This window comes from uncultured Roseobacter sp. (assembly GCF_947493125.1).
Lineage (GTDB): Bacteria > Pseudomonadota > Alphaproteobacteria > Rhodobacterales > Rhodobacteraceae > Roseobacter.
Window position 1 is genome coordinate 114,382 of the sequence record NZ_CANLQB010000002.1, and the last position, 228,249, is coordinate 342,630.

Annotated in this window: 218 protein-coding genes and 2 pseudogenes (2 of these 220 cut by a window edge); 108 read left to right on the forward strand and 112 right to left on the reverse strand. The window is 61.4% G+C overall.

Annotated elements, in window-relative coordinates; all coding sequences use genetic code 11:
- From Q1A71_RS04340 to Q1A71_RS04350, 3 genes are all read right to left on the reverse strand, one after another.
- On the reverse strand, positions 1–587 hold the 5' portion of the coding sequence (locus Q1A71_RS04340) for a site-specific DNA-methyltransferase (RefSeq protein WP_299672193.1). It extends 508 nt beyond the left edge of the window; the window shows 587 of its 1,095 coding nt (coding positions 1–587); the start codon lies at positions 585–587; its stop codon lies off the left edge, out of view.
- Between the two features lie 90 nt (positions 588–677).
- Positions 678–1,307 (reverse strand): ribonuclease HII, encoded by a 630-nt coding sequence (locus Q1A71_RS04345; protein ID WP_299672195.1) that lies wholly within the window; start codon positions 1,305–1,307, stop codon positions 678–680.
- Between the two features lie 171 nt (positions 1,308–1,478).
- A complete protein-coding gene (locus Q1A71_RS04350; protein ID WP_299672197.1) occupies positions 1,479–1,955 on the reverse strand; it encodes a hypothetical protein in 477 nt (158 codons plus the stop codon).
- 174 nt (positions 1,956–2,129) lie between these two features.
- Between Q1A71_RS04350 and Q1A71_RS04355 the strand changes: the two genes are divergently transcribed.
- From Q1A71_RS04355 to Q1A71_RS04375, 5 genes are all read left to right on the forward strand, one after another.
- Positions 2,130–2,417, forward strand: a complete 288-nt coding sequence (locus tag Q1A71_RS04355; protein WP_299672199.1) for a hypothetical protein — start codon at positions 2,130–2,132, stop codon at positions 2,415–2,417.
- A gap of 1 nt (position 2,418) precedes the next feature.
- Entirely contained in the window at positions 2,419–3,093 is a 675-nt protein-coding gene (locus tag Q1A71_RS04360; protein ID WP_299673179.1) for a hypothetical protein, read from the forward strand.
- A gap of 141 nt (positions 3,094–3,234) precedes the next feature.
- Positions 3,235–3,858: a 5,6-dimethylbenzimidazole synthase gene (gene bluB, locus Q1A71_RS04365; RefSeq protein ID WP_299672201.1), complete on the forward strand. Its 624-nt coding sequence runs from the start codon at positions 3,235–3,237 to the stop codon at positions 3,856–3,858.
- 192 nt (positions 3,859–4,050) lie between these two features.
- On the forward strand, positions 4,051–4,827 hold the full coding sequence (locus Q1A71_RS04370) for an HpcH/HpaI aldolase/citrate lyase family protein (RefSeq protein ID WP_299672203.1): 777 nt from the start codon (positions 4,051–4,053) through the stop codon (positions 4,825–4,827).
- 68 nt (positions 4,828–4,895) lie between these two features.
- Positions 4,896–5,918 (forward strand): aspartate-semialdehyde dehydrogenase, encoded by a 1,023-nt coding sequence (locus Q1A71_RS04375; protein ID WP_299672205.1) that lies wholly within the window; start codon positions 4,896–4,898, stop codon positions 5,916–5,918.
- A 55-nt stretch (positions 5,919–5,973) separates the two neighbouring features.
- On the opposite strand, the gene Q1A71_RS04380 is transcribed toward Q1A71_RS04375, so the two are convergent.
- From Q1A71_RS04380 to Q1A71_RS04400, 5 genes are all read right to left on the reverse strand, one after another.
- Positions 5,974–6,501 (reverse strand): hypothetical protein, encoded by a 528-nt coding sequence (locus Q1A71_RS04380; protein WP_299672207.1) that lies wholly within the window; start codon positions 6,499–6,501, stop codon positions 5,974–5,976.
- Positions 6,502–6,612: 111 nt separating this feature from the next.
- The gene (locus tag Q1A71_RS04385) at positions 6,613–7,023 is read right to left on the reverse strand and encodes a hypothetical protein (RefSeq protein WP_299672209.1); all 411 of its coding nucleotides are present in this window, start codon (positions 7,021–7,023) and stop codon (positions 6,613–6,615) included.
- Between the two features lie 36 nt (positions 7,024–7,059).
- Positions 7,060–7,371, reverse strand: a complete 312-nt coding sequence (locus Q1A71_RS04390) for a transcriptional regulator (protein ID WP_299672211.1) — start codon at positions 7,369–7,371, stop codon at positions 7,060–7,062.
- Between the two features lie 4 nt (positions 7,372–7,375).
- Positions 7,376–8,353 (reverse strand): sodium-dependent bicarbonate transport family permease, encoded by a 978-nt coding sequence (locus tag Q1A71_RS04395; protein ID WP_299672213.1) that lies wholly within the window; start codon positions 8,351–8,353, stop codon positions 7,376–7,378.
- A gap of 36 nt (positions 8,354–8,389) precedes the next feature.
- On the reverse strand, positions 8,390–9,040 hold the full coding sequence (locus Q1A71_RS04400) for a carbonic anhydrase (RefSeq protein ID WP_299672215.1): 651 nt from the start codon (positions 9,038–9,040) through the stop codon (positions 8,390–8,392).
- A 143-nt stretch (positions 9,041–9,183) separates the two neighbouring features.
- Here Q1A71_RS04400 and Q1A71_RS04405 point away from each other — a divergent pair, with 143 nt between their 5' ends.
- From Q1A71_RS04405 to Q1A71_RS04415, 3 genes are all read left to right on the forward strand, one after another.
- On the forward strand, positions 9,184–9,564 hold the full coding sequence (locus Q1A71_RS04405; protein ID WP_299672218.1) for a hypothetical protein: 381 nt from the start codon (positions 9,184–9,186) through the stop codon (positions 9,562–9,564).
- Between the two features lie 71 nt (positions 9,565–9,635).
- Positions 9,636–11,021, forward strand: a complete 1,386-nt coding sequence (locus Q1A71_RS04410; protein ID WP_299672220.1) for a M17 family metallopeptidase — start codon at positions 9,636–9,638, stop codon at positions 11,019–11,021.
- Positions 11,018–11,815 carry an NlpC/P60 family protein gene (locus Q1A71_RS04415; protein WP_299672222.1) on the forward strand — a complete coding sequence of 266 codons (798 nt, stop codon included), beginning with the start codon at positions 11,018–11,020 and terminating at the stop codon, positions 11,813–11,815. The genes Q1A71_RS04410 and Q1A71_RS04415 overlap by 4 nt, the downstream gene beginning before the upstream one ends.
- A gap of 77 nt (positions 11,816–11,892) precedes the next feature.
- On the opposite strand, the gene Q1A71_RS04420 is transcribed toward Q1A71_RS04415, so the two are convergent.
- Positions 11,893–12,240, reverse strand: a complete 348-nt coding sequence (locus Q1A71_RS04420; RefSeq protein WP_299672224.1) for a DUF2794 domain-containing protein — start codon at positions 12,238–12,240, stop codon at positions 11,893–11,895.
- 160 nt (positions 12,241–12,400) lie between these two features.
- Positions 12,401–13,018: a TetR/AcrR family transcriptional regulator gene (locus tag Q1A71_RS04425; protein WP_299672226.1), complete on the reverse strand. Its 618-nt coding sequence runs from the start codon at positions 13,016–13,018 to the stop codon at positions 12,401–12,403.
- A 138-nt stretch (positions 13,019–13,156) separates the two neighbouring features.
- Between Q1A71_RS04425 and mbfA the strand changes: the two genes are divergently transcribed.
- The 7 genes from mbfA (at position 13,157) to Q1A71_RS04460 (ending at position 18,928) form a co-directional block, all read left to right on the forward strand.
- On the forward strand, positions 13,157–14,131 hold the full coding sequence (gene mbfA, locus Q1A71_RS04430) for an iron exporter MbfA (protein WP_299672228.1): 975 nt from the start codon (positions 13,157–13,159) through the stop codon (positions 14,129–14,131).
- Between the two features lie 36 nt (positions 14,132–14,167).
- Positions 14,168–15,097 carry an AEC family transporter gene (locus Q1A71_RS04435; protein WP_299672230.1) on the forward strand — a complete coding sequence of 310 codons (930 nt, stop codon included), beginning with the start codon at positions 14,168–14,170 and terminating at the stop codon, positions 15,095–15,097.
- Positions 15,098–15,162: 65 nt separating this feature from the next.
- Entirely contained in the window at positions 15,163–15,993 is an 831-nt protein-coding gene (gene fghA / locus Q1A71_RS04440; protein WP_299672232.1) for an S-formylglutathione hydrolase, read from the forward strand.
- Complete coding sequence (locus tag Q1A71_RS04445; protein ID WP_299672234.1) at positions 15,990–16,445, forward strand: YaiI/YqxD family protein; 456 nt, start codon at positions 15,990–15,992, stop codon at positions 16,443–16,445. The genes fghA and Q1A71_RS04445 overlap by 4 nt, the downstream gene beginning before the upstream one ends.
- A gap of 28 nt (positions 16,446–16,473) precedes the next feature.
- Positions 16,474–17,094 carry an HAD-IA family hydrolase gene (locus Q1A71_RS04450; RefSeq protein ID WP_299672236.1) on the forward strand — a complete coding sequence of 207 codons (621 nt, stop codon included), beginning with the start codon at positions 16,474–16,476 and terminating at the stop codon, positions 17,092–17,094.
- Complete coding sequence (locus tag Q1A71_RS04455) at positions 17,091–18,008, forward strand: ornithine cyclodeaminase (RefSeq protein WP_299672238.1); 918 nt, start codon at positions 17,091–17,093, stop codon at positions 18,006–18,008. Before Q1A71_RS04450 ends, Q1A71_RS04455 begins: the two co-directional genes overlap by 4 nt.
- Positions 17,990–18,928 (forward strand): alpha/beta hydrolase, encoded by a 939-nt coding sequence (locus Q1A71_RS04460; RefSeq protein ID WP_299672240.1) that lies wholly within the window; start codon positions 17,990–17,992, stop codon positions 18,926–18,928. The genes Q1A71_RS04455 and Q1A71_RS04460 overlap by 19 nt, the downstream gene beginning before the upstream one ends.
- On the opposite strand, the gene Q1A71_RS04465 is transcribed toward Q1A71_RS04460, so the two are convergent.
- Entirely contained in the window at positions 18,925–20,166 is a 1,242-nt protein-coding gene (locus tag Q1A71_RS04465; protein ID WP_299672242.1) for an MFS transporter, read from the reverse strand. The genes Q1A71_RS04460 and Q1A71_RS04465 overlap by 4 nt on opposite strands.
- A 131-nt stretch (positions 20,167–20,297) precedes the next feature.
- Between Q1A71_RS04465 and zapE the strand changes: the two genes are divergently transcribed.
- Positions 20,298–21,356, forward strand: coding sequence for a cell division protein ZapE (gene zapE, locus Q1A71_RS04470; protein ID WP_299673181.1), 1,059 nt, complete (start codon positions 20,298–20,300; stop codon positions 21,354–21,356).
- On the opposite strand, the gene Q1A71_RS04475 is transcribed toward zapE, so the two are convergent.
- From Q1A71_RS04475 to Q1A71_RS04490, 4 genes are all read right to left on the reverse strand, one after another.
- A complete protein-coding gene (locus Q1A71_RS04475) occupies positions 21,353–22,627 on the reverse strand; it encodes a folylpolyglutamate synthase/dihydrofolate synthase family protein (RefSeq protein WP_299672244.1) in 1,275 nt (424 codons plus the stop codon). The genes zapE and Q1A71_RS04475 overlap by 4 nt on opposite strands.
- Entirely contained in the window at positions 22,624–23,574 is a 951-nt protein-coding gene (gene accD / locus Q1A71_RS04480; protein WP_299672246.1) for an acetyl-CoA carboxylase, carboxyltransferase subunit beta, read from the reverse strand. Before accD ends, Q1A71_RS04475 begins: the two co-directional genes overlap by 4 nt.
- Before the next feature lie 158 nt (positions 23,575–23,732).
- Positions 23,733–24,632, reverse strand: coding sequence for a type II CAAX endopeptidase family protein (locus tag Q1A71_RS04485; RefSeq protein ID WP_299672248.1), 900 nt, complete (start codon positions 24,630–24,632; stop codon positions 23,733–23,735).
- A 13-nt stretch (positions 24,633–24,645) separates the two neighbouring features.
- On the reverse strand, positions 24,646–27,735 hold the full coding sequence (locus tag Q1A71_RS04490) for an ABC transporter transmembrane domain-containing protein (RefSeq protein ID WP_299672250.1): 3,090 nt from the start codon (positions 27,733–27,735) through the stop codon (positions 24,646–24,648).
- A gap of 206 nt (positions 27,736–27,941) precedes the next feature.
- On the opposite strand from Q1A71_RS04490, the gene ilvD reads away from it, so the two are divergent.
- Positions 27,942–29,675, forward strand: coding sequence for a dihydroxy-acid dehydratase (gene ilvD, locus Q1A71_RS04495; protein WP_299672252.1), 1,734 nt, complete (start codon positions 27,942–27,944; stop codon positions 29,673–29,675).
- Between the two features lie 292 nt (positions 29,676–29,967).
- Positions 29,968–30,543: a DUF6478 family protein gene (locus Q1A71_RS04500; RefSeq protein WP_299672254.1), complete on the forward strand. Its 576-nt coding sequence runs from the start codon at positions 29,968–29,970 to the stop codon at positions 30,541–30,543.
- A 60-nt stretch (positions 30,544–30,603) separates the two neighbouring features.
- Here the strand turns inward: Q1A71_RS04500 and Q1A71_RS04505 are convergent, their stop codons facing one another.
- Genes Q1A71_RS04505 through gpmI form a run of 3 tightly spaced genes read right to left on the reverse strand, consistent with a single transcriptional unit; the run spans position 30,604 to position 34,595 of the window.
- Positions 30,604–31,944, reverse strand: coding sequence for a S41 family peptidase (locus tag Q1A71_RS04505; RefSeq protein WP_299672256.1), 1,341 nt, complete (start codon positions 31,942–31,944; stop codon positions 30,604–30,606).
- Positions 31,945–31,950: 6 nt separating this feature from the next.
- Positions 31,951–33,081 carry a peptidase M23 gene (locus Q1A71_RS04510; RefSeq protein ID WP_299673183.1) on the reverse strand — a complete coding sequence of 377 codons (1,131 nt, stop codon included), beginning with the start codon at positions 33,079–33,081 and terminating at the stop codon, positions 31,951–31,953.
- Positions 33,078–34,595 (reverse strand): 2,3-bisphosphoglycerate-independent phosphoglycerate mutase, encoded by a 1,518-nt coding sequence (gpmI, locus tag Q1A71_RS04515; RefSeq protein ID WP_299672258.1) that lies wholly within the window; start codon positions 34,593–34,595, stop codon positions 33,078–33,080. The genes Q1A71_RS04510 and gpmI overlap by 4 nt, the downstream gene beginning before the upstream one ends.
- A 363-nt stretch (positions 34,596–34,958) precedes the next feature.
- Between gpmI and Q1A71_RS04520 the strand changes: the two genes are divergently transcribed.
- The 3 genes from Q1A71_RS04520 (at position 34,959) to polA (ending at position 38,526) form a co-directional block, all read left to right on the forward strand.
- Positions 34,959–35,135: a zinc-finger domain-containing protein gene (locus Q1A71_RS04520; RefSeq protein ID WP_299672260.1), complete on the forward strand. Its 177-nt coding sequence runs from the start codon at positions 34,959–34,961 to the stop codon at positions 35,133–35,135.
- Positions 35,136–35,196: 61 nt separating this feature from the next.
- On the forward strand, positions 35,197–35,652 hold the full coding sequence (locus Q1A71_RS04525; RefSeq protein ID WP_299672262.1) for a hypothetical protein: 456 nt from the start codon (positions 35,197–35,199) through the stop codon (positions 35,650–35,652).
- A gap of 78 nt (positions 35,653–35,730) precedes the next feature.
- The gene (polA, locus tag Q1A71_RS04530) at positions 35,731–38,526 is read left to right on the forward strand and encodes a DNA polymerase I (RefSeq protein WP_299672264.1); all 2,796 of its coding nucleotides are present in this window, start codon (positions 35,731–35,733) and stop codon (positions 38,524–38,526) included.
- 3 nt (positions 38,527–38,529) lie between these two features.
- Here the strand turns inward: polA and Q1A71_RS04535 are convergent, their stop codons facing one another.
- From Q1A71_RS04535 to Q1A71_RS04545, 3 genes are all read right to left on the reverse strand, one after another.
- Positions 38,530–38,772, reverse strand: coding sequence for a DUF2798 domain-containing protein (locus tag Q1A71_RS04535; RefSeq protein ID WP_299672266.1), 243 nt, complete (start codon positions 38,770–38,772; stop codon positions 38,530–38,532).
- Positions 38,773–38,842: 70 nt separating this feature from the next.
- The gene (locus Q1A71_RS04540) at positions 38,843–39,595 is read right to left on the reverse strand and encodes a TIM barrel protein (protein ID WP_299672268.1); all 753 of its coding nucleotides are present in this window, start codon (positions 39,593–39,595) and stop codon (positions 38,843–38,845) included.
- 76 nt (positions 39,596–39,671) lie between these two features.
- Complete coding sequence (locus Q1A71_RS04545) at positions 39,672–40,247, reverse strand: DUF1285 domain-containing protein (protein ID WP_299672270.1); 576 nt, start codon at positions 40,245–40,247, stop codon at positions 39,672–39,674.
- 67 nt (positions 40,248–40,314) lie between these two features.
- Between Q1A71_RS04545 and Q1A71_RS04550 the strand changes: the two genes are divergently transcribed.
- The 5 genes from Q1A71_RS04550 (at position 40,315) to Q1A71_RS04570 (ending at position 49,424) form a co-directional block, all read left to right on the forward strand.
- Complete coding sequence (locus Q1A71_RS04550) at positions 40,315–41,322, forward strand: MoxR family ATPase (protein ID WP_299672272.1); 1,008 nt, start codon at positions 40,315–40,317, stop codon at positions 41,320–41,322.
- The gene (locus tag Q1A71_RS04555; RefSeq protein WP_299672274.1) at positions 41,319–42,221 is read left to right on the forward strand and encodes a DUF58 domain-containing protein; all 903 of its coding nucleotides are present in this window, start codon (positions 41,319–41,321) and stop codon (positions 42,219–42,221) included. The genes Q1A71_RS04550 and Q1A71_RS04555 overlap by 4 nt, the downstream gene beginning before the upstream one ends.
- Entirely contained in the window at positions 42,218–44,995 is a 2,778-nt protein-coding gene (locus Q1A71_RS04560; RefSeq protein ID WP_299672276.1) for a DUF4159 domain-containing protein, read from the forward strand. The genes Q1A71_RS04555 and Q1A71_RS04560 overlap by 4 nt, the downstream gene beginning before the upstream one ends.
- Positions 44,992–47,034, forward strand: coding sequence for a hypothetical protein (locus Q1A71_RS04565; RefSeq protein ID WP_299672278.1), 2,043 nt, complete (start codon positions 44,992–44,994; stop codon positions 47,032–47,034). Before Q1A71_RS04560 ends, Q1A71_RS04565 begins: the two co-directional genes overlap by 4 nt.
- Before the next feature lie 110 nt (positions 47,035–47,144).
- Positions 47,145–49,424 carry a response regulator gene (locus Q1A71_RS04570; protein WP_299672281.1) on the forward strand — a complete coding sequence of 760 codons (2,280 nt, stop codon included), beginning with the start codon at positions 47,145–47,147 and terminating at the stop codon, positions 49,422–49,424.
- On the opposite strand, the gene yaaA is transcribed toward Q1A71_RS04570, so the two are convergent.
- From yaaA to Q1A71_RS04585, 3 genes are all read right to left on the reverse strand, one after another.
- Positions 49,409–50,188: a peroxide stress protein YaaA gene (yaaA, locus tag Q1A71_RS04575; RefSeq protein ID WP_299672283.1), complete on the reverse strand. Its 780-nt coding sequence runs from the start codon at positions 50,186–50,188 to the stop codon at positions 49,409–49,411. The two genes, Q1A71_RS04570 and yaaA, sit on opposite strands and share 16 nt — an antisense overlap.
- A gap of 41 nt (positions 50,189–50,229) precedes the next feature.
- Positions 50,230–52,275 carry a DNA helicase RecQ gene (recQ, locus tag Q1A71_RS04580; protein ID WP_299672285.1) on the reverse strand — a complete coding sequence of 682 codons (2,046 nt, stop codon included), beginning with the start codon at positions 52,273–52,275 and terminating at the stop codon, positions 50,230–50,232.
- 109 nt (positions 52,276–52,384) lie between these two features.
- Positions 52,385–52,672: a YggT family protein gene (locus tag Q1A71_RS04585; protein ID WP_299672287.1), complete on the reverse strand. Its 288-nt coding sequence runs from the start codon at positions 52,670–52,672 to the stop codon at positions 52,385–52,387.
- A gap of 153 nt (positions 52,673–52,825) precedes the next feature.
- Between Q1A71_RS04585 and Q1A71_RS04590 the strand changes: the two genes are divergently transcribed.
- From Q1A71_RS04590 to Q1A71_RS04710, 25 genes are all read left to right on the forward strand, one after another.
- Positions 52,826–54,157, forward strand: a complete 1,332-nt coding sequence (locus Q1A71_RS04590; protein ID WP_299672289.1) for an MFS transporter — start codon at positions 52,826–52,828, stop codon at positions 54,155–54,157.
- Positions 54,154–55,083, forward strand: coding sequence for a penicillin-insensitive murein endopeptidase (gene mepA, locus Q1A71_RS04595; protein WP_299672291.1), 930 nt, complete (start codon positions 54,154–54,156; stop codon positions 55,081–55,083). The genes Q1A71_RS04590 and mepA overlap by 4 nt, the downstream gene beginning before the upstream one ends.
- Entirely contained in the window at positions 55,062–55,979 is a 918-nt protein-coding gene (locus tag Q1A71_RS04600) for an esterase-like activity of phytase family protein (RefSeq protein WP_299672293.1), read from the forward strand. Before mepA ends, Q1A71_RS04600 begins: the two co-directional genes overlap by 22 nt.
- A gap of 89 nt (positions 55,980–56,068) precedes the next feature.
- On the forward strand, positions 56,069–56,689 hold the full coding sequence (locus Q1A71_RS04605) for a queuosine precursor transporter (RefSeq protein WP_299672295.1): 621 nt from the start codon (positions 56,069–56,071) through the stop codon (positions 56,687–56,689).
- 335 nt (positions 56,690–57,024) lie between these two features.
- On the forward strand, positions 57,025–57,447 hold the full coding sequence (gene arfB, locus Q1A71_RS04610) for an alternative ribosome rescue aminoacyl-tRNA hydrolase ArfB (RefSeq protein WP_299672297.1): 423 nt from the start codon (positions 57,025–57,027) through the stop codon (positions 57,445–57,447).
- A 283-nt stretch (positions 57,448–57,730) separates the two neighbouring features.
- The gene (locus tag Q1A71_RS04615) at positions 57,731–59,050 is read left to right on the forward strand and encodes an extracellular solute-binding protein (protein ID WP_299672299.1); all 1,320 of its coding nucleotides are present in this window, start codon (positions 57,731–57,733) and stop codon (positions 59,048–59,050) included.
- Positions 59,051–59,149: 99 nt separating this feature from the next.
- Positions 59,150–60,097 (forward strand): sugar ABC transporter permease, encoded by a 948-nt coding sequence (locus tag Q1A71_RS04620; RefSeq protein WP_299672301.1) that lies wholly within the window; start codon positions 59,150–59,152, stop codon positions 60,095–60,097.
- Positions 60,097–60,282 carry a hypothetical protein gene (locus Q1A71_RS04625; protein WP_299672303.1) on the forward strand — a complete coding sequence of 62 codons (186 nt, stop codon included), beginning with the start codon at positions 60,097–60,099 and terminating at the stop codon, positions 60,280–60,282. The genes Q1A71_RS04620 and Q1A71_RS04625 overlap by 1 nt, the downstream gene beginning before the upstream one ends.
- Complete coding sequence (locus Q1A71_RS04630; RefSeq protein WP_299672305.1) at positions 60,279–61,217, forward strand: carbohydrate ABC transporter permease; 939 nt, start codon at positions 60,279–60,281, stop codon at positions 61,215–61,217. The genes Q1A71_RS04625 and Q1A71_RS04630 overlap by 4 nt, the downstream gene beginning before the upstream one ends.
- A complete protein-coding gene (locus Q1A71_RS04635) occupies positions 61,214–61,402 on the forward strand; it encodes a hypothetical protein (protein WP_299672307.1) in 189 nt (62 codons plus the stop codon). Before Q1A71_RS04630 ends, Q1A71_RS04635 begins: the two co-directional genes overlap by 4 nt.
- Before the next feature lie 5 nt (positions 61,403–61,407).
- Positions 61,408–61,770 carry a VOC family protein gene (locus Q1A71_RS04640; protein WP_299672309.1) on the forward strand — a complete coding sequence of 121 codons (363 nt, stop codon included), beginning with the start codon at positions 61,408–61,410 and terminating at the stop codon, positions 61,768–61,770.
- Position 61,771: 1 nt separating this feature from the next.
- The gene (locus Q1A71_RS04645) at positions 61,772–62,869 is read left to right on the forward strand and encodes an ABC transporter ATP-binding protein (protein WP_299672311.1); all 1,098 of its coding nucleotides are present in this window, start codon (positions 61,772–61,774) and stop codon (positions 62,867–62,869) included.
- A complete protein-coding gene (locus tag Q1A71_RS04650) occupies positions 62,862–63,857 on the forward strand; it encodes an ABC transporter ATP-binding protein (RefSeq protein ID WP_299672313.1) in 996 nt (331 codons plus the stop codon). The genes Q1A71_RS04645 and Q1A71_RS04650 overlap by 8 nt, the downstream gene beginning before the upstream one ends.
- Before the next feature lie 14 nt (positions 63,858–63,871).
- Complete coding sequence (locus Q1A71_RS04655; RefSeq protein ID WP_299672315.1) at positions 63,872–65,503, forward strand: dihydroxyacetone kinase subunit DhaK; 1,632 nt, start codon at positions 63,872–63,874, stop codon at positions 65,501–65,503.
- A 9-nt stretch (positions 65,504–65,512) separates the two neighbouring features.
- Entirely contained in the window at positions 65,513–66,589 is a 1,077-nt protein-coding gene (locus tag Q1A71_RS04660) for a LacI family DNA-binding transcriptional regulator (RefSeq protein WP_299672317.1), read from the forward strand.
- A 1-nt stretch (position 66,590) separates the two neighbouring features.
- Positions 66,591–67,649: a sugar phosphate isomerase/epimerase gene (locus Q1A71_RS04665; protein WP_299672319.1), complete on the forward strand. Its 1,059-nt coding sequence runs from the start codon at positions 66,591–66,593 to the stop codon at positions 67,647–67,649.
- Positions 67,646–68,779, forward strand: coding sequence for a Gfo/Idh/MocA family oxidoreductase (locus tag Q1A71_RS04670; RefSeq protein ID WP_299672321.1), 1,134 nt, complete (start codon positions 67,646–67,648; stop codon positions 68,777–68,779). Before Q1A71_RS04665 ends, Q1A71_RS04670 begins: the two co-directional genes overlap by 4 nt.
- Before the next feature lie 238 nt (positions 68,780–69,017).
- Positions 69,018–69,701 carry a PAS domain-containing protein gene (locus tag Q1A71_RS04675; RefSeq protein ID WP_299672323.1) on the forward strand — a complete coding sequence of 228 codons (684 nt, stop codon included), beginning with the start codon at positions 69,018–69,020 and terminating at the stop codon, positions 69,699–69,701.
- 81 nt (positions 69,702–69,782) lie between these two features.
- Complete coding sequence (locus tag Q1A71_RS04680; protein ID WP_299672325.1) at positions 69,783–70,397, forward strand: ribonuclease D; 615 nt, start codon at positions 69,783–69,785, stop codon at positions 70,395–70,397.
- Positions 70,394–71,359: a KpsF/GutQ family sugar-phosphate isomerase gene (locus Q1A71_RS04685; protein WP_299672327.1), complete on the forward strand. Its 966-nt coding sequence runs from the start codon at positions 70,394–70,396 to the stop codon at positions 71,357–71,359. Before Q1A71_RS04680 ends, Q1A71_RS04685 begins: the two co-directional genes overlap by 4 nt.
- Positions 71,360–71,365: 6 nt before the next feature.
- Positions 71,366–71,974 carry a hypothetical protein gene (locus tag Q1A71_RS04690; protein WP_299672329.1) on the forward strand — a complete coding sequence of 203 codons (609 nt, stop codon included), beginning with the start codon at positions 71,366–71,368 and terminating at the stop codon, positions 71,972–71,974.
- A gap of 3 nt (positions 71,975–71,977) precedes the next feature.
- Positions 71,978–72,466, forward strand: coding sequence for an LptA/OstA family protein (locus Q1A71_RS04695; protein ID WP_299672330.1), 489 nt, complete (start codon positions 71,978–71,980; stop codon positions 72,464–72,466).
- A 2-nt stretch (positions 72,467–72,468) separates the two neighbouring features.
- A complete protein-coding gene (gene lptB, locus Q1A71_RS04700) occupies positions 72,469–73,227 on the forward strand; it encodes an LPS export ABC transporter ATP-binding protein (RefSeq protein ID WP_299672331.1) in 759 nt (252 codons plus the stop codon).
- 251 nt (positions 73,228–73,478) lie between these two features.
- Positions 73,479–74,045: a ribosome-associated translation inhibitor RaiA gene (gene raiA / locus Q1A71_RS04705; RefSeq protein ID WP_299672332.1), complete on the forward strand. Its 567-nt coding sequence runs from the start codon at positions 73,479–73,481 to the stop codon at positions 74,043–74,045.
- A 44-nt stretch (positions 74,046–74,089) separates the two neighbouring features.
- Positions 74,090–74,554, forward strand: a complete 465-nt coding sequence (locus Q1A71_RS04710; RefSeq protein WP_299672333.1) for a PTS sugar transporter subunit IIA — start codon at positions 74,090–74,092, stop codon at positions 74,552–74,554.
- Positions 74,555–74,627: 73 nt separating this feature from the next.
- On the opposite strand, the gene Q1A71_RS04715 is transcribed toward Q1A71_RS04710, so the two are convergent.
- From Q1A71_RS04715 to cysQ, 6 genes are all read right to left on the reverse strand, one after another.
- Positions 74,628–76,328, reverse strand: a complete 1,701-nt coding sequence (locus Q1A71_RS04715) for a beta-1,6-N-acetylglucosaminyltransferase (RefSeq protein WP_299672334.1) — start codon at positions 76,326–76,328, stop codon at positions 74,628–74,630.
- A complete protein-coding gene (locus tag Q1A71_RS04720; RefSeq protein ID WP_299672335.1) occupies positions 76,325–77,311 on the reverse strand; it encodes a glycosyltransferase family 2 protein in 987 nt (328 codons plus the stop codon). Before Q1A71_RS04720 ends, Q1A71_RS04715 begins: the two co-directional genes overlap by 4 nt.
- 202 nt (positions 77,312–77,513) lie before the next feature.
- Positions 77,514–78,530 carry a glycosyltransferase family 2 protein gene (locus Q1A71_RS04725; protein WP_299672337.1) on the reverse strand — a complete coding sequence of 339 codons (1,017 nt, stop codon included), beginning with the start codon at positions 78,528–78,530 and terminating at the stop codon, positions 77,514–77,516.
- A gap of 147 nt (positions 78,531–78,677) precedes the next feature.
- Positions 78,678–79,571 carry a UTP--glucose-1-phosphate uridylyltransferase GalU gene (galU, locus tag Q1A71_RS04730; protein ID WP_299672339.1) on the reverse strand — a complete coding sequence of 298 codons (894 nt, stop codon included), beginning with the start codon at positions 79,569–79,571 and terminating at the stop codon, positions 78,678–78,680.
- Between the two features lie 250 nt (positions 79,572–79,821).
- Positions 79,822–80,622, reverse strand: coding sequence for a manno-octulosonate cytidylyltransferase (locus Q1A71_RS04735; RefSeq protein ID WP_299672341.1), 801 nt, complete (start codon positions 80,620–80,622; stop codon positions 79,822–79,824).
- On the reverse strand, positions 80,622–81,419 hold the full coding sequence (gene cysQ, locus Q1A71_RS04740; protein ID WP_299672343.1) for a 3'(2'),5'-bisphosphate nucleotidase CysQ: 798 nt from the start codon (positions 81,417–81,419) through the stop codon (positions 80,622–80,624). The genes Q1A71_RS04735 and cysQ overlap by 1 nt, the downstream gene beginning before the upstream one ends.
- Positions 81,420–81,537: 118 nt before the next feature.
- On the opposite strand from cysQ, the gene Q1A71_RS04745 reads away from it, so the two are divergent.
- Positions 81,538–82,362: an ABC transporter permease gene (locus Q1A71_RS04745; RefSeq protein ID WP_299672345.1), complete on the forward strand. Its 825-nt coding sequence runs from the start codon at positions 81,538–81,540 to the stop codon at positions 82,360–82,362.
- A gap of 127 nt (positions 82,363–82,489) precedes the next feature.
- Positions 82,490–84,100: an EAL domain-containing protein gene (locus tag Q1A71_RS04750; RefSeq protein WP_299672347.1), complete on the forward strand. Its 1,611-nt coding sequence runs from the start codon at positions 82,490–82,492 to the stop codon at positions 84,098–84,100.
- A gap of 15 nt (positions 84,101–84,115) precedes the next feature.
- Here Q1A71_RS04750 and Q1A71_RS04755 read toward each other — a convergent pair whose 3' ends face one another.
- Positions 84,116–84,718, reverse strand: coding sequence for an alpha-ketoglutarate-dependent dioxygenase AlkB (locus tag Q1A71_RS04755; protein WP_299672349.1), 603 nt, complete (start codon positions 84,716–84,718; stop codon positions 84,116–84,118).
- 213 nt (positions 84,719–84,931) lie between these two features.
- Between Q1A71_RS04755 and dnaK the strand changes: the two genes are divergently transcribed.
- From dnaK to radC, 3 genes are all read left to right on the forward strand, one after another.
- On the forward strand, positions 84,932–86,842 hold the full coding sequence (dnaK, locus tag Q1A71_RS04760) for a molecular chaperone DnaK (RefSeq protein ID WP_299672351.1): 1,911 nt from the start codon (positions 84,932–84,934) through the stop codon (positions 86,840–86,842).
- A gap of 76 nt (positions 86,843–86,918) precedes the next feature.
- Positions 86,919–88,076, forward strand: coding sequence for a molecular chaperone DnaJ (dnaJ, locus tag Q1A71_RS04765; RefSeq protein ID WP_299672353.1), 1,158 nt, complete (start codon positions 86,919–86,921; stop codon positions 88,074–88,076).
- Positions 88,077–88,390: 314 nt separating this feature from the next.
- The gene (radC, locus tag Q1A71_RS04770; RefSeq protein ID WP_299672355.1) at positions 88,391–89,152 is read left to right on the forward strand and encodes a DNA repair protein RadC; all 762 of its coding nucleotides are present in this window, start codon (positions 88,391–88,393) and stop codon (positions 89,150–89,152) included.
- Positions 89,153–89,155: 3 nt separating this feature from the next.
- Here the strand turns inward: radC and Q1A71_RS04775 are convergent, their stop codons facing one another.
- The gene (locus Q1A71_RS04775) at positions 89,156–90,715 is read right to left on the reverse strand and encodes a substrate-binding domain-containing protein (RefSeq protein WP_299672357.1); all 1,560 of its coding nucleotides are present in this window, start codon (positions 90,713–90,715) and stop codon (positions 89,156–89,158) included.
- Between the two features lie 279 nt (positions 90,716–90,994).
- A complete protein-coding gene (gene secA / locus Q1A71_RS04780; RefSeq protein ID WP_299672359.1) occupies positions 90,995–93,691 on the reverse strand; it encodes a preprotein translocase subunit SecA in 2,697 nt (898 codons plus the stop codon).
- Between the two features lie 173 nt (positions 93,692–93,864).
- Here secA and Q1A71_RS04785 point away from each other — a divergent pair, with 173 nt between their 5' ends.
- Genes Q1A71_RS04785 through Q1A71_RS04795 form a run of 3 tightly spaced genes read left to right on the forward strand, consistent with a single transcriptional unit; the run spans position 93,865 to position 96,362 of the window.
- Complete coding sequence (locus Q1A71_RS04785) at positions 93,865–94,728, forward strand: peptidylprolyl isomerase (RefSeq protein WP_299672361.1); 864 nt, start codon at positions 93,865–93,867, stop codon at positions 94,726–94,728.
- 5 nt (positions 94,729–94,733) lie between these two features.
- The gene (gene argJ / locus Q1A71_RS04790; RefSeq protein ID WP_299672363.1) at positions 94,734–95,960 is read left to right on the forward strand and encodes a bifunctional glutamate N-acetyltransferase/amino-acid acetyltransferase ArgJ; all 1,227 of its coding nucleotides are present in this window, start codon (positions 94,734–94,736) and stop codon (positions 95,958–95,960) included.
- A gap of 3 nt (positions 95,961–95,963) precedes the next feature.
- Complete coding sequence (locus tag Q1A71_RS04795) at positions 95,964–96,362, forward strand: (deoxy)nucleoside triphosphate pyrophosphohydrolase (protein ID WP_299672365.1); 399 nt, start codon at positions 95,964–95,966, stop codon at positions 96,360–96,362.
- Between the two features lie 338 nt (positions 96,363–96,700).
- Here Q1A71_RS04795 and infB read toward each other — a convergent pair whose 3' ends face one another.
- The 6 genes from infB to pip all read right to left on the reverse strand — a co-directional run bounded on the left by infB (position 96,701) and on the right by pip (position 104,027).
- Entirely contained in the window at positions 96,701–99,178 is a 2,478-nt protein-coding gene (gene infB / locus Q1A71_RS04800) for a translation initiation factor IF-2 (protein WP_299672367.1), read from the reverse strand.
- Between the two features lie 9 nt (positions 99,179–99,187).
- Positions 99,188–99,808: an RNA-binding protein gene (locus tag Q1A71_RS04805; protein ID WP_299673184.1), complete on the reverse strand. Its 621-nt coding sequence runs from the start codon at positions 99,806–99,808 to the stop codon at positions 99,188–99,190.
- Positions 99,809–99,830: 22 nt separating this feature from the next.
- The gene (gene nusA / locus Q1A71_RS04810) at positions 99,831–101,450 is read right to left on the reverse strand and encodes a transcription termination factor NusA (RefSeq protein ID WP_299672369.1); all 1,620 of its coding nucleotides are present in this window, start codon (positions 101,448–101,450) and stop codon (positions 99,831–99,833) included.
- Positions 101,451–102,029 carry a ribosome maturation factor RimP gene (gene rimP, locus Q1A71_RS04815; protein WP_299672372.1) on the reverse strand — a complete coding sequence of 193 codons (579 nt, stop codon included), beginning with the start codon at positions 102,027–102,029 and terminating at the stop codon, positions 101,451–101,453.
- Between the two features lie 133 nt (positions 102,030–102,162).
- Positions 102,163–103,059: an ABC transporter substrate-binding protein gene (locus tag Q1A71_RS04820; protein WP_299672374.1), complete on the reverse strand. Its 897-nt coding sequence runs from the start codon at positions 103,057–103,059 to the stop codon at positions 102,163–102,165.
- Positions 103,056–104,027 (reverse strand): prolyl aminopeptidase, encoded by a 972-nt coding sequence (pip, locus tag Q1A71_RS04825; protein WP_299672376.1) that lies wholly within the window; start codon positions 104,025–104,027, stop codon positions 103,056–103,058. The genes Q1A71_RS04820 and pip overlap by 4 nt, the downstream gene beginning before the upstream one ends.
- A gap of 48 nt (positions 104,028–104,075) precedes the next feature.
- Between pip and ubiG the strand changes: the two genes are divergently transcribed.
- On the forward strand, positions 104,076–104,822 hold the full coding sequence (ubiG, locus tag Q1A71_RS04830) for a bifunctional 2-polyprenyl-6-hydroxyphenol methylase/3-demethylubiquinol 3-O-methyltransferase UbiG (RefSeq protein WP_299672378.1): 747 nt from the start codon (positions 104,076–104,078) through the stop codon (positions 104,820–104,822).
- Here ubiG and Q1A71_RS04835 read toward each other — a convergent pair.
- Genes Q1A71_RS04835 through Q1A71_RS04850 form a run of 4 tightly spaced genes read right to left on the reverse strand, consistent with a single transcriptional unit; the run spans position 104,819 to position 107,117 of the window.
- On the reverse strand, positions 104,819–105,262 hold the full coding sequence (locus tag Q1A71_RS04835) for a MarR family winged helix-turn-helix transcriptional regulator (RefSeq protein ID WP_299672380.1): 444 nt from the start codon (positions 105,260–105,262) through the stop codon (positions 104,819–104,821). The genes ubiG and Q1A71_RS04835 overlap by 4 nt on opposite strands.
- Entirely contained in the window at positions 105,259–106,092 is an 834-nt protein-coding gene (locus Q1A71_RS04840; protein WP_299672383.1) for a carbon-nitrogen hydrolase family protein, read from the reverse strand. Before Q1A71_RS04840 ends, Q1A71_RS04835 begins: the two co-directional genes overlap by 4 nt.
- A complete protein-coding gene (gene grxC, locus Q1A71_RS04845; protein WP_299672385.1) occupies positions 106,092–106,349 on the reverse strand; it encodes a glutaredoxin 3 in 258 nt (85 codons plus the stop codon). The genes Q1A71_RS04840 and grxC overlap by 1 nt, the downstream gene beginning before the upstream one ends.
- A gap of 36 nt (positions 106,350–106,385) precedes the next feature.
- Positions 106,386–107,117, reverse strand: coding sequence for a ComF family protein (locus tag Q1A71_RS04850; protein ID WP_299673185.1), 732 nt, complete (start codon positions 107,115–107,117; stop codon positions 106,386–106,388).
- Positions 107,118–107,132: 15 nt separating this feature from the next.
- Between Q1A71_RS04850 and Q1A71_RS04855 the strand changes: the two genes are divergently transcribed.
- On the forward strand, positions 107,133–107,945 hold the full coding sequence (locus Q1A71_RS04855) for a methyltransferase domain-containing protein (RefSeq protein WP_299672387.1): 813 nt from the start codon (positions 107,133–107,135) through the stop codon (positions 107,943–107,945).
- A gap of 55 nt (positions 107,946–108,000) precedes the next feature.
- Positions 108,001–109,071: a ferrochelatase gene (gene hemH, locus Q1A71_RS04860; RefSeq protein WP_299672389.1), complete on the forward strand. Its 1,071-nt coding sequence runs from the start codon at positions 108,001–108,003 to the stop codon at positions 109,069–109,071.
- A 67-nt stretch (positions 109,072–109,138) separates the two neighbouring features.
- On the opposite strand, the gene Q1A71_RS04865 is transcribed toward hemH, so the two are convergent.
- Both Q1A71_RS04865 and Q1A71_RS04870 read right to left on the reverse strand, forming a co-directional pair.
- Positions 109,139–109,315: a hypothetical protein gene (locus Q1A71_RS04865; protein WP_263842363.1), complete on the reverse strand. Its 177-nt coding sequence runs from the start codon at positions 109,313–109,315 to the stop codon at positions 109,139–109,141.
- A gap of 140 nt (positions 109,316–109,455) precedes the next feature.
- Positions 109,456–110,067 carry a L,D-transpeptidase gene (locus Q1A71_RS04870; protein ID WP_299672393.1) on the reverse strand — a complete coding sequence of 204 codons (612 nt, stop codon included), beginning with the start codon at positions 110,065–110,067 and terminating at the stop codon, positions 109,456–109,458.
- Positions 110,068–110,231: 164 nt separating this feature from the next.
- Here Q1A71_RS04870 and Q1A71_RS04875 point away from each other — a divergent pair, with 164 nt between their 5' ends.
- Positions 110,232–110,759 carry a CAP domain-containing protein gene (locus Q1A71_RS04875; RefSeq protein ID WP_299672395.1) on the forward strand — a complete coding sequence of 176 codons (528 nt, stop codon included), beginning with the start codon at positions 110,232–110,234 and terminating at the stop codon, positions 110,757–110,759.
- Between the two features lie 3 nt (positions 110,760–110,762).
- On the opposite strand, the gene Q1A71_RS04880 is transcribed toward Q1A71_RS04875, so the two are convergent.
- The 8 genes from Q1A71_RS04880 to Q1A71_RS04915 form a co-directional block, all read right to left on the reverse strand.
- The gene (locus tag Q1A71_RS04880) at positions 110,763–111,263 is read right to left on the reverse strand and encodes a L,D-transpeptidase family protein (RefSeq protein WP_299672397.1); all 501 of its coding nucleotides are present in this window, start codon (positions 111,261–111,263) and stop codon (positions 110,763–110,765) included.
- 86 nt (positions 111,264–111,349) lie between these two features.
- Complete coding sequence (locus Q1A71_RS04885) at positions 111,350–112,129, reverse strand: ion transporter (protein WP_299672399.1); 780 nt, start codon at positions 112,127–112,129, stop codon at positions 111,350–111,352.
- Positions 112,130–112,146: 17 nt separating this feature from the next.
- Positions 112,147–113,376, reverse strand: coding sequence for an RsmD family RNA methyltransferase (locus Q1A71_RS04890; RefSeq protein ID WP_299672401.1), 1,230 nt, complete (start codon positions 113,374–113,376; stop codon positions 112,147–112,149).
- Positions 113,377–113,416: 40 nt separating this feature from the next.
- Positions 113,417–115,249 carry an ABC transporter ATP-binding protein gene (locus tag Q1A71_RS04895; protein WP_299672403.1) on the reverse strand — a complete coding sequence of 611 codons (1,833 nt, stop codon included), beginning with the start codon at positions 115,247–115,249 and terminating at the stop codon, positions 113,417–113,419.
- Complete coding sequence (locus Q1A71_RS04900; RefSeq protein WP_299672404.1) at positions 115,246–117,090, reverse strand: ABC transporter ATP-binding protein; 1,845 nt, start codon at positions 117,088–117,090, stop codon at positions 115,246–115,248. The genes Q1A71_RS04895 and Q1A71_RS04900 overlap by 4 nt, the downstream gene beginning before the upstream one ends.
- A gap of 166 nt (positions 117,091–117,256) precedes the next feature.
- The gene (locus Q1A71_RS04905; RefSeq protein WP_299672405.1) at positions 117,257–118,435 is read right to left on the reverse strand and encodes a CCA tRNA nucleotidyltransferase; all 1,179 of its coding nucleotides are present in this window, start codon (positions 118,433–118,435) and stop codon (positions 117,257–117,259) included.
- Positions 118,411–119,007: a CoA pyrophosphatase gene (locus tag Q1A71_RS04910; RefSeq protein WP_299672407.1), complete on the reverse strand. Its 597-nt coding sequence runs from the start codon at positions 119,005–119,007 to the stop codon at positions 118,411–118,413. The genes Q1A71_RS04905 and Q1A71_RS04910 overlap by 25 nt, the downstream gene beginning before the upstream one ends.
- Positions 118,997–119,986 carry an Hsp33 family molecular chaperone HslO gene (locus Q1A71_RS04915; RefSeq protein WP_299672409.1) on the reverse strand — a complete coding sequence of 330 codons (990 nt, stop codon included), beginning with the start codon at positions 119,984–119,986 and terminating at the stop codon, positions 118,997–118,999. The genes Q1A71_RS04910 and Q1A71_RS04915 overlap by 11 nt, the downstream gene beginning before the upstream one ends.
- An 81-nt stretch (positions 119,987–120,067) precedes the next feature.
- On the opposite strand from Q1A71_RS04915, the gene Q1A71_RS04920 reads away from it, so the two are divergent.
- Positions 120,068–120,505, forward strand: a complete 438-nt coding sequence (locus Q1A71_RS04920; protein WP_299672411.1) for an NUDIX hydrolase — start codon at positions 120,068–120,070, stop codon at positions 120,503–120,505.
- Here the strand turns inward: Q1A71_RS04920 and Q1A71_RS04925 are convergent.
- Positions 120,493–121,773 (reverse strand): SpoIIE family protein phosphatase, encoded by a 1,281-nt coding sequence (locus tag Q1A71_RS04925; protein ID WP_299672413.1) that lies wholly within the window; start codon positions 121,771–121,773, stop codon positions 120,493–120,495. The two genes, Q1A71_RS04920 and Q1A71_RS04925, sit on opposite strands and share 13 nt — an antisense overlap.
- Positions 121,774–121,923: 150 nt before the next feature.
- Between Q1A71_RS04925 and Q1A71_RS04930 the strand changes: the two genes are divergently transcribed.
- A complete protein-coding gene (locus tag Q1A71_RS04930; RefSeq protein ID WP_299672415.1) occupies positions 121,924–122,256 on the forward strand; it encodes an Hpt domain-containing protein in 333 nt (110 codons plus the stop codon).
- Here the strand turns inward: Q1A71_RS04930 and Q1A71_RS04935 are convergent.
- Positions 122,253–123,071 carry an SDR family oxidoreductase gene (locus tag Q1A71_RS04935; RefSeq protein ID WP_299672417.1) on the reverse strand — a complete coding sequence of 273 codons (819 nt, stop codon included), beginning with the start codon at positions 123,069–123,071 and terminating at the stop codon, positions 122,253–122,255. The two genes, Q1A71_RS04930 and Q1A71_RS04935, sit on opposite strands and share 4 nt — an antisense overlap.
- A 2-nt stretch (positions 123,072–123,073) precedes the next feature.
- Complete coding sequence (ilvA, locus tag Q1A71_RS04940; RefSeq protein WP_299672419.1) at positions 123,074–124,309, reverse strand: threonine ammonia-lyase IlvA; 1,236 nt, start codon at positions 124,307–124,309, stop codon at positions 123,074–123,076.
- Between the two features lie 129 nt (positions 124,310–124,438).
- Here ilvA and Q1A71_RS04945 point away from each other — a divergent pair, with 129 nt between their 5' ends.
- Positions 124,439–125,656 (forward strand): argininosuccinate synthase, encoded by a 1,218-nt coding sequence (locus tag Q1A71_RS04945; RefSeq protein WP_299672421.1) that lies wholly within the window; start codon positions 124,439–124,441, stop codon positions 125,654–125,656.
- Positions 125,657–125,666: 10 nt separating this feature from the next.
- Here the strand turns inward: Q1A71_RS04945 and Q1A71_RS04950 are convergent, their stop codons facing one another.
- The gene (locus tag Q1A71_RS04950) at positions 125,667–126,362 is read right to left on the reverse strand and encodes an HAD family hydrolase (RefSeq protein ID WP_299672423.1); all 696 of its coding nucleotides are present in this window, start codon (positions 126,360–126,362) and stop codon (positions 125,667–125,669) included.
- 184 nt (positions 126,363–126,546) lie between these two features.
- On the opposite strand from Q1A71_RS04950, the gene msrA reads away from it, so the two are divergent.
- The gene (gene msrA / locus Q1A71_RS04955; RefSeq protein WP_299672425.1) at positions 126,547–127,209 is read left to right on the forward strand and encodes a peptide-methionine (S)-S-oxide reductase MsrA; all 663 of its coding nucleotides are present in this window, start codon (positions 126,547–126,549) and stop codon (positions 127,207–127,209) included.
- 48 nt (positions 127,210–127,257) lie between these two features.
- On the opposite strand, the gene Q1A71_RS04960 is transcribed toward msrA, so the two are convergent.
- Positions 127,258–129,513, reverse strand: coding sequence for an NADP-dependent malic enzyme (locus Q1A71_RS04960; RefSeq protein WP_299672427.1), 2,256 nt, complete (start codon positions 129,511–129,513; stop codon positions 127,258–127,260).
- 136 nt (positions 129,514–129,649) lie between these two features.
- Between Q1A71_RS04960 and mutS the strand changes: the two genes are divergently transcribed.
- Entirely contained in the window at positions 129,650–132,286 is a 2,637-nt protein-coding gene (gene mutS / locus Q1A71_RS04965; protein WP_299672429.1) for a DNA mismatch repair protein MutS, read from the forward strand.
- A gap of 52 nt (positions 132,287–132,338) precedes the next feature.
- On the opposite strand, the gene Q1A71_RS04970 is transcribed toward mutS, so the two are convergent.
- Both Q1A71_RS04970 and hrcA read right to left on the reverse strand, forming a co-directional pair.
- Positions 132,339–132,902 carry a nucleotide exchange factor GrpE gene (locus Q1A71_RS04970; RefSeq protein WP_299672431.1) on the reverse strand — a complete coding sequence of 188 codons (564 nt, stop codon included), beginning with the start codon at positions 132,900–132,902 and terminating at the stop codon, positions 132,339–132,341.
- A 9-nt stretch (positions 132,903–132,911) separates the two neighbouring features.
- Entirely contained in the window at positions 132,912–133,976 is a 1,065-nt protein-coding gene (gene hrcA / locus Q1A71_RS04975) for a heat-inducible transcriptional repressor HrcA (protein ID WP_299672433.1), read from the reverse strand.
- Between the two features lie 112 nt (positions 133,977–134,088).
- Between hrcA and rph the strand changes: the two genes are divergently transcribed.
- The 3 genes from rph to hemW are packed head-to-tail and all read left to right on the forward strand — an operon-like array spanning position 134,089 to position 136,560.
- The gene (gene rph, locus Q1A71_RS04980) at positions 134,089–134,802 is read left to right on the forward strand and encodes a ribonuclease PH (RefSeq protein WP_299672435.1); all 714 of its coding nucleotides are present in this window, start codon (positions 134,089–134,091) and stop codon (positions 134,800–134,802) included.
- A complete protein-coding gene (gene rdgB / locus Q1A71_RS04985) occupies positions 134,799–135,410 on the forward strand; it encodes an RdgB/HAM1 family non-canonical purine NTP pyrophosphatase (RefSeq protein WP_299672437.1) in 612 nt (203 codons plus the stop codon). The genes rph and rdgB overlap by 4 nt, the downstream gene beginning before the upstream one ends.
- The gene (hemW, locus tag Q1A71_RS04990) at positions 135,403–136,560 is read left to right on the forward strand and encodes a radical SAM family heme chaperone HemW (RefSeq protein ID WP_299673186.1); all 1,158 of its coding nucleotides are present in this window, start codon (positions 135,403–135,405) and stop codon (positions 136,558–136,560) included. The genes rdgB and hemW overlap by 8 nt, the downstream gene beginning before the upstream one ends.
- Here hemW and Q1A71_RS04995 read toward each other — a convergent pair.
- From Q1A71_RS04995 to hemJ, 7 genes are all read right to left on the reverse strand, one after another.
- Positions 136,557–137,456, reverse strand: a complete 900-nt coding sequence (locus Q1A71_RS04995; RefSeq protein WP_299672439.1) for a ParB/RepB/Spo0J family partition protein — start codon at positions 137,454–137,456, stop codon at positions 136,557–136,559. The two genes, hemW and Q1A71_RS04995, sit on opposite strands and share 4 nt — an antisense overlap.
- 9 nt (positions 137,457–137,465) lie before the next feature.
- Positions 137,466–138,275 carry a ParA family protein gene (locus Q1A71_RS05000; RefSeq protein WP_299672442.1) on the reverse strand — a complete coding sequence of 270 codons (810 nt, stop codon included), beginning with the start codon at positions 138,273–138,275 and terminating at the stop codon, positions 137,466–137,468.
- A complete protein-coding gene (gene rsmG / locus Q1A71_RS05005) occupies positions 138,268–138,873 on the reverse strand; it encodes a 16S rRNA (guanine(527)-N(7))-methyltransferase RsmG (RefSeq protein ID WP_299672445.1) in 606 nt (201 codons plus the stop codon). Before rsmG ends, Q1A71_RS05000 begins: the two co-directional genes overlap by 8 nt.
- Positions 138,870–140,732: a tRNA uridine-5-carboxymethylaminomethyl(34) synthesis enzyme MnmG gene (gene mnmG, locus Q1A71_RS05010; RefSeq protein WP_299672447.1), complete on the reverse strand. Its 1,863-nt coding sequence runs from the start codon at positions 140,730–140,732 to the stop codon at positions 138,870–138,872. Before mnmG ends, rsmG begins: the two co-directional genes overlap by 4 nt.
- Positions 140,733–140,745: 13 nt before the next feature.
- Positions 140,746–142,032: a tRNA uridine-5-carboxymethylaminomethyl(34) synthesis GTPase MnmE gene (gene mnmE / locus Q1A71_RS05015; RefSeq protein WP_299672449.1), complete on the reverse strand. Its 1,287-nt coding sequence runs from the start codon at positions 142,030–142,032 to the stop codon at positions 140,746–140,748.
- Positions 142,033–142,061: 29 nt separating this feature from the next.
- Positions 142,062–143,357 (reverse strand): transcription termination factor Rho, encoded by a 1,296-nt coding sequence (gene rho / locus Q1A71_RS05020; protein WP_299672451.1) that lies wholly within the window; start codon positions 143,355–143,357, stop codon positions 142,062–142,064.
- A 136-nt stretch (positions 143,358–143,493) separates the two neighbouring features.
- Complete coding sequence (hemJ, locus tag Q1A71_RS05025; RefSeq protein WP_299672453.1) at positions 143,494–143,943, reverse strand: protoporphyrinogen oxidase HemJ; 450 nt, start codon at positions 143,941–143,943, stop codon at positions 143,494–143,496.
- A gap of 404 nt (positions 143,944–144,347) precedes the next feature.
- On the opposite strand from hemJ, the gene Q1A71_RS05030 reads away from it, so the two are divergent.
- From Q1A71_RS05030 to dnaQ, 4 genes are read left to right on the forward strand one after another with little or no spacing between them, the layout of a single operon-like run.
- Complete coding sequence (locus tag Q1A71_RS05030) at positions 144,348–144,947, forward strand: Maf family nucleotide pyrophosphatase (RefSeq protein WP_299672455.1); 600 nt, start codon at positions 144,348–144,350, stop codon at positions 144,945–144,947.
- On the forward strand, positions 144,944–145,792 hold the full coding sequence (locus Q1A71_RS05035; RefSeq protein ID WP_299672457.1) for a shikimate dehydrogenase: 849 nt from the start codon (positions 144,944–144,946) through the stop codon (positions 145,790–145,792). Before Q1A71_RS05030 ends, Q1A71_RS05035 begins: the two co-directional genes overlap by 4 nt.
- Positions 145,789–146,382: a dephospho-CoA kinase gene (gene coaE, locus Q1A71_RS05040; protein WP_299673188.1), complete on the forward strand. Its 594-nt coding sequence runs from the start codon at positions 145,789–145,791 to the stop codon at positions 146,380–146,382. The genes Q1A71_RS05035 and coaE overlap by 4 nt, the downstream gene beginning before the upstream one ends.
- Positions 146,375–147,061: a DNA polymerase III subunit epsilon gene (gene dnaQ / locus Q1A71_RS05045; RefSeq protein ID WP_299672459.1), complete on the forward strand. Its 687-nt coding sequence runs from the start codon at positions 146,375–146,377 to the stop codon at positions 147,059–147,061. The genes coaE and dnaQ overlap by 8 nt, the downstream gene beginning before the upstream one ends.
- Positions 147,062–147,064: 3 nt before the next feature.
- Here the strand turns inward: dnaQ and secB are convergent, their stop codons facing one another.
- Positions 147,065–147,544 carry a protein-export chaperone SecB gene (gene secB / locus Q1A71_RS05050; RefSeq protein WP_299672461.1) on the reverse strand — a complete coding sequence of 160 codons (480 nt, stop codon included), beginning with the start codon at positions 147,542–147,544 and terminating at the stop codon, positions 147,065–147,067.
- Positions 147,545–147,603: 59 nt separating this feature from the next.
- Positions 147,604–148,080: an FxsA family protein gene (locus Q1A71_RS05055; protein ID WP_299672463.1), complete on the reverse strand. Its 477-nt coding sequence runs from the start codon at positions 148,078–148,080 to the stop codon at positions 147,604–147,606.
- Positions 148,081–148,185: 105 nt separating this feature from the next.
- Here Q1A71_RS05055 and Q1A71_RS05060 point away from each other — a divergent pair, with 105 nt between their 5' ends.
- The 3 genes from Q1A71_RS05060 to Q1A71_RS05070 are packed head-to-tail and all read left to right on the forward strand — an operon-like array spanning position 148,186 to position 150,469.
- Positions 148,186–148,845: a Tim44/TimA family putative adaptor protein gene (locus tag Q1A71_RS05060; protein ID WP_299672465.1), complete on the forward strand. Its 660-nt coding sequence runs from the start codon at positions 148,186–148,188 to the stop codon at positions 148,843–148,845.
- A gap of 41 nt (positions 148,846–148,886) precedes the next feature.
- Complete coding sequence (locus Q1A71_RS05065) at positions 148,887–149,879, forward strand: MltA domain-containing protein (RefSeq protein ID WP_299672467.1); 993 nt, start codon at positions 148,887–148,889, stop codon at positions 149,877–149,879.
- Positions 149,876–150,469 carry a Smr/MutS family protein gene (locus tag Q1A71_RS05070; RefSeq protein WP_299672470.1) on the forward strand — a complete coding sequence of 198 codons (594 nt, stop codon included), beginning with the start codon at positions 149,876–149,878 and terminating at the stop codon, positions 150,467–150,469. Before Q1A71_RS05065 ends, Q1A71_RS05070 begins: the two co-directional genes overlap by 4 nt.
- Here the strand turns inward: Q1A71_RS05070 and Q1A71_RS05075 are convergent.
- The 12 genes from Q1A71_RS05075 to regB form a co-directional block, all read right to left on the reverse strand.
- A complete protein-coding gene (locus tag Q1A71_RS05075; protein ID WP_299672472.1) occupies positions 150,453–151,679 on the reverse strand; it encodes an MFS transporter in 1,227 nt (408 codons plus the stop codon). The genes Q1A71_RS05070 and Q1A71_RS05075 overlap by 17 nt on opposite strands.
- 38 nt (positions 151,680–151,717) lie before the next feature.
- Positions 151,718–153,022, reverse strand: coding sequence for an ATP-dependent protease ATPase subunit HslU (gene hslU, locus Q1A71_RS05080; protein ID WP_299672475.1), 1,305 nt, complete (start codon positions 153,020–153,022; stop codon positions 151,718–151,720).
- A gap of 3 nt (positions 153,023–153,025) precedes the next feature.
- Positions 153,026–154,102: a hypothetical protein gene (locus Q1A71_RS05085; RefSeq protein WP_299672478.1), complete on the reverse strand. Its 1,077-nt coding sequence runs from the start codon at positions 154,100–154,102 to the stop codon at positions 153,026–153,028.
- Positions 154,099–154,656 (reverse strand): ATP-dependent protease subunit HslV, encoded by a 558-nt coding sequence (gene hslV / locus Q1A71_RS05090; protein WP_299672481.1) that lies wholly within the window; start codon positions 154,654–154,656, stop codon positions 154,099–154,101. Before hslV ends, Q1A71_RS05085 begins: the two co-directional genes overlap by 4 nt.
- Before the next feature lie 135 nt (positions 154,657–154,791).
- On the reverse strand, positions 154,792–155,112 hold the full coding sequence (trxA, locus tag Q1A71_RS05095; RefSeq protein ID WP_299672484.1) for a thioredoxin: 321 nt from the start codon (positions 155,110–155,112) through the stop codon (positions 154,792–154,794).
- A 36-nt stretch (positions 155,113–155,148) separates the two neighbouring features.
- Positions 155,149–158,529 (reverse strand): double-strand break repair helicase AddA, encoded by a 3,381-nt coding sequence (addA, locus tag Q1A71_RS05100; protein ID WP_299672487.1) that lies wholly within the window; start codon positions 158,527–158,529, stop codon positions 155,149–155,151.
- Positions 158,526–161,483, reverse strand: a complete 2,958-nt coding sequence (gene addB, locus Q1A71_RS05105) for a double-strand break repair protein AddB (protein WP_299672490.1) — start codon at positions 161,481–161,483, stop codon at positions 158,526–158,528. The genes addA and addB overlap by 4 nt, the downstream gene beginning before the upstream one ends.
- On the reverse strand, positions 161,476–162,168 hold the full coding sequence (locus Q1A71_RS05110) for a nucleotidyltransferase family protein (protein WP_299672493.1): 693 nt from the start codon (positions 162,166–162,168) through the stop codon (positions 161,476–161,478). Before Q1A71_RS05110 ends, addB begins: the two co-directional genes overlap by 8 nt.
- Positions 162,144–163,166, reverse strand: coding sequence for a phosphotransferase (locus Q1A71_RS05115; protein WP_299672495.1), 1,023 nt, complete (start codon positions 163,164–163,166; stop codon positions 162,144–162,146). Before Q1A71_RS05115 ends, Q1A71_RS05110 begins: the two co-directional genes overlap by 25 nt.
- Entirely contained in the window at positions 163,163–163,636 is a 474-nt protein-coding gene (gene tsaE, locus Q1A71_RS05120) for a tRNA (adenosine(37)-N6)-threonylcarbamoyltransferase complex ATPase subunit type 1 TsaE (RefSeq protein WP_299672497.1), read from the reverse strand. The genes Q1A71_RS05115 and tsaE overlap by 4 nt, the downstream gene beginning before the upstream one ends.
- Positions 163,637–163,685: 49 nt before the next feature.
- A complete protein-coding gene (locus Q1A71_RS05125; protein WP_299672498.1) occupies positions 163,686–165,236 on the reverse strand; it encodes a PAS-domain containing protein in 1,551 nt (516 codons plus the stop codon).
- Between the two features lie 83 nt (positions 165,237–165,319).
- Entirely contained in the window at positions 165,320–166,708 is a 1,389-nt protein-coding gene (regB, locus tag Q1A71_RS05130) for a sensor histidine kinase RegB (RefSeq protein ID WP_299672499.1), read from the reverse strand.
- Positions 166,709–166,804: 96 nt separating this feature from the next.
- Between regB and Q1A71_RS05135 the strand changes: the two genes are divergently transcribed.
- Both Q1A71_RS05135 and Q1A71_RS05140 read left to right on the forward strand, forming a co-directional pair.
- On the forward strand, positions 166,805–167,422 hold the full coding sequence (locus Q1A71_RS05135) for an SCO family protein (protein WP_299673190.1): 618 nt from the start codon (positions 166,805–166,807) through the stop codon (positions 167,420–167,422).
- Between the two features lie 86 nt (positions 167,423–167,508).
- Positions 167,509–168,063, forward strand: a complete 555-nt coding sequence (locus Q1A71_RS05140; protein ID WP_299672500.1) for an ActR/PrrA/RegA family redox response regulator transcription factor — start codon at positions 167,509–167,511, stop codon at positions 168,061–168,063.
- A gap of 93 nt (positions 168,064–168,156) precedes the next feature.
- Here the strand turns inward: Q1A71_RS05140 and Q1A71_RS05145 are convergent, their stop codons facing one another.
- A complete protein-coding gene (locus Q1A71_RS05145; RefSeq protein ID WP_299672501.1) occupies positions 168,157–168,642 on the reverse strand; it encodes a GNAT family N-acetyltransferase in 486 nt (161 codons plus the stop codon).
- Positions 168,639–169,244: an HD family hydrolase gene (locus Q1A71_RS05150; RefSeq protein ID WP_299672502.1), complete on the reverse strand. Its 606-nt coding sequence runs from the start codon at positions 169,242–169,244 to the stop codon at positions 168,639–168,641. Before Q1A71_RS05150 ends, Q1A71_RS05145 begins: the two co-directional genes overlap by 4 nt.
- A 341-nt stretch (positions 169,245–169,585) precedes the next feature.
- Here Q1A71_RS05150 and ahcY point away from each other — a divergent pair, with 341 nt between their 5' ends.
- The 3 genes from ahcY to Q1A71_RS05165 all read left to right on the forward strand — a co-directional run bounded on the left by ahcY (position 169,586) and on the right by Q1A71_RS05165 (position 172,329).
- Positions 169,586–170,974, forward strand: coding sequence for an adenosylhomocysteinase (gene ahcY, locus Q1A71_RS05155; protein ID WP_299672503.1), 1,389 nt, complete (start codon positions 169,586–169,588; stop codon positions 170,972–170,974).
- A gap of 166 nt (positions 170,975–171,140) precedes the next feature.
- Positions 171,141–171,770, forward strand: a complete 630-nt coding sequence (locus tag Q1A71_RS05160) for a PRC-barrel domain-containing protein (protein ID WP_299672505.1) — start codon at positions 171,141–171,143, stop codon at positions 171,768–171,770.
- A 217-nt stretch (positions 171,771–171,987) separates the two neighbouring features.
- Entirely contained in the window at positions 171,988–172,329 is a 342-nt protein-coding gene (locus Q1A71_RS05165; RefSeq protein WP_299672507.1) for a DUF2853 family protein, read from the forward strand.
- A gap of 235 nt (positions 172,330–172,564) precedes the next feature.
- Here the strand turns inward: Q1A71_RS05165 and Q1A71_RS05170 are convergent, their stop codons facing one another.
- The 5 genes from Q1A71_RS05170 to tsaD are packed head-to-tail and all read right to left on the reverse strand — an operon-like array spanning position 172,565 to position 175,759.
- Positions 172,565–172,960 (reverse strand): DUF1761 domain-containing protein, encoded by a 396-nt coding sequence (locus Q1A71_RS05170; protein ID WP_299672509.1) that lies wholly within the window; start codon positions 172,958–172,960, stop codon positions 172,565–172,567.
- Positions 172,961–173,010: 50 nt separating this feature from the next.
- On the reverse strand, positions 173,011–173,430 hold the full coding sequence (locus Q1A71_RS05175; RefSeq protein WP_299673192.1) for an EVE domain-containing protein: 420 nt from the start codon (positions 173,428–173,430) through the stop codon (positions 173,011–173,013).
- Positions 173,430–173,702: a YciI family protein gene (locus tag Q1A71_RS05180; RefSeq protein WP_299672512.1), complete on the reverse strand. Its 273-nt coding sequence runs from the start codon at positions 173,700–173,702 to the stop codon at positions 173,430–173,432. The genes Q1A71_RS05175 and Q1A71_RS05180 overlap by 1 nt, the downstream gene beginning before the upstream one ends.
- Positions 173,703–174,665, reverse strand: coding sequence for an NAD(P)H-dependent glycerol-3-phosphate dehydrogenase (locus Q1A71_RS05185; protein WP_299672515.1), 963 nt, complete (start codon positions 174,663–174,665; stop codon positions 173,703–173,705). It lies immediately after the preceding gene.
- On the reverse strand, positions 174,662–175,759 hold the full coding sequence (tsaD, locus tag Q1A71_RS05190) for a tRNA (adenosine(37)-N6)-threonylcarbamoyltransferase complex transferase subunit TsaD (RefSeq protein ID WP_299672518.1): 1,098 nt from the start codon (positions 175,757–175,759) through the stop codon (positions 174,662–174,664). The genes Q1A71_RS05185 and tsaD overlap by 4 nt, the downstream gene beginning before the upstream one ends.
- 73 nt (positions 175,760–175,832) lie before the next feature.
- Here tsaD and Q1A71_RS05195 point away from each other — a divergent pair, with 73 nt between their 5' ends.
- The 6 genes from Q1A71_RS05195 to Q1A71_RS05220 all read left to right on the forward strand — a co-directional run bounded on the left by Q1A71_RS05195 (position 175,833) and on the right by Q1A71_RS05220 (position 182,725).
- Positions 175,833–176,543, forward strand: coding sequence for a uroporphyrinogen-III synthase (locus Q1A71_RS05195; protein WP_299672521.1), 711 nt, complete (start codon positions 175,833–175,835; stop codon positions 176,541–176,543).
- A gap of 68 nt (positions 176,544–176,611) precedes the next feature.
- Positions 176,612–178,039 carry a hypothetical protein gene (locus Q1A71_RS05200; RefSeq protein WP_299672524.1) on the forward strand — a complete coding sequence of 476 codons (1,428 nt, stop codon included), beginning with the start codon at positions 176,612–176,614 and terminating at the stop codon, positions 178,037–178,039.
- A 13-nt stretch (positions 178,040–178,052) separates the two neighbouring features.
- Positions 178,053–179,543, forward strand: a complete 1,491-nt coding sequence (locus Q1A71_RS05205; RefSeq protein WP_299672547.1) for a heme biosynthesis HemY N-terminal domain-containing protein — start codon at positions 178,053–178,055, stop codon at positions 179,541–179,543.
- Positions 179,544–179,605: 62 nt separating this feature from the next.
- On the forward strand, positions 179,606–181,861 hold the full coding sequence (locus Q1A71_RS05210; protein ID WP_299672550.1) for a heavy metal translocating P-type ATPase: 2,256 nt from the start codon (positions 179,606–179,608) through the stop codon (positions 181,859–181,861).
- On the forward strand, positions 181,858–182,256 hold the full coding sequence (gene cueR / locus Q1A71_RS05215) for a Cu(I)-responsive transcriptional regulator (protein ID WP_299672553.1): 399 nt from the start codon (positions 181,858–181,860) through the stop codon (positions 182,254–182,256). The genes Q1A71_RS05210 and cueR overlap by 4 nt, the downstream gene beginning before the upstream one ends.
- A gap of 37 nt (positions 182,257–182,293) precedes the next feature.
- Complete coding sequence (locus Q1A71_RS05220) at positions 182,294–182,725, forward strand: thioesterase family protein (RefSeq protein ID WP_299672556.1); 432 nt, start codon at positions 182,294–182,296, stop codon at positions 182,723–182,725.
- A gap of 66 nt (positions 182,726–182,791) precedes the next feature.
- On the opposite strand, the gene Q1A71_RS05225 is transcribed toward Q1A71_RS05220, so the two are convergent.
- Positions 182,792–183,607 carry a helix-turn-helix domain-containing protein gene (locus tag Q1A71_RS05225; RefSeq protein ID WP_299672559.1) on the reverse strand — a complete coding sequence of 272 codons (816 nt, stop codon included), beginning with the start codon at positions 183,605–183,607 and terminating at the stop codon, positions 182,792–182,794.
- 144 nt (positions 183,608–183,751) lie between these two features.
- Here Q1A71_RS05225 and Q1A71_RS05230 point away from each other — a divergent pair, with 144 nt between their 5' ends.
- Positions 183,752–184,723: a fatty acid desaturase gene (locus Q1A71_RS05230; protein ID WP_299672561.1), complete on the forward strand. Its 972-nt coding sequence runs from the start codon at positions 183,752–183,754 to the stop codon at positions 184,721–184,723.
- A 66-nt stretch (positions 184,724–184,789) separates the two neighbouring features.
- The gene (locus Q1A71_RS05235) at positions 184,790–185,593 is read left to right on the forward strand and encodes an enoyl-CoA hydratase (protein WP_299672563.1); all 804 of its coding nucleotides are present in this window, start codon (positions 184,790–184,792) and stop codon (positions 185,591–185,593) included.
- A gap of 115 nt (positions 185,594–185,708) precedes the next feature.
- On the opposite strand, the gene gyrB is transcribed toward Q1A71_RS05235, so the two are convergent.
- The 6 genes from gyrB to rpsT all read right to left on the reverse strand — a co-directional run bounded on the left by gyrB (position 185,709) and on the right by rpsT (position 193,414).
- The gene (gene gyrB / locus Q1A71_RS05240) at positions 185,709–188,123 is read right to left on the reverse strand and encodes a DNA topoisomerase (ATP-hydrolyzing) subunit B (protein WP_299672565.1); all 2,415 of its coding nucleotides are present in this window, start codon (positions 188,121–188,123) and stop codon (positions 185,709–185,711) included.
- A 78-nt stretch (positions 188,124–188,201) separates the two neighbouring features.
- On the reverse strand, positions 188,202–188,822 hold the full coding sequence (locus Q1A71_RS05245) for a LysE family translocator (RefSeq protein WP_299672568.1): 621 nt from the start codon (positions 188,820–188,822) through the stop codon (positions 188,202–188,204).
- Entirely contained in the window at positions 188,819–189,922 is a 1,104-nt protein-coding gene (recF, locus tag Q1A71_RS05250; RefSeq protein WP_299672571.1) for a DNA replication/repair protein RecF, read from the reverse strand. The genes Q1A71_RS05245 and recF overlap by 4 nt, the downstream gene beginning before the upstream one ends.
- 50 nt (positions 189,923–189,972) lie before the next feature.
- On the reverse strand, positions 189,973–191,091 hold the full coding sequence (gene dnaN, locus Q1A71_RS05255) for a DNA polymerase III subunit beta (RefSeq protein WP_299672574.1): 1,119 nt from the start codon (positions 191,089–191,091) through the stop codon (positions 189,973–189,975).
- A gap of 142 nt (positions 191,092–191,233) precedes the next feature.
- A complete protein-coding gene (dnaA, locus tag Q1A71_RS05260; RefSeq protein ID WP_299673194.1) occupies positions 191,234–192,607 on the reverse strand; it encodes a chromosomal replication initiator protein DnaA in 1,374 nt (457 codons plus the stop codon).
- 543 nt (positions 192,608–193,150) lie between these two features.
- On the reverse strand, positions 193,151–193,414 hold the full coding sequence (rpsT, locus tag Q1A71_RS05265) for a 30S ribosomal protein S20 (protein ID WP_299672577.1): 264 nt from the start codon (positions 193,412–193,414) through the stop codon (positions 193,151–193,153).
- Between the two features lie 278 nt (positions 193,415–193,692).
- On the opposite strand from rpsT, the pseudogene Q1A71_RS23640 reads away from it, so the two are divergent.
- From Q1A71_RS23640 to Q1A71_RS05275, 3 genes and pseudogenes are all read left to right on the forward strand, one after another.
- A pseudogene (locus Q1A71_RS23640) lies at positions 193,693–193,950 on the forward strand (lamin tail domain-containing protein); the annotation flags it as partial.
- An 80-nt stretch (positions 193,951–194,030) separates the two neighbouring features.
- Positions 194,031–194,222 (forward strand): hypothetical protein, encoded by a 192-nt coding sequence (locus Q1A71_RS05270; RefSeq protein ID WP_299672580.1) that lies wholly within the window; start codon positions 194,031–194,033, stop codon positions 194,220–194,222.
- Between the two features lie 78 nt (positions 194,223–194,300).
- Positions 194,301–194,849: pseudogene (locus Q1A71_RS05275) on the forward strand (Hint domain-containing protein); the annotation flags it as partial.
- On the opposite strand, the gene Q1A71_RS05280 reads toward Q1A71_RS05275, so the two are convergent.
- The 3 genes from Q1A71_RS05280 to mutM form a co-directional block, all read right to left on the reverse strand.
- Positions 194,850–195,443, reverse strand: a complete 594-nt coding sequence (locus Q1A71_RS05280; protein ID WP_299672583.1) for a histidine phosphatase family protein — start codon at positions 195,441–195,443, stop codon at positions 194,850–194,852.
- Between the two features lie 66 nt (positions 195,444–195,509).
- Entirely contained in the window at positions 195,510–196,286 is a 777-nt protein-coding gene (locus tag Q1A71_RS05285; RefSeq protein WP_299672586.1) for an enoyl-CoA hydratase, read from the reverse strand.
- Positions 196,287–196,350: 64 nt separating this feature from the next.
- Positions 196,351–197,202, reverse strand: coding sequence for a bifunctional DNA-formamidopyrimidine glycosylase/DNA-(apurinic or apyrimidinic site) lyase (gene mutM / locus Q1A71_RS05290; protein ID WP_299672589.1), 852 nt, complete (start codon positions 197,200–197,202; stop codon positions 196,351–196,353).
- A gap of 87 nt (positions 197,203–197,289) precedes the next feature.
- Here mutM and ubiE point away from each other — a divergent pair, with 87 nt between their 5' ends.
- Together ubiE and ubiB are read left to right on the forward strand one after the other, a co-directional pair.
- The gene (ubiE, locus tag Q1A71_RS05295) at positions 197,290–198,042 is read left to right on the forward strand and encodes a bifunctional demethylmenaquinone methyltransferase/2-methoxy-6-polyprenyl-1,4-benzoquinol methylase UbiE (protein WP_299672593.1); all 753 of its coding nucleotides are present in this window, start codon (positions 197,290–197,292) and stop codon (positions 198,040–198,042) included.
- A gap of 80 nt (positions 198,043–198,122) precedes the next feature.
- Positions 198,123–199,670 carry a 2-polyprenylphenol 6-hydroxylase gene (ubiB, locus tag Q1A71_RS05300; protein WP_299672596.1) on the forward strand — a complete coding sequence of 516 codons (1,548 nt, stop codon included), beginning with the start codon at positions 198,123–198,125 and terminating at the stop codon, positions 199,668–199,670.
- A gap of 194 nt (positions 199,671–199,864) precedes the next feature.
- On the opposite strand, the gene Q1A71_RS05305 is transcribed toward ubiB, so the two are convergent.
- The gene (locus tag Q1A71_RS05305) at positions 199,865–201,043 is read right to left on the reverse strand and encodes an acetyl-CoA C-acyltransferase family protein (RefSeq protein ID WP_299672599.1); all 1,179 of its coding nucleotides are present in this window, start codon (positions 201,041–201,043) and stop codon (positions 199,865–199,867) included.
- Between the two features lie 208 nt (positions 201,044–201,251).
- On the opposite strand from Q1A71_RS05305, the gene Q1A71_RS05310 reads away from it, so the two are divergent.
- The 3 genes from Q1A71_RS05310 to tdh all read left to right on the forward strand — a co-directional run bounded on the left by Q1A71_RS05310 (position 201,252) and on the right by tdh (position 204,148).
- On the forward strand, positions 201,252–201,815 hold the full coding sequence (locus Q1A71_RS05310; RefSeq protein WP_299672608.1) for an XRE family transcriptional regulator: 564 nt from the start codon (positions 201,252–201,254) through the stop codon (positions 201,813–201,815).
- Positions 201,816–201,920: 105 nt separating this feature from the next.
- The gene (locus tag Q1A71_RS05315; RefSeq protein WP_299672611.1) at positions 201,921–203,105 is read left to right on the forward strand and encodes a glycine C-acetyltransferase; all 1,185 of its coding nucleotides are present in this window, start codon (positions 201,921–201,923) and stop codon (positions 203,103–203,105) included.
- Complete coding sequence (gene tdh, locus Q1A71_RS05320) at positions 203,105–204,148, forward strand: L-threonine 3-dehydrogenase (protein ID WP_299672614.1); 1,044 nt, start codon at positions 203,105–203,107, stop codon at positions 204,146–204,148. Before Q1A71_RS05315 ends, tdh begins: the two co-directional genes overlap by 1 nt.
- A 56-nt stretch (positions 204,149–204,204) precedes the next feature.
- On the opposite strand, the gene Q1A71_RS05325 is transcribed toward tdh, so the two are convergent.
- The 3 genes from Q1A71_RS05325 to Q1A71_RS05335 all read right to left on the reverse strand — a co-directional run bounded on the left by Q1A71_RS05325 (position 204,205) and on the right by Q1A71_RS05335 (position 207,831).
- On the reverse strand, positions 204,205–204,942 hold the full coding sequence (locus Q1A71_RS05325; RefSeq protein WP_299672617.1) for a metallophosphoesterase family protein: 738 nt from the start codon (positions 204,940–204,942) through the stop codon (positions 204,205–204,207).
- Positions 204,943–205,003: 61 nt separating this feature from the next.
- Complete coding sequence (gene serA / locus Q1A71_RS05330; RefSeq protein ID WP_299672620.1) at positions 205,004–206,599, reverse strand: phosphoglycerate dehydrogenase; 1,596 nt, start codon at positions 206,597–206,599, stop codon at positions 205,004–205,006.
- 92 nt (positions 206,600–206,691) lie between these two features.
- Positions 206,692–207,831: a phosphoserine transaminase gene (locus Q1A71_RS05335; RefSeq protein WP_299672623.1), complete on the reverse strand. Its 1,140-nt coding sequence runs from the start codon at positions 207,829–207,831 to the stop codon at positions 206,692–206,694.
- 158 nt (positions 207,832–207,989) lie between these two features.
- Here Q1A71_RS05335 and serB point away from each other — a divergent pair, with 158 nt between their 5' ends.
- On the forward strand, positions 207,990–208,868 hold the full coding sequence (gene serB / locus Q1A71_RS05340; protein ID WP_299672626.1) for a phosphoserine phosphatase SerB: 879 nt from the start codon (positions 207,990–207,992) through the stop codon (positions 208,866–208,868).
- A 63-nt stretch (positions 208,869–208,931) separates the two neighbouring features.
- Positions 208,932–209,249 (forward strand): hypothetical protein, encoded by a 318-nt coding sequence (locus tag Q1A71_RS05345; RefSeq protein WP_299672629.1) that lies wholly within the window; start codon positions 208,932–208,934, stop codon positions 209,247–209,249.
- On the opposite strand, the gene Q1A71_RS05350 is transcribed toward Q1A71_RS05345, so the two are convergent.
- Positions 209,250–210,230 carry an asparaginase gene (locus Q1A71_RS05350; RefSeq protein ID WP_299672632.1) on the reverse strand — a complete coding sequence of 327 codons (981 nt, stop codon included), beginning with the start codon at positions 210,228–210,230 and terminating at the stop codon, positions 209,250–209,252.
- A gap of 175 nt (positions 210,231–210,405) precedes the next feature.
- On the opposite strand from Q1A71_RS05350, the gene Q1A71_RS05355 reads away from it, so the two are divergent.
- The 3 genes from Q1A71_RS05355 (at position 210,406) to Q1A71_RS05365 (ending at position 212,945) form a co-directional block, all read left to right on the forward strand.
- Positions 210,406–210,936 (forward strand): invasion associated locus B family protein, encoded by a 531-nt coding sequence (locus Q1A71_RS05355; RefSeq protein WP_299672635.1) that lies wholly within the window; start codon positions 210,406–210,408, stop codon positions 210,934–210,936.
- 84 nt (positions 210,937–211,020) lie between these two features.
- On the forward strand, positions 211,021–212,205 hold the full coding sequence (rlmN, locus tag Q1A71_RS05360; RefSeq protein ID WP_299672637.1) for a 23S rRNA (adenine(2503)-C(2))-methyltransferase RlmN: 1,185 nt from the start codon (positions 211,021–211,023) through the stop codon (positions 212,203–212,205).
- On the forward strand, positions 212,205–212,945 hold the full coding sequence (locus Q1A71_RS05365) for a DsbA family protein (RefSeq protein WP_299672640.1): 741 nt from the start codon (positions 212,205–212,207) through the stop codon (positions 212,943–212,945). The genes rlmN and Q1A71_RS05365 overlap by 1 nt, the downstream gene beginning before the upstream one ends.
- 36 nt (positions 212,946–212,981) lie before the next feature.
- Here Q1A71_RS05365 and Q1A71_RS05370 read toward each other — a convergent pair whose 3' ends face one another.
- The 3 genes from Q1A71_RS05370 to Q1A71_RS05380 form a co-directional block, all read right to left on the reverse strand.
- Entirely contained in the window at positions 212,982–213,320 is a 339-nt protein-coding gene (locus Q1A71_RS05370) for a phage holin family protein (protein ID WP_299672643.1), read from the reverse strand.
- A 1-nt stretch (position 213,321) separates the two neighbouring features.
- Positions 213,322–213,678, reverse strand: coding sequence for a DUF883 domain-containing protein (locus Q1A71_RS05375; protein WP_299672646.1), 357 nt, complete (start codon positions 213,676–213,678; stop codon positions 213,322–213,324).
- Between the two features lie 274 nt (positions 213,679–213,952).
- Complete coding sequence (locus tag Q1A71_RS05380) at positions 213,953–214,399, reverse strand: globin domain-containing protein (protein ID WP_299672648.1); 447 nt, start codon at positions 214,397–214,399, stop codon at positions 213,953–213,955.
- A gap of 669 nt (positions 214,400–215,068) precedes the next feature.
- On the opposite strand from Q1A71_RS05380, the gene Q1A71_RS05385 reads away from it, so the two are divergent.
- A complete protein-coding gene (locus tag Q1A71_RS05385; protein ID WP_299672650.1) occupies positions 215,069–215,869 on the forward strand; it encodes an endonuclease/exonuclease/phosphatase family protein in 801 nt (266 codons plus the stop codon).
- Between the two features lie 356 nt (positions 215,870–216,225).
- On the opposite strand, the gene Q1A71_RS05390 is transcribed toward Q1A71_RS05385, so the two are convergent.
- A complete protein-coding gene (locus Q1A71_RS05390) occupies positions 216,226–216,780 on the reverse strand; it encodes a TetR/AcrR family transcriptional regulator (protein ID WP_299672652.1) in 555 nt (184 codons plus the stop codon).
- 101 nt (positions 216,781–216,881) lie between these two features.
- On the opposite strand from Q1A71_RS05390, the gene Q1A71_RS05395 reads away from it, so the two are divergent.
- Positions 216,882–217,391, forward strand: a complete 510-nt coding sequence (locus Q1A71_RS05395; protein WP_299672654.1) for an ester cyclase — start codon at positions 216,882–216,884, stop codon at positions 217,389–217,391.
- 1,447 nt (positions 217,392–218,838) lie between these two features.
- Here the strand turns inward: Q1A71_RS05395 and Q1A71_RS05400 are convergent.
- Both Q1A71_RS05400 and Q1A71_RS05405 read right to left on the reverse strand, forming a co-directional pair.
- Positions 218,839–219,360, reverse strand: a complete 522-nt coding sequence (locus tag Q1A71_RS05400; protein WP_299672657.1) for a chemotaxis protein CheW — start codon at positions 219,358–219,360, stop codon at positions 218,839–218,841.
- A gap of 67 nt (positions 219,361–219,427) precedes the next feature.
- Positions 219,428–222,046 (reverse strand): CHASE3 domain-containing protein, encoded by a 2,619-nt coding sequence (locus Q1A71_RS05405; protein WP_299672660.1) that lies wholly within the window; start codon positions 222,044–222,046, stop codon positions 219,428–219,430.
- Positions 222,047–222,826: 780 nt separating this feature from the next.
- Here Q1A71_RS05405 and Q1A71_RS05410 point away from each other — a divergent pair.
- The gene (locus Q1A71_RS05410) at positions 222,827–224,797 is read left to right on the forward strand and encodes a calcium-binding protein (protein WP_299672663.1); all 1,971 of its coding nucleotides are present in this window, start codon (positions 222,827–222,829) and stop codon (positions 224,795–224,797) included.
- Between the two features lie 152 nt (positions 224,798–224,949).
- Here Q1A71_RS05410 and Q1A71_RS05415 read toward each other — a convergent pair whose 3' ends face one another.
- Positions 224,950–225,846, reverse strand: a complete 897-nt coding sequence (locus tag Q1A71_RS05415) for a LysR substrate-binding domain-containing protein (RefSeq protein ID WP_299672666.1) — start codon at positions 225,844–225,846, stop codon at positions 224,950–224,952.
- A gap of 363 nt (positions 225,847–226,209) precedes the next feature.
- Here Q1A71_RS05415 and Q1A71_RS05420 point away from each other — a divergent pair, with 363 nt between their 5' ends.
- Positions 226,210–226,572, forward strand: a complete 363-nt coding sequence (locus tag Q1A71_RS05420) for a hypothetical protein (RefSeq protein WP_299672669.1) — start codon at positions 226,210–226,212, stop codon at positions 226,570–226,572.
- 168 nt (positions 226,573–226,740) lie between these two features.
- Here the strand turns inward: Q1A71_RS05420 and Q1A71_RS05425 are convergent, their stop codons facing one another.
- A complete protein-coding gene (locus Q1A71_RS05425) occupies positions 226,741–227,139 on the reverse strand; it encodes a RidA family protein (RefSeq protein WP_299672672.1) in 399 nt (132 codons plus the stop codon).
- A 43-nt stretch (positions 227,140–227,182) separates the two neighbouring features.
- A protein-coding gene (locus Q1A71_RS05430; RefSeq protein ID WP_299672675.1) for an AMP-binding protein crosses the window boundary here: on the reverse strand, positions 227,183–228,249 show its 3' portion. 553 nt of this gene lie beyond the right edge of the window; the window shows 1,067 of its 1,620 coding nt (coding positions 554–1,620); the start codon falls outside the window, past its right edge; the stop codon is at positions 227,183–227,185.

The following is a 228,249-nucleotide window of genomic DNA, read 5'->3' on the forward strand; positions in this document are numbered from 1 at the left end:
GGATGCGCCTTCTCGCCCTTGTCGTCCTTCAGGCGCTCGTGACCGTTGCAGATCGGCAATACCCAGTCCGACCGCATCTGGATCCCCTCATTCAGCGCCTTCAGCGCCTCGTAATTGAAGGTGTACCTGCTGCCCTCGGATTTCCCGGCCCAGATCATCGTCTCATGCGCATTGGTGAACCGCTTGCCGCGGAAATTCGGCATCGGGTTCGACTTGCGCCAGACCACGTCATTCAAAATCCAGAACCCCGCGTCCTGCAGCGCCGCACCGACGCGGAAAATATTATGATAGCTGCCGATCACCCAGATCGCGCCATCGGGCTTCAACAATCGCCGCGCTGCCGCCAGCCACTCCCGCGTAAACGTGTCGTAGACGGCAAAGCTGGAGAATTGATCCCAGGCATCGTCCACCGCATCCACGCGGGAATTGTCGGGCCGATGCAGATCCCCCTTGAGCTGCAGGTTATAGGGCGGATCGGCAAAGATCAGATCCACAGATGCCTCCGGCAGACTGTTCATCACGTCGATGCAGTCACCGTCCAGAATCGTGTTCAATGGAAGCGCCGCGGCGCCTTTCGTCTTCGTCATCGCTATCTGCCTCTGTCCCGGTGCGTTCTGCACTCGTTGGTTGAGGTCAGCATGAGTCAAAGCCGATTCGCGGTCAAATTCTTTTTTGAATCAAGACTTTACGTTTTTATCTTGATACAAGATATTGTGCACTGGCTTGAAAGTACGTCTATGGTGTGGGGTCGGCCCAAGGTTTTGCAGCGCCGAGATGTGGCTTTTTGATCCATATCCCATGTTGGTCTTCCATCCATAGCCGGGATGCTGTTGCGCCAAATCCACCATCAGTTTGTCACGGGCGATCTTGGCCACAATCGACGCTGCCGAAATCGACAGGCATCGCGTGTCGCCTTTCGGCACGGGCAGCGCCCGCATGTTCAAGCCATGTGGCTGCATCGACCCGTCGATCAGCACATAGTCCGGTGCATCGGGCAATCCGGCCAGCGCCCGTCGCATGGCGATATGGCTGGCCTGCAGAATGTTGTGCTGCTCTATCTCCTCAACGGAGGCATGCGCCACCGACACCGCCGCATGCGCCATCAACTGCTCGGCCAGAAACTCCCGCGTCTTGATCGACAGCTGCTTGGAATCGTTCAACCCATCCGGGATGCACGCCGGGTCGAGCACGACAGCCGCCGCCGTGACCGGGCCCGCAAGCGGCCCCCGCCCGACCTCATCGACACCCGCGACCCGGTGAAATCCCTGCGCATAGGCGGCACGTTCAAACTCGAAATTCGGTTCCATAGGTCCCTGATCCAATGAACCTCGGCGCGGCGCAAGCCCGTTCAAGGAAAAAGCGCGCTCCTGCTGAGGGAGCGCGCAGCACTGGTTAATCAAAAGGAAGGGAGCGCCCGAACGCCCCCTTCTAGGTCAGGACCGGTTCAGGGGAGCCCCCCGGCCCTGTATCGACCCGCCTTAGCGGCGGGCCAATTTATATCCCGCACGGCTGAGGCAGCGCGCCTCATACCCGCGGCGATTCCAATCGTCTCCGCGAAAACGCACGGCGCATTTCTGCGGCAGGCGGTTCGCATGGCGATAGCTGCGCTCTAGGCACCGCTCGGAGAAATACCGCACCCGCCCATCCCAGGTGTCGACCGACCGCAGACAATCCCCCGGCAGCAAACGGCGATTGGCGCGGTGCGGCAGCGGCCGCGGCTTTACCCGGATCACCCGATCCCCGCCGTGCCCGTAGAGCGTTGAGCTGTTGCGCGTCACCGTTTGTTTCTCGGCCTTGCGCTTGTTGCGGTCATGGATGACCTTCCCGACGATGGCGATGCCGGCAATGGCCGCCAGCGCCCGCAGTGCGTCATTGTCGGCACGTGCCGGCGCAGAACCGATGGCCGTGACGGCCAGGGCGGCGGCGATGACGGTGGCGATGAACTTGCGGTGCATGGGGCGGTCCCTTTCTGATCTGTGGGCCCCTTGAACGCGTCAAGCGGCCTTGTCCCGACCAAACTGGGGCCACTCCCACCAGACAGGCAATATCAGCCCGTGGTTATCGGATAACAGTACCGCCAACCCCTTTTTGTTATTGAATATCTTGGTCCTCACGCGCAGGATCGCCTTATGAAACACGCAGCCCTCATCATCGGCGTGATCCTGGCTCTGGCACTGCCGCAAGGCGTCGTTGCCGCCGGATGTTACGCCGATTACAAGGCCAAGCAGGACAATCCCCTACGCCTGCATTACGGTGTCGCGGAGATCTCGCAATGCTCCATGGGCGGGGCCAAGGCCGAACTGCAGGCACGCCTTGCCGCCCGCGGCTGGACCCTGCTGAACATCGTTTCGGTCTTCGATGAAAGCGGGCTGGAAGAAAGGAAACAGAGTGCAGGAGCAAACTTCCTCCGCTTCTGACATGCGCCGCTCCGGCGCGCGGATCGTGGTTTTCGGAATTGCCGGTATTGTGCTCGTGCTGCTGATCGCAGCGGCTTTCCTGTTCTGGGCACTGCCTGACGCCAATACGTTCAACGCGCGGGTCGAGCAGATCTTCATCGAGAACGACGATCTGACGACCCAGGCCGAGGTCAAGCTGCTGGAGATTCTGGCACAATCCGGTACGGCGTTTTCCGATACGCTGATGAGCTACCGGCTGGTCATCTTCGTGCTGCTGGTCTTCGCCACCGCGATGCTCACCGCCGCCTTGGTGTTCCTCGTCATGCTGGTGAACATGAACCGGCGGGTGGCGCAGATCGAACGCGCGGGCATTCAGGTGAACTCTCTCCTGATCAGCCGCGAGGAGAACACAGTCTATCTCAACAATCTCGGCTTCAAACTGACCGATGCGGCGATGGAGACAATGTCGGTACTGGCCGAGGCACGCATGGATGACGACGTCCTCTCCGGCTCCGAGATCGAAGGCATGATTTCAGGCCGCAGCCCAACGGATTGCGAAGAGGCGGCGGGCGCCACGCGCATCAAACGCCTGCGCGACACGCTCGGCAATCAGATCGTGGCGGAACTGCTGGTGAAGAACATTGCCCGGCGCGGCTACATGCTGGCCATCGACAAGGACGTGATCAAGGTGATTTGACGCGCTTCGGCGTCGTGTTAAGGCACTCCTGCCGCTGTTTGCGTTTGCGCCGCAGGCGAAAGGCTGCGAAAAGCGATTCAATACACAGTCGAATTGCTTTAAGGCCTGAACGGACCTCCGCCCGCGACAGGACCGCACGACGTGGAATTGACCAGCACGCATCGGGACGCATTGGACGAGCTGCTCACCTGGCGGCGCGATGTGAGGCACTTCCGCACCGACCCGGTGCCCGAACCCGTGCTCGACCGGTTGCGCGCACGAATGGAGCTGTCGCCCTCCGTCGGCAACGCGCGCCCCTGGCGGGTGATCCGCGTCGACAGCGCCGAAAAACGCGCCGCCGTCATCGACAGTTTCGAGGCCTGCAACCAGTCGGCTGCCGAGGCCTACGCCCCGCCTGAGCGGCAAACCTATCTCACCCTCAAGCTGGCTGGCCTCCGCGAGGCGCCGGTGCATCTCGCCGTCTTCACCGACCTCGCGGTGGAAGAGGGCAAAGGTCTCGGGCGGCAAACCATGCCCGAGATGCTGAGCTATTCGACCGTGATGGCGATCCATACGCTCTGGCTGGCGGCCCGAGCCGAGAATATCGGCGTCGGCTGGGTGTCGATCCTCGACCCGACAGCGGTGGCTGAAACGCTGGACACCCCGCCCACCTGGTCGCTGACCGGCTATCTCTGCCTCGGATATCCCAAGACCACATCCGATGCCCCCTTGCTGCACCGCGCAGGCTGGCAGGAAAACACCGCCACCCTTTGGGAGGTGCGCTAGAGCACCCACCAATGAATCCCTGCCCCGGCGAGTGCCATCTGCCCGCCCGGCTGACAAGCCGGGCAGCGACCGAACCCCTTCGACAGGGGTGAGGGCGCTTCCGCCGCCACCCACAAGGCTGCGTATCGCCATTGCAGGTCCTCCGCCTTCCGCTCTAGGGTCCGGCTGAAGACCACCGAAAGGACTGCCCTCATGCCCGCGCCCCTCAACACCTTCAAGAAATCCCTCGCCGAGGGGGAGACACTACTCGGCTGCTGGATGAGCCTCGCCGAAGGCATCACTGCAGAGATCCTCGGCAGCGCGGGCTACGACTGGCTGCTGATCGACGGAGAGCATTCACCCAACGACATCCGCTCCATCCGTGACCAGCTTGTGGCGCTCAAGGGCAGCGACAGCCACCCGGTGGTGCGAGTGCCCATCGGCGAGACCTGGATCATCAAACAGGTGCTGGATGCGGGGGCGCAAACGGTCCTTGTGCCGATTGTCGAGACCGCCGCACAGGCCCGCGAGCTGGTGCGCGCCTGCCACTACCCGCCGGGTGGCACCCGTGGCGTCGGCTACGCCGTGGGCCGCGTGTCGAACTTCGGGCAGATGGAGAACTACGGCCCCACCGCGGATGCGCAGATCTGCCTGCTGGTGCAGGTGGAGACCAAGACAGGCCTCGACAATCTCGATGAGATCCTCGCCGTCGAGGGCGTCGATGGCGTCTTCATCGGCCCGGCGGACCTCTCGGCCAGCATGGGCTATCTCGGTCAGACCAATCACCCCGACATGCAGGCCACGATCCTGGCCGCCCTGAAAAAGATCAGCGACAGCGGTAAGGCGGCGGGCATCCTCACTCCCAATGACGAAATGATCCAGGCCTCGCTCGACGCTGGCGCCCGGTTCGTTGCGGTGGCGATGGATATCGCGCTGTTGTTAGAGTCCGCCAAAGCCGTCAGTGCCAAATGGAAGGCCAAGACCGGCTGAGGCCCTTTCCCTTGACGACCGAGCCGTATAAGAGGCGCGGACCATCACCTGAATCGGAGTAAACCAAGATGGGTTACCGCGTCGTTGTTGCGGGCGCCACTGGCAATGTGGGCCGCGAAATGCTGAACATCCTTTCGGAACGCCACTTCCCGGTGGACGAGATCACGGTGCTTGCCTCGCGCAAGTCGCTGGGCACGGAAGTGAGCTTTGGCGACACGACGCTCAAGACCAAGGACCTGGACACGTTCGATTTCACCGGCTGGGACATCGCGCTCTTTGCGGTGGGCTCCGAGGCAACCAAGAAATACGCGCCGGTGGCGGCCAAGGCGGGCTGTGTCGTGATCGACAACTCCTCGCTCTACCGCTACGACCCGGACGTGCCCCTGATCGTGCCGGAGGTGAATGCCGACGCGATCGAAGGCTATGCCAAGAAGAACATCATCGCCAATCCCAACTGCTCCACCGCGCAGATGGTGGTGGCCCTGAAGCCGCTGCACGACCGCGCGACGATCAAGCGCGTCGTGGTCTCGACCTATCAGTCGGTGTCGGGCGCGGGCAAAGAGGGCATTGATGAGCTCTGGGATCAGACCAAGGCGATCTACAACCCCGTCGACGAGAAGCCTGCGAAGAAGTTCACCAAGCAGATTGCCTTCAACGTGATCCCACATATCGACGTCTTCATGGACGACGGCTCCACCAAGGAAGAATGGAAGATGGTCGCCGAGACGAAGAAGATCGTCGACCCGTCGATCAAGGTCACGGCCACCTGCGTGCGCGTGCCGGTCTTCGTCGGCCATTCGGAGGCGGTGAACGTCGAGTTCGAAGACCATCTCGACGAGGATGAGGCGCGCGAGATCCTGCGCGAGGCCCCTGGCGTCATGGTGATCGACAAACGCGAGGACGGTGGCTACGTCACACCCGTCGAGTGCGTGGGCGACTTCGCCACTTTCATCAGCCGCATCCGGCAGGACAGCACCATAGACAACGGCCTGAACTTCTGGTGCGTGTCGGACAACCTGCGCAAGGGGGCCGCTCTCAATGCGGTGCAGATCGCCGAGCTTCTGGGCAACCGCATTCTGAAAAAGGGCTGAGCTTCCTGCCTATCACGGCGCCCCACCCGCATCCCGCAGGTGGGGTGTTTTGCGGTCAGCCGGGATCCGTGCAGGCCTCCGCCTCGGCGGGCGCCAGGCGGAAGGTAAAGAACGGCCCCGTCCCCGGTTCAAAGGAGTGCTCCGCCTCTTCCAGATAGAAGCGGTAGTGCCCCTCCACATCGTGGAGATAATCAATGCCCTGCCCGATGTCCGACAGGAAGACGTTCCGTGTCCGCATCGCGATCCCGCCGTCCGTTTCGACCGTAATCCACATCTGGCTGTCGCCCTCCAGCGTGTTGCAGCCGTCCCGGTAGGCACCCGGCGCGCTTTCCCAGCACATAAAGGACAGATGCCCGGGCCGACCGTCCCGGTCTCTGCCCGTCAGCTGCGCAATGGCAAAGCCCTCCTCGGCGCGCAGCGCGAGCGACAGGGTCGCCACGTTCTGGGAGGGATGCGCTTCAAGATGCACGGCGGTGTAGGATCGGGTGTAGCAGGGGGCCAGCGTGGCAAGCTCAAAGCTGGCGGCCGCCGTGGCCACGCCGGTCAGGATCGCCCCGCTCAGGGCACAGCGCATATAACACATCAATCGTCTCCATGATGTCAATCAACTCCAATGCCCCGGCTCAGCAAGCCAGCGCGGTGTCGGATTGTCAATCAGGGTGCACAGGTCCCGGCGCGCCCGCGCCCAACACAGTCAAACAGCGGTGGGGTCTTTCGGCTTGCCGGGCCCGAACCGGCGCAGAAAGGTCACATAGGAGAACCCCAGATCGGACGTATTGCACAGCTTCTGCCCGCTGGTTTCCGTATGCAGCGAGAGCCCGCCCCAGGCGATTCTCATGAAGTAGCCGTGGCGGCGCAGCCGCTCGTCCAGATCGTCCCAGCTCTCGGCTTCGGCCATGTCGCGAAACAGGAGATTCTGCAGCGCAAAAACCAGACGCTGGTCCACGATTTCGGACTTCTTTTTCGTGCTCTTATGCGCCGCAAGATGCGCCACGAGCACCTCTTCGACGATCTTGGCCACGGTGCCTTCGCGCTCCGTCGCCAGGTCATGGACCGCAAGCGCCAGATCAGCCGGCAACTGAATCGAAACTGTACGATTGTTCATGCAGCCGAGAATTCCTTAATTTGGGTTTACAAAATGTTAAAAACGCTCGGCGCGCAGCACTTCGCAGTCCACAATTGTGACAACGCCGATGTGGCGCTCGACCACGTCGAAGGCGGCCTCAAGCAGCTTGTCGAGTTTCTCGGGCCGGATGATGCAGATCACCTGCACCATACCGCTGGCGCGCCCGATCTCGCCCGCCCGGGTCCAGGCGCCGGACCGGCCCGAACCGCCCAGCACCGGCAGCACGGTGAAGCCCGTCACATCCGCCGAAAGCAGCGCCTCGGTCAGCCGCGACTGCATGATCGCTTCGATGGTAATCTCGACCCGTTTGGCCTGATGCGTCTGCATGGGGTCAGCCTCCTGTCATCGTTGTGGCCACCGCAACATATAATGGAATGCCCAGTGTCAGGTTGAAAGGGAAGGTCACGCCCAGCGACAGCGTGAGGTAGATCGACGGATTCGCCTCCGGCAGCGCGACCCGCATGGCCGCAGGCACCGCGATGTAGGAGGCTGACGCCGACAGCACCATCATCAACGCCACGCCGCCCGCGGAGAGGCCCAACAGCAGGCCCGCGCCCAGGCCGCAGAGGCTGCCGATGACCGGCATCAGGATCCCGAAGGCGAGGACACCGGGGCGCAGCACATCGCTGCGTTCACGCAGACCCCGGCCCGCCACAAGGCCCATATCCAGAAGGAACAGGCAGAGCACGCCCTTGAACGGTGCCGCGATGAAGCTGGAGATTTCGTTCAGCCCCTCTTCGCCCGTCGCCCAGCCAATGAAGAAGGAGCCCACCAGCAAGACAATGGACCCGTTCAGCAGGATCTCCCGCCACAGGGTGCTGTCCATGCGTTGGCCGTCGCCCCCCCGCGAAATCAGCCAGAGCGCCGAGAGGATCGCGGGCGCTTCCATCGCCGCGGCGACCGCAACCATATATCCTTCCGATGCGATCCCGCTGCTTTCCAGCACCGAGGTCGCCGCCACGAAGGTGACGATGGAAATCGAACCGTAGTGCGCCGCCACCGCGGCCGCGTCGAGCCGGCTGAGGCGGGTCATCACCTGCAGGAGCGCAAAGGCGATGAGCGGCAACGCCGCCGAGAGCGCCACCCCGGCGACCAGGGTGAACCCCAGCTTGGCGTCGATCCCGTGCGCGGACACGCTCACCCCGCCTTTGAACCCGATGGCGAAAAGCAGGTAGATCGACAGCGCCTTGGCAGCCGCCTCCGGCACACTGAGGTCCGATCGCGCCAGCGCCGCAGCGACGCCCAGTGCAAAGGACAAGATGATCGGCGACAGCAGATTGGTCGCCGCCAGTGAAAGGATCTGTTCCATGCGCTGCTCCTTGCCCCGGCCCCGGCGGGCCTATCCTCAGACCCGTTGAAAGGCCTGTTGTTCCGGGTTGAAATATTCCAGCCACCCCTCGCCGATATCGGTCCAGAGCCCATGCAGGGTCAGCGCACCGGCTGTCACCTTCTCACGCACGAACGGAAAGGTCAGCAGGTTTTCCAGACTGACCAGAACCGCCTGTTTTTCAAGCTGTTGCGCCTGTACCGCTGCGTCATTCTCCGCCGCGACCAGGTCGTATTTCGGCCTCAGAATGTCCATCCAGCGTCCGACGAAACTGCTCTCGTCTTCGAGGTCGGGCGCATTGCCGCGACACATCTCGAGACAGCCCTTGACCCCGCCGCAATTCGAATGCCCCAGCACGATCAGATGCGCAACATGCAGCACGTTCACCGCATATTCCACCGCCGCCGAGGTCCCGTGATAGTCGCCATCGGGCCGGAAAGGCGGCACCAGATTCGCGATATTGCGGTGAATGAAGAACTCGCCCTGATCCGCCCCGAAGATCGAAATGGCGTTCACACGGCTGTCACAGCAGGAAATGACCATCGCCCGGGGATGCTGACCTTCCGTCGCCAGATGCCGATACCAGGCCCTGTTCTCCGCATAGCCGGTCGCTTTCCAGCCGTGGTAGCGCTGCACCAGGTAACTCGGCAGCGGTTTTGCGTGATCCATAACTGTCCCGTTCGTCTTTTTGAGCGCCCAACTATACCGAATTCACATAGAATTCGAGGGAAAAGCGCCCTCCATCTCAATACTTTGGAGAGGTTTGCGCGGCATAAGGCTGTGTACTGCGGGGGCAGAGAAGGGTGAGTGTAATGGATCACGTCCTGAAAATCGGGCTGAACGAAACTGTGCACGTCGATCAGGATCGACTGGCTGCGCTCTATGCGGAACTCGGCGAAGCCGGGGCCGAAGACGTGGTCTGCCGGGCTATGGAGGAGATGGCCCTGCGCCTGTCCCACTGCAGCCGTCTCCACACCGCCGGAAATATGGACGAACTGCGCAAGTGCGCCCGCTCGCTGATCGCTATCGGTGACCAGATCGGGATGCACGTCCTCGCCCGGGTCGCCGGCGACGTCACCAACGCCATTGATGCCGCAGACGGGCCCGCCGTCTCCGCAACGCTCGCGCGGCTTATCCGCATTGGCGAGCAATCGCTGACCGCCATCTGGGACCTGCAGGACATCACTATCTGAACCATCTGACAGCTTGCGCGACGGGCGCGACAGGCTAGGCTGGGCCCAATGCTCCCAACAAGGCCCGCGCCATGCCGCTCCCCCTCTTCGCCGACCCCACCGACACCGCACGCCCTCTCCACATCGTCGACCAGGACCACTTCGAGACCTGGCGCACCGCCCAGCCTGACGAAATCGGCACGTGGATCGACGCCCAGGCCTTCACGGGCGCCCTTGGTCAGGCAATACCGGTCCCGGGTACCGACGGCGCCCCGGCGGGTGCGGTTGTCGGCCTCGGGACGGCCCAGACCCGGGCGCGGGCCCGCTTCCATCTGGCGGCAGCCGCGGCCAAACTGCCCAAGGGCGCCTATGCCATCGCCTCGGGCCTGCCCGACGACATGGCGGAGGTCGAGGCTCTGGGCTGGCTGCTCGCCGGTTACCGCTTTGATCGCTACAAGACACAACCCCCCATGGCGGCCCGGCTCGTCGCACCCGACACCATCGACGCAAACGCCGTGGCTGCCATTGCCACGGGCGAGGCGCTCACCCGCGACCTGATCAACACGCCGGCCTCCGACATGGGACCCGACGATCTGGAGCAAGCCGCGCACGACCTCGCTGCGCGCCACGACGCCCAGGTCCGCGTCATCCTCGGCGATGACCTGCTCGCCGAGAACTTCCCGATGATCCACACCGTGGGCCGGGCCGCCAACCGCGCACCCCGGCTGATCGACATGCGCTGGGGCGACACGGGGCCCCGCGTCACATTGGTCGGCAAGGGTGTATGCTTTGACACCGGCGGTCTGAACCTCAAACCCGGCGCCTCGATGGCGCTGATGAAGAAAGACATGGGAGGCGCCGCCGCCGTTCTGGGCCTCACGGACATGATCCTGTCCCATGGCCTTGCCGTGCAGCTCCGGGTGCTGATTCCAGCGGTGGAGAACGCCGTCTCCGGCAACGCGTTCCGCCCCGGCGACATCCTGACATCGCGCAAGGGCCTGACGGTGGAAATCAACAACACCGATGCCGAAGGCCGCCTCGTGCTCGCCGACGCGCTGGCGCTGGCGCAGGAGGAGAACCCCGATCTCATTGTCTCCATGGCCACGCTCACCGGTGCGGCGCGCGTGGCGGTCGGCCCCGATCTCGCCCCCTACTACTGCGATGACAACAGCTTTGCAGACCGGCTGGAGCAGGCCGCGCGGCAGCAGGCCGATCCGGTCTGGCGCATGCCCTTCCACGCACCCTACGAGGCGATGATCGAACCCGGCATCGCCGATCTCGACAACGCGCCCAAGGGGGGGTTCGCTGGCTCCATCACTGCGGCCCTCTTCCTGCGACGCTTCGTGGAGCAGACCAGCTATGCCCATTTCGACATCTACGGCTGGCAGCCCAACGATGCACCGGGGCGTCCCAAGGGCGGTGTGGGTCAGGCCACCCGCACTCTGCTGAAATCCATCACCGAAATGTCCACCGCGTGAGCGATCCGCGCGACACGCCCGATCCCGCCAAAGTCACAGGGTCCGACCCGATGCAGGTCATCCTGCCGCTCGCCGATCTCTGCCGCACGCCGGACGGCCCGCGCGACCGGCAACTGCTCTGCGGCGACGCTGTCACCGTGCTGCATCGGGAGGGCAACTGGAGCCTGCTGCGTACCGAGAAAGATGGCTACTGCGGGTACCTGCCCGCCAAGGCACTGGGGCCGCCCCAAGCGCCGACCCACCACGTAACGGCCCGTGCGACACACGCCTATTCCGACGCCGACATGAAGTCACCGGAGCGCCACAGTCTGTCCTTCGGCAGCCGCCTTGCCGCGCGCGCCGAAACCGCCACCTTCATCGAGACCGATCTCGGCCACATCCCGCGCCAGCATCTGCACCGAATAGGCGATATCGCCACGGATCCGGTTGCCATCGCACGGCTCTTCCTTGGCACCCCATACCTCTGGGGCGGCAACAGCGCCTGGGGGATCGACTGTTCCGGGCTCGTGCAGGCAGCGTGCCTGGCCTGCGGTCTGCCCTGCCCCGGCGACAGCGACCAACAGGAAACACAGCTCGGCGACACTTTGCCCGCAGGCACTCCCTACCGGCGCAACGACCTGCTGTTCTGGGCGGGTCATGTCGCCTGGGTCCAGAGCCCCGACACACTGCTGCACGCCAACGCAGGGCACATGGCCGTCGCTGAAGAACCGCTGGAGCAGGCCATTGCGCGTATCGCGGCCCAAGGCGACGGACCCGTCACCGCACACAAGCGGCTGAGCCATATCAAGGGGTGACGCCAGCGCCAAACCAAGCGCCGGAGGCGCTTGCATCGATCGCGTGGCCCGGACCCGGGCCTCCTTTTGAGGGGGCGCTACTCGACTGCGCGGATCAGCTTGCGCTCCAGAACCCGCAACACAGATGTCAGATCATGCCCACGGCGCAGGATCCGCCCATCCATCCCCACCACCGCGTACATGCCTTGCTTGTCGCGCAGCCGGGGCCGCTTCTCGATCCGGTACATCGGGGTCTCTGCCGTGCGCCGAAACACGGAAAAGATCGCCACGTCCCTCAGGCAGGAGATGCCATAATCGCGCCACTCCCCCGCCGCCACGAAACGCCCGTAAAGCGAGAGGATCACCGAAAGCTCTGTGCGATGGAAGGAGACCTGCTGGGCCGGGAACTGATGCAGACTGCTGGACGGTGGCACAGGGATATTCATGAGGCCAGCTTTGCGCCGTTCCGCGCACAAATCAAGCCCCGACATCGCGGGGCCGGCACCGATGCGCGCACCGACGCAATACCGACAAAATACCGACGTGATACCGACGTGATACCGACGTTGATTTTGGCGGCCTGCCGGGCCTGTCCCGACCCGCTCCTCAGACCCCGTAGCGCGCCATGAAGGTCTTCACGGCCCCATTGACCACGCGCTCGATCTCCTCGGGTGTGACCACCTTCGTCATGCCAAAGATCAGCCGTGGCCACACGTCCGCCTTGCACAGTTCGCCGAACTGATCGGCTGCCAGAACCCGGTCCTCGATCTGCAACTCACCGCGCGCTTCGGCCTGCTCGAAGTAGGCCGCCATCTCCGCGCGCATGACCGCCGGGCCGGAGTTGTAAAACTTCTGGCCCAGCTCAGGGAAGCGATCGGATTCCGCCACGCATATCCGGAAAATCTGCTGCCCGAACTTCGAGGTGATGAAACGCAGAAAATGCCGCCCTGTCTGCAACAGCACCTCCTCGGGTGCCGCACTCATGTCGATCCGGCTGAGTGCATCATCGGCCTGCCGCTGGCATTCTGTCGTGGCCACCTCCATGAACAACAGGCGCTTGTCCGGAAAATAACTATACAGCGTGGCCTTTGAGACATTGGCGACCCGCGCGATCTCGTCAACACTGGCGCCTTCAAAGCCATCCGCCATGAACACCTGCCGCGCACCCTCAAGGACCTGATCAAATTTGCGCCCCTTGCGGATAATCTCGGCTGTCGATGTCATAGGCCCCCCGATCAAGCCTCCCTACAGTATAAACCGAACGGTTCACTTCCAAGCAAAATCCGGACTGACCCTGCGCAAAGCCTATTGCCGCTTACGTCTCCAAAGTTTAGAATTGTTCTAAATAGGGTGATAGGCAATATGCGATTTCCTTTTTCTCACAAGCGCTTCCGAGATCTCAGCGAGCAGGAAATCCTGGCTCTTGCGATCTCTTCAGAGGAGGACGACGCAAGTATCTATCGCGGGTATGCAGAGCACCTGCGCCCCAATTTCCCCGATTCTGCCCGGGTTTTCGACGGCATGGCGCAGGAAGAAGACCGACATCGCCAGCTTCTGATCGACATGCACAAGGCCCGGTTCGGCGATGTCATTCCCCTGATCCGGCGCGAGCACGTCGCGGGTTACTACCACCGCCGCCCCGTCTGGCTGGTCGAAAACCTCGGCCTTGATCGCATCCGGGCCGAAGCGGAAATGATGGAGCGGGAGGCACAGGCTTTCTATCTCGCAGCCGCAGCCAGGACCACGGATGCGGAAACCCGCAAACTGCTCGGCGATCTCGCAGCCGCAGAGGCCGGTCATCAGGTGGCGGCAAGCGATCTCGAAGCCCGCCATCTCGCTCCCGACGCCCGCGATACAGAAAACAAGACCGCGCACCGCCAATTCCTGCTCACATGGGTTCAGCCGGGGCTGGCGGGTTTGATGGACGGCTCCGTTTCAACGCTGGCGCCGATCTTCGCGACCGCCTTCGCCACCCAGGATACCTGGACAACCTTCCTGGTTGGCCTGGCCGCCTCTGTGGGCGCGGGCATCTCCATGGGCTTTACTGAAGCGGCCTCGGACGATGGCCAACTCTCTGGCCGTGGCTCGCCGATCAAACGCGGTTTTGCCTCTGGCATCATGACGACCGTGGGCGGGTTGGGCCACGCCCTGCCCTATCTGATAGCCGATTTCTGGACGGCGACCAGCATCGCGATTGCGGTCGTCTTTGTCGAGCTTTGGGCCATCGCCTGGATCCAGAACCGCTATATGGAAACGCCCTTCTGGCGCGCCACGCTACAGGTCGTCTGCGGGGGCGCGCTGGTCTTCGGGGCCGGTGTCCTGATCGGCTCGGGCTAGCTTGCAGCGCTGCGTCACAGCCTCTACCACTTCCCCATGATCGAGATTTTCCTCAAGACCGTTCCCTTCTTCGCACTGATCGGTCTGGGATATTGGGCGGGCTACACACGGTTTTTCACCGAAGAGGCCACGGCGTATCTCACGAAATTCGTATTCTACTTCGCGCTCAGCGCGATGCTTTTCCGCTTCTCCGCCAATCTGTCTTTTGACGACATCTGGGACGTCAATCTCGTGACGGGATATCTCATCGGGACCCTCGCCGTCTATCTGGTGGCGACCCTCGTGGCGTATCTGCGCAAACTCGATGTGGCCACCACGGCGGTCGAAGCGCAATGCGCGGCCATTGGCAATGTGGGCTTTCTGGGCGTGCCGATGTTGACGCTGCTGATGGGTGAGGCGGCAATTGGCCCGATCATGATGGCGCTGGCCGTGGATCTCATCGTCTTTTCCAGCCTGATCGTGATCCTCATCACCGGTTCGCGCGACGGACGGCTGAGCTTGGGCATCCTGCGCACCGTTGGGCTGGGGTTGGTCAGGAACCCCATGATCGTCTCGATCGTGGCGGGGCTGATCTGGTCGGTCTATGACCTGCCGATCCCGGTGCCCGCCAACGAATTCCTCGCCATTCTCGGAGCCGCCGCCACCCCGGGCGCGCTTTTTGCCATCGGCGCGTCGCTGGCCAGCAAGTCGGCGGAACGGCTGCAGATCGCCTGCTGGCTGAGCTTCTGCAAACTGGGGCTACACCCGCTCTTTGTCGCAATTGGGGTGCTCTACCTCTTCCCAGCCGATCCCTATTTCGCCGCCGTGATCATCGCCGCTGCGGCCTTGCCGGTGGCGGGCAATGTCTACATCCTCGCGCAACACTACGGCGTGGCCCCGCATCGGGTGTCCGCTGCGATCCTTGTGTCCACCGTGATCAGCATCCTGAGCGTCAGCGGGATCATCTCCGTCGTTGCCCCAACCTAAGGTGGCTATTGCCGCAAGGCTGCAGGCACGCTAGCCATGCGCCGATTGAACCGAGGAGCCCGCCCATGAAAACCATCTCCGAAAACGCCTGTTTTGGCGGAACCCAAGGCGTCTATACCCACGCCTCCAAGGTCTGTGCCTGCGACATGACCTTTGGTCTATTCCTGCCCGAAGAGGCCGCCGAAGGCCCGGTGCCGCTGCTGTGGTATCTCTCTGGGCTGACCTGCACCCATGAAAACGCGATGACCAAGGCGGGCGCACAGACCTGGGCGGCGGACCACGGGATCGCACTGGTGTTTCCCGACACCTCCCCGCGCGGCGAGGGCGTGGCGGACGACGAGGCCTATGATCTCGGCCAGGGTGCGGGGTTCTATGTGAACGCAACCGAATCCCCTTGGGCCCCGCATTTCCAGATGTGGGACTACATCACCGACGAACTGACCAAACTGCTGGACCATTCCTTTGCACTGGACATGGAGCGGCAGGCGATCACCGGGCATTCCATGGGCGGACATGGCGCGCTGACCATGGCGATGTCGCTGCCGGGGCGCTTCCGCTCCGTCTCGGCCTTTGCGCCGATCTCCAACCCGACCAACAGCGACTGGGGCCGCAAGCAGCTTTCTGCATATTTGGGGAACAATGAAGAGAGATGGGCCGCGCATGACGCGACCCTGCTGATGCGGGAGAAGGGTTTTGACGGGCCGATCCTGATCGACACAGGCACAAGCGATCAGTTCATTGACCTCTTGAAGCCAGAGGCATTGGCCGAAGCCACTGCCGCGCGACGACAGCAGGCCACGCTGCGCCTGCAGCCGGGATACGATCACAGCTATTTCTTCGTCTCGACCTTCATGGAGGAACATGTGGCCTTCCACGCCGACGCGCTTTACGCATGACGGCGCTATACATCGACGCGGATGCCTGCCCGGTGAAGGCTGAGGCAGAGCGCGTCGCGATCCGACACCGGGTGCAGATGTATGTGGTTTCCAACGGCGGGCTGCGGCCCTCGCAAAACCCGCTCGTCGAGACGGTGATTGTCCCCGACGGCCCGGATGTTGCGGATCTGTGGATCGCGGAGCGCTGCGGCGCCGGCGATGTCGTCGTTACCGGAGATATTCCGCTGGCCGCGAAATGTATCGAGGCCGGCGCGCAGGTGCTCAAGCACAATGGCGAAGTGCTGACACAGGCCAACATCGGAAACGTCCTGGCCACGCGCGACCTCATGGCCGACCTGCGTGCCGCCGATCCCTTCCGGCAGGGCGGCGGCAAGGGCTTTACAAAGGCCGACCGCTCGCGTTTTCTGGACGCGTTGGAGCGCACCCTGCGCGCCGCCAAGACACCCGGTTGATTTCGAACACTTTTTTGACGAGGCACGCATGCAGCCCAAGGCCGTGGTTTTTGACATCGGGAACGTGTTGATCGAGTGGCAGCCAGAACGGTTCTACGACGCGGTGATCGGAGAAGACCGACGCCGGGCCATGTTCGCAGAAGTCGATCTGCACGGCATGAACGAGCGGGTGGACCGCGGCGGACACTTCACCGACACGATCTATGCCCAGGCCGACGCCACGCCCGACTGGCGGGACGAGATCCGCATGTGGCACGACCGCTGGATCGAGATGGCTTCACCGGTCATCGACCACTCCGTGCGGCTGATGAAAGCCCTGCAGGGCAAGGGCGTGCCCGTCTTCTCGCTCACCAACTTCGGGATCGAAAGCTATGATTTTGCGGCCACGCACTACCCCTTTCTGCGGGAATTCGACCGCGATTTCATTTCGGGCCACATGCGCGTGACGAAACCCGATCCGAACATCTATGCGCAACTTGAAGATACCTCGGGACTGACTGGCACGGATCTGATCTTCACCGATGATCGCGCCGAAAACATTGCCGCAGCTGATGCACGCGGCTGGCTGACACATCTGTTCGAAGGGCCCGGCGGTTGGGCCGCGCGACTTGTCGAAATCGGCCTGCTGACGGAGGCTGAGGCCGCATGACCGCCCCGGTGATCTCCTTTGCCGAAGGCGATGCGCTGCTCGATTGGATCGCATTGACCGATGCGTTGGCCGAGGGACACAAGCGGCCTAAGGCGGAGATTGCCGACACTTTTCTCTATCGTGACCCGGACACGCTCCTGAACCGTTCGGCCTGGATAGACGGGCTTGGGCTGGCGGTGAAATGTGCCACCGTGTTTCCCGGCAACACAGCACGCGGGGCCTCGTCCATCAACGGCGGCGTGATGCTGTTTTCCGATCAGGACGGCACGCTTGAGGCGATCATAGACTTTCACCTTGTGACGAAGTGGAAGACCGCGGGCGACAGCCTTCTCGCCGCGCGTCGCCTCGCACGGCCCGACAGCAAACGCATTCTAATCGTCGGCGCAGGCACGCAGGCGCGCGGACTGCACGCGGCCTATCGTGCGGCTTTCCCGCAGGCACGCTTCACCGTCTGGAACAGGACGGCAGAAAACGCCAAAGCACTTGCCATCGAAATCCCCGGCCTTGAGGTGGTCTCCTCGCTCAAAGACGCTGTGGCACAGGCGGACATCATCACCTCCGCTACCATGTCCACCGCGCCTCTCATTCAAGGCGATTGGCTGCGTCCCGGCCAGCATCTCGACCTGATCGGCGCCTACCGCCCCGACATGCGAGAAGTGGATGACACCGCCCTGCAGCGCGCGCGTGTCTTCGTCGACAGCCGAGACACCACCATCGGGCACATCGGCGAGATCAAGATTCCGCTGCAGACCGAAGCGATCGTGCAAGACGACATCATCGCCGACTACTACACGCTTGAAGCCTTCACGCGGCACACGCCAGAAGATATCACGCTCTTCAAGAACGGTGGCGGGGCGCATCTCGACCTGATGACCAGCCGCTATATCCTGGATCAATGGATGGCCCACCGGTGATCTGGATTGCGTTGGCGGTTGCGGTCATCATCGCACTGCCCTTCGTGATCGAAGCGACCCGCAAACCGATGACAGCCAAGGCCCGTATGCGCGCGCCAGGCGCCTTTGCGCAACTGTCTCAAGGGGCGACACACTATCGCTGGTATGGCCCGGAAGACGGGCCCATTGCGGTTTGCGTGCACGGTCTTACGACCCCCAGCTTCGTCTGGGGCGGTCTGGCCAAGGGCCTCACCGACATGGGATTTCGGGTGCTGGTCTACGACCTTTATGGGCGCGGCTTTTCCGACCGCCCAGGCGGGCCGCAGGATCATGCGTTTTTCCAATCCCAACTGAACGACCTGCTGACGGATCAGGGAGTTCAGGACGACATTACTCTGATCGGCTACTCCATGGGCGGCGCCATCGCCACGCGGTTTGCAGCACAACAGCCGCAGCGGATACGCCGGCTGATCCTGCTCGCACCCGCCGGAACCGCGCCCGTTGTGACTGGCCTTCTGGCCTTCGCCGCGCACGCGCCGTTGATCGGACGGTGGCTCACGCTGCTGCGCTATCCGACTGTCCTGCGCAACGGGCTCAAGCGTGAGCAAAACCAGCCCAGCAGCGTCGTCGGTATCAACGCGATGCAGGAGGCCGAGCTTGACTGGCGCGGCTTCGTGCCCGCCGTGTGGGAGAGCCTGTGCGGCGTCCTCGCCGAAGACATGCGGACGGAGCATGAGCAGGTGCAGAAGGGCAGCATACCCGTGCTTGCCATCTGGGGAGAAGAGGACAGCGTCATTCCGCTGCGGTCTTCACAGGTTCTGAGGACGTGGAACAACCACGTCCAAACCGCTGTCGTCCCGGGGGCTGGGCATGGCCTACCCTACTCGCACACGACCGATGTGCTGAAACACATCGACAGGTTTTTGAACAACACGACCTAGGCGGTACGGAGCCCCTCCAGCCTCCGCTCCCGGATCGGCAGGTGAATGATCGCGCTGAAGGCGCCGACACCGACGCCAATCCACCAGACCAGCGTGTAATCGCCGTAGACATCATACATCCGTCCACCCAGCCAGGCGCCCATGAAGCTTCCCAGCTGGTGGCTGAAGAAGATGATGCCATAGAGCGTGCCCATGTAACGCAGCCCGTAGATATGGGCGATCAACCCGGACGTCAGCGGGATGGTTGCGAGCCACAGGCTGCCCATGACGATGGCGAAGAGGATCACGCTGGTCGGTGTGATCGGCATCATGATGAAGAGTGCCGAGGCGACCGTGCGCCCCAGATAGATGCCAGCGAGCAGATATTTCTTGGAGTAATGCTTGCCCAGCCACCCGGCCAGCAGGGTGCCCCCGATGTTCGCGACACCAATGAGCGACAGGGCCACCGCCCCAAGCGCAGACGTCGTGCTCACCCCCATGCTGTCGAGCATCCCACCCGGTGCAATGGGGCCGCAGAGTTCCTCGACGAAGGCGGGAAAATGCGCGGTGATGAAGGCCAGCTGATACCCGCAGGAGAAAAAGCCAAGGAAGATGAAGGTATAGGACGGGTCGCGAAAGGCCTTGATCAGGATCTCGCCCATGCTCTCTTCGAGCTCGGTCCTGCTGGCCAGCTTAGGAGCGCGCATCATCGGCAAGAGCAGCAGCACCAGCAGAATCGACAGTGCGAAAAACAGGAAGATGCTCTGCCACGGCATGAACCCCAGCATCCATTGCGCCACAGGCGGGCCAAAGATCTGCCCGCCGCTCCCCGCCGCCGAGACGATGGCCAGAGACATGGAGCGGTTCTCATCCGAGGCGGCGCGCCCGACGACTGCGAGGATCACTCCGAACCCTGTGCCCGCGATGCCAAAGCCCACGAGCCAGGCATAAAGCTGATGTTCGATGGGCGTCACCGAATAAGCCGAGAGCACCAGCCCCAGCGCATAGATCAGGGCGCCGAGGACGATCGCCTTGCGGTCTCCGATCTTTTCGGCCAGCGCCCCAAAGAGCGGCTGGCCCACACCCCAGGCGAGGTTCTGGATGGCAATCGCCAGCGAGAACTCGGCCCGCAGCCAGCCGAACTCTTCCGCAATCGGGATCTGGAAGACCCCAAATGCCGAACGGATCGCGAAACTCGCGACGATGATCACACAACCGACAATTAGAACCGGTGTGAAAAGGGGTGCACGTGATTGCATCGGCTGGCCTCCGTTCCTGCGAGACTACGCCGCCATCCGCACCGGTCAATTCAGCATTTTTTAGTCCGGCATAACAAATTCTGATGTCAGAGCAGCTTTTCTCCGTCCGATGGCCGCGCTATGGCGAAGACATGCGAACTCTGGGCGACATCTACCAAGGCCTGATCGACGCGGGCTCCCTCCAGCCCGACGCCGCGCAATTGTCCGTCCTGCCGGAGTTCGACCGGATCAGGACCGCGCTCCACACACCTGTAAAAAAGGGATTGTTCCGCAAGGCGCCCGAGCCGCCAAAGGGTCTCTATCTCTGGGGTGGCGTTGGGCGCGGCAAGTCGATGCTGATGGATCTTTTCGTGGAACATCTGGACGGAATTCCGGCCCGCCGGGTCCATTTTCACGCCTTCATGCAGGAGATCCACAGCGCCATGCACGAGGTGCGCAAGAGCGGCGTCGAGGATGCGATTGCCCCGGTTGCCGCTGATGTCGCAGCATCGGTGCGCCTGCTTGCCTTCGATGAGATGCAGATCACCGATATCACCGATGCGATGATCGTGGGCCGACTGTTTGAAGCGCTCTTTGCCGACGGTGTCGTGGTCGTGACAACCTCCAACCGCGTGCCCGACGATCTCTACCTCAATGGGCTGAACCGCGATCTTTTCCTGCCGTTCATCGCGCTCATCAAGGAAAAGATGCATGTGGAGGAGCTCGCCAGCCCCACCGACTATCGGCAGGACCGCCTCGGCGGCCAGCCGGTCTATTTCACTCCGGTGAACGCAGATGCGCGGGCCGCCATGGATGCCGTCTGGACGGATCTCGCAGGCGGGCGCGGCGATCCGCTGATCCTGAAGGTCAAGGGGCGCGAGGTCGAGCTTCCCGCCTTCCGGAACGGTGTTGCACGCGCCGGCTTTCACGATCTCTGCAGTCGCGCGCTTGGCGCAGCAGACTACCTGGCACTGGCCGACACGATCAAGGTGCTGCTGCTTGATGGCATTCCAACTCTCTCGCGCGACAATTTCAATGAGGCCAAGCGGTTCGTGACGCTGATCGACGCGCTCTATGAAGCGAAGGTGCGGCTGATCTGTTCGGCGGCGGCCAAACCCGAGATGCTCTATCTGGAAGGCGAGGGCACATTCGAGTTCGAACGCACGGCCTCGCGCCTGCGCGAAATGCAATCGGACGGTTGGGGGCTCTAGCCGTTCTCGCGCAGGACCGCACCCGCAAGATAGAGCGACCCACAGATGAGCACACGGGCGGCGGGGCTCTGCGATACAATGCGCTCCAGCGCGTCCTGAACCGATGGAGCCGTCTCTGCGCGCATGCCGACGTGCGAAGCCGAATCTGCCGTGGCGTCGGCAGGCAACGTGTTGGCCTCCCCGGGGATTGAAACGGCCATCACCTTCTCAGCGACCATTGAGAGAGGCCCGAGATAGCCACCGATGTCCTTGGTGTTGAGCATTCCACAGATCAGATAGGTCGGTCGCTCCGGCAGCGTCGCCAGATGCCGGGCCAGAGCGACTCCGGCCGCAGGGTTGTGACCGCCATCGAGCCAAAGCTCCACGTTGGGGGCTGCGTCGACCAGAGGCCCGCTGCGCAGCCGCTGCATGCGCGCAGGCCATTCGGCCCGGGCCACCGCGGCCTCACAGGCGTCATTGCCGATCCCCAGCGCGCGCAGGACGGCAAGAGCAGTACCCGCGTTCATCATCTGGTGATCTCCGGGCAGGTTCGGGCGCGGCAGGTCGAGCAGACCCCGTTCATCCTGATAGATCATCCCGTCTCGCTCGGGGGCCACATGCCAGTGCTGCCCATTGGCCAGCAGAGGGGCGCCACGTTGGGCCGCGACATCTTCGATGACCTCAAGCCCCGCCTCCTCTTGCCGCGAGACAACGCACGGAACGCCACGTTTGATGATCCCCGCTTTCTCGAAGGCGATCTTGTCGAGCGTGTCTCCAAGAAACTGCTGATGATCGAGGGAAACGGGCGTGATTACCGTCATCTCAGGTTTGGAAATCACATTTGTCGCGTCGAGCCGCCCGCCGAGCCCGACCTCCAGCAGGGTATAGTCCGCCTCGGTCCGCGCAAAGGCGAGCAGAGCGGCGCAGGTGGTGATCTCGAAGTAGGTGATGCTCTCGCCCCTGTTCGCGGCATAGCATTCATCCAGAACCGCCGTCAGGTCCTCTTCGGAAATCAACTGACCGGCGACCCGGATCCGCTCGTGAAACCGTGCGAGATGCGGGCTGGTGTAAGCATGTACGGTCTTATCCGCCGCTTCCAAGCCCGCGCGGATCATCGCAAGGGTCGAGCCTTTGCCGTTGGTCCCGGCAATGTGGATCACAGGCGGCAGATCGTTTTGCGGATTGCCAAGCGCGTCAAGTAGGCGCCAGACACGATCCAGCGTCAGATCTATGATCTTGGGGTGCAGGGCCATCATCCGTTCGAGGATGACGTCCGAGGTGGCCTGCGTCATTTCTGCTCGGGCTCGGCGGCTTTGTCCTCTTCCTCCGACAGCGCATGAGGCAGATCGGCGGGCGGTTCAGGCGGCGGCAGATCCCCTCGCACAGCAGGCGGAAGGCCAAGCAGCATCCGTGTGATCGAGATCAGCTCATCCCGCATCTGCCCCCGCGGTGTGACCCGGTCGAGCATCCCATGATCGAGCAGATATTCCGCGCGCTGGAAGCCCTCCGGCAGTTTCTCACGAATTGTCTGTTCGATCACACGCGGCCCGGCAAAGCAGATGAGCGCATTGGGCTCGGCGATATGCACATCGCCCAGCATGGCATAGCTCGCCGTCACCCCGCCTGTTGTGGGATGGGTCAGCACGACAATGTACGGCAATCCCGCCTCTTTCAGCATCTGCACGGCCACGGTCGTCCGTGGCATCTGCATCAGGCTGAGAATACCTTCTTGCATGCGCGCGCCACCCGCGGCGGAGAAAAGGATCAGCGGGCGCTTCAGCTTCACCGCCTCCTGCGCCGCAGCAATGATCGCGTTGCCCACATACATGCCCATGGACCCGGCCATGAAGGAGAAATCCTGCGCGGCGGCCACAATCGGCGTGCGCCCGATCTCACCACTGGCCACCAGCATCGCTTCGGCCTCACCGGTCTCTTTTTGCGCCGCCTTTAGACGGTCGGGATAGCGCTTCTGATCGCGAAAGTGCAGCGGGTCGGCCTTAGGCGCCTCCACCGGCACCTCGGTGAAAATGCCGCCATCAAACAGCGCCATGAACCGGTCCCGTGGCGTGATGTGCATGTGATGCCCGCAATTGGTGCAGACGTTCAGATTGTCCGACACTTCGCGGTGAAACAGCATCGTTCCGCACTCTGGACATTTGGTCCACAGATTGTCCGGCGTCTCACGGCGCGAGAAGATCGAGTTGATCCGCGGCCGGACATAATTCGTGATCCAGTTCATGGCGGTTCCTTTGGCGTCCCTTGCCTTTACAGCATGTCGCATTTCCTTTGAAACGAAAGACCGCTGTCTCTCACTCCGCTCGAACGCGCTTTTCGTTCCTGATGCTTTCGACAAAAACGCGACACGCTTTAGTTAATCCCGTCCCCGGGAAAGTGCAATCAGCGGCGGATGGCGAGACGCGCGGCCAGCCAGCTGACAACCATGAAGGCGAAGTCAACCGGGAGCCAGGCCGCGACGGCCTCCGTCTCCGCCAGCGAGAACGGGCTGTGATAGAGCGCGAGACCGGACAGGCTGTCTGGCATCGAGACAATCAGGATGGCCGTGACATTATTCACAAAATGCACGGCAATGGCGGGGCCCAGCGTGCCCGCCCGTGCCGTGAGGTCCGCCATCAGCAGGCCAAAGACCGTGGCCCAGACTGCGATCGCCTGCGCATTCGAGCCCGCCTCTTCCGGTAGATAATGTCCCATGCCAAAGAGGATCGACGGGATGATCATCCAGATCACGGGCGATGCAAACCGCGCCGCAAGTTGTTGCTGGAGATAACCGCGGAAGAGCACCTCCTCGGCACTGACCTGAATGAGAACGGAGAGCAGCGACATCGGCAGCAGGACAAGCCAGATGCCCAGACTGAGGTTCGAGATCAGCGGTGCGCCCATGTCCCAGGGTGGCAAAATCCAGATCACCGCATTGATCACGGCCAGAACGATCAAGACGTCCCGCATCTGCATGAAACAAAGGCGCAGATCACCGAATGTGTCGCCAAAGCCGCGCTTGTGCACCACCCGCAGCGCGACGGCAACACCCACGATCATGAAGCCGAAGCTGAAGAGCAGGAGGAACATCGCCACCGGCGTATCGCCGCGGTCAAGCGCATTGGCGAAGCGCGGCGCATTCGCCCCCTGCCAGGTGAAGAGCGTCTGGAAAAACGTCTGATTGCAGAGCAGATAGACACCGGCGGCGATAATCAACCCCATGATCAGCCGCCAGATCTGCGCCGTCTCCCGGGCGGGAGCGATCAGCGCTTCATGCGCGCGGTAGGCGGTCCGCCAAAACATGGATCGGTCTCCCTCAGGCGTTGGTGCGCGCGTATTCCTGATCGTCCTGCGGGATACTGACGCGCGCCTCGCGCAAAAGCTCCGCAGCGCCGGTCAGATGGCCTGCAACCGTCTGCAGCAGGCTCATCAGCACCTTCGGATCCGTCTCGATCACCGCCTTGAACTCCGCCGCCCCGATCCGCAAAAACTGCGTTTCTTCCTGTGCGACAAGGTCAAGTTGCCGCGGCTCGTCCAGGATAACGGCCAGATCGCCGATCAATCGGCCGGGGCCGACAGCTGTCACATCGTGCCACTCATCGTCGTCGTCGCGATACCCCATCATCGCATAGCCCGAGAGGCAGAGGTAGGCTGCGTCGGGCTTCTCACCCATGGAGAAGATGCGCGCGTCGGCCTTCGCCGTGTACCACTGCGCCGAAAACGCCAGAAGGCGCTGCGACCGCGAGTCGAGATTTTCGAACAGCGGGGTGCGCGAGATCACCCGTATCTTGCGCCGCAAATCGTCCGAGCCGCTATCCTCAAGCTCGGGCGTCTCGCCCTGTTCAACACCATCGATCCGACCGTTCTTGATCTCGATGAACATGTCATAGGCCGTCGGGTTCTCGAACTTGTCTTCGAGGAAGATCATGGTGGCCTTGGGCAAGAGATCGCGCAGCTTGGCCCGTGCCCGTTTGCGGCTGGCGGCATCGTGACTGGCAAGAACCGTGTCGAGGATCAGCACATCAGGCCGCTTGATCCCCGCCCGGCTAAAGGCCGCGCGTTCCTGGAAGACACCTGCCAGATTGGTGCCGCCCAAGCCTGTCTTGACGTCGAGAATGGTCTCCGCGACCTGGCGTTTCAGCCCATGTTCGGACAGGACTTCCGCCACAAGATCCTCGATCAACTCGCCCTGAACGCCCGCAATGGCAGAGATACGACCGTAAAGCGCGTTCTCCATCAGATTGAGCCGCGGCAGGTAGTTCTCCGGTGCGATAGGGACAAACAGCCCGCGCATGCGCTCGCGCATCTCGTCGCCCTTGCTCGCTCGTATCTCCAGGATTTCAGTCTTGAAGCTCTCTGGAAATCCTGGGCCGATCTGCTCGGCGGTGAAGGCAAACGGCACCGTCAGCAAGAGCGTGAACTCTTCTTCGGTCAGTGCCCCATCGCCCTTTTCCTTCCGCCTGTTGGCAATGTCGACGAGCCGCTCATAGAGCTCTTCTTCAATGTCCAGAGCCGTAAAGAGCGGGTGGCTGGTACCATCCATGCCAAAGGTCTGATGCAGTGTCTCGATCAGGGTCTGCGAGATGGCAATCGCCTGTTCGGCAAGGTTCAATTCGGTGATCAGCTGTACCAGACCGCTTTCTGCCGCAAGCCCACGCTGTGAGATCTGCCGCTTGGGCGCAGCGAACATCAGGTTACCACCCAGCGGGATCGACGGGTTGAACTCATCTGGATGAAAGCGGTTCACAAAGCCGTCGAGGCCGCGATCAACAAGCCTTTCATGAACTTCCTCACGCAGCGAGACGATTGACGCGGCCAGCTGTGCGTGCAACTCCGCATCCATGCGCGATTTGAGCATGCGACGGAACATCAGCTCGTCAATGCCCATGGCCTCGACAAGTTGGAACCACCAGCCGCGGATCTCTTCGGCTGTGTTGAGACCCGCCATACCCGGATCGACCCAATCGGCCTTGATGCTGTCGAGGCTGTTGCCCGCGCGCTTGGCTTCCAGCGTCGTACGGTCCTTGCTGTCAGGATCCCAAAGCACTGTCTTGGGGCTGGATTTGAGTGGCATCAGCAGGTTGTCCCCCAGCGTGCCGTCAAAGAGATACGGTCGCGAGTGCGCATAGCCGATGCGGGCGGCAATCACAGACTGATGCAGCTCCGTGATATCGTGCCCTGCGATGGTCACACTGCCGCGGGTCGGCAGAACCTCGCGCGTGAGGAGCTCGGCCAAGGCGGTGCGCTCCACCTGGCTTGTGGTCTGCACGGCGACGCGTGCGCCCGCCGGGATCTCAAGGCTGAAATTCTCCAGCACTGCGTTCCCGTCAGAGTTCCGCACTGTCACGTTGCGGATCGAAATCGCGCCATCCAGATGCGGCAACTCTTTCGGTTCTCCCTCAAAGAGCTTTTCGTCGATCATGCCTTTGGGCGCGAACCGTTCGGTCACGATCTCCCACCGCAGCGACATGTCCTGGACCTGATTGTAGTAGGTCAGCAACTCTTTCCAGGGCGAACTCAGGTCCTTGTAGGCGGCGAGCGCCGCGACCAGCGCGCCCACGGTGATCTCACCCTTGATCGCCAAATACCCCCCCGCGGAGTAGAAGAAGAAGGGCGTCAGCTGGGTGATGAAGTTATTGAGAAACTTCATGAAAAACTTTTTCTGGTAGATCTGGAAGCGGATCTCGAAAAGCCGCCCGAGCCGGTCGGTGAAACTTGCCAGCCGGTAGCGGAGCCCGCCGTTGGTGCGCAGATCACCGATACCCGCCGCTGTCTCGCCGATCTCGGAAGAGAACCGGCGCACCTCCACGATGCGCTTCTTATTCAGCTGGTTGATCTGTCGCTGCAGCATCGGGATCAGCCAGGCCTGAAGCGGGATCAGCGCCACGCCGGCGATGCCAAACCAGACGCTCTGGGCAAACAGGAAGATCACGATGATCAGCATCTGTCCGGCCTGAAAGACCGGTTGCGCCACGGCATCGCCCATGAGGCCGCCCATGGGCTCGGCCTCCGATGTCACCATGGAAACCAGCTCGCCCTGGCTGGTGTTGCGGAAATAGCTGCGCGGGAAGCGAGTCATGCGGTTGATCAGCCGGTAGCGGAACCGGCGCAGCATGCGTTCCGCCAGCACGCCTTTCATCGTGTTCAACCGCATCTTCAAGAGCCCGTGCACCACGACCGCCCCGAGATAGGCAAAACACAACGCCATCAGAAACTGCGTCTGCGTCATGCTGACCCCAAGCACGGTCACCGTTTCACTGGCCGCACCAATCGCATCGTTGATGATCCGCTTCGGCAGCTCGAGCGTGGCGTAGAGAAACGGGAAGGTGAACAGCGTGAAAAACAGCAGAAAGAGCTGTTCCCGTTTGGAAAACTTCCAAATGAACGCAAAGAGTGACTTTTCCATGCAAAGGCTTTCGGTATCGGGCTGACGGCGTAAAAACCTGCCGGCCACCAGACGCACACACGCGGATGTTTGAAGTACTTAGGGCTGGACTTGGGCCAATACAAGCGCGCAAATGGTCAGCCCTTGTGCGCATCTGAACGCTTGTGCTTGCAGGCGAAAGGGCTGTTGGCTATTCGAACGGGGATGTTTTTGAGGGGAGACAGCCCATGACCAGCCAGCGCTTCGATAAATCGAAACTGCCCAGCCGCCATGTGACCGAGGGGCCTGCGCGGGCACCGCACCGGTCTTACTACTACGCGATGGGCATGACGGATGAGGAGATTCATCAGCCGCTGGTCGGAGTCGCCACCTGCTGGAACGAGGCAGCCCCTTGTAACATCGCGCTGAACCGTCAGGCGCAAGCGGTCAAGATGGGCGTGAAGCGCGAATATGGTACACCGCGCGAGTTCACCACCATCACCGTGACAGACGGCATCGCCATGGGCCACGAGGGCATGCGCTCTTCTCTCGCCTCGCGCGAGGCGATTGCCGATACGGTCGAACTGACCATGCGCGGGCATTGCTATGACGCCATCGTGGGGCTCGCGGGCTGTGACAAATCCCTGCCCGGTATGATGATGGCGATGATCCGGCTCAACGTGCCCTCGGTCTTTCTCTACGGCGGGTCGATCCTGCCGGGGCGTCTGAACGGGAAGGACGTCACTGTTCAGGACGTGTTCGAGGCCGTGGGTCAGCATCAGGCAGGCAATATGACCACCTGCGAGCTGGAGAAACTCGAAGCGGTCGCCTGTCCCTCCGCCGGGGCCTGTGGCGGCCAGTTCACCGCCAACACCATGGCCTGCGTGTCGGAAGCCATCGGCCTCGCGCTGCCCAATTCGGCCGGGGCGCCCGCACCCTATGAGAGCCGCGACGCCTATGCCGAGGCCTCCGGCGCCGCCGTGATGAACCTCATCGAGAAGAACATCCGCGCGCGCGATATCTGTACCCGCGAGGCCTTCGAGAATGCCGCGCGCATCGTGGCCTGCACCGGCGGGTCAACCAACGCAGGCCTGCACCTGCCCGCGATGGCGCATGAGGCTGGCATCGACTTCTTCCTCGAAGACGTCTGCGAGATCTTCCGCGACACGCCTTACTTCGTCGATCTGAAACCCGGCGGGCAATATGTGGCCAAGGACCTTTACGAGGTGGGCGGCGTGCCTGTTGTGATGAAAGAACTGCGCAAGGCTGGGCTGATCCACGAGGACTGCATGACCGTCACCGGCTATTCCATCGGCGAGGAACTCGACAAGGTCAGTTTGGAGGCAGATGGGCGCGTGATATATCCGGTGGAAACGCCGCTAAGCAAAACCGGCGGCGTCGTGGGTCTCAAGGGCAATCTCGCCCCCGAAGGTGCTATCGTGAAGATCGCCGGGATGGAGCCGCAGCATCTGCTTTTCACCGGGCCTGCGCGCGTCTTCGAATGTGAGCAGGATGCCTTCGAGGCCGTGCAAAACCGCACCTATGAGGAAGGCGACGTCTTCGTGATCCGCAACGAAGGCCCCGCCGGTGGCCCCGGCATGCGCGAGATGCTGGCGACCACTGCCGCGCTCTCCGGGCAAGGCATGGGCAAGAAGGTGGCTCTGATCACCGATGGCCGCTTCTCCGGCGCCACGCGCGGCTTCTGCGTCGGCCATGTGGGCCCCGAGGCAGCGCATGGCGGCCCCATCGCCCTGCTGAAGGACGGCGACATGATCACGCTCAACGCCATTGAGGGCACCATCACCGTGGATCTCTCGGACGACGAGATGGCTGAGCGCAAAGCCGCCTGGAGCGGGCCGCGCCAGACCATCTATGGCGCAGGCGCTCTTTGGAAGTACGCCAAACTGGTGGGCCCGACCTACCTCGGCGCGGTCACTCACCCCGGTGCCAAGGAAGAGGGTCACGAGTACATGGCCCTCTAACCAACAGCGCTGCGGTCGCCGCCGATGCAGAGACCGCAGCCTCAACCCCGGAAAAAGGCGCCCACCGGGGCGCTCCGATGGGCTATAGTGTTTTGAACACGCAGCACGCACGGAAATCGTCATCGGATAGCATGGGTAGAGAAAAATTCCTGTCAGGTTGGACCGCGCACCGGACCCTGCTCGGCGCCACAGCCGGAGGCCTCAGATGAGTACCCGTCGAACCGGCCCCCTTTCACGAATGCTGCGCGCCTCACGTGGAGGGCAGACGTCGGAGGCACCGGAACCCGAGAGCATGCCGGACGACGCTGATGTGCCGAAGCCACACAATGCCGATTGGGCCTGGCGACCGCCGCTTTGGTCTGTGCCGCTACCCGAACCGGATGTTTCCGTGACCAGCGGCAGGACAGAGATTTGCAACGCTGCCACTCTCTTCCACGATGCCGAGGCCGCCGATATCATTCTGCATCGGCGGCACCAAGCCAAGCCCCCCATTGCCTATGAACTTGGCATCGAGGTAGGCGCCTTTGAGGGCAGTTTCCTGTCTCTGGCGCTCGATTTGCCCGAAGCAGCAACGCAGGGTCTGAAGCGCACGCACATCCTGCGCGTCACCAGCGCCGTGACCCTGACCCCTCCAATCACCGCTTTCGTCCGACTGAACGTCCGGCACGGCCCCAACACCGAACAGCTGCTCCGCCAGATCGACACGGAGTCGAGCAATGTCCAGGTCGAGTTCGATCTCGCCTATTCCGAGGTGAACGACAGGCGGATCGAAGGTGCGTGGATCGACCTGATCTTCGAGGCCCCCGCTCGCACGCGTATCCTGCTGCAGGATCTTACGGTCTTGCGCCGCCGACGCGCACCGATGTAGCGCCCAAAGCAAAAGCCCCGCCGAAGGGGCGGGGCTCGGAATTCGTTGGAGGGCCCAAGCCTACTCGACCGGAACCAGAGCGTTCAGACCCTTGAGAATGTCGATAGCATAGGCCAGCTGATAGTCCTCTTCCCGCAGCGCGGCTGCGGCTTCGGCTTTCGCGCGATCAGCTTCGATCTGCTTGATTTCATCTTCAGTCAGGCTGTCATTGTTCAGGCTGCCACGCAGATCCGCCTCGGACCGCAGGGCGCGGACGGGGTTTTCCTCGTCGTCCTCTTCGGTGTTCTGAGGTCGGCGCGGTTGTGCCACGACAATGTCAGGTGAAACGCCCAGCGACTGGATCGAGCGGCCCGACGGCGTGTAGTACCGGGCCGTCGTCAGGCGCATCGCCCCCTCGCCGCGCAACGGCATCACCGTCTGCACAGATCCCTTGCCGAAGCTCTTGGTGCCGACCACGATGGCGCGGCGATGGTCCTGCAGAGCCCCTGCAACGATCTCCGAGGCCGAGGCGGAGCCACCGTTGATCAACACAACAATCGGCTTGCCCTGCGCCAGATCGCCGGCCGTGGCATTGAAGCGCTCTCCATCCTGGATCTCCCGACCCCGGGTGCTGACGATCTCCCCCTCTTCCAGGAAAGCGTCCGACACCTGAATGGCCTGGTTCAGCAGACCACCGGGGTTGTTGCGCAGATCGATCACGATACCCTCGATCTTGTCGATCCCGCCCGCCTCTTCGATCTGTTCTTCGAGGCCGGATTTCAGGTTGGTGTAGGTCTGGTCGTTGAAGGTCGTGATCCGCAGAACCACGGTTTCACCCTGGGTGCGCGTGCGCACCGCTGTCAGCTTGATCGTATCGCGGATAATTGACACGTCGAAGGGTTCTGATTCGCCTTCGCGGACAACGGTGATCAGGATTTCGGATCCCACCGGCCCGCGCATCATCTCCACCGCCTCGTCCAGCGTCAGTCCCAGAACGGACTCGCCGTTCACATGGGTGATGAAGTCGCCCGCTTCGACACCGGCCTCATCCGCAGGCGTGCCGTCGATGGGAGACACAACCTTCACGAAGCCTTCTTCCTGCGTGACCTCGATGCCGAGACCACCGAATTCGCCCCGCGTCTGAACGCGCATGGCCGCGGCGTCATCGGGCGAGAGATAGCTGGAATGCGGATCGAGCGACGTGAGCATGCCATCGATAGCCGCTTCGATCAGTTCCTTGCTGTCGACCTCCTCAACATACTGCGCACGAATGCGCTCGAAGATATCACCGAAGAGATCAAGCTGCTCGTAGACATTGCTCGACTTCGCGCTTTCCTGCGCCAGAAGGGGGCCCACCACCTGCGTGGTCGCAAGGATGCCTGCGAGGGTACCGCCCACTGCCGCCATGGCAAATTTTTTCATTGGTCTCTATCCATCCTTATCGGTTCGGAACCAGAGGCTCGGGTCCTCGGGCGCGTTCTCATGTCTGACCTCTATATAGAGCGTTTCTGACCTTGTGACGCCAGTGTCATCACCATCTGTTGACAATTCCCGCCGGTTTTCAGCCGCAGCGTCCCCCATAAGCCCCAAGGGCGCGCCCGCGTCAATGACCTCCCCGGCAGTACCGTAAACAACATTCAGACCTGCCAGAATGAAAAGCACATCTGCCTGTGGTTCGAGAATCACTACCTCCCCGAGATCGAGAAGCGGCCCGGTGTAGCGAATTGTCGCCGCAACCGGGCTGGTCACAATTGCCCTGGGCCTCGTCGCCATGATGATACCGGGCCGCGTGATCCCCGCCGCATCGGCGGTCCCCGCTCGGCGCAGGATCACACCCTGCACCGGCAGCGGAAGGTCGCCCTTCTCACCAGCCAAGCTCTCTGGTGCAGCCGCGGTTTGATCTGCCGTGACCTGTGACAAACCTCGGGCAAAACTGTCGAGGGTCTGCGCCGTATCGAGCAGGATCGCCTCACGGACCGGATCCTGCGTGAACCGCGTGGGCAAGGTGGCGCGCTCCGCGATCGCCTGGTTGAGCGCCATGCGCGCCGCCTGTACCTCGTTCAGCCCAATGGCCAGCTGATCGGCCGCGTCGGTCTGTACGGCCCGAAGCACCTGCAGATCCTCCAGATCCCGTCTCAGATCACTGACGCGCGCGTTCAATGCCGGTGTCATCTCCGCCAGCAGCATGCCGGCCCGTGCCGTGCCGGTTGGTCCACCCGGATGCAGGAACGCCACCGGTGACCGCTGCGCCCCGATCCGCTGCAGAACGGCGAGCAGAGCCGCGATTTCCTCATCGCGGGCCTGAAGCTGCGCGGAGAGCTGCGCCTCCCGCACCGCGACCTGCCGAAGCCCGCTGCGCAACGCTGCCAAGCCTTCCTCAAAGGCCTGGATCGTGCGAGTGAGGGCGCGCACCCGGTCCCGCGCGGTCTCCGCGGTGTCAAGCTGCTCGGACGCGGCCTGAAGCATCTCCATCGCGGCGCGCGCGCGGTCCGCGTTGTCCTGCTGGGCCATAGCCGCGCCTGGCAGCACCAGCCCGAGGATCAACGCGGCCCATTTCATGTCAACAAACACCGCCCCGTCATCTCGGGTGGCACCGCGAGACCCATCAACGACAGCACCGTCGGCGCCAGATCCGCCAGGCGCCCGTCAGAGAGTTGTGCGCCGGCTGCTGCGCCTATGACAGCGACCGGCACCGGGTTCAGTGTATGCGCCGTATGAGGTCCACCGGTCTCCGGGTCGATCATCACATCACAGTTGCCGTGATCCGCCGTCACGATCATCGCCCCGCCAGCGGCCTCCAGCGCTTCCAGCGCCCGCCCCAGCCCGCGATCAACCGCCTCGCAGGCCCTGATCGCAGCATCGAGATCGCCGGTATGCCCGACCATATCGGGGTTGGCGTAGTTCACGACAATAAGGTCATAACCACCCTCAATCGCGCCGACCAAGGCCTCGGTCACCTCCGCCGCCGACATCTCGGGTTGCAGATCGTAGGTCGCCACATCGGGCGACTTCGGCATCTTGCGGTCTTCACCGTCGAACGAGACTTCCTCGCCACCATTCAGAAAGAACGTCACATGCGGATATTTCTCTGTTTCCGCGAGCCGGAATTGGCGCAATCCCTTCTGCGCGACCCAATCCCCCAACGTGTTCACGATCTCGGGTTTGGGGTACATCACCGACATATACTCCGAATGCGCTTCAGAATACTGCGCCATGCCCATGAGCGCCGCCCAGTTGGGCCGGGCTCCGGTGGAAAAGGCATCGAACTCCGGATCGCCAATCGCCGCCATGATCTCGCGCGCGCGGTCGGCCCTGAAGTTCAGACAGAAAACGGCATCGCCATTCTTCGCACCCCCATATCCCTCCAGTACCGTGGGCGCGATGAACTCATCCGTTTCCTCCCGTCCGTAAGCGGCGGCCACTGCGGTTTGCGCATCTGGAGCCGCCGCACCCTCCGCGCGCACAATCGCGGCATAGGCTTTTGAGACGCGGTCCCAACGCGTGTCGCGATCCATGGCATAGTAGCGCCCCGTGACCGTTGCAATCTGCGCGCGCGCGGGCAAACCGGCCTCCAGGACCTTGAAGAACTCGAGGGCCGTCTTTGGCCCGACATCCCGCCCGTCTGTCAGGGCATGGATCACAACCGGCACATCCGCCGCATCCAGCGCCCGGGCCGCCGCGATCATGTGGTTGAGATGCCCATGCACGCCACCATCCGAAACGACGCCGATCAGATGCGCCGTGCCACCCGTACCGTGTAGCCGCGTCACAAAGGCCCTCAGCCGGGTGTTCTCGGCAAAACTGCCCTCTTCAATTGCGAGGTCGATCTGCCCCAGATCCATCGCCACGACACGACCCGCCCCGATATTCGTATGGCCGACCTCAGAGTTGCCCATTTGCCCTTTCGGCAACCCGACATCGGGGCCAAAAGTGGTCAGCGTCGCGTTCGGACAGGTTGCCATGATGCGGTCCATGTTGGGCGTCTCGGCCAGCAGCGGCGCATTTCCGTCCCTGCGATCACCGATGCCCCAACCATCGAGGATACAAAGAACAACGGGCTTTTTCGCAGACATCGGCTTCGGCTTTCGATCAAGAGCTTTGGCGACCTTCTAGCGGCTCGCGCGGTTGGGGTGAACCCGTTTCCCGGCCCCGGGGCCCGTCAAGGCGCAGGTTCTGATCTGCAAATCCATCGCCGGAGCGGTGCGGCCGGGAGAGCTGGACGGTTCCAATGTGGCATTGATGTGCGAGCGGACCCGGACCCGTTGTCCTTAACGGCCCTATGAACTGATACCTCTTCGCGCTCTTTGCATCAGCTCCCCTGCCGAAAAGCATCCGAAACAGATGGCAGTGCGAGGTCAACCGCAGCACACAGAGAGACTTGCGACCCGACAGCGCATTGGTCATAACGGCGACACACGTCTAAAGGGTTTTCCGTCATGCAACAGCCGCCCGAAACCAAGATCGTCGAGAGCTATCGCATCGCCTGTGACGGCGGCGAAGGGGCGCTGGGGCATCCGCGCGTCTGGCTGCAAATCCCCAAAGACACCGGCTGGGTCGAATGCGGCTACTGCGACTGCAAATACATCCACAAGGACTTTGCAGACATAGCCTGATCCGCGCCCTTTTTCTGCCCCTTTCGGCGGGTACGCCCGCTGGACGCAAAGGAGCAGTACCATGCAGATCGAGGTCTCTGACAAGCCAATGCCCTTCTCCATCGCCGCCATTGCGTTTGGCGGCGCAGGTCTCTTTATCGCCTTGCTGGTGATGTACGCAGGTCCCTTTGCGCCGCAACCGGATATCGGCACCACCATGGGCGAGATCGCAGGCAACATGCGCGCCGCCGCGTGGCGCGCGTTTCTCGGGCTGGAACAACCCGACACCACGATCGCGCAACGCGCCTGGGACATTGACCGCATCTTGATGACTGCAGCACCGGCCGCAGGCGTGCTGGGCATCCTCATGGCGATCATCGCCTACATCCGACAGGAGCCGAAGCGGGCCGCGTCCTGCGGCGTGGCGCTGAGCGTCTGTGCCGTTCTTGTTCAGGTTCTGCTCATGATCCTGATGATCGTCGCTGGCGTGATGCTGCTGATGAGCATCATCCAGAACATGGACTCCATCTTCGGCTGACCGCCATCCGGACCAAGCCTTTCTGGACTTCGCCGCGATGTCGCGCCATGTAGGCAGACAGCAGCGAGGGAGACGGGCATGGCATTCGGCAAAGGGCATCATCTTCATCTGATCGACGGCTCGGCCTTCATCTTCCGCGCCTATCACGCGCTGCCTCCCCTTACGCGCAAATCGGATGGGCTTCCCATTGGGGCAGTGTCCGGCTTTTGCAACATGCTGCAGCGCTATGTGGAGACGAGCACTGGCGATGACGCCCCCACCCATGTGGCCGTGATCTTCGACAAGGGCAGCCACACTTTCCGCAACGAAATCTACGACCAGTACAAGGCCAACCGGGATGAGATGCCCGAAGACCTGCGCCCGCAGATCCCGCTGACCCGCCGCGCCACCGAAGCCTTCAACATCGCCTGCAAGGAGCTGGAGGGCTATGAGGCGGACGACATCATCGCCACGCTCGCAGTGCAGGCCCGCGCGGCTGGCGGCCGTTGCACCATCATCAGCTCAGACAAGGACCTGATGCAACTGGTGGGTGACGGGGTCGAGATGCTTGATGCGATGAAGAACAAGCGCATCGACCGCGACGGCGTGTTCGAGAAGTTCGGCGTCTACCCAGACCGCGTGGTCGACGTGCAGGCGCTCGCCGGGGACAGCGTCGACAATGTGCCCGGCGCGCCCGGCATCGGTATCAAAACCGCGGCCCTTTTGATCAATGAATATGGTGACCTTGAGGCACTCTTGGGGCGGGCTGAAGAGATCAAACAGCCGAAGCGGCGTCAGACCCTGATTGACCACGCCGAGCAGATCCGCCTGTCGCGCCGGTTGGTGCTGCTCGATGAGAACACGCCTCTGGACTTCACCATCGACGATCTGGAGGTGCGCACGCCGGACCCCGATCAGCTGATGCCGTTTCTGGCCGAGATGGAGTTCCGCACGCTCACCAAACGCATCGCCGAAAAGCTCGAGGTCGAGCCGCCCGAGATCGACGACACACCGGCCACGGCCCCCGACGCGCCCGAGATCGAAGATGTTCCCTTTGATCGCGCGGGCTATACACGCGTCGGCACCGCTGAGGAGCTGCAAACCTGGATCGACCAGATCTATGAGCGCGGCTATGTGGCCGTGGACACCGAGACCACGGGCCTCAATGAGATGACCGCCGAGTTGGTCGGCATTTCACTGAGCGTCGAGCCCGGCAAGGCCTGCTATGTCCCGCTGATCCACAAGAAACACAGCGGCGACGATCTCTTTGGCTCTGATGATCTGGCCGAGGGGCAGATGGGCGTGCAGGCCGCGCTGGAGATGCTGAAGCCGGTCCTGGAGGATCCGTCGGTCCTCAAGATCGGGCAAAACATGAAGTACGATCTGAAGATATTCGCCCGGCACGACATCACCGTTGCGCCCATCGACGACACGATGCTGATGTCCTACGCGATGCACGGCGGGCTGCACAATCATGGCATGGACACGCTGGCGGAGCGCTACCTGAACCACACGCCGATCCCGATCAAGCCGCTGCTGGGCTCGGGCAAATCGGCGATCACCTTCGACAAGGTGCCGCTGGATGACGCAGTGCCCTACGCCGCAGAAGATGCGGACATTACTCTGCGGCTCTGGCAACAGTTCAAACCCTCGCTGCACCGCGCCCAGGTCACCCGTGTCTATGAGACACTGGAGCGTCCGATGGTGCCCGTTCTGGCCGAGATGGAACGCACCGGCATCAAGGTCGACCGCGACACGTTGAGCCGCATGTCAAACGCCTTCAGCCAGAAGATGGCGGGGCTGGAGGCCGAAATTCATGAGCTTGCCGGTGAGACGTTTAACGTGGGCTCGCCCGCCCAACTCGGCGATATATTGTTCGAAAAGATGGGGCTTGAGGGCGGCAAAAAGGGTAAGAATGGCAAATATTCCACGCCTGCAGACGTACTGGAGGATCTGGCCACCGAGCACGACTTGCCCGGTCGAGTCATGGACTGGCGACAGCTTTCAAAGTTGAAATCAACCTACACCGACGCGCTGCAGGAGCATATCAATGCCGAGACGGGGCGCGTGCACACGTCCTATTCGATTGCGGGCGCCTCGACCGGGCGACTGGCCTCCACCGACCCGAACCTGCAGAACATCCCGATCCGCACCGAGGAAGGCCGCCGCATCCGCGAGGCCTTCGTCGCCGAGGAGGGCAAGACGCTGGTCGCTCTCGATTACAGCCAGATCGAGCTGCGCATCCTCGCCCATATCGCGGGCATCGACGCCTTGAAAGACGCCTTCAAGCGGGGGGACGACATCCACGCGATGACCGCCTCCGAGATGTTCGACGTCCCGATGGAGGAGATGACACCCGAAATCCGCCGCCGCGCCAAGGCGATCAACTTTGGCGTGATCTACGGCATTTCAGGCTTTGGCCTTGCGCGCAACCTCCGCATCCCACGGGGCGAGGCGCAGGACTTCATCAACCGCTACTTTGAACGCTTCCCGGGCATTCGCACCTACATGGACGACACCAAGGCCTTCGCCAAGGAGCACGGCTATGTGCAGACGCTCTTTGGACGGCGCATCCACACGCCCAACATCGGGGCCAAGGGCCCGCACGCAGGCTTTGCGGCGCGCGCTGCGATCAACGCGCCCATTCAGGGCACCGCCGCCGATGTGATCCGCCGCGCCATGGTGCGTATGCCCGCCGCAGTCGAAAATCTGCCCGCGAAGATGTTGTTGCAGGTGCACGACGAGTTGCTGTTCGAGGTGGATGAGGGCGCCGAGGGAGATCTGATCGAGACCGCCCGCACCGTCATGGAAGCCGCCTGCGACCCGGTGGTCAAGCTGGACGTTCAGCTGAGCGTCGATGCGGGACAGGGTGCGAACTGGGCCGTGGCCCACTAACTTTTAGGGCTGCGCCTGACTGTCGGGGCGGGTCAGCTTGGCCACCAGCCGCCGTGTAAGGGGCGACACGATCAACAGTGTCGGAAAGGCGACCGACCAGCTCGGCAGCCAATTCGTGATCCACAGCATGAAAAACCCATCGATCAGGCCCAGGCTGCGGAAGGTCGCGATGCCTGACACCATGAAGGACATCAGGCCGGACAGGATGAACCCAAAAAGGATGTGCTGATACCGGGCGGGGATCATGGGTACTCTCTCATGCAGAAATGCTCAGCATAGACGGACGCGCGTTAATCAAAACCTGCGGACATACACATCAGGCCCACAATTTGCGCAGCTTTTGATATGTTTCACGATGAATTTCGGGGGGTTGGGACGCGTCATAGGCGACACTGACCCATCCTTTGTGATCGATATCCGCCAGGCCAGTGCCCAACGCTTCCAAATCGGGGGAGCCGCCCGGTGTATCGGAAATCTGGACGTGACCGACAAGCTTTGCATGGGTCTCCAGCACGGCAATGGGGTCCCCGTGCAAGAGCTCCGCCTGACGGTTGTCGAAGAGCAGCGCAAGATTCGGCGCAGCCACCTCGGCCAGGATATCTGCTGCGAGGTCATAGTTGTTCAGGAACGAACCGGGCAGATCGTCCGCGCTGACTGGGCAGATCGTGATCAAAAGACCCTCGGGCGCCTGATCCGCCGCAATCTTCAGATTGTCCACAAGGGTCTGTCGCGCCGCATCCCCCTCTGCCGCGCCCGCCAGAAGCTGGAGGATCGGCGCACGCAAGGCCCCGGAATAGCGGATCGCGCGCCGCAGATCATACCGGAAACGCTCCGCCGCCTCGGGCACCGCAGCAAAGCCGCGCGCCCCACCGGTATAGTTGGGCGGCGGCGCCGCGATCCGCACCATCGACAGGCCTGCGCGCATCAGCGCACGCTGCGTATCCTTCGCAGGCATCTCGTAAGGGAACATGACCTCGGCCCCCTCAAACCCCGCCTCAGCCGCCGCGTCGAACCTGTCGAGATAGGGCAGGTCTGGCCAAAGGACGCTGAGATTTGCGGCAAATTTCATCAATGGGGATCCGGCAGCAGTCGTCAGTCAGCGGCACGTTAGGCTGCACCCGGACAGACCGCAAACCGGTTTCGCCTCAGGGCAGTTCGGCGCTCGGAATGATCGGAAAGAAGGTGCCTTTCGACCACACCCCGAACCAATCGTCATGATGCACGCCGAGATCTACGAGCCGGTAGAAACTCTTGCGGTCGATCAACGCTTCAAGCTCCGCGCGCACACGGACATAGGGCGAAGGCTCGCCTGTCGCCGCGTCCCTCACCACGCGAATGGGCAACTCGGCGCTCGCGACGGCCTTGTCGTCGACCTGCGTGAAAAAGGTCAGCACCTGCGCATCGCCGGCGCCCGTCGCTTCGAAATCCACCGCGACGAAGGGGGCATCATCCACCGTGATGCCGACCTTCTCGACCGGGGTCACCAGGAAATACTTCTCGCCCTCTTTCTTGAGAATCGACGAGAACAGCTTGACCAGACCGGGCCGCCCGATGGGCGTGCCCTCGTAGAACCACGTCCCGTCCCGCGCGATCCGCATGTCCAGATCACCGCAGAACGGCGGGTTCCAGAGATGTACGGGCGGCAATCCGCGCGTTTTTGCAGCAGTTAACGACGCCGCAAGGCTCTCTGCCGACGGTGTCACGGTTTTTTGTCCACTCATTGCTTTTGCCATTTGCCTTATGCACGATAGGTTACTGCATGCATATAAGATACCGGAGCAGGTTGTCATGAGCGAAGCAGAAGACATGGTCGCCGAGATCGAAGCCTTGGGCGCACGGCTCGCCGAGGCCAAGGCCTCGATCACCAAGCGTTTTATCGGACAGGAGCGGGTGGTGGAGCTGACCCTTGCGGCATTGCTCTGCGGCGGCCACGGGCTTCTCATTGGCCTGCCGGGCCTGGGCAAGACGCGGCTGGTCGAGACGCTCTCGACCGTGATGGGGCTGCATGGCAATCGCGTGCAGTTCACGCCGGACCTGATGCCCGCTGATATTCTCGGCTCTGAGGTGCTCGACACCGCCGCCGACGGGACCCGCGCTTTCCGCTTTATCCAGGGTCCGATCTTCTGCCAGCTGCTCATGGCGGATGAAATCAACCGCGCCAGCCCCCGGACGCAATCGGCCCTGCTTCAGGCGATGCAGGAGAAAACTGTCACTGTGGCCGGCGAAAACCGCACGTTGGGCGTACCGTTCCACGTTCTTGCCACGCAAAACCCGATCGAGCAGGAGGGCACCTATCCGCTGCCTGAGGCCCAGCTTGACCGCTTCCTCGTGCAGATCGACGTGGCCTACCCTGACCGCGACACCGAGCGTGATATCCTGCTCGCCACCACAGGCGACAGCGAGGCGGCCTCAACCGAAGTCTTCACCGCGGCTGATCTTCTGGCCGCGCAACAGCTTCTTCGCCGGATGCCTGTCGGTGACAGCGTGGTGGAAATGATCCTCGACCTGGTGCGCGCCTTCCGCCCCGAGGAAGAGAGCGCCTCACAACAGGTGCGTGACACTGTGGCCTGGGGTCCGGGGCCCCGCGCCGCCCAAGCGCTGATGCTCACGGTGCGCGCTCGCGCCTTGCTGCATGGACGTCTGGCACCCTCGACGGAGGATGTGCTCGACATGGCGCGCCCGGTGCTCAGCCACCGCATGGCGCTCAACTTCGCGGCACGTGCGCGGGGTGACAGCCTCGCCGATCTCATCGACACCACCGCCGCCACCCTTGCCGGAGAAAAGGCCGCCGCGTGACAGCCTCCGTCCAACCTTATGCAGCCGAGCCAAAAGCCCTGCGGTCCGACGCCGAAGCACAGGCGGCACGGCTGCCGGACCTCCTGGCCCGCGCCGAACATCTCGCCGGGGCCGTGCTGCTGGGGGACCATGGGCGCCGGCGGGCTGGGATGGGCGACGACTTCTGGCAATACCGCCCGGCGCAGGTAGGCGACAGCCGCCGGTTGATCGACCACCGCCGCTCCGCCCGCGGCGATCAGGAATTCGTGCGCGAACGCGAATGGCAGATCGCCCAATCGGTCATGCTGTGGATCGACCAGGGCGCCTCCATGCGCTTTGCCAGCGATGCGGCACTGCCCCTCAAGGCCGATCGCGCGAGGTTGCTGGGCCTGGCGACCGCCATTCTGCTGGTCCGCGGTGGTGAACGTGTCGGCCTGACCGGTACGTCCCTGCCGCCCCGACGCGGCAATACCCAGATCCTGCGCCTGGCCGAGGCTTTCAGCGCTGACGCAGAGCACGACTACGCCCCGCCCGAACACCGCGCGATGATCCCTTCAGCCCGGGCGCTTTTCGTCTCGGACTTCATGGGCGATGTGGACGAGGTGAAACTCGCACTGACCAAGGCCGCCGACCGGGGCGTGCGCGGCGTACTGCTGCACGTGCTCGACCCGTCTGAGGAGTCCTTCCCCTTCCGGGGTCGCACCATCTTTGAAAGCGTCGGCGGAAGCCTGGTACATGAGACTTTGAAGGCCAACGACCTGAAGGATCGCTATCTCGACCGCCTGGCCGCCCGAAAGGAAGAGCTGCAACAGCTCTGCGCCCTGACCAGTTGGCAATACGGCATACATCACACGGATGCCTCCGCGCAATCTGCGTTGCTGTGGCTGTACCGTGCGCTTGATACCGGAGGGGTGCGATGACGGTTCTGGGCGGTATCGGCTTCACCGCGCCCTGGCTGCTGCTCGCGTTGCTGGCGTTGCCCATCCTTTGGATCATCCTGCGCGCCGTGCCGCCCGCGCCGATGCGGCGGCGCTTTCCAGGTGTGGCACTGCTTCTCGGGCTCAAGGACGATGAAACCGTCTCCGACCGCACGCCGTGGTGGCTTCTGTTGCTGCGTATGCTGGCGGCGGCCGCGATCATCATCGGCCTCGCCGGTCCTGTTCTGAATCCGAACGAGGATCAGGCGCAGGGGAGCGGACCCCTGCTCATCGTGCTCGATGGCAGTTGGGCCGGTGCAACCCGCTGGGCCGAGCAGGAAGAGGCCATCGCCGCCCAGCTGACCCGCGCCAGCCGTGCGGGCCGCACCGTCGCATTCCTTGATCTCGCCCGTCCGCAACCGCCTGTCTTCCAAACCGCGGACGCCTGGCGCAGCCGACTGCCCGGCTTCCGGCCCGCTCCCTGGCAACCGGATCAGGCCCGCAGCACTCTTGCCTTGTCCTTTCTCGACGACACAGCGGATTTCGACACGCTGTGGTTCAGCGACGGCCTCGACTACCCTGGCCGCGAGGCCGCTCTGCAGCGCTTCGAGAGCAGCGGCAGCGTCGAAGTCTATCAGACCGCCGCCAATGTGCTGGCCATGGCGCCCGCAGGGTTCGAAGATGGCGCTGTCCAGTTGACGGCCATCCGCGCCGCCGCGGGCCCCGAGCGTGATGTCACCGTGCAGGCGCGCGGCAAGGATCCGGCGGGTAATGCGAGCATCCTCGCCACCGCCACCGCAACCTTCGCCGCGGGCGAGACGACGGCCGACACCGCCCTCTCCCTACCCTCCGAACTGCGCGCCCGGATCACCCGCTTCGATCTGCAGGGCCAGCGCTCTGCGGGCAGCACCACATTGGCGGACGATGGCCTGCGCCGCCGCGAAGTGGCGCTGATCGCGGGTCGTGAGAGCCGCGAAGGGCTCGAGCTGCTGTCGCCGCTGCACTACATCGAGCAGGCGCTCGCGCCCAATGCCGACTTGATCGGCGGTGCCCTTGACGAGATCCTGCCCGCGAACCCGGATGTGATCGTCCTCGCCGATGTGGCGACACTCTCGCCGGCCGAGGAAGAGGGCCTGGGCACCTGGATCGACAATGGCGGCATGCTGGTGCGTTTCGCCGGGCCGCGTGTGGCCGCCAGCGACGTCAGCCGAGCCGACGAAGACCCCATGATGCCTGTGCGTCTGCGCTCTGGCGGGCGGACCGTTGGCGGCGCGATGAGCTGGGGCCAACCCAAGGCGCTCGCGCCTTTCCGCGAAGGCTCGCCCTTCTTCGGTCTGGCGATCCCGGAGGATGTGCAGGTGACCAGCCAGGTGATGGCCCAGCCGGATCCAACGCTGGCCGAGCGTGTGATCGCCGAGTTGACCGACGGCACCCCTCTGGTGACCCGTAAGGCCAGAGAACAAGGGCAGATCGTGCTGTTCCACGTCACCGCCACCGCGGATTGGTCGACCTTGCCGCTCTCCGGGCTCTTCGTGCAGATGCTCGAACGGTTGGCGATTTCCAGTTCCGCCTCCCGCCCCGATGCGGGCCAGCTCGAAGGCACGACCTGGACGCCCGAGCAGGTGATGGATGGTTTTGGCACGCTGCGCGAGGCCGGCACCCTGCCCGGTGTGCCGGGGGCCGATCTGCTCACCGCGCGCCCCGGCCCCGACATGCAGCCGGGTATTTATGCCTCCGGCGACCGGCGGCTGGCGCGCAATGTCATCGAAGACGGTGACACGCTGACCCCTGTGATTTGGCCCGAGCGGATCCCGGTCAAGGGTTTCGCCGTCCCGCCTGAACAGCCTGTTGCCGGCTGGCTCTTGAGCTTCGCGATCCTTCTGCTGCTGGCCGATGTGATCGCATCACTGGCGCTCTCGGGCCGCTTGCTGAGCCGCGCCAACCGGATCGCCGTCGTTGCGCTCATTGCGCTCGCTCCGCTGAGCATGGCGCCGGGCGCACAGGCCCAAGCCGCCGAAGACGACGCCTTCGCCCTCAATGCAGCTGCAGAACTGGCGCTGGCCTATGTTCTGACCGGCAACCGCTCCGTCGATGAGATGTCCGATGCCGGGCTGCGCGGTCTCTCCGACACACTCTTCTTCCGCACCTCGGTTGAGCCCGCCGCCCCCGTCGGCGTCGATCTCGAAATGGATGAGCTGGCCTTCTTCCCAGTGCTCTACTGGCCCATCACCCCCGACCAGCCGCGCCCCTCCGCCGAAGCCTATGCCAAGCTCAATGCCTATCTGCGCTCTGGCGGTCTGATCCTCTTTGATACCCGCGACGCCGATGTGGCCCGCTTCGGCAACGCCAGCCCCAACGGGCGCAAGCTGCAGGACCTCGCAGCTCCGCTCGACATCCCACCGCTGGAGCCGCTGCCCGCCGACCACGTGCTGACCCGCACCTTCTATCTGCTGCAGGACTTCCCCGGACGCCACACCAGCCGTGATGTCTGGGTCGAAGCCGCCCCGCCCGACGCCGAACAGGTCGAGGGCATGCCCTTCCGCAACCTCAACGACGGCGTCACCCCCGTTGTCATCGGCGGCAACGACTGGGCTGCGGCCTGGGCGATCAGCACCACGGGTGCGCCGCTGGTGCCCATCGGGCGCGGCTTCACCGGCGAGAGACAGCGCGAACTGGCTTTCCGCTTCGGTGTGAACCTCATCATGCATGTGCTGACCGGTAACTATAAGTCCGATCAGGTGCACGTGCCCGCATTGCTCGATAGGTTGGGTCAATGACCGGAAGTATCATCTTCGACCCGCTGATCCCCTGGTCACTGCTGATCATGGTGGCAGTCATCGCCGCCATCAGCGTGATGCTTGCCGTGGTGCGCGGGCTTAACGGCTGGGCCCTGCGCGCGCTCGCGGCGCTTGTGGTGATCGCCGCATTGGCTGGCCCCTCTTACCAGCAGGAAGACCGCACGCCGCTCACCGATATTGTGATGCTGCTGGAAGACCAAAGCGCCAGCCAGCAGCTTTCGGATCGGCCCGCGCAAACAAGTTCTGCTGCCGACACTCTGGCAACCACCATCGCAGCCCGGCCCAACACCGAGGTACGCCGCATCACTGTTCCGGACGGCGAGGGTGACGCGGGAACCCAGTTGATGACAGCCCTGTCCGCCGCGCTTGCCGAGGAGCCGCGCGCACGCATCTCCGGCATCGTCGCGATCAGCGACGGGCAGGTGCATGACCCGGAGCTGCCGCTCGACCTGCCCGCCCCCATGCACCTTCTGATGACCGGCAAGGAGGACGACTGGGACCGCCGCCTCAGCATCCGCAACGCCCCGGCCTTCGCGATCATCGACGAGCCCGTCACGCTCACCCTGCGGATCGAGGACATGGGCGCCGCGCCCGAGGGCTCCGGTCTCGCCCCGCTCGATATCTCGGTCGACGGCGCCGAGCCGCAAAGCTTCCAGGTGCCCATCGGCGAAGACATCGAGCTGCCGATCACCCTGCCCCACGGCGGGCGCAACGTGATCCAATTCACCGTACCGGAAGCAGACGGCGAGTTGACCGACCGCAACAACACAGCACTCATCCAGATGAACGGTGTGCGTGACCGGCTGCGCGTGCTGCTTGTCTCGGGCGAGCCGCACCCCGGCGGGCGCACCTGGCGCAACCTGCTGAAATCCGACAGCTCCGTCGACCTCGTGCATTTCACCATCCTGCGCCCGCCCGAGAAACAGGACGGTGTGCCGGTGAGCGAACTCAGCCTCATCGCCTTTCCCACGCGCGAGTTGTTCCTTGAGCGGATCGACGACTTCGATCTGATCATCTTTGATCGCTACAAGCGCCGCGGCATCCTGCCGGCGCTCTACCTCGACAATGTGGCCAACTATATCCGTCAAGGCGGTGCCGTTCTTGTGGCCGCGGGTCCCGATTTCGCCAGCGCCGACAGCCTCTATCGCTCACCGCTCGGCTCGGCCCTGCCCGCCTCGCCCACGGCCCGTGTGCTTGAGGAGCCTTACCTGCCCACGGTGACCGACCTCGGCGACCGTCACCCGGTGACCACCGGTTTGCCCGAAGGCGGTGACTGGGGGCGCTGGCTGCGCCAGATCGACATCGCGCAATCCAGCGGCCACAGCGTGATGTCCGGCATCGACGACCGCCCGCTTCTGGTGCTCGACCGCGTCGGTGAAGGCCGTGTGGCGCTGCTGGCCTCGGACCACGCCTGGCTGTGGAACCGTGGCTATGAAGGCGGCGGGCCACAGTTGGAGCTGCTGCGCCGCCTCGCCCACTGGATGATGAAGGAGCCCGAGCTCGAAGAAGAATCCCTCACCGCCGACGCCACCGGCCAGACCATGCGTATCAAACGCCGCACGCTGTCGGACCAGGTGCCGCCGGTCACCGTCACCGATCCTGACGGTGAGACCACCGAACTTGCATTAACAGAAACCAGCCCCGGCGTGTTTGAAACCACCTTCGAAGGCCCCGAGATCGGTCTCTACCGCCTGGTCAACGGCGATGAGACCGCCGTGATCGGTCTTGGCCCCGCCGCGCCTCGCGAATTTGAGCAGACCATCGCAACCGCGGATGTGCTCGAGCCCGTCATTGCGACGCTGCGGGGGGGGACTATCCGCCTAGAAGATGGGCTGCCGCGATTGCGCAACGTGCGTGACGGTCGGCCTGCGGCAGGGCGTGGCTGGATCGGACTGACCCCGCGCGATGCTTTTGAAACCCGCGACGTGCGCCAGACCAACCTGCTGCCGGGCTGGCTCGTCCTGCTGTTGTCGCTGGGGCTGCTGACTGCGGCCTGGCTGCGCGAAGGGCGCCGCTGACCCACCTTCGCGACACCAGAATCTTGCCTCCGATCCATCAAGGTTAAACAGTTCTTCACCTCATGTGACGCAAAGTGCCGCAAAAAGGTTTGAAGAACACCGGTGGTCGGATGAGTCTCGCCAACAAATTGGCCGAAGAACGCCGCGGTCGGTTGGCTGCGGAGCGCCTGCTTGAGCTCAAGCAGGCGGAGCTTTTTGCCGCCAATCGCAAACTTGGCGAACATGCCAAGCAACTCTCGCACGAAATCGTCGAGACCAGGGCCGAAGTGGCCAATGTCCGCGATGAAAACCAGCGCGTGAAATCCGACCTCTCCGCCGCACATGAGAAGATCGAGATCGTCGAGCGCCGTCTCTGGCACTCGATCGAGACCATCAACGACGGTTTTGCCTTCTTCACGCCCGATCTGGAAATGATCATGGCGAACAAGGCCTATCTGGCCGTGTTCGACGGGCTGGAGGAGGTCAAACCCGGCGTCAGCTACGTGACCATTCTCCAACTTTTGACCGAAGAAGGCATCGTCGATATCGGCGACAATACCCCAGCCGCCTGGCGCCAGCACATGATCGACCGGGTGCAGCGCACCGTGCCGGAGCCGGAGGTGATCCGCCTCTGGAACGGCGAGTACATCAAGATCATCGACCGGCGCGGCCCGGACGGCGATATCATCTCGCTCGGGCTCAACATCACGTCCACCGTAAAGTACGAGAAGAAACTCAAGGCCGCCCGCGAGAGCGCCGAGGCCGCGAACCGCGCCAAATCCGCATTCCTCGCGAACATGAGCCACGAGATCCGCACACCGATGAACGGCGTTGTGGGCATGGCCGATGTGCTGGTCGACACACCGCTGACCGAGGAACAGCGGCTCTACGTCGATACGATCAAGAACTCGGGCGAGGCGCTTCTGGTCATTATCAACGACGTGCTCGACTACTCCAAGATCGAGGCCGAGCGGCTGCAACTGCACCCCGAACCCTTCGATCTGGAGCAGTCCATCCTCGAAATCATGATGCTGCTGCAGTCCTCCGCCCGCGACAAGGGCCTTGGCCTCACCCTGGACTATGGCCTCTTCCTGCCATCGGAATTTGTCGGCGATCCCGGTCGCTTACGCCAGATCCTGACCAACCTGATGGGCAACGCGGTCAAGTTCACATCCGAAGGCCACGTGCTGGTGAAGGTGCGCGGCACGCCAGATGCCGACACGGGGGAGGTGACGCTCAGCGTGACAGTCGAAGACACTGGCATCGGCATAGCCGAGGACATGATCGATCACGTCTTCGGCGAATTCAACCAGGTGGAGAACGAGCGCAATCGCCAATTCGACGGCACCGGGCTCGGGCTCGCGATCACGCAGCATCTGGTAAAGATGATGGATGGCAAGATCTGGCTCACCTCGGAGGAAGGTGTCGGCTCCTGCTTCGGGTTCGAGGTGACCTTCCCCGCCGCCGGTGGTCTGCAGCCGGACTACCCCACGCTGCCCGATACGTTGCGCCATGTGATGGTGATCGACGACTTTGAGCCAAACCTGCAGATCCTCACCACACAGCTGGAGCAGCTGGGCCTGAAGGTCACCAACTGCACCGAGCCCGCCGCCGCCCTGGCGCTGCTGGACCGCAGCGTTGATCTGGTGTTGGTCGATCATATCATGCCCGACATGAACGGCCTCGAATTCGCGAAAACCGCCCGCGCGGCCGGACATGAGACGCCCCTTCTACTGCTCAGCTCAAACGTCGGCTATGCGCGGGCCGATGCGGCCAAGGAATACGTCGATGCCATCGTCCAGCGCCCCTTCCCGCGCCGGGACCTGCTGCAATGGCTGTCCACCTGGGAGGGCAAACAGGCCCCCGAAGCAGCAGATGATGAGGAAACGGGCAACCCGACGTTCTCGCACCAAGGCACCCCACCACAGCCGGCGCCGTCAGCCGACGCGCCCGCTCCGGAGGAGCCCGACGCACCGGAGCCGCCCCAGCCACGTCGCATGCGGGTGCTCGCTGCAGAAGACAACAAGACAAACCAACTTGTTCTGCGCAAGATGCTCAAGGATGTGGATGTCGAGTTGAAATTCGCCAACAACGGTCTGGAAGCGGTCGAAGCCTATACCGCCTTCTCGCCCGATCTGATCTTCATGGACATCTCGATGCCGAAGATGGACGGAAAGGAGGCCACACAGAAGATCCGCGAGATTGAGGCGGAGACCGGTCGCCACGTGCCGATCATCGCGCTCACCGCCCACGCGATGGAGGGTGACAATGTAGACATTCTCGCCGTGGGCCTCGATCACTACATGTCAAAACCTGTGCGCAAGGCCGAAATGCACGCGCATATTCTCGACTACTGTCCACCGGATGCGGTCAATCCAAAAGAGGATCTGCCCAGTCAGTCGGTGGGATAGTCCCGCACGAACACGGGCGCATCCGGCTTTGACAGATCCGGCCGATAGGCATAGCCGCCTTCACTGAAGGCTTCGATCCCCGCAGGCTCCGTGAGCCGATTCTCGATGATATGCCGCGCCATGGCCCCTCGCGCCTTCTTGGCGAAGAAACTCGCAATCCGGGGCCCCTTCCCGTCGTGCTTGTCTTCCATGAAGGACGGTGTGATCACCCGCAGCCTGAGCGTCTTCGGCGCAACCGCACCAAAATACTCCTGGCTTGCACAGTTCACCAGCACCTGCGCTCCCACGGCATCCGCCTGCGCATTCAACGCTTTCGAGAGCCCGTCACGCCAATAGTCATACAGGTTTGCTCCGCGGCGAGTCTGCAGCCGGCTGCCCATCTCCAACCGATAGGGCTGGATCGCGTCGAGCGGGCGCAGCAGCCCATAGAGACCCGACAGGATCCGCAGATGGTCCTGCGCCCAGTTCAGATCATCGGCGCTGAGGCTCTGCGCCTCCAAGCCTTGATAGGTATCACCCGCAAAGGCCAGAACAGCGGGTCGGGTGACCTCCTCCACGGGATCCGCCTCGAAGGCCGCAAACCTGTCCCGGTTGAGCCGTGCCAGATCATCCGAGAGATCCATCAGCCCCTTGAGCTTGCCCAAGGTCAGGTTGCGCGCGGTCTTGACCAGCCGCACGGCATCTTCCTGAAAGGCGGGCGCGGTCGTCGCCACATCCCGCATCGCCCAATCCAGCCGCTTGGCCGGCGAAATCACCACCAACATGCCCGCATCCCCATCGGTTCCAGCTCTCTTACCCGGTCGACTTAGCCCGCCTCCCGCAGCACGTCCAGAAAGGCCGGGCCAAAGCGTGCGGCGCGCCGGTCACCCAACAACCGCTCCAGCGCGGATGGGTCCGCATCCCGCATCTGCGCCACCTTTGCGAGCAGCGAGGCCGAACAGCTCAACGGTTTGTCCACCCCGTCCACACCGCGCGCCAAATCGGCTTGCACCGCCAGCAAACGGTCATAGATCGAACCAGCCGTGCGCCCCGCCAGCTTGCGGCGGGTCGGGTGCATCTGTTCCGCTTCGCCGACGATCACCGCGAGGAAGTCCGCACCATACCGCTCCAGCTTCTTGGCCCCGACCCCGCCGATCCGCGCCATCTCGTCCAGCGTCTGCGGGCGTGTCTGCGCCATCTCGATCAGTGTCCGATCATTGAAGATCACATAGGCGGGTGCCTTTGCCGCCTCGGCAAAAGCACGGCGCTTGGCTTTCAGCGCAGAGAGCAATGGCGCATCCTCATCCGAGACCATCGCTTTCACCGCCGGGCGCCGCGATGCAGAGGCCGTGCGGATGCTGTCGCGCCGCAGCGTGATCTGCGCCTCGCCCCGCAGGATCGGCAGTGCTGCATCGGTCATTCGCAACGCCCCATGCCGCTCAGGATCGGGCCGCACCAGATCATGCCCCATCATCTGCCGGAACACCGCCTGCCATTGCCGCCGGTCATATTCGGTACCCACACCATAGGTCGGCAGTACCTGATGCCCGCGCTGCCGCACCTTGTCGGTCTCATTGCCGAGCAGGATGTCGATGAGATGCCCCGCACCAAACCACTCCTCCGTGCGGAGGATCGCCGAGAGCGCCTTGCGCACCGCTGTGGTGCCGTCGAACACCTCCGCCGGGCGGTCGCAGAGATCGCACTTGCCACAAGTAACCTCACCTTCGTCGAAATACCCCAAAAGGGTCTTGCGCCGACACTCCAACGCCTCGGCGAGCCCCAGAAGTGCATTCAGCCGCGCGTGATCCGCCGCCCGCCGCTCGGGTGGGGCCAACCCCTCGTCGATCTGGGAGCGGCGCAGGCGAATGTCATCCGGACCAAACAGCGTCAGCGTCTCCGCCGGGGCCCCGTCCCGGCCCGCACGCCCGATCTCCTGATAATAGGCCTCGATGGATTTGGGCAGATCCGCATGGGCCACCCAGCGGATATCCGGCTTGTCGACCCCCATGCCAAAAGCCACGGTCGCGACCACGATCAATCCGTCTTCGCGCTGAAACCGTGTCTCGGCGATGCGCCGATCTTCCGCCTCCATGCCTCCGTGATAGTGCAACGCCGCATGCCCCGCGTCGCGCAGTGCGGCGGCCAGCCCCTCGGTCTTGGCGCGTGTCCCGCAATAGACGATCCCCGACTGCCCCTTGCGCGCCGCGGCAAACTCCAGAATCTGCCGCCGGGGGCCATCCTTGGCAGCAAAGGCCAGGTGGATGTTTGGCCGGTCAAACCCGCGCAGAAAGGCATGCGGCGCCTCGCCATCAAACAGCTTCTCGACAATCTCCGCCCGCGTCTCCGCATCTGCCGTCGCCGTGAACGCCGCCAGAGGCACCCCCAGGTCCCGCCGCAGCGCCCCGATCCGCAAGTAATCTGGCCGGAAATCATGACCCCACTGGCTCACGCAATGTGCCTCGTCGACCGCGATCAGCGACACATTCGAGCGCCGCAGCAGCGCGGTCGCCGACCCCGCCGCCAACCGCTCCGGTGCCATATACAAAAGCTTGAGCCGCCCCGCCGCCAGCGCCTCGAACACTGCATCGGTCTCCTCAGGCGTATTGCCCGACGTCAGCGCCCCGGCCGCGACCCCCGTCTCCTGCAGCGCGCGCACCTGGTCGCGCATCAGCGCGATCAGCGGCGAGATCACCACCGTGACACCCTCGCGTATCAGTGCAGGCAGTTGGAAACATAAGGATTTTCCACCGCCTGTGGGCATGATGGCCAGAACGTTTTCGCCTGCCGAAACCGCATCTACGATCTCGCCCTGGCCGGGACGAAAGGCGTCAAACCCAAAGATGTCCTTCAACAACGCTGCCGCGTCCGACATGCCTGATCCCTAGTGTGAACTGCTCTTTTTTGCAGAGTCACACACTAAGGAATCGTGAACAAGCCCCGGCCCTTCATTGTTCGAAAAATATGCAGTCCACGGTCTGAATTCAGACAAACAGACCGTAGTTGTTGACCAGCACGATCCGCAGGATCGCCACGCCAAGAAGCACCGCCAGAGGCGCCAGGTCTATCCCGCCCATCGCTGGCAGGATCCGGCGCACCGGGGCATAGAGCGGCTCCAGAATGCGGTTCAGCCCGTACCAGATCTGCGCCACCAGTTGCTGGCTGGTATTGAGCACCTGAAAGTTGATCAGCCAGCTCATGATCACATGCGCGATGATGAAGAACCACAGCACATCCAACAGCAACATGATGACTTGGAACAGCGATTGCATCGGCAAACCTCTCTTTGCGTGCGCTTCAATTAAGCAAGAGCGCTTCATTTCGCAAGGCCGCGTGCCGGTCTTGGTTGATCAGGTCCAAAGCGTGACTTGCCTGATGCCTGTGCGCCTGCTCTACCTCGAAGGGCAACAATGACGGGCCGGGGCATGAGCAGCGCACGCAAACGCATCTGGGGGTGGTACGCCTTCGATTGGGCCAGCCAGCCCTACAACACGTTGCTGATCACCTTCATCTTTGCGCCCTACGTCAGCGAACTCATGCAGGATGGCGCGCGCGCTCAGGCGGCGTGGGGCTTTGGCATCGGGGCGGCAGGCATCACGATCGCCGTCCTCGCCCCGGTGCTGGGGGCCATCGCCGACACCTCCGGCAACCGCATGCGGTTCATCTGGCTCTTCTCCGCGCTCTACTTGGTGGGCAGTGCAGGCCTGTGGCTCGCCAGCCCTGACGACTTCAACCTTCCCCTGACGCTGTTTCTCTTTGCCCTTGGTCTCATCGGCATGGAGTTCGCGACCATTTTCGTCAATGCCATGCTCCCGGACCTCGGCCCGCGCGAAGAGATCGGCCGCATCTCGGGCACCGGCTGGGCCATCGGCTATCTGGGCGGGCTGGTCACGCTTGTGATCATGCTGTTTTTCTTCGCCGAAAGCGCCACCACCGGCAAAACCTTCCTTGGGCTCGACCCCGCACTCGGCCTCAACGCCGAAGCCCGTGAAGGCACCCGCTTTGTGGGCCCTTTGACGGCCATCTGGTACGCGATTTTCATGATCCCCTTCTTTCTCTGGGTGCGTGATCCCAAGCCCGTCAAAGCCACCACCGGCGCCGTGCGCACCGCCCTGCGAGGCCTCCGCCGCACCCTCCGCCGGCTGCCGCAAACCCCCTCGCTGTTTTCCTACCTAGGCGCCTCGATGTTCTACCGCGACGCGCTGAACGGCATCTATGCCTTCGGCGGCATATACGCCCAGGGCGTGCTGGGCTGGACGGTCGTCGATGTGGGCGTCTTCGGCATCATCGCGATCATCACCGGGGCGCTCTTTGCCTGGCTCGGCGGCAAGGCCGACGTGCGTTTCGGCCCCGGGGCGGTGATCAAGGTGTCCATCGCCGCGCTTACCGCCGTCGCCATCACCATCGTCTTCGTCTCCCGCGACAGCCTCTTCGGCATCGCACTTCCCGAAGACAGCCGCGCCCCCGATATCGCCTTCTATATCCTCGGCGCGGTGATCGGCGCGGCGGGCGGCACGCTGCAATCGGCCAGCCGCTCTATGATGGTCCGGCAGGCCGACCCGCACCGCATGACCGAAGCCTTCGGCCTCTACGCGCTCTCGGGCAAGGCAACAAGCTTCCTCGCACCGCTTCTGATCGGAATTGTGACAGCGGCCAGCGGGTCTCAGCAAATCGGTGTCACTCCGATTATCGGGCTGTTCATCCTCGGGCTGATCCTGCTAGCGTGGGTCAAGCCGAATGGAGATTTCAGGACATGACCCTCCGCCCCCTCATCGCGCTCAGTGCCCTCATGCTCGCGCTTGCAGCCTGCTCGGATGGCACCCCGCAATCCGAAGCGCAGGCCTCCGCCATCCTGCCCACCATCGGCACCTCGGGTCACACCCAGAGCAACACACCCGCCAAGCAGATCTTCGGGGCCGAGCGCGTGGCCTCGGTCGGGGCGCCGGCGCCCTTCGGCAGCTATTCAAAGGGCTGTGTCGCCGGTGCCGCACAGCTGGCCGAAACGGGCCCGACCTGGCAGGCGATGCGGCTCTCGCGCAACCGCAACTGGGCCCACCCTGCGACCGTCGATTACGTCAAGGACCTCAGCCGCAAGGCCGCGCAGCAACCCGGCTGGAACGGGCTCTACGTGGGCGATCTCAGCCAGCCGCGCGGCGGGCCGATGCTCACCGGACACGCCAGCCACCAGATCGGGCTCGATGCCGATATCTGGCTGCGACCGGCGGACAATCTGACCCTCTCGGTCGCTCAACGCGAGAGCATCTCGTCGATCTCCCTGCGTCGCGAGCGCGGCGCCTTCGTGAACGACAACTGGACGCGCCAGCACCACGAGATCCTGAAAGCCGCGGCCTCCGACCCGCGCGTCGCACGGATCTTCATCTTCCCGGGCGCCAAGGTGCAGATGTGCAAGGATGCCACGGGCGACCGCTCCTGGCTCAACAAGATCCGGCCATGGTACGGGCACCACTACCACTTCCACGTCCGCCTCGCCTGCCCCGCCGGGGCCCAGGGCTGTGTCAACCAGGCTCCGCCACCGCCCGGTGACGGCTGCGCCGACGCCGAAGCCTGGGTGCAGACGATCCTGAACCCACCACCGCCCGACCCCAATGCCCCGCCGCCCCGACCCCGGCGGCAGATTCTGCTCGCCGATCTTCCCCAACAATGCGCAAACGTCTTGCAGTAGCCGCAGCCACTCTCGGCATCGCAGCACTGATCCTCATCTTTTCGTGGTGGCCTAGGGCCTCCGCTGTTCCGTCCGACGGCCAGCCCGCCCGGCATGTCTCGACCTATGTCTGGCAGGACGCCAACGATTGGTTCGGTGGATTTTCGGGGTTGGAACTCACGTCTGACGGCGCGGCCTTCTACGCGGTGACCGACCGCGCCTATCTCGTGCGCGGCTCCATCACGCGGACCGACGGGCAAATCACGGCCACGACAATCGACGACCACCGCCAACTGGTCGACCGCAACGGCAACACCCGCCGCTTCCCCCATGACGACGCCGAAGGGCTGGCGCTTGACGGGCAAGGCCGCCTCTTCGTGTCCTTCGAAGGGGCCCAACGCATCCTGCGCTATGATGACTGGGAGGCCAACGCCCGCTGGCCCTCCTACACCCGCGCCTGGCGTGCCCTGCATATCAACGGCGGGCTTGAGGCGGTCGCCGTGGACGCGGCGGGCACGCTCTACACCCTGCCCGAGGGCGTTCCGCGCGGCGCTTATGAAGCGCTGGTCTATCGCCGGCACCCTCAACAGAAGTGGCAGCAGCCCTTCACGCTGCCGCTCGACATCGGCTATCTGCCCGTCGGTGCCGACTTTGGACCGGACGAGCGGCTCTACCTGCTCGAGCGCAAGCTCACCACACTCGGCTTCCGCAGCCGCATTCGCGCCATGTCAGTCACCGAGGACGGGGTCAGGGACATCGAAACCGTGCTTGAGACACCGCGGCGCATTCACGGGAACCTCGAAGGCCTGTCGGTCTGGCAGGACAGCGACGGGCGCATCCGGCTCACCATGATCTCAGACAATAACTTCTGGCGCGCATTACCCACACATATTGTCGAATATGTGCTGATCAACTGACTTGTGCCGTCGGGCAATTGCGCCTAAAGACCGCGCGTTGGACCTTCGTCCGACCAAGTGCCGCACCCTTGCCAAAACGGAAAGACCTCATGACACGCGCTCACCTCCCCGGCATTCTCGCCATGGCCGCCATCGTTGTGGCCTCGAACATCCTCGTTCAATTCCTCTTCGGCCAATGGCTGACCTGGGGAGCCTTTACCTATCCACTGGCCTTCCTCGTCACGGATGTGATGAACCGAGTCTACGGTACAGGCCCGGCGCGCCGCGTGGTCTTTGTCGGATTTCTCGTGGGCGTCGGCTGTTCGCTGATCGGCACCCAGATCATGGGCGAGTTCGGCCCGCTCGTCACGCTGCGCATCGCGCTCGGATCCGGCCTCGCCTTTCTAACCGCGCAATTGCTCGACGTGGCAATCTTCTCCGCCCTGAGGGAGGGCCGCTGGTGGCGCGCGCCGCTCGCTTCCACGCTGATTGGCAGCACGGTGGATACAGCGCTCTTCTTCACCATCGCCTTCTCAGCCAGCCTCACCTTCATTGAGCCCGCAAATGACGTCAGCTGGGCCGGTGAGGTCCTGCCAATCCTCGGTGTCGGTCCCGCAGCCCCGCTCTGGGTCTCGCTGGCCGTGGCCGACTGGATGGTGAAACTGTCGCTGGCTTTGGTGGCACTGATCCCGTTCCGCTTAATCACCACCCGGATCGCAGCTGCAAGCTGAGGGTTTGCATATTTTTGGAACAATGAAAGACACATGTCTTTGCCGTTGCCGGCAGAGCCGCGCCGTTAACGAAAAAATGCTTGGTGATTTCCAAAACCTGTGCGACGATTCTGTCAACGTCAACAGATAGGTAAAGGAGGTGATCCAGTGTCGAGAAAGGTATTGGAGCGAGGTGTCGGAACAGCTTTGGAGGTCGCCTGCTGAGGCAGCCCTTGACGGGCAGACCACCTGAGTGGACATCGGTCTAACCGATCCCCCTCCTGAAGCCATTCGATTGGGCCGCACCACACCGTGCGGCCCTTTTTCGTAGGCAGCTTTCATGGCAGAAGGCAGGAATGCTGTGGATCAACGATCAGATAGAACTCCAAGACTGGGAACTGACCGAGAGCTTCGTGCGCGCCTCCGGCCCCGGCGGGCAGAACGTGAACAAGGTCGCCACCGCGGTTGAGCTGCGGTTCGAGGCCGCGCGCTCGCCCTCGCTGCCCGGCCCGGTGAAGACCCGGCTCAAACGCCTGGCCGGGCGGCGCTGGACCACCGAGGGCGCGCTGGTCATCCAATGCGACGAGACCCGCAGCCAGGCCCGCAACCGCGACATCGCCCGTGACCGCCTCGCCGAGCTGATCCGCAAGGCCCTTGTGCGCCCCAAACGCCGCATCCCGACCAAGCCGACGCTCGGCTCGAAAAAACGGCGGCTGAAGGCCAAAAAACTGCGCGGTGAGGTGAAGGCGTTGCGCGGCTCCGTGCGCGATTCGGACTGATCCCCCGGTCTCGGAAATGCATGCCGGTGCGAGTATGCCTGTACCAATGCGGTCCAAGGTTGCGGGGGCGCGACCTGGCGATGTGTTTCCTATCTGCCTTGTAAACAGCCGCAAAAGCGACCTTCCAAAAAGTTAATATCATTCCAAAACAGTGTGTTCTGGCATTCTTGAGGGGCGTACCTCAAAAATATGTCGACATGAGGTACGTCCCTCATCTAGCGTGAAGAGGTCCGGAACCGACTCGGCGGGGACCGAGCGGGCAGGACCACTAGGGAGGTACCACATGACATATTCGAAACTGACGGCCGTCAGTGCGCTCAGCCTTGCCGCAGCAGGCTTCGGCGCATCCGCACATGCCGAAGACCTGACACTCTGCTGGGCGGCCTGGGATCCGGCAAACGCGCTCGTGGAGCTCAGCAAGGAGTTCGAAGAGCAATCCGGCCACACCATGAACTTCGAGTTCATCCCCTGGCCCAACTTCGCCGACCGCATGCTGAACGAGCTTAACTCCGGCGGCAATCTTTGCGACCTGCTGATCGGCGACAGCCAGTGGATCGGCGGCGGCGCCGAGAACGGGCATTACGTCAAGCTGAACGACTTCTTCGACGCCGAAGGCATCTCCATGGGCGATTTCGCCGATGCCACCGTCTATGCCTATTCCACATGGCCCAAGGGCTCGGAAAACTACTATGCGCTGCCTGCGATGGGCGATGCCAACGGGTGGTTCTATCGCAAGGACTGGTTCGAACGGGAGGACATCCGCGCTGCCTTCAAGGAAGAGACAGGCCGCGAGCTTGGAGAGCCTCAGACGCAAAAAGAGCTGCTTGAGATCGCGCAATTCTTCCAGGAGCGCGAGATCGACGGTCAGACAGTCTATGGCGCCGCCATCTTCACCGAGCGTGGCTCGGAAGGCATCACCATGGGGGTCACCGGGGCGCTCTACCCCTGGGGCTTCAAATACGAAAACACCCCGGGATCTTACGACATGGAAGGTGCCGTGAACTCGCCGGAAGCCGTGGAAGCACTTGAATTCTACAAGGAATTCTACGAAACCGCGACACCGCCGGGCTACACGAACTCCTACATGGGGGAATCGCTCGACGCCTTCAAATCCGGTCAGGTGGCGATGGCGATGAACTGGTTCGCTTTCTTCCCCGGCCTCTACGCCGACCCGAACACCGGGGGCGACAAGATCGACTTCTTTGTGAACCCGCCGCAGAACCAGGCAGGCTCCACATTGGGCGGTCAGGGCATCAGCGTGGTCGCCTACTCCGACAAGCAGGACGCGGCGCTCGAATACATCAAGTGGTTCGCCCAGCCGGACGTGCAGCAGAAGTGGTGGGATCTGGGCGGGTATTCCGCGCATAAGGCCGTGCTCGAAAGCCCGGAGTTCGTCGACAGCGCACCCTTTGCCGGCGACTTCCTCGAGGCCATGAATGACGTGCAGGACTTCTGGCAGGAACCGGCCTATGCCGAACTCCTGCTCGCCATGCAGAAGCGCGTGCATGACTACGTGGTCGCCGACCAAGGCACGGCCAAGGAAGCACTCGACAAGCTGATCGAGGATTGGACCGAGACCTTCGAAGACGAAGGCAAGCTCTGACTGCCTCCGGGTGGGGTGGCCTGAAAGCCCACCCGACCTGCCTGTTCACACCGTAGGGTTGGCCCATTGGGCCGCCCTGCGACGGGAAAGTCGTGCCAGATGACCCAAGCTCCCATCACCCGCGCCGCTGAGGCCACACCGCTCCCTGTGGCGCGCAAGATCCGCGGCCTGAGCGACCGCGCCATCGCCTGGATCTTCGTAGGCCCGACGATCTTCCTGCTTCTGGCGATCAACATCTTCCCGCTGATCTGGACGATCAATCTCAGCTTCACCAACTTCCGCGCCAATCGCCCCAACCGTGAGGTCGAGTATGTGGGCCTGCGCAACTACGAGCGCATCCTCACCGACACCGACATCTGGCTTAACATGCAGGCCACCGCGCATTTCCTGTTCTGGACCATCCTGTTGCAGGTGCTGATCGGCTTTACGCTGGCCTACCTCATCAACAAGAAATTCAAGGGCAACGACCTCTGGACCACGATCATCGTGCTGCCCATGATGCTGTCGCCAGCGGTTGTGGGCAACTTCTGGAAGTTCCTCTACCAGCCGCAGATCGGGCTCTTCAATTACATCGTCGCCTTCTTCACCGGCAAGGACCCCTCCAGTTTCGAGATGCTCGGCCAAGTGAACCTCGCCCCCTGGTCCATCGTGATCGTCGACACATGGATGTGGACCCCCTTCGTGATGCTGATCTGCCTCGCCGGGCTGCGCTCCATCCCCGACTACATCTACGAGGCGGCCGAGATCGACCGCGCCTCCAAATGGCGGCAGTTCTGGACAATCACCGTGCCGATGGTCATGCCGTTCCTGATGCTGGCCGTGCTCTTTCGCGGAATCGAGAACTTCAAGATGTTCGACCTGGTGGTCCAGCTGACGGGTGGCGGGCCTGGCTCGACGACCGAGCTGACCTCGATCAACCTCAAGCGCGAAGCTTTCGAGAAGTGGCGCACAGGCTATGCCTCGGCCTATGCGATCATCCTCTTCGTGACCGTCTTCGGCCTCGCCTCGATCTACGTGAAAGCCCTCAACAAGGTGAAGGAACGCTGATGGCTGTCTGTGACATCCGCCTGCCGAAGAGCGCCCATCTCTCCAGCTGGGCCGCACCGTTGACGCCTCTGGCGCTCGCCATTGCATCGCTGGCCGATCCGGCAAACACCGATGCCATACCGGCGGTGATCGAAAGCATGCGCATTGCGGATCAACAGCCCGACCCGTCGGAGACCCCGTCATGAGCAGCTTCTCCGTCACCGAGCCCAACGCCCGCTCCAAATGGGTCGCCGGCTCCCTCGTGATCCTTTACGCGCTGATCACCATGGTGCCGCTGGCGTGGATCATGCTCACCGGGTTCAAATCTCCCGCCGATGCGATCAGCTACCCGCCCAAGGTGATCTTTGACCCCACCCTCGAAGGCTACGTGAACCTCTTCACCACCCGCACCCGGCAGACCGACGACTTCCTCGCCGCCAACCCGCCCGAGACCTGGTACGAGGAGATCGTGCGCCAGTACGACATGGTCATCGCGGGCCCGTCGAAATTCGGCGAACGGTTTCTCAACTCGGTCATCATCGGCTTTGGCTCGACCTTTCTCAGCGTCTTCCTTGGGACCCTCGCGGCATACGCCTTCTCGCGCTTCAAAATACCGCTGGCGGACGATCTGCTGTTCTTTATCCTGAGTACAAGGATGATGCCGCCCATCGCCGTCGCCATTCCGATCTTTCTGATGTACCGGCAACTCGGTCTCAGCGACACGCACCTCGGGATGATCCTGCTCTACACGGCGGTGAACATCTCGCTCGCGGTCTGGCTGCTCAAAAGCTTCATCGACGGCATCCCCACCGAGTACGAGGAAGCCGCCCTCATCGACGGCTACACCCGCTTCCAGGCCTTCTACAAGGTTGTGCTGCCACAGGCGGCGACCGGCATCGCCTCCACCGCGATCTTCTGCCTGATCTTTGCGTGGAACGAATACGCCTTTGCCGTGCTGCTCACCTCCGGCACCGCGCAAACGGCGCCGCCCTTCATTCCGACGATCATCGGCGTGGGGGGTCTCGACTGGCCTGCCGTGGCGGCTGGCGCTACCATCTTCCTGCTGCCGGTCATGATCTTCACGGTTGCCCTGCGCAAACACCTACTGCGCGGCATAACATTCGGAGCCGTACGGAAATGATTGATTTCATCCAAGGTCTTCTCCGCCTGCGCCGCGGCCCCTGGGAAATGCTGGCCACCATCATCATCGCCGTGGGAGTCTTCATGCTCATGCAACCCTTCGTGATGTGGGCCTTCACCTATTCCTTCATCACAACACTGATCGGCACGGTGATGTTCATCGTCGTCAGCCACTTCCCGGAGTAACCGAGATGCTGGAGCAAATCTGCCCGATCCTGCCCTCCCGCGACTTCGGCCAGACCGAAGCCTTCTACACCAGACTGGGATTCGAAACCCAGTACAAACAGGCCAATCAATACATGCTGATGACCCGCGACAAGGTCGAGATCCACTTCTTCCACCACTCCGGTCACCGCCCCGAACAGAGCAATCATGGCGCCTATATGCGCCCCGCGGATGTGGATGCCTTCTCAGCCCAGATCGAAGCATTGGGACTGCCCCGCACCGAGGGGTTCCCCCGGTTCTGGCCCGCTGAAGACAAGCCCTGGGGCATGCGCGAAGCGGTCATCTGGGACCCGGACGGCAACCTCATCCGCGTCGGGCAGGAGCTCTGAGATGGCCCAGATCGTGATCAAAAACGTGCGAAAGGAGTTCGGTGACTTCACCGCAGTGAAGGAGTCGAGCTTCACCATCGAGGACGGCGAGTTCTTCATGCTGCTCGGCCCCTCCGGCTGCGGCAAGACCACGACGCTGCGCATGATCGCCGGTTTAGAGCTGCCGACCTCCGGCGAGATCTACCTCGACGGCGAAGAGATCAGCCAGCGCCCGCCCAGCCAGCGCGACATCGCCTTCGTGTTCCAGATGTTCGCGCTCTACCCGCACATGAACGTTTACAAGAACCTGAGCTACCCGCTGGTGAGCCAAGGCATGCCCCGCGCCGCCGTGCGCGACAAGGTCGAGGACGTCGCCCGGATCCTTGGCATCCAGAGCATCCTGAAGAAACCCGTGGGCGGCCTCTCGGGCGGCGATCGCCAGCGCGTGGCCCTCGGCCGCGCCATCGTGCGCGACCCCAAGGCCTTCATGATGGACGAACCGCTGGGCGCGCTTGATGCGGAGTTCCGCGAGCATATGGCCGAAGAGCTGCGCGCCCTGCACGACCGCATGGGCGCCACCACCGTCTACGTCACGCACGACCAGCTTGAGGCGATGCAGATGGGCGACAAGATCGTGGTCATGAACAACGCCGTGGTTGAGCAATTCGGCACGCCACAGGAAATCTACGACAAGCCCGCAACGATGTTCGTGGCCGACTTCATCGGCTCGCCCTCCATGAATTTCCTCAGCTTCGAAGGCTCGGTCGCAGCTGGCGCGCAGGAGATCGAGATGCAGGGCCACGCCCTGGCCGTCCCGCGCCAGATGCAAAGCGCCTCTGGCAAGCTGGTCTTCGGGGTCCGGCCGGAACATGTAATCCTCAGCGACACTGGCAACTATCGCGGCGAGGTGCTGGCAACCGAATATCTCGGCACCACCCAGATCATCACGCTCGCCACACCCAATGGCGAGTTGAAAGCGCGGGTCCCCGCAGGTCAAGCGGCCAAGATCGGCGAGAAACTCGGCCTCGGTTTCAAGGGGGAGGCGGTGACGCTCTTCGACGACGCCACAGGCCGCGCCCTGCGCTCCGAGCTCAACCAGGGGATCGTGACCCATGGCTGAAGTCATCCTCAAGGGCGTCTGCAAGTCCTTCGGCGACACGGTCGGCGTCGCAGACATCGACATGACGATCCCCGATGGCGCCTTCGTGGTCTTGCTCGGCCCCACCGGTGCCGGCAAGACAACGACCCTCCGTCTGATCTCGGGCCTCGAAACCCTCGACGCGGGGGAGATCAGCATCGGCGGGCGCATCGTCAACGGCGAAACGCCCGCACAACGCGACATCGCCATGGTGTTCCAGCAATACTCGCTGTACCCGCATCTGACCGTGCGCGAGAACCTCGAATTCCCGCTGAAATCGCCGATCCTCAACACGCCGAAGGACGAGATTACCCGCAAAGTGAATGAGGTCGCGCAGGTGCTGCAGATCGGTCACAAGCTCGACAACAAGGCAACCGCCCTCTCGGGGGGCGAGATGCAGCGGGTCTCCATCGGACGTGCGCTGGTGCGCGACCCTCAGGTCTATCTCATGGACGAGCCGCTCAGCTCGCTTGACGCCAAGTTGCGCACCGATCTGCGGATCGAACTCAAACGCATTCAGGCCAGCCTTGGCGCCACGATCCTCTACGTCACCCACGACCAGATCGAGGCGATGACCATGGCCACCCATGTCGGCGTTCTCAACGAAGGGCAGCTGGTGCAGTTCGGCACCCCGCGCGAGATCTACGAGAACCCGAACTCCGTCTATGTCGCTTCCCGCCTCGGCCAGCCGCGCATCAACATCCTGCCCGGCGACCTCTTCGGCACCGCCCCCAAAGGTGCGCATCACATCGGCTTGCGGCCCGAGCACGTGGCGCAAGGCCAAGGCCGCGCCGCGCGCATCGACCGGCTGGAGCGCTTGGGCGATCACACCCGCCTGCACCTGAATCTCGACGGGCATGGCATCATCACGCTGGCAGACCCGCACGCCGACTATGCGCCCGGCAACACGCTGAACATCGCACCGCAGGACCCGCTGTGCTTCGATGCACAAGGCGACCGGATTTACTGAAGAAGGAGACGACCATGGCCCAGTTCATCAACGACAAGGAAACGCTGGTCACAGATGCGATTGACGGTCTCCTCGCGACCTCGGGCGGGCGGCTCCATCGGCTCGACGGCTACCCGCATATCAAGGTGGTCTGCCGCAGCGACTGGGGCAAATCGCGCGTCGCGCTGATCTCAGGCGGCGGCTCCGGGCACGAGCCCGCGCATGCCGGGTTCGTCGGCGAAGGCATGTTGACGGCGGCGGTCTGCGGCGAGGTCTTTGCCTCGCCCTCGGTTGACGCGGTGCTTGCCGGCATTCTCGCGGTGACGGGCGAGGCGGGCTGCCTTCTAATCGTGAAGAACTACACCGGTGATCGGCTGAACTTCGGTCTCGCCGCAGAACGTGCGCGGGCGTATGGCTTGAAGGTCTCCATGGTCGTTGTGGACGACGACATTGCTCTGCCAGATCTGCCGCAGGCCCGTGGCGTCGCGGGGACGCTCTTCGTGCACAAGATCGCCGGTGCCATGGCCGAAGAGGGCGCCGACCTTGAAAAGATAACGGAGGCTGCGGAACGTGTGATCGGCCAGATGGCCTCTATCGGCAAGTCCCTCGACACCTGCACCGTGCCCGGTTCCGCCAAGGAGGACCGCATCGCGCCGGGCAAGGCAGAGCTGGGCCTCGGCATCCACGGCGAAGCAGGCGTCGAGCAGGTCGATTTCACCGGCGCCACCCGCGCCATGGAAATGGTGCTCGACAAGCTGGCCCCCCATATGGGCGACCAGCCCCACGTTGCCCTGTTGAACAATCTTGGCAGCACCACGCCGCTGGAAATGGCGGTGCTCGCGCACGCACTGGCCACATCCGACAAATCCACGTCGATCAAAGCCATCGTCGGTCCTGCGCCCCTGATGACCTCGCTCGACATGCACGGGTTTTCCGTCTCCGTCCTTCCGCTGACCGACGACGCGCAGGCGGGGCTGGCCCGCCCGGTCGACCTGCCCGACTGGCCGGGCCTCGCGATGCTGAGCCCTGTCGATGTGAAACCCCTGCCCGATGGGCTGAGCCCGATCCAACCCATCCCGTCCGATCACCCGGCCACCCGCAGCCTGATCGAGACCTGCTGCGACCTGCTGATCGCCGCGGAGACCGATCTCAACACGCTCGACGCCAAATCCGGCGATGGCGACACCGGCAGCACGCTCGCCACCGCCGCACGCGCGCTGAAGGGGTCGCTCGACCGGATGCCGCTCGCAGATCTCACCCAGCTGTTCCGCGCGGTCGGCAACGAGCTGAGCCAGACCATGGGCGGCTCGTCGGGCGTGATCCTTGCGATCTTCTTCGGGGCCACCGGCGATGCCTGCGCCAATGGAAAACCAACGCCCGAGGCCCTGCGCACCGGGCTGAAGCGCATCAGCGAAGTCGGCGGCGCCACGACCGGAGACCGCACGATGATTGACGCGCTGCACCCGGCATTGGAGACGCTCCCGCAAGGCATAGCCGCCGCAGCACAGGCCGCCCGTACGGGCGCGAATGGAACGGCACAGATGACCCGCGCAAAGGCAGGCCGCGCCTCTTATGTGCCGGAAGCAAACCTGATCGGTCACAACGATCCCGGCGCCGAGGCGGTCGCCCGGCTCTTTGAGGGGCTGGCCACCGCACTCAAGGACTAGCACATCCGCATGAAGCCCGGCCGAGACACGCCTCTGAACCCCACGGTCAACGACATCGCCCGCGTCGCACAGGTGAGCCTCGCCACCGTGGATCGGGTGCTGAACGAACGCCCGGGCGTGCGCAAGGTCACGGTCGAGAAGGTCAACCGCGCCATCGCCGATCTGGGGTATGTACGCGACACCGCTGCCGCCAATCTGGCGCGCGGGCGGGTCTATCGGTTTCTCTTCATCCTGCCTGCGGCGAACAACGAATTCATCGACCTGATTGAACGGCAAGTGACCGATCTCGCCACCGGGCTGAAACGCGAGCGGACGCAAGTCTCCTGCATGCGGGTGCCCGCCTTCGACCCGATGGCGCTTGCGGACGCGATCAATGCCCTTGATCCGGCGGAGGTCAATGGCGTGGCCATCTTCGGGCCTGAGACGCCTTCCGTTCGCGACAGCATATCGCGGCTGCGCGCCCATGGGGTGTCGGTCGTCTCTCTGGTCTCCGACATTCCCAGCTCGGAACGCAATGCCTATGTCGGCATCGACAACATCGCCGCCGGGCGCACCGCTGCGCAGCTCATGGGCCGGTTTCTCGGACCCCGGGGCGGAGACGTCCTTGTCGTCACGGGCTCCATGCTTGCGCGCGATCATCTGGAGCGTCGCCTCGGCTTTGACGAGGTCATGGCGCAGGACTTCCCGCAGTTGAATGTGTTGGCCTCCCTCGAAGGGCGGGACGATCCCGAGCTCATCGAGCGGCTCCTGCCGCAGGCGCTCGCGCCCGAGCGCAACATCGTCGGCATCTACTCGTCGGCAGCCGGGAACGCCGGGCTGATCCGGCATTTCGATGCCACCGCCCCGGCGCCGCACCCCGTGGTGATTGCCCATGAGCTCACACCGCTGTCGCGCGATGCGCTGGGGCGCGGGCTCTTCGACGCGGTAATCAGCCAGGATTCGGGCCACCTGGTGCGCAGCGCCATCCGGATCATGCGCGCGAACAGCGACAGCGCCCCGATCAACATGGCGCAGGAGCGGATCCGGATCGACATTTATCTGAAGGAAAATCTGCCACCCGACCCGGGTGGCGCAACGGGAGGATGACATGAAAACCATCAAGGGACCGGCGCTGTTTCTGGCGCAATTCGCGGGCGACGACGCGCCCTTCAATTCCTGGGACGCGATCACGAAATGGGCGGCAGGCTGCGGTTATAAGGGCGTGCAGGTGCCCAGCTGGGACGGGCGGCTGTTCGATCTCGCCAAAGCAGCAGAGAGCAAGGACTACTGCGATGAGATCAAGGGCACAGCGGCAGACAACGGCGTCGAAGTGACGGAGCTGTCAACCCACCTGCAGGGCCAGCTGGTCGCCGTGCATCCGGCCTATGACGCAGCGTTCGACGGGTTTGCCGACCCGTCCGTGCATGGCAACCCCAAGGCCCGGCAGGAATGGGCGGTCGATCAGGTCATGAAGGCGATCAGCGCCTCGGCCAACCTCGGCATCCGGGACCACGTCTCCTTCTCCGGCGCGCTCGCCTGGCCTTACATTTACCCGTGGCCGCAACGTCCCGCGGGCCTGGTTGAAACGGCCTTCGACGAGCTTGCCAAACGCTGGCGCCCGATCCTCGACCATGCCGAGGAGAACGACGTCAACATCTGCTATGAAATCCATCCCGGCGAAGACCTGCACGACGGCGTGACCTTCGAGATGTTCCTGGAGCGGGTCGACAACCACGCGCGCTGCAACATGCTCTACGACCCGTCGCATTTCGTGCTGCAGTGCCTCGACTATCTCGATCACATCGACATCTACGCCGAGCGGATCAAGATGTTCCACGTCAAGGATGCCGAGTTCAATCCGACCGGACGGCAGGGGGTCTACGGCGGCTACCAATCTTGGGTGGATCGCGCCGGGCGCTTCCGGTCCTTGGGCGATGGGCAAGTCGATTTCTCCGCGATCTTTTCGAAGCTGACGTCCAATGATTTCGACGGCTGGGCCGTGGTCGAATGGGAGTGCTGCCTCAAGCACCCGGAGGACGGTGCCCGCGAAGGCGCACAGTTCGTGAAGGACCATATCATCCGCGTGACCGAACGCGCCTTTGACGACTTCGCCGACGGCGGCACGGATGAGGCCGCAAACCGCAAGATGCTGGGGATCGGATCATGAGCAATCGCATACGCCTAGGTATGGTTGGCGGCGGCAATGATGCCTTCATCGGCGCCGTCCACCGCATCGCCGCGCGGCTGGATGATCGCTATGAGCTTGTCGCGGGCGCGCTGTCCTCGACGCCCGAAAAGTCCCGCGCCTCGGGGGAGGCGCTCGGCCTCCCGCGCATCTATGACGGCTTCAAACAGATGGCGATCCGCGAGGCGCGCCGCAAAGACGGCATCGAAGCGGTCGCCATCGTCACGCCCAACCACATGCACTTCGCCGCAGCCCGCGAATTCCTCAAACGCGACATCCATGTGATCTGCGACAAGCCGCTGACCTCGACCATGGCGGACGCCCGCAAGATGGTGAAGGCGGTCGAGGCGTCGAACGCGCTCTTCGTGCTGACGCACAATTACACCGGCTACCCGATGGTGCGGCACGCGCGCGAGATGGTCGCCAAGGGCGAAATCGGCAAGATCCGTGTCGTGCAGGTCGAATACCCGCAGGACTGGCTCACCGTCGAGCAGGACTTCAAGCAGGCGAACTGGCGCACCGACCCCGCGCGCTCCGGCGCAGGCGGCTCGACCGGCGACATCGGCACCCACGCCCACAACCTCGCGCGCTTCATCACCGGGCTGGAGGTCGAAAGCCTCGCCGCCGACCTCGATGCCTTCGTGCCGGGCCGGCAGGTCGACGACAACGGTCACGTGATGCTGCGGTTCCACGGAGGCGCCAAGGGGATGCTCTGGTGCAGCCAGGTCGCGCCCGGGAACGAGAACGCCCTGCGCATCCGCGTCTATGGCGAAACCGGCGGCCTCGAATGGGCGCAGGAGGACCCAAACGGCCTCTGGCACACGCCGTTCGGCGAGCCCAAGCGGCTGATCACCCGCAATGGCGCAGGCGCCGGAGACGCCGCCGCACGGGTCAGCCGCGTGCCACCGGGCCATCCGGAGGGCTATCTGGAAGGGTTTGCGAACATCTACAGCGAAGCCGCCGAGGCCATCGTGGCCCACCGCGACGGCGCAAAACCCCATGGCGATGTCACCTACCCCACCATCACCGACGGCTGGCGCGGCATGCAGTTCATCGATGCCTGCGTGCGCTCCTCTGCGCGCAACGCCGCCTGGGTGACGCTGGGCGATTAACCAAAGCTGACCTACCCCCGGGGTATCAACACACTGTTTATGCTCCGGATACAGTCACGCAGACACCAGCGGCGCGGACCGTATCATATTGGATTTGTTTACCTTTCGAATAGGGCAACGACGCGCGATCTTTCGCACCTGCAGCACCGGGAAAATACGTCTCAAATCCGCCCGGCTTCCGAAAGGACTTGGCAACACCTCTGGGCCATCCTCTTCATTTTAATGATAGAGAGGACCCATGTTAGACACCAGTTCCGCCGAGAACCTTGCGGCATTACTTGATCAATTTTCAATTCCGATGTTCGCCGCAGAGCGGGCCACCGCGGATCATGATTTCGAACTGATCTGCATCAACCGCGCGCATGCAGACGCCACCGGCTTTGATCCGGCAACCGCCCGCGGTGTGGCGCTGCGCAACCTGCTGCCGCCCAATCAGGCGGAGATCGTTATCGGCCGCTATACCGAATGCACGCGGACCCAAAGCCCGCAGCGCTATCTCGAGACGCTGACATTGCCCGGCGGCATCCAGCAATGGGATACGACGATCCAGCCCGTGCGCCTGCCCTCGGGCGGGGACAGAGTGATCGGGACGGCCATCCAGATCGCCGGTGACAGCCCCTCCGACGGCACCCAGATGACCTATGACGATATCCGGTATTTCTCGGCCATGGCGGATATGCAGCTTCAGAACCTGCTGTCCATGTTCGAAGCTGCGCGCGATCAGGGGCTCTTCAGCGACGACAGCGCCAGCCGCGTCACCCAGCTCTGCTGTGTCTGTCGCTCGGTGCAACGCTCCGTCGAAGATATCCGGGAAACCGTGCGGCGCGCCAGGCCCGAGACGTCCGACACGCCTGCAGACCTGGATCAGACCGGCGGCGACACCCTGCGCGCGTTGAACGACTCGACACGGTCCGACGGCTGAGCGGAACCGGGCCAAACACCGCCGATCTTTCCCCCCAAGCGGCGCTTTCACAGACGCACAAGGCAAGCTATAGGGGGGCGCATGACACACAGCGTTTACAAACATGATCTGCCGGATGGGCTCGACCTCGGGCCCATCGTCGCCATCGACTGCGAGACCATGGGGCTTCACCCGCACCGCGATCGGCTCTGCGTCGTGCAGCTTTCGGGCGGCGATGGCAAAGCGCACCTCGTGCAGATCGCGAAAGGACAGACCGAGGCGCCGAACCTCTGCGCCCTGCTGGCCGATCCGAAGGTGCTCAAGCTCTTTCACTTCGGGCGGTTCGACATCGCGGCCATGCACCACGCATTCGGTACGCTGGCGTCGCCTGTCTATTGCACGAAGATCGCCAGCCGCCTCGTGCGCACCTACACCGACCGGCACGGGCTGGCCAAACTGCTCCAGGAGATGCTCAACATCGACATCTCCAAACAGCAGCAATCGAGCGACTGGGGCGCCGATACGCTGGCCGAGGCACAGGTCGAGTACGCCGCATCCGACGTACTCTATCTGCACCAGTTGCGCGAGGCGCTGAACGCAATGCTCGAGCGCGAAGGCCGAATGGAGCTCGCGCAGGCATGCTTTGATTTCCTGCCCACCCGCGCCCAGCTTGACCTCCAAGGCTGGCCCGACACGGATATCTTCGCCCATTCATGAGCACGCCCTTCCTCGATACCGCCCGCCGGGTGATCCGCACCGAAGCCGAGGCGCTTGGCACGCTGGCCGAAACGCTCGATGGCCGGTTTCGCGACGCCATCGACCTGCTGCTCAACGCCAAGGGCCGCGTGATCGTCACCGGCATCGGAAAATCGGGCCATATCGCCCGCAAGATCGCGGCGACCATGGCCAGCACCGGCACGCCCGCGCAATTCGTGCACCCGGCCGAGGCGAGCCACGGCGATCTCGGTATGATCACCTCGGCCGATGTGGTGCTGGCGATTTCGAACTCGGGCGAGGCACCGGAGCTTGCCAACCTCATCGCCTACTCCCGCCGCTTCAGCATCCCGCTTCTGGGCATCACCAGTGTCGAAGGCTCCAGCCTCGGGCGGGAATGTGATGTCGTTTTGCTGCTGCCACGTTTGGGCGAGGCCTGCGGCACCGGCGTCGTGCCCTCGTCGTCCACCACGATGACACTGGCGCTGGGGGACGCGCTGGCCATAGCACTCATGGAGCACCGCGCCTTCACGCCGGAAAACTTCCGCGACTTTCACCCCGGCGGCAAGCTGGGCGCCCAGCTCAGCCGGGTCTCCGACCTGATGCACACCGGCGACGCCCTGCCGCTGATCTCGCTCGATACACCCATGTCCGACGCTCTGATCGAGATCAGCCAGAAGGGCTTCGGCGTCGTGGGCGTGCAAAACCCCGACGGCCACCTGGCCGGGATCATCACCGATGGCGACCTGCGGCGCCATATGGACGGGCTGCTCGGCCAGCGCGCGCAGGACGTGATGACGCCCAGCCCCACGACCATCACACCCGACGCGCTCGCCGAAAAGGCCGTGGCGGTGATGAATGACGGCAACAAGGGCCGCGGGATCACCTGCCTCTTCGTCGTCGACGGCCCGAAACCCGTGGGTCTGATCCACATTCACGACTGCCTGCGCGTCGGCCTCGGGTAGGCCGCGATGAAGGGAGACCGCTATTCGCGCACGGTGGCCTGGCTGAAGGTGGTGCTGCCACTGGCCGCGCTGGGGATCCTCTCCACCCTGTTCCTGCTCTCCCGTGTCATCGACCCGACCGAGGCAATCCCCTTCGCCGACACCGAGGTGCAGGACCGGCTGCTCAACCAGCAGGTCACCGGACCTTACTATTCCGGCACCTCCGCCGATGGAGACCAGATCGCCTTTGTGGCCGAGAAAGTCACCAGCCCCAACGGGCTGACCGGCGCGACCCAGGCGGAAGATGTCTTCGTGAAGATCGACATGGCATCCGGCACCACAATCAACGTGACGTCAGATTCAGCCCTCGTGAACGTCGCCAACGACCATGCGAACTTGACCGGCAATGTGGTCATCACCACCTCCCAAGGGTACGTGATGACCAGCCAGGCGCTTTCGGCCCGGGTGACCGTGCTAAACCTGCGCTCACCCGGCACCGTGCTTGCCACGACCCCCGGAGGCGACCTCGTCGCAGGCGCCATGGAGCTTTCGACGGAAGAATCCGGCGGCCCCGCCCAATTGGTTTTCACAAACGGCGTGAAGCTGGTATATCAACCGAAACAGGTGGATGACTGACCCGTGACATTGTTAAGACTGATCCTCTTGCCCCTGGTCCTGATGGCCACAGCACAGGCTCTCGCTGCGCAGGGCACCCAGGTCGCCTTTGGCGCAATCAAGCAAGACACGGACCTTCCGGTGGAGGTCACCGCCGACAATCTCGCCGTCGATCAGGACACCGGCGAAGCCGTCTTCACCGGCAATGTGGTCGTCGGCCAGGGTGAGATGCGGCTCTCCGCCAAACGGCTGCTCGTCGTCTACCGCGAGGACACCCAGGGCATCGAACGGATGGAAGCCACAGGCGGGGTCGTGCTGGTCTCCGGACCCGATGCCGCCGAATCCGAACGCGCGGATTACAGCATCGATGACGGCGTGATCGTGATGACCGGCAACGTGCTGCTGACCCAGGGGCCTTCCGCGCTCACCGCGGACAAGATGACCGTGCAGCTCGAAGACGGCACCGCGCAGATGAGCGGATCGGTCAAGACCATCCTGCAGACGGGCGACTGATCATGGCGCACCCCACGCTGACCGTCGCCGAAGGCTCTGCGGGGCTGCATGTCGAGCACCTGCGCAAGTCCTACCGCAAAAAGACCGTGATCCGCGACTTCTCCATGTACCTCGAACGCGGCGAGGTCGTGGCCCTGCTCGGCCCCAACGGCTCGGGCAAGACGACCACCTTCTACGCCGTGGCGGGTCTTGTCACTCCCGAGGGCGGCAGCGTCACGATTGACGGGCAGGACGTGACCACCCTGCCCATGTACCGTCGCGCGCGTCTCGGCATCGGCTACCTGCCGCAGGAAATGAGCATCTTTCGCGGCCTCTCCGTGCAGGACAACATCAGCGCGATCCTCGACATCACCGAGGACGACCGCCACAAGCGGCGCGAACGGCTCGAAGAACTGCTCAGCGAGTTTTCCATCGAACACCTGCGCCGCGCCCCTGCACTGGCGCTCTCGGGCGGTGAACGCCGCCGGGTGGAGATCGCCCGCTGCCTCGCCGCCAATCCGAAATACCTGCTGCTCGACGAACCCTTCGCCGGCGTCGATCCGATTTCCGTGGGCGATATCCGCCACCTCGTGGCCGATCTGAAAAAGCGCGGCATCGGCGTGCTCATCACTGACCACAACGTGCGCGAAACGCTCGAAATCGTCGACCGCGCCTATATCCTGCACGAAGGCCGCGTGCTGATGTCCGGCACCCCCGACGAGGTGGTCCAGAACGAGAACGTCCGCCGTGTCTATCTCGGCGACAACTTCAAAATCTCGTAACCGAAGCCATCGGCACAAAAACACTTTTTACGCGAATCCGATCCGCTTTTGTTTGACTCTCTGCGCGCTTTTCGGGCTCAATGAGGGCATGGCGCGCACCCATTTCTGTCTGACCACGCATCCGCCTCTCTGCAAGAGGCCAGCCGCCGGTCATTGGGCAAAGCGTCATTTTCCGCGACCGTCAAACGCTGCATCCCGGTGCCCCCGCGCCCGGGCGGCAAGCCCACGGTCCGCCATACGAAGGAGTGACTATGCGGTATCAAATCAGCGGCAAACAGATCGACATCGGCGAAGCGCTGCAAACCCATGTAAAGGAAGAGCTGGGGGAAGCTGTGAAGAAATATGCCGAACGCCCGACCGAAGCGGTCGTCGTGTTCTCCAAGTCGGCCCATGAGTTTGTCTGCGAGGCGACCGTGCACCTGTCCACCGGCCTGACCGCCCAGGCCAAAGCCCACCAGACAGAGATCTACGCCGCCTTCGATGCCTGCTGCGACAAGATGGAGAAGCAACTGCGCAGATACAAGCGTAGGTTGAAGGATCATCACAAAGATCGAGCCGAACCGGTTGAAATCTACGGCGCGTCCTCATATATCCTCGCATCAGATGCCGACTCAGGCGCGCAGGAACCCGAGACGCTGCAGCCGATCATCGTCGCCGAGATGGAAACCAAGATCCCCTCTCTTTCGGTTGGCGAAGCGGTGATGCAGATGGAATTGGCCGGAGCGCCGGTTCTCGTCTTTAGAAACGAAGGCAAAGAGGGCTTGAATGTCGTATACCGTCGCGATGACGGGAACATTGGCTGGATAGACCCGCAGTAGGATTTCTTCAGAGGCACACGCGCCTCCCAACTAGTGCGAGAAGAATGGATTTTAACACACTCCTCAAGCCTGAGGCCGTGAAGGTATTGACCTCCGCCTCAAGCAAGAAGCGCCTGATGCAGGATCTTGGTGATCTTGCGGAGCAGGCTTACGGGCTGAACGCGGGCGATGTGCTCGACGCCCTTCTGGCGCGCGAGGCCCTGGGCCCCACCGGTGTCGGCCACGGGATCGCACTGCCGCACGCCCGTCTGGACGGTATCGACGCGGTCGTCGGCGCGTTCGTCCTGCTCGACAAGCCAATCGACTTCAATGCCGTGGACCGCCAGCCGGTCGACATAGCCTTCGCGCTCTTTGCGCCGGAAGATGCCGGGGTCGAACACCTCAAGGCGCTTGCGCTTGTGTCCCGCACGCTGCGTGATCCGGGCATCTGTTCGAAACTGCGGGCCAACCCGAATCCGGCAACCCTGCACACCATCCTGACCTCGTCGGAATCCGAACAGGCGGCATGACGCCGGTCCACAGAGGCTTCCTCGGAGGCGCCGCGCGCATTTTTCTGCGGCCGCCGGCCTCACCCTCCGGGGCTTAGCGGACCAGATAGGGCTTGCGCGGTCGGTCCCGGTCCTCCGACATCTCGCTCTGGTCCAAGGGAAAATCGCCCATCAGATAAGGGTGCATGCCCTGGTTCTTGAGGTTCTGCAGGAACTGGCCGAACCCGTTCAGGTCCACCATCCGCGGCACCTCCGCCAGGTGATGAGGGGCGCTGATCCCGATCTCCTCGAGAATGGTCTGCAACGGCTCCATCGGCGCGTCGATAAAATCGGCCATGGTCCAGATACGGACCCGCGCCTTGACCCAGGGCGCGCGCAACAGATCGAGCAGATCGCTCTCGGTCTTCTGCAGCTGTGCCGCCGCCTTGCGCAGGTTGGAGAAATTCGCATTCGAGCGGAACAGAGGAACGGCCCAAGCGCCGCTGATCACCGAGACCTGCGCATTGGGGTCCCTCGCAATCTGCAGGTTGATCGCCTGGTTGTCCTGGGGTCCATGCTGAAAGCACTGCCGCTCGCCGCGGGTGTTCCAGATCAGGTTCGTCAAAAAGCCTTCGGGATTGTAGTCGCGCAGCCGCGCATCATCGCTGAGCGCGCCGTTCATCACCGACTGATTGTCGGCGAACTGCACGCGATCCGGAGCAAAGAGATGCCCGTGCACCCGCGCAGCCGTCGCCTTGGCGAGCCACGGCTCGAAATTCTCGAACAGCTCCGCAAAGCCCTGAAACACGGAATAGGGCGCGGCGGTCAGGCCGTTTTCGCGCCCGTCCTGCGGATAGCGGCTGTGCATGTAGAGCCCCGGACGCCCTCGGGTCCGCCGGTCCACGGCCTTGGCGAAAATCCGGTCGATCTTGCCCGGGTTCGGCTCGGTCTTCTTCATGGCACCGGCGGGATCGACAAGGAAGGCGTCATAGAGGCGATGCGCATAGGGCCAGATCTTGCGCGCGACGAAACAGTCCGACCGCCGCAACAGCTGCAGGTGATCGTCGTAGAACACATGCGGCTTGCCCTGGAAGTCGAATTTCGACAGCGTCAGCGACCGGCTCTCGATCCGAACCCCATATTGCCGCACCAGCGTCTGGAAATAGCTCTCATCGGGGATCCACACGCGGCGGAAGTACCGCTCGAAAGTGGCGCGCGCGGGATCTTGGAGTATTGCGGTCAAGGTTTGGCGGGTCAGGCACCACCACTGCGACCCGATGTGCGGCACCAAGCCTCCGGGCACCTGCCGGTTCACGCGCAACAGCCGCTGCAGCGTCACGTAGCGATCAAAGAGGAACCGGTGCCGCTTCCAGGCAAACGGGAAGCGCAGGGTAAAGCGCTCGGCCTCGAGCCCGCCCACCGCCCACGGCACATCCGAGGTGGTGGCGCTTTCGATGAAATCGGTCTTGGGCCGATCGGCAAGGTAATCCACCAATTCGCTGACCGGGCGCAACGGCAGGCATGCGCCCGAAGCGAGATAAACATGCCGCACCTCCGGGTGCCCCGCCAAAATCTGCTCCGACGCGCATTGCGTCGCCGCCACGATCCCCCACGTGCCCCACTCACAGCGGAACCGCTTGGAAAACGTCACATGCGGCACATCGGCCAGCGCCTGCTGAAAGGCACCGAAGCTCTGGGCCGGCACCCGCTTGTCCACGTGAATGACCACCGGACAGCCGCCCGCCGCCCAGTGCCGCGCCACCTGCTCGGCCCGGTCGAAGGCGGTGTGCACCAGCATGACGACGCCGACGCTCACGCCCAATTCCCCTTGGACATCAAGCCGAGGATCTCCAGCTGCCGCCAGTTGATGTATTTCTCCGACCACTTGCACCAGAGCTGCCCCTCATCTGCCAGCCCATCGGCATAAGCGCCGTATTCCTTGGCATCCGCATAATGCTCGCGCCGCCTGGCTTCTTCCGCTGCCTTCGCCGCGAAACTGTCGACGAACTTCGCATGCAACAGCACGCCGGACGCTTTCTCGCCCCCGCGTTGGTCGTAGACGAGGTTCAGCCCCCGGGGCAGCAGCATATGGGTGGAGCTCACATAGGCATAGCGCCGGTCCCATTTCACAAGCGGGATCTTGTTCAGCGCCGGCGCCCGCTCCGGCACATCGGCGAAAAACAACCGCGCGCGCGGGCCGCCCTGGATCCACAGGTTCTTATAAACCGGATTGCGCGACATGGTGTAATTGCCGCTGTCGAACCAGCACGCGATGTCGATGGGGTTCTGCCCCGGCAGGCAGGGCTCCGCATCCAGCCGCCCCTTGGGGTACATGTCCAGCAGCATCGCCGAAAACGCCCGGATCGAGCAGGTATCGAGCCAGTCCGTCAAGGCCCGCAGCGGGCGCGTATCACAGAACGGATAGACCAGGAACTCGTCGGAGTCGACCGTCAGGCACCAGTGACCATGACCATATCTGCTCTGCAGATGGTTCAGCCAATCCACCCCGAAGCGCGCCTGTTTATAGCTGGCCGAGGTCTGCCACAGCGAAACATCGTCTTGCTCGGCCAGATAGTCCGCTGCCCCATCGGTGCTGCCGTTGTCGACAATCAGAAAATGCGACACCCCCATGTCCCGGTAGTATTCCAGGAAATACGGCAGCCGCGGCATCTCGTTGCGCTGGGCGGAAAACAGCAGGATGTCGTCGGCGCGCAACTGCGCCGTCCGGTCGGCAACCCGACGCAACTGCAGGCTCTTGCGGCGCGCGCGCATACGCAAACGCTTGCGCGCCCAACGCATCCGGTAGGATCCCAGAACACCCAAGGTTCAGCCTTTCTCCGCCCCTCCACCGCATTTCGGACAGACCCCTTCGCCCCGGCCTTCCAGCAGTCGATCATTGTCGCATGTGGTTAACTGCGACTTATTGATATTCTATTGCTCAAAAATCGAATTTTCACAATAAATTCTAAAGTCGTAGGCTATTTCGGCGGATCCTGGTCGATCACCACCCCCCGCGGGTCATCAGGCCAATCCGCAGAAGCTGTCGCCATCCGGCCATCCGGAGCGATTCAGGCGTCCACAGATCGGGGTTCCGCCCGACCGCGACATAGTAGTCGTCATAGAGCGCCGAGTTGGAAAAATGCTCCTTGCGCTTCTGCTCCTGCAGGGCGCGCGCCGCGGCATCGGGCAGGAACTTGGTGTGTAGCAACACCCCGCTGACCTTCTCGACACCGCCTTCGTCATAGGTCCGGTTCAGCTCGGGCGGCAGCGCGTTGTGGGTGGAATTCACGAACACATAGCTGCGGTGCCATTTGACCAGCGGGATCTTGTTCAGCGTGGGCGCGCGGCGCGGGTCCTTGGCAAAGAAGCACCGTGCACGCGGGCCGCCCTGCAGCCAGAGATTGCCCATCTTCCGCTGGCGCTGCACCCAATAGCCGTATCCGTCGAACCATTGCAGAACCTCGCAGGGGTCCTGCCCGGCGACATACTCATGTGTATCGGGCGGACCCTTGGGGTAAAGATCGAGCATGATCGCCCCCATCATGCGCTGCCCCCGCCCATCGAGCCACGCGGTCAGCTCGGGCAGCGGGCGCGTGTCATGGTCGGGATAGATCAACAGTTCATCCGCATCGACCGTGACCGTCCAATGCCCGTGACCGTGCTGCCGCATCAGCCAGGTCAGCCAATCCATGCCGAACCGCGATGCCTTGTAGCTTTCGGCGGTCCACCACAGCGACACATCCGGCTGCGCCTCGAGCAGCGACATCGTCTCGTCCTCGCTGCCGTTGTCCACGATCAGAAAGTGCCGCACCCCAAGCTTTCGGTAGTGTTCGAGGAAATGGGGCAGCCGCATCGCTTCATTGCGCATCGTGGCGAAGAGCAGGATGTCACCTTCCAGGATCTCCACGGTCCTGTCCCGCAGCGCGGTCAGCTGATGCCGGCTGCGAAAGGCGCGCCACAGCATGCGTTTGCGCCGCAGCCGCAGCTTGTATCGGGACCAGGGCGAATGCAGCGCCACGGCAGAACCTTTCAGTCAGGACAGGTTTGCCCCTTCCGTATCGCGCCACCGTCAGGCGCCACCACAAAAAACTTGGCTCAGACAAAAGAAACGGCGCGAAGGAGGACTTCGCGCCGCACATCCGGTCCGAATGGGTGGGGATCGGCGCTATTCGGCCGCCTTGCCCATGTTGACCACGTCGTGCAGATAGGCCGACAGGTCGTCGCGCAGATCGTCCCGGTCGAGCCCGAAAGCGACCGTCGCCTGCAGGAAGCCCGACTTCGACCCGCAGTCGAACCGCTGGCCGCGGAAGCGGTAACCGAAAACGTTGCCCTTCTTCTCGATGTCCTGCGCAATCGCATCCGTCAGCTGGATCTCGCCACCCGCGCCGGATTTCATCTTGTTCAGATTGCTGAGAACCGACGGTGACAGGATGTAGCGGCCAATCACGGCGAGGTTTGACGGCGCCTCGTCCGCCTTTGGCTTTTCAACCATGCCCTTGACCTTGACCATCGCGCCCATGTCTTCGGACACATCCAGAACGCCGTAGGACGACGCCTTTTCCGGAGCCACCTCCATCGCCGCAACCATATTCCCGCCGGTCTCGGCGTAGGCTTCGACCATCTGCTGCAGGCAGGGCTTGTCCGCCGCGATCACGTCATCGGGCAGAATGACCGCGAAGGGCTCATCCGCAATGAGACGGCGCGCGCACCAGACCGCGTGGCCAAGCCCAAGCGCCTTGTGCTGGCGGATATAGGCGATGGCGCCGCTGTCCATGTTGGTGGTTTCGAGCACGTCCAGAAGATCGGTCTTGCCCTTCTTGCGCAATTCCTGCTCCAGGGTCGGCGCGTGGTCGAAGTAATCCTCAAGGGCGCCCTTGCCGCGCGAGGTGACGAAGATGAACTCCTTGATGCCGGCCGCACGCGCCTCGTCGATCGCATATTGGATCAGCGGGCGGTCAACCAGCGTCATGATTTCCTTAGGTACGGATTTGGTCGCAGGTAAAAAGCGTGTTCCCATCCCGGCTACGGGAAAGATCGCCTTGGTGACTTTGCGTTTCATACTGTTGCCCTCACACATGGAAAAAATCGTACCCCGCGAGCGATACATAGCGCTCGAATGCGTCAAAAACACGACTTGCACTGCAATAAAAGCGAAATTTGAGCGCAATCGAGCCGATCATATGGAATATTCCGGCAGACTGCCAGTATGCTCGCATGACGTGCAGATAAATAGGCACTTTCAAAACTATGGCGGGAGGCCTTGTTGGGGGATCCGCCGCTAACTCCTTGACGTCCGCTGCTGTTTGGCGTCACTCCACGCCCATCTGCGCCATCATCTTCTCCAGCTTGGGCACGTCCTGGGGGTTGTTCAGCTCCCAGAAATGGCGGCCCTTCGCGGCCACTTCGACGCACAGCACTTGCCGTCCATTCTCCATGAAGCGCAGCTGTTCCAGCCCCTCGAGCCGCTCCAGCGGGCCCACATGCCAGGTCGGATAGGCCGCCAGCGCCGCGGGCCGATAGGCATAGACACCGACGTGGTGAAACACCGGCGTCTCCTCCGCAGCGCCATAGGTCGCAGAGGTGAACGGAATCACCTCCTTCGAGAAATAGAGGGCATGGCGTGCGGCATCGAAGACCGCCGTGGTGCCGCCGACCCGCCCCGCCTTGCGATCCTCAAGAAAACCGTTCAGCGTCGCGCCGTCGCAGCGCAGGACCGGTGTCGCAATCTCGGCCTGCGGTGCGGCGCGCAGCCCGGCCACAAGGTCCTCGATGAACCAATGCGGGGTCAGCGGCGCATCGCCCTGCAGGTTCACCACCACCTCATAGCCACCGCCCAGCGCCGCATGCGCCTCCGCACACCGCTCCGTCCCGTTGACCCAGTCCGACGAGGTCATCACCACCTCCGCACCGAAGGCCTCCGACGCCTCCCTGATCCGGTCATCATCAGTCGCCACCACCACGCGGTCCACCCCGGCCACCTCGCCTGCGGCCCGCCAGCTGCGCTCGATCAGGCTGCGGGACTGGCCCGAGGCCCCGGTGAGCCCGACCAGCGGCTTGCCCGGATAGCGCGTCGACGCATAGCGCGCCGGAATGACGATCAGGACGGACATCAGCCGCCCTTCAGATCGACGGACGGCGCATAGGCGATGAAGAACGGGTTCGCATACTCGTCCTTGCCATAGGTCAGCGGCGTCAGATCATCGAAGCGCACAACCGCCCCGCCTGCGCCGGCCAGCACCGCATGACCTGCCGCCGTATCCCACTCCATGGTGCGGCCCAGACGCGGGTAGAGATCCGCCTCTCCCGTCGCCACCAGGCAAAACTTCAGCGAAGACCCCGCACTCTTCATGTCCTTCACGGCGTATTTGTTGATGTAATCATCCGTCGCCTGATCCCGGTGCGACTTCGAGGCCACGACCATCAACGCCGCGTTGTCCGCGTCCGACACAGACATCGCCTGCGTCGGCCCCACCTGATCCAGCGCCAGATCGCCCGTTTCCTCGACCGAATGGCCATCGGCCTCGGTATAGAACATGCGCCCCTTGGCCGGCGCATAGACCACGCCGCGCGTGGGCACACCCTTCTCCACCAGCGCAATGTTCACCGTGAAGTCGCCCCGGCGGTGGATGAACTCCTTGGTGCCATCGAGCGGATCGACGATCAGGAAGGTATCGCCCGAGGTGTCATGCGTGGCCGATTGTTCCTCGGTCACCAGCATCACATCCGGAAAGGCCTCGCGCAGCCCCGCCGAGATCAGCGCATCCGCCGCTTCATCCGCCGCCGTCACCGGGCTGTCGTCCGACTTCACCTTCACGTCGAAGTCGTCGGCGTCATAGATCTCCATGATCTTCGCCCCCGCCTCGATCGACAACCGGCGCATGACCTCTACCAACTTCACGTAATCCATAACCCTACCGTCCATGTCTCGATGATTGATGTTGAAAACGAGGCCCCTTATGCTGAACCTCTAACGGAACAGCAAGAATTCCGTGCAAAGGTGATGAACAACAACTCGCAGAGCGGTTATGTTCCAGGCAACCAGACGCAAATCCACCGGGGTCTCCTCAGCCTTGACGCTGTTGGAGCTGATCTATCACTCCACCGTGCGCTCGGTCCGCAAAACCCACAACAACGCCTTCGCGGCCATCTTGATCAATGTGCTGCAGATGCTGATCTTCGTCCTGGCCTTCTATGTGATGTTCTCGCTTCTGGGCCTGCGCGGCGCCGCCATACGCGGCGATTTCCTGCTCTACCTGATGTCGGGCATCTTCCTCTTCATGACCCACACCAAATCGATGAGTGCTGTGGTCGGCTCCGAGGGGCCCGCCAGCCCGATGATGCAGCACGCCCCGATGAACACCATCATCGCCATCGCCTCCGCCGCCGTGGGCGCGCTCTACATCCAGATCCTCTCACTGGCCATCATTCTCTTCGGCTACCATGTTGCCTTCGCCGCCGTGGTGATCGAAGAGCCTGCCGCCGCCTTCGGCATGCTCATGGTGTCCTGGTTCACCGGCATCTCGCTCGGCCTCGTGCTGCTCGCGATCAAACCCTGGTTTCCCCAGGTCGTCAGCATTTTCTCAACGGTCTACCAGCGCGCCAATATGATTGCCTCGGGCAAGATGTTCGTGGCCAACAGCCTGCCCAGCTTCATGCTGGCGATGTTCGACTGGAATCCGCTGTTTCACGCCATCGACCAGGCGCGCGGCTTCACCTTCATCAACTACAATCCACGCTACACCGACTGGCATTACGCCATGTGGGTCGGCGTGGTCCTGCTGATGATCGGCCTGATGGGCGAATTCTACACCCGCCGCCACGCCTCGCTGAGCTGGAGCGCACGGCGATAGCACCGCCCGAGGCCTTTCGATCCGTAAAGTTTGGATAAAGTCCAAGGCGCTTTGACCGGGCCGGTTCACCGGTTGGCAACCGAGCAGATCTAGGCTCGCGCGCTGGAAAGACCGGAAGGCCCTTGTGATGTTCAACAGTATTCGCACAACCCGCTGGCGGAATAAAATCTTCAACGCGCATGTCGCATTCTTTGTCTCCGCCGTCTTGACCTGGCCGATCATGGCCGAGATGGAGCTCTTCGAGGAATTCTATGAATTCTCCCGCGCGCATGAAGACTGGGATCTGGACGAACTGGCGCTGCTCGTGGTCAACCTCACCGTGGCGCTGATCTTGTCGTCGATCTATCGCGCGCGTGTGTTGCGTAAGGTCATGCGCGAGCGCGCGCAGGAGTATCAGCGGGCCGAGCGCAATGCGCGGCACGACCCGCTCACCGGGCTGATGAACCGCCGGGCCTTCGCCGCCTCCATGCAGGAAATCGAGGCCGACCCCAACAGTGCGGGCCGCTATATGGCGATGATTGATCTGGACCGCTTCAAGCCGATCAACGACGTGCAGGGCCACGCCGCCGGCGACGCACTTCTGCAGGGCGTGGCCGAACGGCTCGAAGCCATGCTGACGCCGTCCGATACCATCGCGCGGCTCGGCGGCGACGAGTTTGCCGTGATCTTCGATCCCAAACGCAATTCCGCAACCGTCGAGCGCATCGCCCGGCGGCTGCTGCACGCCATGGAAAAGCCCTTCGAATTCCAGGGCACCGCGCTATATATAAGCTGCAGTGTAGGTCTCGCGCATTGGGTCGGCGGCACCTGCCACTCCGACGCGCTCAGCCAGGCGGATCGCGCGCTCTACACCGCCAAGAAGGATGGCCGGGCCCGCTTTGCCTGGTATGACGCCGAACTCGACACTCAATCGACCGAGCGCGCCCAGATCGAGGCCGAGTTGCGCGAAGCCATCACGACCGGCCAGATCGAGCCCTGGTTCCAGCCCATCGTCGATATCGAAAAACAATATATCACCGGCTTCGAGGTGCTGGCCCGCTGGCACCACCCGGAGCGCGGGACAATCTCCCCCGCCGTCTTCATCGAGATCGCCGAGGACAGCGGCCAGATCAGCGCGCTGGGCAACAGCCTGCTGCGCCGGGCCTGCACAGCGGCCAACGACTGGGATGCGCGCCTGTCCATGTCCTTCAATGTCTCGCCGCTGCAGTTCCATGATCGCTCGCTGGTCGATGACATCAAAACCATTCTGCAGGAAACAGCGTTCGATCCGACCCGGTTGACCATCGAGGTCACGGAACGCTCGGTCATTCGCGACTTCTCCTCCGCGCGCGAAAAGCTGGATGCGTTGAAAGCCATCGGCATCTCCGTGGCGCTCGATGACTTCGGCACCGGGTATTCGAGCCTGGCCAGCCTGCGGCAACTGCCCTTCGACCGCATCAAGATCGACCGCGGGTTTGTCACCGACATCGGCGGTCAGCCCCAGAACCAGAAGATCGTGACGGGCATCATGTCGCTGGCCCGCGGGCTGGAGCTCGACGTGACCGCCGAAGGGATCGAATCGCAGCAGGACCTCGCGTTCATCAAATCGCTGAACTGTGGCCTCGGTCAGGGCTTTCTCTTTGACAAAGCGGTCTCCGCCAGCGACGTCTCCTGGCTGCTGGAAACCAAGTGGAGCGATCTGAAGGTCGACGATCCCGACAGCACCGCGACGCAGCCGCCGGACAGCAAAGCAGGCTAGAAACAGGGCAGCGGGTCAGGTCACCACGCGCAGCGTCAGGTTGATCCGCCCGCCTTTCGGCAAAAGCGCGCTCGATCCGAACCGGATCCGGTCCACCCCGTGATGGGCCAGCCGCGCGGCCCCTCCCATCACCACCACATCCCCCGACTGCAACCAGATCGACCGGGTCTTGCCACCCCGGACGGCGCCCCCCATGCGAAAGAGCCCCTCGTCCCCCAGCGAGACAGACACCACAGGCCAGTCATAGCTCGCCTCGTCCTTGTCCTGGTGCATCCCCATCCGCGCACCTTCGCCATAGTAGTTGATCAAACAGCACTCCGGCCTGCGCTCCAGCCCGGTCAGCGCGTCCCAGATGCCGATGATCTGCTCGGGAATGGCAGGCCAGGGCGTGCCATTGGGGTGCGCGGCGGCATAACGATATCCCTGCCGGTCGGTGATCCACCCATAGCGCCCGGCCGCCGTCATCCGCACCGACATCGGCTTGCCGCGCGGCGTCACCGGCGCCACGAAGGGCGCTTTTGCCACAACCTCGCGCAGCGCTGCCACCAGCGCCTCCTGCGCAGGCCCATCAAGGTAAGATTTGTAAATGTCGAACCCCGCGACCGTCAGATCTGCCACGTGCCTCCGCCTCTCGCTGAAAATGCGCCGTCCGTGCCGCAAGAATCCCTAAAAGACACTGGTTCTAAAGGTTGCAGCGCCCGGGACCCCTCCTTATATACGCTGCGAACCGCACGAAGCGACCCGCTTCATGTGTTACCAGATCGGGGCAGCGGCGCCATAACGGGCCACTCGCTCCGTGTCATCGCCTTGAAGTTAAAGAGGGATCAAAACATGGCCAAAGTCATTGGTATCGACCTGGGAACCACCAACAGCTGCATCTCCATCATGGATGGCAGCCAGCCCCGCGTCATCGAAAACTCCGAAGGGGCCCGGACAACCCCGTCCATCGTCGCCTTCACGGATGACGAGCGCCTCGTGGGCCAGCCCGCGAAACGGCAAGCCGTCACCAACCCCGAAAACACCATCTTCGGCGTCAAGCGTCTGATTGGCCGTCGGTTCGACGATGCGGATCTCGCCAAGGACAAGAAGAACATGCCGTTCAACGTCATCGACGGCGGCAACGGCGACGCCTGGGTGGAAGCCAAAGGCGAGAAATACTCGCCCAGCCAAATCTCCGCCTTCATCCTCGGCAAGATGAAAGAGACCGCCGAGAGCTACCTCGGCGAAGAGGTGACCCAAGCGGTCATCACCGTCCCCGCCTACTTCAACGACGCCCAGCGCCAGGCCACCAAGGATGCCGGCAAGATCGCGGGCCTCGAAGTACTGCGCATCATCAACGAGCCGACAGCGGCGGCATTGGCTTATGGCCTCGACAAAGAGCAGACCCAGACCATCGCGGTCTATGACCTCGGCGGCGGCACCTTCGACGTGACCATCCTCGAGATCGACGATGGCCTTTTCGAAGTGAAATCCACCAATGGCGACACCTTCCTCGGTGGGGAAGACTTCGACATGCGGATCGTCAACTACCTCGCCGATGAGTTCAAGAAAGAGCATCAGGTCGACCTGACCCAGGACAAGATGGCCCTGCAGCGTCTGAAAGAGGCGGCTGAGAAAGCCAAGATCGAACTCAGCAGCTCGAGCCAGACCGAGATCAACCAACCCTTCATCTCGATGGGCGCCAATGGTCAGCCGCTGCACATGGTCATGAAGCTGACCCGCTCCAAGCTGGAAAGCCTCGTCAGCGACCTGATCAAGAACTCGATCAAACCCTGCCAGGCGGCGCTGAAAGACGCGGGCCTTTCCGCCTCCGACATCGATGAGGTCGTGCTCGTGGGTGGGATGACTCGCATGCCGAAGGTGGTCGAAGAGGTGACCAAGTTCTTCGGCAAGGAGCCCCACAAGGGTGTGAACCCGGATGAAGTGGTCGCCATGGGTGCCGCCATCCAGGCCGGTGTTCTGCAAGGCGACGTCAAGGACGTGGTCCTGCTCGACGTGACCCCGCTCAGCTTGGGCATCGAAACCCTCGGCGGTGTCTTCACCCGCCTGATCGACCGCAACACCACGATCCCGACCAAGAAGTCGCAGATCTTCTCCACCGCCGAAGACAATCAGAACGCGGTCACGATCCGGGTCTTTCAGGGTGAACGGGAAATGGCGTCCGACAACAAGATCCTCGGCGCCTTCAACCTCGAAAACATCCCGCCTGCCCCGCGCGGCATGCCGCAGATCGAGGTGACCTTCGACATCGACGCCAACGGTATCGTGTCGGTGGGCGCGATGGACAAAGGCACTGGGAAAGAACAGAAAATCACCATCCAGGCCTCGGGCGGTCTCTCCGACGAGGATATCGAGAAGATGGTCAAGGACGCCGAGGAGAACGCGGAGGCCGACAAGGCCCGTCGCGAGCTCATCGAGGCGAAAAACCAGGCGGAAAGCCTCATCCACTCGACCGAAAAGTCGATGGAGGAGCATGCCGACAAGGTCGACCCGACCACCATCGAGGCCATCGAGCTGGCGATTGCCGCGCTCAAAGACGAGCTGGAAACCGACAATGCCGACAAGATCAAGTCGGGCATCCAGAACGTGACCGAAGCGGCGATGAAGCTGGGCGAAGCCATCTACAAGGCGGCGCAGGAAGAGGGCGAAGACGTGGCCGAAGCCACAGACGAGCCTCGCGCGGACGATGACGACATCGTCGATGCCGAGTTCGAAGATCTCGACGACGACAAGCGCGCATAAGCGGCGCGTAACCCGGAACCACTGCATAGGCCGACCCCCGGGTCGGCCTCTCACGTTCCAGTAAGGGGACCATCGGATGGCAAAACGTGACTATTACGACGTGCTGGGTGTCGCCAAAGGCGCGTCAGCGGACGAGATCAAGAAAGGCTATCGCCAGAAGGCGAAGGAGCTGCACCCCGACCGCAACAAGGACAACCCCAACGCCGAAGCTCAGTTCAAGGAGGCCAACGAGGCCTATGAGGTCCTGAAGGACGCCGAGAAAAAGGCGGCTTATGACCGGTTCGGCCACGCAGCCTTCGAAGGCGGCATGGGCGGCGGCGGCGGGCGCCCCGGAGGCGGCGGTTTTGGCGGTGGTCAGGGCGATTTCGGATCGGCCTTCTCTGACGTCTTCGACGATCTCTTCGGCGACTTCATGGGCGGCGGACGCGGCGGTGGCGGACGGCGCGCCGCGCGCGGGTCAGACCTGCGTTACAACCTGCGGGTCACGCTGGAAGAGGCCTATAGCGGGCTGCAGAAAACCATCAACGTGCCGACCTCGGTCAGCTGCGACAGCTGCAAGGGCTCCGGCGCCGAAGGCGGGGCCGAACCAACGCAATGTCCCACCTGCTCCGGCATGGGCAAGGTCCGCGCGCAGCAGGGCTTCTTCACCGTGGAGCGCACCTGCCCGACCTGTTCCGGCCTTGGCCAGATCATCAAGAACCCCTGCAACAGTTGCCAGGGCGCAGGCCGGGTCGAGAAAGACCGCGCGCTCAGCGTGAACATTCCCGCAGGCGTCGAAACCGGCACCCGCATCCGCCTCGCCGGCGAGGGCGAAGCGGGCATGCGCGGCGGGCCGTCGGGCGATCTCTACATCTTCATCGACGTGGCCGAGCACGAGCTCTTCACGCGCGAGGGCAGCAACCTCTTCTGCCGCGTCCCGGTCTCGATGGCCAAGGCCGCTTTGGGCGGGTCGATCGAAGTGCCGACCATCGACGGCGGGCGCGGGCGCGTGCAGATCCCCGGGGGCAGCCAATCGGGCCGCCAGATGCGCCTGCGCGGCAAGGGCATGCCCGCCCTGCGCGGTGCGGGCTCGGGGGACATGTTCATCGAACTGGCCGTCGAGACCCCGGTCAACCTGACCGCCCGCCAGAAAGAATTGCTGGAAGAGTTCGAAGAGCTGTCGGAGAACAACAACCCCGAGACCTCCAGCTTCTTCTCCTCGGTGAAGACTTTCTGGGATTCGATGAAAGGGTAAATGGCGTCTCGGAACGGCTCCGGTGGAGCCTTTCAGCCGTGAATGGGCGGAGCCCCGATAAACCGCCCCCTATCTCCCCAACACTCACCCAAAGGTGGCCTGAAAGCCCACCTTACCTGCCGGTCCATAGGGTCGTGTTGGCAGGTGGGGTGGGCTTTCAGGCCACCCCTGGTGTTGCACATCTCAACGTTTGACCGCGCGCAGCGCACCGACGTGATACCGACGTAAAACCGACGCGATACAGACATCACACCGACAGCGGTTTTGGGCCCGGATTAACCAATCGGAAACCATGCTTGCGCACAGTCGATCTCATGAGTCGTGATCCCCATATCTTCGCCGAATCCGCCCTGCCGTTTCTGCTCGACGAAGCAGAGCCTTTGCCACTTCCAAGCGGCACTACCCCCTCTTACATCGCCGATCATCGCAAACGCCTCCGGCACCGTTTCATGCAGGGCGGTGCCGCTGCGATGCCGGACTACGAGTTGCTCGAACTGGTTCTGTTCCGCGCCATTCCCCGCCGCGATGTCAAACCCCTCGCCCATGCACTGATGGACCGCTTCGGCGATTTCAACCGGGTCGTGACTGCGCCAGTAGAGCGTCTGCGCGATATCTCTGGCGTGGGCGATGCAGTGATCACCGAACTGAAAATCATGGAAGCCGCCGCGCACAGGATGGCCCGCGCCCGCGTGATTCAGCAGAATGTGGTCAGCAGCTGGGACGCGCTGCTCGACTATTGCCATACCACCATGGCGCACCGCGAGACCGAACAGTTCCGCGTGATCTATCTCGATCGCAAGAACGTCGTCATCGCGGATGAAGAGCAGGCTAAAGGCACGGTCGACCATGTCCCCGTTTACCCCCGCGAGGTGGTCAAACGCGCGCTGGAGCTCAACGCCAGTGCCTTGATTCTCGTGCATAATCACCCATCCGGCGACCCCACACCCTCCCAGGCAGACATTGCCATGACCGACCAGATCAACAACGCCTGCCTCGCCCTCGGGCTCACGCTGCACGACCATCTGATCATCGGAAAATCGCGGGAGCTCAGCTTTCGCAGCGACGGCTATCTCTGAGTCTCAGCGCACCCAGACCTCGACCCGTCGATTGGTCAGCCGCCCCCACGCGCTGCCGTCACAAGCCATGGGCATCGCTTCCCCGAAGGCATCAATCTCGAGTGTCACCTGGTCTACATCCGCCGTTTCCGCAGCCGCGATGACCGCGCGACGGACCGCCTCGGCGCGCTGCAAGGCGATGCTCTGATTAGCAATCGCGGGCCCTTCCCCGTCGCTGAAGCCAACGAACACCAGCTTGCGGGCGTCATAGCGCCCTTGCTCCAGAGCGCGGGCCAACTGCTGCACATTGGACCGAGACTGCGCGTCCAAACGCACAGAGCCCGCCTCGAACCGGAAGGATGTGGTGAGCCGCTTCATGGGAGACAACAGGCTCACCATACGCTGCAGTTCCGTCAGCGCGATCTCGTCGCCCGCCGCCGCTATCGCGTTGGCCAGGCGATTCCCCTGATCATCCAGCGGGACTTCCTCCGGAGCCTGATCCACAAAGCCCGCGCGCCGGGTCACGATCTGAGCGGATGGCCCTCCCGTATAAGCCAGAAACTCGCGCGCAATCTTCGGCAAGCGGCGCGCCGGACGGTAGAGAAACATCGGCGCGGTTAGCGGATAATCCTCTGTCTTGATCGTGCGCCGCGTGGCACGGAGCGCCCGGCCGCATCGCCCAGCCAGCGTCAGCGCTTGGGCATTGCCGACCTCGGCAAAACTCACCAGGCCTAGGGCAAAGGCGTCGGAGGCAACCTTCGCTGATAGCTCGATCCCGCGGGCATGGCGGACCACGTTGGGCGACATCTGCAGACCCGCGGTGATGATGATCTTGTCTTCAATGGCCTGACCCAAACCCGTTCTTTGCGCGGGCGCATGCAGACTGATCGGCGCATCCGGCCCACCCAAATCGGACCAGTTGGTGATCTGACCGGCATAGGCCCGCGCCAGATCAAGCGGCGAGATACGGCGCACGGGATTGTTGGGCGCGACAATCGGGACGATCCCGTCAAGCGCCACCACCCGGCTGCGATTGTCCTCGGTCATGTCGCCCATTCCAGCCTCTTCCGCGCGCATATGCTCGTCTGCCCGGATCTCGCGGAGGGCCATGACGATATCGGCCTCATTGGCCAGAAGATCGGCGAACCCCTCGTCGGTGTTGGTGACGCGAAACGCAAAGACGGCAGCCAGTTTTCCGGTCTGCTCGTTGGTCAACCGATAGCTGAAATGGGTCTTGTCCTCCACGCTCCGCTCGGCTGTGTAGCCATTGCGCAGAGCAAAACCTTCGATCAGCGCGGGCATCAAAACAGCGCCCATGGTCGCGGAGCCAGAGATGCTCAGCTCTGCGACAAAATCCTGAAGGTTTGGACAGCCGGGCCCATCGCAGAGTACCCCCGACCCATCCACCGTCAGTTCCCCGTAAATCGTATCGACGCGATAGAACTCACCGTCAAATCCGAGAAGAGTTCCGGTCAGCTCGATAGTTCCATCCCGCGAGGTCAACGTCACATCCTGCGCCGAAGCCGAATGGCAAAGCGTCGATAGAAGAATTGCAGCGCCCGCAGCTGCACGCCTCAATCTCATAATAAGACCCTCGACGCTGTGTCGTTCGACGCGACTGTCGGGTCTCGGGGCGGATTATTCAACACCTGAAAGTCCCAACCGCCCATCGGGAGTGGCGGCAGCAAGGCTCTGCGGCAATAGCGCGCTTCCGCTTCGCGGTTTCGGACCCGTCTCCAGACGTATTCAGTGCGGCCTATAACTCGACAGCCACGGTATGCTCCATGCGTGAGACGCATGCGAGGCGCGGACCAACACGATAAGCCGGAAGCCGCACCAGTCACGCTTGCAGAAAGCCGCCTTCTAAACGAGGCGACCGTGACAGTGCTTGAATTTCTTTCCCGATCCGCACGGGCAGGGTTCATTCCGGCCGGGGTTGCCCCAGGTAGATGGATCGTCTTCGACGAAGCCATCTGCCGTATCTCCCGACGTGGCAGCCACAGCCGCACCCCCCGCAGCGGACACTTGTGCTGCCTGCTGCGCGCGGATCTGCTCAAGCATCTGACGCTGTTCTTCTTCGGAGAGAGGCCGGATTTGAGCAAGCTTCTGAGTCACATCCGCACGCAGCCCGTCGAGCATCCCTTCAAAAAGCTGAAACGCCTCGTTCTTGTATTCATTCAGCGGATCACGCTGCGCGTAGCCACGAAAGCCGACAACCGAGCGCAGATGCTCGAGGGTCAGCAGATGTTCGCGCCACTTCGCATCGATCACCTGCAGCAGGAGTTGCTTTTCGATGTTGCGCATGTTCTCCGAACCGAACTGCTCGGCCTTCTCGGACATGAACGTATCTGTTGCCTGCACCAGACGGTCTCGGATCGCTTCATCGTCGACACCTTCTTCCTCGACCCAATCCATCACCGCTACGTCGATACCCAACTGCTCCCTGACCGCAGTGTGCAACCCTTCGGAATCCCACTGGTCCGCGTAGGTGTTGGGGGGCAGATACTGGTCGATCATGTCGTCGATGACCTGATGACGCATATCGGTGGTGATCTCGCTGAGGTCAGCAGCCTCCATGATATCCCGACGCTGGGTGAAGACGACCTTCCGCTGTTCGTTCATCACGTCGTCGAACTTCAGAAGCTGCTTGCGAATATCGAAGTTGCGCCCCTCGACCTTGGCCTGAGCACGCTCCAGCGATTTGTTCACCCACGGATGCACGATCGCCTCGCCCTCTTTGAGACCAAGGGTCGTCAACACTTTCTCAAGCCGCTCTGAACCGAAGATGCGCATCAGGTCATCTTCAAGGCTCAGGTAGAAGGAGGAGCGTCCGGGGTCACCCTGACGGCCCGACCGCCCGCGCAACTGGTTGTCGATCCGGCGGCTTTCGTGCCGTTCGGAGGCCAGAACATAGAGGCCGCCCGCTTCGAGTACCTTCGCCTTTTCATCGGCGTGTTGCGCTTCGACCTTGGCACGGATCTCCTCGGGGTCGGCCTCCGGGTCCGCTGCGATGGCGTTCATCACCTGCATATCGACGTTGCCGCCAAGCTGAATGTCAGTCCCGCGGCCCGCCATGTTGGTCGCGATGGTCACGGCGCCGAACTTGCCCGCATCCGCGACGATCTGCGCTTCCTGCTCATGCTGCCGCGCGTTGAGCACGTTATGCGCGATCCCGGCCTCGGTCAGCATCTTGCTCAGCGCCTCGGACTTCTCAATCGAAGTCGTACCGACCAGGACCGGCTGGCCCTTGGCATTGCTCTCCTTGATCTGGTCCAGCATGGCCGAATACTTCTCGCGGACAGTGCGGTAGACCTGATCATCCTCGTCCACCCGGGCGATGGGCCTGTTGGTTGGCACTTCCACCACGCCAAGGCCGTAGATCTCCTGGAACTCCTCTGCTTCGGTGAGCGCCGTGCCCGTCATGCCTGCAAGTTTGTCGTAGAGGCGGAAGTAGTTCTGGAAGGTTACCGAGGCGAGCGTGACGTTCTCGGGCTTGATCGGCACGCCTTCCTTGGCCTCGATCGCCTGATGCAAACCATCGGACAACCGCCGACCCGCCATCATGCGCCCGGTGAACTCGTCGATCAGCACCACATCGTCATCGCGCACGATGTAGTCCTTGTCGCGCTGAAATAGTTTATGCGCGCGCAGGCCCTGGTTGATATGGTGCACGATGGTGGTGCTTTCGGGGTCGTAGAGCGTCTGACCCTCCTCCAGCATCTCCCGTTGACGCAGCAGATCTTCGAGGAACTCGTTGCCCTCATCGGTGAAAGTCACGTTGCGGGTTTTCTCGTCGAGCTCGAAGTGGTCTTCTTCCAACTCGGGGATCACCGTGTCGATCACCTTATACATGTCCGAGCGATCCTGCGCCGGCCCAGAGATGATCAACGGTGTGCGTGCCTCGTCGATCAGGATGGAGTCCACCTCGTCCACAATCGCGAAGTTGTGATGCTTCTGGAAGATCTGGCTCAATTCGGACTTCATGTTGTCGCGCAGATAATCGAACCCCAGTTCGTTGTTCGTGGCATAGGTGATATCGCTGCTGTAGGCTGCGCGCTTGTCCTCCTCGGACATCTCTGCGTGCGCCACCCCTGTACTCAGACCCAGCGCTCCGAAGACCTGCCCCATCCAGGCCGCATCCCGCTTGGCGAGATATTCGTTCACGGTCACGATGTGAACGCCTTTGCCGGTCAAGGCGTTCAAATAGGCCGCGAAGGTCGCGGTCAGCGTCTTGCCCTCACCCGTCTTTTGCTCTGCGATATTGCCCTGATGCAGGAAAATGCCACCCATCAGCTGGGTATCGAAGGCGCGCAAGCCCAAAGCACGGCGCGCCGCCTCACGGCAATTGGCAAAGGCTTCCGGCAGCAGGTCATCAAGGCTCTCACCGCCCACGGCACGCTCACGCAGCTCTTCCGTCTTCTCCTTGATGCCGTCGTCGCTCAGCTGTTCAAAGTCCGGCTCAAGTGCATTGATCTTGTCGATGAGAGGGCGGGTCGCTTTGATTTTGCGGTCGTTTGGCGTTCCAAAGACCTTTTTCGCGAGTGTTCCGATGCCCAGCATGCGTTCTCCAGCCGAAGTTCAAGTATTGGCGCTGATCTGCTTGCTCGTCTGCGACACAGCCCATAGATAGAAAAGGATCGCAGCACCCTGGCCGCGCCCATAGGGCGATGTAAGGGTCACGCCAAACCGTGTCAATGTCGTGCTCAATCGCGACGCAGCCCAAGGACAAATCCATGACGAACCACCTAAGACGACTGGCGAGCGCTGCTCTTGTGGCCAGCCTCGCGACCGTGTCCTTGGCCCAGGACCAGACAGAGGCCGACGCGCCGGACGCGGAGACAATCGTGGCCACGGTCAACGGTGTCGAAATCACCCTCGGCCACATGATCGCCGCGCGTGCGACCCTGCCGGAGCAGTATCAGCAGTTGGACGACAAGGTGCTCTTCGACGGGATCCTCGAACAGCTGGTTCAGCAAAGTGCCTTGGCCCAGACGCTGGAAGGCGAGGCTCCGCTGCGCATCACCAAAGCGCTGGAGAATGAAGAGCGGTCTTTGATGGCGGGTGAGGTCGTGGAAGGTGTCCTGCGGGACGCAATAACCGAGGACGCTCTGAAGGAGCTCTATGATCGCCAGTTCGGCGACATCGATCCGGAGGAAGAGTACAACGCATCGCATATCCTCGTCAAAACCGAGGAGGAAGCCATTGCCGTGAAGGAGACCATTGATGGCGGCGCGGATTTTGCGGCCACGGCCCGCGATAAATCCATTGGGCCCTCGGGGCCGAATGGCGGTGAGCTTGGCTGGTTCAGTTCCGGCATGATGGTGCCGGGTTTCGAAGCCGCAGCCATTGCGCTGAGCGCGGGAGAAGTCTCCGACCCGGTCGAAACCCAATTCGGCTGGCATATCATCAAGCTCAATGAAACACGTCAGGCGGAGATCCCGAGTCTGGAGGACGTTCGTGCGGATCTGACCCAGGAACTGAGCCAGATCAAAGCGCAGGAGGCCATCCGGTCCGCAACTGAGTCGGCGGATGTTCAGGTGCGGGCGGATGTGGAGATTGACCCCGCAATCCTCAAACAGACCGACCTTCTGGACTAAGACCGATGGCTGCCAAGACCGGGGTGTCGCCGCTGGCACCCAAGGAGTTTCCCGACCTGCCTGTCGTGGAGGGTGTCAGTTTCGCAACCGTCGCCGCCGGGGTGCGCTATCAGGGGCGCGACGATGTGATGCTGGCCAAGCTGGCTCCGGGTACCCGGATCGCCGGGGTCTTTACGACGTCGGCCACGCGGGCGGCTCCTGTTCTGGACTGCCAGGACAAACTGGGGCTGGTTTCAGCAGACGGGGCCGCAATCCTGGTCAACTCAGGCAACGCAAATGCCTTCACCGGCCGCAATGGCCTGGATGCCGTTGCGACCATCGCATCGGCGACGGCCGCCGCCTGCGCAGTCCCGGAGACGCGCGTTTTCACTTCGTCGACGGGTGTGATTGGCGAGCCGCTGCCCTTCGACAGGATCACGTCGCATCTGCAGACCTTGTCCGACACGGCCGATGCAAAAGCCATCAAGTCCGCTGCGATGGCGATCATGACGACGGACACCTTCCCAAAGGGTGCGTGCGCAACGGTCGACACGTCGGCAGGCGAAGTCAGGATTGTCGGCATTGCAAAGGGATCGGGGATGATCGCGCCGGATATGGCGACGATGCTGGTCTATATTTTTACCGATGCGGTTATCGAGCAGGATGAGTTGCAAAGCCTCGTTGCGACCCACAACGCGGGAACGTTCAACTGTATCACCGTCGACAGCGATACCTCAACCTCCGATACTTTGCTCGTTGCCGCGACGGGAGCATCGGGCATCGACGTCAGCGGACGTTCCGACTTCTCGGACGCGCTCAGGGCTGTGATGCTGGGGCTGGCCCACCTCGTCGTGCGCGATGGCGAAGGCGCCACGAAGTTTGTGGAAATTGCGGTCAATGGAGCTGCCGACGACGAGGATGCCAAGACGCATGCGCTGTCGATTGCAAACTCACCGCTGGTGAAGACGGCAATTGCCGGTGAGGATCCGAATTGGGGTCGGGTCGTCATGGCCGTCGGAAAGTCCGGCGCCGCCGCAGACCGCGATCGGCTGTCGATTCAATTCGGAGACGTCCTGGTTGCCGAGAACGGCTGGGTCAGCGCCGGATATGACGAGGCAGCAGCGGCGGCTCATATGAAAGGTGAAAATCTCAGAATTGCGGTCGATATCGGGATCGGGCCTGGCCAGGCCACGGTTTGGACGTGCGATCTGACGCATGGCTACATCGACATCAACGCCGACTACCGGTCCTGACCGATGAACACGGTTCTTGTCTCCGCCGTCGCTCTGATTGACGTGGATGGGCGCGTCTTGATCGCGCAACGGCCGGAGGGAAAATCCATGGCGGGGCTGTGGGAGTTTCCGGGCGGCAAAATCGAGCCGGGCGAAACACCGGAATCAGCACTAATCCGCGAGTTGCACGAAGAGCTTGGTATTGACACGTGGAAGTCATGCCTTGCGCCGTTAACCTTCGCGAGTCACAGCTATGATGATTTTCACCTTCTCATGCCGCTCTTCGCGTGCCGTAAATGGGAAGGAACTCCGATTTCAAAGGAAAATCAAGATCTTAAATGGGTGAAACCGACGACCCTAAAAGACTATCCAATGCCTGCAGCGGATCTCCCCCTTATTCCGATACTGCGGGACTGGTTGTAAGTATTAACGCCTAGGTCGACGTCATTTGCGGTTTTTCGCCTATAAGAAGAATTTCTCAAAAATGTTTATGGTAATTTAATAAATCCGAGATAATTGTGTCTTAGTCATGATCCTGGGGAGGAGAACGACAATGTTACGCACTATTACTCTGGGGAGTGCTGTGTCTATCCAAGGGCTGTATGTCCGGGCGTTGCCTGATGGACGTATCGTCGTGAAAGTTGACGACACGAGTTACACGGGCGCGCCGGTCACCAAAGCAGCCTAACGTATCAGCACTCAATACGCAAAAAAGGGCGCGGCAATTACGCCGCCCCCTTTTTTTGTTTTTCGCAAAGATCTTACGACAGTGTACGCGTAACCTCTTCCCGCTCGAAGATTTCGATCACATCATCTGCGCGAATATCGTCGTAGTTCTCGAAAGCCATACCGCATTCTTGCCCGGACTGGACCTCGGCCACTTCATCCTTGAAGCGCTTAAGCGTTTTCAGCGTACCTTCGTGAATCACGACGTTGTCGCGTAGCAGACGCACACCGGCCGACCGCCGCGCGACACCTTCGGTGACCAGACAGCCGGCAACTTTGCCGACGCCCGTGACTTTGAAGACCTCTTTGATCGTCGCGTAGCCGATGAAGTTTTCGCGGATCTCTGCGCTCAACAGACCGGAAGCTGCTGCTTTCACGTCGTCCACAAGGTCATAGATCACCGAATAATAGCGAATCTCGACACCCTTCTGGTTCGCCGTGTTGCGGGCCGAGGCATTGGCACGAACGTTGAAGCCCATGATCGGCGCCTGGCTTGCTTCGGCGAGACCGACGTCCGTCTCGGTGATCGCACCCACGCCGGAATGCAGCACCCGCACGCGGACCTCGTCATTGCCGATCTTCTCCATCGCCTGAACGATGGCTTCGGCAGAACCTTGCACATCAGCTTTCACCAGGATGGGCAGTTCGGAGACGTTCTCGTCCGCCTTTGCATTGGCCATAAGCTGTTCCAAGGTGGTCGCAGCACCAGCCGCTGCCCGCTTGTCCTTGGCAGCCTGTTCGCGATACTCAGCGATTTCGCGGGCCTGCGCTTCGGTCTCGGTCACGTTGAGGACGTCACCAGCTTCCGGCGTCCCATTCAGACCCAGGACCTCGACAGGAACGGACGGGCCAGCTTTCTTGACCCGGTCGCCCTTGTCGTTGATGAGCGCACGGACCTTGCCGTATTGCTCGCCAACCACAAAGATATCGCCCTGCTGCAGCGTACCATTCTGAACCAGAACGGTCGCCACAGGGCCCCGGCCCACGTCCAGCTGTGCTTCGATCACGGCACCCACGGCAGCCCGATCAGGGTTGGCCTTGAGTTCCAGGATCTCGGCTTGCAGCGCAATGGCTTCAAGCAACTCGTCCAGACCCTGCCCGGACATCGCGGAAACCTCGACATCCTGCACATCACCCGAGAGTTTCTCGACGATGACTTCATGCTGCAGCAGATCGGTGCGCACCTTGTCCGGGTTCGCTTCGGGCTTGTCGATCTTGTTGATCGCCACGATCATCGGAACTTCAGCGGCTTTCGCATGGTTGATCGCCTCGATGGTCTGCGGCATCACCGCGTCATCAGCGGCCACCACCAGCACCACGATATCCGTGACCTGAGCACCGCGCGAGCGCATCGACGTGAACGCCGCGTGGCCAGGCGTGTCAAGGAAACTCAGCATCTGTCCGCTGTCGGTTTTCACCTGATAGGCGCCAATGTGCTGGGTGATCCCACCCGCTTCACCCGCCACAACCTTTGCATTGCGGATCGCATCCAGCAGTGAGGTCTTACCATGGTCAACGTGGCCCATGATGGTGATGACCGGCGGACGCGATTTGAGATCGTCTTCGGAATCCTCGACCTCCTTGATCACATCCTCGACGTCCGCATCCGAAACACGCACCACTTTGTGGCCGAATTCCTCGACGATCAGCTCAGCGGTGTCCTGATCGATGGTCTGGTTCTGCGTGACCATCATGCCGTTCTGCATCAAAGCTTTCACGACGGCGCCCACCTTTTCCGACATGCGGTTGGCCAATTCCGAAACCACAATCGCCTCGGGCACCTGCACGTCGCGCACGACCTTCTCACGCTCGATGGGACCACCCATCGCTTTTTGACGCGCCCGTTCCTGCTTGCGCTTCATTGCGGCCATGGAGCGTTGACGGCCTCCATCTCCCCCGGCCAACGCCTGGTTCAGCGTCAGTTTGCCTGAACGCCGATTGTCCTCGCCGCCCTTGCCGCCGCGGCGATTGTTGTCGCGATCCCGCTCTTGTTGCTTGCGCGGCGCGCTGTCCGGCGCCTTGGTGTTCGGCTGGCGTGCGACGACAGGTTCTTCGGCCGGGGCTGTTGCTGCCTTGGCGGCGGCTTCGGCCTCTTGCTTGCGGCGCGCATCTTCCTCGGCCTTCGCCTTCAGGCTCTCTTCGCGCTCGCGCTCTTCACGTTCCTTCGCTTCCTGTTCGGCCCGCCGGCGCTCGCGCTCTGCCGCGCGGGCTTTCTCTTCCGCCTCACGGGCCGCAGTTTCTTCCGCCTCCCGGGCCTTGGCCGCCTGAACCGCCTTCAGCCGACGTTCCATTTCCGCATCGGAAATCCCGGCGGGCCGTTTGGACGGATCACCGACGGTTGCACTTCCGGACGTTGGCTTCGCCGCGCCCGGCTTCGGCACCACAACGCGCTTGCGCTTGGTTTCAACCACGACGTTCTTGGTCCGCCCGTGGCTAAAGCTCTGCTTTACGTTGCCCGGACGCGCGCCACCGCCACGCAGACCCAATGTTTTCTTGCCGTCAGTATCGCTCATGAAGCTCGTCTATCCTTTCGAGTGGCCGATGCCACCCTCGTTTTCGCGCACGCCTTTTAGTCGGTTGGCTTCCTCTACAACACGTTGCGTGAGTCCACCAGAGGCGAGCGCCCCATGTATCACAGTTTGACGTCCGAATGCCAAACCCAATTCATCTGCCGTCAGCCAGCCAATATAGTGGCCGAAGTGCGGCGTGCTTAGTTTCGATTTGCCGCGCCCCGATCCATCCACCGCCTGGATCAGCACCTCGGCCTCTTCCATCTGAAGCCAGCTTTTGACCTTCTCGTAGCCCGCGACTGCCTTGCCTGCCTTGCGCTGCAGCGAGATCAGATCCACAACGCGCCGCGCCAACTGCGTTTCCACCTCAGTCACCAGCCCGTCGGGGATGGTAACCGGCTTCTTCGCGCCACGGGCAAAGAGCTTTTTGTCCACGGCCTTTCGCAGCGCTGTCCGGTCCGCCGAGACATAAATCCCGCGCCCAGGCAGCTTGCCCAAAATATCGGGCACAATACGATCGTCCGGCCCAGCCACGAAGCGGATCAGCCCATATTTTGGCTGCACATCACCTGTGGCAATACACTTGCGGTCTGGACCGTCACCGCGATCTTTCGGAGCGCCACCGCGACCCATCAGGCTCATCCGAGGCCTGAAATCAGGCCTCGGCCTCCTCGGTTTCAGCGTCGTCTAGCTCAGCTTCTGCTTCAGCCTCAAGTTCCGCTGGGTCAACCCAGCCTAGCATGATGCGGGCAGTCATGATCAGATCCTGCGCTTCTTCCAGCGAGACATCGAAAGGCTCCAGAACGCCATCGTCTTTTACTCGTTCGCCATCGACGGTTGTCCAACCGCCTGCCAGTTCCCAATCGGCACAGGTGGCGAAGTCTTCCAGCGTCTTTACATCATCTTTGGCGAGAGCCTCAATCATTTGGGGTGTGAGCCCCTCGAATTCAACCAGGCTGTCTTCGACACCCAAGGCACGCGCACTCTCAAGCGCGGCCTTGTTCTGCGCTTCAAGCACGTCGCGCGCACGGGCTTGCAACTCATTCGCGGTGTCTTCGTCCACACCGTCGATCACCAGCAGCTCATCGAGCTCCACATAAGCGACTTCTTCGAGGTTGGTGAACCCTTCGGAGACCAGAAGCTGCGCGAAGAACTCGTCCAGATCGAGGTTGTCCACAAACAGCTTGGTGCGCAGTTCGAACTCGGCCTGACGGCGCGCGCTTTCCTGCTCTTCGGTCATGATGTCGATGTCGAGCCCGGTCAACTGGCTGGCCAGACGGACGTTCTGACCGCGGCGGCCAATTGCGAGGCTCAGCTGTTCTTCCGGCACAACCACCTCGATCTTGCCTGCTTCCTCGTCCAGAACCACCTTGCTGACCTCGGCAGGCTGCAGCGCGTTCACGAGGAACGTGGGTTGGTCTTCGTTCCACGGGATGATGTCGATCTTCTCGCCCTGCAGCTCGTTCACAACCGCCTGCACGCGGGAGCCACGCATACCAACGCAAGCGCCCACCGGGTCGATCGACCCGTCATAGGAAATCACGGCGATCTTGGCGCGGCTGCCGGGGTCGCGGGCCACGGCCTTGATCTCGATGATGCCGTCGTAAATCTCGGGCACTTCCATCTTGAACAGTTCCGCCATGAACTCGGGCGCCGTGCGGGAGAGGAAGATCTGCGGGCCGCGCTGCTCGCGGCGCACGTCCTTGATGTAAACGCGAATGCGGTCGTTGGGGCGATAGCTTTCTCGCCCGATCTTCTCGTTGCGGCGCAGGATCGCCTCGCCCGCGCCGACATCGACGATGACGTTGCCGTATTCCTCGCGCTTGACGAGACCGTTGATGATGGTGCCTGCACGATCCTTGAATTCTTCGAACTGGCGGTCACGCTCGGCTTCGCGGACCTTCTGCAAGATCACCTGCTTGGCCGATTGCGCGGCAATCCGGCCCATCTCCACCGGGGGCACTTCTTCGACCAGCTGCTGACCCACTTCGGGGTTTTCCATATACTGTTTGGCCTGCTCGACGGTGAACTCAGCCTGATAATTCTCCAGCTCTTCATCCTCGACCACGGTCCGCACGCGGGTGAAGGTCGCCTTGCCGGTCTTGCGGTCGATGGAGACGCGAATGTCCATCTCGGCGCCGTAGCGCGACTTGGCCGCACGGGCGAGCGATTCTTCCATCGCCTCTACCACCAGACCGGGGTCGATCATCTTCTCGCGGGCCACGGCCTCGGCGGTTTGCAACAGCTCAAGCTGGTTTGCAGATGTGATTGCCATTTATAGGTCTCCCTCAGCAGACTGATCTGGTTGGATCTCGTCAAATTTCGTCTCGTCGATGGCACCTGACGCTTTGCGCTGGCGCAGCATTTCCTTGATCAGATCATCGGTCAGCACGAGTTTCGCATCCGACAACCAACCGAATTTTAGGCCAATCGTGCCCTCGGCCACATTGATCAGAACCTCGTCATTCTCAACGCCCGCCAGCTCACCCTTGAAGCGGCGGCGGCCGTCGATCATCTCACCCGTCTCGATCTTGGCCTCATAGCCTTCGAACATCTCGAAGTCTTTCAGCCGCGTCAGCGGGCGGTCGATCCCGGGGCTGGACACTTCCAGCGTATACTCATCCAGGATCGGGTCTTCGACATCGAGAATGGCGCTGACCGCCTGGCTGATCTCGGCGCAGTCGTCCACCTCGATGCCGCCCTCGGGCTTGTCGGCCATGATCTGCAAGGTGGTCGACTTGCCCGACATCAGACGCACGCGCACCAGTTCAAACCCCATATCCTCGATCACCGGGGTGATGATCTCGGCCATGCGGCGGTCGATGGCGGCTTTTGCGATCAAATCGTTTGTCATCAGTCTTTCAGGCACAAAAAAACGGGCGCGCGGCCCGTGTCGTGTTCCGGTGGAGCGTTTGGTGTGGACCCGAACGCGCCGCTGTTACGATGCATATACGCAGCAGGTGCTGAGTCTGCAACCCCTGATCGCGTCAGCCCATCCACCAGCGCTCGGCGGCGCGCAGATTGTCGAGCGGGGCGCACCTGCCGACGACCTGCGGGATCTGCACATTCTGCACCGCGACCGCGCTGACGCGCCCTGTGTCGGGCAACAGCGACAGCTGGTCCGTTCCACTCAGGAGGCCAAGATCTGTCAGGTCGGCTGCGTCTACAAATCCTTCCCGCAGCGCCTCGACTCGCACCTCATCGGACGGGATCGAAACCAGCTCGACGCTGTCGAACCAGCCAGCCTCACCATCCTTGTAGTGAGTCTCGACCCGCTGGCCGATGACCTGTCGCCCCGGCAGGAAGCGATGCAGACGATAGAGCCCGGTACCGATCCCTTTGGCCATAGCCTCCAAAGTGTTGGCGGCGGGGTACATCACCAAGTGAGCGGATGAGAGCCGATAAGGGAAATCTGCATCCGGTACCGCGAGCGTGATCCGTACGGTCGCGGCATCGGTCACCGTAATGCCCTCAATATCCGCCAGCAGCGTGTCGCGATGCAAAGCGAGGGACGCGACAACATCATCGCCGGTGAACTCGGCACCATCGTGGAAGTGCACGCCGCGCCGCAGCTCTAGCTCCCAGATGCGGGCATCCGCGCTGCCTCGCCAAGCAGTCGCCAGCTCGCCCCGCAAGATACCATCGGCGCTCACTTCGGTGAGTGTGTCAAAGATCATACCGGACATGGCCACCTGCATGAAGAGGCCGTGACTCGACCGCGTATCAAAGCTGTCATCGCGCGCAGCCCCGGACAACGCCATGCGCAACCGCCCGCCGCGCCGCGGCTGCGGGCCCGCCGACACCCCGGTGGCTGCCAGCAAAGCGGCCGCCGCACCAGAGGCGAAGAGCGCGCGCCGGTCGATATGCCGTGTGACCCGGTTCATTTCCCTGCGATCCTGTCCATCGTGCGCACAAGCTCCGCACTGATCCCCGGTTCCGACAGCGCGTGTCCCGCATTGCGCACCATCTTCAGCTCAGCATTCTCCCAGCGCTGCGCCAGCGCATAGGCGCTGTCGGGCGGGCAAATCATGTCGTAGCGGCCCTGAACGATCACGCCCGGGATATGAGCGATCCGGCCCATATGCGCCAGGATCTGGCCGTCGAATTCCAAAAAACCCGCGTTGGAAAAATAGTGATTCTCCAACCGCGCAAATGCGCGGGCATAGTCGCCTGGGCTCTCTCCGGTCGTACCGGACGAATGGATCGACGCCAGCGCATTCTCCCAGGACGACCAGGCCCGCGCGAAGCGCGTCTCAAGACTGATGTCCCCGGAAAAGAGCCTCCTGCGGTACGCTTCAATAAGATCACCACGCTCGTCTTCAGGGATCAGCGCCGTGAACCGCGCCCAGACCTCGGGCCAGAACTTGCCTGCGCCGCCGCCATAGAACCAGTCCAGCTCCGCGCGCGTCATCAGGAAAACGCCACGCAACACGATGTGGCGCACGTGGTCGGGATGCGCCTGCGCATAGATCAACGCCAGTGTCGCGCCCCAACTGCCGCCAAAGACAATCCAGTCTTCAATCTCCAGCTCACGGCGGATGAGCTCGATGTCGTCGACGAGATGCCAGGTGGTATTGTGCGTCACACTCGCGTGAGGCCGCGACCGGCCGCAACCGCGCTGGTCAAAGAGAATCACGCGATAAATCTCGGGGTCGAAATAGCGCCGCATCGCCGGACTGCATCCGCCGCCCGGGCCGCCGTGCAAGACGATGACAGGCACGCCGCGCGGGTTGCCGCATTGCTCCACATAGACCTTATGCCCTTGGCCCACGTCCAGCATCCGCTGATCGAAGGGATCGATCGGCGGGTAGAGGTATTGGACTGCGCGCTTTTGGTCCGAGAATTTATCCATTACGGGCCTATATAATACGAAAATGCACTTGAGCACATGGAGATCAGAATGCAAGCGCCGCAGACCACTGTTGACCCTTCCGAGATCGCCAAGTTCGAAGCGATGGCGGCGGAATGGTGGGACGAGAATGGCAAGTTCAAACCGCTGCACATGCTCAATCCCTGCCGGTTGGATTATATCACGTCGCAGATTGCTGCCGAATTCGACCGTGATCTGACGTCGGATCTGCCTTTCAAGGGGTTGCGTCTATTGGATATCGGCTGCGGGGGCGGCTTGTTATCGGAACCAATGGCGCGGCTGGGAGCGGATGTGGTCGGCGCAGATGCCGCAGAGCGGAACATCCCCGTTGCACAGATCCATGCAGAACAGTCCGGCCTGACCATCGACTATCGCCACACGACGGCGGAGGATTTGGCCGAGGCCGGGGAGCAGTTCGACGTGGTTCTGAACATGGAGGTGGTTGAGCATGTCGCCTCGCCCATCGACTATCTGACCGCCTGCCGCATGCTATTGAAACCCGGTGGCCTGCACGTCTGCTCGACACTCAACCGCAACCCGAAGTCCTACATGATGGCGATCATCGGGGCCGAGCACGTGATGCGCTGGTTGCCGAAGGGCACGCACGAGTGGTCGAAATTCATCACGCCAGATGAACTTTACGATCTGTTGCGGCAGGCGGGGCTGGACCCGGTCGACCGAAAGGGATTTGTGTTCAACCCACTGTCCTGGTCTTGGCGCTTGTCGGATCGGGATCTGAGCGTCAACTACGTCACTGCAAGTGTGAAACCAAGCTAGGCGTCCTCGCCCAGCTGGCGGCGCATCTCGCGCAGGATCGGCAGCGCTTCGCGAACCTGACTGTCACCCAGCTTCTCCACCACCTGATTGATCAGCGGGGTGATCGATCCGACCGCATGGTCGTGGGCCTGTCGTCCCGCAGGGCTGATCGCCACCATCTTGCGCCGGGCATCGTCCCAATCCGGTCGGATGTGCACATAGCCCGCCCATTCCAGCTTGCTGAGCGTATTGGTCATCGCACCACGGGTTACGTGGAACGTCTGGGCCAACTGCGCCGGCGTTCGTTCGTCCATGGTGCGTGCAAGATGATTGAGGACGGAAAAATGCGAGATCTCCATACCTTTGGGCAGAACCCTGCTTAGCCGGGCGCGAACCATCTGGTCCGCCGCCAGCACCTCGCTAAAGAGCGCTATTGCCAGGGCATTTCTGTCTTCGCTCATCCGGGTCCATCAAAGGATCGCGCATTTTCAAGGCTGGGCACACGGCTCCGCGCCCGCATCACTTCTCCCATATCGAGGTCCGTGATGTAAACGCCCGGGGCCTCCCCTGCGTCCATTTGGACCTCTCCCCAAGGACTTACGACGAGCGAATGCCCATAGGTCTTGCGGGTCTTGTGTTTTTCGCTGGCATGCTCCCCGGTCTGAGCCGGTGCGAGGACAAAGCAGCCGGTCTCGATTGCCCGTGCGCGCAAGAGCGTGTGCCAATGCGCGGCCCCGGTCACTGGCGAGAACGCGGCGGGAACCGTCAGGACCTGCGCCCCGGCGTTCGCAAGCGCCGCATGCAGTTTCGGAAACCGCAGATCATAGCAAATCGTCATACCGATCTGCCCAAAATCGGTTTGCGCGAGCACTGCCTCCGAACCCGGGCGATACCCTTCGGATTCGCGCCAGGTCTCCTCCGGCGTCACATCCACGTCAAACATGTGGATCTTGTCATATCGCGCAACGATCTCACCCTGAGGGTCAATCACGAAGGATCTGTTGGCAAACCGCCCATCCGCATCCTGTGTCTTCAGCGCCAGCGACCCGATCAGCAGCCAGATGCCATGCGCCTTCGCCTCAGCGCGCAAGGTCTTCAGCGTCAGGTCATCGTTTTCGAGCCGCAGCACGCCGTTCTGATGCGACCGGCTGGTCGAGATGCAGTTGGTTACTTCCGGCGTGAGGACAAATTGCGCGCCCTGATCTGCTGCCGTCCGAACATGAGCCCGGGTCACCTCTAGATTGGCCGCCGGATCGTCCGAAACATTGAGCTGCAACAGCGCGATTTTCATCAGGCTGCCAGAAGCGCGTCAAGCTTCCCCGAACGTTCCAGCGCATAGAGATCATCGCAACCGCCCACATGGGTCTCGCCCACAAAGATCTGCGGCACGGTCCGGCCCCCATTGGCACGCTGGATCATCTCGGGCTTGCGGTCGGGGTTGGCCCAGACGTCGACCTCGGAAAAGCTTACACCCTTCTGGGTCAGAAGGCGTTTGGCCGCATGACAGAACCCACAGAGCGGCGAGGTGTAAATTTCAACAGGTTGCATGATCGTTCCTCTTGGCACAGAGCGTTGCTAAGGAACTTAGGCATCCTTCACCGTACGTGCCAGTGTCACCACGTAAACCGGCCCAGATCCGGCTGCAAGACAGGCATCGGCTGCCACAGCCAGCGTCGCGCCCGACGTCAGAACATCATCGACGATCAGCACAGGTCGGGCGACCAGGCGATGGCGCCTGCGTGGATGCACGGAAATCGCACCCTTGACCGAGGAGAAGCGCACCTCACGCGTCATGCCCTCCATCGGCGGCGTACGCCGGGGCCGTTGCAAAAGATCGGGACAGACGGGCAATCCGGTCTGTTTGGCAAGGGCCTGGGCCAAAAGAGCCGACTGATTGTATCGGCGTTTGACCATGCGCGTCCAATGCAACGGCACCGGCGCGATAATCAGATTCTCCTTTGGAATGTCCGACATCGCCTGTGCCATCCATTGCGCTGCGGGCTTGGCGATTTCCTGACGGTCACCGTGTTTCAGCCCCAGCACCAATCGCCGGCCATTGTCCTTGTAAATGAGCGCGGAGCGCCCGCGGCTCCATGGGCGTGGATTGCGCATGCAGTCGTCGCATGTCAGCGTTTCGTCGCGATCCTCTCCGGGCAGAGGCACTCCGCACGAATCGCAAATTGTACCCCCGATAAACAACGTGTCCCGCCAACACGGGCCACAAAGACCGAAGTCGCTCAGAACCTTGTCGCCACACCCAAGGCATCTTGGTGGATAAATCGTTGAAACCGCTGTTTGAAAACTGAACACCACCAGCTTACGTTCCCTTCCATGACCGACCCCAAACGCCTGACCGATGTGACCGCCTTGCAGCTTCATCGTGCCCGTGCCACCGCCCTGTTTCTTCAGGAGGCCGCCGCAGACGAACTGCAGGATCGCCTCTCCATGGTTAACAGGTCGTTTACATCTCCGGCGGTCGTCACCCCATTTCCCACCATCTGGAAGATGCGACTGCCGGCGGCCCTGACCTGCTCAGATGAGGAGGAGTTGGCGCTAACGCCGGGGGCTCATGATCTGGTGGTGCATGCCATGGGTCTGCATTGGGCCAATGACCCCGTCGGACAGTTGATCCAGTGCCGCCGTGCTCTGAAACCCGATGGTATGCTGATAGCGGCTACCCTCGGCGGGCAAACCCTGCAAGAGCTTCGAAGTTGTCTGGCGCAGGCGGAGATTGCACTGAGCGGTGGTCTGTCGCCACGGGTGCTGCCGATGGGAGAGATCCGCGATCTCGGCGCTCTGCTGCAACGAGCCGGGCTTGCACTGCCCGTGGCAGATAGTCTCACCCTGACGGTCGAGTATCGCGACGCCTTTCACTTGATGCGCGACCTGCGCGCCATGGGCGAGACCAATGCGCTGACCGCGCGCCCGAAGACGGCAGCCAACAGACGCCTCTTTGAAGAGACATCTCGTCTCTATGCAGAGCATTTCGCCACGAGTACTGGCCGAATTCCTGCAACCTTCGAGATGGTATTTCTCACCGGCTGGGCGCCTGATGACAGTCAGCAGAAACCGCTGCGTCCGGGATCTGCCCAACAGCGTCTCGCAGATGCTCTGGACGTTTCAGAAACGCCCTTGCCTGATTGACCCCTGCGCAAAAGCGTCTATCTGAGGCGTAACTTCGTGTCACAAGGACCTGCCGATGCTGGACAGCAGCACATCAACACCCGTGAAAGTTCGACCAAAGCACGCCGAGGAGGATCACCCCGAAATCGCGCTGCCCAAGATCGGCATCCTGCTGGCCAATCTCGGGACACCGGACAATTACGATTATTGGTCCATGCGGCGCTATCTTAATGAGTTTCTCTCGGACCGCAGGGTCATTGATTACAGTCCGTGGATCTGGCAACCCCTGCTCCAACTGATCATCCTGTCGAAACGCCCCTTTTCCAGCGGTGCCGCCTATAAATCGATCTGGAATGAAGAGGCCGGTGAAAGTCCCTTGATGACGATCACCAAGGCTCAAGCTGCAAAAATCAAAACGGAAATGCTCAAGCGACATGGCAGCGAGGTCATGGTTGACTTCTGCATGCGGTATGGCAACCCGTCGACACGCTCGAAAGTGGCAGAGATGACCGCCGCAGGCTGTCGGAAGATTCTTTTTTTCCCTCTCTACCCCCATTATGCGGGCGCGACATCAGCCACCGCAAATGATGAGTTTTTCCGAGCGCTTACGTATGAGAAGTGGCAGCCGGTCACACGTACGGTAGAGCCCTACTATGATCGGCCGGACTACATCGAAGCGCTTGCACAATCGATCGAGCGATCCTACGCCACGATGGATACCAAACCAGATATTCTGGTCTGCTCCTACCACGGCGTACCGATCCGCTACCTGATGGAGGGTGACCCCTACCATTGCCAGTGCCAGAAAACGACACGACTTCTCAAGGAGCGCCTGGGCTGGAAAGACACTGAGATCACCACCACGTTCCAGTCAAGGTTTGGCCCTGAGGAATGGCTGCAGCCCTACACGGTCGAAGAAGTTGCGCGGCTTGCGGAAGCTGGAAAGAAAAACATCGCGGTCTGCGCGCCCGCGTTTTCGGCGGACTGCATCGAAACGCTCGAAGAGATCAACGAGGAAATCAAGGAGAGCTTTGAAGAAGCGGGTGGCGAGACATTCACCTATATTCCTTGCCTCAACGACGATGATGCGCATATCGCGGCGCTCTCGAATGTCATTGATGACAACCTGGAGGGGTGGCTGCGCTGACCCAGCTTTAGGCATAAAAAAAGGCGGCGCACTCGGCACCGCCTTTTGATACGATACTGTCGCCCGATTAGGAGACAGCTGCAGCAACAATTATCAGCAGCAGAATAGGCAGCAGCACGCCTGTGGACGAGCTTTCTGCTTCTTCAACAACAACAGGTGCTTCAACGACAGGCTCGGCCAGAGAACCGGCGTAGGCTGTCGATGCGGCTGCTGTCAGTGCAGCGGCGAGAACGAGTTTTTTCATATCATAACCTCCAGAATCGGCGAACCACGCATAGCGATAGAACGCACCCAAGACTTACCTCGTGATTGTCGGTAAAGCATCATAAGGTGATGTTTGCAAACTCGATTCCTGAGTCGATCCGCAGATCGAAGCCAATGTCGTCAAATTAGCAACACTTGCGTACCGACCTTGGTCAGCTCGTAAAGTTCCGCGATGTGCTCGTTATAGAGCCCGATGCAGCCGTTCGAGGACTGACGCCCGATCTTACGTGTATCGTGCGTCCCATGGATGCGGTAATAGGTCCAACTGAGATACAGTGCGTGTGTCCCCATGGGGTTATCAGGTCCCGGTCCGATGTATTCCGGCCAATCCGGGTTCCGCTTCAGCATCGACGGTGTAGGCCGCCAACTGGGGCCCTCGACTTTGCGAACAACCTTGGTGCGCCCGCGGCGGGTAAGCTCCTCGGTCAGCGGGACGCTTGACGGATAAAGCTTATAAAAGCTTTCATCTTCAGACCAGTAGTGCAGCGCGCGGCTGTCGATATCGACGAGCACAGCTCCGTTCTTCAGGTTGCTGAAATAGGGCTGCCAATCCAACGTCCGAAAGCTCGAAATATTGCGGCGCACAACCTCGCTGAGGTCGCGCTCGCCTTGTGTCGTTGAGGCAGAATTGACGGACGACGCATCTTGCGCGATGGCAGGTGTCGCCAGCATCGCGGCGCTACCAACCAGAAAGGACCGGCGGCTCGGTGTTTTAAAACGTTTTACGGACATCAGATGCCTCCATGACATGCGCTGCTGTTTTGACGCGGCACTTTATTGCGCGAAAGCCGCAGTCGCAAATCAAACACTTGTCATCTGAACACCATGGCGTGATGTGCGTTTGAATTGCCACGTCCCGCGGGATATGCGGTAAAACAACGTCTGAGGAGTGCAAAATGATCCGTTTGTTTTCGATTTTTCTGGCGATGAGCCTCACGCTCGCCGCCTGTGGGCCGGGCCCGACGGTATCGGATGGCTCCAGCAATGGTAAGATTTACCGAATCGGACGCGCGGACACGGGCAAAATACAATTCCGCATGCTCGACTCCGTCAACGCACTCCGCAGCGCGTCTGGCCAAGCACCTCTGGAACTGGATCCCAAACTGAACGCGGCAGCTGCGACCCACTCGCGGGACATGTCGGTTCAGAACCGTCCATGGCATTTCGGATCCGACGGCTCTTCTCCGATCGACCGTGTTCAGCGGGTCGGATATTCCGGCACTCTGGTGGGGGAAAACATCTCGGAAACATACGAGTCCGAGCTTGAAACCCTCGCGGCCTGGATGGAAAAACCGGACACACGCAGGGTGATTTTGTCGCCTGACGCCACGCAAATGGGGTTCGCCTGGTTTCAGGAGAATAACGGCAAGATCTGGTGGACGCTGGTGACCGGCAGTACCGCCGTGAATGCAGGCCCTGTTTAGGCCTCAGGCGTTCAGAACGATCAGAGTGTTGTCGGGGACCATCGCGTAGATTTCCTCGATCTCATCATTGGTGACCGCGATGCAGCCCCATGTCCAATCTGTCTTCTTTCGTCTGAATGGGTTTTCCTGACCGTGGATGAAGATATCACCGCCTGGAGACTTTCCCATCGCCTTGGCGAAAGCCACATCGTTCACGTTCGGGTATGAAATCCCGAGCGACAGGTGAAACTGCGAGTTGGGATTGCGCCGGTCAATCCGGTAGACACCCTCGGGGGTCTTGCCATCGCCTTCTATCTGCTTGTGTCCAATTGGTGCAAAGCCGAGTTGTATGTCATAGCTTTTTAGAAGTGAGTCATGATGCAAAAGGTGCATCCGCCTCTGAGTCTTGTTGACGACCACATAGGTGACCTCGGGCCCATTGTATCTCCGGAATTTCGAACTGCCTGCGCATCCACCCAAAGCCACGACGGCTGCGGTGGTGATAATCAGATCTCTGCGACGCATTTTTGCTGCCCCGTATGTCTTTTCGACGTTCTGCTCTTTTAGACACAGCTACCATGGATAATTGGTTAAACAACCTCACAAATTTGTCAGTTATCCGATTTTCCTTCCAGCCGTTTCTCGATTGCAATAAGGCGCGTCAGCACTTCATCGCGGTACGCATCGGTAACCGCGCCGGCCTCCTCCTGATGCGCATCCTGCATCGAGTTCACGATCAGACCGACGAGCAAGTTCACCACCGCAAAGGTGGTGATCATGATGAAGGGCACGAAGAAGGCCCAGGCGTAGGGGTAGACCTCCATCACAGGGCGGACGATCCCCATGGACCAGCTTTCCAGCGTCATGATCTGGAACAGTGTGTACCCGCTCAGCGGCAGCGACCCGAACCATTCCGGAAAGCTCGTGGCGAAGAGCTTGGTCGCGATCACCGCGCCAATATAAAAAATGATGGCCATCAACAAAAACACGCTGGCCATGCCGGGCAAGGCGGTGACAAAGCCTTCGACCACCCGCCGCAACCGCGGCGCAACGGAGATCACGCGCAGGACCCTCAGGATGCGCAACGCCCGCAGGACCGACATCGTCTGCGACCCGGGCACCAGCGCTGCAGCGACGATGGCAAAGTCGAACAGATTCCAACCATTTTGGAAAAAGCGTTTGCCGCGCGCAAATATCTTTAGCAAAAGCTCCGCGATGAAGAACCCCAGGCAGGCGGTGTCCAGCGCCACTATGAGCGGACCTGCTTGCGCCATCAGGGTCGGTGAGGTTTCCATCCCCAGAAGTACGGCATTGAAAATGATCACCGCCATGACAGTGTTGATCACCCAAGTCTGATCGAGCCAGACGTCCAGTTTCTGCCGCAGTGTCATTTGCCTCTCCTTGTCAGTCATCGGCGCATATGGGGCGACGTGAAGCTGGCAACAAGCTCCACATGCGCCGACCAGCGGAATTGATCCACGACTTGTATCCAATCGAGCGTGAATCCCGCGTTTACCAACTGGCGGGCATCACGGGCGAAACTTGTCGGATGACAGGACACATAGGCGATCCGGACGACATTCGTCTGTTTCAATTCGGCAATCTGGGCGTCCGCTCCGGCACGCGGCGGGTCAATCACGACAGCATCAACACCCCGGAATTCGTCTGCGAGGAGCGGGCGGCGAAACAGGTCCCTTGTTTCGGTCGTCACGGCCTTCAGCCCCGACGCGGCGCGCCAGGCCCGATCGAGTGCATGGATCATGTCCTCATCATTCTCCACGGCCAGAACTTCGGCGTGGCGCGACAGTGGCAAGGCGAAGGTGCCGCATCCCGCAAACAAATCGACGATCTTGTCGGTTCCGGAGGTAATCTCCTTCACTGCTGACAGCAGCGTGGCCTCCCCATGCGTGGTGGCTTGCAAAAATGCGCCTGGTGGTGGCGACACGTCGATGCCATCAAATGCCTGAACGGGTGCGCAGCGCATCGCAATCACTTCGCCATCCCAGGAAAGGCGCGCCAGCCCGGATTGCTCGCAAAGCCCGGCCAGCTGCAGTCGGAGCGGACCGTCGAGCGGCTTTCCACCACTCACCGCAACGTCGAGGCCGGTTTTTGTCTCTGTTATCATCACGGACAAGGTCGCCTTGCGGCTTGCGCCGGCCAATGCCAGAGCCTCCGCGACCGATGATCCTGCGAGCACTGCGGGATCAAGCAGAATGCAGTGCGGGATTGCGACAACTGTGTCGGAGCCTCGCCCAAAGAATCCAGAGAGCGCGCCTTTCTTTGTGCGTCTGGCTGCAAAGCCCGCCCGCCGACGTGTCTGCGGTGGCGAAGTTTGGATCGGCCTGAACTCGGTCCGAAGATCATGTGCCGACAGCGCGCGTTGCACGATCTCGATTTTCCATGCCGCAACGAAATCATCATCGGCATGCTGAAGCTGGCAACCGCCACAGGTCTTGAAATGGCAGCAAGGGGGTCTGACCCGGCGATCAGAGGGCTGCACGATCCTGACATCACGCAGCGCCGTGCCTTCTACAGTTCCGGAGACGACCTCTCCCGGAAGGGTCAACGGCGCATAGATGGGCCCATCCGCCACGCCATCTCCGTGCAGCCCCAGATATTCGATCTTCAACTCCGCCATACCACCTGAAGTACGGCAGGAGGGAGATGCAAAAAACCCCCTATTCAGCAGCTTGGGTACGAATGAAACCGCCTGATTGACGGTCCCAATACTGAGCGTAGAGCCCGCCGCGCGCCAAAAGTGCCTCGTGCGTGCCATTCTCCACGATCTGGCCGCCGTCCATCACGACGATCCGGTCCATCTCTGTCAGTGTGGACAGCCGGTGGGCGATGGCCAGCACGGTCTTGCCCGCCATCACCCGATCAAGCGCTGTCTGGATCGCTGCTTCGACCTCGCTGTCGAGGGCACTTGTCGCTTCGTCGAGTACGAGAATGGGCGCATCCTTGAGAATGGCGCGCGCCAGAGCGATCCGCTGACGCTGGCCTCCGGACAGCTTCACGCCGCGCTCACCCAGATGCGCGTCGTATCCAGTCCGGCCCTCATGGTCGACGAGATCAACAATGAACTCATGCGCCTCCGCTTTGCGGGCCGCCTCAATCACCTCGGCTTCACTCGCGTCCGGTCGGCCATAGATAATGTTCTCACGCGCCGAACGATTGAACATTGCCGTCTCTTGCGTGACCATCCCGATGCTGTGACGCAGGCTTTCCTGACTCACACCGGTGATATCCTGTCCATCGATTTCGATTGAGCCTTCTTCTGTATCGTAGAGCCGGAGAAGCAGCGCGACGAGCGTGGATTTGCCAACGCCGGACGCCCCGACAATGCCAAGTTTCTCGCCGGGTCCGACCGTGAGGTCGATACCACGCACGCCCCCCTTGTCGCGACCGTAGGCAAACCCGACGTTCTTCAGGGTGATCTCACCGTTCGGCACCTGGAGGTCCCGTGCATCGTCATTATCCTCGACACGGTTGCGTGGAGTGAGCGTGCGGATCCCGTCTTCGATTTCTCCGATATTGGAATAGATCGCCATCAGGGTGAAGCTGACCCAACCGGTCATCTGGGCGATTCTGATCGCCACGGCACCGGCGGCCACGATATCCCCCTGCGTCGCCTGTCCGGATTGCCACAGCAGAATGGTCCCACCCAGCAAAATAACAGGCAGAACCCCAGCCATCGTCATCAAGGCAAACCGGAACCCGGCGGCCAGGTACCCAAACGCCAAGGCCCTTGTACGGAAGGTCTTCATCGCATTCAGCGCAGCCTGGTCTTCCTGGTCCGCGTGGGCAAAAAGCTTGACCGTCTTTATGTTGGTAATTGTGTCAACGACCTGACCCGAGACCATCGCCCGCGCGCCGGCTCTGCTGGCCGAGCGCTTGCGGACGCGCGGCAAAAACCAGTTGATCATGGCGAAGTAGCCGATCAGCCAAACACCAAACCCCAAGGCGACGCGCCAGTCGATGGCGAAGAGCAAAAGCACCGATCCGGCCAATGACGCCAGCGCAAAGGCGACCACGTTGATGACTTCGGAGACGACATCTGTCACAGCACGCGCGCATTGCATCTGCTTCTGCGCGATCCGGCCTGCGAAATCATCATCGAAAAACCCGACCGTCTGCCCCAGCGTCCAGCGATGCAGGCGCGACAGGACCAGCGGGTTCACATTTGGCTGCACGATGATCGCGTTCGCAGACGCCGACAGACCAAAAAGTATCGGTCGAGCGATCATAAAGAACACGATGGCCGCACTCACCAGAGCGAGGTTCGATCCGTCGAAAAACGCATCCGGCCCTGCCGCAGCCGTCGCGTCGATGACCTTGCCGAGGATAAACGCTGTGCCAGCCTCCATGGCACCGGCGGCAGCAGACAGGAACGCCGCCAGCCACAAGGCGGGCCACGACCCGGACAGGCACCAGCGCATGAACGCCCCCAGACTGCGCGGCGGTGGCCCGTCGGCAGCGCGGAAGGCATTGATCCAGTTCGATATGTTCAAGAGGCCTCCTCGATATCAGCGGCCAGAAATCCACCCGACTGCCGCGCCCAGAATTCTGCATATAGGCCGCGCCGCGCCAAAAGCGCGTCATGGCTGCCATCTTCCACGATCATGCCGCGATCCAGCACCAGGATGCGGTCCATCTGCGCAATGGTGGACAGGCGGTGGGCAATCGCGATCACCGTCTTGCCCTCCATCATGCCATAAAGCGTGTCCTGAATCGCCGCCTCCACCTCGCTGTCGAGCGCACTAGTGGCCTCGTCGAGCAGCAGGATAGGCGCGTCCTTCAGGATCACCCGGGCCAGCGTGATCCGCTGACGCTGACCGCCTGACAGCTTCACGCCGCGCTCACCCACCTGCGCATCGTAGCCCTGTCGACCCTCCGGATCCTCGAGGTCAAGAATGAACTCATGCGCCTGCGCCTGACGCGCAGCGGCAAAGACATCCTCCTCCGTCGCATCGGCACGTCCATAGAGGATGTTGTCCCGAACAGACCGATGCAGCAGCGAACTGTCCTGCTGCACCATGCCGATGGCCAACCGCAGACTGTCCTGCTGCACCTTCGTGACGTCCTGTCCATCGATCAGAATCTGCCCGCGCTCCGGGTCGTAGAACCGCAGGAGAAGTTTCACCAGCGTTGACTTGCCGGCGCCAGACCGACCCACTAGTCCAATTTTCTCGCCCCGACGGATCGTCAGGTCGATCCCGTCCAGACCGCCGGAGCCACGCCCATAGTGATGCGACAGATCCTTTATCTCGATGGTACCATCGGTCAGCTGCAGGGGCCGTGCTCCTTCTCTGTCTGTCAGTCTGATGGGTTGCGCTATGGTCTCCATACCCTCGGAGACAACACCAAGCTCCTGAAAGAATGTGGTCAGAGCCCACATGATCCACCCCGTCATCGCGTTCAGGCGCAGGGTCAGCGCGGTTGCAGCCGCGACGACCCCCACACTGGCCATCCCCTGCATCCACAGCAGGATCGCCCAGCCGACAACCCCGATGATGAGCAAGCCATTCAACAGCACCAGCATCACGTCCATGACCGTGAAGATGCGCATCTCCACCTGGAAGGTCCGACGCGTCTCCTCGATGGCCTCCTTGGCGTAGTCGAGCTCCTTCTCGTGATGCGCGAACATCTTCACAGAATGAATGTTGGTGTAGGCATCGACGACGCGCCCTGTGACCGCAGACCGCGCGTTCGAGGCCGCCTTTGAGGCTGGCCCAACCCGCTTGATCGTCCAGCGGAGCAGCAGGCCATAGAGCGCAAACCACCCCAGAAGCGGGATCAGCAGTCGGGGATCGGAAGACGACAGCAGGATCGCTGCGCCGATCAGATAGGCGAGCGAAAAGGAGATCGCGTCGAAGACCTGAAACACCACCTCGCCTGCCGCTGGCGGTGTCTGCATGATCCGGTTGGCCACACGCCCTGCAAAGTCGTTCTCGAACCACCCCACCGACTGGCGCAGCACCTGGCGGTGCGACCGCCATCGTATCATGGTGGTGAAATTCGGCAGAATTGCATTGTTGAGAAGTGCCACGTCGATGGCCTGCAACAAGGGCCGCATCAGGAGAATAAAAAGGGCGACGAGGATCAGCTCGGTGCTGTGCTTCTCCCACATGTCCTGCGGTTCGTCTTCGAGCAGGTCCACGACCCGCCCCATGTAGAAGATCAGCCAGATCTCGATGGCAGCCACGACGACTGACATTATGCCAGCCAGCCAGAAAACCTTTTTGAAGGGCTGCGCGTACTGCAGCATGAACGGCCAGAGCGTCTGAGGTGGCGTGTCTGTCTCCTTATAGGCGCAATAGGGGTCAACAAGACGTTCGAAAAAGCGGAACATGGCGGGAAGCCTTCGGTAGATTTACGAAATGGTCAGGCGCTGCAGAGCAGGCCATCCGGAGCATGGTTATGACGGCCTCAGCCCAACCAGATCCCGCGATACATCTCGTATTCCTCCGTCTTGAGTAAGCTCTGGTTACAGGAGAATTTCTGCTTTGTCGACCGGCTCACGCCAGTTTCATCAACTCTTCGCGTGTGAGCCGAAAACCGGATGCGATCCACTGCTTTTCGACGGACTTGAGATGGGCACCCAGAGCCTTGCCGGTGAACCTTTGCATGAAATCTTTTGCGCTGACGGGCAACTGCGCGTCGGACGCTTTTTTCAAGGCTGTCAATGCCGTTCGGTCGACCGACTTCTGCGCCAGCGCCGCGCGCATGATCAGGGTGTGCGCTGCCATCTGAAACCCGTGGCGGTAGGCGACTTCGGGCTCAGGCATCATATCGCGCATCACCTCGGCCAGACGTGCAAGTGTCTTTGCATCACGGTTGCGGAGGCGCAGCCGATCCGGGACGGCATCGCCACCCAGAGCAGCGAGTCGCAGACGCCAATCAGGTTCAAAACCCAATTCGGCCTCCAGATGCACCACCGGACCCACCAACGTCGTGTCACTGCCCGGCAAAAGAACCGGCAAGACACCCGTTTGCCGCATCGACGCCAGCGCTCGCGTCGGCTCCGGTGCCGCCAAAAGACGGCAGATTTCCTGACCGACGCGCTCAGCCGAAAGCCGCGCCAATCCATCGGTATTCGCCGCAATCGCGGCCAAGGCGTCAGGATCAAACCCATCTGATGGGTTCGCGTACCACGCATGAAACCGAAAGAAGCGTAAGATGCGCAGATAGTCTTCGCGAATCCGCTGCTCTGCACTTTCAATAAAGCGGATGCGTCGGGCCAAACAGTCCTGCAACCCCCCGAGAGGATCGACGATTTGACCGTCTTGCGTGGCATAAAGTGCGTTGAGAGTGAAATCGCGACGGCGGGCGTCGTCCAGGATATCTTTGGAAAAAGCGACAACAGCGCGCCGTCCATCGGTTGCCACATCCTTGCGAAAGGTCGTGACTTCAAAACCTGTCCCCCCAGCGACCACCGTGACTGTGCCGTGATCAAGACCCGTCGGCACAACTTTCAATCCGGCGGCCTCCGCCAATCGGCAGACCTCCTGCGGGGTCGCTGGCGTGGCCATATCGACATCCGATCCATTGATCCCAAGGATGGCGTCCCGGACACAACCGCCAACCATATAGACCGGGGTGCCTTCCGCACTCACCGCCGTACAGACAGCTTTGACGCCTGCGTCCGACAACCAGGCCGTATGAGGCGGGATCATGTTGAGAGTTGGTCGCTCCATGCTCGCAACATACGCGCAGTCGCACCCCAGATGTAATAGGGTCCGTAGGGCACGGCAAAGTAGAGGCGCTTCTGTCCGCGCCAGCGGCGGGACTGGATCACAAAGTTCTCGGCGTTCAGAACGTGAGACAGCGGAACGGCGAAAACCTCATCGACTTCACCCGACTCGGGCAGAATATCGAAGGGGCCGGTCACTCTACCGATGACAGGTGTCACGATGAACCCCGTGACCGTCTCATGCGCGGGCAATGTGCCGAGTATCTCAACCTTTGATGAAGGCAAACCAATCTCTTCGCGCGCCTCCCGCAGAGCCGCTGCGACCACATCGGCATCCCCCTCATCCTGCTTCCCTCCGGGGAAGGCAATTTGACCGGGATGGTGTTTGAGCGCCGAGGAGCGTTTGGTCAGCAAAAGATGATGCGTACCACCCTGTTCGATGATCGGAGCGAAAACACCTGCGGGCCGCAACTTGCGACCCTCCGGCAAAACCGTTTCTGGATTGAGATCAAAGTCCGAGGACGGGCGCCCCGGGCGCGACAATGCCGCCCGGAGCTCCCCGATGTCATGTGTCATGACTGTCCTGTTTGGCCTCAAATCCGACGGTGGCCGGATCCAGATCGTAGTGCGCTCCGCAAAACTGACAGTCCGCCGTCACGCGGCCCGCATCGGTTGTCATCTTTTCGATGTCGCGCGCCGAGTAGATCGACAAGCTTTGGCGCACCCGATCCTCCGAACAGGTACAGCCAAACCGGACCGTCTGTGTTTCGAAAACACGCGGCTGCTCCTCATGGAAAAGACGCAACAGCAGATCGTTCGGTGCCAGCAACGGGCCGATGAGCTCCATATCCTCGACCGTGTCCAGCAGAATGTTGACGCGGTTCCAGTTTTCCGCTTCGTCATCCTGCACGAGATCGGCGGCAGAGAGGGTTTCGCCATTGCCATCGCCCCCCGCCACGAAAGGCGAAGCTTTCGGCATATGCTGCAGCATCACCCCTCCCCCGCGCCAGTGTTCGGCCACACCGGGTTCGGTCGATGTCCCGAAGCTGAGGGAGAACCGTGTTGGCAACTGTTCAGATTGCGCGAAATAAGTCTCGGCACAGGATGCGAGCGAGCCGCCCTCAAGCGGCGTGATACCCTGATATGGGGTCATGCCCTTGCCCTGGTCGATCATGATCGCAAAGTACCCTTCGCCCACCTGGTCAAACGGAGCACCCTCTGTCAGTCGGTCGGCGTCATAGCTCGCGTAGGCCCGGATCCGTGCGGAATCGCCCTCCTTTTCAGGTCCGTAGTAGTCAGTGGCGATCATGCGGACCGCACCTTTTGATTGGACCTGAAGCTGCAATTTCCACCGAAGCTTGATGGTCTGACCGATCAATGCCGTCAGCAGAGCCATCTCGGCAACCAAGGCTTCGACCTGCGGCGGGTAGTCATGCTGCTGCAGGATACCATTCAATGCGCCATCAAGCCGCGCAACACGACCACGGATGTCGCTGGCATCAAGTTGAAAGGGCAGGACAGTATCGTCCCACGCGATCTGATGTCCAAGTGTCATTGGGGTTTCCTTATCGCCAAGGGGTTGGCATACCGGCTCCATATAACCGTCCTGGGTGCGTTGAAAAGAGGGCAAGCCAGAATGATCAGGCGCGTCGGACATGCGCCCCGTGCAGACCGAAACTACACTCTGCGACCCGGTGCATATGCAATACTACCAATTCAAGGGCGTGTTCTGCTCACTGCTCAGATCTCTGACGTGGTCGATATTCAGCTTCCGGGGGGAGGGATCGATCCTGGCGAGAGTACCGTTCAAGCATTGCATCGAGAGGTTATGGAAGAGACAGGATGGCGCATATCGGCGCCCCGCAGGCTTGGCGCCTTCCGACGCTTTGTGTTTATGCCCGAATATGGCATCTGGGCCGAGAAGCTTTGTCATATCTACGACGCGCGCCCCGTTCGCCAATTGAGCGCACCTTCCGAACCCGACCACGAGACCCGGGTCATGACGCCGAAGGATGCTGTGAAAAGCGTCGGCAACGACGGGGACAGACTGTTCTTGAAACGCTACTTTTCCTGAGATGGGCCGGTAAACTCAAACAGGATGCCGGAGACGTCGTCCGGGAATTCCGTGAGGCCAGACATGTCAACCATAGACTGTACAAGAGCCTCGAACAGCGCAGGTCCCCGCACCGCCTGATGCGTTCGCAGGAGCGTCTCAAGCCCATCCTCGCCCAGGAGGCCACCCTGTGCATCAGGGCATTCCGTGACGCCATCCGACAAGATCAACAACCTGTCACCTGGCTTTAACTGCATCTCGAACTGCGAAAACGTGACGCCGGACATGAGCCCAACAGGGAAACCCCCTGTCCCGTCCTGCTCCATCTCACCATCAGACCTCTGGATGACCGGATGAGGATGGCCAGCCTGCCCTGCCACGACACGCCCCGTGGCGAGATCAATATCGGCCAGCATCATCGTAAAGTAATGCTCCGTCTCCATCTCATCGAGGACGAGTTCGTTTAGCGTTTCGATGGCCTCTCGAGGCGGCCGAGACTGATAACCGTCGTCGGTCTTCTCCAATGCGATGTTCTGATCCAGTGCTGTCGCAGATAGGTAACCAGCCAGACGCGCGGTCATCAGAGCCGAACTGATGCCATGGCCCGAAACATCAATGGAAAAGAGGCCGAGGTGCCCCTCAGCTGCCGGGAAAAACCCGACAAGGTCGCCTCCGACATGGCCACTTGATCGCAACAACAGCGAAAGGTCACCACCATCGAAGGATTTGAAGCGTTCCCGAACCAGCGACTGTTGCAGCTGTTTCGCTTCTATCAGGTCGCTGTCCAGCGAATCATATAACCGCTGCAACTCGTCCAGAGTTTCCGTAATGACGCGGTTCTTCAGGGTCAGTTCACGCTGCATTTCCAAGATACGCTGGCCAGCCGTCAGCCGGGCGCGCAGCTCGTGCCCGTCAACAGGTTTGGTGAGAAAGTCATCCGCGCCCGCATCCAAACCCTCGGCGACGTCATTCTTCTCGCTCTTCGATGTGAGAAGAATGAAGTAGCTGTAGTCTTCACCGGATATCTCCCGGAAAGCTTTGCAAAACTCGATGCCACTCATCCCCGGCATCATCCAATCGCTCAGGATGAGCTCGGGCGCGCGCTGTTTGCAGGCTGCGAGTGCCGCCTCCCCCGACTCCGCCTCAATGACATCGTACCCCCACCGCTTCAACGAGCTTGAGAGGATCTTCCTCTGAAGCCGACTGTCATCAACGACAAGCACGAGCTTGGCCCCCTCCGAATGATCGGACGAGCCTGACAATTCTGGCGCAGGCAAATCAGCTTTCATACAATACTCGGCCCTTGGCAGTCGTGCTTTAGGCCCGGAATGCTTAAAGACCGGTGAAATATCCAATTTGCTGCAAGAAACTCCTCTTCAAAAAACCTGTTGTTAGGTTTGGTGTGTCACCGATAGGATAGACGTTTGGGAGACTGTGCGATGATTGACTGGGATAGGGTCGCAACACTCAAAGAGGAAGTGGGCGCAGAAGACTTTGATGAAGTTGTCGAATTGTTCCTCGATGAAGTCGATGCTGCAATCGACGATCTCGCTGCGCAAAAGCAGCATCCCGATCTGGAGGACAAACTTCATTTCTTGAAAGGCAGCGCGTTGAGCCTCGGGTTCCGGTCTTTCTCTGACCTGTGTCAAGCAGGCGAAAGCGCCGCCGCGAACGCATCTGGCGTGGTTGTGGATTTGGATGAGATCCTTCGATGCTATGCTCAGTCGAGAGAAGCGTTTTTGTCTGACCTGCAGAGCAAGGTCGCCAGTTAATCCAGCAAATAGAGCTGAGACAGCCGATCCGTGCCAAGCTCCTCGACGGCCTGAGCGTGCAATCGGCGCATGCCGTCGATCCAGCGATCATGATCCGCAGCTCGTCTTTGGGCATGAAGCGCCACCTCGGGATGAGGGAGGATAAGAAACCTCCCTGCTTCGACGCCTTCAATGATCGCTTGGGCAACTTGATCCGCAGTCAGAAGTCCTTTCCCCTCCAGAACCCCTGACTCGTCGAAGCCGAGTAGCGGGGTCGCGACGTACTGCGGGCAAACGACAGACACGTCCAGTCCGGCGTCGCCATGCGCGATGGCCAGCGACTCCGCAAAGCTTACGGCAGCATGCTTCGTCGCAGAGTACGCCGCATCTCCGATCTGATTGAGCAGCCCAGCCGCGGACGTGATCTGCACCAGGCGACCCGATCCACGTTCGAGCATGGACGGCAAAATGGCCCGCGCCGCATAGACATGCGCCATGACATGAACCATCCAGTTCCGCATCCAGACATCGTCTGATGCCGATGCCGGATGGCCGGGTTGCCCGGCGAACAGTCCAGCATTCGAGACAAACATATCGACGGGACCGAATGCCTTAGTCACTTCGCCAATACACCCGCGTATGTCGCCTTCACGCGTGACATCACATTGGACACCCAAACATCCAATCCGCTCAGCCGTCGCCCGAAGTGCCTTCTGATCACGATCGGCTATCGCGACCTCGGCACCGGACTGATGCAGTCGATAGGCCAGTGCTGCGCCGATACCGCTGGCACCGCCCGTGATGATAATCGTCTGTCCTTCGAACATCTCACTCATCGTCAAATCACGAACTGGGCGAGTGTTTCGTCATTGGTTATGTCAGTATACGTAAATCCGGCAGCATCGAGCTCAGCCAAGAACCGCACAAAATTCTCCGGACGTGTCGTTTCGATCCCGATCAGGACCGACCCAAAATTCCGGGCCGATTTCTTGAGGTATTCGAACCGGGCGATATCGTCGTCGGGGCCGAGGATCGAGAGGAACTCTTTCAGCGCACCGGGACGCTGCGGCATGCGCAGGATGAAGTACTTTTTTACACCGGAATATCTTTGTGCCCGCTCTTTCACTTCGGGCAGGCGCTCAAAATCAAAGTTGCCGCCCGAGGCGACACAGACAATAGTTTTCCCGAGGATCTCGGCCTTCAAGTCGGAGAGGGCCTCAATCGCAAGCGCACCCGCGGGCTCCAGAACGATACCTTCAACGTTGAGCATCTCGATGATGGTCGTGCAAATTCGGTCCTCTGAAAGATGCAGCACATCCTGCCGAACCACATCGTTGAGCCGGGCAAATGTCCGCTCCCCCAGCTTTGCTACGGCAGCTCCATCCACAAAGCTGTTAATCGGTGAAACATCGACAGGCCTCCCGACGTCCAAAGCGGCACCAAGACTTTGAGCGCCCGTTGGTTCCACGAATGTGTATTGAACCGCGTCGCCGAAGTAACCGCGCACGCCGGCGGACAGGCCGCCGCCGCCCACAGGCAGAACAATTCGGTCTGGATATCGTCCAAGCTGTACTTCGATCTCCACCGCGACGGACGCCTGTCCCTCGATGACATCCTCGTCATCAAACGGCGACAGAAAATGCGCCCCTTCTGCTGCACAAAAAGCCTGCGCAGCGGCCAACGTCTCGTCGAAGTAGTCTCCAACCAGGCGGATATCCACATGATCAGCGCCAAACATTCGGGTCTTCTGAACCTTTTGCTGAGGCGTCGTCACCGGCATGAAGACAACGCCGCGTACACCAAAGTGACGGCACATGAAGGCCACACCCTGCGCGTGGTTGCCGGCGCTGGCGCAGACGAACACATCCTTCTCAGCAATCACTTTCCGCATCGCATTGAAGGCCCCACGGAGCTTGTACGACCGGACCGGGCTCAAATCTTCACGCTTCAGCCAGATATCGGCCCCGAACCGCTCCGACAGATGATCGTTGCGCAAGAGCGGCGTCGGCGGAAACACCGCACGCATGTCGCGCTCAGCCGCACGAGCGGCATCTGCAAAGGCGGAGGCGCGCATCTGCTGGTCCTTCTTCAGCCAAGACCTTCGATCAGTAGGCGCGCAGCGCGATCCGGTCAACGCATCTGTCTTGCCGCCCCTGCCAAAACCCGATATCGCAGCCCCGATTTCGAGACGAAGGAACCGGTCATGTCTGCGCCCAAGAAAGTCGTGCTCGCCTACTCTGGCGGCTTGGATACCTCCATCATTCTGAAATGGCTGCAAACCGAGTATGGCTGCGAGGTCGTGACCTTCACCGCCGACCTCGGTCAGGGGGAGGAGCTCGAGCCAGCGCGCAAGAAAGCCGAGATGATGGGTGCCGCGGACATCTACATTGAAGATCTGCGGGAGGAATTCGTGCGTGATTTCGTCTTCCCAATGTTCCGGGCCAATGCGGTGTACGAAGGGCTCTACCTGTTGGGCACGTCGATCGCGCGGCCGCTGATCTCCAAACGTCTCGTGGAGATTGCGGAAGAGACGGGTGCCGATGCCGTCGCCCATGGCGCCACTGGCAAGGGCAATGATCAGGTCCGTTTCGAGCTGGCCGCCTACGCACTGAATCCCGAGATCAAGGTGATCGCGCCCTGGCGCGAGTGGGATCTGTCGAGCCGCACCAAGCTCATCGACTTTGCCGAGAAGAACCAGATCCCCATTGCAAAAGATAAGCGCGGCGAAGCGCCCTTCAGTGTGGATGCCAATCTGCTGCACACCTCGTCGGAAGGCAAAGTGCTCGAAGACCCCGCCGTCGACGCGCCCGACTATGTCTACCAGCGCACGGTGCATCCCGAGGACGCGCCCGATACGCCCGAATACGTCGAGATCGGGTTTGAGAAGGGTGATGCCGTTAGCATCAACGGAGAGTCGATGTCGCCCGCGACGATTCTGACCAAGCTGAACGAGCTGGGCGGCAAGCATGGCTGCGGGCGGCTGGACCTTGTGGAGGGGCGCTTTGTCGGCATGAAGTCGCGCGGCATCTACGAGACACCCGGCGGCACACTGCTGCTCGAAGCGCATCGCGCCATCGAGTCGATCACACTCGACCGGGGGGCGATGCACCTCAAGGACGAGCTGATGCCGCGCTATGCCGAGCTGATCTACAACGGCTTCTGGTTCTCGCCCGAACGGACCATGCTGCAAGCGGCGATCGACGCGAGCCAGACCCATGTCACTGGCACCGTCCGGCTGAAACTCTACAAGGGCCACGTCCGGACCGTCGGCCGCTGGTCCGATCACAGCCTCTATTCCGAAGCGCATGTGACCTTCGAGGATGACGCCGGTGCTTACGATCAGAAGGATGCCGCTGGCTTCATCCAGCTGAATGCCCTGCGCCTGAAGTTGCTCGCCGCGCGCGACCGCCGGTTTAAGTAGGCCACTCTTCTCACCTGAGTTTCATGGTTTCGAGCGCGGTATAGTACGGAACCGCCTCAGCCATCAGAGACTGCATATCAGGCTCTAACCTAGGCAAATCCCCCTCAGCTCCAGCGAAGCCGGTGCTTTGATGCACTGCCCCGTACCAATGGGCGGCCCAGATGCCGTCCTCGGCCCGAGGTCCGGCTGGCCAGTGCAGCATCGCCGGGTCGAAGGGCAAACCAATAGCCTTGCATAACAGGCGCAATATCCGGTCGGGGTCGACGCGAATGTCTGTGCTGTCGATCACGATACCGCCAAGCGCGTCATAGATTCGAACCTGCTGAGCAAATCCGATGTCATCCAGCGTCGGTCGTTCGCGCTTTGCAGCATAGCTGGCGATGACCCGGGCGGGATGGCGGATCAGATGCACATTCACGCAGTCCTGCGCCCAGTCCAGCGGGAAGCCATCGAGCATGTGATGCGGCATGTGTTTCATATAGAGGTGTGGTGTAGTCGGATCGGCCGCACAGATCTCTGCTACTCGGAATGCGTCAGTCTCATGCGCTGCCAGGATCTCCGTCCGCATCGGATGATCTGCGCCTGACCCCGCCAGATAGGCCGCGTAAAACGGCTCGTCCATCACAGAAAAATCCGAGCGCGCGCCGAAACTGTACATCATCGCCGTCGAGAGATTCCGCGGGCCGGACCACATGGCGATCTTCATGCCAACGACCCGATGATTGTTTCAAATGACATCAAACTGCCCTCCACATGTTTCAATTGAAGCTAGAAAGGGCTCCTGCGGATGCCAAGCCCGTAAACTCATCTCACCAGCCCGTGACATCGCAGGCTCGTGAGTTGTTTGGCTGGCCAAGACTCGGCAGATTTTTGGCCAAAGGAGATACGCTATGTCCAAACGGGAAACGCTCAAGTCCATGGCGCTGGCAGGTATGATCGTCGTCGGTTTCGTGGCGCAAAGCAAAACGGCGCACGCGGAGAACCTCCAGACCCTCACCGTTGCCGGCGGGTGCTTCTGGTGTGTGGAAGCCGATTTCGATAAGGTGCGCGGCGTGAAAGAAGCCGTCTCGGGGTTTACCGGTGGTACGGTCGCGAACCCAACCTACAAGCAGGTGACATCAGGCGGCACCGGGCATTACGAAGCGGTGCAGATCACCTTTGACGCGGATGTGGTCAGCCGAGACGCGCTGCTTGATCTGTTCTTTCGCTCGGTCGATCCGACAGATGCGGGCGGACAGTTCTGCGATCGGGGCGAAAGCTATCGCACCGCGATTTTCGCCAGCACATCCGCCGAAGAGAGAGCCGCGTCAGCCGCGAAGGCGAAAGCCGCTGCCGAACTCGGCCAGGCGGTAGTGACCCCGATCCTCGGCGCATCGGAGTTCTACCCGGCGGACGCTTACCATCAGGACTACTACAAGGGTCGCCAATTGGTGATCACGCGGTTCGGGCCGAAGCGGCAGGCCTCTGCCTACAAGGCTTACCGCGAGGCGTGCGGACGGGATGCGCGGGTTAAAGAACTTTGGGGGAACGACGCGCCGTTCGTAAACAGCTGACACAATTGCGTCTGTTTGCCCGGCGGTGACCGCCGGGCCTCGGCCATGTCAGCCAACCTTGCAGGCCGCCAGCACTGCCATATTCAGAATGTCGTTGGCCGTCGAAACAGTCGAGCAGATCTGGATCGAGCCGTCGACACCGGCGAGGATCGGACCGATCACCGTTGCGCCCGCCATCTCCTGCATCAGTTTGACCGAAATGCTGGCGGAATGGCGCGCAGGCACGATGAGGATGTTGGCAGGCCCTGAGAGGCGCGAGAACGGATAGGCCTCTTGCGCAAGGCTGTTCAGCGCTACGTCAACGGTCATCTCGCCTTCGTATTCAAAACTGACACCACGCTGATCGAGCACTTCTGCGGCCTTGGCCATCTTCTCCGCCCGCTCGGAGACCGGATAACCGAAGGTCGAAAAACTCACGAATGCCACACGCGGTTCAAGCCCCATATTTTGGGCGACTGTCGCGCCGCGTTCGGCGATGTTGGCGAGGTCCTGCTCATCGGGCCACTCATTCACGATGGTATCCGCAATGAACACAATACGGCCCTTGTGGAGCAGCGCCGTGATCCCGGCCACGCCATGGTCTTTATCGGCGTCAAAAACATGATTGATGCGGTCCAGAATATGGGCGGACTTGCGCGTGGCCCCTGTCACCAGCCCGTCGCCATGCCCGTGTTGCAGCATCAGCGCTGAAAACACATGCCGGTCCCGCGCGGCAAGCCGATGGATGTCCTGCGCATCAAAACCGCGGCGATGCAACCGCTCGTATAGGAACTGTTTGTAGGTCTCCAGATGATGCGTGTTCGCTGCGTTCACGATCTCGATCTCGCGGTGCGCGTCGTCGAGGCCGGCGGCTTCGAGCTTTGATTTCACGTCATCCTCGCGCCCGACCACCAGCGCTTTGCCAAGGCCCGCCCGCTGATACATCACGGCAGCGCGCAGCACGCGCGGGTCGTCGCCTTCCGCAAAGATCATCCGCGCCTGGTTGGCCCGGGCCCGCGCGTTGATGCCCCTCAGGATGCTTGCCGTCGGATCCATGCGGGACTTCAGCGATAGCTCATAAGCCTCCATGTCGATGATGGGCCGCCGCGCCGCGCCTGTGTTCATCCCTGCCTGAGCCACGGCAGGCGGCACACGGTAGATCAACCGAGGGTCAAACGGGGTGGGGATGATGTAATCGCGCCCGAAGCTAAGGTTCTTGCCATAGGCCAGCGCCACCTCATCCGGCACATCCTCTCGCGCGAGGTTCGCCAGCGCATGGGCACAGGCAATTTTCATCTCGTCATTGATCGCCCGCGCATTAATGTCGAGCGCACCACGGAAGAGATAGGGAAATCCCAGCACATTGTTGACCTGATTGGGGTAATCGCTGCGCCCGGTGGCCACAATCGCATCGGGCCGCACCTCATGGGCATCTTCGGGCGTGATCTCAGGATCGGGGTTCGCCATGGCAAAGATCACCGGATCATCCGCCATGCTCTGGACCATCTCCTGCGTCACGGCGCCCTTGACCGAGACACCCAGGAACACGTCCGCACCCTTCATAGCATCCTCAAGCGTGCGCAGGTCTGTCGCCACCGCATGCGCCGATTTCCACTGGTTCATGCCCTCGGCACGGCCCTGATAGATCACACCCTTGGTGTCGCACATGATGCAGTTCTGTTGCTTCGCGCCCATCGCCTTCAGCAGCTCCAGACAGGCGATGCCCGCAGCACCCGCCCCATTCAGCACGATGCGCACATCCTCGATCTTCTTGTTCGACAGCTTCAACGCATTCAGCAGCCCCGCCGCACAGATCACCGCTGTGCCGTGCTGATCGTCGTGGAAAACCGGGATGTCCATCTCCTCCTTAAGGCGCTGCTCGATAATGAAACACTCGGGCGCCTTGATGTCTTCGAGGTTGATGCCGCCGAATGTCGGCCCCATCAGCTTGACCGCGTCAACAAACGCATCCGTATCTTCGGTGTCCAGCTCGATATCGATGCTGTTCACATCGGCGAAGCGTTTGAAGAGCACCGCCTTGCCCTCCATCACCGGTTTCGACGCCAGCGCGCCCAGATTCCCCAAACCCAGAACGGCCGTTCCGTTGGAGATCACAGCGACCAGATTGCCCTTGTTGGTGTAGTCATACGCCGTCTCCGGATCGGCCGAGATCGCCTCGCAGGGCACGGCCACGCCGGGCGAATACGCCAGGCTCAGATCGCGCTGCGTCGTCATCGGCACTGTCGCTGTCACCTCGAACTTGCCGGGGGTTGGTTCCAGATGGAAGGCCAGCGCCTCTTCGGGCGTCACGCGGGTTTTGGACATCGGTTCTGGCCTTTTCTGACGGTCTGAGCGTGTAACCTCTAGCCCAGCCAAGACCCAGTCTCAAGCGGTCCGCATTTGAGGCTTTTACCCGGTGGCGCGCATTTGTAAGGTCTGGCGAAACCCCCCGGGAGGCCTTATGACCGTCACGCCCATGATGGCGCAATATCTCGATTTGAAAGCCGACTACGCGGACGCGCTGCTGTTCTACCGCATGGGCGATTTCTACGAGATGTTCTTTGAAGACGCGGTCGCGGCAGCCGAGGCGCTGGATATCGCGCTGACCAAACGCGGTAAGCATGAGGGCGCTGACATCCCCATGTGTGGCGTGCCAGTGCATGCCGCTGAAGGATACCTGCTGACACTGATCCGCAAAGGATTTCGTGTCGCTGTCTGCGAGCAGATGGAAAGCCCGGCAGAGGCGAAGAAGCGTGGCTCGAAGTCCGTGGTGAAACGCGACGTGGTACGGCTGGTCACCCCAGGCACGCTCACTGAAGACAGCCTTCTTGAAGCGCGGCGGCACAATTACCTTGCTGCCTTCGCTGAGGTGCATGATGCGCAGGCCCTCGCCTGGGTCGATATCTCCACCGGCGCCTTCCATGTGATGCCGCTGAGCGATCTGCGTCTCGGCCCGGAACTGGCCCGTCTGGCGCCCTCCGAATTGATCGTATCTGAGAACAAGGAGGCCGATCTGCGCGAAACGGCGCAAGACCTTGGCATCGCGCTCACCGGGCTGGCGCGCTCTGCCTTCGACAGCACAGGCGGCGAAGGGCGGCTCTGCGCGCTTTTTGGTGTTGAGACGCTGGATGCCTATGGCAGTTTCACACGCGCCGAGGTTTCAGCCATGGGCGCGATCCTGCAGTATCTGGAGATCACCCAGAAAGGGGAGCTGCCCCTCCTGCAACCGCCGCAAAGGGAAGCCGAAGCGCGCACCGTCCAGATCGACGCCGCGACCCGCCGGAACCTAGAACTCACGCAAGCCCTCTCGGGTGGCCGTGCCGGCTCGCTTCTGTCGGTGATCGACCGCACCGTCACGGCGGGCGGCGCCCGGTTGCTCGAACGGCGGCTCTCCAGCCCCTCGCGCGTACTTGATCTGGTGCAGGCACGGCTGGCGGCGGTGGACTGGTGCGTCGATCAAACCGCCCAGCGCGAACGTATGCGTGATGCCTTGCGCAAGGTGCCTGACCTTGACCGGGCGATGTCGCGCCTCTCGATGGAGCGCGGCGGCCCCCGCGACCTCGCCGCCATCCGCAACGGGCTGACCCAGGCCGGGCTGATCCACGAGACGCTCAACGGCACCGATCTGCCCAAATTGATCGCGGATGCTTTGGGCAGCATGATCGGGCACAATACCCTGATCGACCATCTGGATACCGCCCTGGTGGCCGAACCCCCGCTGCTGGCCCGCGATGGCGGCTTCACCGCCCGCGATCACGACGCAGAGCTTGACGAAACCCGGCAGTTGCGCGACGAAGGCCGCGCGGTGATCGCGCGCATGCAGGCGGAATACGTCTCTAATACGGGCATTTCGTCTCTAAAGATCAAGCACAATAACGTACTGGGCTACTTCATCGAGACACCATCGACCCATGCGGAGAAGATGCTCTCTTCGCCGCTATCAGAGACCTTCATCCACCGTCAGACTACCGCCAACCAGGTGCGGTTCACCACGGTCGAGCTGTCTGAAATGGAAACCAAGATCCTCAACGCCGGGTCCCGCGCGCTGGAAATTGAAAAGCGGATCTTCGAAGAGCTGTGCAATGCCGTCCTGATGGAAGCGGCCAAGATCGCCCAGACAGCAAAAGCCTTGGCGGAGCTCGATCTGGCCAGCGCCCTCGCCACCCTGGCCGTGGCCGAGACATGGGTTGCTCCCAAGGTTGACACCACCCGCGCCTTTCAAATCACCAACGGCCGCCACCCGGTGGTCGAACACGCGCTGAAAACCGGATCGGGCGAACCCTTCATCGCCAACGATTGTGATCTAAGTGCGGAGGCTGATGCCGCGCATATCTGGCTTCTGACCGGGCCGAACATGGCGGGGAAATCCACCTTCTTGCGTCAAAACGCGATCATCGCCCTGCTCGCCCAAATGGGCAGCTTTGTACCAGCCGAGGCCGCGCACATTGGTCTGATCAGCCAGCTCTTCAGCCGCGTCGGCGCCTCAGATGATCTGGCGCGGGGGCGCTCCACCTTCATGGTGGAAATGGTGGAGACCGCCGCGATCCTCAATCAGGCGGATGACCACGCGCTGGTCATCCTCGACGAAATCGGGCGCGGCACAGCCACTTACGATGGTCTTTCCATCGCCTGGGCCACGCTTGAACACCTGCACGACGTGAACAGAGCCCGCGCGCTCTTCGCCACCCACTATCACGAGATGACCGCACTCGCGGGCAAGCTGCCCGGTGTCGAGAACGCAACCGTCACCGTGAAGGAGTGGGAGGGCGAGGTGATCTTCCTGCACGAAGTGCGCCAAGGCGCAGCGGATCGGTCCTATGGCGTGCAGGTGGCCCAGCTTGCAGGCCTGCCAGCGCAGGTCATTGCGCGCGCCCGCGTCGTATTGGAAGCGCTTGAAAAGGGAGAGCGTGAAGGCGGGGCCACTCAGAAAACCCTGATCGACGATCTTCCGCTGTTCTCCGCGACACCGGTCGCACCGCCACCGAAGCAAAAAACATCCGAGGTCGAAACACTACTCGCCGACATTCACCCAGATGAGCTGACACCCCGTCAGGCGCTCAATGTCCTTTACAAACTGAAAGACGCAGCCAAATCCTGACCACGTCTTCATTCTTCTAAAAATACTCACATTCCAACAGCTGAGAAAAGCCTCAGCTCGCCGGAGCAGACGACACCCCAACCTGCGCCGGGCGTAGAAGGCGGTCATGCAGCATAAAGCCCTCAGCGGCGACCTGAATAATATCGCCCGCCTTGGTCCCTGGCACGGGTGCTTCAAACATCGCCTGATGCTGCTGTGGATCGAACCGATCCCCGACCTCAGGAGAAATCATCTCGATCCCATGTTTCTTGAAGACACTCAGCAGTTCCCGCATGGTGAGCTCAATGCCCTCGATCAGCGCCGAGTTTGCCTCTTTCTGCTCGTCCGTGACCGTCTCAAGCGCGCGTTTCATATTGTCGTAAACAGATAGCATATCGCGCGACAGCTTCGCTCCACCGTAGTTCTCGGCCTCACGCCGGTCTCGGTCAGAGCGTTTGCGCGCATTCTCGGCATCGGCAAGTGCGCGCATGAAGCGATCCTTCAGTTCGTCCCGCTCTGCCCGAAGCTGGTCGATCTCAAGCGCCTCATCATCAATCTCTTCCATCTCATCGGCAAAAGCCTCCGCTTCCACCGCATCGATATCGTCCAGAAACTCTTCGTTTTTGGGCTCTGCCATAGTCCACCTCTAGCTCCGGTCAGAGATCAGCTTCCCGACCAGCTGCGCCGTGTAATTCACGATCGGCACAATGCGTCCATAATTCAGTCTCGTCGGGCCAATGACGCCGACCGCGCCAATGACCTTTCGATCAGCGTTCATATATGGGGAAACCACCAGAGAGGAACCCGAAAGTGAAAAAAGTTTGTTCTCAGAACCGATAAAAATGCGCACACCCTCCCCGTCTTCCGCCAGTTCGAGGAATTCTGCGATGTCGCGTTTACGCTCCAGGTCATCGAAGAGGTGTCGGATGCGGTCGAGATCTTCTGTTTCGCCATCCTGACCGAGCAAATTGGCCCGTCCGCGCACAATCAGCCGCTCAATCTGATCGCCATCGCCTTCCCAAACGGCAAGTCCGCTTTGCACCAGCTCCTGGGCCAGCGAATCGATTTCCCGACGGCGCGTGTTGATCTCGGTCTTGATGGTGGCGTGCAGCTCACCCAGTGTTTTACCTTCGATCAAAGCATTGAGGAAATTCGCCGCTTCCCGCATCGAACTGGGCGTCTGCCCCGGCGGCGGCGTGAAGAGCCGGTTCTCGACGTGACCATCGGCGAAGACCAGCACGACAAGCGCCCGGTCGGGCGAGAGCGAAACGAACTCAATATGCTTGATCGGCGCTTCGTGTTTCGGTGTCAGCACAAGTGACGCGCCTTGGGTGACACCGGACAACACCGATCCGACGCGATCCAGCAGACCGCTCACATCCTGTTCGTTGGCCTCAAACGTCGCATCGATTTTCTCCCGGTCTGTCTCATCCGGCGTCCCGACCTCAAGCAGGCTATCCACGAACATCCGCAATCCAAGTTGTGTCGGAATGCGGCCTGCGCTGACATGTGGGCTGTCGAGCAACCCGAGATACTCCAGATCCTGCATCACATTGCGGATCGTCGCTGCGCTGACCTTTTCGCTAAAATCCCGTGTCAGCGTTCGCGACCCGACAGGCGCTCCGTCTTGGAGATACCCTTCGACCACGCGGCGAAACACCTCGCGAGACCGGTCATTCATTTCTCCAAGGATATGTGACGCGTCATTCATGATAGGACCCTAGCTGAAGCGATATAAAAGCACGAAACGCAAGGAATTCAATCGGGGTTGCATCTCGGCACCGCGGGACGGTATCCGGGAGTACACGAGGAAAGGATATCCGATGCGACCCTCTGGTCGAGCTCTCGACGAAATGCGCGCCGTTTCCATCGAAACCGGTTTTACGAAACATGCTGAAGGCTCTGCCCTGATCAAGATGGGCGATACCCATGTGCTCTGCACTGCGACCATCGAGGATCGCGTGCCACCGTTCATCAAGGGCTCCGGTCTGGGATGGGTGACCGCAGAATATGGGATGCTGCCGCGCGCGACCAATACGCGCATGCGCCGCGAAGCCGCCGCTGGCAAGCAAGGTGGTCGCACGATTGAAATCCAGCGCCTGATCGGCCGGTCCCTACGGGCGGGGATCGACCGCGTCGCACTTGGCGAACGGCAGATCACCGTCGACTGTGACGTGTTGCAGGCTGACGGCGGTACGCGCTGCGCGTCCATCACCGGAGGTTGGGTCGCGCTACGTCTGGCGGTCAACAAGCTGATGAAATCCGGCGATGTCATCAGCGATCCGATGCTGGAACCCGTCGCGGCAATCAGCTGTGGCATCTACGCCGGCCAGCCTGTGCTCGACCTCGACTACCCGGAGGATTCGGAAGCCGGTGTTGACGGTAACTTCATCATGACCGCGTCGCACCAACTCATCGAAGTGCAGATGAGCGCCGAGGGCGCCACCTATTCGCGCGACCAGATGAACACACTGATGGATCTGGCCGAGAAAGGCGTGACGGAGCTTGTCTCTGCACAAAAGGCTGTCACCGCGTGACCCGAAAGTTTGATGGCAAAAGGATCCTGATTGCCACGCACAACGCGGGCAAACTTGAGGAGATGGAGGAGCTGTTCGAGCCATACGGTATCGATGTCGTCGGTGCTGCCACGATGAACCTGCCGGAGCCGGACGAGACAGAGACCACCTTTGTCGGCAATGCCCGGATCAAGGCCCGCGCCGCAGTCGCGGCCACCGGTCTTCCTGCGCTGGCGGATGACTCCGGCATAGAGGTGGATGCGCTTGATGGCCAGCCTGGGGTTTACACAGCGGACTGGGCAGAAACCTCCGAGGGCCGGGACTTCGTGATGGCGATGACCAAGACCCACCAGATGCTCGAAGACAAGGGTGCTGCGCATCCACGCACCGCACGCTTTTGCGCCACCTTCGTGCTCGCCTGGCCCGACGGGCATGAAGAGGTGTTCGAGGGTACGGCCGAGGGCACTCTGGTCTGGCCGATGCGCGGTCATACGGGGCACGGATACGACCCCATGTTCCAACCCCTTGGGCACGACCAAACCTTTGCGGAAATGGATCCGAGCGAGAAGAATCGTATCAGCCACCGTGCCGATGCCTTCACCAAACTCGTTGCTGGTTGTTTTGGCTGAGGACTGGGAAGCAGGCGGCTTCGGCCTCTATCTGCACTGGCCCTTCTGCGAGGCGAAATGCCCCTACTGCGACTTCAATAGCCATGTGAGCCGACAGATCGACCAAGCCGCTTGGTGCGAAGCCTACCTAAAGGAATTGGACCGGGCAGCAACGGAAACATCGGGTCGCATTCTAAGCTCAGTTTTTTTCGGCGGAGGCACACCCAGCCTTATGGCGCCCGAAACAGTGGCCCGCGTGATCGAGAAAATCCGCGCCAGTTGGCCCTGTATCAACGATCTGGAGATCACGCTCGAGGCGAATCCCAGTTCTGTCGAGGCGGGCCGGTTCCAGGCATTCCGTGACGCGGGCGTCAATCGCATCTCCATGGGCATACAGGCTCTGAACGATTCCGATCTTGAAAAGCTCGGGCGACTGCACACTGCGCAAGAGGCCATGGCCGCGTTTGACATTGCACGAAATTGCTTTGACCGCGTCAGCTTCGATCTGATCTATGCGCGACAGGGCCAATCTCTCGCAGATTGGCGCGCGGAACTGGAGCGCGCGTTGTCGATGGCGGTGGATCATCTGTCGCTCTACCAACTAACTATCGAACAAGGCACAGCCTTCGGCGACCGCTACAACGCCGGCAAGCTGCGCGGGCTGCCCGACGAAGACCTAAGCGCTGATCTCTTCAGTCTGACGCAGGACATCTGCGACCAGCATGGGCTTCCCGCCTATGAAGTCTCAAACCATGCGCGGGACGGGGCGCAGTCGCGGCACAACCTGATCTATTGGCGCTATGGCGACTATGTGGGTATTGGTCCCGGCGCCCACGGACGGCTCTCGCTTGATGGACATCGATGGGCGACCGAATGCTATGCCAACCCAGCGCAGTGGCTGGACGTGACCTCAAAAGGAAGCGGCGAGAAACCACGGACGCGGCTTTCGTCCGATGATCAGGCCAGTGAATTTCTGTTGATGGGGCTTCGCCTCAAGGAAGGGCTGTCCATGAGCCGTTTCACTGCACTCAAAGGCGCACCCCTACCGAGACAGAAGTTAGATGACCTCGAAGAGTTGGGCCTTCTTACGCGCGAGGACGGATATTTAATTATTTTAAATCAAGGTGTTATGGTTTTAGATGCCGTGATTGAAGCGCTGCTGACCGATTAGGTCGCGCTTAGTATTCGGCAGAGCTCATCCAGATCATCAAGTGACTTATAGTGCAGGGTCAGTTGCCCCGTTTCGCCGCCTGGTTTGTGCGTCAGGACCACCTTCATACCTAGTGAAGCAGACAGATCATCTTCGAGGGCCTTGGTATCCGCATCCTTCGGCTCCACCTTCGTTCTGCGCGCGGTCGCGGGATCCGGCCCGCTGTCTTCCACGGCATGTCTTTTCACCAACGCTTCAGTGGCCCGCACCGAGAGGCCATCTTTGACAATCATCTGCGCGAGCTTCAACGGGTCTCTGGCTGGTATGAGCGCCCGTGCATGACCGGAACTCAAATCTCCTCTCCGCACCATCTCCAATACGGTCTCTGGCAGATTCAGAAGACGCAGGAGGTTGGCAATATGACTGCGGCTCTTGCCAAGGGCTTCGGCCAGCTTCTCCTGAGTATGCCCAAATCGGTCCATGAGCTGCCGATATCCCGCCGCCTCTTCAACGGGATTAAGGTCTGCGCGCTGGATGTTTTCGATAATGGCGACTTCTAGCACTTCAACATCGGTGAAGCTCCGCACAACAACCGGTAGCTCGTGAAGCTTTGCCGCTTGGGCCGCACGCCACCGGCGCTCTCCGGCAACAATTTCATACTGATTGTCTGCAACTGATCTGACAATCAGAGGTTGAATTACGCCCTTCTCTCGAATGGAGGCAGTGAGGTCATCAAGGTCACCCTCAACAAAACGCTTCCTCGGCTGGTCAGGATTGGGCGCAATCTGTTCGATCGGAACCATCCGCTCGGCAGCAGATGGCCCGGCACTGACAACGGTCTCCGTTTCAGCCACATCGGACATCAACGCTGACAATCCGCGGCCTAACCCGCGCTTTCGATCTGCTTTACTTGCCATGCCTGCCTCCTAAGCAGCTGTCTTCGTGTTTCTGGTCAGTACTTCCTGCGCAAGCGCCCGATACGCCTGCGCGCCTTTCGACCCAGTGTCATAGGTCAGGACCGGCATGGCAAAGGACGGTGCTTCGCTGACCCTCACGTTCCGCGGAATCCGAGTGCTGAAGACCAGCTCTCCCAGGTTGTCGCGCGCATCCTGTTCGACCTGAAGCGACAAGTTGTTGCGTCTATCATACATGGTCAACACAATGCCCTCGATCCGCAAATCCTTGTTCCCGCTCTGACGGACCTCCCGGATGGTCAACATCAGTTGCGATAACCCTTCGAGAGCGAAGAACTCACTTTGCAATGGGACGAGAACCGAATGCGCTGCGATCATCGCATTCACGGTCAACAGATTAAGGGATGGCGGACAGTCAATCAGGATATAGTCAAGCCCGAACGCATCAATTGCAGGCTGCCTCAAGGCATCATGTAAAAGGAAACTGCGCTTCTCATTTGAGATAAGCTCCATGTCTGCTGAGGACAGATCGACCGTCGCAGGCACAATCATGAGACCGGGTGTGACAGTCGGCATCACCACCGAGCTCAAATCTACATCGTCGAGCAAAAGGTCATATGTCGTATAGTTGCGATCCTCGACCTCAATACCTAGACCTGTCGACGCATTTCCTTGTGGGTCAAGATCGATAACAAGAACGTTTTGACTGGATTCTGCCAAGGCTGCCGCAAGATTTATCGCCGTTGTCGTTTTGCCCACGCCACCCTTTTGATTGGCAACAGCAATGATCTTGGGGCTCTTTGCGTGGGACGTATCAGGCACGTTCGATCTCTCTCACCTCGAGGACAGCCGCTTTTGGGTTGGTCTTGCTTTTATGAGCGACAAGATCAAAAGACCACGTCTCACGCGCGATTTCGACCTCTTTCTCCCAGGTTTCGCCCTTGAGAAACACGGCCGCTCCATGTTTCTTAAGGTGCCTTTGCGCGAACGACAGCAAAGTACCAAGATCCGACAAAGCACGGGCTGAAATCACATCGCATCCGCGCGGATCCGCAGCTTCCACTCGGTCGATAATGACGTCTGCATTCAAATCGAGCTCACGGATCACGGTACGCAGAAAAGTCGATTTTCGAATATCGCTTTCAATCAGCGTCACTGACATCTCAGGGGAGCCTTCCTTCGCTAAAATCGCAACAACAAGACCGGGCAAGCCGCCACCACTTCCGATATCCACCCAGTTGTGCGCCGCGTGGCAAAGGGGGTAGATCTGGGCAGAATCCCATATATGGCGGTTCCAAATATCTTTAGCACTTGATTTAGATATCAAGTTGATACGCGCGGACCACTTTTGGAGCAGATCGTGATAAGCGCTTAGCCGATCCATTGTTTCACGTGAAACATCCAGACCGGACAATGTCATGCGTGTTTCCTTCGCTCAGACTGTTTGATGCGAGCCAAGATCAACGTCAAAGCCGCCGGTGTCATGCCCTCTATCCGCGATGCTTGAGCCAAAGAGCTTGGCCTTGTCATCTCTAACTTTGCTTTGAGCTCATTGGATAAACCCGGCAGTTCTTCATAGTCGAAATCGCTTGGAATGGCGTGTTTCTCGTCCTTCTGAAGCAAAGCGATATCTTTTTGCTGCCGCTGGATGTAGTTCGCGTAGAGCGCCTCCCGCTCCATCTGACGCCGCGTTTCTATGTCGATATGCTCAAAGTTCGAATCCAATTTCGCCACCTCAGCAAAAGAGACATCGGGAAACGCGAGAAACTGCATCGCCGTCCGTTTCGATCCGTCCTGGTTCACCTTGATGCCCGCTTCAGATGCCTCTGACGGCGTATAGGTCTCTCTTGTCAGAATATCTCTCGCGGATTCAAGGCGATCCAGCTTTTCAGCGAAACAGCGCGCGCGCCGATCTCCGACGCAACCCAACGCGAGTCCTGTCGGCGTCAGGCGTTGATCCGCATTATCAGCGCGCAACGACAGACGGAACTCAGCCCGCGACGTAAACATTCTGTAGGGTTCTGATACGCCGCGTGTCGTCAGGTCGTCGATCATCACACCGATGTAACTCTCCGCCCGCGAGAACACCGCCGGCTCCCGCTCTCGGATACTCAGCGCCGCGTTTAAACCCGCCACGAGGCCTTGCGCAGCGGCCTCTTCATACCCTGTCGTGCCATTGATCTGCCCGGCAAGGTATAGGCCTGGCACATCAGGAAGCGCCAAAGTCCCATCAAGCGCCCGAGGATCGACGTAATCATATTCAATTGCATACCCTGGCTGCAGAATAGCAGCCTCCTCCAGACCATAGATCGAATGGACATAGTCTTCCTGGATCGCCTCAGGCAGAGAGGTTGAAATGCCGTTCGGATAAATGGCGTGAGTAGACAGCCCCTCAGGCTCCAAAAAGATCTGATGCGAGGTCTTATCAGCAAACCGAACAACCTTATCCTCGATCGACGGACAGTACCGCGGGCCAACCCCATCAATGTGTCCGCCGTACATTGCAGATTTTTGCAGGTTTTTTCGAATGATATCATGTGTTTCTTCATTTGTATGCGTGATGCCACATGATACTTGTCTGGCGGAGATACCCTTCGACAGAAACGAAAAAAGAACCGGATCCGCGTCGCCTGGTTGATCATTCAGCACATCCCAACGGATCGTCCGAGCATCCAGACGCGGCGGCGTGCCCGTTTTCAGCCTTCCCAACGGCAGCTGAAACGAGTCGATGCGCTCCGCCAATTTCACAGACGCATTTTCACCCATCCGACCACCTGAGCGCGAGACATCCCCGACATGAATTACTCCTCGGAGGAATGTACCTGTTGTCAGAACCACGCGTTCAGAAATAATCTCGTTTCCGTCCGCCAGAATCACACCGGTGACTCGGTCTCCCGACATTCGAAAATCGACGACCTCGCCAGTCAAGACGGTCAGATTGTCTTGGTTCTTCGTCTCAGCCAACATCTCTGTGTGATAGATGGCGCGATCGGACTGCGCGCGTGGGCCCTGAACCGCCGGGCCTTTTCGCCGGTTCAATAGCCGAAACTGAATTCCAGCCTTGTCTGCAACGCGTCCCATCACACCATCTAGTGCGTCGATCTCACGAACCAGGTGGCCCTTCCCAAGACCGCCAATCGCGGGATTGCAGGACATCGCACCTATGCCAGCTTCGGAAAGCGTAACGAGGGCTGTCTTGACGCCCATACGCGCGGCAGCATGGGCTGCTTCGCATCCCGCATGCCCGCCGCCTACAACAACCACGCCAAAATGTTTCACGTGAAACACCTTTTCACTTTCCCAAACAGAAGCTCGCGAATATCTCGTCCAGAAGATTCTCGACATCCACACGACCCACGACCGATTCCAGGGCTCGAATCGCGCTGCGGAGCTCCTCCACGGCTATATCATAGTGCTCCGAACCTCGACCAGCGAGGTCCATCGCTATCTGCAGCTGTTGGTCAGCCGTTTTCATGGCCTGTCGATGCCTATCTCGTATGGCGAGTCCTGCTCCTCCGGCACGCATCGACAATGTCCTCTGTATCCGCGAAACCAGCTCTCTGACCCCATATCCTGTTTTTCCTGAAACTCCATCCACAGAATCTTGTTGAAGGTCCGCCTTTGCCCGGACCACAACGTCATCTTTCTCGGGCTCCAACATCAAAGGCTCATCCGAATCCTTCAAAAATATCCGCATGTCCGCCATCTTTGCACGCTCGATTGCGCGAGAGACCCCAATTGCTTCAATGCTATCCTCACTCTCTCGCAGGCCCGCCGTATCGAGGAAAGTGACCGCTAGCCCGTCGAGATCCATGCGCACTTCGATAATGTCCCGCGTCGTTCCCGCAATTTCCGATGTAATTGCGGCATCTCTGCCAGCCAGTCTGTTCAGCAAGGTGGATTTACCCGCGTTCGGTGGGCCGACAATCGCGACTTCAAATCCTGATCGGATGCGTTCGGCGACAAAACTGCCAGCGATTTCATCTGACAATTGGGACCGCACACCAACCAGCAAATCCAGAACTTCCGGAGAAACATCGACAGGGACATCCTCATCAGCAAAATCGATGGTTGCCTCCAAAAGCGCTGCAGCACGTATCAGATCCCGCCGCCAGCCTTCAACACGGTCACCCAACGCGCCAGAAAAAACGCGCACCGCCTGCTTACGCTGCGCCTCGGTCTCAGCGTCAATGAGATCCGCCAAACCCTCAACCTGCGCCAAGTCCATTCTGCCGTTCGACAATGCGCGACGTGTGAACTCACCAGGCTCCGCCAACCGCGCGTTGGGGGCCGCAGACAGCTCCTCCAAAACCGCACTCACAACCGCCTGGCTTCCGTGCAAATGAAGTTCCACGACATCTTCGCCTGTGAAGCTGTTCGGCGCTTCAAAGACAAGGATCAGCGCATGATCGAGCACCTGCCCGTAGCGCTTTCGCAAGACACGGGTCGCGGCTGTCCGCGCCGGAGGCAGGGCTCCTGACAAATCTTGACCAATTTTAAGCGCATGCAGTCCGGATACGCGAATGATCGACACTCCGGCACGACCAGATGCCGTCGCCAGGGCAAATATCGTATCCATATATTAACCCACTGTTTTAAAACAATAAGTTACGTATTCATCGAATCGAAGAAGTCCGAATTTGTCTTCGTCTGTTTGAGCTTTGAAATCAGGAATTCAATCGCGTCGGTGGTACCCATCGGATTGAGAATACGCCGAAGTACGAAGGTCTTCTGCAGATCAACCTTATCAACCAGCAGATCTTCCTTCCGCGTTCCGGACTTCAGGATGTCCATCGCCGGGAACACGCGTTTGTCCGCTATCTTGCGATCCAGAACAATCTCCGAGTTGCCGGTGCCTTTGAACTCTTCGAAGATAACCTCATCCATCCGGCTGCCCGTATCAATCAACGCGGTTGCAATAATCGTGAGGGACCCGCCCTCCTCTATGTTCCGCGCCGCTCCGAAGAATCGTTTGGGGCGTTGCAGGGCGTTCGCATCCACACCACCGGTCAGAACCTTGCCGGATGATGGCACCACCGTATTGAATGCCCGACCCAGACGCGTAATGGAATCGAGCAGAATAACCACATCGCGCTTGTGCTCAACCAGTCGCTTGGCCTTCTCGATCACCATATCCGAGACCGCCACATGCCGCGTCGCCGGCTCGTCAAACGTGGAGGACACCACTTCGCCCTTCACCGAGCGTTGCATGTCCGTCACCTCTTCAGGTCGCTCATCGATCAGGAGCACGATCAGATAGCATTCAGGATGGTTGCGCTCGATCGAGTTGGCGATGTTCTGCAGAAGAACTGTCTTACCTGTCCGCGGAGGTGCGACAATCAAAGATCTCTGGCCTTTGCCGATGGGCGCCACAAGATCAATGATTCGCGAAGACCTGTCTTTGACGGTCGGATCGTCCGTTTCCATCGTCAGCCGTTCATCAGGATAAAGCGGCGTCAGGTTTTCGAAGGCGACCTTATGGCGTGCCTTCTCCGGATCTTCGAAGTTGATCTGTGTGACATCGAGCAACCCAAAGTACCGTTCATTGTCATCGGGTGCCTTGATGACGCCCTCGATGGTATCGCCCGTCCGAAGGGAGTATTTGCGGATCATCTCGGGCGAGACATAAATGTCATCGGGGCCCGGCAGGTAATTCGCTTCGGGTGATCGCAGAAATCCAAAGCCATCCTGAAGAACTTCGAGCACCCCATCACCGGAGATTTCCCAGCCCTCATCCGCCCGCTCTCGCAGGATCTGGAACATCATCTCACCTTTCCGCATGGTGGATGCGTTCTCGATTTCCAGATCTTCCGCCATCGACAAAAGATCTTTCGGGCTCTTCCGTTTGAGATCTGCGAGATTCAACGTTTCAAGCGCATCTGCCACGGTTGGCGTGTCACTCATATCTGTTGTCATGAAACTACCCATTCCCAGCCGAGGCGTCTCAGGCTGGCTTGTCTTTGATGATGTCAGGTCTGCGCCGACCCCGGACGGGGCGGTAAACAGGTCTTAGGCGGCTGCTGGTGCCGAGTCAATTGCTTCAGAAGCGAACCACAACCGACAAGACGATCAAAACCATCAGAAGTGTCGGCACTTCATTCATCATCCGGTAATGGCGGCCAGAAAGCTGATTGTCTGATCTCAGGAAATCCTTCCGGCGTAACCCAAGCCAATGGTGAAACCATGTCATGCCCAAGACACCGGCAGCTTTTGTCCAAGGCCAGACCTCAGCCCAACTGACGATCCCGGGTGTGAACACGAGGCAAAGACCCAGAACCCAGGTGGCGATCATCGCAGGGTTCATGATCACCCTCAGAAGTTTGAGTTCCATTGTCTGAAAAAGCTCGTGCGTTGCACCGTTTTGCCCGACCTGTTCGGCATGATAGACAAAGAGACGGGGCAAATAGAACAGCCCAGCCATCCAGGCGATGACCGCCATGATGTGGAACGCCTTTATCCATGGGTAAGCAAGCGCGAGAAGGTCTGACATTTCTGGTCTCCGATCCCTTCGCCTCTCTTATTCATTAATAAAGAAAGAGAAAAGGATGATGATTTGGTAGGTATCAGGCAATCTGTGGATTACGGTTTTTTGCTCAGACTTATCCGACTGGGGAAAACTCGCCGTACCGGCAGAATGAAATCCAAAATATGGTATATTTTATAACTATATCAGTATTTTAATGAGCATCTTGTATCGCAAATTTCGGGATAAGCTTGTGTGTAAAATGACCGCATTCGGCTTGTTCACACAGCTCGTGTTGTTCTTTTCCGCTGAGGGTCGGAGCGTGGATCTTATGACTTAATGCCCAGGATGTGTTCCTCTTGCGCCATCTCGCTGATTTCCCCAGAAGAACATATTAAGAAATCCTTACCACTGTTCACAGGCTTACCAACATGGCCCAACCGCTCATCTTGGCCTCCTCTTCAGACATCCGGGCCCGACTGTTGCGCAATGCTGGTGTCGAGGTGTCGGTCCAGCCCGCTCGGATCGATGAAGAGATGGTCCGCGATGCCATGCTTGCTGAACATGCCCCACCCCGGGATATCGCTGATATGTTGGCTGAACTGAAGGCCCGGAAAATCAGCGAGAAGTACCCCGATGCGCTTGTGCTCGGGTGTGATCAGGTGCTTGATCACGCAGGTCAACTCCTATCGAAACCAAGGTCTCCGGAAGAGGCGGAACAACAGCTGCATTCGATGCGAAATGACCGCCACATGCTCCTGTCGGCAGCTGTCATCTGCGAGGCGGGAAAACCGCTGTGGCGACATGTGGGACAAGTCCGACTGCGCATGCGCGATGCATCTGATGCCTACATCCGCGGATATGTCAGGCGGAACTGGGCCAGCATTCAGCATTCTGTCGGCGCATATAAGCTGGAAGAGGAAGGGATAAGGTTGTTTACCCGGATCGAAGGTGATTACTTCAACGTCCTGGGGCTGCCTCTGCTCGAGCTGTTGGCCTATCTGACGTTGCGAGGAGATCTGGAAGGATGAGCGGCACATCGGACGCCCCCGCAAAGATTCCGTTGGCAGGGGTCATTGGGTCCCCGATATCTCATTCGAAATCGCCACAGCTTCATCGCCACTGGTTGAACAAATATGGTGTCCGCGGTTTTTACGTCCCGATGGACGTGAGTGCGCGGGATCTCCGGGATGTTCTGATGACATTGCCGAAAGCCGGTTTCGTGGGCGTCAACATCACGATTCCGCACAAGGAGGCGGTGTTGGACATTGCAGATCTCGTGACCGATCGCGCCACGCTGATCGGGGCCGCCAACACGCTGATTTTCAGGAAAGATGGCAAGATTCATGCAGACAATACGGATGGTTATGGATTCATAGAAAACCTCCGAGCCGGTGCTCCGAACTGGCAACCGCAAACCGGCCCAGCGGCGCTTCTTGGCGCAGGTGGCGCGGCGCGTGCGGTGATCGCGTCACTCCTCGAAGCGGGCGTGCCTGAAATCATGGTCGCCAATCGTACCCGGGTCCGGGCGGAGAAACTGCAAGCTGACTTTGGAAACCGCATCACAGTGGTCGACTGGGTCCAAGCAGGCAACATCATGGAGGACGCCAGTCTGGTGGTGAACACGTCATCTTTGGGCATGGTGGGCAAACCCGATCTACGCGTTCCGCTGGACGGTCTGCAGAAAACGACGGTTGTGACCGATCTTGTCTACACGCCACTCAAGACCCGCTTGCTGGAGGTGGCGGAAGACCGAGGATGTCTCGCAGTGGACGGTCTCGGGATGCTTCTTCATCAAGCGGTTCCGGGGTTTGAGCGCTGGTTCGGCCCTCGACCGGATGTCGATCACGAGACACGGTCGGTGGTCTTGCGCTGATGTTTCGTTTGGGCCTCACCGGGTCGATTGGTATGGGCAAGTCAACGACTGCGCAGATGTTCGTCGATGAAGGTTGCGCCCTCTGGGATGCGGATGCAGCCGTCCATCGGCTTTACTCGAAAGGTGGTGCAGCGGTTGCCCCACTTGGCGCAGTCTATCCAGATGCCGTTCGGGGAGATGCCATTTGTCGCGATGCTTTGCGTCACATTGTGTCCAGTGAGACCGGCGCGCTCAAGACGGTTGAAGGCATTGTCCATCCTCTTGTCGTCGAAGACCGGCGCGCATTTTTGGCGAAGACGACTGCTGATATCGTCGTTTTGGACATTCCGCTCCTGTTCGAGACAGGGGGCGAGACCGACATGGATGCTGTTGCCTGCGTGTTCGTCTCGCCAGAGATCCAGGAGAAACGCGTTCTTGAGCGAGGCACGATGACCCAAGCACAGTTTCAAAACATCCGTGAAAATCAGATGCCAAACGACGAAAAATGCGCGCGCGCAGACTTTGTGATTGTCACAGACACGATTGAACATACCCTGGCACAGGTTCAGGATATTCTGAGGATGATCAGGGAGAGGATGTGCGATGCGTGAGGTTGTGCTCGATACCGAAACAACGGGGTTCGATCCGGAGACCGGAGACCGGATCGTGGAAATTGGTGCCGTCGAGCTTCAGGGTCATATCGCGACGGGCAAAACATACCATCAATATATAAATCCTGAGCGCAGCATGCCTGACGAAGCCTTCCAGGTGCATGGCCTGGGCGATGATTTCCTGCGGGACAAACCAAAGTTCGCGGAGGTCGGTAAGAGCTTCCTCGAATTCATAGGGGACGCAAAGCTGGTCATCCACAATGCAGCCTTTGACATCAAGTTCCTGAACGCGGAGCTGAAATGGATGGGGTTGCCGCAAATTCCATGGGACCAGGCAATCGATACATTGGAGATTGCACGGAAGCGTTTTCCGGGCTCTCCCGCGTCACTTGATGCGTTGTGCCGCAGGTTCAATATCGACAATTCCGAACGGACATTGCACGGGGCTTTGCTCGATAGCGAAATCCTGGCAGAGGTCTATCTGGAGCTCATTGGAGGCCGGCAGCCTGACTTTGGTTTGTCGACTGGCGCTGCGGACGCGTCCGGACCAGGCGGGACCGAGTGGACGCCCCGCCCGCGGCCGAAACCACTCAAACCGCGTTTGTCAGAACAGGAAGCCGCCGCCCACGCCGACTTTGTGGCCAAACTGGGCGACGACGCTTTGTGGTTGAAGAGCTAGCGGTTAAGCGTCCGCTTTTGGCGCGTCCTCAGCTTGACGCCGCGCGATTTCATTCCGGTACAGCGACAGGAAGTCGATGTTTTCCAGGTTTAGCGGCGGGAAACCACCGTCACGCGTCACATCGCTGACCACACGCCGCAGGAACGGGAAGATCATCCGCGGGCATTCGATCAGCAGGAAGGGATGAAGCTGATCTTCCGGGACGTTCTCGATCTGGAAAATACCAGCGTAGTCGATCTCGAGCACGAAGAGCGTCGAATCTCCGTCTTTCGCCTTTGATGTGACATTCAGCTTGATCGACGTCTCGAATTGGCCTTCGGTCGTGCGCTTTTTTGCATCCAGATTGACCTGGACCTGAACGTCCGGCGTCACATCAGCGGGAGCGCCTTTCTGGGCCATGATGTTCTCAAAAGACATATCGCGAATGAATTGGCCAAGAACCCGCATCTGGGGCGCTTTTTGTTGTGCTTCGGCTTCAGCCATGAGGCTCTCCTATCGTCAAAAACAAATCGGATGAGCCTTAACAGCTTGGACTGACCACCTCAATGGTCGGTCCACTTGGACGGTCGTTTGATCCGGTCGCGATCCTGCGTGACCTCGGAATATTCGCCGTCGATGATGTCATCGTCAGGATAGGACCGTCTTGGCTGTGGACCGGTTTGAAACGTCTGAACGTTCACACGGGCTCGAATCGCTTTGAAGACGAACACTCGCACTGCCGGAACGAGCAGAAAAAACCCGATGGCATCCGTGAAAAACCCCGGTGTCAGCAATAAAGCGCCGGAGAACAGGATCATCGCGCCATGTACCAGAGGTTCCGTCGGGTCTTTCAGATCGGAGAAGGAGGATTTGAGCTGGCTTATGGCCAGGATGCCCTGGTTTCGCACCAACCAGGTACCGGCAATGGCTGTGAGAACGACGGTGACAAGCGTCCATCCCAGCCCGATTGCGCCGCCAATTTGGATGAACAAGGTGATTTCAATCAAGGGCACCGCAAGAAATGCGATAAATAGCCACATTTTGAAGCTTCCTTTCCCGGGCCGTGGAGTGGACTTGCACAGACCTCCCACCTACATAAGAGGAAGACGAGCCCGTTTCCATGACTTACCCGGCATGAGGTCCCTATGAATTCGCCCCTGATACAGCTTTTGGTGCTGGCTGGCATCGCTGTTTTCCTGATCTTGCGTTTGAAGAACGTATTGGGGACGCGGGACGGGTTTGAGCAGCCCCCCTTGCCGAAGCCGCAAACGCGTTCTCGTTCCGGTCCGGAGTTCGAGGTGATCGAAGGCGGCCCCGATCTGGATATCGTCGATCATGTTGAAGAGGACAGTGATGCGGCAAAGGCTTTGGCGTCCATGAAACGGATCGAGCCGTCCTTCAACGTCACTGATTTCCTCGGCGGCGCGCGCAGCGCTTACGAGATGATTGTGATGGGCTACGAAAAGGGCGAGCTGTCGGAGATCCAGCCATTCTTGGCCGAAGACATCTACGAGTCCTTCGTTGATGGGATTGCCGCACGAGAGGATCAGGGGCTGACTGTCGAGTCGAACTTCATCGGCGTGCGAGAGTTGAAGTTGATGGATGCGACCTTCGATGACGATACCCAGGAAGCTGAGCTTACAATCCGGTTCGTTGCAGAACTGACATCGGTGCTTCGCGACGCCGAGGGCGAAATTGTCGATGGCGATCCCAAGGAAATCAAGCGCCAAAAAGACACGTGGTCCTTTGCGCGTACCATGGGATCGGACGATCCGAATTGGCTGCTAGTGTCCACAGACGCGTGAGATCCGCGATTGCGGCGGGTCTCTTGTTTGGTCTTCTGGGCATGCCGGGACCAGGTGAAAGTGAGACCCGGGTGGAGGTTCTGTCCTTCGCGGATTTGGAGGGCTGGCAGGAAGATGATCACGCCGCGGCCTTCAAGACCTTCCGAAACACCTGCCAAGACATGGACGATCCAGATTGGCGCGCCGTCTGTGCCTATGCCACTTCGAATCCCGAGCCCAAGGCATTTTTTGAACTCCTCTTTCGTCCCGTTCTGATCGAGGACACGGAGCAGGCGCTTTTCACCGGGTATTTTGAGCCGGAGTTGAATGGCGCGCGAGAGCGCACAGGGCGCTACCGCTACCCGCTCTACAGCATGCCGCCCGAAGTGAAAAACACCGATATCTGGTACTCGAGGCGCCAAATCCTTGATGGGGGCTTGCTTGAAGGCCGAGGTCTCGAAATCGCCTGGGTGGATGATCCGGTTGAGCTGTTCTTCCTGCAAATCCAGGGGTCCGGTCGGGTCACCTTGCCTGATGGCAGCAAACTGCGCGTGGGCTATGCGGGAGCCAACGGGCATACCTATCGCTCCATTGGGGCTGAACTGGTGCGTCGCGGAACCTACCAACCGCATCAGGTCAGCGCAGATGTGATCAAGAACTGGGTACGCCGGAACCCGGAGGCGGGTCGAGAACTGCTGTTTCACAATCCGTCCTATGTGTTCTTTCGCGAAGTGAGCGACGTGCCTGCCGACAAGGGGCCGCTTGGCGCTATGAACCGTTCGGTCACGCCTATGCGGACACTCGCTGTTGACCCGGCCTTTGTTCCGCTCGGGGCGCCGGTTTGGCTTGAAAAGGATGGGCAGAATCCGCTGCGTCAATTGATGGTGGCACAAGACACCGGGTCTGCAATCAAGGGCGCACAGCGCGCGGATATCTTCTTTGGTACGGGTGACGCGGCTGGTCGTGCGGCTGGAAAACTCAAAGATCCAGGACGTATGGTTGTTCTGCTGCCGATCCAGCGCGCCTATGCAATGGCCCCGGACAGTACGTTGTGACACGACGCAAGCTCTCGGACGAGGAGAAGGCGCTGTGGAAAAGGGTCGCGGACCGAACAACAGCCCTGAAGGAACGCGAAACCTTTGATCCCAACACTTTTGCGCCACAGCCCAAAAATTCAGAAGCGAAGCCAAAGCCTGACTATTTGAAACTCAACCAGACATTTCCACCAAAGCCCGAACCGCGGAAAACCAGCTTTGATCTGGTGCCGTCTCTGCCTGACCGCCTGAACAGCGCGTCTGTCCAGATGGACAAGAAGACCTTCGGAAAGATGAAACGAGGCAAACTCAAGCCGGAAGGTCGGATTGATCTACACGGGATGACTCTGGATAGGGCTCATGGCGTATTGGTGAAATTCATCCTCTCTGCGCATCAATCCGGTAAGCGTCTGGTCCTTGTGATCACGGGGAAAGGTAAAAATCGCGATGAGGGCGGCCCGATCCCTGTGCGCCACGGCGTCCTGCGGCACCAAGTCCCGCAGTGGCTTTCTGCACCGCCCCTCTCCGCGGTGGTCATGCAAGTCAGTCAGGCACACCTGAGCCATGGAGGTGGCGGTGCATATTATGTCTACCTCAGGCGGGTGCGTTAGGCAGATCGCGGTGATAGCGGAGCGTTCCAAGACAAGCCAGCAGCGCACCACAGAGATAGAAGAGAGAGATTGGAACCATCTGTCTTGGAAAATCGATGCCGTAGTCGATAAGAAAACCCGTCAGTCCGGGGCCGATAGCGGAGCCAAAAACCATCAGCGCCGCCGCTGCCGACTTGATCGACCCAAGATGTCGTGTGCCATAAAAGGTTGCCCAAAAAGCTGCCGTCGCCGTGCTTTGAATCCCCTGCCCGACACCGAAAATCACCAGGCCTAACCCGGCGACAGGGATCGTTTCGGCGACGGCCAGAACTGCGAAGGCGATGGCAAAAGGGATCATCTGAAACGGCACCACCCATTTCACCCCGAAACGATCGACCGCCCAACCGGCGACAACGGTGAAGGCAATCGCCGACATCGTATAAATCGGGAGAAGTGCGACAAAGGAGACAAGGCTCCAGCCCTTCACCTCCGTCAGGTGAACCTGCTGGAAAAAGAGCGCCGTGCCCCACGCGGCCGGTCCGATCATGGCAGGGATGAACAGATAGAAGAGCGGATGACGCAGCATGTCGGAGCGGCTCCAATGCCGCCCTTTCATGCCCAGGCTATGACTGCTCTCCGCCATGGATTGCGGGGTCCGCTCTTGTCTGAGCAAGCGCTGTATGATCGGTATCGTGGTGATGATCAGAAGTGCGGCGATGGCCCAAAGCATCCGCCAGTCCAACAGTGCCAGAAGAGCGACGAAGCTCACCGGTAAAACCGCCTGTCCGGCGGAAAATCCCATCGCCGCCAGCGAGATTGCGCGTCCTCGAGCGGCGATGAACCATCGCGCCATCGCCACGTAGGCGATCTGGGACATCATGCCCTGACCCAGGAACCGCAACGCAAAGACGACGAGGGCCAGTAGGAGTGACCCGCCCACCGTCGTCATCCCGAGACATGCCACAGCCAGCAGGACCATGATCCAAAGCGAGAGGGATCGCACCCGAAAGCTGTCGCACAGTGCTCCGGCCCAGATCATTGCGACGGCGGAGGCACTTGTGCTGAGCGTATAGAGCATGCCCCACTGGCCATCCGTGAGGTCGAATGCGCGCATGATGTCGCCGGCAAAAATACCGATGAAAAAGGTCTGTCCGTAGGACGAGGTGAACGACAGCAGAAAACCCGCCAGCAGAAACAGCCGGTTGTCGATCAGGAAGCGGATGTAGCCCATCCGCTTGATGTCGCAGGCCCTTGAGCGGAAGGAAAGCGCTAAAGCACGTAGCGGCTGAGATCGGTGGATTTGGTCAGCTCGCCGAGGTTTTTCTCGACAAAGGCGGCATCCACGGTGACCGTATCGCCTGCTTGATCCGGGGCGTTGAAGGACAACTCCTCAAAGACACGTTCCATCACGGTATAGAGCCTGCGCGCGCCGATGTTCTCAACCGACTGATTCACATCCGCCGCGATCTTGGCCAGCGCCGCGATACCTTCGGGCTCGAAGGTCACGGTGACCTCTTCGGTGCCCATAAGCGCGGTGTATTGCAGGGTGAGCGCATTGTCGGTCTCCGTCAGGATGCGCACGAAATCCTCTTCGGTCAGCGCCCGCAGCTCCACCCGGATGGGCAGACGGCCTTGCAACTCCGGCAGCAGGTCCGAGGGTTTCGCGATGTGGAAGGCGCCGGACGCGATAAACAGCACATGGTCTGTTTTCACCGGCCCGTGTTTGGTGCTGACGGTCGTGCCTTCGATCAGCGGCAGCAGGTCGCGCTGCACCCCCTCGCGGCTGACGTCACCACCACGCGCGTCGGAGCGGGTGCAAACCTTGTCGATCTCATCGAGGAACACGATCCCGTTCTGCTCAACCGCCTCAATCGCGGCCTTGGTCACGGTCTCGTCGTCGAGCAGCTTGTCGGCTTCCTCGCCAATCAGCACGTCATAGCTCTCCGCGACTGACAGCCGTTTGCGGGTGGTGCGCCCGCCCATGGCCTTGCCGAAGATATCCCCGAGGTTGAGCATGTTCATACCTCCCGGCTGGCCAGGAATGTCCATCATCGGGAAGGGGTTCGAGGTGTCCGCGACGTCCAGGTCGATCATCTGATCGTCGAGCTCGCCTGCCTTGAGCTTCTTGCGGAACATCTCGCGCGTGCCTTCCCGTGCGTCCGTCCCGGCAATGGCGTCGATCACCCGCTCTTCAGCGGCGCGTTGGGCGTTGGCCTTCACGTCCTCGCGCATGTGTTCGCGGGTCATGACGATGGCGCTGTCCACCAGATCGCGGATGATCTGTTCGACGTCGCGGCCGACGTAGCCGACTTCAGTGAATTTCGTGGCCTCCACCTTCAGGAACGGTGCGCGGGCGAGTTTGGCAAGACGGCGGCTGATCTCGGTCTTGCCGACGCCGGTGGGGCCGATCATCAGGATGTTTTTGGGGTAGACCTCGTCGCGGAGATCATCGCCCAACTGCTTGCGCCGCCAGCGGTTGCGCAGCGCCACGGCCACCGCGCGCTTGGCGTCCTTCTGCCCGATGATAAAGCGGTCGAGTTCGGAGACGATCTCGCGGGGGGTCAGGTCGGTCATGGGTCAGGCCTTTGTCATATGAGAGGGCGGCAGCCGGTGCAGCGGGACAAACCCCGGCAGCAGCGCCAGCAGGCGCGCGCGGATTTTCTCCCACCGCGCGCCGAGGAAGAGCAGCACGACACCGAGGAAGAACACGGTGAAAACAGCGCCATCCCCTTCAAAGATCGTGGCAGTCAGGATCACGGTGTAGCCGATGGCGGCAATCAGAAAGGATCGACGGTCGATGATGATGGCGACGAGGGCAAACAGGGTCAGGACCGCAACCAGCGTCATGTTAGACCAGCCTTCCTCGCGGTCGAGCAGGGTCAGTGCAATGGTATTAACCAGCGCCGGGGCTGCCACCACATGCAGCCAGAATCCATTGGCGGCGCGGCGGGTAACGCGGTGCGGGTCGGACATGTCGAATGCCATTGCGACGCCAAACACCACGAGCCCAAGGGCCAGGGTGATCCAGGCGAAAGGTCCGCCAGCGGACAAGAGGAAAAGCTGTTCCAGAGACTGCGGTGACCCGCTGCTGTTGCCTGCGATCAGGATTGCAACGCCAAACGCACCGAGCGCGATGAGGGCCAAAGCAAACGGCACGCGGAAGCGGTACCAGAAAGCAAAAAGTGCGAGTGTCGCCAGGGCGAGAGGCAGCGGCAGGCTGCTGTTGTTGCCTTGCGCGACCATGAAAAGTTCGGAAAACGCACCGGCAAGGCCGTAGGCCGCATTCACCGCGAAAAGCACCGCCAGCGCGATGGCGGGTGCAACCATCCGGCGGCGGCGGATGAAGTACTCCGACAGCGCCCAGAGTACGGCCGCCCCCGCGACGCTGGAATAGATCAGCGTGTCGCGCAGGCGGATCGGGTCATCCGCGATCCAGAAGGTGACGATGCCGATCCAGCCCATGGCGAGGATTGCCAGACCCACGACAATGAAAATCTCGTTGAAGCCGCGAAAGAGCTCGAAGGGTTCGTCGCCGGGCGCGAGGTTCTCTCGGGCGCCGCTGCGGCTGTGCGCGAGGCTGACCAGTGCGGCGGCCTGTGCCTCGGTCACGATACCGGCGCTGACCGAAGCGCGGAGATCGTCTCGGTCGATCATGCGGAGATCGTCTCGATGGTCAGGTTTCCGTTGGTGTAGACGCAGATGTCTGCCGCGATGGCCATGGCATCCCGGGCCACAGCTTCGGCTGTGCGCTCACTGCTCATCATGCCGCGCGCAGCAGCCAGTGCAAAGTTTCCACCCGATCCGATGGCAGCCACATCATGTTCCGGTTCCAATACATCGCCGGCGCCTGTGATCACCAACAGGTCCTTTCCATCGGACACGATCAGCATCGCTTCAAGCTTCTGCAGATACTTGTCGGTGCGCCAGTCCTTGGCCAATTCGACACTGGCACGGGCCAACTGACCCGGTGTCGCTTCCAGCTTTGCTTCCAGCCGTTCAAGAAGTGTGAACGCATCGGCAGTGGAGCCTGCAAATCCCGCCACGACGTCGAACCCACCTGGGCTCAACCGCCGCACTTTACGCGCGGTGCCCTTGATGACGGTTTGACCCAATGACACCTGTCCGTCGCCGGCGATCACAACTTCACCGGCCTTCTTTACCCCGATGATCGTGGTCCCGTGCCATCCGGGAAATTCGTCCTGCGCCATATGGGCCTCCTTTGTCGTGCTGCTCTATATGGCGCGGTGTTTTGAGGCGTACAAGGGCCGGTTCCGGGCCTGCGTTTGGAAACAACAAAGGGCGCCTGAACCAGACGCCCCTTTAGACTTCCTGTCAGGCCTGGGTCAGATCGACTCTTCAATCCAGCTTTGAAGGGCTGCCTTTGGTTTGGCGCCCGCCATATTCGAGACGACCTGCCCGTCCTTGAAGATGAACAAAGCTGGAATTCCGCGCACGCCCATCTGAGCAGGTGAATTCGGATTTTCATCGACGTTGACCTTCACGATCTTCACCCGTCCGTCCATCTCGGTGGACAACTCTTCCAGCGAAGGGCCGATCTGCTTGCAGGGGCCACACCACTCTGCCCAGAAGTCGACCACAACAGGGATGTCAGAGTTCTTTACTTCGGACTCGAAAGTTGCGTCGGTTACAGCAAGGGTGGCCATGGTGCTCTCCTGACAGGCTATGCTTGGGCGACGAACCTAGGAAGCCGTGGGGGCGTCGTCAAGATGTTGCGTGCTTTCTAACGCCCGTGTCACGATTTCGTCCGGGAGCATCATCAGTCTTTGTGTGCGCGTCCACAAAATACCGGTCTCGATCCGGCGGTTCGGATAGATCTGAGACAGTGCATGTGAATAGGCGCCCATTTGGCGCAGAAGCCCGTGCGGACAGAGGTCCGGTGCGTCCGGAACGCTGCGATTGGTCTTGAAATCGACGGCAAGAACCCGGTCTGCTCCGACGACAAGGCGGTCTATCACACCGGACAGCCGCACCCCTCCCCAAGGGGCGGAAACAGGGACTTCTGCCAAGGCGCCTTGTGTAAAAATCGGCCCCAGCTCGGCCGCTTGAAGCACCGCCTTCGCCTCAGCCCATGCTTCTGTGTGATCCGATGTGTCCGGATCCGCCATCCGCAATGCGGTTGCAATGTCTTCCCACGCACCGGGTGCTGCCGCGCTCATCACCTCGAGATAGCGATGCAGCAGCGTTCCATAGGCTTTCGCCGCTGCCTCATCGCGACCGGTTTCGCCCGGCAAAGCCTTTGCACCGCCCAAGTCAGACGGCGATACTGTCTCAATGGGTGGTGGAGGTGCTGGCGCAGCCCGCGAAAACAGCGCATCAAGCTCGGGCTGATGAGCGTCCCCCGACCGGTGCTGAACCTCTGGAAGCGCATCCCAGTCTTCTTGTGAATGGCGCCTGATCTGCAGCCCCTGAAATTCGATGTCTTTCGGCTGCATCGAAGAAAGAGCGGAGTCGACGATTTGATAAAGACTGTCGTTCTGCCGCGACAGCTCTCCTCCTGCCGCGACGATCAACCATTTCTCTGCCCGTGTCAGAGCCACATACAGCAATCGCATGCGCTCTTCGAACTGCGCCGCTTTCATCTCGCTGATGCGATCTGACATGCGTCTTGGCATGTCAGCGGCGTTGGTTTTCCAAAGCGGTTGGCCTTCTAAGGTGATGATCTCGTCCCTTATGGTGATCTCCCGCTTGCCCATGTCCGGCAGGATCACGATCGGAGCTTCAAGACCCTTGGCACCGTGAATGGTCATCACGCGGATCTGGTCCGTCGCACTGTCGATCTGCCGCTTGATTTCCAGATCGTCGGTTTCCATCCATACGAGGAACCCTGTCAGGCTGGGGATCGCGTTACGCTCGTAGGCCAATGCCTGGCTCAACAGTGCGTTGATGCCATCTTCGGCCTCGCGACCCAATCGTGCCAACAGGCGTCTGCGTCCTTGGTGGCGCGTCAGAACGCGTTCGATCAGATCGTAGGGGCGCAGAAAATCGACGTTCGAGCGTAAATCGTTCAAAACCGATAGGGTTTCGCCATGGGTTTCCTGCTGACGCCGCAGAGCCTGCCACAGATGCTCTTCATTGCGGCCGTGCGCCAAGTCGAAGAGCTGCTTCTCGCTCCACCCGAAAAGCGGTGATCGCAGCGCGGTGGCCAGCGACAGACTGTCCTCCGCGACGGCGAGGAAGGACAGCAAAGCCGCAAGATCGCGCACGGCGAGCTCGCCGCCAACCTTCAACCGATCAGCGCCCGCGATGGGCAGGTCATAGGTTTTGCATGCCCGGATGATCTCGGCAAAGAGTTGTGACCGCCGCTGCACAAGGATGAGAAAGTCACCAGGCCTGACGCGGCGCTTCGCATGGCCATTCGTGACATCGACAGGAACCGTCACACCGGTGTCGATCATCTTTTTGATTTGATCCGCAATCTGGCTCGCCAGGATCACCGTATGGTGCCTCGCGCCGCGCCGATCCAGTGGTTCGTACCACTTCCGATCATCGCTCTCATCCTGCTTCTCGATCACCGGCCAGATATCGACGCGACCGGGCAGTGCTGTCTTGAAGGCGTCGTGACGAACCTCATCGCCAAAGCCAGGGTGGCGCTCGCCTCCGAAGGTGGCATCCACAACGTCCAGCACCGCGGGCGACGAGCGGAACGAATAGGCGAGCGTCAGGCTTTGAAATCGTTGCCCCGCCGCCTCCATCTTGCCTTTGAATTCCGCGTGCATCCGGTCGAATTCGCGCGGATCAGCGCCCTGGAAGGAATAGATCGACTGTTTCTTGTCACCGACCACGAACAGCGTCCGTGTCACGTCCTTGCGCGCGCCCTCTCCACTCGAGAACTCAGCGGCCAAATTTCGGATCACATCCCATTGTGCGGGGCTCGTGTCTTGTGCCTCGTCCACCAGGATGTGGTCGATGCCGCCATCAATCCGAAAGAGGACCCAGGCCGCGACGAGCGGGTCTGTCAGCAAATCCCGTGCCTTGAAGATCAGGTCGTCGAAGTCCAGCCAGCCGCGCAACAGCTTCTGATCTTCGTAGAGTGCAATGAATCGCGTTGCGAAGGCATGCAACGCAGCGCTCTTGCGGGCAGCCAGGAGCGCGAGCCGAGCCTCTCGCGCATCCGCGACACGCTGCATAAATGCGTCGAGCGCTGGCATATGCGCCCCCAAAACCGCTTGAGTCGCTTTCGTTGGGAAGCTTCCGATCTTCGCCGCGAATGGCACTTTGGCGGTAGGTCCTGTCAAGAAAACAGTCTCTAATTGGGGTAGTTTTTCAAATTTGACCGGTCTAAGTGCGGCAAGCTTGACGGCCGCCTTGCCATCGTTTCCACCCTTTTCGCGCATCGCAGGCAGCAGTGCTGCGATCAGTTCGTCTTCGCCACCCAGAAAGACACGGGCAGCGATCTGCTCCTCGGAAAGATCAGTGGGCTGTCCGAACAGGCCAAGAAAATCGCCAAGTTCCATCGGTCGTTCAAACCGGTCACGATGCTGAACGACCATTCGCGTGAGGTTTTCAAAATCCTCGCCGGTGTAGTGTCTGGTCAGCGCCTCGATCAGCGGAGCCCCCGGCCCCTCGGCCATCTGATCCACGATTTCAGCGCGCAACAGGTCGGATGCGCGATCTTCGATTTCGGTGAACTGCGGGCTGACACGTGCCTCGAGAGGAAATCGCCGCAGAAGTGCCGCACAAAACGAATGGATGGTCTGGATCTTCAGCCCGCCCGGGGTCTCGATTGCGCGGGCAAAGAGCGTGCGCGCCTCACGCAAACGCGTGGCGTCTATCTCACCATCGACGCCAAGCTCTTGCAGCGCGGCCTGGAGTTTCGCCCCGGGCAGCATCGCCCAGGCGCCCAACCGTCGAAACAACCTGTTCTGCATCTCCGAGGCGGCGGCCTTGGTGTATGTCAGACAAAGAATGTGCTGCGGTTCAACGCCATCCAGCAACAATCGTGCAACCCGATCCGTCAACACGCGGGTCTTGCCGGACCCTGCATTTGCGGTCAGCCATGTCGATGCGTCGGGTCGCGCTGCACGAACCTGCGCTTCGGTTGCCGCATCTCTGGGTGTCACGATAAATCCTCCGCGACCGGATCGTCGGTCACGTCCCATTCACCGAAGCGCGCCAGTTGATCGTAGTCGCCGTCGATCCGGTCTTGCAGCATCATGCGACGCGATGTGAATCCCTGATCAGGATCCAGATAGGCTTCGATCAGGCTTCGCAGATTGACCAGAACCTCGGCCGGGGGCTCGGTGTCCAATGGTGCCTCCACTTCGGCAGGATCCGCGCCCAGTCCGATAAATAGCGCCAAAGCGACCTGACCGATGCCCAGTTCGGGGAACGCACCCTGCTCGATCATCGCTGCCTCGATCAGGAGCTGTTTGTCGAAGGTCGCCTGCTGTCGGGCCGTCGGCGGCTTTCCCGTCTTGTAGTCGTAAAGCAGGAACGCCCCATCATCGCGCCGGTCGATCCGGTCCGCACGCGCAGTGAGTGTGACGCCGAGATCGGGCCAGGTCAGCTGCCCTTTGGCCTGATTTTCAAACGCAACCGGCGTTGCGATGCGCTGGCGCTGCTGTTCGCGCTCGACAAACCAATCGGCGATCTTCTCGATCCGCGCCAGCCAGATCGCCCGCGCAGCAGGCCATGGAACCTGTCGCTCCATCTGCGCGCGTGCGACGCTCATCAGATGCCCGGCAGTGAGCCGCTCCGGATCTGTCTGGGTGTCGCGCACAAAGGTTTCGAGGATGTCATGTGCCAGGGTACCTCGCATCAGCGCATCCGGGCTCTGAGCCAGTGGGCCAAGCTGCACCAGTTTGAGCACGTGTTTGGCGTAGATCGCATAGGGGTCACGGATCAGCCGTTTGATTTCCGTCACCGAAAGTTTTTGCGGACGTGAAGCCCGTGGCGGTTTCGGTGAGGGGCGATGGGCCGGATCGACGGGAACAATAGCCTCAAAGGCGGCAACCTTGGCCAGCCATGTCTCCCCTCGCAGGATCATGGCACGCAGCGCATCCGGCCCACCCTGATCCTGCAGACCGTCCAGCAGGTTGCATAACCGGTTGACCCACCGCGACACGACGGTTTCCGCGTCATCCGAGCGGACGGAGCGCGTCAGCCAAACGTCTTTGGCGCCGATCGCCTGCTGGTAGTCATGCGCCGACAAACCGATGCGACGTTCCGGCAAAAGCAGCCCCGCCTGATGGCGAAGGGCTCGGTTCAGCCAAGGATCGGGTTTGGGTGCTTCGGGCCAGGTGCCGTCGTTGAGCCCGGCAAGGATCACCAGATCGGCACCCTGAACCCGTGCCTCCAGCGTGCCCCAGATCATGATGTCCGGATGCGGTGCGTCCCGGTCGCGCACCTCCTCATCGGACAGCAGTGCATTCACCAGATCACTATAGTCGGCGGCGGTCATGGTCGTCCCCAATTCAGCGTGATCCGCGAGAGTCTGCATCACCTGCAGGGCCTTCTGACCGGCCTTTTTTTGCCACAGCTCACCAGAATCGGTTGCATCTATGCCGCCCGCGATCCGTTCGGCCAGGTGCATGTGGCTGGCCACCCAATCCTGCAGCGGCCTTTGTCGCCCTTGTGCCTTGTCGGTAAAGGTTTCCCCGACCCAGTCGGACCAAGCCATCAGGGCCCTTTGCTGGTCGTCGGACTTCACCGTGCGATCAAGCAGCCTCAGGAGCCCGGCTGCGTCCGGGTAAGGCAGCCCATGTTGTCGGATTTCCAGCTCAAGCCGCTGGGTATTCAGCACATGTGGTCCACGCGCACGGCCGCTGTGGGTGAGCGGGTGTTTGAGCAGGGTCAGCAGTGCTTCAGCATCCAAACGCTTTTCGAACAACCGGGCGACATGCCGCAAGAACCGACCTGGCGGAGAGAGATGCAGCGGGGTGCCTGCAGAATCGTCTGGCAATACATCCCACTGATCGAGTGCCGCCGTCACTTGCCGTGTCAGAACGCGATCTGGCGTGATCAGCGCCGCCGTCTCGCCCAATTCTGCAGCCTGTCGCAAACGCATAGCAATGGCGAGCGCCTCGTCGCGAGGCGTCGGTGCCTCAAGCATGGTGATGCCAGATGTGGCGCCTTCAATATCTTCCAGATGTACCCCTTCGGTCAGCCAGGCATCGGTGACCGGCGCTGGCCTTAGAGAGAGTGACACCAGCGCGTTACGCGCAGCGGACGGTGGCGGTTGGTCGTGCCAAGGCCGGACATCCCGCCGGGACAGATCCAGCGCCCCCATCAGCCTATGGAAGCGGTACTGCGGATGATCTTCAGACAGCAGCGCATCGTCCAACTGTGACCAGACCCGTGTCGGCATTTCGAAGTCAAACCCGGGCAGGATCAGCGCTCCTTGCGGCAGCCTGGCCACAGCCTTCATCAACATCATCGTGGTTCCGCGGGACCCTGTGGAGCCCGCGATCAGGATTGGATCCTGTGGAGGTTGGTCGGCCCATCTTCTTGCCAGTGCGCTGACCAAGGCGCGTTGCCGTCCTTCTTGGTCCAGCGTCGTATCGCCTTGATCGAGATAGGTTTGCGCAATGCGAATGAACTGCAGTGCCCTCTGCCAGTGACCGGATTGGTCTGTCACGTCCAGCTGCGCAATGGTCTCGGCGGTGACCCCTTCGCCCTGCATTTCGTCGATCAAGCCGGCCAGGCTGTCCGTCAAATCATAGAGAGAGGACTGTGGCGCGAGATCTCTTTCCTGAGCCAGCAGGCTAGCGACGAGCGCACTGAGCTCGAGGCGGCGGCGCAGGGGAGAAATCGCTGGAGAAACCGCGAGGCTCGGGTCTATCTGATCAAGATCGGTGATCAGCCGCAGCCGTGGCAGTACCCGGGCAGGACCGTCATCAAACAGCGCGCGCAGCCGCCGTTGCATCCTGCGGGTGTTCACGACGAGCTGAACCCGCGCCATGGCCTCGGGTGGTTGGTCTGCCATACGCGCGATCAGCCCGTCGACGAGCGCCCTTGGGAAGTCAACGCCTGGGGCGATCCCGAAAAGCCGTGGATGTTCCCCGTCTTCAAACATCCTCGGCCGCCAACAACGCTTCGGCGACGGCAATGCCCGCCGGATGTCCCACATCGCACCACTGACCGGGATAGCTCAGGCCGAACACGCGACGGTGCGCCAGCATCAGATCCCATATAAGGTTGAGCGAAAAGGTCGTTGCCTCGATCTCGGAGAGCCGTTCGGTCTTGATGATCTGCACGCCGCCGTAAACATGGCCCTGGCCCCGGTTCAAACGCCCGTCCGCGTCGATGTCAAAGTCGCCTGTCCCGTCGTAGGCATGGCTGTGCTCCAGCGGGATGCAGATCAGTAGCGCGTCCATCACCTCGGGTCGCCAGGCGTCGTGCAAGAGCTCTATCGGACTGGGCCCTTTCCAGACAGCATCGGTGTTCAGCGTGAACACGGGGCCATTGCCTAAGTGCGGCAACGCATTGCGTAACCCCCCACCGGTGTCCAGAATCTCGGGACTTTCCAGCACCGTTTTGACACCCCGTGCATCCAAATGCTGCTGGAGCATCTTCGGCTTGTAGTGCAAATTGGCGATGATCTGGTCGCGTGGAATACTCCTTGTCTGGTCCAGTGCATGATCGACCAGTGGTCGCCCGGCGACCTCGACCATTGGCTTTGGCCGATCATTCGTCAAAGGACGCATACGCGCCCCGAAGCCCGCCGCAAAGAGCATCACAAATTCGGGCAGGTCGCGCATTTCACCCTCAATTTTTCCAGAACATCATGTGTCGGCGGCGGCAAAGAGCCCTCGACCACCGCCGCAACAGACGACAGCGCCGGATGCTTTAAATTGGTTTGAGCATGACCCCAGACGCGCGGAATGAGATCGACGTAGTGAGCTTTGCCGTTGCGCAAACACAGCCGGGTCAAGACACCCAGGATGCGCAAGTTGCGTTGCGCTCCCCATGCCGCATAGGCGGTTGAGAACTCGGCCAAATCGCGCGGCATCTTCTTCAAAAACCGCGCGATCATCTGTCGTTCGGTTTCCGGGCGAAGATCGCGACGCGCATCTTGCAATACAGAAACGAGGTCATAGGCGGGATGACCCAGCATCGCGTCCTGGAAGTCAAGCAACCCGACCCGGGCGGACCCCTCTCGATCCGGCAGCCACAGAAGATTCTCCGCGTGATAGTCTCTCTGCATCAACACGCGCGCCTCCCCGTCGAAGGGGGCCAGAACGGACTTGATCCCGGCAAGACAATCGGCCTTTGCCGCAGCATCAACGGATCCGGCAACCGCTAGCTGGTACCAATCAAAGGCCGGAGCCGTGAGCGCGGCGGCGCTCGCGGAGTCGTAACTGGTCAAATCGGGCGGCGACTTCTGGTATACATGCACCAGAGTGTCGATTGCTGCGGAATAGAGACTGTTTTCAAGATGCGGCTTTTGCTCGAGGACCCGCGCAAATAGCGCATCGCCCAGATCTTCCAGCAACAAAAAGCCGTCGATTTGGTCCTGCGCAAAGATGTCCGGCGCACTGAGGCCAATCTCGCCCAGATGCTGCGCGATCCGAACGAATGGACCGATCTTTTCACCTTTGTCCGGTGGTGCGTCCATCAACACTGCACGCGTGCCGTCGGGCTTGATCAGCCGGTCGTAGCGGCGGTTCGAGGCGTCACCCGCAAGCGGTGTACGATCCGCGTCAGCCCACCCGGCTTGCTGAATGAAATCCCGCAGCTTGTGCGCGCGTTCTGTCATGCCGCTGCCGCCCTGACCTTTTTAACCCAGAGCGGCGCGCGCCAACCGATCTCAAGCACTCGGCTGTGTTCGGTGTTTCCATTCGTCAGTTCGATCTCCAGCGCCTCCTTCGGACGCAAGGGCCCGAGGCGATCCGGCCATTCCACAAGGCAGATCGCATGATCGAAGGCCTCGATGAGGCCCAGCTCCTCGATCTCTTCATCTGTTGAGATGCGGTAGAGGTCGCTGTGCCAAAGCGGCCCCTTTCGGGTTTCATAGGTCTGAACGATAGTGAATGTCGGGGAGGGAATATCTTCAGGTTCGCGCAAAAGCGATTGAATGAGATGGCGTGCGAAATGGGTCTTCCCCGCACCCACCGGACCGCTCAGCAGGACCGTATCGCCGGGTTGAAGCTGTGCGCCCAGAGCGACGGCAAATGCCGCGGTCGCTTCACCAGTTGCCATGTGGAGTGAGAATTCGCCCAGGCCCATGCTCCCATGCTTACCGCGCCGGAGAGCCGCCGCAAGAGGGAATGGAGCGTCAGGCCGTCCGCCGCATGCGATCGGGTGAATTCGGAGCGCTATTCTTTGCGTCTTCGCGAACAAAGCGGATGACGGTCGCGCCCGAGGCGATCCGAGAAACTGTGCAGGCCAGGACCGATCCGGTATTCAGCGTTGCAGGCATATCCCAACTTGTCCGCTCACCGTAGCCGCGCACGAAGTCGGTGAGAGCGGCCCAGCGCGCGCCCGGTTTGCACTGGCGCTTCCACTCCTGAACTGAATCCGCGATGGTGACATCCACGAAGGAATTGCTCGGGTCGAGCCCCCAAAGTTCGCGATATGCCAAATTGCAGAAGGTCAGAACACCCGTGGACGAGAAGACCACCAGCGCTTCATCAAAGGTGTCCATCAGCGATTGGCCAAGCTCCAGCTCCGCCCTGAAGTTTCGGGTTAAAGACACTTCGGCGCTGATGTCCTCGATCAGGAACGCAATTGCTCCGTCCGGGTGGGGTCGGCCCCGGACGCGGTAGGTTTGCCCGGTCTCCAGCGTCCAGGTTTCCTGATACCGCCCGTCCGTGGCCGCCGCGATAACCTCCGAGATTTCCTGGCGCCAGGAGTGGTAGTTCTTGGGCTCCGGCATCCGGCGATTTTCCCGCATCCGGTCGAAGAAGGACAGCAATGTCGGTCGTCCGCTTAGGAAGTCGGCAGGCAGATCGGTGAGGTCGATCAGCGCCGGATTGAAGAGGGCCAGCTGACCATTCCGGTCAAAAATCGCGAGGCCGATCGACAGCTGTGCGAAGGTCTTGGCCAGCGTCTGGACGAAATTGCGCTGGGCGACCTCGGATTTCACCACCGCGTTTACGTCCACCGCATGGAAGATTGTGATGTCACCCACCGTGACCGCATTGACGTCATACCAGTCTTTCTTGCCATCAATAGCAGATTTGGTTGAGACCCGCTGACGTCCGGTCTTTTCGTTCAGGGTATCGGCTACTTCGAACACCGGGCTTGTGGGTTGTGGCGCGGTGTTATGCAGGCGTGTGTAGAGGTCCTCATAAGCTGCGTTGTGCCAGGTCACCTTACCGGCGGAGTCCACTTGCCACACCGCATGGGGCGTCGTGTCGCTGGCGCGCCGCAGGTCGGCCAATTCGCGATGCAACGCGCGCAGCTTCTGTGACTGTGCCGCGTTGATCATCCGGTCGTCATCCATATGGATTTGCGTGAACTGACCCCGACTCGTCAATTTCAGCGTTGCGGTGTCCTCCGCATGCCGCGCTTCAATCGTCAGATCTCCGGGTTGGTTGGGCAGCGGTCGCTCCGGCAAGCCCGGAAACCGGTTCAGCATGCGGTCGCGCCATGTGCTCCAGTCGTCCTGCCCAGGCACCAGCCTATAGAGCTGCTGAGCGGTTTCAGAGGCATGATGTAGATCCTCATTGTCGAAGAGGAACGAGATCCCATCTGGCCGACTCTCACCGCCGGTCTCGGGCGTTGCTGGGGGCGTCGCGATTGCGGTTCGGGAAACCCAGAACAGGGCCGCGCCCGTGCAGAGCGCAGCAGCAGCAACAACAGCCGCTATGTCCCAAATCGGCATAAGCCTACGGATCCCTATTGCAGAAGAAGATCCAATTACTATCCGCGTGGGGTGGTTAATGGCCGGTTAACGGTCCGCTCATGTCAAGCCGTGATGGGGCGATTCTCGCCTAAAACGCGCGTGTTTTCAGCGGTTTTTGCATCAAGTCGCTCTCTGGCCCAGGTCACCTGCACAATTGCTCCAAGATCGGTGTGTGCGGTCTCATCAGATGTCGTAGGGTCGCGCCCATTGGCAAAGCGCAGTTCGGCACCGGAGCGTTCAAGTAGTGTTTTCGCAATGAAAAGACCCAAACCCATGCCCTCGTACCCAGGCCGCAACCCACGCCCGGGGGCGTCGGGGCGGCGGCGCATGAACGGATCGCCGATCCGTCCCAACAGGTGCGGCGGAAAGCCGCGCCCGTCATCCATGATCCTCAAGGAGATTTCGCGGTCCGTCCAGCCCGCTTCGATCCAGACCTCCTCTTCCGCGAAATCGACGGCATTCTGAATCAGGTTGCGCAGCCCGTGTATGATCTCTGGTTTGCGCAGGATGGCCGGCTGTTGCTGTGGGTTTTCCAAGTGATGGAAATGCACAGTTTTGCCCCGGCCCATGTGTGGCTCTGCTGCTTCTTCCACGACCGCCATCAGTGGTGCCTGACGCATGTGCAGATCGTCTTTTCCGGCGCGTCCCATGTCACGCAGAATGTCGCGGCATCTGTCGGCCTGCTCTCGGATCAGCGCGGCGTCTTCGCGCAATTCCGGCCGGTCATCCAATTCTTCGATCAGCTCTCCACTGGCCAGCTTGATGGTCGCAAGCGGCGTCCCCAGCTCATGGGCCGCCGCTGCGACCACGCCCCCGAGGTCGGTCAGCTTCTGCTCGCGCGCCAAGGCCATCTGCGTTGCCGCCAGCGCATCGGACATCGAATGTATCTCCGACGTCACCCGCACCGAATAGGCACTGATAAAGACAATCGCGATGATCAGCGCGATCCAGTTTCCGAAAACAAACAGTTGCGGAAATTCCAGGATCAGCCCGTGTTCGGTCTGCAGCGGCAGATGGAACTGCGACAGGATCGACACCATAAGAATCGCCGTGCTGCCCAGCAACACAGTCGACCTCAGCGTCAGCACTGCAGCCGAAATCGTCACGGGCCCGAGCATCAGTAGCGCGAAAGGGTTATGTAGCCCCCCTGTCAGGAAGAGAAGAAAACTGAGTTGCAGAAGGTCGAACAGGACCATCAACATGTTTTCGACTTCGCTGAGACGCTTGTTCTCCGGAAAGACGAAAATGGCTACGAGGTTTGCAATGACCGACGCACCGATGACGAGATAGCATAGGCCAATTTCGAGTTTCAGCCCATACCAATGTTGCGCCACGGTGATCGCTGCAAGCTGGCCTGCAATGGCAAACCAACGCAACAGGATCATCGTTCGTAGCCGGATCCAGTTGGCGCGCTTGTGACCGCTGAAAGGTCTGACGGTGCTGTCGGCCATCGGGCTCACCACATATTGAGTTGCACAGATGTCGCAGGACGGTAGGACTGCGACGTGATAAAACCAGCCTATCCGAAATCAGGAGACGCGACACCCATGCGCTATATCGCACCCCTCGCCGCCATCGCTATCGTGGGTCTTCTTGGGGGGATCTGGTTTGCGACCCAATCGCCTCAAACCGCTGGCGATTTTGCACAATGCAGCGCCAGCCAGGTGGCAGGTGGCGCGGCCAGCATCGGCGGACCCTTTGAACTGGTGAATGCAGAAGGTCAGACCGTCACCGATGAGGACGTGATCACCGAACCGACGTTGATCTACTTCGGCTATACCTTCTGCCCCGACGTTTGTCCCATTGATGCCGCGCGTAATGCTGTCGCCGTCGATATTCTGGCAGAGCGCAATATTTTCACAACGCCGGTCTTCATTTCCATCGACCCGAAGCGGGACACGCCTGATGTAGTCGGAGATTTCGCCGCGAATCTGCATGAGCGGATGATCGGCCTAACCGGTTCACCCGAGCAGGTGAAAGCTGCGAGCGAGGCGTACCGAACTTACTACAAGGCGCATGACAGTGGCGATGACTTTTACCTCGTGGATCATTCGACCTTCAGTTACCTCGTGCTGCCCGAACAGGGCTTTGTCGAATTCTTCCGCCGCGAAGCGACCGCACAGGAGATAGCGGATACGGTGGCCTGTTTCGTCGAAAACGCCTGACGCGCAAACTGTCGCAGCGTTTGACGACCGCACTGCCCTGCCACATATAGGTCAGGCATACGGACGATCTGCAAGAAAGGCGCGCCATGCAAGATGCTGTGCAACTCAATCCTGATGATGACAACAGTTTGCTTCTGGTCGATGATGACGAGCCCTTTTTGCGCCGGCTCGCCAAGGCAATGGAGAAGCGTGGATTTTCTGTTGAAACGGCTGACTCGGTAGCGGCGGGGACGGCAATTGCAACCGCGCGGCCTCCAGCCTACGCAGTTGTGGATCTGCGCTTGGAGGATGGAAATGGCCTCGATGTCGTCGAAGTCCTGAGGGAAAAGCGCTCTGATGTCCGTGTGGTCGTGCTCACCGGATATGGAGCCATTGCAACGGCGGTTGCGGCAGTGAAGATCGGCGCAACCGATTATCTCTCCAAGCCCGCGGATGCTGCGGACATCGTCAACGCATTGCTGGCGAGGGGCGATGATCTTCCACCGCCACCTGAGAACCCCATGAGCGCGGACCGGGTGCGCTGGGAACATATCCAGCGTGTTTTTGAGCTCTGTGACCGCAACGTCAGCGAGACCGCGCGCCGGCTCAATATGCACCGTCGGACCTTGCAGCGCATTCTTGCCAAACGCTCCCCCAGATAGCCGTATGGGAGGGGTGGCCTGAAAGCCCACCCCACCTGCCAGTTCCAACCCGTCACGTTGGCAGGTACGGTGGGCTTTCAGGCCACCGCCCTGTCAGAGATCATAGCGTTTGCTGATCTTGTCGACACGCTGTCCATTCGCGAGCATCACTCCTTGATCAAAGCGCCAATCCCGAAAACCGCGACTTTGATAATATGTCAGCCCGCCCTCATTGTCTGTGCGGATAGTCGCATTGATCCAGCGATGTCGAAGCGCCTTAGCCGCTTTCGCGGTGACATCGAATAGTGCTGATCCAATGCCAAGCCCGGTTTGGCCGACCTGAACGAAAGTTGCGATGTCGACGGCCTCCATCGGCAGGTCTGGATTGGGCGCGATCCACTGAAAACCCACTACAGCTTCATGCCCATTGACCGCTACATGCCATGCGGACTGATCCTCATCGGTGGCCATCCAGTCCTGGATATCACTGCCCGTCACCACTCTGGTCAGTGCCGTGGTGCCTCCGATCTCGATAATCTCGTTCAAGAGCCGCGCCATCGAGTTGCTGTCGAGCGCCATGGCTTGCCTGACGTCGATCACCCCATATCCTCCAGCAGAGCCGCGTGCCGGTCGGTAAAGGCGCGGCGTGTCTCGACCGGTGGGCGCAGCACGATACGCAAGGCGCTTGTGATCTCCGTATCCGGCTTGCCGAAGAACTTGCTGGCCTCGGTCTCCGAGAAGCCCGCAATCTGCGTCGCCTCCATCCAGGCGCTTATCCGGTCGGCCCTCTTGATCTGTTTCTTGATGTGCTGAGGGATCGCCGCCGGCAGACCGAACCGGATATGAACCGCCGCCGCCAGCCGGTCGTCCAAGGCCTCGTATCCGGGCCCGACAGCGGCTTTCACTGGCGAGATCATGTCGCCGATCACATATTCCGGTGCATCATGCAGCAGCGCGGCCAAGCGCCATTTTGCGGGTGCCTTGGGCGCAATCCGACCGAACAGCGTTTCCACCAGAAGTGAATGCTCCGCCACGGAATAGGCGTGATTTCCCGCGGTCTGGCCGTTCCAGCGCGCGACAAAGGCTAGCCCATGCGCGATGTCCTCGATCTCGATATCCACAGGTGTGGGATCAAGCAAATCGAGCCTGCGGCCCGACAGCATGCGCTGCCATGCGCGGGGTGAATGTCTGGCGCTCGTCATGCGCTTGTTTTGAAGGGCGTGCCCGGAATGGGCAAGACCGACCTCGAAAAAACCGCGGTTTGCGCGCCGGTCGGAGAGTTTTCCCGCTTTGAGTGGCAAAAGTCTATACCTGGCGATTTCGCACTGTCATCTGCGCCAGACCAAGTATGACGCGAGGGGTAAGGAGCCATTGCCACCGCAATTGCGCTCCGTAAGAGATCACCCATGCCGCTACCGGAGAAAGTAAATGGGTCATTTTCCAAGGAAAATACGGGGGATTGCTGGCTTCTGGTCGGAGTGATATGCCCGCGTCAAACCAATAATTGAATGCACCGCACTCCCCGGTTGAAGAGGATCTTCTGATGGCCAAAGACTACATTGTAAAAGACATCGCCCTTGCAGATTACGGTCGCAAGGAGCTTGAGATTGCCGAAACCGAAATGCCGGGGCTGATGGCGCTGCGCGACGAGTATGGCGAGAGCAAGCCGCTCAAAGGCGCGCGGATCGTAGGCTCGCTGCACATGACGATCCAGACTGCGGTGCTGATCGAGACGCTGGTTGCGCTGGGTGCGGACGTGCGCTGGGCCTCCTGCAATATCTTCTCCACGCAAGACCACGCGGCGGCGGCGATTGCCGCTGGTGGCACGCCGGTCTTTGCGATCAAGGGCCAGTCGCTGGAGGAACATTGGGACTATCTCGACAAATCCTTCATGTTTAAGGACGGCCCCAACCTGATCCTCGACGATGGCGGCGATGCGACGCTCTATGTCCTGCTCGGTGCGCGTGCGGAGGCGGGGGAAGAGATCATCCCGGTGCCGACCTCGGAAGAGGAAACCGTGATCAAGGCGCAGATCCAGAAGCGCATGGCCGAGTCACCAGGCTGGTTCACCAAGACCCGTGATCAGATCGTCGGCGTCTCTGAGGAAACAACCACCGGCGTGCACCGGCTTTACGATCTGGTGAAACAAGGCCAGTTGCCCTTCCCCGCGATTAACGTGAACGACTCGGTCACCAAGTCGAAGTTCGACAACAAGTACGGCTGTAAGGAGTCTCTGGTCGACGGTATCCGCCGCGCCACCGACACCATGATGGCGGGCAAGGTCGCGGTTGTCATGGGCTACGGCGATGTGGGCAAAGGCTCGGCCGCCTCGCTGCGCGGTGCAGGTGCGCGCGTGAAGATCACCGAAATTGACCCGATCTGCGCGCTGCAAGCGGCGATGGACGGTTTCGAGGTCGTGCTGCTCGAAGATGTGGTCGACACCGCGGACATCTTCATCACGACAACGGGCAACAAAGACGTGATCCGCATCGAGCACATGCGCGAGATGAAAGACATGGCCATCGTCGGCAACATCGGCCACTTCGACAACGAGATCCAGGTCGCCGCGCTCAAGAACCACAAGTGGACGAACATCAAAGAACAGGTGGACATGATCGAGATGCCGAATGGCAATCGCCTGATCCTGCTCTCCGAAGGCCGCCTGCTGAACCTGGGCAACGCCACGGGCCACCCGTCCTTCGTGATGTCGGCTTCCTTCACCAATCAAGTGCTGGCGCAGATCGAGCTCTGGACCAAGGGCGACGACTACAGAAATGACGTGTACATTCTGCCCAAGCATCTCGATGAGAAAGTCGCGCGTCTGCATCTCGACCGGATCGGCGTAAAACTCAGCACGCTGGACGCGGATCAAGCGGCCTACATCGGTGTCGCACCCGAGGGTCCGTTCAAGCCAGAGCACTACCGCTACTGATCCGAAACCAGTGAAAACGCACAACACGGCGCGACCGTTCCAGCGGTCGCGCCGTTTTTCGTACCAGACGCCAATTTTTTGAAATTCCACGCTTTTCTGTTGATTTCCGGGAACGGAATCGCTGCCGGTGAGGTTGCCTCGATGTAAGCAATTTATGGAGGCTAAGATGACACACCTGAAAGCAACCGTTGCAATTCTTGCGCTGACCGCTGGCACCGCATTCGCAGGCACCAGCGTCTCGACCGAGGCCGAGGTCAAAGCGGAAACCTCGCTGGAAACAGCCGCGGACGAGACCAAAGAGTTCGCCAATGACGCCGCTCAGGCAACCGAGAACGCTGCCGAAGCGACAGTTGACGCTGCATCCGATGCAGCCGCCGCTGTTGAGGACACCGCCAAGGATGCGGCCTCGGCCACAGCGGAGACCGTGAATGACGCGGCTGAGTATACCGAAGATGCCCTGCAAGCGGATGCGTCGGTCGATGCCGAGATGTCTACGATGGTCGTGGGTGACCTGATCGGCAAGGACGTGGCCGAAGCCAACGGCGAAGTCGTGGGCGAGATCGACTACATCGTGCGTGACGGCGACGATCTGGCCGCTGTCATCGGCATCGGCGGTTTCCTGGGCCTGGGTGAATACACCGTGGCAATCCCGCTCAACGAATTCGACATGAGCGCCGAGGAGGACATGCTGATGCTGTCGAACTGGACCGAAACCGAGCTCGAAGCGCAGCCGGAATTTGACGAGACAAACGTCGAAGGTCTACCCGAAGATATGCCGATCGACCAGTTGTCCTAAGTCGGACCATTTGACAACCCAAAGGGGCCCAAGCTCGGGCCCCCTTTTTCCATGTGTCGCCCTTCACGCGCGCACCCGCGGGCGGCCCCCTGTCGGCAAGAGTTCGTGGTGGGGAATTCAGCGCGCAAAAACTCCTTTTGTGAATGGACATATATGACTAGTCTCCCCCGCAATGGTCGGACACGCCGGCCGATTTTGCCAACAGGGAGTGAATTTTATGGGCAAACGGGACGATTTGATCGCGCAATACGCTGATGATCTGAAAAACAAATGTGGCATGTCGCCCGACATGGATCTGTTGACGAAAGTCACAATCGGCTGTGGCCCCTCGATCTATGACGCAGATGCGGCCACTGTTGCTTCCAGCCAGGCGGGCGAGATCGAAACCGTGAAGAACAACTTCCTGATCAAAAAGCTGGGCCTTTCCGACGGGCCGGAGCTCGAGGCCGCGATCAACTCGGTGATCGAAACCTACGGCAAATCCGAACGGAACAAGTACCGCGCAGTGGTTTACTACATGCTGACCAAGCATTTCGGCAAGGAAGCCGTTTACGGCTGAAGCCAATGGATCGAAGCCGCAGAACGCCTCCTTTTCTTAAGGGGGCGTTTCTTTTTTGGAGCGCATTTAAAACAGTGAAAAATTGCAATTCTCGGCGGTATCGTCTATCTCTAAGGCATCCGGCCAGCATGGCCAGGACCAGTTTCAAACACGTGCGGTGGACTTGGGAGCGCGTGGGGTGAAGAAGGGTTCTGGCTTGGCGTCAGAACCCTTCGTCGTTTCAGGGCCGCTCTTTTCAGAACAGTGCCAGAACCGTCCCGATCACGGTACACCCAAAAGTTGCATAACCGCCGTCGATGAGGATCAACCGACGCGGTCGCGCGCCAAAGCTGTAGAATGTCGCGATCCACGGGCTGACGAGAAAAAGGCCGATCCCAAGGCCCGAGATCAGCCCCTTGCCCACGGTGTCGATCCCGCTCAGCTCAAAGGTATGCCGCATCATGCCTGCCACCAGCACCGCGCCGAGCAGACTGGTGATATAGGGGATCGGGTCCGACCGGTTGGCGGGTTGGCCGGTCTCATCCAGCGGCACGCCCGAGGCCTCCATCCACTTCTGAGCCAGCACCGTGTACCAGACCGCACCGAACAGGAAGCCCGCCACTCCGGCGACCAAAACGCTGACATATTCCATGATGTCCTCCCACTTTCTGGTGGGAGACTGCCATCAAGTCAGGGCCCGGGCTAGTCTGAAACGCCGGCCATCTCGCAGACAATCCGCCATTCTTCGGCGGTCACCGGTTGTACGGACAGGCGCGAGTTGCGCACAAGCACCATTTCGGACAGCCGTGGTTCGGCCTTGATATCGTCCAATGTGACCGGCGTTTTCACCGGTTTGACCGCCTTGATGTCGACGCACTCCCAGCGGTCGTCATCGGTGGTGCTGTCCGGATGCGCCTCGGCAATCACCTCGACAATGCCGACAATCGCGCGCTCCTTCTGCGAGTGATAGAAGAACCCCCGGTCGCCCACCTTCATCTCGCGCATGAAGTTGCGTGCCTGATAGTTGCGCACACCGTCCCACTCTTCGCCCGCGTCGCCTTTGGCGACCTGCTGGTCCCAACTCCAGGTGGTGGTCTCGGATTTGAACAGCCAGTATTGCATCAGCCGATCACCCTGTTCCATGGAATGAGGTCAACGGAGGCGAAGAGCCCTGCTTTGCCATAAGGATCAGCCGCCGCCCAGGCCCGCGCTTCGGATATATCTGCAACGTCCAGAATGATCAGGGAGCCGACCATCTCTCCCGCCGCGTCAAGCAGCGGCCCCGCCTGCTGCACCGCACCGCTGTCTTTCAAATAGGCCACATGCGCCGGGCGGTTCTCCTGCCGGATCGGCAGCGCGCCGGGTTTGTCATGCGCGATCAGGGCAACCAGCATCTATTCTTCCTTCAAGCTGCGCGACAGCAACGCCTCCATCGCCTGAGCCACATCCAACCGTTTTTCCACCAGCCCCGCAACCGCAGAAGTGATTGGCAGATCGAGCCCTTCCCGCTCTGCCAACGCCGCTGCTGCGCGCGCCGTCGCGGCCCCTTCGACGGTCACCGACGGATCGAACGCCGTGCCGTCACCGATGGACACCCCAAACCGGTAGTTCCGCGATTGCGGGGAGGTGCAGGTGAGGACGAGGTCCCCAAATCCGGAGAGCCCTGCCAGCGTTGCAGGGTCGGCCCCCTTGTGCTGTGCAAGCCGCTGCATCTCGGCAAACCCGCGGGTCAGGATACTGGCCCGCGCACTTTCACCCAAGCCAGCGCCCATTGTCGCGCCACAGGCAATCGCCATCACGTTCTTCAGCGCACCGCCCAGCGTCGCACCGGTTACATCCGTTGTCCGATAAATGCGCAGGGTCGGGGTGGACAGCCGCGCTTGCAGCGTCTCCCCGAGGTCCTCATCGGTGCAGGCCAGCGTCAGGCCCGTCGGCAGGCCGTTCGCGATATCTCGGGCAAAGCTTGGCCCGGTGAGCAGCGCATGAGAGGATGTCGGGCAGTGATGCGCCAGCGTCTCGACCGGCCCTGCACCTGTCTGCAGATCCATCCCCTTGCAGCAGGCCACGAGCGTCTTGCCATCAAGAAGTGCGGCTGCCTCCTCCGCAAAACTGCCAAGAGTTTGCATCGGGATGGCAAGCAATATCACATCGGCCCCCACCGCGGCCTGCAAATCAGGCGTGACGGTCAACTCAGGCGGCAAAGCGCATCCTGGCAGGTAGGCCGCGTTCTCACGTTGCCGAGCCATGGCATCCGCCTGCGTGCGGGAGCGCGCCCAGAGCTGGATCGGCCCGGTCTGAGACAGCGCGATGGCCAAGGCCGTGCCGAAGGCGCCACCACCCAGCACCGCGACCTTCACGCCTTGGCGCCCTTCTTGCCACTTCCGAGCATCCCCGGACTCGTCCCGTCCAGCGGCCAGCGCGGGCGCGCCGACAGCTCAAACCCATCCGCAGGCCGCGCGCCCATCTGTTCCATGGCGGCAAAGGCGATCATCGCGGCATTGTCGGTGCAAAGCGCAAGCGGTGGGGCGGAAAACTTCACGGCCATATTGGCGCAAAGCGCCTCTAGTCCAGCCCGAATTTGGGAGTTCGCCGCAACACCGCCCGCGACACAGAGGGTTGGCTCCGAGAGGTCTGCATCCAGATAAATTGCAAGCGCCCGGCGGGTTTTCTCGACCAGCACATCGACCACTGCCGCTTGAAAACCTGCACAAAGGTCTGCCTGTGCCGCTTCGGGCAAGCCGCCATGCTCGGCCGCAACCGCGTCACGGGTGCGCAGCACCGCAGTCTTGAGACCCGAGAACGACATGTCACAACCGGGCCGGTCCAGCAGGGGCCGGGGCAGCGCAAAGCGGTCGGCCTTGCCTTGCAGCGCCGCCGTTTCGACTGCCGGGCCACCAGGCTGTGGCAAGCCCAGAAGCCGTGCCACCTTGTCAAATGCCTCGCCCGGTGCATCGTCAATTGTGCCACCCAACCGGGTGAAATTGTTCGGCCCGTCGACCATGAGGAATTGGCAATGCCCCCCGGACACAAGCAGCATCAGGTACGGGTAGACCACATCATCCGTCAGCCGGGGGGTCAGCGCATGGCCCGCGAGGTGGTTGATCCCGTAGAGCGGCAAGCCCGTCGCCGCGACCAATCCTTTGGCGCACATCACGCCTGAAACAACGCCACCAATGAGCCCTGGGCCCGCAGTCACAGCAATCGCATCAATACTCAAAAACGTACAATTCGCCTGTATTAGAGCCTGTTCCACGCAGTGATCCAGCATCTCGGCATGCGCCCGCGCAGCAATCTCGGGGACGACCCCGCCAAAGGCAGCGTGCAGTTGCGTCTGACCATGGACCACCGACGACAGGACGCGCGCCTGACCTCCAACATCGCGTCGCACAACAGCCGCCGCCGTGTCATCACAGCTGCTTTCCAACCCTAGAACTGTCAGCGACCCCGTCACATGCGACCCCGTTGCAAGCCTCTGAGCTCGCAGGTAACACCGGAGTGGGCCGCAAACAATGCCGAGGGTTTCCATGGGCACGCCCCCCATTCCGCTGATCATGACGCGTCCATCGCAGGCGAATACCCGATTCATCGGCCAATTGCCGGGCGCTCTGAGAAGTCAGGTCGATGTGATCGAAAGCCCGTTGATCGAGATTGTGCCCGTGACCACCGATATCGTAATCGACGTGGACGATGCGGTGATCTTCACCTCCGCTAACGCCATTCCGTTTGCCCCCGATGCCAAGGGCCGCCGGGCCTTTTGCGTCGGCGAAGCCACGACCTCTGCTGCGCATGAGGCGGGCTGGCAGGCCATCTTCGCAGGCCAGGATGCAGATGCGCTGGTCGTCTTCCTCAGCGCGTATCCCCTGTCTGCGCAGATCTGGCACATCTCGGGGCGCCATACGCGCGGTCAGGTCGCCGAGCGGCTCTGCAACGCGGGCATGTCGGTTCGCCGGATCACGGTCTATGATCAGGATCTGTGCGATCTGACCCCGGAAGCCAATGCGGTGCTGCAAGGCACCGACCCGGTGATTGTGCCGCTGTTTTCACCGCGCACCGCTGCCTCATTTGTCCAAAGCTGCCCAAAGAATGCGCAGCCTTACGTTGCGGCGCTGAGCGCTGCGGTTGCCGAGCCACTGTCCGGTTTGCCTCTGAAAGCGCTCGAAATCGCAGACTATCCTTCTGCTGCGGCAATGATCCGTAGCCTTGAAAAGCTGGTGGCGGACGTCAGCTTGGGTTGAGAGGTGCGATGTGCCCGAGTAAGGTTCTCAGGTGCGCCGCTGGGGAAGATTCGAAAAAGGTGGGTGTTGTGGCCAAACCAAAGAAGACGAAAAAAGAAACGCCACCGCAGGAGGTCAAGGATAAGGCGGCGGATGATCTGCTCGAGACTACTGATGTCCAGACCACCGCTGACACACCAGCCGACCAGACCATAGAGCCGATTGAGACAGCCGGGCCGATCAACGACTCAGAGCCTGAGAAAGGCTCACCCTCCGCAGAAGACTTACCAACAAGCGAAGAGCCGTCCAAACCTCTCGATGAGCCAGAGGCCCTTGATGCGTCTGATTCAGAGACAACCCCGCGCGATACAGATCCGGACAAGATCGAGACTGACGTAGGTACATCAGAACAGCCCCCAGACCCGCTTGATGATACAGGCTCCGCCGAGGCTGCCGCGGAAAAGCTGGAGTCCGATGAAGAGGCAAAGGAGCAGCAGGCAGAGAAAAAAGCAGGCGAAGAGCCTCGGGCAGACGCCAAACCGGAAGAAACACCTGCGCCTCCGCCGCTCCCACCTCAACGGTCCAGCAGTTTCTGGCCCGCTGTTTTCGGCGGTATCGTGGCCGCTCTTCTGGGCTTTATCGCCGGTCGGGGTGACATGCTCGACGCGTATCTGCCGCGCGCCAATGCGCCTGAACCTGTCGATCTGACGCCTCTGACCGATGAGGTTGCCGCCCTGTCCGAACGCCTCGTTGCGCTTGAAACGGCTGAAGCACCGGCGATCGAGATCGCGGACGTCCCTGATCTGTCCGCTGAGCTTGGCGATGTCTCCCAGTCTCTGGCCTCGGTCGAGACATCCTTGCAAACTCTGACGACGCGCCTTGATGAGATCGAAGCGCGCCCGGAGCCGGCTGCACCCGCTCAGCAAGAGGATAACAGCGAGGAGTTGGCGGCCCTGCAGTCGTCGATTGCTGACCTCGAGGCCCGTCTGGCCGAAGAGGATGCGCGCGCCAGTGTTGAGGCCGAGCGCCTGCTCGCCCGCGCAGCACTGACCCGTGTGGTCACCGCGGTCGAGAATGGGGAGGCCTTTGAGCCTGCGCTCGGCGCGCTGGAAGAGGTGGCACCCGTCGAAGTCCCGGAGGCGCTGCGCACTGCGGCGCTGGAAGGTGTGCCCAGCATGGCCGAGCTGCGAGAAATGTTCCCCGCCGCGGCCCGCGCCGGTCTCGCTGCGGCCCGGGCTGAAGTGCCCGAAACGGACGTGGTCGGTATTGGTGGATTCCTGCGGCGCCAGCTCAGCGCCCGCTCGGTCACACCGCGCGAGGGCACTGACCCTGATGCGGTTTTGTCCCGGGCCGAAGCGGCCCTGCGGGCAGGCGACTTGGATACAGCTCTGTCAGAAACGGAAACATTGCCGGAGGCTGCAAGGGCCGCCATGCAGGAATGGCTCGCGGGCGCCGAGGCCCGCAAGGCTGCCAGCGATGCTGCTCAATCCCTCTCCGACAGTCTGACGGTCAATTAAGAAAGTCGATTTTATGCTCTGGTCCCTCATTAAGATCATCCTCTTCGTCGGGGTCGTTGCGGCTCTTGCGCTCGGCGCAGGCTATCTGCTGGAAAGCCAGGGTGGGGTGCAGGTCACCGTCATGGGCAGCGAATATACGTTCGGACCGCTGCAATCCGTCATTGCAGTTATCGTGCTGGTCGTTGCCGTCTGGATTCTGCTCAAGCTATTGTCGCTCCTGCTGGCCACCTGGAATTTCCTGAATGGGGATGAAACAGCGCTGTCGCGCTACTTCGATCGCAACCGCGAGCGTAAGGGCTTCGATGCGCTTTCCGAGGGGATGATGGCATTGGCCAGCGGCGAGGGTCGGGTGGCTATGGCGAAGGCAGCGAAGGCCGACCGCTATCTCAAAAAGCCCGAACTCACGAATCTCCTGACTGCCCAGGCCGCCGAGATGGCGGGGGATCGGCGCAAGGCGGAGGAGACCTACAAGAAGTTGGTGATCAACGACGCCACGCGGTTCGTCGGCGTGCGTGGTATTCTCAAGCAGAAGCTGGCCGATGGTGACACGGAGACGGCGCTCAAGCTTGCGGAGAAAGCCTTCTCGATCAAGCCCAAGCATGAAGAAACGCAGGACGTGCTGCTGCGGCTGCAGGCGCAGAAAGAGGATTGGTCGGGCGCGCGCCAGACGCTCAGTACCAAGCTGAAGTACGGCACCCTGCCCCGCGATGTGCACAAGCGTCGTGATGCGGTTCTGGCGTTGTCCGAAGCCAAGGACATTCTCAACGGCGACGTCAGCATTGAGACGCAGGAGAAGGCTATCGAAGCCAACAAGCTCTCACCCGATCTGATTCCGGCGGCTGTCATGGCTGCGCAAAGCTATATCGAGAAGGGCAAGCCGCGCTATGCCAACCGCATTCTGAAAAAGGCGTGGGAGACCATGCCGCACCCGGATCTGGCGTCGGCCTTCGCGGCTATCGAGCCGAATGAGAGCCCAAGCCAGCGGATCAAGCGTTTTGCGCTGCTGACGCGCATCAACCCGCAGGATCCGGAAACGCGCATGCTGCTGGCCGAGTTGCACATCGCCAATGAGGATTTCCCTGAGGCCCGACGCGCGCTGGGAGACCTGGTGGAAACGGATCCCACGGCCCGCTCCGTCATGTTGATGGCAGCGATCGAACGCGGCGAGGGGGCAGACGATGCCGTGGTCCGGGGCTGGCTGGCGCGGGCGCTGACCGTCTCGCGTGGACCGCAGTGGATCTGTGAGAACTGTCAGCACATCCATGCCGAATGGGCGCCGATCTGCGAGAACTGCGAGAGCTTCGATACCCTGTCCTGGAAAACGCCGCCGTTGTCCGAGGTCGCGATGCCCGGCGGCGTGCAAATGCTGCCGCTAATCGTCGGTGCGGTCGAGGATCAGACAGCGACGACGTCCGATGCAGATGACGTCGAGGACGCTGAACTCCTCGATGCCGAAGAGGTGACGGCGGATGAGATGCCAGCTCAGGAAGAGAAGCGCGCCTAGGGCTTGACCTTCCAGTAACTGGAGACCTTATGTCACCCGTGAACGATAGCGGGGCATGGGCCATGCGTGAGCAGAAAACGATCACACTGACCGTCGGAAACATGTCCTGCGCCTCCTGTGTGGGCCGGGTGGACCGCGCTCTTGCGGCGATGCCGGGGGTGCGTGAGGTTATGGTCAACCTTGCCACCGAGGAAGCCACGATCGAGGTCGGCGACAATGGTCCCACCGCTGAGGCGCTGGCGCAAACCGCCACGCAGGCGGGCTATCCGGCTGAGGTTCTGCACCAGCGCATAGCAGAGGCCACAGCCCACCGTAAGGCCGAGGAAGCGCAGTCTCTTGCGCGCCGAACTTGGCTGGCCGGGTTGCTCGCCCTGCCCGTCTTCGTGCTGGAGATGGGGAGCCACATGGTGCCTGCGTTCCACCATGTCGTGATGCAGACCATCGGAATCACGCAAAGCTGGTGGATCCAAGCGGCGCTGACGACGCTGGTCCTGGCAGGCCCCGGGCGGGTCTTTTACGCCAAGGGCATCGCGGCGCTTGTTCAACGTGCGCCGGACATGAACAGCCTCGTCGCAGTCGGCACCGCTGCGGCTTACAGCTATTCGCTTTGCGTGCTGCTGGCCCCCAGCCTTCTGCCTGATGCCGCCCGTGTTGTCTATTTCGAGGCTGCGGCGGTTATCGTCTTTTTCATACTGCTGGGCCGTTCGCTCGAGGCCCGTGCCAAGGGGCGCACCGGTGCCGCGATCCGCGCGCTGCTCAAACTGCAGCCAAAGACAGCACAGGTGCTGCGCGAGGGCACCGCCCAGACGGTCGCGGTCGAGCAGATCGTACCCCAGGACATCGTGCTTCTGCGCCCAGGCGAACGTGTGCCCGTCGATGCCGTGGTGACCGAAGGCAGCAGCCACCTCGATGAAAGCATGATCACCGGGGAGCCAATCCCGGTGGAGAAACAGGCGGGGGACCCGGTCACCGGCGGCACCATCAACGGCCCCGGCAGCCTGACCCTGCGCGCCACCCACGTGGGGGCCGAAACGGTGCTCGCGGGCATCATCCGAATGGTGCAGGACGCGCAGGGTGCCAAGCTGCCGATTCAGGCATTGGTCGACCGTGTCACACTCTGGTTCGTCCCCGCCGTACTGGGCCTTGCCGCCCTCACGGTAACGATTTGGCTGGCATTCGGGCCTGCGCCGGTTGTCTCTTATGCGTTGGTCGCCGGGGTTGCGGTTCTGATCATCGCGTGCCCCTGCGCCATGGGTCTGGCCACGCCGACCTCGATCATGGTCGCGACGGGCCGTGCGGCGGAGCTGGGCGTGCTTTTCCGCAAGGGGGACGCGCTTCAGGCGCTCGCTGATGTGGATGTCATCGCCTTTGACAAGACTGGCACGCTCACCGAGGGTGCGCCGGTCCTTACCAGCTTCGCGCCATCCGGCGACATCAGCCGCGACATGGCGCTCTCTCTCGTCGCTGCTGTCGAGGCCCGGGTCGAGCATCCGGTCGCGCGCGCGATTGTCGATGCGGCCAAAGACGAGGGCCTCGCCCTGCCCAACGCCCGGGAGGTTACCGCAATCAGCGGTTTGGGTGCGCGCGGCCAGGTTTTGGGCCAGCGCATTCTTGTGGGGTCCGAAGAGCTGATGGCGCAGCACGATATTGTCCTGGGCGGCGCGCTTGCCACAGCAGAAACCCATGCTGCGAAGGGCGAGACGGTTTTTTTCGCGGCCATCGATGACCAGCTCGCAGCACTGATTTGCGTCGCCGACCAGATCAAGCCGAACGTGGCCGAGGTGATTGCGGAGCTGCACGCGCAAGGGTTACGCGTCGCCATGATCACCGGCGACAAAGAGGAAACCGCTGCTTCTGTAGCCCGTCAGCTTGGCATCGATGACGTCATTGCGCGCGTGCTGCCTGAGGGCAAAACCGCCGCATTAGGGACGATTCAGTCCAGCGGTGCCAAGGTGGCGTTTGTCGGGGATGGTATCAACGACGCCCCTGCCCTGGCCACGGCTGATGTCGGCATTGCCATCGGCAGCGGCACCGATATCGCCATCGGTGCGGCGGACGTGGTACTCATGTCTGGCGATCTGCGCGGCGTGCAGACTGCGATGCATGTCTCACGCGCCGCAATGCGCAACATCCGGCAGAACCTGTTCTGGGCCTTTTCCTATAACACCGCGCTGATCCCGGTCGCTGCGGGTGCGCTTTACGCCAGCTTCGGGTTGCTCCTGTCGCCGCAACTCGCCGCCGGGGCCATGGCGCTGTCCAGTCTCTTTGTTCTGAGCAACGCGCTGCGGCTGCGCGGGCTCAAGAGGGGAACCACATGAACATTTCAGACGTCGCAAGTCACACCGGGTTGCCCGTGAAAACCATCCGTTATTACGAGGATATCGGCCTCATCACCCCTGCCCGCAGCGCAAATGGCTACCGCGATTTCTCGGACAGCGATCTGCACAAGCTCGCCTTCATCGGGCGCGCGCGGTCGCTCGGCTTTGGCATCGAAGCCTGCCGCGATCTGCTGCGGCTCTACAATGACCAGACCCGCGCGAGCGCCGATGTCAAGCGCCTCGCCCAATCGCATCTCTCCGAGATCGACCGCAAGATCGCCGAGCTTGGTCAGATGCGCGACACGCTCTCGCATCTGATCGATGCCTGCGCAGGCAATGACCGGCCGGATTGCCCCATTCTGGCCGACCTCGCCGCAGACCGTGGCAGCGTTTGACCCTTGACGCGGGGGTCCTCTCCGCCACTTTGAGCGGATGAGTGAGATTTTCCGACATCAGATCAAGGTGCTGTTCCAGCACTGCGACCCCGCTGGCATCGTCTTCTATCCGCGCTATTTCGAGATGGTGAATCAGACTGTCGAGGAATGGCATGACGCAGGCCTCGGTCACTCCTTCGCGCAGATGCATATGGAGTCGGGCTATGGCGTGCCCACCGTCTCCATCGGTGCGGAGTTCACAGCGCCCAGCCACATGGGCGACCTGCTCACCTGGTCGCTCTCGGTCCTCCGGCTGGGCCGGACCTCGGCGCATTTGAGGATCACAGCTAAATGCGGAAGCGAGCTGCGCATGACCGCGACGCCGGTGCTGGTTTACGTTCATATGGACAGCGGGCGTGCAGTGCCCTGGTCTGACAACTTGCGCGCCGAGATGCAGCGCTATCTCGGCGATGAGGCCGCACCAGGCTGACGATCTGAATGGAGCCACTCCATTCCTTTGCCCGCCGCCGGGCACAGCACTCTTCGCAAAACCGTCCTAGCGCACCCGCGCGGCCAGGTCGTCCAGCATCTCATGCACCACATCTGCGCCGATAATCGCCCGGCGCACCAGCCGGTCGAACTGCTTCGCGAAACCCCGGATCTGGTCGGGGCTGCTGATCACCAGATAGGCGTCGCCGATGTAAAGCGCCACGCGCTGTTTGCCGAAAACGGTGAAAGGTGCCGAGAACGTCTGCGTCCCGTCATAGAGATGCAGCCGCAGTGCCGGGTAATTCTGGCGGCAGACCCCCGCCATATAGGTCAGCTGCTCGCGGCATTGCTCAGGATCCGCTCCGCGCCATAGCCCGGTCCGCGCCGAGAGGTCCCGCACCGTCTGCGCCGGCATCGCAATTTCGACGTCCATATCGTCGAGCGACACCTGCCCCAGCACATTCTCCACCCCGCCGCCCCGCGCATCCGGGACGTTTTCGGGTGAAAAGCTGACGATATCCGGTAGGGTTGAGGGCACGTAACGCAGCTTGAACCCGGACGCGGCGCTGCGCCACTTGTCAAGCGGTGTGGAGCCGTCCGCCTGCACCGCCTTCTCGATCTGTACGCTTTCGGCCACCTCCTGTCGCCCCTCGGGCGCGTTTTCGAGGCAAAGCAACCAGTCGACCGAAACGCCGCTCACCCGCGCAATCCGCCGCAGCGTCTCAGCGCGCGGCAGCCGATCACTGTCCGGGCTCAGGAACTGGCTCAGCGCCGAGCGGTCCATGCCGACATCGCGCAGAAACTGCCCCTTGCCGGTGGGGTGCGAGGCCAGCACCTGCGCCAGTCGCTCCTTGAAGCCAGCCGAGAGATCACGCCTATCCATGATGGAAAATTACTACAAATCAGCGAAATCACAACAAAATCATGAAATCGCAACAGAAGTAACGCGAGCAACGCAGATTCACGCTCTTGCGACTTACCGTGGCTGAGCCAAAATAAGCGTCGACAATTTCAAAGACAAAAACCATTGAAAGGACTGGATAAATTGCCGATCCGGGATGTGACCAACACTCCAGATATCGAATGGCCGACACTTCTGATCTGTGTTCTGTGCTACGCCGGTTTTGCGCTCTCCACCACCTCCGTCGATACGATTGGCCCTTGGGTCGCAAGCTGCATCCTCATCCTCTCGCTCACGCTCTATTCCTCCTTCAGCCATGAAGTCCTGCACGGTCACCCGTTCGGCGATGCGCGGCTGAACACCGCACTAGTCTTCCCCGCATTGGGCCTATTGATCCCCTATCACAGGTTCCGCGACACGCATCTGGCCCACCACCACGACCCCGCACTCACAGACCCTTATGACGACCCTGAGAGCAACTTTGTCGACCCTGCGATTTGGATACGGTGGAGCGCACAGCGCCGGGTGCTCTACACTTGGAACAACACGCTTCTGGGGCGGATGCTGGTGGGCCCCATCATTGGACTCTTGGCATTCTACAAAGCCGATTGGCGCGCCATACGAGGCAAAAATGCCAGCGTTAGAGCCGCATATGTCTTTCATTTCTTCGGCCTTATACCCGTCGGTCTATGGTGGGTGTTCGTCGCAGACATGCCTCTTTGGCTCTATCTGCTTTGCGCATATGCAAGCCACTCGATCCTGAAAATCCGCACGTTCCTGGAGCATCGCGCGCATGAACGCGCTCGCTGCCGCAGTGTGGTCATCGAAGACCGTGGCCCGCTTGCTTTCCTGTTTCTGCAGAACAACCTGCACGCCGTGCACCACGCCCACCCGGGAATGCCGTGGTATCAGCTGAAGCAACACTACAGGACCCGCCGTGCCGCGTTTCTGGAGCGCAACGGCGGCTACGCTTACCGCTCCTATGCGCAGATCGCGTGCCTTTTTCTCTTCAAGACAAAAGATCCGGTGCCGCACGCGCTTTGGGAGACGCCAGAGTTTCACGCGGAGCGGGCGGAGGACGCGGAACCGGGGCGCTGATATTTTCCTTGCAGTCGTAAAGCACTTCCCGCTTTGATACCGCCAGATCAGATCAAGGGGGCGTTCATGATACAGGAAGATGCACCGGTCCTGCTGGACCGTGCCAAGGGGATCGCCACGATCACCCTGAACCGGCCCAAATCGCTGAATGCGCTCTCCGAAGACATGCTCGCGGGTCTTCAGGCAACTCTGGACGATATTGCCACAGACCGCGATACACGCGCCGTGATCCTGCGCGGTGCGGGTAATCATTTCTGCGCCGGCCATAACCTCAAGGAGATGACGGCGCGGCGGGCGGATGCGGATGGCGGCAAGGCCTATTTCAACGATCTCTTCGCGACGTGCTCCAAGATGATGCTGTCGATCGTCAACTTGCCCCAGCCAGTGATCGCCGAGGTACAGGGCATTGCCACCGCCGCTGGCTGCCAGCTGGTCGCCACTTGCGATCTGGCGGTGGCATCCGATACAGCCACCTTTGCGACCTCCGGCGTCAACATCGGGTTATTCTGTTCCACGCCCATGGTAGCCTTGTCGCGCAACCTGACGCGCAAACAGGCGATGGAGATGCTGCTGCTCGGGGAGTTCCAGAGCGCCGAAAAAGCCGCCGAGATGGGCCTGATCAATCAGGTCGTATCACGGGATGAACTTCACTCCGCGGCCCGCGCTATGGCAGCCAAAATTGTCTCCAAAGCGCCGGTAGCGGTGAAGATTGGCAAGCAGGCGTTTTACGAGCAGGCCGATATGGGGCTGACAGAAGCTTATGCTTACACCGGTGCGGCGATGGCTGAGAATATGTTGGCGCGCGATACCGAGCGGGGGATCGAGGCCTTTATCGCGAAAAAGCCGATGCCGGAGTGGCAGGATGATTGACGCGGTCACGGTCGATCCATGCGCGTGATCTGCTCGAACTCAGCGGGGGAGCCCCCTCACCCCCGTCGAGGGGGATCGGTGGCTGTCCGGCGGTGCCGGACGCGCGCGCCGCTGATCAGAAGTCGAGGTTTTCCACGCTCAGCGCATTTTGCTGGATGAACTCCCGACGGGGTTCCACCACATCACCCATCAGCTTGGTGAAGATATCATCGGCCTCTGCCATGTCATCGACCTTCACCTGCAACAACGTACGCGCATCTGGGTCGAGCGTCGTTTCCCAGAGCTGATCGGGGTTCATTTCGCCTAGCCCCTTGTAGCGCTGCAGCGACAGGCCCTTCTCGCCTTCCTGCAGGATTGCATCGAGCAGATCGAGCGGCCCGAGGATCGTCTGCATCCGGTCTTTGCGCACCAGCGTCGCGGGCAAGTTGTACGTTTCCTGGAGCTCTTTGGTGAAGCTACCGGTGCGCTTCGCCTCACCCCCGCGCAGGATCCGTCCGTCCAGTGTGCGCACCTCCTCGACCCCGCGCAAGATGCGCGCGAGCCGAATGCCATGGTCCTGCGTAATCCGGCCCTGCCACCCGCGCTCGTATTCCTCTGCGATCAGGTTCAGTCGTGCGGCCACCTTTTCGGCGGTGCCTTGCAGATCGGCATCCACGACACCGGGCGCAAAGGCGCCTGCAATGGCCGCCTGTTCGAGGATGTGGCGCGGATAATGGGTCGGGAACGCGTCGAGCACCCGGCGCATTTGTCGCGCCAGTTCCACCACCCGCATGAGGTCTGCCCCGGCGATCTCGTCGCCATTGCCCTGCCGCAACATCGCGCCGTCAACGCCCTGGTTGATCAGGTATTCCTCCATCGCGGCCTCGTCCTTTAGGTACACCTCCGACTTGCCGCGTGACACCTTGTAAAGCGGCGGCTGCGCGATATAGAGATGCCCTTGTTCGATCAGCTCCGGCATCTGTCGGTAGAAGAACGTCAGCAGCAGCGTGCGAATATGCGCGCCGTCCACATCCGCATCCGTCATGATGACGATCTTGTGGTAGCGCAGCTTTTCGATGTTGAACTCGTCCCGTCCAATTCCGGTGCCGAGCGCCATCACAAGGTTCCCGATCTCCTGACTGCCGAGCATCCGGTCAAAGCGCGCCCGCTCGACGTTCAGGATCTTGCCTTTCAGCGGCAGGATGGCTTGCGTCTGCCGATCACGACCCGTCTGGGCGGACCCACCGGCGCTGTCACCCTCCACAAGGAACACCTCGGTCTTGGAGGGGTCCTTCTCGGAACAGTCCTTGAGCTTGCCCGCGAGGAAATTGACATCCATCGCGGTCTTGCGCCGGGTCAGCTCGCGGGCCTTGCGTGCGGCTTCGCGCGCCTGTGCGGCCTCGATGATCTTGCCCACGACAATGCGTGCCTCATTGGGGTTCTCTTCGAACCACTCGGCCAGCTTTTCGTTTACCAGACCCTCAACCGCCGGGCGCACCTCGGAACTGACCAGCTTGTCCTTGGTCTGGCTGGAAAACTTCGGGTCCGGTACCTTCACCGACAGCACGCAGGTCAGCCCCTCGCGCGCGTCGTCTCCGGTGAAGCTCACCTTCTCCTTCTTCGCAATGCCGCTGGACTGCGCGTAGTTGTTTATTGTGCGCGTCAGTGCGCCGCGAAAGCCCGCCAGGTGGGTGCCGCCATCGCGCTGTGGGATGTTGTTGGTGAAAGGCAGCACGTTCTCGTGGTAGCTGTCGTTCCACCACATGGCGATCTCCACGCCAATCTCGTCGCGCTCACCAGTGATGAAAATCGGCTCCGGCATCACGGAGGACTTGGAGCGGTCGAGATACTTCACGAACTCTTTCACGCCACCTTCGTAGTAAAGCTCCGAGCGCAGGCTCTCCGCGGGTCGTTCATCCACCAGAATGATCCGCACACCGGAGTTCAGAAACGCCAACTCGCGCAGTCGCTTCTCCAGCACCTCGAAAGAATACTCGATGTTGGAAAACGTATCTGTCGAGGCCATGAAGCGCACCTCGGTGCCGGTGCGATCCGTCTCCCCGACCACTTCCAGGTGCTTAACGGTGAAGCCGCCCTCAAACCGCGCCACATGCTCTCTGCCCTCTCGCCAGATGCGCAGCTCCAGCCAATCGCTGAGCGCGTTCACGACCGACACGCCGACCCCGTGCAATCCGCCCGAGACCTTGTAGGAGTTACTGTCGAACTTCCCGCCCGCGTGCAGCTGGGTCATGATGACTTCGGCGGCCGAAACGCCCTCTTCCTCGTGAATGCCCACCGGAATCCCGCGCCCATTGTCGGCCACGGAGACCGAGAAATCCTCGTGGATGGTAACGGTAACAGCATCCGCATGACCGGCCAGCGCCTCGTCGATGCCGTTGTCCACCACCTCATAGACCATATGATGCAGGCCCGAGCCATCGTCGGTGTCCCCGATGTACATGCCGGGGCGCTTGCGAACAGCCTCTAAGCCTTTGAGAACCTTGATCGAATTGGCGCCGTATTCTTCTGGCGTTTGCTCGTTGTCGGACATGCCGCACCACCTTTGTATTTTTCATGTTTTATAAGGTTTCTAAGGGGGAATGTCACGCAAATGGCACAATATTTTGTGTCAGGCGAAGGGGATAACCACACCGACCAAGATCAGCAAAACTCCCGAGATCACGTTGATCCGCGCGAGCGTTCGAGGCGCCGTGATCGGGGCCCGCACATGGCCCACGCAGGCGGCCAGCAACAGGTTGCCAATGAGCGGAATGGCGACCGAGGCGGTGATAATCGCACCGACATCCGGCGCGGTCACAGCGCGCAGGTCGAAGAACCCTGGCAGCACCCCGATGTAGAACAGAACCGCCTTCGGGTTGCCGAGGATCGCCACCAGCCCCGCCAGAAATCCTGGCCAGACGCCCGGTCGGGTCAACCGGCTGTCGGTGCTGATCTTCTGGTCCGCGTGCCGGATCAGCAATAGCCCCATGCCGATGAACACCCCGCAGGCGACCCAGCGCAGCACCGCCATGAACACATCGAAGACCGACAATACCCAGGAGATGCCCAGCACCGCCACCAGCGGCCAGAGGATGTCCCCGACGGCCACCCCCACCGCCAGTGGCCAGGCCGCGCCAAACCCACCCGAGAGCGCCCGCGCCATCAGCGCCAGCCAGACCGGCCCCGGCGTCAGGAACAGGATCACCAGCGCGCCGCCATAAGGCAACAGGTCGCTCCAGGTGATGGTCACGGCTGCATCACCAGCTCTGATACACCTGCGCTGTCGCGCACCTCGACATATTGCGCGCGGTCGCCCATGGTCGCAAAGAGCTCCGGCTCCGTGCCCGTCATCCAGGCCTGCGCGCCGAGGGCTGCGATCTCGTCGTAAAGCGCCGCGCGCCGGTCCGGGTCCAGATGTGCGGCCACCTCATCGAGCAGCAAGAGCGGCGGCGCCCCGAAATCCCGCGCCAGCGCCCGTGCATTGGCGAGGATCAGTGAGACCAGCAGGGCCTTCTGCTCGCCGGTCGAGCAGTCCCTCGCGGGCACGCCTTTCGCCGCATAGACACCGGAGATATCCGCGCGATGCGGCCCGATCAGGCTGCGCCCCGCTGCGACATCCCGCGGGCGGCTCTCAGCCAGCGCCGTTCGTAACTCGTCAATCGTCTGGGGCAGTTCTCCCTCCGCATGGGTCAACGTCAGCTCCGCCGCCGGAAACGCCGTCTGCGCGCCCTCCTGCGCCTCGGTCAGTTGCGCCAGAGCCATCCGCCGGTTGGCATCGATCACCACCCCGGTCTCCGCCATTTGCGTCTCTAACGCAGCGTACCAGGCCGGGTCTCGCACCATGTCCTTCAGCAGCCGGTTGCGCTCGCGCATGGCGCGCTCATAGGCCAGCGTCGCCTCCGCATGCCCCGGCTCAAAGCTGAGCGTCATACGGTCGAGAAACCGCCGCCGCCCCTCCGCCCCTTCGATCCACAACCGATCCATCGCGGGGATCAGCCAGAGCACCCGCGCTATGCGCCCCAGCGCCACCTGCGGCGCAGCTTTTTCGTCAATGCGCACTTGCCGGGCCGCGCCACCTTCCGACCAGATCTCGATCTCATGCAGCTGATGCAGCGACTGCAACACGCCCGACAGCTTCCAGCCCAGGGCCTCGGGCTGCCGCGTCATGTCTTCGGCACTCGACCGCCGCAGCCCGCGCCCGGGCGAGAACAGCGACACCGCCTCCAGCACATTGGTCTTGCCTGCGCCGTTCGCGCCATAGAGCGCCACGGGCCGCCCATCGAGCGCCAGCCGTCCCACCTTGTGTGACCGAAAATGCGACAGGGTCAGCGATGTCAGATACAGCGCCATCGCTCGCCTTTCATTGTTCGTCAAATATGCCTGCCGGAGGCAAAATCCTCCTAAACGCGCATCGGCATGACCACATAAACCGCTGATTGGTCATTGCCTTCGCGCATCAGGGTCGGATCACCCGAGGAGTTGAAGAGGAAGACCGCGTTCTCGCGATCCACCTGGCTTGCGATCTCCAGCAAGTATTTGGCATTAAAGCCAATCTCTAGCCGTTCATCGCCATAGGCCACGGCCAGCTCTTCCTCTGCGGCGCCACTATCCGGCGCGTTCACCGACAGCACCAACCGGTCTTCGTCGAGCTGCAGCTTCACCGCGCGTGAGCGTTCGGAGCTGACCGTCGCCACCCGATCGACCGCCTGCGCAAAGTCCGAAGCATCCACCTCCAGCTTGCGCGCATTGTTCTGCGGAATGACCCGCGTGTAATCCGGGAAGGTGCCGTCGATCACCTTCGAGGTCAGCGTGATATCAGGCGTGGCAAAGCGCACCTTGGTCTCGCTCACTGACACGGCGATCTTCATCTCGTCATCGTCCAGCAGCTTGCGCAACTCGCCCACGGTCTTGCGCGGCACGATCACGCCGGGCATGTCCGAAGCCCCCTCCGGCAACTCCGCGTCGATCCGCGCCAGACGGTGCCCGTCGGTTGCCACACAGCGCAGCACCTGGCCGCCCTCCGCATCCGAGACGTGCATATAGACGCCGTTGAGATAGTACCGTGTTTCTTCTGTCGAAATCGCGAACTTCGACTTGTCAAAGAGTCTTCGCAGCACCGGCGCGGAGGCCGAGAAGTTCGATGCGTACTCCGAGGACGCCATGACCGGGAAGTCTTCCTTGGGCAGCGTCGCGAGCGAGAAATTCGAGCGCCCCGCCTCAACGGTGAGCCGACCCGTCGCGCCATCGGCGGTCAGCGTGACCAGCGCGCCATCGGGCAGCTTGCGCACGATCTCATGCAGGGTTGTTGCTGATACAGTGGTCGCCCCGGCCCGCTCCACCTGCGCGGGCGCCTTGTCGACCACCTCGATATCGAGGTCGGTGGCGCGAAAGCTGACATCGCTGCCTTCAGCTTCGATGAGGACATTGGCGAGGATCGGGATCGTATTGCGCCGTTCGACGACGGACTGGGCTTGCGATACGGCCTTGAGCAGGGACGCGCGTTCGATGCTGATTTTCATGTGCTTGATCCTCCCACCAGTCCGGAGGATCAAGGTACCCTTATCCACCGACTTCACAAGTGTTTTATTGGTTTGTGTGGTGGAAAGGGCAGGGCGTCAAGACCCGCCGCTTGCTTACGGCCAGGCGGGTCTCAATGTGTGACTATTCTTCCAGCGCGCGGCGCAGAAGTTCCAAATCTTCAGCGATCTGGCCGTCCTGGGTTTTCAACTCTTCAATGCGCTTCACGCCGTGCATGACGGTGGTGTGGTCCCGCCCGCCGAAGCGGCGCCCGATCTCGGGCAGGGACCGCGAAGTCATCTTCTTGCAGAGATACATCGCCACTTGACGGGGCCTTGCATAGCTGCGCAGTCGCTTGGGTCCAATCATGTCAGACAGGCGAATGTTGTAGTGATCGCTGACCTTGCGCTGGATCTCCTCGACGGTGATCTTGCGTTCCGAGGCGCGCAGCACGTCCGACAGACAATCCTGCGTCAGCTCCATGTTGATCTCGCGGCCCACCAGCGAGGCGAAAGCAAAAAGCCGCGTCAGCGCACCTTCCAGCACCCGCACGTTGGTGGAAATGCGATGCGCGAGGAATTCAAGCACACCCGCTTCGACCTCCAGATCCGGGTAGTTCACGCGCTGCTGTTCGACCTTGCTCTGCAGGATACCCAGGCGCAGCTCATAGTCGGTCGGATGCAGGTCCACCACCAACCCGCACTGCAGGCGCGACTTCACGCGGTCTTCGAGATCCTTGATCTCGCTGGGCGAGCGGTCTGCCGAGATGATGATCTGTTTGTTCTGATCCACCAGCGCATTGAACGTGTGAAAGAACTCCTCCTGCGTGGAATCTTTACCCGCGATGAACTGCACATCATCCACCATCAGCACATCGACCGAGCGAAAGATTTCTTTGAAATCCATCATCTTGCGGTCGCGGAGGGCTTGCACAAAGCGGTACATGAACTGTTCGGCGGAGAGGTAGAGCACGTTCATTTCGGGTCTGCGGGCGCGCAACTCGTGGGCAATCGCGTGCATCAGGTGGGTCTTACCCAACCCAACGCCACCGTATAGGAACAAGGGGTTGAAGGTGACCGGACCACCCTCGGCCACGCGACGGGCCGCAGCATGCGCCAATTCGTTGGGCTTGCCCACCACGAAGGTGTCAAATGTGAATCGCTTGTCGAGCGGCGCCGTCGTCAATGCGTTGCTCGCCGGTGATTTCACCGCTCTCGGTGCATTGGGTCTCTGTTCGGTCACGGCTTCCTCCTGCATGTCGGCGCCTGCGCCCACGGGGGCAGGGACCGCGAACCGCAGGCGGCGCAAGCTCGGATCCTCGGTCTTGAGTTCATGCAGGATCAAATCCGCAAAATTCTGACTGACGTAGTTGCCCAGGAAATTCGTCGGCACGTCAAAGGTCGCGATCCCGTCGTTTGCCGCCCGAAACTCAATCGGCTCGATCCAGTTGGTATAGTTGTTTTGCCCTACCGTCTTTAGCAGTCTCTGCCTCAACTGCCCCCACTTCTCTTTAGTCATGTTAGACCTGTTTTCCTTTTCGCGTTCCCAGTTCTGGCGCCGCACCCGATGTAGATGCCGCACCGCCTCTTCGGTCTTGTTCGCGAACATACCTCTCCTGTCCTGCTCCCACACGAAACCAGGTCAACGTCCAATGGACATTTACAGATTAGGCAATGCCTGACCGGATCGTGCACCCTGCACCGGGTGCGTGTTCCAATCAGACGACACCGTCCGCTCTTTTTTGACAGGGCAAACCGCTGTTGCGCAGCATTTGCAGACTGAAGGCGTCTCCTTTTTAGTGACACCCAGCCCCTGAATCTCTCTCTGTCGCAGCAGCGCGAAGAGCTCTTCAGGGCCTGTCCCCCCATGACGAAATGAATCGCACGATATAGGTAGCAACTTCGCCCGCGGCACGGCAACTGATCTTCATTCTTGACTCTGCATTTTCAAAAAAGAATCTCTTGGCGCGCAAAAAGAGTCTCATAAATGCAAAAAAGCGCCGACGACCGGCGCTTCTTATCACCATTTCTGGGGAACCTTGGGGCCCCAGCGCGGCAGCAATCAGCCCAACGCTTTGACTCGCGCCGACAGTCGCGAAATTTTCCGTGCAGCGGTGTTTTTATGAAACACCCCCTTGGTCACACCGCGCATCAGCTCCGGCTGAGCCGCACGCAGAGCAGCGGACGCCGTATCCTTGTCGCCTGAGGCAATCGCCTCCTCGACCTTGCGCAGGAATGTCCGGATGCGCGACCGGCGCGCTTTGTTGATCTGGAAGCGTGCCTCGTTCTGGCGGGCGCGCTTCTTGGCTTGGGGCGAATTGGCCATATGTGTCTCACCTTCTTCGGCGTTGATGTGTCGTTCATGCACAATGCTGCCAACCCGGTTTTCGAAACCCCGGTAGGTGATTCTAGCCAAAGCGGGCCGCACACGCATGTCTGGCGGGCTCTATATGCCGCTTTGACCGGATTGCAAAGCCGAAAGTCAGTACTCTATCGCGAGGCAAAGTGGCCCCTCCCGCCCAGCGCTGTCTTGACCGATGTCGCCGCGCGTTGGTAGCCACCGAGCGCGACACGCCGCGATGGGGCGGTGTGCAGCCATCAGGAGTGCGGTTCGACCAGATCTATGGCGACAACAGCGGTACGGGCGGAGGCCAGACCCCGTTCGATACCGATAGGGACGGCGCGGCCACCCAGGAAGACGAGTTCGTCTCGATCAGCAATGACAACGCGACGCCCCTCGATATCTCAGGCTGGCAGATCTGGTCGGATTCCACTGGGAGCGGCGCGCCGGACAGGCCGGTGGACGGGCTCTATCGCACCTTTCCGCCCGGCACGGTTCTGCAACCCGGCGAGACGCTATACATCGTGAACGAAATCACCGGCCCCGCGCCCAGCTGGCTCAGGAAGCCTCCGAAGGCGGGGTCGAGTCTGGTTCAGGTGGTGTGCGGACCAACCTGCTCACCCAAGGAAGCAGCGGCCGCGCAGGCGAGGCCATTGCACTCGTGGATCCACCCAGCGGCGGCTATATCGTTTTCAACATGTCGACCCGCCAGCCCAATGTGCAGAATGAAACCGGATTTCCGGGCACCAACAACGTCGGCACTGAGGAGGGCCACGCGGTCATGCCCGATTAATCGGCGGGCACTGCGTACCGCTATAGTCCCGGCACTGGCACCTACCGAGCGCGGGATGTTGGCGTCCCCTGTTTCGCGGCGGGCACCCGGATTCGTACCCCTGAGGGTCCGGACCCGGTGGAGGATCTGCAGGTGGGCGATCTGGTTCTGACGGCGATACTTGGCCCGCAACGTATTCGTTGGCGCGGCAGCCGCCCGCTCAATGCCGCGCAGATGGCCTTTGCCGGTCAACATCCGATCGAATTCAAACCCGGTAGCCTTGGGCCAGACCTGCCGACGCGCAGCTTGCGCGTATCGCCGCAGCATCGCTTTCTCCTAAACGGAGACTGCCTTGTCCCGGCCCGCGGCTTGGTCAATCTGCCGAAAGTCCGCGTGATGAAGGGCTGTCGGCAGGTCACTTACCACCATATCCTGCTGGACCGTCACCAGGTTATCTTCGCCGAAGGGGTCGCCACCGAGAGCCTGATGCCAGGCCGCACATTTCTGGCGCGCTGTACCATCTCGGATCGGCTGGACATCATGCGGCTCTCCGGAGCCGACCCAGCACCGGCGCTGCGCTGTCTCACGGTGGCGGAGACACGCCGCTGTCTGCGCGATCATGACGGCGCGCTGCAGGCGTCAGGCTGATCAGCCCTCGGAGTAGAGGAATTCCATCGGCTGCCAACCCGTGCGCGGCGTCAGCCGGTCCATATTGCATTCGAAATAGCATCCACCGCCGCCGGGCCCCTGATCATGCTCTCGGCTGATCGGCTGCCCGGACAAATGGCAATAGAGCAGGGTGCCCACCCCCCCGTGCCCCACCAGCAGCAGGTCACCCCGTCCGTGATCCGCGAGGCAGGCTTCGAACTCTCGCACGATGCGCGCCTGCGCCTCTGCCGCGGTTTCCCAACCGCGCACGCTGCGCTCGGGCTCGGCAAAGAAGGCATCCGCCACCTGCTCAAATTCCTCGGGTGGCAGAAAGCCGGTGGCGCTACGGTCATTCTCATGCATCAGCGCCCGCACCTGCATCTTGGACCCCAGCGCGGTGGCCAGCGGCTTGGCGGTCTCGATTGCCTTGGTTTCGCCGCTGCTGATCACTGACGTCGTGCCCGCCATCGCCCCTGACGCGGCCAGAGCGGCGACACGCTGCTGCCCCACCTCGTTTAGCGACCACAGCGGAATATCCAGATCGGGGTCGATCCGCACCTGGGGATGGGTCAGATAACGTAAGGTTCCGCGCATGCGCAGATCTCCCTTGACTGATGTGGTCTGAGGTCGTGGCACTCCAGCGTACTGGAGCGCGCTGTCTTACTTGTCGCGGAACTGGGCTTCGCGCTTCTCAAGGAATGCGCTCATGCCTTCCGACTGGTCCTCTGTCGCAAAGAGCGCATGGAACATCCGCCGCTCAAAGAGCAGACCTTCGCGCAGCGGCACCTCATAGGCGCGGTTCACAGCCTCCTTGACGACCATCACCGTGATCATCGACTTCTCGGCGATCTTCTGGGCCGCCCCATGCGCTTCTTCCAGAAGCTTCTTGCAGGGCACCACACGGCTGACGAGGCCGGACTTCTCCGCTTCATCGGCGTCCATGAAGCGCCCGGTCAGATGCATGTCCATGGCCTTCGACTTGCCCACAATCCGGGTGAGCCGCTGCGTCCCCCCGATGCCAGCCACCACGCCTAGGTTGATCTCAGGCTGGCCAAACTTCGCGGTGTCCGAGCAGATGATGAAGTCACACATCATCGCCAGTTCGCAGCCGCCCCCCAATGCATAGCCCGAGACGGCTGCGATGATCGGCTTGCGTACCCGCATGATCGCTTCGGTCTCAGGCGTGAAGAGATCGCCCGAAAAAGCTTCGACAAAGCTCTTGTCCTTCATCATCGCGATATCTGCCCCGGCGGCAAAGGCCTTCTCCGAGCCGGTGATGATGATACAGCGCACCTTGTCGTTGGCCTGCGCCTCAGTCAGCGCATCGGCCAGTTCTTTCATCAATTCGTCGTTCAGGGCGTTCAGGGCGTCGGGCCGGTTCAGCGTGATCTGGGCCACATGGTTCTCAATCTCAACGATGATCGTCTCGTAGGCCATCCGCAAAGCTCTCGTTGTGGTCACTGAGAGTTCGACTCAATACCAAGCATGACCGAGGTTCAAGCTATCTTTGGCATTGCGCGCAGAAGAAAGATGAGCGACCCGATTGCACGATTCGCCCGATGACGCCGGGGCAATCGGCGGTCCGGCAGGGAGCGCCTTCGCGACCATAGACGTCAAAGCTGTGCTGGAAATATCCAAGTTCGCCATCGGCTTGGCGGAAATCCCGCAGTGACGACCCGCCTGCCTCAATAGCCTCCGCCAGCACCGTGCGGATGATCGGCACCAGTGCTGCCACCCGTGCCGCAGAAATCCGCCCGGCTTTGCGCGTCGGCCTGATTTTTGCGCGGTAGAGCGCCTCGCAGACGTAGATATTGCCTAGCCCTGCGACAATGCGCTGGTCCAGCAGGGCCGACTTCACCGGCGTCATCTTGCCCTTGAAGGCCGCGATCAGGTGATCTTGGTGAAATTCATTGCCCAAAGGCTCCGGCCCCAGCACGGCAAGCAGTTTGTGCTCTGACGCTGTTGCCGTCTGCATCAGGTCCATCGCCCCGAATCGTCGGGGGTCGTTGAAGGTGATCCGCGCGCCGTTCTCCATGTGAAAGACCACGTGGTCGTGCTTTTCGGGGGCAGGGTGGTCATGCACGAATTGCTCAAGCGGATCGCCCGAGACCATCATTCGCCCCGACATGCCCAGATGGATGAGCAGCGTCTCGCCCGAGCTTAGATCGGCCAGAATGTACTTCGACCGCCGCCGCAACCGTTCCACCCGTTGCCCCGTCAGCCGTTCGGCCATTGCGTCGGGAAACGGCCAACGCAGATCGGGCCGGTTCACATCGGCCCGCGCAATCACTGCGCCCGTCATCGCGGGCTCCAGCCCGCGCCGCACGGTTTCGACCTCTGGCAATTCTGGCACCGCTCTCCCCGCGACAATCGGGCCGCATTGTGCATCCGCCCATGAAGCCTATAACAAAAGGCGAAGCGGCAAGGACCACAAGACCCCATGAGTAACGAGACCGACAAAACCACCCACTTCGGTTATGAGACCGTGCCCGAAGCTGAAAAGGCGGGGCGCGTTCAGGGAGTCTTCGCCTCCGTGGCCAGCCGATACGACATCATGAACGACGTGATGTCCGGCGGCATCCATCGCCTCTGGAAAGACGCGATGATGGACTGGCTGGCACCGCGGCCTGGGCAAAAGCTGCTCGATGTGGCGGGGGGCACGGGCGACATCTCCTTTAGGTTTCTCAAACGAGCAGGGTCCGGCCACGCCACCGTCCTCGACCTCACCGAGCCCATGCTGGTCGAAGGCCGCAAACGAGCGGATGCGGCGCAGATGCAGGACAGTCTCGACTGGGTCGTCGGCGACGCCATGGCCCTGCCTTTCGACGACAACAGCTTCGACGTCTACACCATCTCCTTCGGGATCCGGAATGTGACCCGCCCCGAGGAGGCGCTCGCCGAGGCCTACCGCGTACTGAAACCCGGTGGGCGTCTCATGGTGCTCGAATTCAGCCAGCTGCCGAACCCGGCGCTGCAGAAGGCCTATGATCTTTACAGCTTCAACGTGATCCCGCGCATGGGGCAGGTGATCGCGAATGACCGCGACAGCTATCAATACCTCGTGGAATCTATTCGAAATTTCCCCGATCAGGAGACGTTCCTTGGCATGATCCGTGCCGCGGGCTTCGGCAATGCGAAGTATCGCAACCTGACCATGGGCGTTGCCTGCCTGCACTCGGGGTGGAAGCTGTGATGTCAACCGCCAATGCGTCTGTGCCGCGCGCGAGAATGTCGGGCTCTGTCCTGCAATCCAGTTGGGGAACAGGGATCTAAGTGCGTGGCCCTCACAATATCTGGCGGCTGATCCGCACGGGCGCCACGCTCGAACGTACCGGCGCGATGAACGTCGTACTCGATGCTTTTGAGGCACCGCCAGCGTTGCGGTTCGTCGCTCGCGCGCTGGGACTGCCGTTTAAATGGCTGGGCTATGCGGGCGATCCGACCATGCCGCCCGCAACCCGCGCGCTCACGGCCTTGGGCCCTGCCTACATCAAATTTGGACAGATCCTCTCGACACGCCCGGATGTTGTGGGCGACGAGCTGGCAATCCAGTTGCGGGTGCTGCAGGACAAGTTGCCGCCCTTCTCTGTTGAGGAGGCCAAGGCCGAGGTGCAGCGGGAGCTAGGCCTGCCGGTGGATCAGATCTTCTCGGAATTCAGCGAACCCGTCGCCGCCGCCTCCATCGCACAGGTCCATAAGGCCAAGCTGGCTTCAAACGGGGAAGCTGTCGCGGTCAAGGTCCTCCGCCCGGGTATCGAAAAAGCCTTCCGCAAGGATGTGGATGCCTTCTATCTCGCGGCCCGCATGGTCGAGATATTCTCACCCGGCTCCCGCCGCCTGCGCCCGATGGAGGTGATCGAACACTTCGACGGCGTTGTGCGCGGCGAGCTGGATCTGCGGCTGGAATCCTCCGCCGCCTCGGAATTCGCCGCGAACACCAAGAATGACGAGGGCTTTCAGCTGCCTCCGATGAAATGGGAATATTCCGCCCGCCGCGTGATGACGCTGGGCTGGGCCGACGGCGTGCCCATGGGCGACAATGCCGCCATCGATGCTGCGGGTCACAACCGCGTCGATCTGGGCGACCGGGTGCTGAAGCTCTTTCTCAACCACGCGCTGCGCGACGGCTATTTCCACGCCGACATGCACCAGGGCAACCTCAAGGTCGCGCCAAACGGGGACATCGTCGCCTACGACTTCGGGATCATGGGCCACATCGACGAATACACGCGCCGGGTTTATGCCGAGATCCTCTTTGGCTTTATCCGCAAGGACTACAAGCGCGTGGCCGAGGTGCATTTCGAGGCAGGCTACGTGCCCGCCGACAAGGATGTGGATGAATTCGCCCGCGCGCTCCGCGCTGTGGGTGAGCCCATTTTTGGCATGGATGCCTCGAAGATTTCCATGGGACGGCTGCTCAACTACCTCTTCGAGGTGACCGAACGCTTCGGTATGGAGACGCGGACGGAGCTCATCCTGCTGCAGCGCACCATGGTGGTGGTCGAAGGGGTGGCGCGGTCTTTGAACCCGCAGATCAACATCTGGCAGGTCGCCGCCCCGCTCGTCACCGACTACATCTCAAAATCCATCGGGCCCAAGGCCGTGCTCACCGATCTGGCCAAAACCGCGCGGGTCGTCACCCGCTTTGGCCCCCGCTTGCCGGGCATGGTCGAGGCCGCTCTCGTGCGGCAGAGCAACGCGGAAGACCCCGCGCGCCCGCGCGGGCTGATGGAGCGGGTGTTCCTCGCTGTTGTCTTCGGTATTTCCATCGGTGTCAGCGGAGCCGCGACGTTGATGCTGATCGACATGACGCTGTTCTGAGCGGGACCTGGGCAGCGTGCGCTCCGTTCTGAGCGCGGCACCGACGGCGGGCGCGGGCGGCCTAAAGCCCGCCCGAACCTGCCGATTGCCGACGGAAGACGATCTTGCAGACCATGGGGCGGCTCCGATGTTTTTATGTTTCAAAGGCTTGAGGCGAAATGCCTGTACTGCCGTGAGTTATTCGCGGGGTTACATCACATGCGTTCAATTGCAAGCGCGATGCCCTGCCCGCCGCCGATGCACATGGTGATCAGCGCTTTCGATCCCCCGGTCCGCTCGAGTTCATAAAGAGCTTTCACCGTGATGATGGCGCCCGTGGCGCCGACAGGATGGCCCAGCGCGATTGCGCCGCCGTTGGGATTGACCTTTGCGGCATCGAAACCGAGATTCTTGCTCACCGCCAGAGCCTGTGCGGCGAAGGCTTCGTTGCTTTCGATGACGTCGAAATCCCCGGCTGTCAGGCCGGTGCTCTCAAGCAGATTTTGCACCGCCGGCACCGGGCCGATGCCCATGACCTCGGGCCGGACACCGGCGTGCGCATAGCCCAGGATGCGGGCTCTTGGCGACAGTCCTGCAGCCTCTGCGGCCTCTGCACTGGCCAGCACGATGGCGCCTGCGCCATCGTTAATTCCGCTTGCATTTCCGGCGGTTACGCTGCCGTCCTTCTGGAAGACGGCGCGCAGGCCTGCGAGGGCCTCGGGGGTGGTGGCCTTGGGGTGTTCGTCGACCGTGAACGGCACCATGTCCCGCTTCACGCGGACTTCGACGGGCGCGATCTGGCTGGCGAAATGACCAGCCTCGATGGCCGCTGCGGCCCGCCTCTGGCTCTCCAGCGCAAAAGCATCCTGATCGGCGCGGCTGATGTCATGCTCGGCGGCCACATTCTCGGCTGTCACCCCCATGTGACCGGTGCCGAAGGGGCAGTTCAGCGCACCCAGCATCATGTCGAGCGCGCGAATATCGCCCATTTTGGCGCCCCATCGCTGGTCGGGCACGATAAAGGGAGAGCGCGACATATTCTCGGCCCCACCGGCCAGGCCAAACTCCGCATCGCCCAGCATCAGAGATTGTATAACGGAAACAATGGCCTGGACGCCCGATCCGCAGAGCCGGTTGACGTTCATCGCGGGCACCGTGTCGGGCACGCCCGCCTGCATCGCGGCCACGCGGCTGAGGTACATGTCGCGCGGCTCGGTGTTGATCACGTGGCCGAAGGCCACATGGCCGATCTGGCGACCTTCGACGCCTGCGCGCTCCAGCGCGGCCTTGGCAGCGGTGGTGCCCAGATCAATGGGTGGGGTTCCGGCGAGCGACCCGCCGAAGGTGCCGATGGCGGTGCGGGCGCCGCCCAGAATCACGATGTCGCGGGTCATGAAATCTCTCCTGCTGAAGGTCTTGCCGAGGAGTATGCGCAGCGGCTCTGGCTTTGTCAGCCCCGACGTGCGGTCAGCCCGGAAAACCGCGTCGGTGGCCTGTCGGTATGGCGTCGGTATCACGTCGGTATTACGTCGGTGCGCGGCGCGCGGTCGGGTTACGCTTTGGTCATTGACAAATCCGCAGTGACACGGCCCATTGTCCGCCATGACGGAGGACACCGACGCTATCCTGACGCAATTGCCCGCGCGCCTGAAAGAGGCGCGGCGCGCGCAGGGGCTGTCGCTTGATGCGGTGGCGAAGCTCTCGGGGGTGTCGCGCTCGATGGTCAGCCAGATCGAGCGCGGCGAGTCGAGCCCAACCATCGCGACGCTGTGGAACCTCACCCGGGCGCTGCAGGTCGACTTTGCCGGGCTTCTGGACGGGGCGCAGGACGCGGCCCGGATCGAGGTGCTGCGCGCGGGCGCCGTGCCGACCATCGACAATCTGGGGGCCGGCTGCCGTATCCGCATTCTGTCGCCGCCCGAGGAGGCAGGGCGGCACGAGGTCTATGAGCTGAGCATTGCGGCGGGCGGCCAGCTCGACAGCCAGCCGCACACCCGTGGCGCGCGCGAGCATCTGACGGTGATCGAAGGGGCACTGGAGGTCACCAGCGGCGAGGACTGCCAGCGGCTGGAGGCGGGCGACACCGCGCGCTATGCCGCTGATGTGCCGCACCGGATCGCGGCGCGCGGCGCGGTGCGCGCGTTTCTGGTGGTCCAGGACGCCTGATCCGGTCAAATCCGTAATTACGGAAAAAATCCGCCATCCTGAATTTCCGCTATTTCGGAATCAAAGTCGATATGGTAGAGGCTTGCAGAACAGAGGAGTCCGATCATGACGCACGCCTATCTCGAGCACGTCGCCGCCACGCTGGAGCAGATCGCGGCGGACGGGATGATGAAACGCGAGCGGGTGATCACCTCGCCGCAGGGCGGACAGATCTCGGTCGGGCCGCGGGAGGTGATCAATCTCTGCGCCAACAACCATCTGGGGCTGGCCGATCATCCCGCACTGATCGCGGCGGCGAAGGACGCCATGGACCCGCGCGGGTTCGGCATGGCCTCGGTGCGGTTCATCTGCGGCACGCAGGATCTGCACCGGGAGCTGGAACAGAAGCTGGCCGCTTTCCTTGGCATGGAGGATTCGATCCTCTTTGCCGCCTGTTTCGATGCGAACGGCGGGCTTTTCGAGCCCCTGCTCGGGCCGGAGGATGCGGTCGTCTCGGACGCGCTGAACCATGCGTCTATCATCGACGGCATCCGGCTGTGCAAGGCGAAGCGGTACCGCTATGCGACCTCCGACATGGCGGATCTGGAGGGCCAGTTGCAGCTGGCGCGGGAGGAGGGCGCGCGGTTCATCCTGATCGCGACGGACGGTGTCTTCAGCATGGACGGGTATCTTGCGAAGCTGCCGGAGATCAAAGCCTTGGCCGAAAAATACGATGTGATGGTGATGGTGGATGACTGCCACGCCACAGGCTTTATGGGGCCGCAGGGCGCGGGCACCCCGGCGCATGCGGGGGTGGAGGTGGACATCCTCACCGGCACGCTGGGCAAGGCGCTGGGCGGTGCGATCGGCGGATATATCGCCGGGCCACAGGTGGTCATTGATCTGTTGCGCCAGCGTGCGCGGCCTTATCTCTTTTCCAACTCCTTGCCGCCTAGCATCGTGGCGGCGGGCATCACGGCGCTGGAGCTGGTGGCGCAGGGGGACGACCTGCGCACACGGCTTTTTGAAAACACCGCCTATTGGCGGGCGGGGCTGGAGGCGCTGGGATTTGACCTGTTGCCCGGGGAGCATCCGATTGTGCCGGTGATGCTGGGCGAGGCGCAACTGGCGCAGGATATGGCGGCGCGGCTCTTTGACGAGGGGGTCTATGTGTCGGGGTTCTTCTTCCCTGTCGTGCCGCGCGGGCAGGCGCGCATTCGCACGCAGATGAATGCGGCGCTGACCCGTGAGGAGCTGGACCGGGCGCTTGCGGCGTTCAAAACGGCGGGCACGGCCTGCGGGGTGATCTGATGACGAATGAGATGAAAGCGCTGGCGAAACTGGAGCCCCGGGAGGGGCTGTGGATGATCCATGCGCCGGTGCCCGAGATCGGGCCTGATGATGTGCTGATCCGGGTGAAGAAGACCGGTATTTGCGGCACGGACATTCACATCTGGAACTGGGACGACTGGGCGTCGCAGACCGTGCCGGTGCCGCTGATCACTGGGCATGAGTTTGCCGGGGAGATTGTCGAAATCGGCTCTAACGTGGGGGATTTGGCCATTGGCCAGCGCTGTTCGGGCGAGGGGCATCTGATTGGCAAGACCTCGCGGCAGAGCCGGGCGGGCAAGTTCCATCTCGATCCGGCGACGCGCGGCATCGGGGTGAACGAGCAGGGGGCCTTTGCGCAGTATCTGAAGCTGCCTGCGTTCAACGTGGTGCCGCTGCCGGATGAGATTTCCGATGACATCGGTGCGATCCTCGATCCATTGGGCAATGCGGTGCACACGGCGCTGAGCTTTGATCTGGTGGGCGAAGATGTGCTGATCACGGGTGCGGGGCCCATCGGGATCATGGCGGCGGCGGTGGCGCGGCATGTGGGCGCGCGCCATGTGGTCATCACGGATGTGAACGCCGACCGGCTGGCGCTGGCCGCGGAGGTTGCGGATGTGGTGCCGGTGAACGTGGGTGAGGCCGATTTGGCAGAAACAGTCTCTGATCTGAAGATGAAACAGGGCTTTGACGTCGGCCTGGAGATGTCGGGCAATCAGCGCGCGCTCGACCAGATGGTCGAGGCGATGACCATGGGGGGCCGTATCGCGATGCTGGGCATCCCGCCGGGCAAGTCGCCGGTGGATTGGAGCCGGATCGTGTTCAAGGCCATCACCATCAAGGGCGTCTACGGGCGCGAGATTTTCGAGACCTGGTACAAGATGATCGCGATGCTGCAGAACGGGCTCGATGTGAGCCGGGTGATCACGCATCGGTTTGGCGTGGATGCGTTTGAGGCCGGGTTTGCCGCGATGAAGTCGGGCCGGTCCGGCAAGGTTGTGCTTGATTGGACGGAGGCCTAGGGCGTGGCATCTGGACGGCGCGCGCCACCCGGGGTTTGGCGAGAGGTCAGTCGGTGTCAGCTGCGCGCTGGCGGGATGGGCTGACGCCCCTGCTCCGAGAGCAACCAGCCATGCCGCCCTTCGAAGACCGCCGCATGCAGGGGCCGGAAGTAGCCAGCGCCGCCGTCGAGGTTGACCCGGTTGCCGGCGTGTTCCGGCCAGTCGAGCGACGTGTGGCCATGCACCACAAGCCGCCCGTGGTCGGTCTGATCGTCGATGAAGCCTTTGCGGATCCAGATGAGATCATCCTCCACCTGCTCTTCGAGCGGCACCCCGGGGCGGAGGCCCGCGTGCACGAAGAGCAGGTCGTCCGTCACGTGCATCAGCGGCAGGTCGGCCAGAAACGCCCGATGCGCTTGCGGGACGGCCGTCCGGGCGGCCGCCAGAACAGGCTGCAACAGATCGGTTTCGTCAGCCGTGACGCCATAGGACGCCATTGTCTTGTCCCCACCCAGCCTTGGGTTGAACCAGTGCAACTCGTGGCTCGTGGCGCTGTCATAGACGGTCATGTCGTTGAGAAACCGGCTCAGGTAGCGGTCATGGTTGCCCTTGAGCGTGATCCAGTTGCGCCCCTGCATCTGCGCGTCGAGCAGGAACTGGACCACACCGCGGCTGTCTGGCCCGCGATCCACGTAGTCTCCAAGCAGAACGACCTGCGCATCCGGGCCGCCGTCCGTCTCGATGAGGGCGAGCACGCGCTGCAGCTCGTCGAGCTGCCCGTGCACGTCGCCAATGGCGTAGATTGGATCGGTCATGACAGCCTCCAGCGCACAGCGCGTCCTCGGTGAGGCGCGCTGTCATGCTTCTATCGACCTGTCAGGCCACGTCAAACTGCAAAGGCTTGATCTGGGTGAAGAGCCCGGTTTCCGCAAGTTTGGCGCGGGCCTCGGCGGGGACTGGTTCGTCGACATAGAGGATCGCAATGGCTTCGCCACCGGCCTCCGCCCGGCCCAGCGTGAAGTTCGCGATGTTCACGCCATTGTCGCCCATGGTCTGACCCAGGGCTCCGATGATGCCGGGCACGTCCTCATTGGTGGTGTAAAGCATGTGGGAGCCGATTTCGGCGTCGATGTTGATGCCCTTGATCTGGATAAACCGCGGCTTGCCGTCGGAAAACACCGTGCCCGCCACGGAGCGTTCCCGTTTGGCCGTGACCACCGTGACCTTGATGTAGCCTTCGAAGACCCCGGATTTGTCCTGGTTGGTCGTCGAAATCTGGATCCCGCGTTCCTTGGCGATCACGGGCGCAGAGACCATGTTCACATCCGGATTGGCCTTTTTCATGATGCCCGCCACGACGCCACAGTTGAGCGCCTCGAGGTTCATGCCGGCAACCACACCATCATAGAGGATATTGATCGCCTGAATGGGCTCATCTGTCATCTGGCCGATGAAGCTGCCCAAATGTCCGGCGAGCTTGACCCAGGGCCCCATGACCTTGGCCTCTTCTGCGGTGACCGAGGGCATGTTCAGCGCATTTTCCACAGCACCGGTGAGCAGGTAGTTCGACATCTGCTCGGCCACCTGCAGGGCCACATTCTCCTGCGCTTCGGTGGTGGCGGCGCCGAGATGCGGGGTGCAGACGACGTTGGGCAGGTGGAACAGCGGGTTCTCGGTCGCAGGTTCGGTCTTGAAGACGTCGAAGGCGGCGCCCGCCACATGGCCGGAGGTCAGCGCTTCGGCCAGCGCCTCTTCATCGACCAGACCGCCGCGCGCGCAGTTGATGATCCGCACGCCCTTCTTGGTCTTGGCGATGTTCTCGCGGCTGAGAATATTGGCCGTCTGGTCGGTGAAGGGCACGTGCAACGTGATGAAATCGGCCCGCGCGAGCAGATCGTCGAGCTCGACCTTTTCGACACCCATCTTCTCGGCCTTTTCCTGTCCGAGGAAGGGGTCGTAGGCGAGGACCTTCATCTTCAGCGCCCGAGCGCGGTCGCAGACGATGCCGCCGATGTTCCCCGCCCCGATCACTCCCAGCGTCTTGCCGGTGAGCTCAACCCCCATAAACTTGGATTTCTCCCATTTGCCGTCATGCGTCGAGGCCGAGGCCTCGGGGATCTGACGCGCCACGGCAAACATCATGGCAATCGCATGCTCTGCGGTGGTGATCATATTGCCGAAGGGTGTGTTCATCACGATCACGCCCTTTTTCGAGGCGGCATCCTTGTCGATGTTGTCGGTGCCGATCCCGGCGCGGCCGATCACTTTCAGATTGTCAGCGGCCGCGAGGATCTTTTCCGTCACCTTGGTGGCTGAGCGGATGGCGAGGCCATCATAGTCGCCGATGATCGCGGCGAGCTTCTCCTTGTCCTTGCCCACGTCGGGCTGGAAATCGACGTCGATACCGCGGTCGCGGAAGATCTGCACAGCGGCGTCGGAGAGTTTGTCGGAGATGAGAACTTTAGGGGCCATGTCGTTGGTCCTTGTGAGCTAAGTGGGGAGCGGTGGCCCAAGGCCCACCGGACCTGCAGGCAGGTGGGGTGGGCTTTCAGGCCACCCGGTGTTCAGGCGGAGATTTCGGTCTCGAAGGCCCAGGCGAGCCAGGGCAGCATGGCCTCGATATCGGCGGTCTCGACGGTGGCACCGCACCAGATGCGCAGGCCCGGCGGTGCGTCACGATAGGCACCGATGTCCAGCGCCACACCTTCGTCGGCCAACCGCGTCGCGATGGCCTTGGCGAAGGCCGCCCCGTCTTTGATCCGTGTGTCGGTGAACTTGAGACAGACCGAGGTGTTGGACCGGGTCGCGGGGTCACGGGCGAGAAAGTCGATCCAGTCGTGCGCCTCGACAAAGGCGGCGACGGCAGCCGTATTTGCGTCCGCGCGCGCAATCAGGCCGGGCAGGCCGCCGACCGCTTCCGCCCAATCGAGCGCCAGCAGGTAGTCTTCGACGCAGAGCATGGAGGGCGTGTTGATCGTCGCACCGGTGAAGATGCCCTCGATCAGCTTGCCGCCTTTGGTCAGGCGGAAGATCTTGGGTAGGGGCCAGGGCGGGGTGTAGCTTTCCAGCCGTTCCACGGCGCGGGGGCTTAGGATCAGCATGCCATGCGCCGCCTCGCCGCCCAGCACTTTCTGCCAGCTGTAGGTGGTCACATCGAGCTTGTCCCAGGGCAGATCGACGGCAAAGGCCGCGGAGGTCGCGTCGCAGAGCGTGAGGCCTGCGCGGTCCGCCGGGATCACATCGCCCGAGGGCATCCGCACACCGGAGGTCGTGCCGTTCCAGGTGAAACAGACATCGTTGTCGTAGTTCAGCGCGGCCATGTCGACAATCTCGCCGTACTCGGCAGTATGAACGGTGTGTTCGATCCTGAGCTGCTTGGCCACATCGGTGACCCAGCCCGCGCCGAAGCTTTCCCAGGCCACCATCTCTGCCGGGCGCGCACCGAGGAGCGACCACATGGCCATCTCGAAAGCGCCGGTGTCCGAGGCGGGCACGATGCCGATGCGATAGTCCGCAGGCACGCCCAGGATTTCGCGCGTGCGCTCGATCGTGGCCAGCAGCTTGGCCTTGCCTTCGGCGGCACGGTGCGAGCGGCCGAGCGGCGCGTCGGACAGTTTGGTCAGGTCAAATGTGGGGGGTTTGGCACAGGGGCCAGACGAAAAACGCGGGTTTACCGGCCGCGCAGCCGGTCGTTCAGTAGCCATCAATGCTATCCTTCCAGATATGCGCCCTTCGTTGGGGAAGGGTGTCCCACGGATGGGTCTATGGGGCTCCGGCCTCTGGCGCAACGGAAAAAACGCGGCTAGAACGGCGCCGCGTCGCAATTCTGCGACATCCTTTGCGCCAATCGGAAACTTCTTTCATGCCCATCGTCACCCTTCTGACTGCGCCCGCACGGCGCTTGCTCGACCCCGCGCTTGTCGAGGCGCTGCGCAATGCCTGGGGGGGCGGGGCGGTGCAGTGGCTCGCGCCGGATGAGGCGGCGGAGTTTGAGGTGCCCGAGATCCCCGGCAACCGTTGGGAGGTCTGGGCCGATGTGCAGGCGCAGGGGGTGGATCTGGTGGTGCAGCCGCGCGGGGGCCGTCGCAAGGCACTGCTGCTCGCGGATATGGACAGCACGATGATCCGGCAGGAGTGCATTGACGAGCTGGCCGATGAGGCGGGTGTGGGCGCGCGCGTGAAGGAGATCACGGCACGGGCGATGAATGGCGAGCTGGACTTCGAAGGCGCGCTGCGCGCGCGCGTTGGTCTGCTGAAAGACCTGCCGGTGTCGACCATCACACGGGTGCTGGAGGAGCGCATCGACTTGATGCCCGGCGGGAAGGTTTTGCTGGCCACGATGAAGGCCAATGGGGCTTATGCGGCGCTGGTCTCGGGCGGGTTCACGGATTTCACCTCTGCGGTGGCGGCGGACCTTGGGTTCGATGAAAACCGCGCCAACACGCTGTTGTCGGAGGGTGGGCGGCTGACCGGCGAGGTGGGGATGCCGATCCTCGGGAAACAGGCGAAGGTGGATGCGCTGGTCGAGATCACTGGGCGTCTGGGCCTTTCGGAGGCGGATGTTCTGGCCGTTGGTGACGGTGCGAATGATCTGGGCATGCTGCACCGTGCGGGCACCGGGGTGGCGCTGCATGCGAAGCCAGCCGTGGCCGCGCAATGCGACGTGCGGATCAATCACGGGGACCTGACGGCGCTGCTCTATCTGCAGGGATATGCCGCCTCGGAGTTCGTGACGGGCTGATCGGCGACGACTCGGGGCGAATGTGCTAGGCTGCGCGTGGCAGCAGAGGACAAGGGGGTCGAGATGCCAGACTATGTTTTTGCCTATCACGGCGGGAAGACACCGGAGACGCAGGAAGAGGGCGCCAAGGCTATGGCCGCCTGGGAGGCGTGGTTTCAGGACATGGGCGATGCGGTTGTGAACCCAGGGAATCCGGTGGGGATGTCAAAGACGGTGACGGCGACGGCGGTGGAGGACCACGGCGGCGCGAACCCGATCTCCGGGTTCAGTATCGTGACCGCGGACACCATGGAGGGTGCCGTGGGTCTGGCCAAGGGATGCCCCATGGTGGTCGACGGGTCCGGCTCCATCGAGGTGGCCGAGATTCACAATCTGATGTGATCAGGCCAGCGCCGCGGCGGGTCTGATCCAGCCGGTCTGGACCTTGCGGCGGTTCAGGATCGGCGCGTTCATGCGTTTGCGTGTGGCGGGGTGGTCGGGCTCCAGCACGCCGAGTTTCACCAGAATGGCGGCAATGGCGCATTCGGAGGCGCGGGTGCTGCCATCGGTGATCTTGAGCGCGATGCCGAGCTTCTGGTCGGGCAGGATGGCGGTGAAGAAGGCCTCCGCTCCGGTCTTGATCGCGACTTTGCCGTCCATGGCGCGCATCAGCTCGGTGCAGGCGCGCCCCTCTCCCGCGACGAGATCGGGGTGCAGGCGCATCGCCTCGTGCAGACGTGCCTCGGGGCTGTCCTGGGGCGCGGCGGCGAACTGTGCCATGGCACGGGCCATGCCGCGCAGGGTGCAGGCGAAGTTCGGGGCGGAGCAGCCATCGATCCCGAAACCGGGTGAGGTCTCATCGGTCACCGTCTCGAAGGCCTCGAGCGCGGCTGTCTGGACCGGGTGATCGGGCTCGATATACTCTGGTCCCGCGCCGAGATGTTTGGCGAGTGTCAGGAAGCCGGTGTGCTTGCCCGAGCAGTTGTTGTGTATCTGGCAGGGGCTCTTGGCCCCGCGGATGAGACCCTCGCGCGCCGCGCGGTTGTCTGGCATCTGCGGGCCGCAGCGCAGGGCGTCGTCATCCAGCGCGAGGGTTTCCAGCCAATCCGCGACCCGGTCGGTGTGGATCGCCGCACCGTTGTGCGAGGCGCAGGCCAGCGCCAGATGTTCCGATGTCAGCCGCGCCCGATCCGCAGCACCCGAGGTGATCAGCGGCAAGGCCTGGATCATCTTTGCCGAGCTGCGTGGCAATACGGTGGCGTCCGCATCGCCCCAGGCCTCGACGATGTCGCCGGACGCATCACAGACGACGGCGTGGCCGGCATGGGCGCTTTCCAGAAACTCGCCCCGCCAGATTTCGACCATGGGTGCCGCGTGTATCATTCCAGACCCTCAAGAAATTTGGCAAAAACCTGCACATCGCCCGTTCCGGTCTCGCGGATTTTGCGCTACTGTGACACTTGTCGAGGAGAACATCGGGTCTTGCAAGAGAAGGTGCCAAAAAGGCGCAGCGCAGACCACGGAGAATTGAGGTTAAGACGGCTGGAGGCTGTAAGACATGCGAGTTTTTCAAAAGGTTGCAGGGGTTGTGTCGGTGTTGGCGCTGACGGCTCTGAGCGCGCAGGCGCAGGATGAAAGCAGCAACGTGGTCGCCGAGAAGACCGACTGGACCGTCTTCGAGGAAACCGACCCCAAGGAATGCTGGGGCGTGTCGATCCCCAAGGAAACCGTGAACACCCGAGATGGCCGCGTGGTTGCAGCCCAGCGCGGGCAGATCCTGCTGATGGTGTTTTATCGGCCCGGCGCGGACGCCAATGGGGTGGTGACCTTCACGGGCGGATACCCCTTTGCAGACGGCTCCAAGGTCAATCTGGAGATCAGCGGCAGCAGTTTCTCGCTTTTCACGTCGGGCGAATGGGCCTGGTCGGAGAACGCTCAGGAAGATGCAAAGATCGTCGCCGCCATGAAACGCGGGGCCAATGCGGTGGTGACCGGGCTGTCGAGCCGCGGCACGACGACGAAGGACACCTTCTCGCTGTTGGGCTTTACTGCCGCTCTTGAAGAGGCCGAGAGGCGCTGCGCCAGCTGATCGCGGAGATCTGACGGTGTTTTCCTTTTGATCCTGGCGCAAACCTCTATATAGAGGCGCATCTTCGCCATGTCAGGAAAGCCCATGTCTGCCGCCGCGCCGATCACACAGGATGTTCACACCATTCCGCGCAAGCTGCCGGAGGGGCCCGTCAACCTTGTCGGGCTGACCCGGGATGCCATGCGCGCCGCGCTGATCGAGGCGGGTGTGCCCGAGAAACAGTCCAAGATGCGCGTGGGCCAGATCTGGCAGTGGATCTACCAGTGGGGCGTGCGCGACTTCGATGCGATGACCAACCTCGCCAAGACGTTCCGGGCGGAGCTGAAAGAGCGCTTTGTGATCGAGATCCCCGAGGTCGTCTCGAAGCAGGTGAGCGAAGACGGCACGCGCAAGTATCTTGTGCGGATCGCGGGCGGGCATGAGGTGGAGGTGGTCTACATCCCCGAAGAGGGGCGTGGCACGCTCTGCGTGTCGTCGCAGGTGGGCTGCACGCTGACCTGTTCGTTCTGTCACACCGGCACGCAGAAGCTGGTGCGCAACCTCACGGCGGGCGAGATCATCGGGCAGGTCATGATGGCGCGGGACGATCTGGGCGAGTGGCCCGAGATCGGGGCGCCCAAGGACGAGACGCGGCTTCTGAGCAATATCGTTCTGATGGGCATGGGCGAGCCGCTCTACAATTTCGAGAATGTGCGGGATGCGATGAAGATCGCGATGGATGCGGAGGGTATCCAGCTCAGCCGCCGCCGCATCACGCTGTCGACATCCGGTGTGGTGCCTGAGATCGCGCGCACGGCGGAGGAGATTGGCTGTCAGCTGGCGGTGAGTTTCCATGCGACCACGGATGAGGTGCGCGACCGGCTGGTGCCGATCAACAAGCGCTGGAACATCGCGGAGCTTCTGGACGCGTTGCGGAGCTATCCGAAAGTGTCGAATTCCGAGCGGATCACCTTTGAATACGTGATGCTGGACGGGGTGAACGACAGTGACGAGGACGCGCGGCGGCTGGTCAAGCTGATCGACGGGATCCCGGCCAAGATCAACCTCATCCCGTTCAACGAATGGCCCGGCGCGCCCTACAAGCGGTCGTCGAACAACCGGATCCGGGCCTTTGCGGATATCATCTACAAGGCGGGCTATGCCTCGCCGATCCGGACGCCGCGCGGGGAGGACATCATGGCGGCCTGCGGGCAGCTGAAGTCGGCGACCGAGCGGGCGCGCAAGTCGCTCCGGGAGATCGAAGCCGAGGCGGGTGTGGCCCGCGCCTGATGCGGCGGCGCGATGCCCTGATCCTCGGGGGGGCGGTGGCCGTGGCTCTGGCCCTGCCGCCGATCCTGCGCCGTCGGAGTGCCGCGTTTGATTTCACGGATATGCCGACCTTGCCGGGGTTCCGCCGGTTGGAGCGGGGCGCGCTGTCGGGCGGTGTGGACCTTTTTGCCGGGCTGCAGACAACGGAGGAGGAGGCGGCAAGCGCGCGCCTGCCCGAAGCGCTCTGCCCGCTGATCTTTCCGCAGAGCGTTGCGCCGGGTCATCTGCCGGTTGCGGTCTTCAGTGACTATTTTTGCCCCTATTGTGCGGTGCTGGACCGGCGGCTTGCGGAGATTGAAGCCTCTGGTGCGGCCATCTCACTGGTTTTTCACGAACTGCCACTGCTGGGGGAGCGGTCGGTGCAGGCGGCGCGGCTTGCCTTGGCGGCGTCGGCGCAGGCGGATCACAAGGAGGTTCATCTTGCGATGATGCAGAGCGTGCTGCGCCCGGGGCCCGCCGGTCTGCGTGATGTGGCGGCGCGGCATGGGCTCGACCCGGCGCAGCTTGCCCGGGATGTGGCAAGCGCGGAGATGGATGAGCGGGTGAATGACGCGCTTGCGCTGGGGCGGGCGCTGGGCATTCCGGGGACGCCCGGGCTTGTTGTGGGGCGGACGGTGGTTGTGGGCGCCTTGCCGGAAGAGGATCTGGTGCGTCTGATCGAATTGGAGCAGGCGCGGGGGTGGCCGGGCTGCACGCCCTAGACACGACTAAGGGCCGCCGGAGGGGCGGCCCGTGTTCTATCGGTGGCTCTGGTGCGCCATGCCCTGCGCCATGCCTTGCATGAACGCGGCGGCCAGTGGGGGCAGTTCCTGTGCCTCTTGGCGCGCGTTCTGCGGAACGGCGGGTGGATCATCCGATCCTGACCCGCGGGCGGCCACCATCATCAGCAAGCCCACACCGAGGTAGGCGCCGCCCATGATCGCGCAGGCGGTGATCGGGTCGGTGAGCGTCAGAAGCAGCATGAGCCCCGAGGCGCTCAGAAAGCCGAGCCCGACCAGACCCATCAGGGCGCCGACGCTGCCCAGCGCGAACCGCTGGGCAGCGTGGCGGATGGAGCGGCGAAGTCGCGCAAACATCTTACGACCGGCGTGCGACCAGGGACCCGACGAGGAAGCCGATACCTGCGGCGATCCCGACCGCCATGGCGGGTTGCTGGCGCACCGATTCTTCGGCCTTGTGATAGGCGGCTTCCGCCTCCGAGCGGACCTTTTCGCCCGCATCCTTGGCTCGGACCTGCGCGCTATCCATCGTCTCGGCCGCGGACGCTTTGAAGGCCGCGGCCTTGCTGGCGGCGCGCTCCTTGGCTTCGTCCTTCTTGTCCTGGGCAACCTCTGTCATAAGGGCAGTCAGGGCTGCGATATCCTGCTTGATCGTGTCGATTTGCGCTGTGACGTCCGTGACGTCGGCTTTTCCGTTTGTACGTGCCTGTGCCATTTGGCCCTCCTGAATAAAATGGGCCCCGGGAGCGGGGCCGCTGCAATGTGTTCGGGGTCTCAACGCGGTGTCTGCGGCAAAGGTTCCATGGCGCCTGCAAAGGCCGCCCGGCCCCCATCGCGCTGAGCCGGCTGGCGTCGTGGTGTGACTGCTTTTTGGTCACATCGATGATCGCTGGCAGAGCGGGCCCGATCACCTGCGCGGCGCGCTGATGGGCGCGACGGGTCGGGCGGCTCAAGCCCACAAGACAGACCGCGGGGTGCGCGGCGTGTTTTCAGTCGACCAGCGCGGAAATTCCGCTGCGCCGCTCCGGGTAGGCCACTTTGACCATGACACCCGCCAGCGCATCATAGGCCCGTGCCCAGGCCGCCTGCGCCGTGGCGGCGCCTTCGTGATCCAGAAGAACGGTGAGCATCTTCATCAGGGCCTCCCGAACCTGCTCGTAGTGCTTCTCCTCGACGCCATAGGCGAGATGCCGCAGCGCCAGATCCTTGACCACCGGTTCCAGCTCATCCGAATTCTGCAGTTGCGACACCACCAGCCCGAGCGTGCTCATGAGCTTCATGGATTGTGCGCTCATATCGGCCAGGAACAGGTCGCGCGTCTCGGGTGCGATTTCGAAGAGCGCCTCATAGAAGATATCGCCCGCGTGCTGCAGATCGGAGGACAGCTGCATGTAGGACGCACGGATGGCATCTATGTCGTCTTGGCTCAGATCCATACCCGTGCTCCGCCATCATCCCGCGATGTGCGCCCAGCCAAATGGTTTGTCCAGCGATGACAAGAGGATAGGCGATATCACCCTGGCGGGAACAGTAGGTTTTGGCACCCGATGGAACAACCCACATTTTTGCATCAGGGTCAGGCAAAAATGCAGGACATCTTGGTGCCACCACGCGTCGGGGAGCGAGATCCGGCACGAGGCGGTGCATGGTTTCGCTTTGTGCGACAGAGGTTTGCCTCGCCCGATACAGAGTTCTGCCAGTTCGCCCGGCGGGCGGCCCACCACCCCTTACGCCTTCCGAAGATGCGCATCTGATTTGAAGATCAGAGGGCGCAGCCGCCCGTGCCCGCCGATCTGCCACGCGAAGACTGCGGCCATGGGGCCGCACATTGCCAGTCCAGAGAGGCTGCGACGACACGGTTTTGGCTGAGTCGGAGCGCCATGCCTTCACCCCGATGGCGCCGGGCGCTTGGCTTGTCCGGATTTCCCTCGGTCAGGCTTTGAGACCTGGTGTGGAACGTCTTTTGGCCTCTACCTTCACGACGTGACCGGCCCAAGATGGCAGCTGGATCTCGGCGCAGGATGGGGGGACTGTCTCAAATAGGCCCAACTTGCCACTTCTCTTCGTTGCAACGAAAGTCCGTTTCCAAGCATCGGGGGTGAGTCATGAAAATCATGTGCTTAAACGGTTGGGGCGGCAAACTGCACGAAGAGTTGCTGCCTTACATCGCGACCACAGCCCCCGACATTCTGTGTCTTCAAGAGGTCGTGCACAGCCCCGAGACCGAAAAAGACTGGCTGACTTATCGTGACGGCGATCACGTTCTTCCGCAGAGGGCGAATTTCTTTCGCGATGTCTGTCGTGCATTACCAGATCACGTCGCAGTATTCTGCCCGGCGGCACAGGGCGTCTTGTGGGACGAGGAGAAATCCATCGCATCACAATGGGGCCTCGCGACCTTCGTGCATCGCTCTTTGCCTATTGTTGGGCAGGTGCAGGCATTTGTACACAAAGACTTTTCGCCGGTCGGATACGGCGATCACCCGAGGTCACGCAGTGCTCACGGGGTGCGTGTGTTTGACTATATTGCGAACCGCCCCTTGAGCGTCACACACATGCACGGACTGCGCGACCTGAATGGTAAGATGGATACGCCGGAGCGTTCGGCCCAAGCGCAGAAGTTGATTGATCTCTCCCGTCAGGTGTCAGAACCGGATGACCTGACGGTGATATGTGGCGACTTCAATGTTGAGCCGGACAGTCAAACGCTAAAGATCCTATCCGAAGCAGGCATGTCCGAGCTGGTGACTGCGCGAGGCTTCAAAGGCACTCGAAACTCGTACTACAAAAAACCGGGCCGGTACGCCGATTACATGCTGATCAATCGGGAGGCGGCGGTGACGGGCTTCGACGTCGTCTACGACCCGGAGGTTTCAGATCACTGCCCACTCATCTTGGAATTGTAACTCATCGCGGCAAAAGCCGACCTTGGTGCGACCGCAGCGACAGCTCACTTGGTCCCTCAAGCGACGCATGGAGACCAGATGCCATGAGTGGCTGGTCTGGGTCAGAAAGGTTTGACGATTGGGCGGTCAAAGCCTGACGCGGACCCTGCATAGGTCTCAGAAACCCGGCTGCACCGGGTTAAAGGTTTGAGACGTTCTACAGAACTTGCGTGGAATGTGAGGCGACCTTCACCTTCACGACATGAACGGACCCGGAATTGTACTGAGGGCACAGCTGACCGTGGCGCGGAAGGCGGCGAAATCGGGCTGTGAGCGCCGCCGACCGAACTTCTGTTTTGATGCGAATGTCCGGTCACTCACTTGGCCATTACCATCTGCCAAAGGGTGTCCATGTCGGTGCCTAGCTCTTCGCGGGAGGTGACGGTGGCTTCCTGATATGACCCGAGCCAGGCGAGATAAGCTACCCGACAACGCGCTTTCGCCACATCAGACGGCACGCCGGCTTCCTCGGCAAGTGCAGTCATGTATTGAACCCGGCGGGTGTCGATCAGCCGAACTTCCTTTTGCGCCTCTTCGTCCTGCAAGGCCCAATCCCGCATCCCAACTTCCAAACGCCCATCATCGGCATTGCAGGTGTGCAAGAGCCGCAGGAGCCGCGTGCTGGCATCCCCGCCAGAAGCCTCATTGTCCGCGATTGTGCGCTCGGTTTCTTCTTCCCGCCACCTTATCAAGACGGCATGCAGCAGAGCCGCCCTGTCTTTGAAGTGCCAGTAGAAGCTGCCACGTGTGATGCCGAGGCCCTTGGCGAGCGGATCGACCCGAACAGCGTTTACGCCACCTTCCCGAAACCGGGTATAGGCCGCATCGATCCAAGCCTTCGGGTCCAACCGGTCTGCGTCGGGTGTCGTCACCCGGCGACTGTTTTCTGGTTCTGACGTTTCCATACAGTGTGTATTGACTGCGGCGGTGAAATCGTCAAGACACTCACCATACATACTGTATGGAGGGAAATATGGATCGATCTGTAGTCACCGCTGCGGCGGCTGTGCTTGCGATGGCAACCGCCGCATCTGATGCCAATGCGCAGGACCGCACCCCCGTGGAAACACAAAACGTGGAAACTGTCTTGCGGCTGTTTGAAGACGGCTGGGGCGCGCGCGACGGCTGGCGCGACATCTGGAGAGGGACAATGGCACCCGAGGTCCGGTCCTTTTTCCACTCTCAGCCAGCCGTCGAGGGCATAGAGGAGGCAATTGCGTTCAATGCCGGCCTGTTCGACGGCTTCCCTGAACTGGCAGTGTCAGTCGAGGACGTGATGGCGGAGGGCGACAGTGTTGTTGTCCGCGCGCGTCTGACCGGCACGCAGGACGGGCCCTTTTTGGGCGCACCACCGTCTGGTCAGGCGGTTGATGTGCCGGATGTGACCCTCTTCACGCTGGCCAACGGCAAAGTTGTGGAGATGCGCTACTTCACCGATTTGCTTGCTGTCATGACGGCGATTGGCGCGGGTCCAAGGGACTAGAAGGAGTTCCTTGTGCGCGATCCATAGCACAGCGGAGGCTGGTGCCCAGCTATCCCGCGCCCGCTTCGTTCGTTTGGCCGGGCCAAGGCGCAGGGCGCGCATGAATGGCCTGTCAGGGCCTGAAATGCTTGACGATCCGGTCCACACTGTCTGACGCGGTATCCTGCTGGGGTTCGGAGAGTCTGCTGCATGGCGTCAGAAGTGCGTGACGTTGCGCATCCGGTGCGGCGTGTGCTGGGTTTCAGGCGTGACGGGCCCCAAAGCGGCCGTCCGTGCGTGATGATGAAAAGTGTAGAGGAGGTCCCCCTGTGGACCAATGCTGCGGCCCATACGCATGGCCGCTTGTGAATGTTGTGAATGAACTCAGCTGTGATACCAATGCGATCGGTTTCAGACCTTGGCGGGAGAAACACCGATGCTCGGCAATACCGAGACGCCATTGGCTTATATGGATCGGTGCAAAGATAGCTGGCGCCGCGAAGAACTGCAACGCATTCGGGCGATCATGAAATGGCAACCACCAGAGCTTGGTGAGTGCGGTCACTATCGGATGTTGGCATATGGGGTGGATGGCTCTTATGTTGTCCACCTCAACGGGCAGAAGGGGGATGTCAGCCGTTACGTTGGCACAGGCTGTACCCGCTTTTCCAAGTTGAGAGGGAGAGCAACATGCGTAGACCAATTCTTTGCGCGCGCTGTGGACATTGGCGGGTCTGAAAAGACGTAGATTTCTGACCGGAGCGGATGATGCTGTGAGGCCGCGGTCCGGTCGGTTGTGCAACAGCGGTGATCCTGCGCTTTGTGCGCATGTCGCCCTCTGATGGTGACGGCAAGAGGTGTCGGCGGTGCGGGAGAACTGGGGGTGTGCGAAGGCGGCGCGTGCTTACGCAGAAAACGGTGGCAGGCAGAACGACGTCGCGTCGGCGGCGCAGCGAAATCGCCGGAGCAGTCGTTCTAATGAGTAGTAAGGTTCGAGATGAAAGGACCGCCCTTTGCCATGATTGATTTCGCCGGTCGAGACGCGGGACAGGCTCGCGTTTTGCCGACAAACCCAACGCCACGCCAAGACCCCTCGCGCAACCGAGGCAAGGGCAGCTGTGCAAAGCCCGGATACCTGTGGCCCGCTGCACGGCCATGAGGCTGTCTCGCGATCAAATTGGGAATAGGACGTTCTTTCTCTACGCGCTTGCAGCACGTCACGTGTCGGGGCTGTGGTGCCGTTACGCCGCCTCCGCAATCATCATCGGGGAGCCTGTGTCACAGATCGGCACTCGATTTCATTGAGCTGTTCCCTCAGTCGCTTCAAGGCTGGCTCCTCACCCGGCGGCCGGAAAACTGACTATGGCCTCGTCTACTTGATAAACGCTTCTTGTAGATCGGACTGGGTCAAGAGGATATTTGGCGGGGCCGCTCCGATCTCATCCGCCTTCCCTCGACTTTGCCAACGTCACTCAGCCGCATCAACGGCTTCCATGGCCGCATCAGAGGATGGCTGGCGTGTGACACTGCAGAACTGCAAGTCAAGTATGCGAACCATCCGATCATCCAAAAGTATCAGGGCCTGAACCGACGTCGGATCGCCGCCACTCCCGGTCTCCGGTGGGCTTTGCATCTGATCCTCGGTCGGGGCAATGATGTCCGAGACACCGTCAACCAGAAGTCCGAAGGGCGTCCCGTCATTTTCGACAACAATGATAACACTCCGCTCGTTCACCTCAGGTGCGGCAAGGCCAAGGCGCACGGCGAGATCGAGCAGCGGCAAGACCTCGCCCCGCAGGTTGATGGCACCCAACACATGTTTGGGTGTGTCCGGCAGCGGTGCCGGCTCCATCCAGCCGCGGATTTCCTGAATCAGCCCGATGTCCACGGCATAATCCTGACCACCTGCCTGAAACGTCAGAAATTCTGTTTGATCGAGGGGTTTGGTCTTGGGCGCGTCGGATGTGCTCATCTCGGCAGTCTGTGTCATCGCTGACCTCCTTGGAACTTTCGTTTTCGTGTGCGCAGGCGGGCCTGGGCCGGCTCAGAACTTGCCTCTAGAATTCTTCCCATCCGTCGCTCGACCCGGCTCCACCTGCTGCAGCCATCTTTTGTGGCGCCTCTGCGGCAGGCTTGGAGGCTGGCCTCGGCATCGGAACAACCGCGCTCTCCACACCGGTTTGGAACCGAGCGGTGGATTGGCGCAGACTGTCTGCTTCGCTGGCCAGCAGACTGCTCGCAGCCGTGACCTCTTCGAAGGACGCCGCTTGTTTCTGGGTGTTCTGGTCGATCTGCGAGACCGCAGTGGTGATCTCGCTGATACCCGACACCTGCTCCGAAATCGCCGAGGCAATCTCATCGACGCCGGATGAAATGCTCACCACGCTGTCTGCAATGCTGGCAAGCGACGATTGGGCATCGGAGACCTTTGTGACGCCCTCCGAAACCGCGTCATCGCTCCGTGTAATGACGGCATCGATCTCCTTGGCGGCCTCGCTGGCCCGCTGGGCGAGCTGGCGCACTTCGGAGGCGACAACGGAGAACCCACGACCCGCTTCGCCAGCGCGCGCGGCCTCGACGCCCGCGTTCAGAGCCAGCAGGTTGATCTGGAACGCAATGTCGTTGATCACGCTGACCACCTGCGCAATCTCTTTCGACGCCTCCGAAATCCGGCTCATCGAGTCGGCAGCATCAGCAGCGATCTTGCCGCTGGACTGAGCCGTCTCCCGTGCGGATTTTGCATTGTCACTCGCGTCGGAGACGTTGTTGCTCACCTGCTTGATGCTGGCCGACAATTCCTCCAATGCGGCGGAGGTTTCCTCCAGCGAGGCGGCATTCTGTTCGGCCTGGCTGGAGAGTGCGCCAGCGGTGTCGTGCAACTCGGACGAGGAGGAGGCCAGCGTCATTCCGCTGCCGGAAATCTCCTCGACCAATACTTTGAGCGCATCGACCATGCTGTTGACATTGCCCTGCAGGTCGGCGAACGCGCCGCGGAAATCACCCTCCATGCGTCGGGTCAGATCGCCCTGCGCGATACGTTCCATGACCTCGCCGGTGCTCGACAAACCCCCATCGACGATGTCGAGGAGCTGGTTGATGTTCTCGGCCAGCTCATTGAACATGTTGTCGGCAAACCTGGCCTCGACACGTTCGGTGAACTCGCCCTGGACGGCGGCCTCGAACACCTTGCCGAAAGATCGGCCGACATCGGCGATCATCTGCTCCCGTTCGGCCGAGGCTTTGCGGTCTTCTTCCTCTTTCTGTTTCGCAAGCTCGACCTCACGCTTGGCGGCCTCTTCGCGCTCGGCGGCCATCTCGGCCATCTCCTTGCTGGCTTTCTCCTGCTCTTCGTTGAGCGCGGCGACCTTGATCGCGTTCTGCTTGAACACCTCCGTTGCACGGGCCATCTGGCCGACCTCGTCGCCGCGACCCTGGCCGGAGACCTCGACATCGTTGTTGCCGTCGGCAAGCCGCCGCATGGTTTCGGTCAGCATGTTGATCGCATTGCCAATATTTCCACCGACGAGCCAGGCGAAGGCAGAGCCGATCAGCAGCGCGATAACCAAGGCGACGCCGATCGAGGTGACGGTCATCGCGCGGGTCTGCCTGTTTTCGGCTCGGCGCGTTTCCATCAGATCCTGTTCGATCGCGTAGAATTCCTCCATCAGCGCGCGAAACCCGTCGAAATACTGCTTGCCGCGGGCCTCGCCGACGATGTCGGCCATGTTGTCCATGGTTTCGGAATCGCCGATCTGGCGACGCAGTTCGACCATCGGCGTGACCACATCGGTCACCCAGGTGTCGACGGTCTGCTGTACCTCGCCGAGGAGTTCCACCTGCGCGGGGTTGTCGCTTACCGTTTGGGACAAGTCCGCAACCAGCAGGTTGAAGGAGTCGACACCCGCGTTGAAGGGGTCCAGGAAGACGTCGTCGCCGGCGATCAGGAAGCCGCGCATGCCGGTTTCCATATCGACCGCCGCGGCGAGAATGTCTTTCGCCTGTATGATCACCTTATTGGTGTGTTGCACCCAGTTCAGGGCATCGCGGGTCGCCGCTTCGGACGCGCTGCCGCTGGCGAGCAGGCGCGAAAACGTCTCCTGCCGTTCGGCCAGGAGGGTTTCCTCGCGCGCGATGAACGTGGCGATCAGGCCGCGAAACCGGTCGAAATAGACCTTGCCTTCGCCTTTGCGCACCTCAGCCGACATGTCGTTCATCGTGGGCGCATCGCCAATGGCCCGGCGCAATTCGATGTTGGGCTCCGCCACCAGGGTCTGCCAGTCCCGCAGGATGTCTTCGGCGTCTTGCAGCCGCGCAACCTGGGGCGAGTTGTCGCTGACCGTCTGGCGCAGCTCCGCAAGACTCGCAAAGGCGTCGTCACGTCCGCCGTAGTAGGGATCGAGAAACTGCTCCTGTCCCGCCAGCAGATAGCCGCGCAGGCCGGTTTCCATATTCAACGCAGACATGACGATTTCCGTCGTCGATTGCAGCACATTCTGCGTGTGATCCACCCAGCCCTGGGTCCGGTCCATCCGGTTCAGATTGATCAGCGCAACCGCGCCAATGATGAGCATCAGAGCAAGGGGGATCGCGGCGGTCAGCAGCACCTTGGACTTGGTGTTGATGTTGGAGAGGGAAAACCGGCCGCGCGCCGATTGTGGGGTGGTGATCTGCGACATCGACTCAGTTCCTTTGGACGTGACGTGTATCGATGCGTGCAAAAGCTTTCGAAATCGTAATTTTTTACGGGGACGCCGCTGTGCATGCCTTCGAAGGCCAATTCGCCGACGCATTGGCCCGCTCGCGGATGGTCACGACCGACCGGTGGGTGCGCCCCTGCGGGAGAGCTGCAGCCGAGCGATTGCGTCAAATTCTGGTCGCGGATGGCGGACCGTTTCTCCTGATGTGCTGCACCAGATCGACGACATTCCAAGCAGGAGCCGCTGTGGATCGGGACATGCGGCGACGCGGCAGCTTGGACGTGGTGCCTTGTGATGAGGCGCGCTGATGGCCCGGAGCACGGGCGCCGCATGACAGCAGGGGAGTTGCCGTGGATGCAGAGCATCGGCTGCGCGCCCTATGGACTCGGGCCTCAGGGCGCCAAGGCGTGTCGGGGGCGCGAATGGCTGGACGATGGGGGTTTTCCACATCACGAATGGTCTTTCCGGCGGGGCCGATGCGTCCGCGCCCGCAGACGCCTGCGGGATGGGCGGTCGGGATTTGCCGCACGACAGGCTGCGCTGCGCAGGTGCCCGGGTTGGGTCGCACCCATTTGAATTTCATCGTTTACTGGGGGTTTTTTGCCCGCATCTTGCAGCCGTGCATGACCTGCTTGCAGCGCTGCGGGTTCCGCAATCACGGATCTGTGAGTAGGTCATCGGACAGCAAAGGTCATGCCGTCGTGCGCCGATCTTTTTTGAAGAAGTGATTTAAGCGGTAACGCGTTAAGGAGAGACTTCGTGCCTACCCCAATGCCTTTTCACGGCTCTGATTTCAGAGACTGGATCTATATTCACAACCTGCCAAACTGGTTCGAAGGTCCGCCGAACGGCTGGTTTTACGGTCACGGCGACGACGACGAATTCGTCTACAGCTTCGATCCGGCCGAGAACAGCCGTTTTGGCAGCACTTACCACTATCATGGCGGGTCTGGTGTCGATCGGATGGACTACAGCTGGACCACCCATGACGTCAGCGCCGATCTGGCCAGCGGGATCGGAGAGATTCACGGGCTGAGCTTGGCAAGCTACAACAAGGCGACCGGCCAGCCGATAGTGATCAACTACTCGGCACAAGAGCGGTATTACTCCATCGAGAAGCTCACTGGCGGTCTGGGTGATGATACACTGCTCGGGAACGATGTCGCGAACAGAATCGACGGGTCCGATGGCAATGATGTGATCGAAGGGCGTGGCGGCGACGACAGACTACAGGGCGGGTGGGGCGATGACACCGCCCGCGGCGGCGACGGCGACGACACGATCCACGGTTCTGTTGGCCATGATTCCCTGGTGGGGAACGCTGGCAACGATCTGATGCGGGGCGAGGGTGACAACGACACCATGTCCGGCGGCGCCAACAACGACACCATGGAAGGCGGGCATGGCGATGACCGCATGTACGGCGGCAGCGGCAACGATGACATGGACGGCGGCGAGGGGGATGACCTTCTGCGCGGCAACAGCGGGAACGACTGGATGGAAGGTGGTTTCGGCGACGACACGCTCGACGGCGGCTCCGGCATCAACACCGCAATCTACGATACCACGGAGGCGGACGGCGACATCATCGTGCAGCTGTTCCTGGGTGCGAGCAGCGGGGCGCTTGGTCATGACTCCCTCTCCGGCATCCAGAATGTGATCGTGACCGGCGGCCGCAACGCGACGGTTGTGGGAGACGATGGCGGCAACCTGCTCATGGGCGGCGGCGGCAATGACGATATTCACGGCATTGAAGGCGATGACACGATTTACGGGAATGACGGCAATGACACCCTGAACGGCTATAGTGAGAACGACTATGTCTCGGGCGGTGACGGTGCGGACCTGGTCCTTGGCGGGATGGGAAACGACACGCTGGATGGCGGCGAGGGCAATGACACTGTGGAAGGCGGCAGCGCGCATGACCTGATTTACGGTCGTGAGGGCCACGACGAGATCGACGGCGGCTCGGGCTGGGACACCATCGAAGGTGGCGACGGACATGACGACATCGACGGCGCCAGCGGCAACGACGAGATCGACGGTGGCGCCGGCAACGACACCATAGATGCGGGTAGCGGCAACGATACGGTTGATGGCGGCAGCGGTCATGACACGATTTTTGGCGGCAACCATCATGACGAGATCAGAGGTCAGACCGGGAACGACTATATCGACGGAGGCATGGGCAATGATCTCGCCGAAGGAGAGGGTGGAAACGACAAGCTTCTCGGCCGCGAAGGCGAAGACACGCTGAACGGCGGATACGGTGATGACACTCTGACCGGCGGCGCGGATGACGACGAGTTGAACGGAGGCCAGGGCGACGATGTGCTCTCCGGTGGCGGCGGGTATAACGTGATCCATGGCGGTCTCGGCGCGGATACCTTTATGTGGAAGGCCGGTGACGGTGACGGATATGCCGATATCTGGGATTTTGATCTGGCCGCGGATCGGCTGGATTTCGAAGACGGGTTCTTCGCGCAGCAAGATCTCAGCCAGAAATTTCAACTGTCTGATCTGCTGACGGTTGTTGGGTCTGGGCCTGACACTTTCCTTGCTGCTGACACTGCCGAACACGGACTCCAGTGGATTGCACGGTTTCGGAATGTGGATGCCGAGGCCTTTGCGGCCAAGGTCGACGATGGCTCGATCCTCGAATTCGGCGGTGGGGGTCCGCTGCCCTGGGAAAACGTGGCGTTGGGCATGTCGGACACCTTCGACTTCTAGAAATCCCTCTCGCGCTGGCCCGATGTCCTTCTGCCTTTGGTTACATCAGCCCGCGTGATCTGGGGATCGGTTGGAAAGCGACGCCCCCGCACTCCAACCAAAGAGCGCCGCGCGATCCCCGCGCGGCGCTTATTCTTTCGATGGGTGGAGGATCAGGCGTTGAAGCGCGCCATTTCACCATCCAGCCATTTGCGGAAGGTCCGGATCTTCGGAGAATTCCGCCGACTTTCGGGATAGGTCAGCCAATAGGCGCTGCCATCATCGCAGGTCAGGTCGAACGGTTGCACCAGAAGACCGAGGTCAATCTCATCCCGGAAGAAATCGGGGGTCAGCATCGCGACCCCGTGACCCGCCATCGCCGCATTCGCTTCGATCACCTGCGGGCCGAAGTTGCGGGCGGTGCCTTCAGGCAGATCGGCCTTATCCATTCCGGCGGTTTCGAACCAAAGCTGCCACCATGGATCGGAATGCGCCAGGATCGGCAGCTTGCACAGATCTTCCGGCTTCGAAACGCCGCCAATCGACTTCGCCAGCGCCGGGCTGAGCATCGGGGTGAAGGCGGTTTTCATGATGCGATGGCAGGTCAGACCCGGCCAACCTCCTTTGCCGCCGCGAATGGCGATATCGAATCCGCTGGCCTTGAAATCGACGAGGGTCTCGCTCACCTCGATCCGCACCGCGATTTCGGGATTGGCCAGTTGAAAGCCGCCGAGCCTGCGGGCCAGAAAATTCGTGGCGAACGTCGGAATGACGCTGACCGACAGCATGCCCTGCGTTGTGCCTTTCGCCTCGGCATAGGCATCCGCGATCATGTCCAGCGATGCGGTCATTCGATCCGAAAACCGGGCGCCGACCTCGGTGACGCGGACACCGCGGGGTTGGCGGTGGAAGAGGGATGCGCCGACGCGATCTTCCAGCACTTTGATCTGATAGCTGACCGCTGCCTGCGTCATCCCAAGCTCGGACGCGGCTGCAGTGAAATTGCCATACCGCGCGGCTGCTTCAAACACCCGAACAGCAGCGAGCGGAGGGAGGGGAGAACGCGACATCGATAAAACTCACTTATGTCTAAGATCCTGGCTTTTGTTGGGATCCGGCGACTCATTCCCGCATAGTTCGGAGGTGAATCAGATCGCACCAAGATCGAGGGTTAACAGATGAAACTATATCATAATCTCATGAAAAAGATAAGTTTTTTCAGCCATACAGGCCAAAAAACGAAGGGGCGAGACCAGATATTCTCCAGACATCTCGACTCGCTCAGGATGTCTGATCATATGCGGAAAGACATTGGCCTGCTTGATTGCAAACCAACGTCCCCTCGGACTGTTTTTGGGCATCATTGGTTCAGATGACGGGGTGCCGCTTGCATAGGACCGACACTCTGATCGTATCGCTGGGCCTGTAACGAGATGCAGATTTCACACCAGATCTGCGCGCATATTGACGCGGACAATCGACAGGATGTGCCGGGCATGATGGCGCCTCTCGGCGAGAGCATCGCGTTCCAGAATATTGCGGAGGGATCGGTTCTAGCGGAGCCGCGGGAGCATCAGGATTTTCGGGCTTTGGCGGACGCGGTTTGGCGCACCGCACTCAAACCATCGAGCACGCTGACCGCTGCCGATATCACCATAAAGGGAATCGGTTTTACTGCGGTTGTCGCCGAAGATCTTCCAAATGGATCGACCGCTGGCCAGACGCGCCACCTCTCAGGGCGCGCCTTGGCCCCGCTTCAGCAGGAAAAGATCATCCGGACTATCTGCCAGAGCTGAGGGAAATGGCCTTGCTCTTTGCGGTCGGATCACGGCCCACGCGGCGCGTCTGGTATTGCTAAATGCGGTCATTATATTTTAAAATATGGAATATATGACTGGGGGTGCCTGTGGCTGTCGGACCGTCTCACCCGCGCGGCCCGGGCGCCGGTGGCCCGTTTCAGTCGTTCAGCGCCGGATAACCGCTGTCGCCTCGATCTCCACGAGCGCCTCGTCCTCGATCAGACCAGAGACGACGACCACGGCCATGGCCGGGAAGTGCCGCCCGAAAATCTCGCGATAGGCCGCGCCGACTTCTCTTTGACGCGATAAATATTCTTTTTTATCAGTGATATACCATGTCATTCGGGTGATATCGGCAACCGTGCCCCCGGCGGTCTCGACAATCGTCCGGATGTTCTTGAGCGCCTGGGCCATTTGCCCCACGAACTCATGCGCCTCGAACTCTTGCCGGTCCGTCCAGCCGATTTGCCCGCCGGTGAAGAGCAAACCGTCTTCGGTGAGAACGCCATTGGCGTATCCCTTGGCGGGGGCCCAATCCGGCGGGTTTATGATGCGATGTGCCACGGAGGTCCTATCTTTTGAATAATCGAATGTATGAGATTGCCGCCTAGCCGCTTTCCCGCAATCGGAAGCGCTGAATCTTGCCGGTTTGCGTCTTTGGAAGCTCGGCTATGAAGCGGATGGAACGCGGGTATTTATAGGGCGCGATGGTCGTTTTGACGTGCTCTTGCAGCATCTGGATCGTGTCGGGGGAGGGGGCGACGCCCTCGGCAAGGACCACATGGGCCTCCACGATATGGCCGCGGTCTTCATCGGGCACACCGATGACGCCGCACTCCAGAACGGCGTCATGCGCCAACAGCGCGGCTTCGACCTCCGGCCCGGCGATGTTGTAGCCTGCAGAAACAATCATGTCGTCATTGCGCGCGGCGAAATGCAGGTAGCCGTCGTCATCCATCACGAAAGTATCGCCCGTGACGTTCCAGCCATCTTGTACGTAGTTCGATTGCCGATCATCCGCGAGATAGCGGCACCCGGTGGGGCCCTTGACGGCGAGGCGGCCCGGAGTGCCGATGGGCACGTCCCGGCCGGTCTCGTCGATGAGGCGCACCTGGTAGCCCGTGACGGGCTTGCCCGTGCAGGCCGTTTTGTGATCGTCGAACCGGTTGGAGATGAAAATGTGCAGCATTTCGGTCGCGCCGATGCCGTCGAGCATGGGCTTGCCGGTTTTCGCGATCCAGTCGTCATAGACGGGGCTGGGCAGGGTTTCTCCCGCGGATACGGCGGCGCGGAGGCTGGAGAGATCCGCCCCGTCGTCCATCGCGCGCAACATGGCGCGATAGGCGGTGGGCGCGGTAAAGCAGACGGTCGCGCGATATTTCTCGATGATCTCAACCATATTGGGCGGCGAGGCCGTCTCCAGAAGGGTGGCGGCGGCGCCGAACCGCAGGGGAAAGATCGCCAAACCCCCCAGCCCGAAGGTGAAGGCCAGCGGCGGTGAGCCGATGAAGATGTCGTCAGGCGTGACGCCCAGAACCTCGCGCGCGTAGCCGTCGGCGATAATGAGGAGGTCGCGGTGGAAATGCATGGTGGCTTTCGGATCGCCCGTGGTGCCCGAGGTGAAGCCGAGCAGCGCCACATCGTCGCGACCGGTGTCCGCCGCTTTGAATTGCA

Bases quoted from the DNA above. Each gene is read 5' to 3' on its own strand.
- Q1A71_RS04345 (WP_299672195.1), bottom strand. From the start codon at position 1,307: ATGGAACCGAATTTCGAGTTTGAACGTGCCGCCTATGCGCAGGGATTT.
- Q1A71_RS04350 (WP_299672197.1), bottom strand. From the start codon at position 1,955: ATGCACCGCAAGTTCATCGCCACCGTCATCGCCGCCGCCCTGGCCGTC.
- Q1A71_RS04355 (WP_299672199.1), top strand. From the start codon at position 2,130: ATGAAACACGCAGCCCTCATCATCGGCGTGATCCTGGCTCTGGCACTG.
- Q1A71_RS04360 (WP_299673179.1), top strand. From the start codon at position 2,419: ATGCGCCGCTCCGGCGCGCGGATCGTGGTTTTCGGAATTGCCGGTATT.
- Q1A71_RS04370 (WP_299672203.1), top strand. From the start codon at position 4,051: ATGCCCGCGCCCCTCAACACCTTCAAGAAATCCCTCGCCGAGGGGGAG.
- Q1A71_RS04375 (WP_299672205.1), top strand. From the start codon at position 4,896: ATGGGTTACCGCGTCGTTGTTGCGGGCGCCACTGGCAATGTGGGCCGC.
- Q1A71_RS04380 (WP_299672207.1), bottom strand. From the start codon at position 6,501: ATGTGTTATATGCGCTGTGCCCTGAGCGGGGCGATCCTGACCGGCGTG.
- Q1A71_RS04385 (WP_299672209.1), bottom strand. From the start codon at position 7,023: ATGAACAATCGTACAGTTTCGATTCAGTTGCCGGCTGATCTGGCGCTT.
- Q1A71_RS04390 (WP_299672211.1), bottom strand. From the start codon at position 7,371: ATGCAGACGCATCAGGCCAAACGGGTCGAGATTACCATCGAAGCGATC.
- Q1A71_RS04395 (WP_299672213.1), bottom strand. From the start codon at position 8,353: ATGGAACAGATCCTTTCACTGGCGGCGACCAATCTGCTGTCGCCGATC.
- Q1A71_RS04400 (WP_299672215.1), bottom strand. From the start codon at position 9,040: ATGGATCACGCAAAACCGCTGCCGAGTTACCTGGTGCAGCGCTACCAC.
- Q1A71_RS04405 (WP_299672218.1), top strand. From the start codon at position 9,184: ATGGATCACGTCCTGAAAATCGGGCTGAACGAAACTGTGCACGTCGAT.
- Q1A71_RS04410 (WP_299672220.1), top strand. From the start codon at position 9,636: ATGCCGCTCCCCCTCTTCGCCGACCCCACCGACACCGCACGCCCTCTC.
- Q1A71_RS04420 (WP_299672224.1), bottom strand. From the start codon at position 12,240: ATGAATATCCCTGTGCCACCGTCCAGCAGTCTGCATCAGTTCCCGGCC.
- Q1A71_RS04425 (WP_299672226.1), bottom strand. From the start codon at position 13,018: ATGACATCGACAGCCGAGATTATCCGCAAGGGGCGCAAATTTGATCAG.
- mbfA (WP_299672228.1), top strand. From the start codon at position 13,157: ATGCGATTTCCTTTTTCTCACAAGCGCTTCCGAGATCTCAGCGAGCAG.
- Q1A71_RS04435 (WP_299672230.1), top strand. From the start codon at position 14,168: ATGATCGAGATTTTCCTCAAGACCGTTCCCTTCTTCGCACTGATCGGT.
- fghA (WP_299672232.1), top strand. From the start codon at position 15,163: ATGAAAACCATCTCCGAAAACGCCTGTTTTGGCGGAACCCAAGGCGTC.
- Q1A71_RS04445 (WP_299672234.1), top strand. From the start codon at position 15,990: ATGACGGCGCTATACATCGACGCGGATGCCTGCCCGGTGAAGGCTGAG.
- Q1A71_RS04450 (WP_299672236.1), top strand. From the start codon at position 16,474: ATGCAGCCCAAGGCCGTGGTTTTTGACATCGGGAACGTGTTGATCGAG.
- Q1A71_RS04455 (WP_299672238.1), top strand. From the start codon at position 17,091: ATGACCGCCCCGGTGATCTCCTTTGCCGAAGGCGATGCGCTGCTCGAT.
- Q1A71_RS04460 (WP_299672240.1), top strand. From the start codon at position 17,990: ATGGATGGCCCACCGGTGATCTGGATTGCGTTGGCGGTTGCGGTCATC.
- Q1A71_RS04465 (WP_299672242.1), bottom strand. From the start codon at position 20,166: ATGCAATCACGTGCACCCCTTTTCACACCGGTTCTAATTGTCGGTTGT.
- zapE (WP_299673181.1), top strand. From the start codon at position 20,298: ATGCGAACTCTGGGCGACATCTACCAAGGCCTGATCGACGCGGGCTCC.
- Q1A71_RS04475 (WP_299672244.1), bottom strand. From the start codon at position 22,627: ATGACGCAGGCCACCTCGGACGTCATCCTCGAACGGATGATGGCCCTG.
- accD (WP_299672246.1), bottom strand. From the start codon at position 23,574: ATGAACTGGATCACGAATTATGTCCGGCCGCGGATCAACTCGATCTTC.
- Q1A71_RS04485 (WP_299672248.1), bottom strand. From the start codon at position 24,632: ATGTTTTGGCGGACCGCCTACCGCGCGCATGAAGCGCTGATCGCTCCC.
- Q1A71_RS04490 (WP_299672250.1), bottom strand. From the start codon at position 27,735: ATGGAAAAGTCACTCTTTGCGTTCATTTGGAAGTTTTCCAAACGGGAA.
- ilvD (WP_299672252.1), top strand. From the start codon at position 27,942: ATGACCAGCCAGCGCTTCGATAAATCGAAACTGCCCAGCCGCCATGTG.
- Q1A71_RS04500 (WP_299672254.1), top strand. From the start codon at position 29,968: ATGCCGGACGACGCTGATGTGCCGAAGCCACACAATGCCGATTGGGCC.
- Q1A71_RS04505 (WP_299672256.1), bottom strand. From the start codon at position 31,944: ATGAAAAAATTTGCCATGGCGGCAGTGGGCGGTACCCTCGCAGGCATC.
- Q1A71_RS04510 (WP_299673183.1), bottom strand. From the start codon at position 33,081: ATGAAATGGGCCGCGTTGATCCTCGGGCTGGTGCTGCCAGGCGCGGCT.
- gpmI (WP_299672258.1), bottom strand. From the start codon at position 34,595: ATGTCTGCGAAAAAGCCCGTTGTTCTTTGTATCCTCGATGGTTGGGGC.
- Q1A71_RS04520 (WP_299672260.1), top strand. From the start codon at position 34,959: ATGCAACAGCCGCCCGAAACCAAGATCGTCGAGAGCTATCGCATCGCC.
- Q1A71_RS04525 (WP_299672262.1), top strand. From the start codon at position 35,197: ATGCAGATCGAGGTCTCTGACAAGCCAATGCCCTTCTCCATCGCCGCC.
- polA (WP_299672264.1), top strand. From the start codon at position 35,731: ATGGCATTCGGCAAAGGGCATCATCTTCATCTGATCGACGGCTCGGCC.
- Q1A71_RS04535 (WP_299672266.1), bottom strand. From the start codon at position 38,772: ATGATCCCCGCCCGGTATCAGCACATCCTTTTTGGGTTCATCCTGTCC.
- Q1A71_RS04540 (WP_299672268.1), bottom strand. From the start codon at position 39,595: ATGAAATTTGCCGCAAATCTCAGCGTCCTTTGGCCAGACCTGCCCTAT.
- Q1A71_RS04545 (WP_299672270.1), bottom strand. From the start codon at position 40,247: ATGAGTGGACAAAAAACCGTGACACCGTCGGCAGAGAGCCTTGCGGCG.
- Q1A71_RS04550 (WP_299672272.1), top strand. From the start codon at position 40,315: ATGAGCGAAGCAGAAGACATGGTCGCCGAGATCGAAGCCTTGGGCGCA.
- Q1A71_RS04560 (WP_299672276.1), top strand. From the start codon at position 42,218: ATGACGGTTCTGGGCGGTATCGGCTTCACCGCGCCCTGGCTGCTGCTC.
- Q1A71_RS04565 (WP_299672278.1), top strand. From the start codon at position 44,992: ATGACCGGAAGTATCATCTTCGACCCGCTGATCCCCTGGTCACTGCTG.
- Q1A71_RS04570 (WP_299672281.1), top strand. From the start codon at position 47,145: ATGAGTCTCGCCAACAAATTGGCCGAAGAACGCCGCGGTCGGTTGGCT.
- yaaA (WP_299672283.1), bottom strand. From the start codon at position 50,188: ATGTTGGTGGTGATTTCGCCGGCCAAGCGGCTGGATTGGGCGATGCGG.
- recQ (WP_299672285.1), bottom strand. From the start codon at position 52,275: ATGTCGGACGCGGCAGCGTTGTTGAAGGACATCTTTGGGTTTGACGCC.
- Q1A71_RS04585 (WP_299672287.1), bottom strand. From the start codon at position 52,672: ATGCAATCGCTGTTCCAAGTCATCATGTTGCTGTTGGATGTGCTGTGG.
- Q1A71_RS04590 (WP_299672289.1), top strand. From the start codon at position 52,826: ATGAGCAGCGCACGCAAACGCATCTGGGGGTGGTACGCCTTCGATTGG.
- mepA (WP_299672291.1), top strand. From the start codon at position 54,154: ATGACCCTCCGCCCCCTCATCGCGCTCAGTGCCCTCATGCTCGCGCTT.
- Q1A71_RS04600 (WP_299672293.1), top strand. From the start codon at position 55,062: ATGCGCAAACGTCTTGCAGTAGCCGCAGCCACTCTCGGCATCGCAGCA.
- Q1A71_RS04605 (WP_299672295.1), top strand. From the start codon at position 56,069: ATGACACGCGCTCACCTCCCCGGCATTCTCGCCATGGCCGCCATCGTT.
- arfB (WP_299672297.1), top strand. From the start codon at position 57,025: ATGCTGTGGATCAACGATCAGATAGAACTCCAAGACTGGGAACTGACC.
- Q1A71_RS04615 (WP_299672299.1), top strand. From the start codon at position 57,731: ATGACATATTCGAAACTGACGGCCGTCAGTGCGCTCAGCCTTGCCGCA.
- Q1A71_RS04620 (WP_299672301.1), top strand. From the start codon at position 59,150: ATGACCCAAGCTCCCATCACCCGCGCCGCTGAGGCCACACCGCTCCCT.
- Q1A71_RS04625 (WP_299672303.1), top strand. From the start codon at position 60,097: ATGGCTGTCTGTGACATCCGCCTGCCGAAGAGCGCCCATCTCTCCAGC.
- Q1A71_RS04630 (WP_299672305.1), top strand. From the start codon at position 60,279: ATGAGCAGCTTCTCCGTCACCGAGCCCAACGCCCGCTCCAAATGGGTC.
- Q1A71_RS04635 (WP_299672307.1), top strand. From the start codon at position 61,214: ATGATTGATTTCATCCAAGGTCTTCTCCGCCTGCGCCGCGGCCCCTGG.
- Q1A71_RS04640 (WP_299672309.1), top strand. From the start codon at position 61,408: ATGCTGGAGCAAATCTGCCCGATCCTGCCCTCCCGCGACTTCGGCCAG.
- Q1A71_RS04645 (WP_299672311.1), top strand. From the start codon at position 61,772: ATGGCCCAGATCGTGATCAAAAACGTGCGAAAGGAGTTCGGTGACTTC.
- Q1A71_RS04650 (WP_299672313.1), top strand. From the start codon at position 62,862: ATGGCTGAAGTCATCCTCAAGGGCGTCTGCAAGTCCTTCGGCGACACG.
- Q1A71_RS04655 (WP_299672315.1), top strand. From the start codon at position 63,872: ATGGCCCAGTTCATCAACGACAAGGAAACGCTGGTCACAGATGCGATT.
- Q1A71_RS04660 (WP_299672317.1), top strand. From the start codon at position 65,513: ATGAAGCCCGGCCGAGACACGCCTCTGAACCCCACGGTCAACGACATC.
- Q1A71_RS04665 (WP_299672319.1), top strand. From the start codon at position 66,591: ATGAAAACCATCAAGGGACCGGCGCTGTTTCTGGCGCAATTCGCGGGC.
- Q1A71_RS04670 (WP_299672321.1), top strand. From the start codon at position 67,646: ATGAGCAATCGCATACGCCTAGGTATGGTTGGCGGCGGCAATGATGCC.
- Q1A71_RS04675 (WP_299672323.1), top strand. From the start codon at position 69,018: ATGTTAGACACCAGTTCCGCCGAGAACCTTGCGGCATTACTTGATCAA.
- Q1A71_RS04680 (WP_299672325.1), top strand. From the start codon at position 69,783: ATGACACACAGCGTTTACAAACATGATCTGCCGGATGGGCTCGACCTC.
- Q1A71_RS04685 (WP_299672327.1), top strand. From the start codon at position 70,394: ATGAGCACGCCCTTCCTCGATACCGCCCGCCGGGTGATCCGCACCGAA.
- Q1A71_RS04690 (WP_299672329.1), top strand. From the start codon at position 71,366: ATGAAGGGAGACCGCTATTCGCGCACGGTGGCCTGGCTGAAGGTGGTG.
- lptB (WP_299672331.1), top strand. From the start codon at position 72,469: ATGGCGCACCCCACGCTGACCGTCGCCGAAGGCTCTGCGGGGCTGCAT.
- raiA (WP_299672332.1), top strand. From the start codon at position 73,479: ATGCGGTATCAAATCAGCGGCAAACAGATCGACATCGGCGAAGCGCTG.
- Q1A71_RS04710 (WP_299672333.1), top strand. From the start codon at position 74,090: ATGGATTTTAACACACTCCTCAAGCCTGAGGCCGTGAAGGTATTGACC.
- Q1A71_RS04720 (WP_299672335.1), bottom strand. From the start codon at position 77,311: ATGCGTTGGGCGCGCAAGCGTTTGCGTATGCGCGCGCGCCGCAAGAGC.
- galU (WP_299672339.1), bottom strand. From the start codon at position 79,571: ATGAAACGCAAAGTCACCAAGGCGATCTTTCCCGTAGCCGGGATGGGA.
- Q1A71_RS04735 (WP_299672341.1), bottom strand. From the start codon at position 80,622: ATGTCCGTCCTGATCGTCATTCCGGCGCGCTATGCGTCGACGCGCTAT.
- cysQ (WP_299672343.1), bottom strand. From the start codon at position 81,419: ATGGATTACGTGAAGTTGGTAGAGGTCATGCGCCGGTTGTCGATCGAG.
- Q1A71_RS04745 (WP_299672345.1), top strand. From the start codon at position 81,538: ATGTTCCAGGCAACCAGACGCAAATCCACCGGGGTCTCCTCAGCCTTG.
- Q1A71_RS04750 (WP_299672347.1), top strand. From the start codon at position 82,490: ATGTTCAACAGTATTCGCACAACCCGCTGGCGGAATAAAATCTTCAAC.
- dnaK (WP_299672351.1), top strand. From the start codon at position 84,932: ATGGCCAAAGTCATTGGTATCGACCTGGGAACCACCAACAGCTGCATC.
- dnaJ (WP_299672353.1), top strand. From the start codon at position 86,919: ATGGCAAAACGTGACTATTACGACGTGCTGGGTGTCGCCAAAGGCGCG.
- radC (WP_299672355.1), top strand. From the start codon at position 88,391: ATGAGTCGTGATCCCCATATCTTCGCCGAATCCGCCCTGCCGTTTCTG.
- Q1A71_RS04775 (WP_299672357.1), bottom strand. From the start codon at position 90,715: ATGAGATTGAGGCGTGCAGCTGCGGGCGCTGCAATTCTTCTATCGACG.
- secA (WP_299672359.1), bottom strand. From the start codon at position 93,691: ATGCTGGGCATCGGAACACTCGCGAAAAAGGTCTTTGGAACGCCAAAC.
- Q1A71_RS04785 (WP_299672361.1), top strand. From the start codon at position 93,865: ATGACGAACCACCTAAGACGACTGGCGAGCGCTGCTCTTGTGGCCAGC.
- argJ (WP_299672363.1), top strand. From the start codon at position 94,734: ATGGCTGCCAAGACCGGGGTGTCGCCGCTGGCACCCAAGGAGTTTCCC.
- Q1A71_RS04795 (WP_299672365.1), top strand. From the start codon at position 95,964: ATGAACACGGTTCTTGTCTCCGCCGTCGCTCTGATTGACGTGGATGGG.
- infB (WP_299672367.1), bottom strand. From the start codon at position 99,178: ATGAGCGATACTGACGGCAAGAAAACATTGGGTCTGCGTGGCGGTGGC.
- Q1A71_RS04805 (WP_299673184.1), bottom strand. From the start codon at position 99,808: ATGGGTCGCGGTGGCGCTCCGAAAGATCGCGGTGACGGTCCAGACCGC.
- nusA (WP_299672369.1), bottom strand. From the start codon at position 101,450: ATGGCAATCACATCTGCAAACCAGCTTGAGCTGTTGCAAACCGCCGAG.
- rimP (WP_299672372.1), bottom strand. From the start codon at position 102,029: ATGACAAACGATTTGATCGCAAAAGCCGCCATCGACCGCCGCATGGCC.
- Q1A71_RS04820 (WP_299672374.1), bottom strand. From the start codon at position 103,059: ATGAACCGGGTCACACGGCATATCGACCGGCGCGCGCTCTTCGCCTCT.
- pip (WP_299672376.1), bottom strand. From the start codon at position 104,027: ATGGATAAATTCTCGGACCAAAAGCGCGCAGTCCAATACCTCTACCCG.
- ubiG (WP_299672378.1), top strand. From the start codon at position 104,076: ATGCAAGCGCCGCAGACCACTGTTGACCCTTCCGAGATCGCCAAGTTC.
- Q1A71_RS04835 (WP_299672380.1), bottom strand. From the start codon at position 105,262: ATGAGCGAAGACAGAAATGCCCTGGCAATAGCGCTCTTTAGCGAGGTG.
- Q1A71_RS04840 (WP_299672383.1), bottom strand. From the start codon at position 106,092: ATGAAAATCGCGCTGTTGCAGCTCAATGTTTCGGACGATCCGGCGGCC.
- grxC (WP_299672385.1), bottom strand. From the start codon at position 106,349: ATGCAACCTGTTGAAATTTACACCTCGCCGCTCTGTGGGTTCTGTCAT.
- Q1A71_RS04855 (WP_299672387.1), top strand. From the start codon at position 107,133: ATGACCGACCCCAAACGCCTGACCGATGTGACCGCCTTGCAGCTTCAT.
- hemH (WP_299672389.1), top strand. From the start codon at position 108,001: ATGCTGGACAGCAGCACATCAACACCCGTGAAAGTTCGACCAAAGCAC.
- Q1A71_RS04865 (WP_263842363.1), bottom strand. From the start codon at position 109,315: ATGAAAAAACTCGTTCTCGCCGCTGCACTGACAGCAGCCGCATCGACA.
- Q1A71_RS04870 (WP_299672393.1), bottom strand. From the start codon at position 110,067: ATGTCCGTAAAACGTTTTAAAACACCGAGCCGCCGGTCCTTTCTGGTT.
- Q1A71_RS04875 (WP_299672395.1), top strand. From the start codon at position 110,232: ATGATCCGTTTGTTTTCGATTTTTCTGGCGATGAGCCTCACGCTCGCC.
- Q1A71_RS04880 (WP_299672397.1), bottom strand. From the start codon at position 111,263: ATGCGTCGCAGAGATCTGATTATCACCACCGCAGCCGTCGTGGCTTTG.
- Q1A71_RS04885 (WP_299672399.1), bottom strand. From the start codon at position 112,129: ATGACACTGCGGCAGAAACTGGACGTCTGGCTCGATCAGACTTGGGTG.
- Q1A71_RS04890 (WP_299672401.1), bottom strand. From the start codon at position 113,376: ATGGCGGAGTTGAAGATCGAATATCTGGGGCTGCACGGAGATGGCGTG.
- Q1A71_RS04900 (WP_299672404.1), bottom strand. From the start codon at position 117,090: ATGTTCCGCTTTTTCGAACGTCTTGTTGACCCCTATTGCGCCTATAAG.
- Q1A71_RS04905 (WP_299672405.1), bottom strand. From the start codon at position 118,435: ATGGAGCGACCAACTCTCAACATGATCCCGCCTCATACGGCCTGGTTG.
- Q1A71_RS04910 (WP_299672407.1), bottom strand. From the start codon at position 119,007: ATGACACATGACATCGGGGAGCTCCGGGCGGCATTGTCGCGCCCGGGG.
- Q1A71_RS04915 (WP_299672409.1), bottom strand. From the start codon at position 119,986: ATGACACTTGGACATCAGATCGCGTGGGACGATACTGTCCTGCCCTTT.
- Q1A71_RS04920 (WP_299672411.1), top strand. From the start codon at position 120,068: ATGATCAGGCGCGTCGGACATGCGCCCCGTGCAGACCGAAACTACACT.
- Q1A71_RS04925 (WP_299672413.1), bottom strand. From the start codon at position 121,773: ATGAAAGCTGATTTGCCTGCGCCAGAATTGTCAGGCTCGTCCGATCAT.
- Q1A71_RS04930 (WP_299672415.1), top strand. From the start codon at position 121,924: ATGATTGACTGGGATAGGGTCGCAACACTCAAAGAGGAAGTGGGCGCA.
- Q1A71_RS04935 (WP_299672417.1), bottom strand. From the start codon at position 123,071: ATGAGTGAGATGTTCGAAGGACAGACGATTATCATCACGGGCGGTGCC.
- ilvA (WP_299672419.1), bottom strand. From the start codon at position 124,309: ATGCGCGCCTCCGCCTTTGCAGATGCCGCTCGTGCGGCTGAGCGCGAC.
- Q1A71_RS04945 (WP_299672421.1), top strand. From the start codon at position 124,439: ATGTCTGCGCCCAAGAAAGTCGTGCTCGCCTACTCTGGCGGCTTGGAT.
- Q1A71_RS04950 (WP_299672423.1), bottom strand. From the start codon at position 126,362: ATGAAGATCGCCATGTGGTCCGGCCCGCGGAATCTCTCGACGGCGATG.
- msrA (WP_299672425.1), top strand. From the start codon at position 126,547: ATGTCCAAACGGGAAACGCTCAAGTCCATGGCGCTGGCAGGTATGATC.
- Q1A71_RS04960 (WP_299672427.1), bottom strand. From the start codon at position 129,513: ATGTCCAAAACCCGCGTGACGCCCGAAGAGGCGCTGGCCTTCCATCTG.
- mutS (WP_299672429.1), top strand. From the start codon at position 129,650: ATGACCGTCACGCCCATGATGGCGCAATATCTCGATTTGAAAGCCGAC.
- Q1A71_RS04970 (WP_299672431.1), bottom strand. From the start codon at position 132,902: ATGGCAGAGCCCAAAAACGAAGAGTTTCTGGACGATATCGATGCGGTG.
- hrcA (WP_299672433.1), bottom strand. From the start codon at position 133,976: ATGAATGACGCGTCACATATCCTTGGAGAAATGAATGACCGGTCTCGC.
- rph (WP_299672435.1), top strand. From the start codon at position 134,089: ATGCGACCCTCTGGTCGAGCTCTCGACGAAATGCGCGCCGTTTCCATC.
- Q1A71_RS04995 (WP_299672439.1), bottom strand. From the start codon at position 137,456: ATGGCAAGTAAAGCAGATCGAAAGCGCGGGTTAGGCCGCGGATTGTCA.
- rsmG (WP_299672445.1), bottom strand. From the start codon at position 138,873: ATGACATTGTCCGGTCTGGATGTTTCACGTGAAACAATGGATCGGCTA.
- mnmE (WP_299672449.1), bottom strand. From the start codon at position 142,032: ATGGATACGATATTTGCCCTGGCGACGGCATCTGGTCGTGCCGGAGTG.
- rho (WP_299672451.1), bottom strand. From the start codon at position 143,357: ATGAGTGACACGCCAACCGTGGCAGATGCGCTTGAAACGTTGAATCTC.
- hemJ (WP_299672453.1), bottom strand. From the start codon at position 143,943: ATGTCAGACCTTCTCGCGCTTGCTTACCCATGGATAAAGGCGTTCCAC.
- Q1A71_RS05030 (WP_299672455.1), top strand. From the start codon at position 144,348: ATGGCCCAACCGCTCATCTTGGCCTCCTCTTCAGACATCCGGGCCCGA.
- Q1A71_RS05035 (WP_299672457.1), top strand. From the start codon at position 144,944: ATGAGCGGCACATCGGACGCCCCCGCAAAGATTCCGTTGGCAGGGGTC.
- dnaQ (WP_299672459.1), top strand. From the start codon at position 146,375: ATGCGTGAGGTTGTGCTCGATACCGAAACAACGGGGTTCGATCCGGAG.
- secB (WP_299672461.1), bottom strand. From the start codon at position 147,544: ATGGCTGAAGCCGAAGCACAACAAAAAGCGCCCCAGATGCGGGTTCTT.
- Q1A71_RS05055 (WP_299672463.1), bottom strand. From the start codon at position 148,080: ATGTGGCTATTTATCGCATTTCTTGCGGTGCCCTTGATTGAAATCACC.
- Q1A71_RS05060 (WP_299672465.1), top strand. From the start codon at position 148,186: ATGAATTCGCCCCTGATACAGCTTTTGGTGCTGGCTGGCATCGCTGTT.
- Q1A71_RS05065 (WP_299672467.1), top strand. From the start codon at position 148,887: ATGCCGGGACCAGGTGAAAGTGAGACCCGGGTGGAGGTTCTGTCCTTC.
- Q1A71_RS05075 (WP_299672472.1), bottom strand. From the start codon at position 151,679: ATGGGCTACATCCGCTTCCTGATCGACAACCGGCTGTTTCTGCTGGCG.
- hslU (WP_299672475.1), bottom strand. From the start codon at position 153,022: ATGACCGACCTGACCCCCCGCGAGATCGTCTCCGAACTCGACCGCTTT.
- Q1A71_RS05085 (WP_299672478.1), bottom strand. From the start codon at position 154,102: ATGATCGACCGAGACGATCTCCGCGCTTCGGTCAGCGCCGGTATCGTG.
- hslV (WP_299672481.1), bottom strand. From the start codon at position 154,656: ATGGCGCAGGACGAATTTCCCGGATGGCACGGGACCACGATCATCGGG.
- trxA (WP_299672484.1), bottom strand. From the start codon at position 155,112: ATGGCCACCCTTGCTGTAACCGACGCAACTTTCGAGTCCGAAGTAAAG.
- addB (WP_299672490.1), bottom strand. From the start codon at position 161,483: ATGTTTGAAGACGGGGAACATCCACGGCTTTTCGGGATCGCCCCAGGC.
- Q1A71_RS05110 (WP_299672493.1), bottom strand. From the start codon at position 162,168: ATGCGCGACCTGCCCGAATTTGTGATGCTCTTTGCGGCGGGCTTCGGG.
- Q1A71_RS05115 (WP_299672495.1), bottom strand. From the start codon at position 163,166: ATGACAGAACGCGCGCACAAGCTGCGGGATTTCATTCAGCAAGCCGGG.
- tsaE (WP_299672497.1), bottom strand. From the start codon at position 163,636: ATGGGCCTGGGCGAATTCTCACTCCACATGGCAACTGGTGAAGCGACC.
- Q1A71_RS05125 (WP_299672498.1), bottom strand. From the start codon at position 165,236: ATGCCGATTTGGGACATAGCGGCTGTTGTTGCTGCTGCTGCGCTCTGC.
- regB (WP_299672499.1), bottom strand. From the start codon at position 166,708: ATGGCCGACAGCACCGTCAGACCTTTCAGCGGTCACAAGCGCGCCAAC.
- Q1A71_RS05135 (WP_299673190.1), top strand. From the start codon at position 166,805: ATGCGCTATATCGCACCCCTCGCCGCCATCGCTATCGTGGGTCTTCTT.
- Q1A71_RS05140 (WP_299672500.1), top strand. From the start codon at position 167,509: ATGCAAGATGCTGTGCAACTCAATCCTGATGATGACAACAGTTTGCTT.
- Q1A71_RS05150 (WP_299672502.1), bottom strand. From the start codon at position 169,244: ATGACGAGCGCCAGACATTCACCCCGCGCATGGCAGCGCATGCTGTCG.
- ahcY (WP_299672503.1), top strand. From the start codon at position 169,586: ATGGCCAAAGACTACATTGTAAAAGACATCGCCCTTGCAGATTACGGT.
- Q1A71_RS05160 (WP_299672505.1), top strand. From the start codon at position 171,141: ATGACACACCTGAAAGCAACCGTTGCAATTCTTGCGCTGACCGCTGGC.
- Q1A71_RS05165 (WP_299672507.1), top strand. From the start codon at position 171,988: ATGGGCAAACGGGACGATTTGATCGCGCAATACGCTGATGATCTGAAA.
- Q1A71_RS05170 (WP_299672509.1), bottom strand. From the start codon at position 172,960: ATGGAATATGTCAGCGTTTTGGTCGCCGGAGTGGCGGGCTTCCTGTTC.
- Q1A71_RS05175 (WP_299673192.1), bottom strand. From the start codon at position 173,430: ATGCAATACTGGCTGTTCAAATCCGAGACCACCACCTGGAGTTGGGAC.
- Q1A71_RS05180 (WP_299672512.1), bottom strand. From the start codon at position 173,702: ATGCTGGTTGCCCTGATCGCGCATGACAAACCCGGCGCGCTGCCGATC.
- Q1A71_RS05195 (WP_299672521.1), top strand. From the start codon at position 175,833: ATGGGCACGCCCCCCATTCCGCTGATCATGACGCGTCCATCGCAGGCG.
- Q1A71_RS05205 (WP_299672547.1), top strand. From the start codon at position 178,053: ATGCTCTGGTCCCTCATTAAGATCATCCTCTTCGTCGGGGTCGTTGCG.
- Q1A71_RS05210 (WP_299672550.1), top strand. From the start codon at position 179,606: ATGCGTGAGCAGAAAACGATCACACTGACCGTCGGAAACATGTCCTGC.
- cueR (WP_299672553.1), top strand. From the start codon at position 181,858: ATGAACATTTCAGACGTCGCAAGTCACACCGGGTTGCCCGTGAAAACC.
- Q1A71_RS05220 (WP_299672556.1), top strand. From the start codon at position 182,294: ATGAGTGAGATTTTCCGACATCAGATCAAGGTGCTGTTCCAGCACTGC.
- Q1A71_RS05225 (WP_299672559.1), bottom strand. From the start codon at position 183,607: ATGGATAGGCGTGATCTCTCGGCTGGCTTCAAGGAGCGACTGGCGCAG.
- Q1A71_RS05235 (WP_299672563.1), top strand. From the start codon at position 184,790: ATGATACAGGAAGATGCACCGGTCCTGCTGGACCGTGCCAAGGGGATC.
- gyrB (WP_299672565.1), bottom strand. From the start codon at position 188,123: ATGTCCGACAACGAGCAAACGCCAGAAGAATACGGCGCCAATTCGATC.
- recF (WP_299672571.1), bottom strand. From the start codon at position 189,922: ATGGCGCTGTATCTGACATCGCTGACCCTGTCGCATTTTCGGTCACAC.
- dnaN (WP_299672574.1), bottom strand. From the start codon at position 191,091: ATGAAAATCAGCATCGAACGCGCGTCCCTGCTCAAGGCCGTATCGCAA.
- dnaA (WP_299673194.1), bottom strand. From the start codon at position 192,607: ATGACTAAAGAGAAGTGGGGGCAGTTGAGGCAGAGACTGCTAAAGACG.
- rpsT (WP_299672577.1), bottom strand. From the start codon at position 193,414: ATGGCCAATTCGCCCCAAGCCAAGAAGCGCGCCCGCCAGAACGAGGCA.
- Q1A71_RS05280 (WP_299672583.1), bottom strand. From the start codon at position 195,443: ATGCGCGGAACCTTACGTTATCTGACCCATCCCCAGGTGCGGATCGAC.
- Q1A71_RS05285 (WP_299672586.1), bottom strand. From the start codon at position 196,286: ATGGCCTACGAGACGATCATCGTTGAGATTGAGAACCATGTGGCCCAG.
- ubiE (WP_299672593.1), top strand. From the start codon at position 197,290: ATGAGTAACGAGACCGACAAAACCACCCACTTCGGTTATGAGACCGTG.
- Q1A71_RS05305 (WP_299672599.1), bottom strand. From the start codon at position 201,043: ATGACCCGCGACATCGTGATTCTGGGCGGCGCCCGCACCGCCATCGGC.
- Q1A71_RS05310 (WP_299672608.1), top strand. From the start codon at position 201,252: ATGACGGAGGACACCGACGCTATCCTGACGCAATTGCCCGCGCGCCTG.
- Q1A71_RS05315 (WP_299672611.1), top strand. From the start codon at position 201,921: ATGACGCACGCCTATCTCGAGCACGTCGCCGCCACGCTGGAGCAGATC.
- tdh (WP_299672614.1), top strand. From the start codon at position 203,105: ATGACGAATGAGATGAAAGCGCTGGCGAAACTGGAGCCCCGGGAGGGG.
- Q1A71_RS05325 (WP_299672617.1), bottom strand. From the start codon at position 204,942: ATGACCGATCCAATCTACGCCATTGGCGACGTGCACGGGCAGCTCGAC.
- serA (WP_299672620.1), bottom strand. From the start codon at position 206,599: ATGGCCCCTAAAGTTCTCATCTCCGACAAACTCTCCGACGCCGCTGTG.
- Q1A71_RS05335 (WP_299672623.1), bottom strand. From the start codon at position 207,831: ATGGCTACTGAACGACCGGCTGCGCGGCCGGTAAACCCGCGTTTTTCG.
- serB (WP_299672626.1), top strand. From the start codon at position 207,990: ATGCCCATCGTCACCCTTCTGACTGCGCCCGCACGGCGCTTGCTCGAC.
- Q1A71_RS05345 (WP_299672629.1), top strand. From the start codon at position 208,932: ATGCCAGACTATGTTTTTGCCTATCACGGCGGGAAGACACCGGAGACG.
- Q1A71_RS05350 (WP_299672632.1), bottom strand. From the start codon at position 210,230: ATGATACACGCGGCACCCATGGTCGAAATCTGGCGGGGCGAGTTTCTG.
- Q1A71_RS05355 (WP_299672635.1), top strand. From the start codon at position 210,406: ATGCGAGTTTTTCAAAAGGTTGCAGGGGTTGTGTCGGTGTTGGCGCTG.
- rlmN (WP_299672637.1), top strand. From the start codon at position 211,021: ATGTCTGCCGCCGCGCCGATCACACAGGATGTTCACACCATTCCGCGC.
- Q1A71_RS05365 (WP_299672640.1), top strand. From the start codon at position 212,205: ATGCGGCGGCGCGATGCCCTGATCCTCGGGGGGGCGGTGGCCGTGGCT.
- Q1A71_RS05370 (WP_299672643.1), bottom strand. From the start codon at position 213,320: ATGTTTGCGCGACTTCGCCGCTCCATCCGCCACGCTGCCCAGCGGTTC.
- Q1A71_RS05375 (WP_299672646.1), bottom strand. From the start codon at position 213,678: ATGGCACAGGCACGTACAAACGGAAAAGCCGACGTCACGGACGTCACA.
- Q1A71_RS05380 (WP_299672648.1), bottom strand. From the start codon at position 214,399: ATGGATCTGAGCCAAGACGACATAGATGCCATCCGTGCGTCCTACATG.
- Q1A71_RS05385 (WP_299672650.1), top strand. From the start codon at position 215,069: ATGAAAATCATGTGCTTAAACGGTTGGGGCGGCAAACTGCACGAAGAG.
- Q1A71_RS05395 (WP_299672654.1), top strand. From the start codon at position 216,882: ATGGATCGATCTGTAGTCACCGCTGCGGCGGCTGTGCTTGCGATGGCA.
- Q1A71_RS05400 (WP_299672657.1), bottom strand. From the start codon at position 219,360: ATGACACAGACTGCCGAGATGAGCACATCCGACGCGCCCAAGACCAAA.
- Q1A71_RS05405 (WP_299672660.1), bottom strand. From the start codon at position 222,046: ATGTCGCAGATCACCACCCCACAATCGGCGCGCGGCCGGTTTTCCCTC.
- Q1A71_RS05415 (WP_299672666.1), bottom strand. From the start codon at position 225,846: ATGTCGCGTTCTCCCCTCCCTCCGCTCGCTGCTGTTCGGGTGTTTGAA.
- Q1A71_RS05420 (WP_299672669.1), top strand. From the start codon at position 226,210: ATGCAGATTTCACACCAGATCTGCGCGCATATTGACGCGGACAATCGA.